This is a genomic window from Mesorhizobium oxytropidicola (assembly GCF_056174625.1).
On sequence record NZ_CM149692.1, the window covers coordinates 2678492 to 2903095 of the forward strand.

Here is a 224604-nt window from a genome sequence, read left to right on the forward strand (position 1 = left end):
ACACCAGGCTCATGGTCAGCGGCAGGCGCGAAGAGATGCGCTGCGCCACCTTGCCCTTGGCCGGCTTTTCGGCGACCGAATAGTGGAAGCGATAGATCAGCCGGATCTCGCCGCATTCGGTGTGGCCAAGATAGCCGCGATCCATGCGGTTGACGACGCCGGTCAGGTCCAGCGTCGAGCCGTCATCGTCGATGTATTTCGGATTGAATTTCTGGCTGGTGTCGCTCGATCTGGCCATGGCGGCGACATAGGGGTCTGGGCTGGTCTTCGGCTCGTCCGATATCTCCTGCTTGACAGTGTCGCGCACCGTGGCCAGGGCCGGCACGGAAAACAGGCCGCGATTGTCGACGTCGCGGGTGAGGCCGAGCGCGGGGCCGAGCAGGCGGCTGATGGAGAGGCCGCCGCGCTCCAGCGCCTGCAAGGTGGCGGGATCGGTGACAGCGACACTGGAATCGAGCGTGACCGCGCCGGCCGACCCGATCTCAAGGCAACCCAATGCCATCAGCAACGGCAGGAATTGGCCAATGATCCGCAAGCGCCCCTCGCTACACAGAAAATCAAACACTAGCGGTCTTCCCGATCTTCGGCCATGGGGCGACAGTCGCAGCAACGAACTTGGCGGCAAGAGTTCCGTCTGCTTCAATCCAAGGCATGAGCGAGGCCGCTCGCCGGCTTTGATCGCCTAAAGGCCATCGAAAAACACTGTGACTTGGCGCAACCATTGGGATAATTGTTTGTTGGGTTGAGCCGGCCTTGCCGGAGCAACGAGGAAGTTTATCACGGGGAGTTGCCATGCTCTGGAGAGGCCGTCGTCAGAGTGACAATATCGAGGACGACCGCAGCGACAGCGGCGGCGGCGGGATCGGCGGCGGTGGCGGCTTCCAGCTCCCCATCGGCGGCCGGACGGGTGGCGGCGGCAGCATCATCCTCGTCATCCTGGTGGTGATCGCCGGATGGTATTTCGGCTTCGATCCCTCGGCGATCCTGGGCGGTGGCGATGGCGGCCTGTTGCCGGGCGGCGGTGGCCAGATCACCGACAATGGCGGCGGCCAGGGCAGCGGCACAGCACCCGCCAATGACGAGATGAAGCAGTTCGTGGCGACCGTGCTGGCCGAGACCGAGGACACCTGGACCGGCATCTTCAAGTCGCAAGGCCTGACCTATGAGGACCCGAAGCTGGTGTTGTTTTCCGGCCAGGTCCGTTCGGCCTGCGGCTTTGCCTCGGCGGCGGCCGGCCCGTTCTATTGTCCGGGCGACCACAAGGTCTATCTCGACATGACCTTCTTCCAGGAGCTCGATCAAAAGTTCGGCGCTGCCGGTGAGTTCGCGCGGGCCTATGTCATCGCACATGAGGTCGGTCATCACGTGCAGAACCTCACCGGCATCATGGGCAAGTTCAACCAGATGCGGCAAGGCATGAGCGAAGCCGATGCCAACCAGCTGTCGGTGCGCATCGAGTTGCAGGCCGACTGCTTCGCCGGCGTGTGGGCGCACTACACCGCGCAGAAGGGCATTCTGGAGCAGGGTGATATCGAAAGCGCGCTGAACGCGGCCAAGCAGATCGGCGACGACACGCTGCAGAAGAAGATGCAGGGCTATGTCGTGCCGGAAAGCTTCAACCATGGCACCTCGCAGCAGCGGCAGACCTGGCTGGCGCGCGGCTACAAGAGCGGCAAGCTGTCGGACTGCAACACGATGAGTGGACCGCTTTAAGCACTCGACTTACCGCAATTCCCTGATGGCGAAGACGCCGTCAGGGGGTGTCAGGATCAAACATTCCTGCCTGTTCTCGCATTGTTCCTTTTTGCGGGTTCGCCTATAAGGTGCGTCCGCCTGCGCCAAGGCGGCCGGAGGAGCTTGACCCGTCATGATCGACCCCAAAACCGCCAGGCGGGGCCTCGCGCTCGTTTTCACCACGCTGCTGCTCGACATTATCGGCTTCGGCATGATCATGCCGGTGCTGCCGGCTTTTCTCAGGGAATTGACCGGCGTCGGCATTAGTGAAGCGGCGATCGAAGGCGGCTGGCTGTTCTTCGTCTATGCGGCCATGCAGTTCTTCTTCGCGCCGATCATGGGCGGCTTGAGCGACCGGTTCGGCCGGCGGCCGATCCTGCTTGCCTCGGTGCTGACCTTCTCCATCGACAATCTGATCTGCGCCATCGCCTGGTCCTATCCGATGCTGTTCATCGGCCGTGTGCTGGCCGGCATTTCGGGCGCCAGCTATTCGACGACGTCGGCCTTCATCGCCGACATCTCGAATGATGAGAACCGGGCGAAGAATTTCGGCCTGCTCGGCATTGCCTTTGGTGTCGGCTTCGTGATCGGGCCGGTGCTGGGCGGATTGCTCGGCACGTTCGGACCGCGCGTGCCGTTCTTTTTCGCCGCTGGCCTCGCCTTTGTGAACTTCCTGATCGCGATGTTCTTCCTGCCCGAAACGCTGGATGAAAAGCATCGCCGCCGCTTCGAGTGGAAGCGCGCCAATCCGGTCGGCACTCTGCTGCAGATGCGCCAGTATCAGGGCATCGGCTGGATCGGGCTGGTCTTCTTCCTGATGACGCTCGGCCACATGATGTATCCGGCGGTGTGGTCGTTCGTCTCCAACTACCGCTATGGCTGGAGCGAGCAGCAGATCGGTTTTTCGCTGGGGGCCTTCGGCCTGTGCGGCGCGATCGTCATGGGCACGGTGTTGCCGCGCGTGATCCCCAGGCTCGGCGAATGGAGAACCGCGGTGATCGGCCTGACGTTCACGGCGGCGAGCGCGTTCGGCTATGCCTTCGCCTCGCAGGGCTGGATGATCTATGCGGTGATCGTCGTCGGCTGCCTGGAAGCGCTGGCCGATCCGCCGCTCAGAAGCCTCGCCGCCGCCAAGGTCCCACCTTCGGCACAAGGCGAACTGCAGGGCGCGATGACCTCGATCTTCTCGATCACCTCGATCATCACGCCGCTGCTCTACACCGCGATCTTCTCCTGGTTCACCGGACCAAGCGCGCCCGTGACCTTCGGCGGGGCGCCCTATCTGGTCGGTGCGTGTTTCCTGCTGCTGGCGGTTATCGTCTTCGTCACCAAGGTGGCGAGGCCGGCAACGGTCACAAATGTCACCACCGATGTCGCCGAAGATGGAGCGCAGGCATGAGCCATGACAGCCGCATCGCATTGACCAAGGAAGGGGTGTCGCTGTCGCGGCTGGTCTTCGGTGCATGGCGCCTGCTCGACGGTGACGCCCGCCCGGATGCCGATCAAGTCGCCCGGCTGATCGCCACCGCCGTCGACCTCGGCCTGACCAGTTTCGACCATGCCGACATCTATGGGAATTACGAGGTGGAAGCGGCGTTCGGCGCCGGGCTGTCGCGCTGGAAAGGCAAGCGCGAGGAGATCGAGCTGATCTCGAAATGCGACATCATGCTGGCCTCGGCCAACCGGCCGCAAAACCGGCTGAAGCACTATGACACCAGCGCCGCCCACATAAATGCCTCGGTCGACCGCTCGCTTGGCAATCTCGGCACCGATTATCTCGACCTGTTGCTGCTGCACCGGCCGGACCCGCTGATGGATGCCGACGAGACGGCGGCGGCATTGGCCGGACTGGTCAAGGCGGGCAAGGTGAGGGCGGTCGGCGTTTCCAATTTCACGCCGTCGCAGTTCGATCTCCTGGCCTCGCGGCTGCCGTTCGCGCTCGCCACCAACCAGATCGAGATGTCGGTGCTGAAGACGTCCGCGTTGACCGACGGCAGCCTCGACCATGCGCAGCGTCTGGGCTACGCGCCGATGATCTGGTCGCCGCTCGGCGGCGGCTCGCTGTTCACCGGCAAGGAAGCCCGAGAAGCTCGGGTGCGGGCAGCGCTCGCGGCGGTGGCCGCCGAAGTCGGCGCCGGCGATCTCGCCGCCGTTGCCATCGCCTGGCTGCTGCGGCATCCGGCCCGGCTGGTGCCAGTGCTGGGTTCGATGAGGCCGGAACGGCTGGCGGCCATGGTCAAGGCGCTCGACATCGTGCTCGATCGCCAGCAATGGTTCGCCATACTGGAGGCGAGCGAAGGCCGGCCGGTGGCGTAAGTTCAGGGATTAGGATTCAATCCACTCGGCAGGGACATCCAACGTCTTTGCCAGCATCGCGCTGGTCTGTGCCGATGGCTTGCGGCGATTGGATTCGAGGTCCGACAGGAAGCCCTGGCTGACACCGATCGCACTGGCCAATTCTGCTTGTGTCAGTTTGCGCCAGTTGCGAAGCGCCTTTAGGCGGCTGGAACCCCGCAAAATATCCATGGTTACGTCACCGGGCAGGGCCTTCTCGGTTTCGAGTTCAGCCTTCCGTTCGTCGTAGATCGCTACATCCGCGGCGTCTTTGAGGGCTTCTTCGGCGGCATGCAGCAATGCCTCGTAATCAGCCTTCGGGATGACGACCAGTTCTTCGCCGGTTGAGGTCTTTATGATTTGCGGGGCGTTCATGATGTCCTGTCCTATGGCCGACTGTAAGTCGTCGTCTCACGCTTGCCGATGTAGATCGCAAGGATGGTGGCGCGATCTTCATCGAATATGACGCGGTAGCGGCCGATCCGCAGCCTGTAGCCGTCCCTGCCGGAAAGACGCTTTACATCTCCACGGCCGGTGACGGCGTAAGCGATCAAACCTTCGGAGACCTGCTCGCGAATATCGGCGGGCAGGTTGTCGAGATCGCGAGCCGCCGATACCGAAAGGATGATCGTCTTCACGAAGAGCAATATCGCAGATTTATCGCTACGAGTTAAGCGATATTATCGCAAATCGCCAATCTTGCAGGATCAGGCCCGTTCGGCCAGCAATTCCTCGCCGCGCTTTTCGCGGATCAGGTTGACGAAGCGGCGGAACAGATAGTGCGAATCCTGCGGGCCGGGCGAGGCTTCGGGGTGATGCTGGACCGAGAACACCGGACGGCCGGTGAGCGCGATGCCGCAGTTCGAACCGTCGAACAGCGAGACATGGGTTTCCTCGACGCCCTCGGGCAGCGAGTTCGGCATCGACGGCAAAGCCGTGGTTCATCGAGACGATCTCGACCTTGCCGGTGGTGTGGTCCTTGACCGGATGGTTGGCACCGTGATGACCCTGGTGCATCTTGGCGGTCCTGCCGCCGAGCGCAAGCGCCAGCATCTGGTGGCCGAGGCAGATGCCGAAGACCGGGATGTCGGTCTTGAGCAAATCCTGGATGACCGGCACGGCATAGCCGCCGGTGGCTTCCGGGTCGCCGGGGCCGTTGGACAGGAAGATGCCGTCCGGCTGCATGGCAAGGATTTCTTCCGAGCCGGTGCTGGCCGGAACCACGGTGACCTTGGCGCCGAGGCCGGCAAGCAGGCGCAAGATGTTGCGCTTGACGCCGTAGTCGATGGCGACGACATGCAGCGAGGGCTCAGCCTGTTCGCCAAAGCCTTCGTTCCACACCCACGGCGTCTCGCGCCAGACCGAGGACTGGCCCGAGGTGACCTCCTTGGCGAGATCGAGCCCGATGAGGCCCGACCAGGCGGCGGCGCGCTGCTTCAGATCGTCGAGGTCGAAGACGCCGTCGGGCGCATGCGCGATGACGGCGTTGGGCATGCCCTTTTCGCGGATCAGCGCGGTGAGCGCACGGGTGTCGATGCCCGACAGTGCGACGATGCCGCGCTTCTTCAGCCACTGGTCGAGGCCACCCGCGGCGCGGTAGTTGGACGGGTTGGTGACATCGGCCTTGAACACGGCGCCGACGGCGCCGGCGCGGGCGGCCGGGTTGAGGTCCTCGATGTCCTCGCCATTGGTGCCGATGTTGCCGATATGCGGGAAGGTGAAGGTGACGATCTGGCCGGCATAGGACGGGTCGGTGAGGATTTCCTGGTAGCCGGTGAGCGCCGTGTTGAAGCAGACTTCGGCGACGGCGGAACCGGTGGCGCCGAGGCCGCGGCCCTCGATGACGGTGCCGTCGGCCAGCACCAGCAGGGCGGTCGGCTTTTCGGTTGCCCAGGCGGGCGTCATCTCGGCCATGGCGGCACTCCTATCAGGCTGCGTTCCATGGGCCCGGCGGGCCATCCGCGCAGCAAACGACGCCGCGCCGATTTCTCGAGCCCCAGCGCGTCAATTCATTGTCTTATGCAAGGCCGAGTACATAGGGGAAGGTGCCAGAACGGTCAATGATACAGCCAGGGACCGGGATCGATTTATTTCGTCGAACAATATCAGTGGCTTGCCGCCCCATCCGGGATTTGCCTTGTGCTCCCGGCAAGGTTATGGTCCGCGCCGTTCGAAGGAGAGAAGCACAATGCGCGGAAAAATCGCCGAATCCCTGAAGAGCGCGATGAAGGCGCAGGACAAGCACCGGCTGCCGACATTGCGGCTGATCCAGGCCGCCATCCATGACCGCGACATCGCCAATCGCGGTTCCGGCAAGGACCCCGCCAGCGACGAGGAGATCCTGCAGATCCTGGCCAAGATGGTGAAGCAGCGCGAGGAATCGGCCAAGGCCTTCGAAGACGGCAAGCGCCCGGAACTGGCCGCTCAGGAACGCGGCGAGATGGAGATCATCCGCGGCTTCCTGCCGACGCAGCTCGACGATGCGGCGATCGCGGCGGCGGCACGCGAGGCGATTGCCGAAACCGGTGCGGCCAGCCAGAAGGACATGGGCAAGGTGATCGCCGCGCTGAAGCAGAAATATGCCGGCCAGATGGATTTCAGCAAGGCGAGCGGCATCGTCAAGGGGCTGCTGCAGTAGGGGGTGTTAAGGGCACCGCCAAGTCTGGCCTTGCGGCTCGAGCGCGAGGCGTAAGGCCGGCGCTTCCTGCTGGACATGATCCCATAACCGGTTGGCCACTGGCCCGTGCGGCCGGTCGCGGCGGCGCGCCACCACGAGTTCTTCGATACGGCCAGGCATGGGGCGGCCGGCAATGGAGTTCAGGCGGCCGTCGCGGAGCTCTTCCTCGATCAGGAAGCGGGGCAAATGGCCCCAGCCTAGGCCCTGCAGGATGATCTCCTTCTTCATGCCCTGGTCGGCCACCAGGCATTGTGGCGCGCCTTCGATCAGCGAATAGCTTTGTTGTGGCGAATGGCGGGAGGTGTCGCGCATGACGCATTGGGTGAGTGCCTGCAGCTGGTCGGGCGTGATCGGCTCTTTGATACGTTCCGGCAGAAAGCCAGGCGCCACCACGGGAATGAACGGCACCTTGCAGAGATCGACCCACTCCACCCGCGCATCGCCCTTGTCGATCCAGTGCAGGATCAGATCGGCCTCGTCGTCGAAGAGGCGCTCCCACGGACCGCCGACGGCCTCGAAGTGCAGATGCAGGCGCGTGCCCGGGCATTGGGCGAAGAAGCGCCCGAGCATGCCCAGCACTTGCGGGCGCGGGCAGAGGTCGCCGATCACGACATGGATCTCGCTTTCCTCACCCATCGAGAGCTGGGCGGCGTGCACCCGCAGGCCCTCCAGTTCGCGCAGCAGCGATTGCGCCCGGCGGTGGAACGACAGCCCCGCCTCGGTCGGGCGCACGCGATAGCCGCTGCGATCCAGAAGAACTAGATCGAGCTGCCGTTCGAGTTTGGCGACGGCGGCGAACACCGCCGGGTGCGAGCGATGCAGCAGGACGGCTGCCGGCTGGAAACCGCCGGTGCGGATCACCGCATCGAAACATTGCAGATCGTGCAAGGTGAAGTTGGTCATGTCAGCTTTGACTACAGAGTTTGTCCTATCTTTGTAATATCAACAAAAACATGTCGCGGCTACGCTCCGCCTCATTCAAACGTTCCAGAAGGAATTTTCATCATGAGTGAGCTGAATTTCGTGACTGTCGGCGATGGCACGCGCATCGGCTATCGCTTCGACGGCGATGCCGCAAAGCCGGTGCTGGTGCTGTCGAACTCCATCGGCACCACGCTGCACATGTGGGACGGGCAGGTCGGCGAATTGTCCAGGCATTTCCGCGTTCTGCGCTACGATTTTCGCGGCCATGGCGGGTCAAGCGTCCCAGTCGGCGCCTCTTCGCTCGACCGGCTTGGCCGCGACGTGATCGAGTTGCTCGATGCGCTCGGCCTTGGTCGTGTGCATTTCCTCGGCCTGTCGCTCGGCGGCTTCGTCGGGCAGTGGCTCGGCATCCATGCGCCCGAACGCGTCGACCGGCTGATCCTGAGCAACACCTCGTCTCATCTCGGGCCGGCCAGCTATTTCGACGAGCGGATTGCCGTTGTCCGGCAGGCGCCGGACATGTCGGAAACCGCCGAAATCTTCCTCAACAACTGGTTCCCCGCGCGGATGGTGGCGGCCAACGCACCGGTGATTGAGGAGTTTCGTACTATGCTGCTGGCGATCGACCGACAAGGCCTGGCAGGCCTGTTCGCCGCGGTTCGCGACGCCGATCTTCGTCGCACGGTGGCGCTGATCAACCGGCCGACGCTGGTGATCGCCGGCGAGCACGACAAGGTGACGGCGGCCAGCCACAGCGAGCTGATCGCCGCAGCGGTGCCCGGCGCGAAGCTGGTTGTCCTGCCCGCGGTTCACCTGTCAAACGTCGAGTATCCGGCAGAGTTCATAGAGGCGGTGCTCGATTTCCTGCACTGAACCGGCGCGGGGTGAGTGAGGTTCGCAGCCTGTTATGGAGCGGACTTCACGGCTTGCACATCGGCAGCGGCTGCGCGGGTGGTGCGGGATGATCCTTCTTGTACTGGGCGATCATCGGCTCGAGGGTTTTTTGCGGCCAGAATTTCGGTGCGCCAATTTCCTTCAGGCAGGATGCGTTCCAGTAATGCGCCTCGCCGGATGGCGAATGGCCTTTCGCCGCCTGCGCAACGGCGGCGATGTCGCGCGATTCCGGGTAGATGTAGAGCGTCGTCGGGTTGTCCTTGACCATGGCGATGATCTGCTGCGCATCCGCCGGCGACCAGCTGGTGCAGCCATTGCTGCGGCCGCCGGCATAGTCCACCAGCTTGCCGAACGGCACCAGACCATCATGGTCGGCATAGGAGCTGTTGGGGCTTTTGCGCATGCACATGGCCCGCAGCACCTGCGCCGCGTGGCCGCCGATCACGCGCTGCCTGGCATTGGCGGCTTCGCCTTCGCCGTCGAACTGGATGAAGGTGCGCAGGAAAGCCGCGTCCTGTTTGGCGCCGGTGCGATAAAAACCCTTGAACGACGTTTTCGACTCCCGGGTCATGTAGGCGCCACCGGCCGTCAGTTCCGAATCCATGGCATTGCCGAAATTCTTGGAGCACCGCCTGCCGTTTGAAAAATCGACCGTGCCCTTCAGGTTCTTGCCGGCCCCGTGACCCGATGCGATAGCGCGAAACGACTGGCTGGCTTCGCAGACGACGTAGTACCGGCGCCCGAGCACGCCATTGCCGAGATCGCCGGGACGTGTCGCATCCATGGCGAAATAGCAGGGGTTCCTGACCGCGCCTTGCGCCACCTTTTTCTGGTAAAGCGCGCTCGCTCGCTCCAGCACCACTTGAGAGATCTGGCCATCACTGTCGCCGATATGCGCCTGCAGCCAGGCCGGGATAGCCGAGGGCGCGGCGAAGGATCGAACCGTCGCCGTCAGGGCAATGACGATGATGAGAAGGCTGAGGGTGACGACGACACCCAACGAGACAGATCTCAACCGCACCGGTTCAATTCTCCTGCCGAAGCCATGCGAATCTTTGGCGGTGTTATATCCGCAATCAATCATAAAATGTCCCGCGCCCATCGGCGAGACACATCTTGTTCAGCGCGCCTGGTAACGATCGTTTTGCGATCAACCAGCCGCACTGCAGGTCAACCCAGCACAGTTGCGCGCGGCCAAGCCAAGCTGGACAGGCTGGGAGGACGATCTATAACTATCAATAGCAAAATAATTATGGATCGTCTTGAATGGATCCCCTCAGTGACGTCATTGTTCTTCTGCAACCCAGCACGGCGATTTCCAAGCCCATCAAGGGTCGTGGCCGATGGGGTATCCGTTACGCCGCATATGATGCGCCCGGCTTCACCATAATCGTGGAGGGGACGTGCTGGATCGCGTTCGAGGGCCAGGATCCGGTCAAGTTCGAGAAAGGCGACTTCCTCCTCTTGCCTTCCACACCGCCATTCTCCCTCAGCAGCCATCCGGGCATCGACTGTGAGCTCAGGGCGCCGATGGACATTGCCATCCGGCACGGTGACCCAGATGGAGAGCCCGACTTTGTCGCGCTCGGCGGTACGTTCCGGATCGAGCCGGTCAACGCCCCGCTCCTGGTTGCGCTCCTTCCGAGCGTCATTCACGTGCCGGTATCGCAGGGGCGTTCCGGCAGGCTTGGCAAGGTTATCGAGCTCATCATGGAAGAGTGCGAGAACGAAGATCCGGGCAAGGAAATGGTTTTGCAGAGATTGCTTGAGGTTCTGCTCGTGGAAGCGCTGCGATGGCATGGCATCGCCTACGGCGCAGCTGGCCTGCTCAGCGGGATGCGGGACCCGGTGCTCGCGCGCGTGCTGCGCGCAATGCACGAGGATGTCCGGGCGGGCTGGACGGTCGCGGAACTCGCTAGGGTTGCCGGGCTCTCGCGGTCGGCGTTCGCGGCTCGCTTTGTGGACGTGCTGGGTTGCGGCCCGATCGAGTATCTGGCTCGCTGGCGCATGGCGCTGGCCAAGGATGCTCTCATCCGCGGCTCGAAAACCTTGGACAAAATAGCAGATGAGATCGGCTACGAGTCAGCCAGCGCCTTCAGCACGGCCTTCAGGAAACGGCTTGGCTGCTCGCCGGGAAGGTTCGCCCGCGGCGGCGGTGTCGGCGTAACCGGCTGAGGCTGTTCCCTCGCGGCGAGGCCTCTTCAAACGCTTCCGCTGATAGCCCCGTCCACCTGCTCTCGCTCGCCCTAAGCGATTTTTGGACAGTTGGAAATAAAAATCGGACTATCAATTATAGATCGTCTGCGTTGGCATGCCTACGAAGGGTTTATCGAAACCAACGGAGCTTACCATGCAAACGATCCTGATCACTGGCTGTTCTTCTGGCTACGGCCTCGAGACGGCCCGCCATTTCCTCGCCAACGGGTGGAATGTCATTGCCACCATGCGGACACCGCGAGAGGACATACTGCCGCGCTCGGAGCGCCTGCGGATCCTGCCCCTGGACGTCACCAGCGAGGCCAGCATCGCGGCGGTGGTCAAAGCCGCCGGTCCGATCGATGTTCTGGTCAACAATGCAGGCATCGGCGTGGTCGGCGCCTTTGAAGCGACTACGATGTCGCACATCCGCAAGGTCTTCGAGACCAATACGCTTGGCGTGATGGCGATGGTGCAGGCCGTGATCCCGCAGATGCGCGCGCGTCGGTCCGGGGCGATCGTCAACGTCACCTCCAGCGCCACGCTGGCACCGATGCCCCTGGCGGCGGCCTACACCGCCAGCAAGCAGGCCATCGAGGGTTTCACCGGATCGCTCGCGCACGAACTCGGCTATTTCGGTATCCGCGCCAAGCTGGTCGAGCCCGGATACGCGCCAACAACGCGGTTTACGCAAAACACTTCAGTGCGCATCGAAGACATGATCCCCGAAGCCTACGCCGATTTCGCGGCACCGATCTTCGCTGCCTTCGCCCAGCCCGCGCTGATCACCAGGGAAAGCGACGTCGCCGAAGCCGTCTGGGCCGCGGTCCACGACACTTCAGGTCAACTCCGCTTTCCGGCTGGCCCGGATGCGGTCGCGTTGGCAAACGCGGGCTGAAGCGATCAGAGCGAGATCCGCTTCCAGACGGCTTGAGCGCTCCGGCAGCGAAGGCTATCCCTGCCTTACTTGGAGAGCATGGATCATGGTCGAGATCGTCAAACCAGCGCTTGAACATCTGCCGTCCTACAAGGCGGCGCTCGAGCGTGGCTGGTCGCCGGACAATGTTCGGCTCATGGAGGCGACGCGCGAGCAGCTTGCGGCCATAGAGGACGATCCGGTGGCGTTCCTGGCCAGCCTCGATGATCCCGAAGCCAGGGGTGGCCCGATCACCTTGCCCGACGGCACGCAAGTGCCGCGCCTGCCGGGCTTCCGCCGCTGGATCTGGGATGGCGAGGCGTCCGGCTCGATCGGCTTTCGCTGGCAGAAGGGCACGGCGACGCTGCCGTCGCATGTGCTTGGCCATATCGGCTATGCGGTGGTGCCGTGGAAGCGGCGGCGCGGCTACGCCACGCAGGCCCTGCGGCTGATGCTCGACGAGGCGAGGGCGGTTGGCCTGCCCTATGTCGAGATCACCGCCAAGCCGGGCAACCCGGCCTCGCACAAGGTAATCCTGGCCAATGGCGGCAAACTCGTCGAGCGCTTCTTCGAGGACGCCGCCTATGGCGGGGTCGAGAGTTTACGGTTCCGGATCGAGCTGTAGGTTGGAGGTTGGGCAGCCTGCAGCCTGTCCTCATTTTCGAGCGTCGGCTCCGACAATAGGGGACATCTTACCCGTGCTCGTCGGCACACAGCGCATGATCGGACAGCGCGCGGATGACGTAGCAGTCGCCGACCGTCTTGCCGTTGCAGCAGGAGGCGATGCGCTCCAGTTCGGTTTCCAGCCGCTTCAGCTGGGCGATCTTTTCGCGCACGGAGATCAGCTGTTCTTCGGCGATCTTGTCGGCATGGCCGCAAGGCTGCTCAGGGTGGCCGCTCAATTCGATCAGAGCGCGGATATCCTCGACGGCAAAGCCGAGGTCGCGGGCGTGGCGGATGAAGGCCAGCCGTTCCAGCTCCTGCCTGGAGTAGCGACGCTGGTTGCCTTCCGATCGCTCGGGCGCGGCGACCAGGCCCATCTGCTCGTAGTAGCGGATGGTCGGCACCTTGACCCCGGTGCGGCGGGAAAGATCACCGATCGAAAACATGCATTTTGCCTCTTGAAGCTCTAGTGACTAGAGCAATTACAGTGCCTGACATCAGGGTTCAAGGCCCGTGCGGCGGCATCGCCGCGCGGGTAAACGAGCAGACAGGTGATGCGATGACGGCTCCTCTCAAGCAGACACGGTTCAAGATCGGCGGCATGGATTGCGCTTCCTGCGCGGCCAAGATCGACACGGCGGTACGCCGCCTCGACGGCGTCGCCGACGTCTCGGTTTCAGTGACCGGCGCCAGCATGACGGTCAGCCATGGCCGGCCGCTCAATGACGACAAGGTGCTGCGGCAGGTGGCGCGGCTGGGCTACGGCATCGTCAAGGCGGGAGCCGGGACCGGTGGGCCAGCGGCCAAGGCGCATGACCGTGCCGCTCATGATCACGAAGGCCATGACCATGGCCAGCAAATCACCGAAGAGGCCGCAGGGTCATCCCACCTCCACAGCCACGCCGAGCCGGGGCAGGCGTGGTGGCGTAGCCGCCGCGCGGCGCTGACGCTGGCTTGTGCGGCAGCGCTTCTGGCCGCCCATGGCATGGGCCACCTGTTCCCGTCGGCCGAGCGCTGGGTCTTCCTGGCAGCGCTGCTGGTTGGCCTGGTGCCGATCGCGCGGCGCGCGTTGATGGCGGCTTTGGCCGGCACACCGTTCTCGATCGAGATGCTGATGACCATCGCCGCTGTCGGTGCTGTGATGATCGGCGCCACGGAAGAAGCGGCAGCCGTGGTCGTGCTGTTCCTGATCGGCGAGCTGCTGGAAGGGGTCGCCGCCGGCCGTGCGCGGGCCAGCATCCAGGGCCTTGCCGGTCTGGTGCCGAAGACGGCGCTGGTCGAGCGGGGAGGCGGCACGGTTGAAGTTCCCGCCGAACAGCTTGGCGTCGGCGACGTCATCGTGGTGCGGCCGGGCGACCGCATCCCGGCCGATGGCGAGATTGTCGAAGGTTCGAGCGATATCGACGAGGCGCCGGTGACCGGCGAAAGCACGCCGAAGCGCAAGGGTGTCACGGAACCGGTCTTCGCCGGCACGATCAACAGCGATGGCGTGCTCAAGGTGCGGGTGACGGCGGCCGCTTCCGACAACACCATTGCCCGGGTCGTGCGCCTGGTGGAGGAGGCGCAGGAGGCCAAGGCGCCGACCGAGCGCTTCATCGATCGCTTTTCGCGCACCTATACGCCCGGCGTTCTGGCGGTCGGCGCGCTGGTGGCCGTGCTGCCGCCGCTCGTCGCCGGCGGTGACTGGAACGAATGGATCTACAAGGGCCTGGCGATCCTTTTGATCGGTTGCCCCTGCGCGCTGGTCATCTCGACGCCCGCGGCGATCGCCGCCGGGCTGGCGACCGGCGCGCGGCGCGGCCTGCTGATGAAGGGCGGTGCGGTGCTCGAAGGCTTTCGCCGGATCACGGCGGTGGCCTTCGACAAGACCGGCACGCTGACAGCGGGCAAGCCTGTCGTTACCGACATCGTCGCCTACAGCCGCGATGAGCGCAGCGTGCTGGCGCTGGCGGCCGCGCTCGAGCAGGGCTCCAGCCATCCGTTGGCGGTGGCGATCCTGGGCAGAGCCAAGGCCGACAAGGCGCCGGTGCCGCCGGCGCTCTCGGCAAAGGCGATCTCCGGCAAGGGTGTCGAGGGCAGCGTCGGCGGCGTGGCCGTCTTCCTGGGCTCCGGCCCGGCGGCAGGCGAGCGCGCAGACATGACGCAAGCGCAGCGTCTTGCCGTCGACAGCCTCAACGGCCAGGGCAAGACGGTGTCGGTGCTGGTCGCCGATGGCATGGTGGCCGGGCTGATCGCCATGCGCGACGAACCGCGGCCGGATGCGGCGGCCGGCATCATGGCACTCAAGGCCGAGGGCATCCGCACGGTGATGCTGACCGGCGACAACCGCCGCACGGCTGAGGCAATAGCCGCTTTGCTCGGCATCGAGGCGCGGGCGGAATTGCTGCCGCAGGACAAGCAGCGCATCGTCGGCGAATTGCAGCGCGAAGGGCTGAAGGTGGCCAAGGTCGGCGACGGCATCAACGACGCGCCGGCGCTCGCCGCCGCCGACATCGGCATCGCCATCGGCGGCGGCACCGATGTGGCGCTGGAGACGGCCGATGCGGCGATCCTGCATGGCCGCGTCATGGACGTTGCCCGCATGGTGCGGCTGTCGCGGGCGGTGATGGCCAATATCGGCCAGAACATCACCGTGGCGCTGGGGCTGAAGGCGGTGTTCCTGGTCACCACCATTTTGGGCATCACCGGCCTGTGGCCGGCGATCCTGGCCGACACCGGCGCCACCGTGCTGGTTACTGCCAACGCCATGCGTCTCTTGCGCTGGCGCGGGTAAGGGTCGGAGGCCACCGTTCAGCGGCAGCCGTCAGGGGTGGATAATGGCGAGTGCCGCGTCTTTCTGGTTCTCCAGTTCCGCGAGCCTGCCCCGGAGCGCGCCGCGGATCGAGGCGTAGGCGGCGGCGCCGAAGGTCAATCGTCGTGGCGCGGGATCCTGCTCCACCGAGGCGATCATCGCTTCGACCATCTTGCCGGGATCTCCCTTGATGTCGAACGAACCCTCGGAAAAAGCCCGGCGCAGGTCGCCGACCGGCGTGTTCGCATAGGCATCCGCCGGCCCGGAACTGACCAGGCTGGCGCCAAAATTCGTCTGCGTCGGGCCTGGCTCGACGAGCGTCAGGCCGATGCCGAACGGCGCGACCTCCTGCCGAACGGATTCGACAAAGCCTTCAATGCCCCATTTGGTGGCATGATAGAGGCTGAAACCGGGATAAGCCATCTGTCCGCCCTCCGAGGAGACTTGCAGGATGCGGCCGCCGCCCTGTTTCCTCAGATTCGGCAGTGCTGCCCGGATCAACTGGATGGAGCCGATGAGATTGGTATCGATCAGGTCGCGGATCTGGCTGTCGTCCAGTTCTTCGGCAGCGCCGAACATAACCCGCGTTGCTGACGATGACATCGATGCGCCCCAGCTCGCCAAAGGCCTTGTCGACCGTTGCCCGGATCGCATCGCTGTCGGTCATTTCAAGCGAAGCGATCCAGAGGCGATCGCCATGGAGTGCCTTCAGATCGGCGAGCGCCTGCGGTTTGCGCACCGTTGCGGCGACACAGTCGCCACGGGCCAGAAGCCTTTCCGTCAAAAGCCGTCCGAAGCCGGATGAGGTGCCGGTGATGAACCATGTCCTGGTCATGGAAATGTCCTTTCATTGCTGACTTCGGCCAAGACTACGCCATCAAACTCATGATACTATCCGTTCAATTTCATATAGCTTGATGAAGATTTCCCATGAATGGCAAGCCCGGACTTCCCGAATTGACAGCGCTCGCCGCGATTGTCTCGCATCGCAGCTTCCGCAAGGCGGCCGACGATCTCGGCCTTTCGCCTTCCACGCTCAGCCACATGATGAGGACGTTGGAGCGGGGCATGGGCGTGCGCCTGCTCAACCGCACCACGCGCAGCGTGGCACCCACCGAGGCGGGCGAGCGGCTGGTCACGCGCCTGCGGCCGCTTTTGTCGGATATCGACGCGGCACTGGCCGAGGTCGACGACTTCCGTGGTCTTGTGTCAGGGACGCTGCGGATCAACACCAGCGAAATCGGTGCCCGGTTGCTGCTTGGATCCGTGGTGCCGACCTTTCTTCAGCGCTGCCCCCAGGTTTTGCTCGATCTCGTCACCGAGGGAAGACTGGTCGATATCGTCGCCGAAGGCTTTGATGCTGGCATCCGCCTGGGCGAGGCCGTGCCGCAGGATATGGTCGCGGTGCGCTTCGGCGGGCCGACACGCTTCATTGCTGTCGCGTCGCCAGCCTATCTCGCCGGCCGCCCGGTCCCGAACGTGCCGGACGATCTCAGGGATCAAGCCTGCATCCGGTTCCGTCTGCCGAGCGGCAAGCCCTACCGTTGGGAGTTCGAAAAACATGGCCAGGAGATCGCCATCGATGTTCCCGGCGCCTTGACGCTCGACAATATGGAGTTGATGGCCGAGGCAGCCGCCGGCGGTATGGGGATCGCATACATCTCGGACAAATCCGCCAAGCCTTATCTCGAACGGGGAGCGCTCGTCACTGTGCTGGACGATTGGTGTCCGTCCATTCCCGGCCTGTTCCTCTATTATCCTGGCCACCGGCTGGTGCCGCCGGCGCTACGCGCTTTCATCGACGTGTTGAAGGAGACGAAGGGATGAAGCTGCTACTCGGCGGGTGCCGTCAGCGGTGGCGTGGCGTTGCTGCGCCCTTCCCAGACCTGGGAGACGACTGCGACCACCACGGCGACCAGCATCGCCAAAGCGCCGACGACCGGCAGGCTGCGGTAGCCGTAGCCGGCATTGAGCATGGCGGCGCCCAGTGACGCGGCGAGCGCGATGCCGACATTGAAGCCGGACGGGATCAGCGAGGAGGCGAGGTTGGAGGCATCTGCGGTCCACGCCAGGATGCGGGTCTGGATCGGCGTGCCGATGGCGAAGTTGAGGCCGCCCCAGATGACGATCGCGACAACCATCGGCACGGGTAGGGGCTGACGGCATAGATGACCGCCAGCGTCACCGCCTGCAGGGCAAGCATGGTGATCAGCGAGGGCATCAGCTTCCAGTCCGACAGCTTGCCGCCGAGGAAGACGCCAAGGGTGGCGCCGACGCCGTTGAGCAGCAGCACCCAGGGCACCAGGTCCTCGTCGAGCCCGGTGACCTCCAGCAGGGTCGGCGTGATGTAGGTGAACAGGCAGAACTGGCCGAGCATCAGCATCAGCATCAGGATCAGCGACGTCCAGACCTGCTGGCGCGCCAGGACGCGAACCTCGCGGGCGAGGCCGGCGGGCTTGGCCTGATATCCAGCGGTACGCGGCAGAAGGGCTGCCATGGCAAGGGTTGCCGCCACGCCCAGCGCGCCCATCACCCAGAAGGTGGCGCGCCAGCCCCAGATGTTGCCGATCGCGGTGCCGGCCGGCACGCCGATGACGTTGGAGACGGTGAGGCCTGACAGGATGACCGCCACTGCCATGCCGCGTTTGTCCTCGGGAACGAGGCCGACGGCAACCACCATGGCGACGCCGAAATAGGCGCCGTGCGCGACTGCCACGGCAATGCGCAGCAGCAGCATCGAGGTGAAGTCTGGCGCCAGTGCGCAGGCCGCCTGGCCGATGGTGAAGGCGATGGCAAGGCCGAGCAGCAGGGTTTTGCGCGGCAGCGACTTGGTCGCAAGCGCCAGCAGCGGGCCGCCAATGGCGATGCCGCAGGCATAGCCGGAGACGAGATAGCCTGCCGAGGGAACCGAGACGCCAAGCCCCTCCGCTACCTGCGGCAGAACGCCGGCAATGACGAATTCGGTGGTGCCGAAAGCAAAAGCGGCGATGAACAGGGCGATAAGCGGAAGCGACATGGGGAAAGCCTTGGCTGGAACGGCCTCAAACCACGGATGGGCGGCACAGGCAATCCAGAAATTTTGTCGCGACTTTAGGTTTTCTTGAGTGGGGGTGGGGGGCGGTCTTCCTTCTCCCCCTGTGGGAGAAGGTGGATCGGCGCGCAGCGCCGAGACGGTTGAGGGGTGCGTGACGGAGTGCCGTCATTGCCAAGCTGGAACACCCCTCATCCGACCTCGCTTCGCGAGGCCACCTTCTGCCACAGGGGGAGAAGGGAAAAGCGGCGCTTGCCTCAGCTCGCCTTCAGCCGCGACCCGGTTAGCAGGCCGCGCTCTTCCAGCACCGGGTAGGCCATCGAGGCCAGCAGCGAGTTGATCTGCTTCAGGTCGCGGATGGTGTCGAGGTGGATCGAGCTGGTTTCGACGCTTTTGGCGGTGCCTTCGCGCAGCCGCACGAAATGGCTGGCGCTGGTTTCCTTCTCGCGGTCGCGCAACTGGTCCTTCTCCAGCACCAGTTGGCGGGCCGTTTCGGGGTCGCGCGAGACCAGGACGTTGAAGGCAAGTCTTGCATTGGCCAGCACCGAGGCGTGGAAGGCGGACAATTCGCTCCAGCCCTCGTCGGTGAATTCCAGCCCGTGTTCAATCTTCTTCTTCACATGCACCAGCATGTTGCGCACGATGATGTCGCCGACCTGCTCGAGCTTGACGCAGGCGCCGATCAGTTCCTGGCAGCGCAGCGCCTCGTCCTCGGTCAGCGGGTTCTTGGTGACCTTGGCGAGGTAGAGTTTTATCGCCGCGTGCTTGCGGTCAACGCGGTCGTCGAGGGCGGCAAGTGCCTTGATCTTGTCGGCGTCGGCGCTCTCATAGAGCTCGATGATGCGCTTCAGCATGATCTCGACCGTCTCGCAGACCCGCACCACCTCGCGCGTGGCGTTGGCCAGTGCCTGGCTCGGCACATCGAGCGCGCTCTCGTTGAGCGCCGACAACTCGATGACGTCGAGCGAGGCGGCCGGCGCCGGCTTGGTGCCGAGCGCCACGATCTTCTCCGAAGCGCGATAGACGAAGCCGGCCAGCGGCAGGCCGGCAAGCAGGATGATGACGTTGAACAGGATGTGGGCGTTGACGATCTGGTCCGCCGCCGTCGCGCCGAGGAAGCCGACATGCGGGCGGACGATCATGAACAGGATCAGCATGACCAGCGAGCCCAGCCCGCGCATCAGCAGATTGCCGATCGGCACGACGCGCACGGCGGGGCCGGTCGAGCGCGTCAGCATCGGCGCGATGATCGAGGAGCCGAGATTGACGCCGAGGATGAGGACGACGCCGAGTTCCGGGCTGATCAGGCCGCGGCCGGCCAGCGTCGCCATCAAAAGCACCGCCGCGATGCTCGACTGGAACAGCCAGGTGATCAGCGCAGCCAAGAGATAGGCGGTGATGGAATCGCTGGAGAAGTAGTTGATGATGACCGGCATCAGCTGGCTGTTGCGCAGCGGCTCGGATGCCTGGCCGATCATTTCCAGCGACAGGATCAACAGGCCGATGCCGACCAGGATGCGGCCGGTCTGGCGCCAGTCGCGCCGCTCGGTGGCCATGAACATCACCGTGCCGGTGATCAGGCAGAGCGGCACCAGCAGCGTGAGATCGAAGGTCAAAAGCTCGACCACGAGCGCCGAGCCGATCTCGGCGCCGCGCACGGCCAATTGGCCGGCGGCACCCGAGACGATGCCGGAACCGGCGAAGGAGCCGACCAGCAGCGTCACCGCGGTCGAACTTTGCAGGGCGATGGCGAGGCCTGTGCCGGCCAGCACCGCCATGATCGGATTGCGCATGGTTGCGCGCAGCCTGTGGCGCAGCACGTCGCCATAAGCGCGCTCGACGCCGGTCTTGACCATTCGGGTGGCAAACAGCATCAGCGCGACCGCGCCGGCCAGATGCAGAAGGACGACGGAACCGCTCATTGAGGCGCCTGCATGCGAACGGCGCCCACGATGCGGACATCGTGGCGATCAGGAGAGAAAACAAGGGTACGAATCATGGTCATGGCAGCCGTGGATAATAGCCGGAATATTTTAGCCGGATAATAAAATTTTGTCGATTTCAAGGGGCTGTTGGTGCGCGACAGGGCGTGTCGGAAAATGGACGGATGCGCAAATGGTTGCATCGCCGGTCGGTGGCATCACGGCGGATCGGCCGCGTCGGCCGCGCTGCTCGCTGTCAACTTTGCGATGATGTTCAAATATCAGGAATAAGTAGAAGATTTCATTACGTAATTGTAATGCTCCCATTCAGTTTCGGTTCATCCCCTGGCCGCTATTCCTCGGGGCATCGACAACCAAGGAGACTTCCCATGAAACGCATTGTTCTTTCTGCTCTCGCTGTCGCGATGCTCGCCGCCACGTCGCTTACCGGCCAGGCCGCGCCGATGAACGCGCCGGTCGCGCCGCAGTCGAATTACACCAAGGTCGACTGGCAGAAGCCCGGCCACCACAACGATGTGAGGAAGCGCGTCTTCAAGAAGAAGGTCGTCGTGAAGCGCAACCACTGGCGCAACGGCCAGAAGTATTCGGGCTGGAGGCAGCACCGGCCGATCCGCGACTATGGCCGCTACGGCCTACATCGCCCCGGCCGCGGCCAGGAATGGATCCGCGTCGGCAACGACTATGTGCTGGTCGGCATCCTGTCGGGCGTCATCTTCGGCGCGCTTGCCGCGCAGTAAGTTCCGGCAGCTGGACTGAGAAGGAAGGGCGGCCCGCAACGGCCGCCTTTCTTTTTGCCCTGTGGAAACCGGGTATGGCCCGTATTGGGGGTCGTCGGATTTCGCTGGCATGATTATATGGTGGGGAAACGAGTTCCCTCAATGCGCTTTCCGCCCGCCTTTCTCGACGAGATCCGCGACCGCGTGCCGATTTCATCGGTTATCGGCCAACGCGTCGCGTGGGATCGCAAGAAGACCAATGCGTCGCGCGGCGACTATTGGGCCTGCTGTCCCTTCCATGGCGAGAAAAGCCCGTCCTTCCACTGCGAGGACAAGAAAGGCCGCTACCATTGTTTCGGCTGCGATGTGTCGGGCGACCATTTCAAGTTCTTCACTGAACTCGACGGCATGAGTTTTCCCGAGGCGGTCGAGAAGATCGCCGACATGGCCGGCGTGCCAATGCCGGTGCGCGACGAGCGGGAGGAACGGCGCGAGAAAGAGCGCGCCAGCCTGACCGACGTCATGGAAATGGCGACCGTCTTCTTCCAGGAGCGGCTGCAGGGACCGGAGGGAGCCAAAGCCCGCGCGTATCTCAGGGATCGCGGGCTGACGCCGGCGACGCAGCAGTCGTTCCGGCTCGGCTTCGCGCCCGACAGCCGCAATGCTCTGAAGGAGCATCTCGCCGCAAAAGGCGTGCCGAAAGCCGATATCGAAGCCTGCGGGCTGGTGCGGCATGGCGACGACATTCCGGTCTCCTATGACTGGTTCCGCGACCGCATCATGTTTCCGATCCCGGATTCGCGCGGCAAGATCATCGCCTTTGGCGGCCGGGCGCTGGCGCCCGATGCGCTGGCCAAATACATGAACTCGCCCGACACCGAGCTCTTCCACAAGGGCAATGTGCTCTACAATTTCGCCCGTGCCCGCAAGGCGCTCGCGAAAGGCGGCACGGTCATTGCCGTCGAAGGCTACATGGACGTGATCGCGCTGGCACAGGCCGGCTTCGAGAATGTCGTGGCGCCGCTCGGCACCGCGCTTACCGAAAACCAGCTGGAATTGCTTTGGCGCATGGCGCCGGAGCCGATGTTGTGCTTCGACGGCGACAAAGCCGGGCTGAAGGCGGCGTGGCGCGCCGCGGATCTCGCACTGCCCTCGGTGCAGGCCGGGCGCTCGGCGCGCTTCGCGCTGCTGCCGGAAGGCAAGGATCCCGACGACCTCGTCAAAGCCGAGGGGCCGGACGCGTTCCGCGCCGTGCTTGCCGATGCGCGGCCGCTGGTCGACCTGTTGTGGATGCGCGAGACGGCGGGCGGTGTCTTCGACACGCCCGAACGGCGGGCGGAACTGGGAAAGACGCTGCGGGAGTTGACCAGCCGCATCCGCGACGAAAGCACGCGCTATCACTACCAGCAGGAAATGCGCGAGCGGGAAAAGAGCTTCTTCGGCTCGCAGCGCGATGCGCGGCAAGGGCGCCAGGACTGGAAACCGGGGCAGCAGGGCAAGGCAGCCGCACCCGGCGGACAATTCGCCAAGCCTGGTGGCGGCCGCATGGCAATCACCGAAAGCCTCGGCCAGTCGGCGCTGGTCAAGCGCGGCAGCGAGGGCATGTCGGTGCGCGAGGCGACGATCATCGTGGCGCTGGTCAACCATCCACCGCTGATCGACGAGAATTTCGCCCATGTCGAATTTCTCGACCTCGCCAATTCCGATCTGCAGCGGCTGCACGCCGCCATCCTCGACGCGATGGCGCATGACACGGCTAATGACCGCCACGCCGTGGTGGCGACGATCGAGCGCGCCGGCTGCGCCGAGATCTGGGAGCGCGCCGTCGGCCTGATCCGGCGGGCGCGGCAATGGCCGGCGCTGGAGACGGCGGCACTCGACGACGCCCGCGACGCTCTGAACCAGGCACTGCACTTGCAGCGCAGCGCGCGCACCTTACATAAGGAACTGAAACAGGCGGAAGCGGCGCTCGAAGCAGATCCCTCGGACGAAAACTTCCGCCATCTGATCGAAATTCAGGCGCAATTTCAGGATGTACAGGCGACGGAAGCGCTGATCGAAGGATTCGGCGTTTCGTCGGGCAGGGCCGGGCGAGCCTAAGTGCAGCTGAATGCAGGAATGAGAGCGTGGCCGGGCTTCCCTAGGGGGCAAGGCGCGCTAAGTCGGGTAATTGATTCGCTTTTTTCATGCGAATCATGCCAGAGGCGCTTGACCTTCTGACAGAATGGCGGAATCAGGACGATTCGAAACGTTAACCCGCACCCGCGCCGACGGGAAATGAGCGATGTGAGGTACTGGTGACTGGACAGGCAGGCAGCCTGCCACAGATATCAGGGTTAATCTGGACTTAATGCATGTCGCCCAAAAGGGGAAACCAGCTTTGGGCAACGACGTGTACCAAACAAGGTAGATGCGGCTACCGGCCCGGTGAAAGCGCGTTTTTAAGCGAGCACATCCGGTTTTGACTGGTCCGACAGTTTATGCGGCTTCGATGGCAGCCGCTTGGAGAAGATAAAAAAAATGGCGACTAAGGAAAAGGAAGAGGTCGAGACCGAACGCGAAGGCGCCACCGATGGCCCTCTGCTCGACCTTTCCGATGATGCTGTCAAGAAGATGATCAAGGCCGCCAAGAAGCGCGGCTATGTCACGATGGACGAGCTGAATTCGGTGCTGCCTTCCGAGGAAGTGACCTCCGAGCAGATCGAGGACACGATGGCGATGCTGTCCGACATGGGCATCAACGTCGTCGAGGATGACGAGCAGGGTGAAGAGGCCGAGGCCGGCGACACCGCGGCCGATGCCGAGGAAGACGCCAACGAGCTGGCCGAACAGACCGGCACGGCGGTCGCCGCCACCACCACCAAGAAAGAGCCGACCGACCGCACCGACGATCCGGTGCGCATGTATCTGCGCGAGATGGGCTCGGTCGAGCTTCTGTCGCGCGAAGGCGAAATCGCGATCGCCAAGCGTATCGAGGCCGGCCGCGAGACGATGATTGCGGGCCTGTGCGAAAGCCCGCTGACCTTCCAGGCCATCATCATCTGGCGCGACGAGCTCAACGAATCCAAGATCCTGCTGCGCGAGATCATCGATCTTGAAGCCACCTATGCCGGCCCCGAAGCCAAGCAGGCGCCGGTGGTCGAGCGCATCGAGGAAGCGCCCAAGCCCGAGGAAAAGTCGCGCCGTGGACGCGACGAGGAAGACGACATCACCAATGTCGGCGCCGATACGCGCGGCATCGGGGATGATGACGAGGAAGACGAGGACGAGGCGAGCCTGTCGCTGGCGGCGATGGAAGCCGAACTGCGCCCGCAGGTGATGGAGACGCTCGACGTCATCGCCGACACCTACAAGAAGCTGCGCAAGCTGCAGGACCAGCAGGTCGAGAACCGCCTGGCCGCCGCCGGCACGTTGTCGCCCAGCCAGGACCGCCGGCTGAAGGAGTTGAAGGACCAGCTGATCAAGGCGGTGAAGTCGCTTTCGCTCAACACCGCGCGCATCGAGGCGCTGGTCGAGCAGCTCTACGACATCAACAAGCGCCTGGTGCAGAACGAGGGCAAGCTCTTGCGGCTGGCCGAAAGCTATGGCGTGCGCCGCGAGGAGTTCCTGAAGGAATATCAGGGCTCCGAGCTCGACCCGAACTGGACGCGCGCGATCGGCAATCTGACCTCGCGCGGCTGGAAGGAATTCACCAAGAACGAGAAGGATGCGATCAAGGACCTGCGTGCCGAGATCCAGCACCTGGCCACCGAAACGGCGATCTCGATCCTGGAATTCCGCAAGATCGTCAACCAGGTGCAGAAGGGCGAGCGCGAAGCCGCGATCGCCAAGAAGGAAATGGTCGAGGCCGAATCTGCGCCTCGTCATCTCCATCGCCAAGAAATACACCAACCGCGGCCTGCAGTTCCTCGACCTGATCCAGGAAGGCAATATCGGCCTGATGAAGGCGGTCGATAAGTTCGAATACCGCCGTGGCTACAAGTTCTCGACCTACGCGACATGGTGGATCCGGCAGGCGATCACGCGTTCGATCGCCGACCAGGCGCGCACCATCCGCATTCCGGTGCACATGATCGAGACGATCAACAAGATCGTGCGCACCTCGCGCCAGATGCTGCACGAGATCGGCCGCGAACCGACGCCGGAGGAACTGGCCGAAAAGCTCGCCATGCCGCTCGAAAAAGTGCGCAAGGTGTTGAAGATCGCCAAGGAGCCGATCTCGCTCGAAACGCCTGTCGGCGACGAGGAGGATTCGCATCTGGGCGATTTCATCGAGGACAAGATGGCGATCCTGCCGATCGACGCGGCGATCCAGGCCAATCTGCGCGAGACCACGACGCGCGTTCTGGCCTCGCTGACGCCACGCGAGGAGCGCGTGCTGCGCATGCGCTTCGGCATCGGCATGAACACCGACCATACGCTGGAAGAAGTCGGCCAGCAGTTCTCGGTCACCCGCGAGCGTATCCGCCAGATCGAAGCCAAGGCGCTGCGCAAGCTCAAGCACCCGAGCCGGAGCCGCAAGCTGCGCAGCTTCCTCGACAGCTGAGTTGAGTTTTATCTCTGCGAAGAGTTGAGGGCGCCGATTGGCGCCCTTTTTCGTTTCAAGCGTCAGCGGAAAGCCGTTTCAGACTTTTCCGGAATTGCCCTATAGCGGCACGTTCAGCCGGGTCCCCTTGACAATGATCCCGCCCCGGTCGCCGATCTCGATCGAGCCGTAGCGCTGCCTGAAACACTCAGGCAGCAGGCGGTCGCCGGGAACCGATAGCCACAGGCGCAGCATATGGCGCCGCTTGTCCGGGTCTGGCCAATCGCGAAACCCCATGCGGTCGTGCAGCAGCGAATGATTGTAGACGAACTGCATGTCGCCGGGCTGAAGCCGCATCGACAGGTTCAGCCTGACATCATTGGCAAGGCTGTCGAAGAGATCCAGCGCTTCGACATGCGCGGGGCTGAGCCGCATGGCATCCGGGAAGCGTTGGGCACTGTCGATGTACTGGCGCTGGTAGATGCCGGTCAGCAATCCCGCATGCCAGTTGAGGACCGGGATCTCGAAATAGGGTTTTTCGCCTTCCGGTATCTCGCCGCGCCGGTCGGTTGCAATCGGATCAAACAGCAGGCGGACCAGATCGGGCCGTCTTTTGCGCATCTCGTTATAGATCGTCACCGTGCTGACCAGCAGCGACTCGCCGCCTTGCATGGCATCCCTTAGGCAGAGCAGGCCGACGACATCGGCGGAATCGGTGTGAAACGTCTGGCGTTCCGCCGTCTGGTAGATGCGTGTCGTGGCGTCCCTGGCGTCGGCGCCGATGTCGCGGACATGGCCGAGAATGTGGCCCTGGGCATTCTGTGAGCGTGCGCTTCCCAGATGCGCGCCGATCCCGCAGAAGATCGTCGCCGTCATTTCAGCGGAATATCCCGCGACCGGGAGACCGCGCAGCACCTCGAAGCCTATTCCGACGATCAGTTTTTGGCGAAGCGCGGAAAGATGGCCGGCAAGCCGGGGTAAGGGGAAATCGGCCTTGCTCAGGTTGCCGATATCGCGTGAGCGGGCGAGAAAACCGGCGGCCGCCGATTCCAGTTCCGCGACGTCGCGCGAGCCCAGTTCGACCAGCCATTGTTCAGAATGCTTTGCCATGTCCTCGCCGATCCATGCCGCAGGAATGTCGACCCGGTCCGGCGGCAGGTCTGTTGTCTCGCGCATGACATTCTCCTGCGGGCCGGATCGGCTCTGGACATTGGGGATTTCCCGGGCTGACGGCCAAGATGGAGATTGCCGCAATCAGACGGGTTTTTAAACCGGCTTTCCCTTGGTCGGCGCCGACGCGCGGTGGTCCTTGCGGGACGTTCGCCGCGGGAGGATAATTTCGCGTCGGATGCATTTTCTGGGCGACAACCCGGATGCCCGCCCCGGCGAAGCCGCCGTGCTCCGTGGCTCCGGAAGGAGGCGTACCATGACGACCTACATCATGCTGATGAACTGGACCGAGCAGGGCGCGAAGAACGTGCGCGATTCGCCCAAGCGCCTCGACGCCGCCAGGAAGCAGCTGGGAGACATGGGCGGGTCGTTCAAGGCGTTCTACCTGACCATGGGCGAATACGACATGGTGGCGGTGGTCGAAGCGCCCGATGATGCGGTGCTGGCGCGTTTCGCGCTGATGCTGGCCGCGAACGGAAACCTCAAGTCACGCACGCTGAAGGCTTTCCCGGAATTCGCTTACCGCGAGATCATCTCGTCGCTTGGATGAAGCAAGCGACAGGGCTCCTTGAAGGCAGCGGCCAAGTGCCGGCCTGATGGCGCTTTGCCGCAGGACAGGACGCGTCGCCATGATAGACTGCGGCCAGGGGAGATCGCGATGAAGAACGCCTCGATCTGGCCGCCAGCCTCGCCTTGATATCGTCGATGCCGTTCGCCGCCGGCGCCGCCGCGCAAAAACCGGTCGGCATGGCCAATCCGGCATCCGTCCATTGCGGCGAGATCGGCGGGCGCCTGGTGATCCGGAAAGACAAGGCCGGCAATGAATACGGGTTTTGCCGGTTGCCCAAAGGGCGCCTGTGCGAGGAGTGGGCGCTGTTTCGCGACAACAAATGCATCGGGCCAAAGGCTGCCATGCGCGGCAAGTGACGCGCACGCTATAGGATGAGATCATGTCCGAAACGCATTCGCATCTCTGGCCCGGCGTGCCGCTCGCCCTTGGCTCGGCTGTTCTGTTCGGCGCGACGCCGCCACTTTCCAAGCTGCTGCTCGATGCCGTGAACCCCTTCATGCTGGCCGGCCTGCTCTATCTCGGTGCCGGCGTCGGCCTCGCTCTCTACCGCCTGCTTCGCGGCAAGCAGGCGGCGGCCGGCGAAGCGCAGCTGGGCGCCCGGGATATTCCCTGGCTGGCGCTGGCAATCGGCATGGGTGGCATCGTCGCGCCGGTGCTGTTGATGTTCGGCCTCAGTCTCAACACGGCGTCCAGTTCAGCGCTGCTGCTCAACCTGGAAGGGCTGGCGACGATGGCGATCGCCTGGCTTGTCTACCGCGAGAATGTCGACCGGCGCCTGCTTTTTGGCGCCTTAGCCATTCTGGCGGGCGCGGTGCTGTTGTCGTGGAATGGCGGCGGCGTTGCTTTCAACCCGGGCGCCCTGCTGGTGGCGGCGGCCTGCCTGGCCTGGGGGCTGGACAACAATTCACGCGCCGGATTTCGGCCACCGACGCTGTGGTGATCGCCATGCTGAAAGGGCTGGTGGCGGGTGCGGCCAATGTCGGGTTGGCACTTGTTGCCGGGGCATCGTTTCCCGCGATGGCCATTGTCGCGGCGACGGCGGCCGTCGGCTTCCTCGGCATCGGCGTCAGCCTGGTGATGTTCATCCTGGCGCTACGCCATCTCGGCACCGCGCGGACGGGCGCCTATTACTCGCTGGCTCCGTTCATCGGTGCGCTGCTGGCCATCGTCATGCTGGGCGATGCGGTCACCTTCAAACTGGTGATTGCGGGGTTTTTGATGGGCGTCGGCCTGTGGCTGCATCTGTCGGAACGCCACGAGCATGAGCACGACCATGAGGCGCTGGAACACGAGCACAGCCATGTGCATGACGAACACCACCAGCACGATCATGACGGGCCGGTGAGCGAGCCGCATTCGCACTGGCACCGGCATGCGCCGATGCGCCACCGGCATCCGCACTATCCGGACCTGCATCATCGTCACGGCCACGGCTGAGCATGCCAAGATCATGCTCAAGCAAACACCCAAGCCTGAACTGACCGTTTGGTACAACACGCGTTGCCCTGTCTGCGATGCGGGCATCAGCCGGCAGAAGCGGCGGCTGATCGCAGCGGTCAAGGCTGGGCGGATCGCGTTTCGCGACATCAATCTGGAGCCGGCGGCACTTGGCCGTTTCGGCGCTTCGTTGGAAGACATCCGCCGCCGGTTGCACGCCACCGATGCGAATGGCCGCTTGCTGGTCGGCGCCGATGTTGCCATCGCCGTATGGCAGGCGACGCCGGGCGAGGGCTGGCTGGCCACGCTTTTCGGCAATCCGGTTGCCTTGCCGCTGACGCGCTTTGCCTATGATCGTTTCGCCGATCTGCTCTACGCCTGGAACCGGCGCAAGGGCGGCTGGTAACATTCGATGAGGCGCAAAGGTCCGGAAGGTGTCTCCGGACCCTTGTCTGCCGGCTCTATCGGCCAGCCGGCTCGCATAGCGCACCGACGATGCGGCGCACCATGGGGCAGCACCAGCAGCAGCGTCGGAAACGCCACCAGCCAGGACAGGCCCCAGGCGGTCATCCAGATGGACGGCAGGCTGGGGTGAAAGCCGAGGCTCTTCAGCGTCGAGATGAACGAGACGATGAAGGTCATCAACAGCGACAGCACCAACGGACTGAGGATCGCGGCATAGCGCGCAGGCAGCTTCCTGCGCTGATGTCTTGCAGTCATTTTGGGAGTTTCCCTGAAGTGTCCGATCGCTCGCATGTGGCATCCGTTCGCCGGTGTCGGCGTAACTGCCCGGAAGGACCGGGGTTGGATGCGTTGCTTGACGTCAGACGCTTACGGAGCGGTCATCGACCCTCGAGCGCCTTCTAGCCGCGGGTTTCGGCGAAAGCAAGCCTCTGGCGCCACATTCCGATACATCGTAAGATATATCTTGACTCAATGGGAGAGCACGCCTAATTAAGATATATCGTAAGATAGAACTCAAGGAGCAATCAATGCACAAGGATTTCGGACGCGGTCATTTCGGCGAGCGCATGTTCATGCACGTGGCCGGCAAGTTCGGCAGAGGGGGCGGCGGCTTCGGCCCGTTCGGGCATGGCGGTCGTGGTGGCGGTCGTGGTGGCCCTGGCGACATGTTTCGCGCCGGCCGCATGCTGGCCGACGGCGACCTCAAGCTGATCACGCTGTCGCTGCTGGCCGAGGCGCCGCGCCACGGCTACGACATCATCAAGGCGCTCGAGGAGCGCACCAGTGGCATCTACAGCCCGAGCCCGGGCGTGGTCTACCCGACGCTGACCTTCCTGGAAAAGGCCGGCTATGCCGTCTCGTCGAGCGAAGGCAACAAAAAGGTGTTTTCCATCACCGAGGCCGGGCAGGCGCATCTGGCCGACAATCGCGAGATGATCGACGGCGTGCTCGACCATCTCGAACGCTTCGGCCGCAAGATGGCCAAGGCGCGCGACTGGTTCGGCTGGAACGACGATGGCGAAGACCGGCGCGGTGGCCGTGGTGGCCGTGGCGAGCGCTCGGAAACGCGCGACGAATTCCGCGCCATCCGTCACCGCCTGCGCGCGGCGCTGGGCGAGATCGTCGATGCCCCGGCTGAAAAGCAGGCCGAGGCGATCGCCATCCTCGAAGCCGCGGCTGAAGCGCTGGAAGCGCTGACGCACCGCTGAGGCGCGGAGCAGGGTGCTGGCGCGGATCTAGCAAGACCTGGGTTCCTCGCCCCCGCAAAGCGGCTACGCTATGCACACATCTTCTGTGACTGGCGTGACTGATCGGCGCGAGGCTTGATTGCCACGTGGTTCCCCCAATCCGTCGCTGCTTCGCAGCGCCACCTTTCCCCCCTCCAGAGGGAAAGGAAGGGAGCTTTGCTGGACGAGCGTTGATGGCAAAAGAAGCTTGGCGCCTTTCCTCTACCCCGTCGATCGGGGGAGAGGTGGCTCGGCGAAGCCGAGACGGAGTGGGGGTCGACCAGCGCCGCATAAGACAATGCATGCGCCAAGCCGCCATGCACGCTATCGCCAAAGACCAGCCGCTCGGAATGTGTGCATGCCGTAGCGCAAAGCGGGGGAGAGGTGGCCGCGAAGCGGTCGGAGAGGGGGCTGCTGCGCTGGCAAGTTTTCTCAGACCTCATTCAAGGTCGAGCCATTCCCCCTCTCCGTCTCGGCTTCGCCGCGCCACCTCTCCCCCACTCCCGTGGGAGGTGAGGAGCCCAAGTTCTGCAAGGCACAAAAAAGCCCGGGGAGACCCGGGCTTTTTTGCGTCAAGGCAGGCCGGCATCATTCCTTGCCGACATATTCGCTGATCAGCTTTTCGTTGCGGGCCTTTTCGATCTTGGCGGTCATCTCGGCCGACAGGCGTTCGTCGGTGCGGTACTTGACCAGGTTCACCAGGCTGCCGGTCAAGAGCAGGATGCCCATGGCCCAGTAACCCTTCGTCGCGAGGTCGACAGGCGCCAGCCACAGCGACAGGCCGAGCATGAAATAGGCGGCACCGACCGAGGCGGTGTTGAACATGATGTAGGTCTGATTGGCGTTCATTGGAGTTCTCCGTTGGTTCGATGATGTTGGATTGGATGGAAGTCAGGTTCGAAAGCAGGTTTCAGTTGATGGTCTTGAGGCGCTCGAGCACGTCCCTGGCGCGCACCTTCACCGCCGGGCCGTGACCGGCGTCGGCAAGGCGGTCGCGGATCGCTTCGTGACGCAGTTCGCCGTCGATCTCGTCGAGGATGCCGGCCTCCTCGAAGGGGTCGCTGGCTCCCTTGATGCGGGCCAAGAGCTCCTCGGCGTCGTTGAGGCTTCCAGAATTGCCGATCGACCTGACCAGGCGTGACTGTGCCTTGCGCTCGGCATCGATGGCCCGGGCCGAGATCATGCCCTGGTTGAGGTCGATGATGCGGCTGCGCCCGCTCCACCGAAACGCGCATCCGCAAGGTCTTTTCGCCAAGGTTCTGCACGGTGGCGCGACGGACCTCGCGTTCATTCTCCAGCTCGGCGATGGCCGCGGCACCACTTTCGGCGAGCCCGTTGTTACCGGCGGCGAGCGCGCTGAGCGTGCGGCTTTCGAGATCGGCATGGCGGCGTTCGAGCTGGTCGAGACCGGCCTGCTCGGCACGCTGGCGAACGATCAGCGAAGCAAGCGTCTGCTTGGCGGCGGCAAGGCCCGCCTCGGCGTCGCGGATGCGCTGCGCCAGAAGGTCGATGGCGAAGCGATCCTTGAGGCCGTCCTCGGCCCTTGCGCTGGCGCCGTCGAGCAATGTTCTGATCAGGCTAAGCATGGTTCTTCTCCCTTCGAATGTTCCCGTGAACAATGTTCACGAAGCCAACATAACAGGAAATGAACATTGTTCAAGAGGTTTTTGAACGCTGTTCACGAAATCCCGGGTATGGTAAACAAGAGGAAATCGCGGTTCGAACCAGCGTGCAGCGCAAGGCGCGCGCATTCACAAGGATTGATATGGCACTGGACAGGGAAGAGACGGGCGAGCGGGTGCTGGCGATTGCCGAGGTGCTGCTCAACGAGGGCGGCATGGACAATCTGAAGGCCAGGACCATAGCCGAGCAGGCGGGCATCTCGGTCGGTTCGGTCTACAACCTGTTTTCCGATCTCGACGGGGTGCACCGTGCCGTCAACATGCGGCTGCTCGACCGGCTGGGTGCGGCAGGGGCAGCGGCGATGGCCGATCTTTCCAAGCGCGGCACTACCGATGTGCGCCAGCGCCTGCTGGCGCTGGCCGACGCGTATGTCCGTTTTGTCGAGGCGCATCCCGGCAGCTGGCCGGCACTGCTCGCCTTCAACAGGCGGCGTCCGACGCTGGCCGAGCCGGACGCGTATGAGGCGCGGCTCGACCAGCTGTTCGAGATCATTGCCCAGGTGCTCGCCGGCGGCGACTTCGACCTCGACGACGACACGCGCCGGATCGCCGCGCGCACGCTGTGGTCAAGCGTGCATGGCATCGTCACCAGCGGCTATGCGGCCAGATCCGTGCGCCGGCAGGCCGACGAGATCGACCAGCAGATCGAGCTGCTGGTCGCGGTCTTCATCAGGGGGCTGGAACGCGGCGGCACATTCGCGCATGCTGGGACGAAAACGTCGTGAATCGCGAACGGACCGCGGTTTGCAGGGCGAACAAGGAGATTTGAGCGATGTCTTTTCTGAAACGTCTATTCGGCGGTGGCAGCAGTGGTGAAGCGGCCGAGCCCAAAAGTGCGGCACCCGCCAAGCAGGTCGAGCACAAGGGTTTCCTGATCAGCGCCACGCCCTACAAGGCCGACGGCCAGTACCAGACCTGCGGAATCGTCTCCAAGGAGATCGACGGCGTGATGAAGGAACACAAATTCATCCGCGCCGACCGCTTCGCCGGCCTCGACGACGCCGTCGACATCTCGATCAAGAAGGGCATCCAGCTGGTGGATGAACAGGGCGAGCGGATTTTCGGGTAGGGCGCTGGGTCGAACAGTCCGCCGCAAGGAATGGATGTTCACTTCAGCCGGATAGTTTTGCGTTTTCGCCATCAACCTTGACCCGCCATTGCTTGGCCAGATCACGGCGGCGCCCCGGGTAGCGGCCGGCCTGTAACTCAGCTCGGCCAATCCGGTCCGTGCGGAACAGCCGAAAGTCCTGCCGCAACTCGCACCAGCCGGCGACGAAGCGTTTCGTCTCGACAAAGCCAAGCATGATTGGCCAGATGATCCGCTCGGTCGCGGGTCCCTTGGGGTCACGATAGCTTATGAGAAGCTTGCGCTGCTCGCGCATCGCCTGGCGCACGATCTGCAAATCGATCTCGTTCGCATGGGCTGGCGCACGGCCGACATGGAAGGCGTTCTCATTCAGTGTGGGGCGCAGCTCGACAGGCAGCACCGCCCCGATCTTGCCAAGCAGGTTTTCTGCGGCGCGCGCGAGGCCAGGATCGGTCTGCCGGCTTACCCATTGGGCGCCAAGCGTGAGCGCGTGCATTTCTTCCTCGGTGAACATCAGCGGCGGCAGCAGGAAGCCGGGCTTTAGGATGTAGCCAAAGCCCGGCTCGCCTTCGATCTGAGCGCCCAAAGCCTGCAAGGCGGCGATGTCACGGTAGATGGTCCGCAAGGAAACCCCGGCTTCGCGCGCAAGCTCGGTGCCCGGCACCGGGCGTTGGTGCCGGCGCAGCATCTGCATAAGTTCGAAAAGCCGGTTGCTCTTGGACATCGGACTATCCTAGCACACACCGTGCCAAACTTTGGCAGCAGGCTGTCAAGCCATGGACACCAAGCCTTTTCCGCCGAGTCTGCGGCCGGATTCAAGGGCGGTCACCAGCGCAATCGCATCCTGAAGACGAACGATTTCCACCACCGGCAGCTTGAGTGCCCCTTCGCCCGCCGCGCGGGCGAGATTGTCGAGAATGTCGGCTCTCGCCGTGCAGATGATCGGCTTCAGGTGCCGGTTGAACAGCGCGCGGATGAACTTGGCCGGCGTCGGGTTGATGTCGAGATAGAAACCACGCTTGCGCAGCAGGCCGAGACCGACGGCGACGGTCATCGTGCCGGCGGTATCATAGACGACGTCGTAGCGGTTGCTGATCTTCGAAAGGTCCGTCTTGCGATAATCGAAGACGGTCTGAACGCCGAGGTCGCGCGCCCTTTGCATCGCTTCCGCGCTGCAACTTCCGGAGACTGTTGCACCGAGCATGCGGGCGATTTGAACCGCCGACTCGCCGACGGCGCCAGTGCTGCCGTTGATGAGGACGTGCTTGCCTGCCGTCAACTGCGCCTTGTCGACGAGACCATTCCAGGCGGTGATGCCGGGCGTGGCAAGGCACGCCGCCTCCTCGAAGGAGATCGAATTAGGCATCTTGGCAAGGAAGGTTTCCGGCACGATCACGGCTTCGCCGATCGCACCGCCATCCTTGATCGGCGCGAGGCCAAACACGGCATCGCCGACCTTGACGCGCGAGACGCCGGGACCGACCGAAGTGACGGTTCCCGAAAAATCGCTGCCCAGGGCACGAGGGAATGTTTTCCCCGTCACCATCTTCAGCGCGCCGTTGCGCACTTTCCAGTCGATGGGATTGATGGCCGCGAAGTGGACCTTGACGGCAACCTCGCTTTTGCCCGGCGCGCGAAGCTCGAAATTCTCGAGCTTCATCAAGTCCGGGCCGCCATAGCGGTCATATTGGATGCGTTTCATAACTCGTCTCTCAGGGATGGAGATCACCTCGGCCAAGCTGCTCGGCCGTTCGGTCTCAAGGGCGCTGGTAGTCATTGGGGACTTCCGTCTGCCGGCGCGGCTCAGTGCGGTTGAACCGTTTTCAGATGTTCGGCGAAGGGCGTGCCGTCGTAGATCACGGTGGTCGACGCGATCCTGCCGTCCTTGATGACGACGTGCTCGGCGACAACCGCGCTCGGGACGGGGTAGGTTTCGGCATTGTAGACAATGACGGCGTGGTCATCATCGCCGAAGGCTGCGAGCAGCGTCAGCGTCTTGATCATCGAGGCGAAGCCTTCCTGAAAGCCGCGGAATGCCTGCACGCCCTGAAGCTCTCCCAACGGAGAAATACAAACCACGTCCTCAGCAGAAATGGAGGAGATCTGCTCCACGTCCTTGTTGGCCATGGCGTCGAAATAGGCCTGCGCGATCGTCAGGGCCTTGCCGTTTGTTCCAGTCATCGTTCGTTCCTTTGTTTGATGTCGATGACCGGCATATAGAACAAGGCAGTGACAGATTTTGTCAGCATGATGCACTGCGAGCACCAGACGGCGCGACAGGAACGGGCGGCCAGGCACCGCCTGCATAAATCCAGCTTATCATCACCCCTAGTTTTTGAAGACGTTACACGGTCTTTCGCCGCCTGTAGCTTCGACGCTACAGAGTGGAAATGACTGGGGATTTGGTGGGTCGATGCAGACGCATGCGCGGGTGGTGGTTGTCGGTGGCGGGTGTGTTGGCGCGGGCATTCTTTATGGCCTAGCAAAGCGCGGCTGGACCGACGTCGCGCTGCTCGAACGCACGCAGCTGACCGCCGGCTCCACATGGCACGCGGCCGGCCTCGTCCCGTCCTATGCCCGCAACATCAATATCGGCCGGATGATCAACAAGACCATCGAGATCTATGAAGGGCTCGAGGCCGAGACCGGGCAGCCTGTCGGATGGCACAAATGCGGCCAGTTGCGGATCGCCAATTCCAGGGACCGGCTCGACGAATACAAAAGCTATATGAGCGTCGCCGACGTCCAGGGCATGCGGGCACATTTGCTGTCGCCGGCGGAGGCGAGGGCGCTGTGCCCGCTTCTCGACAACAAGCATATGCTGGGCGCGCTCTATCATCCCGATGACGGCCATATCGCGCCGGCCGACGTGACCCATGCCATGGCCAAAGGCGCGCGGGATCTGGGCGCCAAGATCTATCTCAACACCGAGGTCAGCGGCTTTCAGCGGACCGCAAGCGGCGAATGGCGGGTCGCGACCAACAAGGGCGACATCATCTGCGAGCATGTGGTCTGCGCGACCGGTAATTACGCACGCCAGACCGGCGCGCTGCTCGGCCTCGACATCCCCGCCATCCCGATCCTGCATCAGTACTGGATCACCGAGCCGGTGCCGGAGATCGTGGAGCGCAAAAAGCAGGGACGCGCGGAAATGCCGATCCTGCGCGACGAGGGTTTTGAAGGCTATCTGCGCGAGGAGGGCGACGGCTTCATGTTCGGGCCCTATGAGCGCACCGAACACCTCAAACTGTTCGCCGAGGACGGCGTTCCCGCCTGGTTCGGCGCCGATCTCGTCGAAGAGGATTTCGAGGCGGTGTCATGGAACTGGGAGCGGGCGACGCAGCTTGTGCCGGCACTGGGACGCGCCGGGATCAAGGCCAATGTCCGCGGCCCCTTCCAGATGACGGCGGACGAGCTTCCCTTGATGGGACCGGCCTGGGGCCTGCGCAATGTGTGGCTCGCCGAGGGTGTGCCGGGCGGCATATTGTGGGGCGGCACGATCGGCTACTATCTGTCGGAGCGGATCGTCGAGGGCACCAACAGCCTCGACACCTCGGATCTCGACCCGCGCCGCTTCGGCGACTACGCCAACAAGGCCTGGACGCGCGAGAAGGTCCGCGAGGCCTGGGGCACGCATGCGGAGCAGAAATATCCGGGGCAGGACATGCCCTCCGCCCGCCCACAGAAGACCGCGCCATCCTACGCGCGGCTGACCGAACTGGGTGCGGTCTGGGGTGTGCTCAACGGCTGGGAGATGCCCAATTGGTTCGCGCCCAGGGGCGTCGAGGCCAAGGACCAGTACAGCTGGCGCTGGACCGCCAAAGGCGTGTTCGTCGGCGAGGAGGTGCAGGCGGTGCGCAACGCCGTCGGCCTGGTCGAGATGACGCCGATGACCAAGTTCGAGGTGTCGGGGCCGGGCGCGGCCTTATGGCTCGACAGGATCCTCGCCAATCGCCTGCCGGCGGCCGGCCGGGCCGTGCTGGCGCATCACCTCACCGCTGGCGGCGGCGTGCAGGCCGAATATATGGTGGCGCGGCTTGGCGAAGACAGTTTCTATCTCATCTCGACGCCGCGCGCCGAACGCTGGAATTTCGACGATCTGTCAAAACTGCTTCCCGCCGACGGCAGCGTCAGCCTGAGGAACGTCACCAACGAGCGCGGCTGCTTCACCATCGTCGGGCCGAAGGCACGCGAGGTTCTGCAACCGCTGACCGAGATCGATCTGTCGAACGCGGCCTTTCCCTGGTTCGGCGTGAAGACCGGCAGCGTGGCCCTTGCCAGCGACGTGCGGCTGCTGCGCGTCAACTATGAAGGCGAGCTCGGCTGGGAACTCTATCATCCCATGGCCTACCAGCGGCAATTGCTCGACGCGATCCTCGGAGAGGGCGAGAAGCACGGCCTGCGGCTCGTCGGGCTGCATGCGCTGGAATCGTTGCGGCTGGAGAAATCCTACCGCGCCATGTACCGCGACATGAACCCGGAGCTCAACGCGCTGGAGAGCGGGCTCGAGCGCTTCATCCGCCTCGACAAGGGTGACTTCATCGGTCGCGACGCGGTCCTGAAATACAAGGACAAAAATGACCAGCGCCGGTCGGTGACGCTCAGGATCGAGACCGACGGCGCCAGCACGCTCGCTTCCGAGGGCCTTTACCTCAATGGCGAACTGGTCGGGCGCATCACGTCGGGCGGCTATGGCTATACGCTCGGACATGATGTGGCGCTGGCGCTGTTGCCCGAACGTCTCGGCACGCCCGGCACCAAGCTCGACGTCGCCATACTGGGGGAATGGAAGACCGCTGAAGTCATCGCGGATTCGCCATATGACCCCACCTCGGCCAGGGCGCGGATGTAGCGCGCAGCAGACGTTAGCAAAGGTATTGAGGGCACGCTTGCAGCTTCCATTGTTTTTTGCATAGGGCTGTCGGTGCCCGAAAGCGGCTTCGGTCATCACCTGCCAATGTAGGCGGCGAGTTCGTCCGGCGTCCCATTTGGGAAAGCCTGTTTTAGAAAGTCCAAGAACGCCGACACTCGCGCGCTGAGCAGCCGCCGCGATGGGTAGAGCGTCCAAATCGAGATTTCGGGACCGTCAATATCCCCCCAATTCACCAGTGTGCCGTCAGCCAAGTCGTGGCTCACCAACGAAATGGGAAGACGTCCTGCACCGACGCCGGCTCGCACGGCATCCCTAACCATGATGAGCGTCGACAAAACGAGAACCGGCTCGATTGTAATTGTTGACCGGCCACCTTGTGTCTTCACGTGCCATGTTTGCAGTTCGCCTGCCCCGCGCGCAACGCCGGGCGCGGCGCGCTCACCGGTGCTGCGAGGAAGATCGGGGCTCGCCACAACGATCAGGCGGTCGCGGAGAAACGCCCGTCCGACCAGGCTTTCGTCGGGATCTGGATTGACCCGGATTACCAGATCGTAGCCTTCCTCGATCATGTCGACAGGCCGGTCCTCAGTCGTCACTTCAAGCTTCACCTCCGGGTACTTAAGGGCAAAGCCCGCGGCGATCCTTCCCATTGCGGTCTGCGAAAAATGTAAAGGTGCGCTGATCCGTAATCTCCCCTTGGGTCTCTGGGCGCCCGAGGCAATCGCCGAAGTCGTCTCGTCCAATTCGGCAAGCAACGCTCCCGTCCGCTCGAACAGCGCCCGTCCTTCTTCGGTGAGCTTCAGGTTACGCGCACCGCGTTCAAACAGGCGCAGATCAAGACTGCTTTCCAACTCTGCAACGCGCCGGGACAGCGTTGCCTTGGGCCGGCCGGTGGCCCTTGCCGCTTTGCCGAAGCCACCATGGCGGGCAACGAGATTGAAATCGGCGAGCGCAAGAAGATCCATGGGTGTTCCACCAGTGAGACGGTGCGTCTAAAATTTCCGTCTATTGGGCTCTCAGTGAGCCACACATATTGGAGGTGTCAAGCAACCCAACAGGAGAAATTTCATGACCATTCTCGTTACCGGCGCCACCGGCAATATTGGCCGCCAAGTCGTCGAACACCTCGTCAGGCACGACGCTGATGTCCGTGCTCTCGTCCGCGATCCGTCGAAAGCCAGCTTCCCGGCAGGTGTATCCGTCGTGCAAGGCGACTTTCTCGATGTCGATTCGCTGCGCAAAGCCATGTCAGGCGTTTCAACCCTGTTCCTCTTGAACGCCGTGGTACCGGACGAATTCACCCAAGCGTTGATCGCGCTCAACGTCGCCCGGTCGGCCGGCATCGAGCGCATCGTCTATCTGTCGGTGATCCACGCTGACGTCTATGTGAACGTGCCACATTTCGCGGGCAAGTTCGCCGTCGAGCGAATGATCGAGCAGATGGACTTCAAGGCTACGATCTTGCGCCCGGCCTACTTCATCCAGAACGATCTGATGATCGAAGACGCCATCACCGGCTACGGCACCTACCCAATGCCGATCGGCGCCAAGGGTCTCGCCATGATTGACGTCCGTGATATCGCCGAGATCGCCGCCCTTGAGCTGCTGCGCCGCGAGCAGTCCGCAGAGCCGCTTGCGCTCGACCGGATCAACCTCGTCGGTCCGCAGACACTGACTGGGACGGATATCGCCGCCATCTGGTCTGACGTGCTCGCCCGCCCGATCCATTACGGCGGCGATAATGCAGAGGGCTTTGAGCAGAATCTGAAGCAGTTCCTGCCCGCCTGGATGGCCTACGACATGCGCCTGATGGGCGAGCGCTTCTTCACCGAAGGGATGTTGCCTGAGGACGGCGACGTCGAGCGCCTGACTGCGCTTCTGGGCCGCCCACTGCGCCCATATCGCGACTTCGCCTCAGCAATCGCTGGTTCGCAGGCGATAGAGACGGCGGCGAGCTGAGGAGTAAAGCCGGCTGGCTCTACAATGCCTGGATCAATCCCTCAAACCGCCAGCGAATACTCCAGATCGCGCAGTGGCAGCCGGCGCACCCGCTCTCCGGTGGCGGGCGTTGCCGAGTGCCGGCGCGGGGCATTGACCCTCTTGGCGATGGCTGCTGCCTCGCAGGCATAGTCTTTGACCAGCCGCCGCCCGAAATCACCGCCGACACGGTTCGCGGCCGGTCCCGCCAGATTATCTCTGACCGTCCGGAACAAAGCCGACTGGCGCAGGTTAGGTCCCCAGCACATGTGTGCATGAAAGGACCTTCCCCAATGAAAACACGCCTATTTCTGGCCTCACTGGCCACAGCTACAGCCATGGCTTTTGCCCTGCCTGCACTCGCCGCCGACAGCGCGCAGGACTTCGTCAACAAGGCCGCTGCGGGCGGCATGTTCGAGGTCGATTCCAGCAAGGTCGCCGAAGGCAAGGTGCAGGATCAAAGCGTCAAGGATTTCGCCCACAAGATGATCGACGATCACGGCGCCGCCAACGCGAAGCTGGAGACGATCGCCGGCGAGCAGAAGCTGACGGTTCCCAAGGAACTGGATGCCAAGCTCAAGGGTGATGTCGACACTCTGCAGAACGGCAAGGATCCGATCGACGGCCCCTACGTCCAGTTGCAGCGCGACGCGCACACCGATGCCGTGAAGCTGTTCGAGAGCTACGCCAAGGACGGCGACAACGCGGAGCTGAAGACGTTCGCCCAGCAGACGGTGCCGACGCTCAAGATGCACCAGGAGATGATCGAGAAGATCGCGGCGACCATGGGCACCCAGTCCTCGGATTCGCAGACGCCCAAGAACACGGTCGGCGGCGCACCCGACCCCATGCCTCCGCTTCCCGGGGCCAACAGCTTCACCGAAGACCAGGCCAAGGGCCGCATCCAGGATGCCGGCTTCGCCGATGTGTCGAAGCTGACCAAGGACGACCAGGGCATCTGGCGCGGCCAGGCCAACAAGGACGGCAAGAACACCACCGTGGCGCTGGACTACAAGGGCAACGTCGTTGCCGGCGTCAACTGAAACTGAAATCCAGGAGATCAAAATCATGAAAACCGTAACCGGACTTTTCGACAATTACGATGATGCTTCCGACGCCGTTGGCGAATTGGAAGCCAGCGGTGTTGCGCGTGACAACATCAGCATCGTTTCCAGCAATTCGGACAATCAGCACGAGATCAACGGGTCCAAGGCCGCCGACGACGCTGCCGGCGGTGCTGGACTGGGAGCCGCGATCGGCGGAGCCGGTGGACTGCTCGCCGGGCTTGGCCTGATGGCCATACCGGGTGTTGGTCCGGTGGTGGCCGCCGGGTGGCTGGCTGCCACTGCGGTCGGTGCCGTGGGCGGTGCCGTGGTTGGCGGCGCGGCAGGCGGCATCGTCGGTGCCCTCACCGATTCCGGTGTCCCGGAACATGATGCCCATGTTTACGCCGAGGGTGTGCGCCGCGGCGGCACTCTGGTCACAGCCAAGGTCGACGACCAGTTGGTGCCGGAGGCCGAAAGGATCCTGGGACAGGCTACGTCTGTCAACCTGCAAGAACGGCGTGGCGAATACCAGGCCGATGGCTGGACTGGCTTCGACGCTGACGCGGAGAACTACCGCTCGAACGAAATCGGCCGCGATGGCGCTCGCGATGTAAACCGAGTTTGATCGACAGGGCCTCGCTGCCGAAAGGCGGCGGGGCCATTCTGCCGAACAGCCTTCGGCTAACGCATCAAGCCGGCTGCGCGAAGCGCATCCTCAATAGTCTTGCCAATGCCTGTAGCAGAAGCGCGTGAACCATCTGGACGCGGTTGTTCGGCAGGTTCGACCCGCGCTGGCCTCGACTTTTCGGGCGCTATATATGGGCGCAAGTCCGTACCCGCAGTGGGGTTCGCTGCGGCCGCCTTAGGCTTGGCCCCTCTTGGTGCATCCCGGCTCGCAAGATCCCAGAAGGCCGCCATACGTCTCGTCGACGATATTCCGACCTCCAGCATGAACGGCGCGGCATGGCCCAAGCCGTCGTCACCGCCTGTCTTCAAGGGGGTGCCATGGCCCATGCCGGCAATTGTGTATTTTTCGATCACCTCACGGCCATCGGCGTCGCACCAGACTTGCCGCGTTTGTCCATCGACGGTCTCTTTTCGAACAGGGCTTGCCCCGACGCGATGAACGCTCTGCCATTGGGCGACAAGGGAGTCCGCATTGGACGGCGCCACCGTGTGGTCGGCCGTGCCCTGCCAGATTGAGATTTTCGGCCAGCTTCCCTGATGCGGCGACGCCTGCGCCAGACGTCGCTGGAGTTCCGACTGAGACGGGCCACCATGCCCACGCATGCGATCGAACGCTTCCGGGATCGTCGATGCGCTGCCATAGGCAAGTCCCGCAATGATTGCGCCGCCGGCGAACACGTCCGGATAAGTTGCCAGCATTGCCGCCGCCATGGCGCCCCCGGCGGAAAGGCCAGTGATGAAAACGCGCCGGCGGTCCAGGCCATGCTTCGTCACCATGGCTTCGATCATCTGGCGGATGGAGAGCACTTCACCGCGATCGCGTGTGACATCCTCGGGCACGAACCAGTTGAAGCAGAGATTGGCATTGTTGGCGCGCTGCTGTTCGGGGAACAAAACCGCGAACCCTTCCTCTGCCGCCAGGCGCGACCAGCCGGACCCGTGATCATAGCCGGCAGCCGTCTGCGTGCAGCCATGCAGGACGACAACCAACGCTGCACCGCGCGGCAAGTTCTCAGGAAGGTAGAAACGTGCCCGCAAGGCGCCTGGATTGGACCCGAACGCCGCCAGGTCGGACAGACTGTCGAGATGGCCCGGTTGGGAAAATGCCGGCCGGCCTCGCATGGCCGAAAGGCGGGCGATCGTATCTGAGATGTTCCGCAAATCGAGATCCTAGACCGCCGGAATGGCGGAAGCCCGAGCACAATGCACCTACAGCAACATCGTTGCTGCACTGCACAATAACAAGCTTACGCTGGGGTAGACGAAAGGCAAATGCTCCGTCCAGGCCGGCGCCGTATCTCAGGCCGGCCCATTCCTCGCCGACTTCGCCAGTTCCTGTTCCAGATCCACCAGTTCCTTGCCGCCTGCCATCAAATTGAGCAACTGGTCGCGGGTGATTTCGCCCTTGGCGTAGGTGCCGGTGCTTCTGCCGCGCTTCAACAGCGTGAAGCGGTCGCCGACGACATAGGCGTGGTGAACGTTGTGGGAGATGAAGATGACGCCGATGCCGCGCGCCTTGGACTGGACGATGAGCTTCAGCACCACGGATGCCTGGTGGACGCCGAGCGCCGATGTCGGCTCGTCGAGGATCAGCACCTTGGCGCCGAAATAGACGGCGCGCGCGATAGCCAGGCATTGCCGTTCGCCGCCCGAAAGCGTGCCGACGGGCTGTTCGGGATCGCGCAGCTGGATGCCCATCGCCGACATCTCGTCATAGGCGGTGCGGTTGGCGAAGTCGGCGTCGAACTGGCTGATCGGCCCGAACTTGCGCATCGGCTCGCGCCCGAGGAAGAAGTTGCGCGCCACGCTCATCAGCGGCACCAGCGCCAGGTCCTGGTAGACCGTCGCGATGCCGCTGTTACGCGTATCGGCGGGCGAGGCAAATCGTGTCGGCTTGCCCTGGACGCGGATCTCGCCCTCGTCGGGCGTGTAGACACCCGACAGCGTCTTGATCAGCGTCGACTTGCCGGCGCCATTGTCACCGAGCAGGCAATGCACCTCGCCGGGGCAGACATCGAAGGACACGTCCTTGAGCGCCACGACCGAGCCGAAATACTTGCTGACCGACTTCAGTTCGACATAGGGCTCGGCCATCACCGGCTCCTCATGGCGCGGTTGCGCACATAGCTGTTGAACAACACCGCGATGACCATCATGGCGCCCATGAAAAGCTTGAACCAGTCGGTGTCGATGCCGGTGTAGAAGATGCCCATCTGCACCACGCCGAAGATCAGGGCGCCGAACATGGCGCCGATGGCCGATCCGTAGCCGCCGGTGAGCAGCGTGCCACCGATGACGACGGCGATGATGGCTTCGAACTCCTTCTGCGTGCCGCGCAGCGTGTCGGCCGAACCGGTGACCAGCACCTGGATCGCCGCGAACAGGGCGGCCGCGAGTGCCGTCATGACGAAAAGCGTGATCTTGGTGCGGGCCACTGGGACACCGAGATTGCGCGCTGCATTGGCTTCGCCGCCGGCGGCAAAAATCCAGTTGCCGAAGCGGCTGCGCGTCAAGAGCCAGGTGCAGGCCAGTGTCAGCACGATCCACCAGACGATCGACACCGGAATGCCTGATATCGACGGCAAGCCGTCCGCCCGCTTGCCGATCAGGCCGATGTCGGCAAGCCTGGCGATCAAGCCGGAAAGCACCTGTCCCGAAAACAGGCTGTTCAGCGGATCGTGCAACGCCAGCTCATGCACGCCCGACACCTGGGTCCGCCCTGAAATGCCGCGTGTGAGGCCAAGGGTCAGGCCGCGCAGCATGAACAGGCTGCCGAGCGTCACGATGAAGGAGGGCAGGCCGGTCCTGACGACGGCGAGGCCGTTGAGCGCGCCGATGCCACCGCAGACGGCGAAGGTGAACAGCAGCGACAGCCAGATCGGCCAGCCCCAGAAAACGGCGGGGATGGCAATCAGGATGCCGGCAAAGCCGATCATCGAGCCGACCGACAGGTCGAACTCGCCGGCGATCATCAGGAGAGCCACGGGTGCGGCGAGAATGCCAAGCTGGGCCGAGACTTCGAGGAAGTTGATGATGCCCTTGGCACTGAAAAGTCCTGAGCTTCCCGCCGTGATGGCGAAGAACACGAAGACCAGCACGGTGCCGGCAGCCGCGCCAAGCTCCGGCCTGCTCAACAGGCGGCTGAGGCGTGAGACGGACCGGACCCGCTCGTCGCGAATCTCTGAAACCATGGCTGTGTTGCCCTTCACTAGAGCCGTTCATCGTTTCACGCTGAACAGCTCTATCTCCTTGCCTTGACGCAATTCCGGACGGAAAACCGCTCACACTTTTCCTGGAATTGCTCTGATAAAGCGGCCGGAGCGAAGCCCCGGCCGCCAGTGTTAGCGCTTGCCGAGTTTCGACAGCTCGATAACCGAGGCGGCGGTGTCCTTGGTGACGAAGCCGGGGCCGGTCGGATAGTCGGCGATCGGCATGATCTTGTACTTCTTCCAGAGGTCGAACATCGCGACCGGGATGTAGCCCATGGCATATTGCTGGGCGTCGATGCCCACTCCATCTTGCCGGCGACGACGGCCTGCAGGATCGTGGGGGAGAGATCGAACGTGCCGGTCTTCACCTTGCCCGACAGGCCCAATTCATCAAGGGCGGCCAGCGTCGGTTCGGCACCGCTGGCACCGACGGCGAGGATGAACTGTGTATCGGCATGAGCGGTCATGTAGGCGATCACGCGGTTCTTCATTTCGGTCGGGTCGATGACGCCGTTCATCACCGGCACGTCGACGCCCAGACCCTTGGCAAAGCCGGCGCAGCGGTCGTCGAGGCTCGAATTGCCGACCTCGTGGTTGGCGCAGACCGCCTTGGTGAGGCCGAGCGCCTTGATGCGCTCGCCGGCCATGACGCCCGCCTGGAACTCATCCTGCCCCATGAACAGCAGGCCGCCAAGGTCATGGGTGAGTTTCGAACCGCCGGAATCGATGATAATGACCGGGATACCGGCGGCGACGGCGTTTTTGACCGGAGCCGAAAGGGCGGCCGCGTCGGGGATCGAAACGACCATGCCGTCCGGCTTCGAGGCCGTGATGGCGTCGATCATCTGCGCCATTTTGGCCATGTCGAAGGTTTCGGGCGCCAGATATTCGGCCTTGACGCCGAGCGTCTTGGCGGCATCGTCCATGCCGTTCTTGACCACCGACCAGTAGGGGTCGCCGCTCTGGCCGTGGGTGACGAACACCACGCGGGTCTCGTCGGCGGCCGCAAGGGTCGTGGCTGCCGCCATCATCGTGAAGCCGGCCAGCAGGCCGAGCGCAGGCTTTATTAATTTCGCAAGCGAAAACATAGAACCTCCTGTTTGTTTTCCGCCGCCGCAATTACGGTCGGCAGTCCAGTTGCCCCTTATTCCAGTTTCATTCCTCAGCACTGGTTCCCTGGAGTCCGCATCGCGGCCTCGATCATTCCATGACGGTAAATCCAGCTTGCCGCGCCATGCGCGACAGGTTTTGGAAGCCCATCGTCGCATAGGTCAGCGGATTGGCCTTGTTGGGATCCTGCTCGGCCTCAACGACCAGCCAGCCGCTGTAGCCATTGTCGGCCAGCACGCGCAAAATGGCGGGATAGTCGATGAAGCCGTCGCCGGGGACGGTGAAGATCCCTTCCATGACCGCGCCCATGAAACTCATGTCCTCGGCGCGGGCGCGATCAAGCACAGCCTTGCGGGCATCCTTGCAATGCACATGCACGACGCGTTTAACCTGCGCCTTGATGAGAGCCAGCGGGTCGCCGCCCGAAAAGATCGAATGGCCGGTGTCGTAGAGCAGGCCGACCGCCTCGCCGGTGTGCCGCATCAACAGGCCGACCTCGGCATCGGTCTCGACGATGGTTCCCATATGGTGGTGAAAGGCCATGCGAACGCCGAAATCCGCCATCCTTTCGGCCAGCGCCGTCAGCTTGCGGCCGTAGGCCGGCCATTCCTCGGGCCTGAGGACCGGACGCTGCGAGATCGGCCCCCAGATGGCGTTGTGGCGCCCGCGCGAGGTGTCGGCATAGACGACATGGGTGGAGCCCATATCCTTCAAAAGCTGGAGATGCGGCGTGATCGCATCCATCTCCGCACCGACATCCTTTTCGTCGCAACGGCCGTCATACCAGCCGGAAACCACCGCAAGGCCGTACTGTGCCATGATACGCTTCAACTCGGCCGAGCGGCGCGGAAACTTGCCGCCAAGTTCGGTGCCGGAATAGCCGGCCTGCCTGGTTTCGCGGAGGCAGACTTCAAGCGGTGTGTCGCCGCCGAGTTCCGGTACGTCATCATTGGTCCAGGTGATCGGATTGATGCCGATGCGAACCGTCACGGGCGAACTCCTGATTGCTTCGACTGGGCAAGGTGATGGCGGGCGAGGCCGGCCAGTAGCGTCATGTCGCGGCGGGCATGCTCGGCGGTGTTGCGCACGGCTGAGCCTTCGACGATCGCCGACCAGAAGCCTTTCAACTCCTCGACGAATGCCTCTTCGTAGCCGCTGCTTATGTCGCGGCTGGAAAGCGTGTGACCGTCGCCGGTGCGGACGGTCAGCCGTGTCGGTTGATGATTGAGATAGGGCGAGGGGAATTCCAACTCGAGCGAGGCGTTGTCGAAATAGAGCGTGATGCGCTCGCGATAATCGGGGAGCCCCGGAGTGGCGATGTGGACCATGTTCCACAATGCCTGCCCGCCGCGCAACCGCACGGCGCCCTGGCCGCCTTCGCCCTTGGCGAAGAGCGAGGCGCCGACAATTTCACTGTCCGTCACGCCAAGCGCGTCGAGCAAGCCGTGGACGGCGTTGACGTCGTGCACGATCGACGAACAATAGGCGCCGACAAAGCCGCGAAAGGCGCCGGGATCGTCGACCTCGGGCACCGCGCGCGCGACCTGCTCGCGCTGCTTGGCTTCGGTCGAGGCAATCAATTCCGCCGCGACGTCGTCACCCCGGCAAGTGGAGGCGTGCCGGATGAAGGGCCAGGCGTCGGGATCGTTGACCTCGACCGAAACGTAGCGAAGTGTGTGCGCCGTGCCGGGCAGCATGTTCAGCGCCGCCTCGTAGCTCGGGTCGAAACGCTTCATGTAGCCAACCTGGAGCACCTTTCCGGCGCGGTCCCTGGCGGCGATCAATTCATCGATGTCCTGCGTGCTGTAGCAAAGCGGCTTTTCGCAGAAGACATGCAGGCCCCTGGCGAAGGCGGCGAGGCACTGTTCGCGGTGCAGCGCATCCGGCGAGGCGATAACCACGGCGTCAAGCGGCATGGCGAGAAGCGTGTCGAGATCGGAGAATGTCTCGAGGCCGAATTCCTCACCGACGAAGGCGCGGACTTTTCGCGACGGATCATAGACGCCAGGGATCTTGAACTGCCGGTGCAGCTTGAGCAGATTCGGGATGTGCTCGACCTGGGCGACGCCGCCCGCCCCGATCACTCCCACCCTTATGCACTGCATCGGCCAGCCCCATCTGAACCCGAACGCTTTTTCTTGAGCCTAGGACTCCTTTGGTTCCATTGTTAGAGCCAGATTCCATTGATTTTTGGGAACCAGATGAAAACCAGTTTTCCCGTCGACGGCATTGCGCTCGATCGCGACAGCCCTGCCAACCTGCACCGGCAGCTCTATGTCCAGTTGCGCGGCCTGATCGAACGGCGCGTGCTGCCGAGCGGCCATGCGCTGCCTTCGACACGGGTCATGGCGCGAGACCTGAATATTGGACGCAACACGGTGATTGCCGCTTGCGACCAGCTGGCGCTGGAGGGCTATCTCGCCATACGGCCGCGCAGGCCCTCGGTGGTCATGGACCTGCCGACCCGCTCAGTGGCGGCCGAACAGGTGTCGGCCGAGGACGCCAATCCGATATCGCGACGCGGGCAGACCATGCTTGCCCAACCCTACCATCATGGCCGGCCAGGCATGCTTGCCTTTCATCCCGGCATGCCGGACCCGGATAATTTTCCGTTCAACACCTGGTCGAAACTGCTCAGCCGCCGCGCCAAATTCGCCCATATCGATCTTTTCGGCACCTATCACGTCAAAGGCTATCCGCCGCTTTGCGAGGCGATAGCGCGCTATCTCACCGCCTCACGCGGCGTGAAGTGCACCGCCGAGCAGATCGTCGTCACCAATGGCGCACAGTCGGCGTTCGATCTCCTGGCCCGGCTACTGATCGATGACGGCGACACGGTGTGGATGGAGGAGCCCGGCTATTACGGCGCCGGTTCGGCCTTTGTCTCGGCCGGCGCGAAACTGGCGTCGCTACGCGTCAGCAATGCCGGCTGGAATCTCGATCCGCCGCCTGTCGTGCCGCGCATGATTTTCGTGACGCCCTCCTGCCATCACCCGCTCGGCATAACCATGCCGATGGAACAGCGGCTCAATCTCCTGCACATGGCCGAGACCTGGCGCTCCTGGATCATCGAAGACGACTATGACGGCGAATACCGTTTCCAGGGCCAGCCCATTCCGGCCCTGCAAGGCATCGGCGCGTCAAACCGTGTGGTCTATGTCGGCACCTTCGCCAAGATCCTTTTCCCGGCCATGCGGCTGGGCTTCATGGTGGCGCCCAAGGCGATAGACCATACGATCGTTTCGGCGCTGAGCGTCAGCGGCCAGTTCGCGCCTTTGCTGACCCAGGCCGCGCTCGCGGACTTCATGAATGAGGGGCATTTCACCCGCCATCTCCGGCGCATGCGGCGGCTCTACGCGGAGAGACGGCAGTTCTTCCTGGAAAGCGCGCAAAGGCATCTCGGGGAATGGCTGGATTTCCACACGACCGAGTCCGGCATCCAGGTCGTCGGCATTTTTCGCGGCAGATGCAGCGACAGGGCGGTTGCCGAGGCGGCACTCCAGCAGGGGATCAACGTCTCGGCGCTGTCGATCCAGTACCGTCACGGCACGGAGCAGAACGGCCTCGTCATGGGCTTTGCGGCGGCCGACGCACAGACAACTGAAAAGACGATGCAGAAGTTTCGCACCGTGCTGCAAAGCCATTTTTCGCGAACGAGAAACCCCGGTTAAGAAACTGGGACTATTCGTTTTTTTAAGCTGAACTCGTGCTCTTGGGCGGTGCTAGCCCAGATCTGCCATCCGTGCCCGACAGCGCACCTCGTCGATCGGTCTGCCAAGCGCGGCAAAGCGCGTGGCTGCTTCCTCGAACGCCGCCACGGCCCGGGTTTCGTTACGCTCGGCCCGGCGCTGCACGCCGCGCGCCTCCCACACGGCCGCCACCCAGGGGCCGCCATTCCACATGCCGGCGACCCGCTCAGCCTCGTCGAGCCGGCGGTTGACCTGCTCGATCTCACCCGCCTCGGCCAGGGCAACGGCAGCCGCGGTACGGAAGGTCATCGAGCAAGGCTGGCAATTGCAGCCCGATGACAGCATGCGGTCACCTTCGCGAATGGTCTCGGCGATCCTCTCGGAGGTGGTGGCGGCCCGCACCTCGAGACCCTTCAGGCTGATCAGCAAATGTGGCGCCAGCCAGGAAGAATGGGCAAGGGTGGTGGCGCGGTGGATCAACCGTCCCGCCTGCCATTTCTGGCGTCCGGCAAGCGCGAGTTCCGTCAGGCGCTGCAGCGCCAGTACGCGGCCGGCCACGGCTCCCACCTGCGCGTAGAGTCTTTCGGCTTCGGTCAACATGCGTTCGGCCTCGGCCAACTGGCCCGAGAAGAGCGCTGCTTCGCCCAGCACGAGCGAGGCAAGGCCGCGCCCGGCGACCGAGCCGGCGCCCTCGGCCACCGACAGGAGCTCCCGGGCCGAGGCGGCGATGTCGTGGTGGCCCTTGGCACTGCAGAGGCAGAATTCGGCCAGGCACAGATGCCCGTCAAAAACGTTGGAGACGAAGGCTGGCTTGGAGCGGACCCATTCGATGAACTCCGCCCTGAACAGCTCGCGCCACTGGCCCTGCATGTGGGCCACCAGGCCGATCAGGGCGCTGGCCTCGCCAACCTCGCGGGCCAACCCCGCGCCCATCGCCAGATCGCGGGTTTCCCGGCCAACCTGGCCCGCCCTGGCGAAGTCGCCGCTTTGCAGATGCAGCAAGCCCCAGGCCAGCGAGGCGCGGATGCGGTCGCTCAAGCCGACGGGGTCGATAGAGGGCACCGCCAGCGCCTTTTCGTAGAGCTTCACGGTTTCGGCGCCCGGGCCGACGCCAAGATCGATGCGCAGGTTTTGGCTGAGCTGATTGAACAGCCGGATCGCCTCGGCCCGGTTGCCGGCGTCGAGCGCCGCCTGCATCAGGGCGCATTGCGCCTGCTCGTCGGCCGGGTCCAGCGCGATCAGGCGCTGCCACAGCTTGCCGGCCCGCAGCACCTCGGCATAGCGCTGCCGCAGGGCCTGGCGGGGCGTTTCGAACCAGTCGACATAGGGATCGTCCGGCAGCAGGTCTCCCCTGTAGAGATCGGCGGCCGCCTCACAGGCGGCGGGATCTTGCCCGCGCAAGGCAAGCCTGGCGGCGGCCTCGAACGCGTCGACGTCGATTTCGAGATCGCCAGCGGGGGCGAGCGCGATGACATCGGCCGTCTGCTCGATAAGGTCATTGGCGCCAAGCGCGCGGCGGGCAAAATGAATGGCCTTGCGCAGGTTGGCACCGGCGGCCTCCGGATCGAGATCGGGCCAAAAGGCCTCCATCACCTGTTCGCGGTGAATGCGGTGCGAGCGGGTGACGGCCAACAGCTTCACCAGTGCCGCGCCACGGTCCCGCCGCCACGCCGTGGCCGGGATGAGCTGATCGTCCAGACTGACGCTGAACCCGCCAAGCAATTGAATTCGGACACGCAATCGAAAGGTCCTTTCAGGATGCGAGGCCCGCATGCCCGAAATCGGCCGTCACAAGCACCTGTGGAGCGGGGAACGCTGGCGGAACATAGGTTGCCTAAGCTGCACCCGTAGTCAATTCCGACCGCTCACAGGAGGATCAAATGTCTCTTCGTATCGCCGACATGGCGCCTGACTTCACCGCCGAAACCACCCACGGCCCAATCAGCTTCCACGACTGGCTGGGCAATTCATGGGCATCCTGTTTTCCCATCCCAAGGATTTTACCCCCGTCTGCACCACTGAACTCGGCTACATGGCCAAGCTGAAGCCCGAGTTCGACAAGCGTGGCGTCAAGATCATCGGGCTTTCCGTCGATCCGGTCGAGCGTCATGCCGGATGGGCTGATGACATTGCCGAGACCCAGGGACACGCGCCGAATTTCCCGATGATCGGCGACCCGATGCTGGCCATTGCCAAGCTGTACGACATGCTGCCCGCCACGGCCGGCGACAGTGCCGAGGGGCGCACGGCAGCCGACAACCAGACGGTGCGCCATGTCTACGTCATCGGTCCCGACAAGAAGATCAAGCTGATGATCGCCTATCCGATGACCACCGGGCGAAACTTCGACGAGATCCTGCGCGTGGTGGACTCCATGCAGCTGACCGCCAGGCATCGCGTCGCCACGCCGGTGAACTGGCGGCAGGGCGACGAGGTGATCATCGCGGGTTCGGTTTCGAACGACGAAGCCAAGGTCCTGTACCCCGATGGCTGGAAGCAGCCCAAGCCCTATATCCGCATCGTCCCGCAGCCGCACAGAGCCTTCCCAAGGGGCACCCGGCAACAGGAGGTGACAGCATGAAAACCCGTATCCTTATCCTTGGCGCCGGTTTCGGCGGGCTAGAGCTCAGCACGTCCTTGTCCGAAGCTTTGGGTGACAGTATTGCTGTCACCCTGATCGACAAGTCGGATTCCTTCGTGTTCGGCTTTGCCAAGCTTGATCTGATGTTCGGCCGCGCAACCGAAGCGGCTGTGCGGCTGCCTTACGCCGACTATGCCAAGGCCGGCGTCACGTTGAAGCGCGAGACCGTCACCGCCATCGACCCGGAACGGCGGCGCGTGACGACGGACAAGGGTGTGCACGAGGCGGACATATTGGTGATCGCTCTCGGCGCCGACTATGACGTCTCGGGCACACCCGGCATCACGCTCGGCCGCAACGAATTCTACTCGGTTCCGGGCGCCGCCCATATGGCGAAGGTACTGCCCGGTTTCACCCGCGGCCATGCCGTGATCGGTGTCTGCGGCGCGCCCTACAAATGCCCGCCTGCGCCCAGCGAATGCGCCTTGATGCTGCATGACTACCTGACCGAGAGGGGCGTCCGGGGCGACTGCCAGATCACCTATGTTAACGCGATGTCGAGCCCGGTGCCGCCTTCTCCCGAAACGTCGAAGGCGCTTCTGGCCGCCTTCGCCGAGCGCGGCATCACCTTCATCCCCAGCACCCGCGTGGTTTCCGTGGACGAGGGCCGCAAGGCTGTGACGCTCGACAATGGCGGCGAACTGCCCTGCGATCTGTTCCTGGGCGTGCCCCGGAACCGCGCGCCCGATGTCGTCGTCGAGGCCGGCATCACCGAGGGCGGCTGGGTCACCATCGATCCGCGCACACTCGAAACCCGCTTTCCCGGCGTCTACGCGTTGGGCGATCTGGCCAATACGGGCGCGCCGAAGGCGGGCGTCTTTGCCGAGGGCGCCGCACGCACCGTTGCGGCGAACTTGATCGCCAGGCTCCGCCATGAGGAACCGACGGCAAGGAACCCGGGCGCGGGATCCTGCTACATCGAGTTCGGTGCCAACCGGATCGCCAGGGTGGATGTGGATTTCTTCTCCGGCCCAAAACCCACCGGTGCTTTCTACGAACCATCGGAGGCTTTGCGGGTCGACAAGGTGAATTTCGGCTCCAGCCGCAAGGCCCGCTGGTTCGGGCATTGAGCTTCGACAATGGCGGGCGCTGAGGGACTATCACCAGCGCCCGTCCAGTTGTTCTAGGCCATCTGCAATTCCCGTCGCGGCAGCGGCGGGAAGGCGATTGCAATGCCCACCGCGCCGAGGCCGATAAGGGCCGAGCCGATGAACAGCCAGTGGTAGCTGGCATAGGCGTCGAACACCATGCCGCCGGCGAGCGGTCCCAAGGCCATGCCGAGGCTGGATGCCATGGTGGCGGCGCCGAACACGGCGCCGAGGATGCGCTGGCCGAAATATTCGCGCGCCAGCACCGCGTAGAGCGGCATGACGCCGCCATAGGTGGCGCCGAAGATGACGGCCAACACATAGAACTGATCGAGCTGGCTGACCGAGAGATAGGCGGCAATGACGACCGCCTGGATCGCCAGGCCTGCGATCAGCACCGGCTTGACGCCGAGCCGGTCGGCCAGAACGCCGTAGAGAAGCCTGCCGCCTAAGCCGGCGAGACCCTCGACGCTGTAGATCGTGACCGCCGCCATGGGGGCGACGCCGCACAGCATGGCGTAGCTGACCATATGGAAGATCGGCCCGGAATGGGCGGCACAACAGGCGAAGAAGGTCAGACCCAGCACGATGAATTGCGGCGAACGCAGCGCCTGGCCGACGCTCATGCCCGCACCATCGGCGACCGGCGCGGAGGCCGCATCGGCAACAGCAGGCTTTGGCGGCTGGCGTACCAGCAGCACCGCCGGCAGCAACAGCACCCAGGCCATAATGCCGATGTCGAACATGGCGGTGCGCCATTCATAGGCCGAGATCAGCCAGCGGGCGAAAGGCGAGATCGTCATCGGGGCGACGCCCATGCCGGCCGAGACCAGCGAAACCGCAAGGCCGCGGTGGGTGTCGAACCAGGCCGTGGTCAACGCGATCATCGGCGCGAAGAAGGCGCTGGCGGCAAGCCCGACGAGCACGCCATAGCTGATCTGGAAGGTCAGCAGCGAGCCGGCGCGGCTCGCCACCACAAGTGCCAGGCCGAGCAGCACGGCACCGATCGTGACCACGATGCGGGCGCCAAAACGATCGGAGAGGGCGCCCCAGGCGAAGCCGCCGAGGCCCATGATCAGGAAGTTGAGCGTCATGGCGCTCGAAATACCGGCGCGCGACCACTGCGTGTCGAGCGCCATCGGTTCGAGGAAAATCGCCAGCGAAAACATCGTGCCGATGGCGACACAGGACATCAGCGCACCTGCCGCGACGATGACCCAACGATAGGAAAGGTTCATGCAAATCTCCCATGCCAGAGGGCAGCGCTGAGCGCTGCTTGCGTCCGAAGGACGATGGCACGGAAGACGATCCTACAATCCGGTTGCATTTTTTATCCAGTCTGAAATTGACGCGGTTTCCGACCGGCCGGATCGCCGTACGGACGCCAGTCAGATCGGCAGTTCCGATGTGTATTTGATCGTCCAGCTCGGCACGTCGGTCTTGACGTTCTGGACGCCCTTGATGCGGCTCAGATGCTCCGACTGGAAGCGGCGATAGTCGTTGAGGTCGGCCGCCACCACGCGCACCAAGGCATCGCAGTCGCCGAGCATCAGGTAGCATTCCATGACCTGCGGCAGCTTGGCCACTTCGGTGGCGAAGTGCTGGACCGTGTCCTCGTCCTGCGTCTTCAGCCAGATGCGGGTGAAGAAGGTGAGGCCCTTGCCGATGCTGGCCGGGTTGAGCACGGCGACATAGTGGTCGATGACACCGGCCTCCTCCAAGAGCTTGACGCGTCGCAGGCAAGGCGAGGGCGACAGGCCGACCTCATTGGCCAGATCATTGTTGGCCATGCGGCCGTCACGTTGCAGCGCCCGCAGGATGCGCCTGTCGATGTCATCAAGCTTCATGGCTACGAATTCCATATCTTCAATGAATCGCGGCATTGAATGCCAAAATAAGGGCGAAGACAACAATCTTCGCAACCAAATTGCGAAGCCATCTTTATATGGTTGCGTCGACACCATCACCATCTGAAGCCTAACCGGAAACGGTGGCCGCGAGGCCAGCCTGTGGAAAATCATGAGCGTTTCTGAAGCAACATTGCCCGAGGCGATTGACGGCGGATCGAGTTCGGAGTTCCGGCGCGGGGTCATCTCGTGCCTCCCGGTCCTGCTCGGCACCATTCCCTATGCGCTGGTGCTGGGCGCGCAGGCGACGCAGAAAGGTCTCAGCGTCGTCGAACTGCCTCTTATGACCGGATTGAATTTCGCCGGCGGCTCGGAATTCGCGGCCATCCAGCTTTGGACCTCGCCGCCGCACATCGCGCTCATCGCCGCCATTACCTTCCTGGTCAACAGCCGTCACTTCCTGATGGGGGCAGCCCTGGCGCCATTCCTGGGGCATTTGCCGCAGCGCAAGGTGTTTCCGGCCCTGTTCTTCCTCTGCGACGAAAGCTGGGCGCTCGGCCTGGCCGATGCCAAACAGCGCGCCAGCGCCGGCATCACCCCTGCCTTCAGCCCGCGCTACTATATGGGCGCGGCCCTGGCGATGTATCTGGCCTGGGTGGGCTTCACGGCGGCGGGCGCGCTGCTTGGCCCGATGCTCGGCCATGTCGAAACCTATGGCTTCGACATGGCGTTTCCGGCTGTCTTCCTGGTGCTGATGCGCGGCATGTGGAAGAGCGTGGCGGCGGCGCGGCCCTGGCTGGTCAGCCTGGTTGTCGCGGCCCTCGTCTATCTCTTCATTCCCGGTGCGTGGTATGTCGCGGCGGGCGCGGTGTCGGGGCTCGCCGCTGCCTGGCTGATGGCAGGTGACGCATGATCGACATGGCAACCCTTCTCACCATCGTGCTGATGGCCGGCGTTACCTACCTCACGCGGATCGGCGGCTATATCGTGCTGCGCAACCGCGTGCTCAGTGCGCGTGCCACGGCGGTGATGGAGGCCGCACCGGGCTGCGTGCTGATCTCGGTCATCGCACCGGCCTTCGTGTCGCGAAATCCCGCCGATCTCCTGGCGCTGGCCATCACCTTTATCGCGGCGACACGGCTTTCCATGCTGCCCACCGTGCTGATCGGGGTCGCTTCGGCGGGTCTGTTCAGGCATTTCATCGGATAGGCTCAGAGCCTGTTCAATCGCGAGCAGCGCCCGCAGCCCTGAGGATCAGCGCAACACTGTTGCGGGCGCGCTGCGCAAGGCTATGCTGCAATGCGGCGAGCATTTCGGCGACGGCATCGATATTGGTCGCGTGCGGCAACTGATTATCATCACGGGCGGCCGCGATCCGATCGCGGAAGCGCGCGTCCGTTCGTCCGAGAGCGGCAAACAGCTCGGCACCGATTGGTGCCCGAACTGAAAGGACGGATCAACGGCATGGCGGTGCGCGTGCCGGTGTCTGATGTATCGATGATCGATCTCACCTGCCGGTTCAGAGAAAACGTGTCCTACAAGGACATCTGCACGATGCTCCGCACGCAGGCGGCAGATGCGATGGACGGCATCCTCGCCTATTGCGACGAGCCTGTGGTCTCGACCGACCTGCGCGGCAACCCGCATTCCTCGATCTTCGACGCGCTGGCCGGCATGCAGACCGAGGGCGGGTTGACCAAGCTCGTTGCCTGGTACGACAACGAATGGGGTTATGCCTGCCGTTGCCTCGACCTGGCAGCGCACATCTCGCGCGCAAACTAGCAAAAGTCGATGCAATCATATGTTATGCGGCCAGCCGCCCCTCGTGCGGAGCAGATCTCCGCCGTCACGCTCCACTCCGGCTGCAGGATCGAACCGGATTAAAGGGTGCGCCATCGTCGAAATTGAGATAATTTCCGGCCTTTCTCATTGTCGTTTTTCAGACGAGCTACCGGCGGGGCTAATGACCGAATCGGGAAGCAATCAAGATCGAGGTGAAAAATACGGCTACCTGACGTGCTCGGGGTGCCGGAATGCGTATTGATTCAATTGCGTTTAGAACTCCATCCCGAATGATCTCGAATGAGGATATACTAAGATATATTCGTGATTACAATCAAAGTCAAAATAGAGAAGAATTAGAGTCTTATTGTCGGAAAATCGAGCGCCTGTTCCGAAGAGCCGGCGCACAGTCGCGTTACGTCCGTGACATGGGTGCCGGGAAAGAGCCTTTGACCTGTTGCGTGATGCCGCTCGATCGGCCATCGCCGATGCTGGGCTGGTGCCCCGGGACATAGATCTGGTCATCTACTGCGGGATAGGGCGCGGCTTTCTGGAGCCGGCCAACGCGACGTTCCTGGTTTCTGCACTTGGCATCGAATGTGACGCCTTCGACATTACGGAGGCGTGCATGAGTTGGGCAAGGGCGCTTCAGGTTGCCCAAGGCTTTTTGCTGACCCGATCATACGCAAGGATCCTGATCGTAAATGCTGAGTTCAGCGTCTACGAAAACGGATATCCCGAAATCTTCAAAATGCGGACCGATGCTGAAATCGCTTATACATTTCCAGCTCTAACTATCGGCGAAGCAGCCACTGCCACCGTCGTTACATTGTCGCCAGATGCTTGGAAATTTCGTTTTCGAACCAGACCCCAGTTTGCATCGCTTTGCAATCTACCACTTCCCGGCTTTCGCGATTTCTGCTTGCCTGATACAAAAGTTGGAGCCAACGGCGTCCATCAACTGGTTGCCTACAGCTCAGAGCTTACACAGACGGCGAGCAGGGAAAATGACCTCTTTTGTAAAGGCGGCATACCCCGACGTTGCTGACATCGACATCTGGTTCCCACACAGTTCCAGCGAGTCGGCCCTGAAAATCATGGCGACTAGACTGGGCGTTGGCGACCGCCTTTATGACAAAGTATTTCGAAAATTCGGAAACTTGGCATCAGCGTCCATTCCTGCGGCTATGTGTGAGGCAACCAAAGAGGGTTCGTTGGAGCGAGGAATACGGGTGGTGTTGTGTCCGGCTTCCGCTGGAATGGTATTTGGCCTGATGGAGGGCATCTACTGAGGAGGGGAGTGATGGCAGACAAGGACGATGGGACACCAAAACCGGCCGAGTCCCAGCAGGATGTTTCGCAGGCGAATTTTCAAAATCCGATAGTAATCCTTGCAACTCTGATTCTGCTCAGTCTGTTTGTCATGATCGGCGCTTCGATGCTTGGCGTCGATCACGGCTTTCTTTCGGGAATGGCAAGGCCCGAGCTTGCCAGAGGGCTGATTACCTATCTCTTCGCGATCGTGACCATAGGAATCGCCGTCGCACTCGTCCTCAACACGCTGGTCGGGCCAGCTCCAAGCGACGCGAATGACGGTCGCTTTCAGAGGGCGAAGGAAGTCTTGTCCCTCCTGCTGGGCGTGTTTGGCACGATTGTCGGCTATTACTTCGGGGCGGAGTCTTCGAAGGCAAATCTGGAGGTGCCGTTTGAATTGTCCACGCCGGATCTTTCACCGCAGCCAGTCGGCCCTGCAGGGCTGGTTACGGTGCGAGCCGTGATAAAGGGCGGCACGGCGCCACTTCAGTATGGCGTCGGACAGGGCACGGACAATGTCGAAGTCAAGGACCTGGCATTTGAAGGAGGCTGGATCGTCAAGCAGGTGCAATTGAAGACACCTTCTCCAGCCGAGGTTCAAAGCATTCATCTGGTCGTGGAGGATTCGAGCGGCAAGCGGATTGACCGGGTCGTGCCGGTCAGACGCAGTGCGCAAGACTAGAGAAATTCCAGGAAAAGTGTGAGGCACCGGCGGCCGCTCGTAGGCCGGCTGAAACGAAAAAGGCAGGCGCGGGCGCCTGCCTTTCGAGGTCAGATGGTCGGTTGTTTACGCGGCGGCAGCCACCTGCTGGCTGGCCACCACGGCGTCGACCTTGGCGGTCGCCTTGGCGAGTGCGGCGGTCACCGCGTCAGGGCCCATGCCGACGCCTTCGATGCGGATGACATCGACGTCGGTCATGCCGAGGAAGCCGAGCACGCCGCGCAGATAGGGGATGGCGTGATCGAACTGCACGGCCGCTCCTTCGGAATAGATGCCGCCCGAAGCCAGCACGATATAGACCTTCTTGCCGGTGACGAGGCCCTTGGGGCCGCTTTCGCCATAGGCAAAGCTCCTGCCGGAGCGGGCGATGTGGTCGACCCACGACTTCAGCGTCGAGGAGATGTTGAAGTTGATGAAGCCGGTGGCGAGGATCACCGTGTCGGCGGCGAACAGCTCGTCGAGCACGACGTCGGAGACGCCGACGACTTCAGCCTGGCGCGGGGTGCGCGCTTCAGCCGGCGTGTAGATACCGGTCGAGTAGTCGGCATCGATATGCGGCAGCGGGTTGGCGACGAGATCGCGCACGACAAGCGTGTTCGACGGATCACCGGCGACGAGCTTTTCGGCGAATTCGGTAGCGATGCGGGTCGAGTGCGAGGCAGCGCCGCGCGGGCTCGAAGTTACGAGAAGAATGGACATAGCGGGTCTCTCCAGTGGAATGAATTGTCCCGCCACATATGGGGCTATCGATCCATCAGATAAACTGGTATATTTTCTATACGATCCATCTATAAAATAGATACAGTTATGCAGCCCAACCCGACCCTCGACCAGCTTCAGATCCTTGTCGCCGTTGCTGATACCGGCAGTTTCTCGGCCGCCGGCCGCAAGCTCAACCGGGCACAATCCGTCATCAGTTATGGCATCGCCAATCTCGAGGCCCAGCTTGGGCTGAAGCTATTCGAACGCGAGGGCACGCGCGAGCCGCAACTGACCGAGATCGGCCGGGCGATGCTGGAGGACGCAAGGCGCATGATCGGCGTGTTGCAGCGTATGCGTTCGCGCGTCGATGGCCACCATCACGGGCTGGAGGCCGAAGTGGCATTGTCGGTCGATTCGGCGCTGCCTTCGCCCGTTCTGGTGCGTGTGCTCAAGGCATTCGAAGCGCAGTTCCCCACTGTGATGCTGCGCCTGCACATAGGCTCGCTCGGATTGATCCCGGACCATGTCGTCAATGGACAGGCCGATCTCGGCATTGGCGGCCTGCTGGGCGAGGTTGACGTCCATCTCGTGCGCATCGGCTTTATGTCGATCGTGCTGGCTGCGGCGCCCAGCCACCCGCTGGCATTGCTGCCAAAGCCATTGGCGCTCGAGGATGTGCGCGAACACACCCAGCTTGTCGTCACCGACCAGTCCGAACGCACCAAGGGACGCGACTTCGGTGTCTTTGCTTATCGGACTTGGCGCCTCACGGATATGCGCACCAAGCACATACTCATGCGCGAGGGGCTGGGCTGGGGCGGCCTGCCGCGCTGGCTGATCGCCGACGATCTCGCAAGTGGCCGGTTGGTGGAACTCGATCTCGAACCCTTTAGCGAGGTGAAGTCGCCGATGTTTGCCATGCATCGTAACGACAGCAGCCCGAAGCCGGCGGCGGCCTGGCTCATCGAGCGATTCAAGCGTGGGCTCGGCTGCTTCAACGAGTTCGAGCCGGGCGAGGTGCCCGAGGACGACCCGGAGACAATCCGTCAATCAGCACCATGAGCACGGCGCGGTAATCCTCGGCTGGTGCGCCGGCCTCGATGGCCAGTGCTGCACGGTCGAAGGCGGAGGCAAGCAGCGCGGTCAGCGCGTCGGCCGGCAATCTCGTCATCCTGTTGGCCCGCATCGCCGCGACCAGGCCCTCGCGCAGCGACCGATTGCCGTGGCGGTTGTCGATCGCATCCATGGCGGCGCGGCCAAGCACTGCCGGCCCGTCGAGCAACAACAGCCGCGTGCGGCCGGGCACGCGCATGGCGGCGAGATAGGCGTCTGAGCCGGCGATGAGCGCATCGCGGGCGTCGAGCGAGGGTGGCGAGGCGCGGTCGATCTCTTGCGCCACCGCCTGTGCCTCCTGCTCGACCACGGCGGCAAACAGCGCCTGCTTGTCGGCGAAGTGATGATAGAGCGCGCCGCGCGTCACGCCGGCTGTAGTGACGATCTCCGGCGTGCCGGTCTCGGCATAGGATTTTTCGGTGAACAGTTTTCGCGCCGCCGCGATCAGGTCGGCGCGCGTCGCCTCGGTGCGGTCGCGGTTGGAACGGCGCGCGGAGTCCTGTTGCATACATGCAGCCTGTATGTTAATTAAATTTACATACAGACTGTATGTTATGTCCAGGGAGAAAGAAAGATGAAGACCACAAGCTATTACCCGGTGCTGATGACCGGCGACGTTGCCGGCACGGCGGCCTTCTATGTCAAGCATTTCGGCTTCCAGCCGCTGTTTGAAAGCGACTGGTACGTGCACCTGCAATCGGTGGACAACAAACGCGTCAATCTCGGCATCGTCCAGGGCGACCACGAGACGATCCCGCAGGAGGGGGCGGGGGCGCACGTCCGGCCTGCTCATCAATTTCGAAGTCCGCGACCCCGATGCGGTCTATGAGCGGATTCTCGCTGCCGGCCTGCCGGTCCTGCGCACGCTGCGCGACGAGCCCTTCGGCCAGCGCCATTTCATCACCCGGGATCCCAATGGCGTGCTGATCGACGTCATCAAGCCGATCCCGCCCAGCGAGGAATTTTTGGCGCAGTACGCGGCGGGCGCGGCAGGGGCTTGAGTGACGGCCTCAGCCTGCCCGCGCCACCGGCGTCACCGCCACCTGGCTGACGCCGGTGCGGCGCACCACCGTGCACAGCGTCTCGCGGCCGATGCGCTCGGCGTCGAGCATGCGCACGAGGTCGTCGACGCCGGTGACCGGGCGCCCGTCGATGGCCGCGATGATGTCGCCTTCCTTCAGACCGGCCTTGGCCGCTGGGCCGTTCTTTTCGACACTGCGCAGCCGCACGGCCGTGCTGGTCGACACTTGCGACAAAAGGGCGGCGCGGCGCGGCAGATTGGTGGTGTCGGCCGAGACGCCGATGAAGGCGCGCCGCACGCGGCCGAAGCGGATGATCTCCGAGATGACGAAATTGGCGGTGTTGGAAGCGACCGCAAACGCAATGCCTTGCGCGCCATGGATCATGGCGGTGTTGACGCCGATGACTTCGCCTGCCGACGACACCAGTGGCCCGCCGGAATTGCCGGGGTTGAGCGCGGCATCGGTCTGGATGACGTCATCGATCAGTCTGCCCGTCGAAGCGCGCATCGAGCGGCCGAGCGCCGAGACGACGCCTGATGTGACCGTCCATTCGAAGCCCAGAGGATTGCCGATGGCAATGGCGATCTGGCCGCGCCGCAGCCGCTTGGAATCGCCAAGCGGCGCGACATCGGAAAAACTGCCGTCGGCGCGCACCAGAGCGATGTCGGTGTCGGGATCGCGCCCGAGCACGCGGCCCTCGCTGGAGGCGCCGTCCGGCATCGACACGCGAACTGTTTTTGCGTCACCCACGACATGGAAATTGGTGACGACCAACCCGTCCGGCGCGATGACGAAACCCGATCCATGGCCGCCCTGGCCGCCAATACGCTCGATGCGGCAGACGGCCGGACCGATGCGGTCGACCGCGTCGGCCACCGTCATGGAATAGGCGTCGAGCAGCGTATCGTCGGATTGGAATTTGGCAGCGGCGAGGGCCATGGATGGGCTCCGTGTTTTCAAGCTTGATCGTGACTATATGTGCGGAGCGGCCGGAACCGCCGCGACCTGACCAGATGGCCAGTCAAACCGCCAACTAGCCGTCAGGCGAGTACCTCCAGGGGCGCCGTCGGGCGATATCTGGGACATGACGAACCCCAGGAGACCATCATGAGTGATTTCAATCTGAATGCGTTTTCGCAAGCCGTTGCCGCCCTTGCCGCCGCGGCGGCACCGGCGACCGCGAGCTTCACTGCCCATCATCACCGCACGGCGAGCGCCTTCCACTGGCGCGACGGCTATTTCGTCACTGCCGAAGAGGCGGTCGAGGCCGGCGAGGAGATCGAGCTGACGCTGGCTTCGGGCGGGACGGTGAAGGCCGAGCTGGTCGGTCGCGATCCTTCGACGGGCGTCGCCCTGCTCAAGCCAGCCGACACGGCCAGCACGCCTGTCCTTGCCAAGGCCGATGCGGTTCGGCCGGGCAATATCGCCATTGCCATTGGCAACAGCCAGGGTTCGGCGCTGGCCGTATCGGGTTCGGTTGGCGAAGTCGGTCCGGCCTGGCGCTCGATGCGCGGGGGCACGATCGACCGGCGCATCAATCTGGCCGTCGGCGCCGGCGGCCGCTTCGAGGGTGGCCCGGTGCTCGACGCCAAGGGCGCGCTGATCGGCATGCTGTTGTTCGGGCCGCGCGGCCGTGCGCTGGTCATGCCCTATGAGACGATCGAGCGGGCGGTGGCGACACTGCGCGAGAAGGGCCATGTCGCACGCGGCTATCTCGGTGCAGGCCTGCATCCGGTGCGCGACCGCGACGCCCATGGCGCGATGGTGATGAGCCTCGACGACAACGGCCCGGCCAAGGCCGCCGGCCTGTCGCTGGGCGATATCATCGTGGCGTGGAACGGCGAGGCCGTGCATGGTCCGCGCGACCTGATCCGCCGGCTCGGACCGGACAGTGCCGGCGCCTCCGTTACGCTTGGCGTGGTGCGTGGCGGCGAACAGCGCGACGTGACATTGACCATAGGCGAAAAGCCGCTGAGCTGAGAGGACTGATGGAAACGCTCGCCGGCGACCGGATCGTGAGCAACAGCGCCGCTTCGCGGCGGCTGGTGGTGCTGATTGCGCTTGGCGATGCCGCGCGCGCCGAGCGCCTAGCCGCCACTCTTGCCGCCAGCGACGACCTGCTGCCGGTGGTGACCGGCGGCCGGGCGGATGTCGCCATCATCGATGACAGGAGCGGAGATACCGTGCCGGCCGCCACGCCACGGGTGCTGCTGTCGGGACGCACCGGCGTCGAGCGGCCCGCCGGTGAGGTGTTTGCGGTCATGCCTGCGGGTGCGGACGATCTGCTGATCGCAGCGGCGGCGCGGCTGGCGGCGGCCGGCTATCGCGTCACAGGCGAGGGCGGCCGTGGACGCGATGAGGATTTCCATACGGGCGCGCCGTTCGAGGATGAAGTCCTGGACGAGCATGCCACCCGGCCTGCGCTTTCGCCGCGCGAGGCGGAAGTGCTGGCGCTGCTCGCCGAAGGCGCGCCCAACAAAGTGATTGCGCGTCGGCTCAACATTTCCGTCCACACGGCGAAATTTCACGTCGCCGCGATCCTGATCAAGCTGGGGGCGGCCAACCGCACTGATGCGATCGCGATCGCGATGCGGCAGGGGTTGGTGCTGGTCTGATATTGCTCAGACTGCCGCTTCGATGTCGGTCAGCCGGAAATCGTCACCCTTGAACAATAGCGGCATGGCTTCGAGCCGCGCAGTGGCATAGGCGATGCAGTCGCCGAAATTCAGTGCCGCCGGATGCCGACCCTTGCCGTAACGCAGAAAAGCCTGGCGGGCGACGGCTGCGTGGTCGGCGGTGAAGGGGATCGTCTCGATCGAGGCTGTCCGCAGGAAGGTGTCTAGCCGATCCAGGATTTCATCTTGCCGGCCGCCCGCGAGCACCATCGTTGTTTCCAGATACGTTGGCGCTGCCAGCAGCCGTCTCTTGGCCTGCGTGATCGCGAGCACGAAACGTTCGTAGCCCGGCTCGAGACGCAGAATGGCGACCAAGGCCGAGGAATCGATGATCATTTCGTCGGGATTCCGAACTCGTCGTAACCGAGGATTTCGTCGTCGGTCATCGCATCTTCGCGTTCGGGGATTTTTCCCGCACTGTCGGCAATCGCCATCAACCGCTGAAACAGGTCACTGGCGTCTTCGCGCGGTACCAGCCGTTCGCGCGCGACCTCGCGCTCGAGGCTCTGACGGATAGCCTCTGTCACGGACACGTGGCGGCGACGGGCAAGCTCGCGCGCCAGTTGCTCCACTTCCATGTTCTTGATCGATAGTGCCATTCTATATTCTGCCTGTTTGTATAGAATATATACCCGAGCCTCGGTAAATCCAATAGATATCGGGCGCTGTCGATCAACAAAGCCTCCGCAGCGTCACCATGGCTTCCCGCGGCAAGCTCTTGTATCCGCAAGCCGCACGGGCAAGGATCGGCTCAGAAGAATGGGTCAGCACGCGGAGGAAAAATGTCGCTCAAGGGAAAGACGCTGTTCATCTCCGGCGGGTCGCGCGGCATCGGGCTGGCGATCGCGCTGCGGGCGGCGCGCGACGGCGCCAATGTGACGATCGCCGCCAAGACCGCCGAGCCGCATCCGAAGCTGCCGGGCACGATCTACACCGCCGCTGAAGAGATCGAGCAGGCCGGCGGCAAGGCGCTGCCTGTGCTGTGCGACATTCGCGAGGAGGCGCAGGTGGCCGAGGCCGTCGCAAGGACGGTGGAGAAATTTGGCGGCATCGACATCTGCGTCAACAATGCCAGCGCCATCCAGCTCACCGGCACGCTGGAAACCGACATGAAGCGCTATGATCTGATGCACCAGATCAACACGCGCGGCACCTTCCTGGTGTCCAAAATGTGCATTCCGCATCTGAAGTTAGCTAAGAATCCTCACATCCTGAATCTGGCGCCGCCGCTCGACATGAAGGCGAAGTGGTTCAAGAACCATGTCGCCTACACCATGGCCAAGTTCGGCATGTCGATGTGCACGCTGGGCATGAGCGCGGAGTTCGCCAAGGACGGCATCGCCGTCAATTCGCTGTGGCCGATCTCGACCATCGACACGGCAGCGGTGCGCAATCTGCTCGGCGGCGCGACGGTCGCGGCGATGAGCCGGTCGCCCGACATCATGGCCGATGCCGCGCATGCCATCTTCATGCGGCCGTCGCGCGAAACATCGGGCAATTTCTACATCGACGAGGAGCTGCTGCGCGCCGAGGGGGTCACGGATTTCTCGGTCTATTCACCAGGCGCGACCGGGCCGCTGGCCGGCGACTTTTTCGTGCCGGACGAGGTGTTTGCCAACTCCGATACAAAAGTCAAAAGCATCTACTGACGAAAATCACGACCTGTCGGCGCTGCCCCTCATCCGCCTGCCGGCGTTCGTCCTTCAAAGAGCCAAGCAATTGGCTCTTTGTCCGCAACGCGGACCACGTCTCACTTCCCCGTATAACGGGGAGAAGGGAGCTACCTCACACCTCGTCCTTCTTGCCTTTGCTCAGACCCATCAGCCGGTCGATATAGGCCAGCATCAGCGCCGAGACGACGAAGGCGAGGTGGCCGTGTTTCGGCCACGCCGCCGCTCTTTGCAAGATAGGATCAAAGCAAAAAGCCCCGCCGGAGAGGGCCGGCGGGGCTCAATGCATCCCGCTGGAGTCGGGACGGGGCAGGGAACGCCCAGCCCTGAATCTGGGGTGAGCGGGCTCGCGATTCAATGAGCCGGCTCTAATGCCGGTACAAATCTTCTTGAGCCCGGGACCCGGATACGAACCTTCCCATCCCCGATCGAGCCGGGGATGGGTGCTTTTCGCATCTAGTCCACAAACCAGGTCATGGTTTTGAAATCATGACCTAATTGTTGCTGGCGACCGGCGCCACCAGGGACGTGATGCGGCGGATGGCGACACGCCGGTTCTCGCGGTTGGGTGCCTGCGTGTTGATCTTCAGATACTCTTCGCCATAGCCCTGTGTCGTCAGGTTCTCCGGCGGGATGCCGAAGGCATTGGTCAGCGCTTCAGCAACCGCTTCGGCGCGGCGGTCCGACAGAGCAAGGTTCGCTTCCGGCGTGCCGACGGCGTCGGTGTGGCCCTCGATCAGGAAGGTCTCGGCCGGGTTCTTCTTCAGCAGTTTCTCCATGGCGCTGGCGACGCCCTCGAGCTTCTGCACCTCGGTGTCGGAGATCGAGGAGGAGCCGAATTCGAAGTTCAGCGTGTCGAGGTCGACGCGACGTGCGATGTCGCGCACGCGGGCCGAACGCTTGACCTCGTCGATCGAATAGAGACGCTGGACCCTCTCCACCGGCGGCTGGTCGAGGAAGGTGTAGTAGTCGTCATCGCTTTCGACGTCCTCGGAATCGAGGATGTACTGCCGGCGCGGAATGTTGAGCCGCATCGGCGGCAGGTCGTCGCCGGGATCGCGCCAGTCGCCCTCATCCTGATAGTCCCGCTCGTCGACATAGCTCAGCACATATTCGCGCCCATCCGGCGTGATGCGCGAACGCTGGATGACATCGCCGTAACGGTTGCGGATGGTGACGATCTGGATGCCATTGTCGCGCTCGACCGTCTCGCGTCTACGGCCTTGTGGGAGGTCCTCGTAATAGACGTCCTTGGCACCGCGATTCATGCGCGAGCCCTCATTGCTCTGGACGATCGTCTGGCCGCCGAGCTGGATGATAACGCGATCGCCGATCTCCTTGAGCACGTCGACACCCTTGGGGCGGCGGCGGTCACGGATGTTCTCGTCGGGCGCACGGTCGAGGCGCTTGCCCTTTTCCTCAGTCACCGGGACGATCTTTTCGGGCTTGATCTGCTGCTGGGCTGCCTTGTCGTCGGTGGGCGGCGGACCCTGGTCGACAGGAGCAACCACCGGCTTCTGGCCCTGATCGCCGCCTTGCTGGGCGTTCTGGCCACCATCCTGCTGCTGGCCGTTCTGGCCGGCCTTGTCGCCATGTTTGCGGCCGCCAGCCTTGCGCTCGGCATCCTTCTGGCTGTCGAGGATGGGGGCGGCATTCTTGTCGGCGGGCGCTTCGCCCTGCACGGGGTTTTCGCCCTGGACGGGCGCGGCCGTGTTGCCATTGGCGGGCTGTTCACCGGTTGCCGGCTTCTCGCCATTGGCCGGTTGCTCGCCCGTCGCGGGCTGCTTGCCGGTCTGCGGCTGCTCACCATTAACCGGTTGCTTGCCCGTGGCAGGTTGCTCGCCGTTCGCGGGCTGTTCGGCCACCGGTTTCTTGCCGTGCTTCTTTGTCTTGTCCTGGGGCTGCTCGCCCTGGATCGCCGGCTGTTCGCCGGCCGGAGCCGGTTCAACCTTGGGTGTCGTTACTTGCCCTGCCGGGGCTTCCTTCGGCGTCGGCGCGGCTTCCGGCGTCACTGCCGGAGCAGCGGGCGCCTCTTTCTGCTGGTCCTGCTTGTGTTTCTTGCCGGGCTTGACCGGCTGGTTGTCGTTGGCGGGCTGTGTCTCACCAGCGGGAGCCTGCTCGGCGGGGGCTTCGGTCTGCTGCTGCTGGTCGCGCTTCTTCTTGCGCGGCTGCTGCTGTTCGGTTGCGGGAGCGGCCTCGCCGGCCGGTGCCTGCTCGGTCTGTTGCTGCTGGTCGCGCTTCTTCTTGCGCGGCTGCTGTTCGTCGGTCGCGGGAGCGGCCTCGCCGGCGGGCGCCTGCTCGGTTTGCTGCTGCTGGTTATGCTTCTTGCGCGGTTGCTGTTCCGGCTGCGCCTGCTGGTCGGCGGGGGCTTGTTCGGTCTGCTGTTGCTGGTCACGCTTCTTGCGTGGCTTCTGCTCGCCCTGTGCAGGTTGCTCGGCAGGCGCCTGTTCGGTCTGCTGCTGCTGGTCGCGCTTCTTGCGCGGCTGCTGCTCACCTTGCGCCGGCTGCTCCGCCTGGGCGGGCTGTTCCGCCTGGGCGGGCTGCTCCTGCTTTTTCTTCCCTTGCTTCTGCGCGCAGGCTTCGGCCGATTCGCCCTCGGCGCAAGCGGCTTGCGCCAGAATGAACGGGGCTGACGTGCGCTGGGCCGGGCCGAATGCGGCATTGCCTTGCAGCGGGAACGCGCCCAACGGCGCGGATGCCATCAACAGGCCAAGTGCGGTGCCTGCCAGAATCCGTGGTTGGCGTTTCATCGAAAACTCTCCTTGTGGGGTCCCATCCTTGCCGAAACCGTTCTTAGCCCGATTGGTTCCAGTTTGATTGGGATAGATGCCGTACGGGGCGATTGGCCGGCCTTTTGAAGGCAACTTCGTGTCATTCGGTCGAGTTGCAGCCGCATTTCAACCGTTGCCGCGCTTGACCTCGGCGGCTGCCGGGGCCACATCCCCAAAATGGAAACGCCGTTCTGGAAAACAAAGACGCTGGAAGCGATGAGCCCGGCCGAATGGGAATCGCTTTGCGACGGCTGCGGCAAATGCTGTCTGTCGAAGCTAGAGGACGAGGATACCGGCGAGATCTACTGGACCAGTGTCGGCTGCCGGCTGTTCGACGCGCAGACCTGCCGCTGCTCTGACTATGCCAACCGGCTGGCGCGCGTTCCCGATTGCGTCGGGCTGACGCCGCAGAATGTGCGCACCATCAGCTGGCTGCCCAGCACCTGCGCCTACCGGCTGGTGGCCGAAGGCCGCGACCTCTATTGGTGGCATCGGCTGGTGTCGGGCAGTGCCGAGACCGTGCATGAGGCCGGCATCTCGATGCGCGGCCGGGTCAAGGCGAGCGAGACCGATCTGGCCGAACCTGAAGATTATTTTGACTATATGCTCGACGACGAGCCTTGAGGCCCGTATCCGCGCGGTTCCGGAACAGGAACCGGGGCAAGATTTTTGGGGACGCATTGTTCGAAACCTGGCGAAGATTTTCGTTTCCCGCCACATGAACCGCAGATGAACGGCGGGTTCGTAAACAGTTCAGACAGGCTGACGCATTCTCCCATCATCGGTTTCACGAGGACGGGCGCAAGCCTGCAACAAGGAGAGAGAACCATGTACAACACGATCAAGACGGCGGCCCTTTCGGCCCTGGTCGGCCTCGGCACGCTGGCGGCCATTCCCGCCCATGCCGACAGCCTCTATCTCGGCTTCGGCAACAACCAGGATCCGCGCTTCGGCGTCTATGCCGGTGATGACGGCTATCGGCATCGCCGCGATGAGCGCCGTGACGACTGGCGCGGCGACGACTGGCGCCGTGAAGGCTGGCGCCGCGGCTGTTCGCCGGATCGTGCCCTCGACAAGGCCGAGCGCATGGGCCTCTACCGCGCCCGCATCGTCGACGTCAACCGCCGCACGGTCAAGGTCATGGGCCGCCAGGACGGCGACCGCGTCGTCGTCGTGTTCGCCAATGAACGCGGTTGCCCGGTCATCTATCGCTGAGGCTTGCGGCATAACCCTCTGCGAGGGTTAGCCTGAAGACACGACCTTCTGCGAAGGTCGGCAGCGGCACGATCCTCTCGAGGATCAGCCGGGACTAGCGGAGCCCCTGTCCCATCGGATGGGTGCGGCTCGAAAACCCCGCGGGAGCGATCCCGCGGGTTTTTCATGCAAGGCATTTGCTGACGGCGTGGCCGGGCAAGACTCGACCACGCATCGTCAGGACCGCTTACTTCAGTTCAAACGTAACGGTGACCTGAACGTTGTAGGCGTTCTCGCCGGCTTGCGTCGGCACTGCCGCACCCGCGGCGGCGTCGAAGGCCTTGGCGTTGATCGCCATCGGCGGCGGCGCGATGTTCTGGTCGGTGATCTCCAGCACCCGGCCAATGCTCACGCCGGCGGCTTCCGCGAGCGTCTTGGCCTTGGCGATCGCGTTGGTCACCGCTTTCTTGCGGGCCGCGTCGATGGTTGCCGCCGGGTTGTCGTTGGTGAAGGAGATGCCGCCACCCTGGTTAACGCCGAGCGACACCGCCTTGTCGAGGATCTCGCCGGTCTTGTCGATGTCGCGCACGCGCACCGCAAGCGTATTGGTCACCTGGTAAGCGACGAGCTCGGCCTCCTGGCTGCCGTCGGGCTTGTTGGTGTAGTTGTAGCGCGGGTTGATCTGGATGCCCGCCGTCTGCAGGTCGCGATCCTTGATGCCGGCAGCCTTCATCGCCGCGATCACGGCGGCCATGGCGTCATTGTTGGCGTCAAGTGCCGCACGCGCGGTCTTGGCTTCGCGCATGACGCTGAGCGACAGCAACGCCAGGTCGGGCGGGGTGGTCGCTTCACCTTCACCCGAAAACAACGATGCGGGCGGGCGTCGGCGAATCGGCGGCTCCAGCCATCGCCGGAAAAGCGATTGCAGCGGCGAGCGCGAGAGGCAAAAGATGTTTGGTCATGAAAATCTCCTTGGTCTGCGATCCAGTCGCAAAGGTCGCGTAGAGCGCGATTATGGGTTGATTTGGGCGATCCGCGAAAGCCCGTCGGGAAAGCCTTGTGCCGGGAAGCGAAAAACATTAATCCAGCCCGCGTGGGGCCTGTAGCTCAATGGTTAGAGCCGGCGGCTCATAACCGCTTGGTTGGGGGTTCGAGTCCCTCCGGGCCCACCAACTTTTTGCAAATCAGTATCTTATGCTGAATTCTTTGAGTTTGAATTGAGCGCTATCGCGTAAGGTTGTAGGCGTCTTCATCGCGCTCGACGCAGCCTCTCTGCCGACCGAGTTGGGGACGGTCGCCCGCATGTTTGGATTAACCCCCGCCGAGACACGCCAGCTCGAGCAGTTGATGGCAGGCGCAACGCTACGCGAAGCCGCGGCGACGCTGCAAGTCGGCGAGGCGACGGCTAGACATCATCGTGAGCACATTTTTGCCAAGATGGGCGTATCGCGACAGAGCGATCTGGTTGCGCTTGTCAAGCGTCTCATGCCGCGAATCCGCCAGCCAAATGAACAATAGACGAGAGAAAGCTAATCCTGCAGTTCTCGCATCGTCCTGCGAACGTCACCGTTCCCGTCATCGAGCGTAGCAGCGGTCTCAGTGCAACTAGCCGCCTGACCTGGATGGAACCACCACCGGCTGTGGGACGTGGCTGATCCGGTGGAATGACCAAAGAAGCAGAGGGCAAAGGAGGAGTGCGGCAGCGCCGAATTCGAGCGCGGCGGCCGCGGTGCCGGCCCAGGTTGCAAGTTTGCCGCCGATCACCGGCGCAGCCAGCATGCCGGCATAATAGACGGTGTAGAACACTCCCATCCCGATCGATCGCGTCTTCTGCTCGAGCACCCGCGTGGGCAAGCTCACAATCGCGCCGGCAGGCAAGCCGCACACGATCCCCATGGCAATGACGAGGGGCAGCGCCGGTCCGTTTCGCGACAGAAGCAGCACCAGGAATGCAAAGCCTGAACAGCCCATGGCTAGAACCGCGCCGCCGCGTTTGGTGCGATCGGCCAGGAAGCCACCCAGGGGGACCGAAAGGGTCGCCAGCCAAAGCACGACGCTGATCGTCGATCCCGCCGCGGCGTTTGACCACCCGCGCTCGACGAGCATCGACGGACCGAAGCTGAAGACCATTGCGAAGCCGACATTGTAGAGGCACCAGATCAGGCCGGCGGCGATAAGGGCATAGGTTGTCCCCGCCGAAATGCCAGAGCGTTCGATGCCACTGGCGGGCGATACCTCCGGGGTGCGATAGATGAAGGTCATCAGGCCGATGCCGGCGATGACCAGGACCGAAACGGCAACGCCCACGGCGGTCACCCCGAATGTCGTTCCGATTGCCGGCAGCACCACGAGAGCAACGGCGATGCCCGCTGGCCACGAGTTGATGTAGATGGCCATGGCGGTTGCGATTTCCCGGCCGGCAAACCAGTCGGCGACCATCTTGGTCATCAGGACGTTCAGGAGTACGCCGCCAGTGCCGCTTATCAAACGGCCGCCGACCTGCAGGCTCCACAACGGCGATGCCGCCATCAGCATTTCACCCACCAGCATCATTAGGAGCCCGGCGAGAACGGTCGCCTTGTCGCCATAGCGCTGGCCGATGGTCGCGCCAGGCAGGGCCAACGCGACTCCCGGTGCAAGATAGAGGCCGATTAAAATGCCGATGTCGGCCAGGCTCGCACCGACGCTATCGCTGATAAGAGGCGCGACGGCGCCGACGCTCTGAAACTGAAATGCCATTGCGGCGCGGGCGACAAACAGGACAGCAAGGATCGTCCAGCGACTGCGCACGGTTCCCCCACGGATTTTCGAATTATCCAGGCCTGATATTCTGATTCAATCGAAAGAAATTGGTCGGGTCGTATTGCTTCTTGATAGCGGCGAGGCGCGCATAATTAGCGCCGTAGGCATTACGCACGCGCTCGTCACCCTCATCACCGAGATTGTTGGCATAAACGCCGCCGGTTGAAAATGGTCTGACCGCATTCCACAGGTCGCGCGCCCAGCGCATGTTTGCCTCGTCACCGGCTGGATCGTCCCAAATGGCGATCGGGAAGCAGTCGAAGGCCGCATCCCGATTGGCGTAGGGCGAGTGGGATGCCGGCACACGAGCGATCGCTCCGCCGACCTGCTGGAAAACCAGCAGGGACGAGTGATCGGGAGCTCTCGCGTAGCTGTCGAGCAGCGCCTCGATCGCGCCATCGCCGATCTCACGCAGGAACTGTGCCTTCCAGTAATAACGCCGTCCGCGTGGAAAGAGGCTATCGCCCGCCGATTGAATCTCAAGATAAGGAACGGCCCGAAGGCGGCTTTCGATGGGGGATCCGAATTTCATCAGCGGTGCGATTGCGGGTTCGCCCGCTTCGGGTGACCCGACATAGCATGCCGAGATGCTGAAGGCACGGTCGCCCGAGGGCAGTGTGACGAGCGCGGCGTCGACGCTCAGTTCGTCCGGGGCGTCGCGGGAGAATTTGTCGTAAAACCGCATGGCCTCCGGCGCCCGATCGTAGGCGTGAAGCACCGAGCCCACGAGAAGGTTCGGGCCGACAGGATGCAGCCGGTATTCGAACGTCGTCACCACCCCGAAATTGCCGCCGCCGCCGTGCAGGGCCCAAAACAGTTCGGGATGCTGGCGGGCGTCTGTTCGCAAAAGCTGTCCGTCGGCCGTGACAATTTCGGCCGCGATCAAATTATCGCAGCTCAGACCGTGCTTGCGCCCGAGCTTGCCGAAGCCACCACCGAGCGTGAGGCCGGCAATACCGGTGTCGCCGTTGACCCCCATGGTCGTTGCAAGCCCGTGCGCCTGTGTGGCTGCGTCGAACTCGGCGAGGGTCAGACCAGCTTCGGCCTTGGCGATGCGGCGCTCGGGATCGACTGCGATCTTCTTCATGCGGGATAGATCGATCACCATCCCATCGTCGCAGACGGACAGACCGGCGACGTTGTGGCCGCCGCTGCGAACTGCCACGACAAAGCCTTGTGACCTGGCATAGGTCACGGCATGGACGACGTCATCGGGATCGGCGCAAAAGACAATTGCAGCAGGGCGTTTGTCGATCGCCCCGTTCCAGACCCCGCGCGCCTGGTCGTAGGCATCGTCTGTCGGCAACACCAGTTCGCCCTGTAATCCTTGCCGGAGCTGTTCGATCGGCGTGCTCCGAGAATGGGATCGGCCCGATAACGCTTCGGTCTGTCGTGGAATCTCCATCGATATCGCCCCCCGGTTCCGGTAAGGACTATGATCTCACAGGGACGCAGCCTTCTGCAAAAGCGAAATTTTTAGCTGCTTGCACCTGCTCTGGACAGGCTTGGCGTTCTCGCCGGCGCGTGACGATCCAGCCGGAGCGCCCGTTTCCATTCTTAACGAAAAGCCAATGCTTGCCACTGGTTCAAGGAGCACTGCGCCACGTTGTATGCAGAGGTCAGCTTTCTCTCCAAGTCATAGCGGAGCGTACTGCCCGCTTCCGGCCCACTGCGGCCATTCTGGAGCATGACTCCGACCGTTCGCAAATGAGGTTAGCTAAAGTCGACTGTATGGCGTCACGGGACCATGCGGAACGATACGGAAAGATTTCTGATTTTGGTCCACGAAAAACTCAACAAAATCAACGATTTTAATGCGGCCTCCGGGCCCACCAACCTTTTGCAAATCAGTACCTTACGCTGAAGTTCTTTGAGTTTGAATTGAGCGTTGTCGGGTAAGCCTCTGCCTTTTTGCGTGGGATGGTTTTGGGCCGGTCGTCAATTTTCTCCGTCTCGGGCGTGTTCAGCGTCCAGCCAACCTCGTAAAACCGTCGGCACTCCAGCGCTCGCTGCCGACACCGTGATGATTGATGAAAAGGCCGTCCGGATCGTAGCGCTCTTTCGCGGCAAGCAATCGCGGATAGTTCGCTCCCCAGAACGCATCCTGCCAGCGCTCTTCGAAAAAGTCACTTTCGGCTACATAAGAGCCGGGATTTGGAACTAGGCGCCGAACCTCGCTCATCGCCCTGCCGATGGCTTCGACATCCCGATCCGCCTTGGCGGCGCCAGGCTCGTGGCCGGGGATGCCAGGATAGGCGGGCGGCCCTGCGGCAGCACTGATCAAAAGCGCAAAGGCTTCCAGCGCTGCCGGATTGATGGCGGTATCGCGCGCCTGTTCGACAACTTCAGCCGGTGCACCGGCGAGTCCCTTGTTCATGTGTAGCGAGATGCACCAATGGCGGCTTGCCGCAAACAGCATCCCGGCCAGCGCCTCGCGGCGGTCCCGCTCGAGAAGCGAGGCGGGCAACCAGGCTGACTGATAGCCATGCAGCACCTGGCCTGCCTCTTCCAGATTGGCGGCCCAGAACATGTTGTCGGCCGAGGCGCCGGGGCGGGCGTCGAACAAAACGATGCCGGGAACCTTCTCCAGGAAACGCGGATCCCAGAAATGTCGCGCCGGGGCCGAGATGAAAAAAGGATCAGCCGATAGCTGGAAATCCTGATTGCCCGCGTCCAGCCAATCAAGAAAGGGCCGCCACGTGAGTTCGGCCTGTTGCTGATCGATGCCCTGAAACAGCATGTTGATGGCAAGCAAATTGCCGGGGCGCAAGACGATCTGCTCGCCCCAGTGCGGACTGAGCAGCGCGGTGGTGTAGAATTCCAGGATACGCGCGATCAGTGTCTTGTAGGCATCATCCGAGCCGGCCTGGATCGTCATCGCAACGGCACCGAAGAATCCCGGCAACGCGTGTGTACGCAAGGTCAGCCTCGTCACCACGCCGAAGCTGCCGCCACCGCCACCCTTGAGCGCCCAGAACAACTCGGCGTTGGTGCAGGCATTGGCGATCCTCACTTCACCGTCGGCGGTCACGACTTCGGCTTCCAGCAGGCTCGCCGCCGCAAGCCCATAGGTCTTGGAGAAACTGCCGAAGCCGCCGCTCTGGATCAGGCCGGCGACGCCGACCGTCAGGCAGCCGCCGCCTTGCACATAGCGGCCCGCCTTGGTGGTGACCTCGTTGTAGGCCTTGCCCCACAACACACCCGCTCCGACTGAGACGGCGCGGACAGGCTGCTGCCGACCTTCGCAACCCGACGGCACGAAGCCGTCATGGGTGATCACGGCATCCATGTGGCGGGTCCAGATCAGCAGCGACTCCGCCGCGTTGGACGTTCCCTGATAGCTGTGGCCACCACCCTTGATCACCAGGCGCAGATTGTGGTCACGGGCGAAATTGACAGCCGCCACGACATCTTCGGTCGAATGCGCGGAGACGGCATAGGCGCTGGGTTGAGAAGTCCATGCGCCAACCCAGCCGAGGGTCTGGGTGAGAGCCGGGTCGTCGCCGAGGAAGAAAGGGTTTCCGAGGTTCTTCCAGAGTTCGGTGCAATCCGCGCTGTCGGGCGCTTGGATGCAAGCGGTCAAAGGCGATTTCAGCTTGATCAGTCGGCCGCCGACCGCCTGTTTGAGCTGTTCCCAAGCCGTTTGTGAGGGCCAACCGGCATTGCCAGGCCGGATGCGGGGCGTTGGCAGGCTTTCGGCGGCACCTGCGAAACTGTCATTCCATCCAACGACTGCGACGGGAGCTGTCGCCACCATCATCTGCAGGAAATCTCGCCTGTCCATGTCCGTCGACCTCGCGCCAGCAATGGACAGATGGCTACAACGGAGGGTTTGCGGTGGGAACAATCCTGGGATGAGACATGGCTCGGAGGGACGAGCGGCGACAGTGAATGAAAGCCGAGGGACAAGCGGCGGCTCTCCGGGGACCAAAGCTGTAACATGTTCCTTTCCCCGATCGGGTTGCTCGGGCATGATCGCTGCCATGCTGGAGCCAGCCGTAAAGCCGACCGATCTCGAACGCCGCATCCTGCTGCGGGTGCTGCTCGGGGCCGTCGCCTTTCTGGCTGTCATCGCCTTCGTCAATGCGTCGACGCTGAATGCCGATGCCGTCCGCGACGGGCGGGCGCTGGATACACGCATTCCCTGGATCCTGGAATATTCGAGCGTCCTTGTGATCATGGCGCTGGTGCCGCTGGCGGCATTGTGGGAACGGCGCTTTCCGCTCGCTGTGCAGGGCCTGCCGCGCGCGCTTGTTGCTCACATTGCCGGCAGCATCGTTTTTTCAGTCCTGCACGTCACCGGCATGGTCTTGCTGCGCAAGGCCGTCTTCGCCGCTCTGCTGGGGCAGAGCTACAATTTCTTCCACGCGCCGCTGAGCGACCTTGCCTATGAATACCGCAAGGATGTCCTGACCTACGCCACGATCCTTTTGATGCTGACGCTTATGCGCAGCATCGAGTTCAATCGCAGTCGGTCGCGGCAAGGCGGGCAGGGCGAAACCGAGCGCATGACGCTGAAGTCGGGTGGCCGTACCATCCTGCTCGACGCGCACTCGATGGAGTGGGCGCGGGCCGCTGCCAACTATGTCGATGTGCATGCCCGGGGGACCACGCATCTGGCGCGTATCAGCCTTACCGCGTTACAGGCGCAACTGGCGGTGGCCGGTGTCGATGCCGTGCGCGTGCACCGTTCCTGGATCGTCAATCGGGCAAAGATCGTCGAGATCGTGCCGCTCGGGGGACGGCGATGTGCGCATTCGAACCAGCGACGGTTCGGAGATCAGGGGATCGCGGCGGTACCGGCACTTGCTCGACGGCCTGGAGAGAGGCATCGAAAGGCCGGGTGCCCACACTGCCTAATCTGTAGGGCGTCCGCTGGTTCGTGGTTCCTTAGCTAAAGCGGTGGGTAAGATCGACGGCGTCTTTTCTCAATGCGGCGGCATGGATCGTCACCGTGCAGTGTCTGTAAGCGTTGAGAGGCGTCGAGGCGTCACCGTGAGCACGTGCCACAGGCGGTCCAGTTGCCCTTGTGCTCCATCGGCAATCTATCCCTGCATGAGCTTCTCACGCGAGAATATGAACGAGGCGACCCTCGCGAACGGCGACATCAACAAAGTGCCGTGTACTCGATGGTGACGTTGGCTTCAAATCCACCTTGGCCTAGAGTTCTTGGTATGCTGAACGCCATTCACCACGTCGCGCTCATCTGCACCGATTACGACCGGTCGCGGCGGTTCTACGTCGAACTCCTCGGCCTCGATTTGATCCGGGAGGTCTATCGAGAGGAGCGACAGTCATGGAAGGCCGATCTGCGGATAGGGTCCGTCCAGCTGGAATTGTTCTCCTTCCCTGCACCAGTGATGCGGCCGTCCCATCCAGAGGCGACAGGCCTGAGACATCTGGCATTTGCCGTGGCGAATCTTGATCCCGTCATTATGCGCCTGGAAGCCGCCGGCATTGCCGTTGAGCCAATCAGGATCGACCCATATACAGACCAACGGTTTACCTTTTTCAGTGACCCGGATGGATTGCCGCTGGAACTATACGAAGCCCCATAAGGAGCGGTTCGCTTTCGTGACCACGTCATCGGGGGTGGGAACGCCAGTCGGCAGACATAATCCGCCAACTCGGGTGCGTCACCGACTCCTAGCAACGGGTTAGGAAGCCGGCGGCTCTGCGCCAAGTATCGGCCAATCGCACGACGTTGCCGTCCTGCTCGCTCCGTCATGACTGCCTCCTGACCTTAAGCACTGTTTGTTTTCAGCAGGACTTCAGCCCTGTGTGCATTGCACACGGACACGTGTACAAAGCACACATGACTAAGGACCGGATCTTTGCGGCGGCCAAAGCCGTGCTCGAACAAGACGGAATCTCGGGAGTCACCATCCGCAAGGTGGCGCAGAGTGCGCAGATGTCGACGATGGCGATGTACCGCCACTTCGCCGACAAGGACGCTCTGCTGAACGCTCTGATGGAGGACGGACTTCGGGCCTGGGAGGAGCGGGCGCGTACCATCAACACATCCGATCCGATGGAATGGCTGGAGGAGTTCGGCGAAGCTTACTTGGACTTCGCCATCACGGAATCCCACCGGTTCGACGCGGCGTTCTTCCTGCCCGCTCCCGAGGCGCGCCGCTTTCCAGACGATTTTGCAGCTGGCCGCTCGCCCGTGTTGACCATGGCCATGAAGCGCATCGAAGAGGCGCAGGCAGAGGGACGCATCGGGGACACGCCCGCGCTCGAAATCGCCTTGGCGCTCGCGGCGTTAGGTCAAGGCTTCGTATCGATGCATCGCGCCAACCGCTTTTCGAGTGAGACACAGTTCAAAGCGCTCTACCGCACGGCCCTTCGCCAATGTCTCGCTTCATTCGAAGCTGTTCGGAGAGTAAGATGATCGCCGTCCTGGCTGCGCTGCTGGGCGGCGCGATGTTCTACCTGTCACAGGGCCTCGACGACGTATGGATGCTGGCTTGGTTCGCACCCGTGCCGCTCTTGTGGCTGGCCTACGGAAAGCAGCCGATGTGGCAGGTCATGGCGGCGAGCGCGGCCGCGATCCTGGCAAGCGGCGGCTACATGCTGCAACTGCCTTACACGCCGCCGCTCTTCATCATCGTGCCGGTCTTGCTGCTTTACGTTGGCATGTTTTGCGCCGCCGTCTGGTTCGCGCGCTTAGTACACCACCGGGCGCATCCGTTCGCCACACTCTTCGCGTTTCCAGCATGTTGGACGGCGTTCGAACTCCTGAGCCAGCTTCCATCGCCGAACGGCACCTACGGCTCGTTTGCCTACAGCACGATGTCAGCGCCCGTCCTGATCCAGTGCGCTTCGCTCTTCGGAATGTACGCCGTCACGTTCCTCATTTGCCTCTTCGCCAACACCCTTGCCCTGGCGCTGCGCGCCAGGCGGGAGGCCATCGCCGCCATCACTCTGGGCGTTGCGATCTGCGCGGCGAACTTGGCGTTCGGGTTCGCGCGTCTGGCCGAGCCCCAGCCTTCCACCGTCCGGGTGGCAGGCATCGTGGATGGATCCCTTGTAACGAACGCCTGGCGCGCGCATGCTTTGCCGGACGATCTTGCGGTGACGACAGCCTACGCACGGGAAATCGGCGAGGCGGCTCGCCAGGGCGCCCGTTTCATCGTGACGTCGGAAGGCGGCATGGCGTCGATCCCTGAGGCGCAGGCGGCCATCATCGCGCCGCTTGCGTCCGTGTCCAGGGAAACCGGAGCGCGGATCATTGCCGGCTTCCATTCTGACCACCCGCCAGCCGACTTCGCGCTTGCACTCGACCCCACGGGACCGACGCAGCGCTATGACAAGCGGCATCCCGTGCCGGGGCTTGAAGAGCGCTACGCGCCCGGCCACGCCTCCGGGTCCCTGGCCGACGGACTCGCGATGGAGATCTGCAAAGACATGGATTTCCCCAGCACCATTCGCTCCGATGCGGGGGCCCGGCTAGCAGGCGTGCCGGCGGGCGACTTCGGCATCGACGGCTGGCAGCATGCGCGAATGGCCATCATGCGCGGCGTCGAAAACGGATTCGCCATGATGCGTCCCGCGCACCATGGCCTGGTGATCGCCAGCGATGCGCAGGGCCGTGTCGTCGCCATGAAGAAGGATGCGCCGACGGGCCTGACCATGGTGGTCACGGACCTTCCGCTCGGCCCCGGGCCGACGCTTTACACGCGGATCGGCGATCTCTTCGCGTGGCTGTGCGTCGCCTCAACACTTTCGATCGCCATTCTCTCGATGTGGCCGTCATGCTTGCCGGACGGTCTCACGAACCGGCGACGTCAAGAACGGCCTGGGTGAAGGCCTTCGGCGCCTCCTGAGGGAGGTTGTGCCCGACACCTCCCTCGATCTGCCGATGCTCATATTTGCCAGTGAACATCTTGGCGTATGAACTCGGCGCTGGATGCGGCGCGCCGTTGGCGTCGCTCTCCAGCGTGATGGTCGGGACATGGATGGTCGGGGCGGTGGCCAGTTGTTTCTCCATTTCGGCGTACTCGGCCTCGCCTTCGGCCAGACCGAGCCGCCAGCGGTAGTTGTGCACCACGATATCGACGTGATCAGGGTTGTCGAAGGCCGCCGCGCTGCGCGCGTAGGTGGCGTCGTCGAATGCCCATTTCGGCGAAGCGAGTTGCCAGATCAGCTTGTTGAAATCGCGCCGGTTTTTCTCGTAGCCAAGACGGCCGCGTTCCGTCGCGAGGTAGAACTGGTACCACCACTCGAACTCGGCCTGCGGCGGCAGGGGCATCTTGCCGGCCTCTTGGCTACCGATCAGGTAGCCACTGACCGCAACCAACGCCTTGACGCGCTCGGGCCAGAGAGCGGCGACGATGTCGGCCGTCCGGGCGCCCCAGTCGAAGCCCGCCAACACCGCGGTTTTGATCTTGAGACTATCCATGAAGGCAGTGAGATCGACGGCGAGCGCCGCGGGCTCGCCATTGCGAAATGTCCCGGCGGAACGAAAGAGTGTTCCCCCATAGCCGCGCAGGTAAGGGACCAGCACGCGATGCCCCGCCGATGCAAGCATCGGTGCAACGTCGACGAAGCTGTGAATGTCGTACGGCCAGCCATGCAAGAGCACGACCGGCGGGCCGTCGGACGGCCCGGCCTCGGCATACTCGATTTTGAGCACGCCGGCATCGACCTGCTTCAGCGGGCCGAAGGACGCATCTGGTTGTCCGGCCGCCTGCGCGCCGAACACGACCGGCATGCCGAACTGGCCGGCGGCGGCAAGAGCGGCCGCGCCGAGCAGCCGGCGGCGCTGACGGTCGACCTTCTCGCGAGCTGTGCTCATTGCCGCCTCCTGTCCTTGCGGCGCAAGCTCAACGCTGCGCAGGCTTGGCGGCGACTATGCGCTTGGTCGAAACGCCACACCAGTCAGATTTTCGCTGACCAACCAGAGATGCCAGGTCCGGCGCGGAGGCTCGAACTGAACCGTCCTTCGCGAAAGCACTCATCGCGAAGCTGCGCGGGCGAAACGATCGATCCTGAAATCATCGAGCGGTGTCTCGCAACCACCGGTCATGATGAGCTCGGCCATGGCGTCGCCGACGCCCGGACCGAGCTGGAAGCCATGTCCGCAGAAGCCGAAGGCGTGGAACAGGCCTGGCGTCGTCGCCGAAGCTCCCATGACCGGCAGCATGTCCCGCACATAGCCCTCGCAGCCGGACCAGGTGCGGATGACCGCGACCTCTGCAATTGCCGGCAGCAGCCGCGCGACCGCGCGCAATTGCATCGGCAGCCGCATCGGGTCGGCGACCGCGTGGCCCGGATCGAGGTCCACCGCGACCCTCTCGGCCGCGCCGCCGAAGACGATGTTGCCGCGCTCGACCTGGCGCAGATAGGCGCCATGGTCCTTGTCGCGCGTCCAGATGCCGACCACCGGCAGGATCCGATGCGGCAGCGGCTCGGTCACACCCATCTGCGGGCCGCGGGCGTCGAGCGGCACGTCTTCGCCGAACTGTGCGGCAATGCGCGCGCCCCAGGCTCCGGCGGTGTTGAGCAAGCAGTCGGCGGCGAATGAACCTTTCGAAGTGGCGACAAGGAAACCGGAACCCGTATGGGTGATCTTCTCGACCTCGGCTCCCTCGATGATTTGCGCCCCCAGTTTGCGGGCGGCTTCGGCAAAGGCTGGCGCGATCAGCCGCGGATTGCCGCTGCCATCCTGTGGTGAGAACGACGCGGCGATCGCTTCGGGCCCGAGGCCGGGAAAGCGGGCACGGATCTCGCGTGGGCCAAGTTCTTCCAGCTCGAGCGCCCAGGGCCGTGCTGCCTCGGCATAGGCCCGCATGTCGGCAAGGCTTCCTTCATCGAAGATCAGGCGGATATGGCCGGTGGCGCGGAACTCGACGTCGCGGCCAAGCATCTTTTCGGCCTCGCCCCACAGCCGCAGCGAGCGGTGCGCCAGTGGAAGCTGGGACAGATGGCGTCCCGTGCGCCGGATGTTGCCGAAGGAGGCGACGGTCGCGCCGGTGCCGACCCGGTTGCGCTCGATCAGCGTCACGCGCGCGCCGCGCCCGGCGAGGAAATAGGCGCAAGCCGTTCCCATCAGCCCGCCGCCCAGCACGATCACATCCATGGTTATTCCTTGCGCCGAGCGGACAATCCCCTGACAAAGCCGATCTTGTCGGCACCGCAGGATTGCGTCAAAGATGGGTTTGGACAACAGCCATAAGCTTAACCTATGGAGCGGCAATGCGGGCGCGTCAGCTCGAAGTGTTCATCGCCGTGATGCGCGCGGGCACCGTGACCGCCGCGGCGCGGATGCTGAACATTTCCCAGCCTGCTTTGAGCCAGATCCTGCTCCACACCGAAGACGAACTCGGCTTCACGCTGTTCGAGCGCGCGAAGGGCCGGCTGCGGCCGACCCCGGAGGCGCTCGAGATTTTTGCCGATGCCGAGCGGCTGTCGGCGGGGCTTGAGGGCTTGCGCCGCAAGACCACCGACCTGCGCCTCGGCCGGACAGGGCTGGTGCGGGTCGCGGCCTCGCCGCCGCCGGCCATGGCGATCTTGCCGCGCGCTTTCACCAGCTTCCGGGCGCAGCATCCCGACATCTTGCTGCGCTCCCATATGGCGCCGATCGCCGCCATCGTCGACATGCTGCGCGCCGGTGATGCCAGTCTCGGCGTGGCCTTGGACGACCGCCTGCCTCCCGACATCGAGGCGGAAGTGATCGGCAGTGTCGGCTTCGCCTGCCTGCTGCCCGCCGGGCATGCATTGGCCGGGAAAACCGAGCTGACGCTCGCCGACCTCGCCGGCGAGGACTTGATATCCTATCGCGGCAACACCCGCCCCGCCGACGAGTTGGCGCACGCGGCGCGCGCGCAGGGTGTGGCGATTTCGCCGTCGCTCGAGATCGATGTCTCCATCTCGGCCGTCGGCTTCGTCCAGGCCGGCCTGGGTGTCGCCCTGGTCGACGCGCTGCTGCCCTGGCATCAGTTTGCCGGGCTTGCCGTCCGGCCGCTCGCGAATGGGCCGGAATTTCCGATCGCGCTGCTCACATCGCGCACACGGGCGCTTTCGCGGGCCGATGAGATGATGCGCGAGCAGATCCGCGCGGCCTGTTCCATCGTGCTGGGCGGTGACAAGGCAAGGGCATAAGCAGGACAGGGGCATAAGTAAGACTTATATCGTTCCGCGTCATCCGTCTTGGACCCTGGCCATCCTGTCGTGTCAGCTTTGGTTGGCAGACAGGAAGGGACGCATCATGGATGGTGCCATCGCGGCGGACGAAGCGCGGAACGAAGCCGACTGGAAGGTCGGCGTCGATATCGGCGGCACATTCATCGATTTCTGCGCGCTCGAAGCAAATTCCGGGCGCGTCGCCTCGCTGAAAGTGCTGACGACACCGGAAGATCCCGGTGCCGAGCTGATGACGGGCCTCACCCTTCTCGCCGAGCGCGAAGGTTTCGATCCTGCCCGCATGACGCGCTTCGTGCACGGTACGACTGTCGGCATCAACACCATCATCCAGCGCAAGGGCGCGCCGCTTGCGCTGTTCACCAATGCCGGCTTCGAGGACGTCATCGAACTGGCGCGGCTGCGCATGCCGGACATGTATTCGCTGTTCTGCGCGCGGCCGGATCCGCTGATCTCGCGCGACATGGTGTTCGGCATCCCGGCCCGCATGCGCGCCGATGGCAGCGAATCCCAGGCGCCTGATATGGCGGCGGTGGAAAGCGCGGTGGCCGTGGCGAAGGCGAACGGCGCGCTGGGCATCATCGTCTGCTTCCTCCATTCCTGGCGCAACGCCGCGCAGGAAGCCTCGGTCAAGGCGGCGATCACCCGTCTCGCGCCCGATCTCTTCGTCTTCTCCTCGGCCGAGGTGTGGCCTGTTATTCGCGAATATGAGCGCAGCTCGACCGCCATCCTCAACGGCTATGTCCATCCGCGCGTCTCCGGCTATCTGACGGCGCTGGAAGAGCGGCTGAAGGGCCGCGGCGTGCCGGCCCGCCCGATGCTGACCAAGTCGAATGGCGGGCTGATGAACGCCGCCGAGGGCAAGCGCGCCTGCGTCAACATGCTTTTGTCGGGAACGGCCTCGGGCGTCATCGGCGCCTCGTGGCTGGCGCGCCAGGCTGGTGAAGACAAGATCCTTACCCTGGACATTGGCGGCACCTCGGCCGATTTCGCGCTCATCATCGACGGCGAGCCGCAGTTTGGCACCGGCGAGCTGATCGGCGAATTCCCGCTGCATATCCCCTCCGTGTCGGTGAGCTCGATCGGTGTCGGCGGCGGCTCGATCGCCACTGTCGACGCGCAAGGGGTGCTGCGGGTCGGACCGGAATCGGCCGGTTCGACGCCAGGGCCGGCCTGCTATGGCCGTGGCGGCGAGAGGCCGACGGTGACGGACGCCATGGTGGTGTGCGGATGGCTTGGCCACAGCGAGATGGCCTACGGCCAGCTGCGGATCGACACCGGACTGGCGCAGCACGCGGTCGGCGAGCTTGCCGCCCGGCTCGGCCGCCCGGTCGAGCAGACCGCGCAGGCGATCCTCGATATCGCGGTGTCGGAAATGTTCGTCGAGGTCGAGAAGCTCGCGTCGCGCGCCGGGGTGGATTTGCGCGATTTCACGCTGATGCCTTTCGGCGGCGGCGGACCGATGCTCGGCGCCTTTCTTGCCCGCGAACTCGGCATGAAGCGCGTCATGGCGCCCGTCGCCCCGGCGTGGTGTCGGCGCTGGGCGGGCTGGTGGCGGATTTGCGCGGCGATTTCATCCGCACCATCTTCAGCCCGCTGTCGGCCGTGGCGCTTGGCGGAATTCGCGAGGCCTTCGAGGCCTTGGCGCGCGAGGGGCGTGACTGGCTCGCGGCGCAGGGGCACGATGCGGCGGCGGAACTCAACCTCTCCTGCGACATGCGTTATGTCGGGCAGAGTTACGAGATCGAGGTCGTCCTCTCGCCGGAATGGCTGATGGACGGCAATTTGGCCGCCATCGAGCAGGCCTTCCACCTCTCCCATCAGCAGCTCTACGATTTCCACGATCCCGACGGCGAGATCGAGCTTGTGAACGTCCGGCTGTCCGCCATAGGCGCGGGTCCGAAACTCTCCCTGCCGGAGACCGAAGAAGTGGATGTTGCAGCCATCCCGGCGCGCCGGCTCCCGGTCTATACCGACTTGAACGTCGAAATGGTCGACCTGCACGACCGCCAGGCCCTCGTGTCGGGCAGCACGTTCCACGGGCCTGCCGTGGTCGTTCAGGAAGACACCACCTTCGCCATTCCCGCCGGAGCGCAGGCACGGGTCGACCGCCATCTCAACCTTCTGCTGACCTTCGCGGAGTGACGCCATGTTCGACCGCACAAACCTTCAGGTTCTGGCCAACCACGCCCGCGCGGCCGCCGAGAATATGGCCCACACGCTGCACCGCACCGCGCACTCGGCTTTCGTCAAGGAGACGCAGGATTTTACGGTGATGCTGATGGATCGATCGGGGGCGACCTTCGCCGTGCCGATGGAACTCGGCGCCACCTGGTATCCCGGGCTTTCCTATCACCGCGCCATCGCGATGGTCGGCGACTACCGGCCGGGAGATGTTGCGTTCACCAACGATCCCTATTCCGGCCACGTCGCCACGCACGCGCCAGACACGCATCTGTGGAAGCCGGTCTTCGTCGATGGCGAGATCGTCGCCTGGACGGGAGGGCACATCCACAACACCGATATGGGCGGTGCGGTGCCGGCCTCGCTCAGCCGGGCGCTGACCGAAATCCATCAGGAAGGCATCCGCTTTCCGCCGATGAAGCTGGTGAACGAAGGGGTCTTCGACGAGATGATCCTGCGGATCATGAGCACCAATGTGCGCAAGCCCGACCTCAACATCGGCGACATCAAGGCGCTGGTCGGCGCGCTCAACACCGGCGAGCGCAAGATCCAGGCGATGGTGAAAAAATTCGGCAAGGCCGGCTTCGTCGACGGCGTTGCCGCGCTTCTCGACCATGCGGAGGCGCAGGCACGCGACGTGCTGCGCGCCATGCCCGACGGCAAGTGGGAATTCGCCGATTACGCCGATGAGGATTCCGTCGAGGCCAATCCGTGCCGGCTGAAGCTGAGGCTGACGATCAGGGGCGACGAGGCGGTGCTCGACTTCACCGGCTCAGATCCGCAGCTCGGTTCCTCGCTCAACGTGCCTTCGGGCGGCGATCCGCGCCACACCATGCTATTGGTGGGCGTCTACTACGTGCTCTATACGCTCAACCCGAAAATCCTGCTCAACACGGGCCTCACCCGGCCGTTCACCTGCATCGCCCCCACGGGGTCGGTGCTGAATCCGGTCCACCCCGCCGCCGTCGGCATGCGCTCGCTCACCTGCGCCCGGCTGCGGTCGGTCATCTTCGGCGCCTTCTCGCAGGCGGTGCCGGAGCGCCTGCCCGCGGCGCCGGCCGGCAATAACTGCATCGTCAACGTCATGACCACGGATGAACGCACCAGCCGAACCGTCATCACGGCGGTGAACCCGGTGGTAGGCGGCGGCGGGGCGATGCCGCATCGCGACGGGACCAACGGCTCGGGTGCGGATGCCGCCTATCTCAAGAACACACCGATCGAGATCACCGAGACCGAGACCCCGGTCGAATTCCTGAAAATACGGGCTCGCCAGGGACAGTGGCGGGGCGGGGCGTTGGCGCGGCGGGCTGGCGACCGAGATGGCCTTCCGCGTCTTTGCTCCCGACTCCAGGATCACCGCGCGCAACCGCGACCGCAGCTTCTTCCGTCCCTGGGGCGTGCTGGGCGGCAAGGCGGCCGGCCTGTCGGACATGATCGTCAATCCGGGGACAGAGCACGAGCGGCGGCTGGGCAACATCGACACGGCGGTGCTGCAGCCAGGCGACGTGCTCGATATCCGCTCCGCCGGAGGCGGCGGGCGCGGCGATCCGTACGAACGCGAGCCCTGGCGGGTCGCGCAGGATGTGCGGCGCGGTTATATCTCGCCGATAGCGGCCGAACGCGACTATGGCGTCGTCATTCGCGAAGGCGAGGTCGATGAGCAGGCGACGGAAAGGCGGCGCGCGCATCACGAGCCGGGCGCCGGCCATTTCCATTTCGGTCCGGAGCGCGAAGGCTACGAAGCGCAGTGGACGCCAGCCGCCTATGACCGGCTCACCGCCATACTCGGGGGATTTGCCGATCCACTGGCGGTTCTTCACCAAGACGGAGATCTTCCGCCGCATGAAGGGGCGCTCCGGGGCGGAGGCTGTCCAGGCGGCTTTCGATGCTGTCTGCGAACGGTTCCCTGAATTGCCGCGTCCCGGGCCGGTGCGAGAGGCCGCGGAATGATCTCGGCCGGCCGCATCGTCCGGCTGGCCGAGCGCGATCGGGCGCAGCTGCATTTCTTTCTCGACGGTGAAATCCGTAGCGCGCTCGCGGGCGACACCGTGCTGACCGCGATGCTGGCTTCAGGGCACGCGTTGCGAATGTCCGAGTTCGGACCCGAGCCGCGGGCCGGCTTCTGCCTGATGGGAGCTTGCCAGGATTGCTGGGTGTGGCAGGAGGAGGGGCCGCGCCTACGGGCATGCTCGACCCTTATCACGCAAGGCATACGGTTGCGCACGACGCCGCCGGAGAGCTGGCCGTGAACGAGACCTCATCGCCCCGGGTCGTGATCGTCGGCGCCGGCCCCGCCGGCATAAGGGCGGCGGCGGCGCTGGTCGAGGCGGGGCTCCATCCGGTTGTGATCGACGAAGGCAATCGCGCCGGCGGCCAGATCTATCGTCGCCCGCCTGACGGGTTCGTCCGCACGCCGGAGCAGCTCTATGGGTCGGAGGCGGCGAAGGCACGCGCGCTGCATGCGCTCTTCGACCGCTTGGCGGCAGACGGGCGACTCACCCATCGCGCCGGCAGCTCGGTTATTGCCGTGCAGGAGGGGCGGCTGCACGTGCTGGGGGAGGGCGGCGTGCAGCTGGTCAGTTATGACCGCCTGATCCTTGCCACCGGCGCATCCGACCGTGTCGCTCCGGTCCCGGGCTGGCAGAGCGCCGGCGTCTACAGCCTTGGCGCGGCGCAGATCGCGCTCAAGGCGCAAGGCGTGGCGCTGGGGCACCGCATCGTCCTGATCGGATCGGGGCCTCTGCTGACGCTGGTCGGCGCCCAGCTCATCAAGGCCGGAGCGGATGTGGCGGCGGTGCTCGACACCTCTCCCTGGCACCAGCAGATGCGAGGGCTCTGGATGCTGGCCGCCCGGCCGCTCGTCGCACTGCGCGGCCTCGTTCTGCGGGTGCGGCTCGGCGGCCACTACCATGCCGGCGTGAGCCTCGAACGGATCGAGGCAGACGGGCAAGGCGTCACGGCGATGTGTTGGCGCGACGCCGGCGGAAGGCAGCGCCTCACTGAATGCGACACGATCGGCATGGGCTGGCACCTGCGGGCCGAGACGCATCTCGCCGACCTGGCGGGATGCGCCTTCACCTATGATGAGCAGTGGCGGCAATGGCTGCCAAAGACCGATCGGATGGGGCGCGCCGGCAACGGCGTCTATCTTGCGGGTGACGGCGTTCGTCTCCTCGGGGCGGATGGCGCGGAGATCGCGGGGTGTCTGGCCGCGGCGGCGTGCCTTGCCGATCTTGGATTTCCGGCGCCCTCCACCGCGGCCGATCTGCGCGAGCTTGCCCGGCTCGAGCGTTTTGCCCGCGGCCTGGCTTGCGCCTTTCCCTGGCCTGCGGAGACGGTGCGGGCGCTCCCCGACGACGCGATCGTCTGCCGCTGCGAGAACGTCACTGCCGGAGCCTTACGTCAAGGTGTGGATTTCGGTGGCGGCGAGGCCAACCGGGTGAAGTCGCTGTCGCGCGTCGGCATGGGCCGATGCCAGGGGCGCTATTGCCAGTTGGCTGCCGTCGAACTTGTCGCGGCGCAAGCCGGCTGCACGCCGGGCGCTGTCGGCCGGTTTCGCGGGCAGGCGCCTGTGCGGCCTGCGCCTGTCGGCGCCTTTCTCCGGGAAGGCTGATGCGATTGCGAAAAACCGCGCATGGATGAGGATATCATCCTAGAAATCGGCGACCTTCCCCCACACGGAAGCATCGAAGCGCCGAGGATCATAGGATTTCGCATCGACGATCGGTTGCGACCCGGTCACCAGATCGGCAACGAGGTGACCGGCGCCGGGTCCAATGCCGAAGCCGTGTCCCGAAAATCCGGCAGCCAGGAAGAAACCGGGAATGGTATCAATCTCGCCGATAGCGGGCACGCCGTCCGGCGTGCTGTCGATGTAGCCGGCCCAGGCCGCGCTGATCCTGGTCTTTCTGAGCTCCGGCAGAAGTTCGAGCGCCCGGGCATGGGTCAGGCGGATTGTCGCCTGGTCCGGGACCGGATCGAGGATGCGCATCCGCTCCATCGGCGTCGGCTGGTCGAGCCGCCAGCGTCGGAGCGTTTCGTGGCCCGAGCGCGCGCCCTGCAGCCCGCCGGGCACGAGGCTGCGCCAGCGCTTCAGGAACATCGGGACGAACTGCGAGGAGAAGCGCAATTGCTGCGGCGTCACGTCGACGCGGCCGCGTCCGCTTATGGCGAGCGTGTAGCCGCCGTCGCCACGGCGCGTGGCTGAAATCCTTGCCGTGTGCAGCGCATCCGGCAGACCCTCCGCGCCTGGCGACACCGACAGGATGGAGGAGCGGATCGACGCCTGCGGAAAGCGGAAACCGAACTGCCGGCAAAAGGAGGATGCCCAGGCGCCGCCGGCCAGGACCGCCAACTTCGTCCGGATCATCCCGCTTTCGGTGACCACGCCGCTCAGGCGTCCGCCCTCGGTCTCGATGCCGCGCGCGGCGCAATTCTGGTGCACTGTGCCGCCGAGCTTGAGGATGGCGCGGGCGACCGAGGGTGCTGCCCGCGACGGATCGGCGGTGCCGTCGGTCGGCGAGAAGACACCACCCTTCCAGCTCCGGCCCGTGGCGCGGCCCCGCTCGCTGGCCTCGGCGCTGTCAAGCATATGCGTGGTGACGCCGGCCGTCCTGGCGAAATCACGCCAGCGCGCCCAGCCGGCCAGTTCCGCATCGTCATTGCTGAGATAGAGCAGGCCGCAGCGACGAAAGCCGGTGTCTTCGCCGGTTTCCGCCGCAAAGCTGTCCCACAGGTCAAGGCTTCGGGTTGCCATAGGCAATTCGCGGGCGTCGCGATTCTGCTGGCGGCACCATCCCCAGTTCCTCGAGGACTGCTCGGCGCCGATGCGCCCTTTTTCGACGAGCACGACCTGCATGCCGCGCCTGGCCAGATAATAGGCCGTGAAGACACCGACGATGCCGCCGCCAATCACCACCGCGTCCGCGGATCGCGGCAGGTCGCTTGATGTCTCGATTTGCTGAAGCGGCGCGCGCATGGTCTCTCTGCCTTGACGCGCCAATCTACCGTGTTGTGCAGGCAGCCGCTGCCGCAGTTGAGGCCGAAGCAGAATTTTATTCCGGCAGCCCGGTCGAAATCGGGAGCCTCTGCGTTTCAAAGCGGTATCCGCCTGGATGGACAGGCCAAAGGGCTGTGGTAGTGTTTATGTCCATGGGCAAGGCAGCATTTTGTGCTGTGGCATGCGTTCTGCGGAGACGACCGTGAAACTGGATCGGATCGACATCAAGATTCTGTACGAATTGCAGAAGAACGGCCGCATCACCAATGTGGAACTGGCTGAACTGGTGCATCTGTCGCCGAGCCCGTGCCTTATGCGGGTCAAGAGACTGCAATCGGAGGGCTACATCGAGGGCTATTCGGCGCAGATCAACATCGGCAAGCTTGGCCAGACGCTGACCGTGTTCACCGAAATCACCTTGAAGAACCATCGCCAGGTCGACTTCGCCCGCTTTCTCGCCGTCGTCGAGAAGATCGACCAGGTCATCGAATGCCACCTCGTGTCGGGCGGCTACGACTATCTGATGAAATTCGTGACCGCCGGCATCGCCGAGTACCAGACGATCATGGAGCGGCTGACCGACATGGATATCGGCATCGACAAGTATTTCAGCTTCGTCGTGCTGAAGTCGCCCATCGTCAAGGCGCACATGCCGCTGCCCAGCCTGTTCCCGAGGTAAGGCTCTGCCGTCTCGTCAGCGGTGGCCGTACTGGCTGACCAGTTCGGGGTCGCGGACGAGGCCATCGAGCCAGGTCGGATCGAGCTTCGGCACGGAGGAGAACAGCAGCTTGGAATAGGGGTGGGTGGGGGCCATCAGTCTGTCGGGTGTGATCTGCTCCACCCGCTCGCCATTGTACATGACCATGATCTCGTCGCAGATCGCTTCGACGACGGAGAGGTCGTGGCTGATGAAAATGTAGGAAAGGCCCAACTCGCGCTGCAACTCCTTGAGCAGTTCGATCACAGCGGCCGCCACCACCGTGTCGAGCGCCGAGGTGATTTCGTCGCAGATGATCAGCTTGGGTCCGGCCGCCAGAGCGCGCGCGAAATTCACGCGCTGCTTCTGGCCGCCCGAGAGCTCCGACGGGCGACGGTAGCGCAGCGTCCTGGGCAGGCGCACCATGTCGAGCAGTTCGTCGACGCGCTTCGAGCGCGCCTGCCTGTCGAGCTGGTGATAGAAGGCCAGCGGCCGGGAAATGATGTCCTCCACCGGCTTGGCCGGATTGAGCGCGGTGTCGGCATACTGGAACACGATCTGCATCTCGCGCAGCTGGTCCTGGCTGCGTTTGCCTGCGGCGCGCTCCAGTTGCTTGCCGTCGAAGATGATGTCGCCGGCCGCCGCCGGATGGATGCCGGCGATGACGCGCGCCAGCGTCGATTTTCCGCAGCCGGATTCGCCGATGACGCCGAGATTGCGCCCTTTCTCGACGACCAGGCTGACGGTATCGACGGCGCGGATAAGCGGCAGTCCGTCAGCCCGCACCGCACCATAGCCGGCCGTCACATTGTCGATGCGCAGCAACGGCTTGGCGCCGGCATCCGCGTCGGCATGCGCTTGCCGCGGCTTCGGCTCGAACGCAGCCAAAAGTTCACGCGTATAGGGGTGCTGGGCGGCCGAAAGAATCTGAGCGGTGGTGCCGGTCTCCTGCACTTCGCCGCCCTTCAGCACCACGATATGGTCGGCGATCTGGGCGACGACGGCGAGGTCGTGCGAAACATAGACCCCCGCTATCCCGCCAGCCCGCATGACCGACTTGAATGCCTTCAGCACGTCGATCTGCGTCGTCACGTCGAGTGCCGTGGTCGGCTCGTCGAAGATCATCAGCTTGGGATCGCCGATCAGCGCCATGGCCGCCGACAGCCGCTGCAATTGCCCGCCCGAAACCTGGTGCGGATAACGCGCGCCAATTCCTTCCGGGTCCGGCAGCGACAAGGCCCTGAACAGCTCGACCGCGCGCTTTCGCGCCTGCTCGGGCGGCATCAGCCCGTGGATTCGCGTAACCTCGATCACCTGCTCCATGATGGTGGACGAGGGGTTGAACGAGGCGGCGGCACTTTGCGGAACATAGGCAATGTCGGTGCCGCGCAATTTGGCGCGCTGCTTTTCGGACAGTGCGGCCATGTTCTTGCCGTTCACATTGATCTCGCCGCCGATGATCCGGCAGCCGGGCCGCGCATAGCCCATGAGCGAGAGCGCCACCGTCGTCTTGCCGGAGCCGCTCTCGCCGATCAGGGCGACGATCTCGCCGTCGGCGATGTCGAGGCTGACGCCCTTGATGATTTCAACGACACGTCCGGCGTCGGTCGTCGCCTCGATCCTCAGATTCCTGACCTCGACGAGATTGGTCATGCGTCGCGGTCCCTGATCTTCTGCGGCAAATTGTCGATCAGCAGGTTGACGCTGATGGTGAGGCTGGCGATCGCCAGAGAGGGGATGATGACGGCAGGCGCCGCGAAGGGCAGGCCGCCTATGTTCTCGCGCACCAGCGCGCCCCAGTCGGCGAGCGGCGGCTGCAGGCCGAGCCCGAGGAAGGACAGGCCGGAGAGCAAGAGCACGATGAAGACGAAGCGCAGACCGAAATCGGCCAGCACCGGGCGGATGATGTTGGGCAGGATCTCGGAGCCGATGAGGTAGGCGATGCTTTCGCCACGGACGCGGGCGACGGTCATGAAGTCCATGGTGTTGATGTTGACGGCGAGCGCCCGCGCGAAGCGGTAGGCGCCCGGTATGTAGATGACGGCGAGCGTCAGGATCAGCGCGGGGATCGACGAGCCGACCGCGGCGACGACCACAAGGCCGAACAGCTTGCTGGGGATGGAATTCATGGCGTCGAGGAAGCGGCTGAGGCAAGTGTCGAGCCAGCCGCCGGTGACGGCCGCGATCATCCCCAGCACCACGCCAGAGAAGCAGGCGATGACGACGGCGGCGAGCGATATGCCGACGGTGTAGCGCGCGCCCATCAGAACCCGCGAGAGCATGTCGCGCCCCAGATAGTCCGAGCCGAGCCACAAGCCCTGACGCATCGGGCCGAAATAATCGTCATCGACGATGTCGCCGATCGAATGGGGAATGATGGCGGGCGCGAAGATGGCGATCAGCGTCCACGCCAGGATGACCAGCGCGGCCACGACACCCACGAGATTGTAGCTGTGGCCCAGCAAGGACCGTCGGGAAGCTGCCACGCGCGCCATCGTCACCTGAGCCTCGGGTTGGACATGATGGCGATGATGTCGGCGACGGTGATGAGCAGGAGATAGCCGAGGCAGAAGATCATCGCGCAGCTCTGGATCAGCGGCAGGTCGCGGGTGGCGACCGCATCGACCATCAGCTTGGCGATGCCGGGATAGTTGAAGATCGTCTCGACGATGATGACGCCGCCGACCAGATAGGACAAAGACAGCGCGACCGCGTTGACGATCGGCCCGAGCGCATTGGGAAGCGCGTGCTTGAGCACCATGCGGCCGCGTGAGGCGCCTTTGAGAAGCGCCATCTCGACATAGGGCGTTGAGAGCGTTTCGATCACCGCGGCGCGCGTCATGCGGATCATCTGGGCGGAGATGACGAAGGTAAGTGTGATCACCGGCATGGCATAGATGCGCACGAGGTCGGTCAGCGTATGCGCCTCATTGACCGAGGACAGGGCCGGCAGCCATTTGAGATAAACGGCGAAGAGCAGGACCGCGAGCGTCGCGACCATGAATTCCGGCACCGAGATGACGCCGATCGAAAGAACGGTGACGGCGCGGTCATAGAGGGAACCGCGCAGCATGGCGGCGGTGATGCCCAGCGTCAGCGCCAGCGGCACCGAGAGCAGCGTGGTGATGCCGGCGAGTTCCATGGTGTTGACGAAGCGCCCGCCGATCAGCGCCGCGACCGGCATCTCATTGGCGTAGGAGGTGCCGAGATCGCCGTGGAGCAGGCCGACAAGCCAGAGCAGGAAGCGCAGGATTGCCGGATCGTTGAGATGCATGGCCTCACGCAGGCCGGCGACCGCCTCCGGGGTGGCTGCCTGGCCGAGCAGGATCGACGCGGTGTCGCCGGGCAGCATGCTGGTGGCGAAAAACACGGCGAACAGCACGATCAGCAGCGTGACGACCGCGATCGCCAGCCGCTTCAGCACGAGGTTTAGAACCCCAGACGTCATTGAAGCGCTCCTGCGGTTGCGTTCGGCCAAGTCATGTTGCGCAATAGGTGCCGGGGACCGGTCGTCCGGTCCCCGGCAGGCGCCTCTCAGGCTTCGAGCCAGAGATATTCCGCCATTGCGTAGCCCATCATGCCACCGAGCGGGTTCGCCTCCAAACCCTTCACCTTGCTGGAGAGGGCGTCCACGTTGGAAATGTAGGCCGGGATGATGGTGCCGGCCTCCTCGGAGATCATGGTCTGCATCTGGCCGTAGATCTCCTTGCGCTTGGCCTGGTCGAGTGAGCCGCGCGCCTCGATCATCAGCTTGTCGAACTTCTCCGACTTGTACTGGCTTTCGTTCCAGGGCGCGTTGGAGGCGTAGAGGAGCGAGAACAGGATGTCCGGCGTCGGGCGCGGATTGATGTTGCCGAAATGGATCGGCGCCTTGAGCCAGTAATTGTCCCAGTAGCCGTCGGACGGCACGCGCTGGACGTCGAGCTTCATGCCGATATCGGCGCCGGCGGCCTGGATGATCACAGCCATGTCGATCGACGAGGTCGCGGCATCGGAGGCGATCACGGGAATGGACTGGCCGAGCAGGCCCGCCTTCTGGAAGTGGAACTTGGCCTTGTCCGGGTCGAAGGCCTTCGGCTTGAGGTCGGCATTGTGGAAGATGTTCGCTGGCGAGACGGGCTGGTCGTTGCCGACTTCGCCGAGGCCGCGCAGCGCCGATTTGACGATCTGCTCGCGATTGACGAGATACTTCATGCCGGTCACGAAGTCGGCCTTGCTGCCCGGATCCATGTCGAGCCGGATGTTGAGGTCGGTGTAGTTGCCCGAGGTCGTCTTCGACAGTTCGAAGCCTTGCTGGCCGCCGATAAGCTTCATCGCGCGCGGATTGATCGAGGCGGCGAAACTGATGTCGCCGGAAAGCAGCGCGTTGACGCGGGCGCTGTCGTCGCTGATGGCGATGAACTCGAAGGAGTCCAGATAGGGCTTGCCCGACTTCCAGTAGTTCTTGTTCTTGGTGACCACCGAACGCACACCCGGCTCGAACGTCTGCAGCACGAAGGCGCCGGTGCCGTTGCCCTTCGAGAAGTCCGTGGTGCCGTCCTGGACGATCATGAAGTGGTGCAGCGCCAGGATGGTCGGCAGGTCGGCATTCGGGTCGGCGAGCGTGATTTCGACCGTGGACTTGTCGACCGCCTTGAAGCCGGTCATCTGCGCGGCGATCTTGGCGACCTTGGAACCGACGGCCTTGTCGAGATGGCGCTTCAGCGAGAAGACGACGTCGTCTGCGGTGAGGTCCTTGCCGTCGTGGAAGGTGACGCCCTTGCGCAGCTTCACCGTCCAGGTCTTGGCGTCCTTGCTGTCGAAGCTTTCGGCCAGCTCCATCTGCGTGACGCCATCCTTGTCGAGGAAAGTCAGGCGGTTGTAGAGCGAGCAGCAGCGGACATAGTCGGTGGAGAGCGACGCCTTTGCCGGATCGAGCGTGTCGGCGGTCGAGGACGACCAGCCGGCGGCCTTGAAATTGCCGCCGGAAACCGGCGTGGCGGCGACGGCCTGGGTGGCACGGCCAAGCACCACGCTGCCCGCGGCAACCGCGGCACCACCGGCCAACAGCATCTTGAGAAGTTCGCGGCGGCTCGCGCCCCGCCGGATGGCGGTTTCGACCATGGTATCGTCTGCGCTGGTCCAGTTCGTGATCTTGTCGGTCATATCATTCCCCTTTCGGTTGTTTTTCCGGGATGCTCGTCTTGCTGCGGCTTTCCGGGCTTGGGCTCAGGTTCGTTCCTTCAGGCTTTCCCGCACGGCCGCCGCCAATGCGGCCATTGAGGTGAAGTGGTAGTCCGGCGCGGTGAAGCGCTCGGGCTCGATCGTGCCGCCATAGCCCTTCTGGGCGTGCCGGCGCTCGATCCAGCAATTGGTCATGCCAAGCGCCCGGGATATGCCGATGTCGTGATACTGGCTTTGTGCGACGTGCAGGATGTCGTCCTTGCTGTCGCCCCGGGAGGCGACGAAATCGAAGACCTTCTGGAAGAAGGCCGGGTCCGGTTTCTCGGTGCCTGTATCGTCGGCCGTAAAGGTGGCGAAAAAGGGCGATCCGAGCTGCTTTTCGAAATGATCGAGCGCCCAGCGCCTTGCATTGGTCATGGCGATCAGCCTGTGCGACTTCGCAAGGTCCACCAATGCCGCCGCGCTGTCCGGGAAGCCTTGCCAGAGGCTGGCCGAATCCCGCAGGCGGACGCCGTATTTTTCGTCAGTGGGCAGGCCGAGCCGCGGCGCGATGACTGTGTAGACACGTACGAGATCGTCGGGAAACAGGCCGGCATCGGGCATGTAGCGGGCCTGCCGGTAGAGGCTCAGCGCTTCCTCGCCATCGATCGAAACGCCGGCCTCGGCGGCAATTCCGGCCAGGCAGGTGGTGATGCCGCCTTCGAAGTCGATCAGCGTGCCGACCACATCGAAGGTCAAGTATTTGAATTCGCTAAAGCCCCTGGCCAAGACTGGCTCTCCTCTGCGCGCGGCCGAATTGCATGTGTTGAACAGAACAAAATTCCGTGCTGTCCGGGGCGTCGGCCCTTTTCGAAGGCCCGGAAATCCGGGCTTTCTGGCCTTGTCTTAACTGCAGTCTGGCACTTCCCCCGCGCTGGATTCGCCGAAAAGGCGTGAGGGCGCGGCACAAAATTGCGAAATCGTCCGCCCCGGCGATATTTCGAGACACGACATATTTCGCCGCCTTCATGCCAGTGCCTGGCGGACATCGGCATCGTCCAGCGTCTGGTCGAGCGTCCGGCGCGTGCGTTCGATGATCGCATCGATATCGGCGTCGGTGCAGCAGAGCGGGGGAGCATAGCCGAGAACCCCGTTGGCGAAGGCACGGATGATCAGGCCGTTGTCCCACGCCCTGTCGAAGATGCGCCGTGCCGGCATTGCCGACGCCGGAAGCGGCGTCTTCTTTTCCTTGTCGACCACCAGTTCGATGGCGGCAAGCATGCCGCGACCGCGCACGTCGCCGACAAGCGGATGGTCCCTCAGCCCCTCCAATCCTGCCATCAGGCGCGCACCGGCCTTGATGCCATTGTCCAGAAGGCCGTCTTCATAGAGCTTCAACACTTCGAGCGCGACGGCCGCGCTGACGGGATGGGCGGAATAGGTGTAGCCGTGGCCGACAGCCGCGGCGCCCGCGCCATCGGCGATGACGTTGTAGACATGATCGGCCATGAACACGGCGCCCATGGGAACATAGCCCGAGGTCAACCCTTTGGCGGTCGTCATGAAATCGGGGACGATCTCCTCGTCGGTGCAGGCGAACAGGGGGCCTGTGCGGCCGAAGCCGGTGATCACCTCGTCGGCGATGAACAGGACGCCGTAGTCCCGGCAGAGCTCGCGCATCGCCTTGATCCAGCCTTTCGGCGGGACGATGACACCGCCCGATCCCTGGATCGGCTCGGCATAAAAGGCGGCGACCCGCTCCGGCCCGATCGCCTCGATCTTGGCCTTCAGCGCGGCGAGCGATGCGGCGGTGATCGCGTTGCCGTCCTCGCCCACCGGGTTGCGATAGGGATAGGGGGAAGGGATCTTGTGCTGCCATTCGAAGGGAATGCCGAAACCGGCGTGAAAGGCGGGGAGCGCGGTCAGGCCCGCGCCGACCACCGACGAGCCGTGATAGCCCTGCTCTATGGAAATGAACTGGTCGCGTTGCGGCTCGCCCTTGGCGTTCCAGTAGTAGCGGACGAAACGGATCGTGCTGTCGACCGCGTCCGACCCGCCAAGCGTGAAAAAGACGTGATTGAGGTCGCCTGGCGCGCGCTCGGCCAGTTCCGAGGCGAGCCGGATGGCCGGCTCCGAACCGAGGTCGAAATAGGCGGTGGCATAAGGGAGCTCGCGCATCTGCCGGGCCGCCGCCTCGACGATGCTGTCGTGGCCGTAGCCGGCATTGACGCACCATAGCCCCGCGAAACCATCGACAAGTTGCCGGCCGGACGCTTCGGTCACGGTCGCGCCCTTCGCCGATTTCAAGACACGGACGCCAAGCGCCTCATGGCCACGATATGAAGCGACTGGGTGGATGAGATGGGCGCGGTCGAGTTCGATCAGGGAATTGGCGAGCATTGTTATCCTCCTAGCCGAGCGCCTGGTTGGCGAGGGCGTAAACTTTCGGCCTGATCTGTTCCACGCCCGTCTTGGGTGGACGGTCCATGGCCACGCCGCCGCCGACATGGGCGAGGCCGATTTCCTCGAGCCAGCCGGCGATGCCGGTCCCGCTGCCGGTATCCACACGCAGGAAGGCGCCGGGGCGCGACGCGGCGAAGAAGCCAATCAGGGCCTTCGCCTCGTCGGTGCTTCCCGCGATCACCGGACCGATCACCTCGCCGCGTCCGAATGGGCGGATCGCGGCATAGGCCTCGATGGCGCCGTCGCGGCGGATGACCGCGAATTGGCCGCGCTCCGCCAGCGCATCGATCAGGGCTTCGCGGTCGGCGCCATAGGCGTCGCGGTCCAGCGCCTTGATGTCAGGCAGATCGTCAGGACCGGCTGCTTCCACGCCATCGGGCGCACCAAGCGCCGCAACCTTGCCCTGATGCTGCCGGATCATGCCGGAGGGCACGAAGCCCAGTTTCTCATAGAGAGGCATGCCGTCTGCCGTCGCGACGAGCCGCAGCGGACGTTTGCCGGCAAGCGCGAATGCCTGATCCATAAGCCGGCGCCCAAGCCCCTTGCCGCGCGCGTTCCTGTCGACGATCACCATGTTGATCATGGCGCAATCCATGCCGTAGGGCGTGACCAGGATGGTTCCGGTGACGCGGCCCTGATCGTCGAGCGCAACCGCGCCGTTCGAGAGCTGCAGCGCCATCTGCCAGTCCTGCGGGCGATGCGGCCAATTCTCCTGGCGAGAAAGCGCCACGGCGCCCTCGATATGGTGCGGCCCGAAGGCCTGGAGTTCGATCTCGCCCTGCGGCATGAGGCATCCTTCCGTCTAGAGCCCAAGTCTCGGGCATCGGCGCGCCGCAGATCGTCTGAAGGCTTTGGCTTGGACAGTATCTTTCGCCGTAGCACGAGGGGTGCGCCGCATCTTGTGCTGGCACCGTCCGTGGCGGACGCGCTTCACGCCGCGCGCGGCCCCGCAATCGGCACGCCAGATGCTACAGCGTGCCAAACCGGATGGCGGATACGGAACTTTCTGCTTTCGGGAGGGCGATTTCGGTCAGGTGGGTCGCTGCCGGCCGTCCTATGATGAAATACATCCCAGCACGGACGTGCTTCCACCGGAGATCGACTGCTATGGCTTCCTTCAGGCCCAAATACATCACCTTCGACTGCTACGGCACGTTGACCTTTTTCCAGATGGCGGAAGCGGCGCGCGATCTCTATGGCAGTCGGCTCGATGAGCCGCGCATGCAGGAATTCATCAGGAACTTCGCGGCGTTTCGGCTCGACGAGATCATGGGCGACTGGAAGCCCTATGCCGACGTCGTCCACAACGCGCTCGAGCGTACCTGCAAGCGCAACGGTGTTGCCTTCAGCGCCGACGACGCCAGAATGGTCTATGAGCGTGTCCCGACCTGGGGCCCCCACGCCGACGTTCCGGCCGGCCTGGCGAAGGTCGCCAAGGAAATTCCGTTGGTCATCCTCTCCAACGCCATGAACGCGCAGATCATGTCTAATGTCGAGAAGCTCGGTGCGCCGTTCCATGCCGTCTACACGGCCGAGCAGGCGCAGGCCTACAAGCCACGCTTCAAGGCCTTCGAATACATGTTCGACAGGTTGGGTTGCGGCCCGGAGGATGTTCTTCACTGCTCGTCTTCGTTCCGCTACGACCTGATGTCGGCGCACGATCTCGGCATCAAGAACAAGGTCTGGGTCAATCGCGGCCACGAACCGGCCAACCCGTACTACGGCTATGTCGAGATATCAGACATTTCGGGTCTCGCTGGCGTCGTTGGGCTCTGAAACAGGCGGATTGCCGATGAAGTTCGTCTCCTACTGGCACGACACCGCCCCAGTCTTTTCCGGCGGGGCGCAAGGCCCGGTCGAAGGGCACTATGACGCCGCGATCATTGGCGGCGGCTTCACCGGTCTCGCCGCCGCGCGCCAGCTGGCGAGCGCCGGTGCCAAGGTGGTCGTGCTGGAGGCGCAGCGTGTTGGCTGGGGCGCATCAGGGCGCAATGGCGGGCACCTCAACAACGGCCTCGCCCACAGCTATCTCTCAGCCAAGGCGGAACTCGGCAAGGAACGCGCCATCGCGCTCTACCGGGCGCTCGACGACTCCGTCGACACCATCGAGGCGCTGGTTGCCGAGGAAGGCATCGACTGCGATTTCCGCCGCGCCGGCAAGCTGAAGCTTGCTTCCAAGCCGCAGCACTTTGATGCGATCGCCCGCAACTTCGAAGCCCTTCATGCCGAAGTGGATCCGGACACGGCGCTGCTGTCGGCGGCCGACCTGAAATCAGAGATCGGCTCGCCCTTCCATGGCGCGATGCTGTCGAAGAAGAGCGCCATGATGCATATGGGACGCTATGTGGCGGGTCTCGCCGCTTCAGCCGCCCGCCATGGCGCCGTCATCCGTGAGAAAACGGCGGTGACGGATCGCAAGCAGGCCGGCAACAGGCATGAGCTGACCACTTCGCGCGGCCGCATCAGCGCCGACAATGTGCTGGTGGCGACCGGCGCCTACACCACGCCTGACTTCAGCTATTTCCGCCGCAGGATCATTTCCGTCGGCAGCTTCATCATCGCCACGCGGCCGCTAAGCGACGCCGAGATCGCCGCGACCATGCCGGGCAACCGGACCTGCGTGACCTCGATGAACATCGGCAACTACTTCCGGCTCTCGCCGGACAGGCGGCTGATCTTCGGCGGCCGCGCACGCTTTTCGGCGACATCGGACCAGCGCTCCGACGCCAGGAGCGGACAGATATCGCGGACAGGCCTCGCGGCGATCTTTCCGCAACTCGCCAAGGTCGAGATCGACTATTGCTGGGGCGGGCTGGTCGACATGACCAAGGACCGCTTTCCGCGCGCCGGTTACCAGGACGGTGTCTGGTACGCGATGGGCTATTCCGGCCACGGCGCCCAGCTTTCCACCCATCTCGGCATGATCCTGGCCGATGCCATGCTCGGCCGCGAGGACCGCAATCCGCTGAAGGGGCTCGAATGGCCATCCATTCCCGGCTATTCCGGCAAGCCCTGGTTCCTGCCGATGGTCGGGCTCTACTACAAGGCGCTCGACCGGATCCAGTGAGCGTCGAACCGGCCGGGCTTCAGCCGAATTGCTTCAGCCGAGCCCGCCGATGTGAAAGCTTTTCATCTCGAGATATTCCTCGATGCCGGCCTGCGCGCCCTCGCGGCCGAGGCCGGACAGCTTGACGCCGCCGAAGGGGGCGACCTCGATCGAGACCGAGCCGGTGTTGAGACCCACCATGCCGAACTCCAGCGCCTCGCCGACGCGCCAGGCGCGTTTCAAATTCTCGGTGTAGAAGTAGGAGGCAAGTCCGTAGGGCGTGCCATTGGCCAGCGCGATCGCTTCCTCTTCCGTTTCGAACCGGAAAAGCGGCGCGATCGGGCCGAACGTCTCTTCACCGGCGAGCTGCATGTCCTTGGTGGCGCCGCTCAGCACCAGCGGCGCGACATACTGAGGGCCCTCCGGCAACGCCGGCTTCTCGGTGATGATCGCAGCGCCCTTGGCGAGCGCGTCCTCGACGTGGCGGTTGATCTTCTCGACCGCCGCCATGTTGATCATCGGCCCGATGGCGACGCCGGGCTGCGTGCCCGGCCCCACTGTCATGGCGTTGACGCGGGCGGATAGCTTGGCGGCGAAGGTGTCGTAGACACCGGCCTGGACGAGGATGCGGTTGGCGCAGACGCAGGTCTGGCCGCCATTGCGGAACTTCGAGACCAGCGCGCCCTCGACAGCGAGGTCGAGATCGGCGTCGTCGAAGACGATGAAGGGGGCGTTGCCGCCGAGCTCGAGGCTGAGCCGCTTCACGCTGTCGGCCGCGCCGCGCATCAGCAGCGAGCCGACGCGTGTCGAGCCGGTGAAGGAGATCTTGCGAACGGTCTCGTTCGCCATGATCTCGTTGCCGATCTCTGTGGGCATGCCGGTGACGATGTTGATGACGCCGGCAGGGATGCCCGCCCGTTCGGCAAGCACGCCGAGCGCCAGCGCCGAATAGGGCGTGAACTCGGACGGCTTGATCACCACGGTGCAGCCGGCGGCCAGCGCCGGCGCGACCTTGCGGGTGATCATCGCATTGGGAAAATTCCACGGCGTGATGATGCCGCACACGCCCACCGGCTCCTTCAGCACGATGATGCGCCGGTCTTGCGTCGGCGAGGGGATGGTGTGGCCGTTGATGCGGCGCGCTTCCTCGGCGAACCATTTGACGAAGGACGCGCCATAGCGGATTTCGCCTTTGGCCTCGTCCAGCGGCTTGCCCTGTTCCGTCGTCAGGATCAGCGCGAGATCATCCAGATGCGCCAGCATCAAGCCGTGCCAGGCTTCCAGCAGGGCAGCACGCTCGGCGTTGGTCTTCTTCTTCCAAGGCCCGTACGCGGAAGCCGCTGCCTCTATGGCCGCACGGGTCTCTGGACCAGCCATGTCCGGTACGGTGCCGATGGCAGCCTGCGTCGCTGGATCGATGACATCGACGGTCTTGCCGGAGCCGGCAGCGACCCACCGTCCGCCGATCAGGCCGGCTTCGCGGAAGAGGTTTTTGTCTTTCAGGTTTTTCATTGGAAACGACCTTGCAATCAGGTGAGTGCGGCAACGACCGCGGCGGTGATGGCTTCCGTGCGGTCCTTGCCGGGAATGGTGCCTATGCCTCTGGCGGTTGCAGCCTCGACCGCCTTCATGACGCGGTCGGCCGCGGCCCTTTCGCCGAGATAATCGAGCATCATGGCGCCGGACCAGATGGTGGCGATCGGATTGGCGATGCCGAGATGGGCGATGTCGGGCGCCGAGCCGTGCACCGGTTCGAACATGGACGGCGCCGAGCGATCGGGATTGATGTTGGCGGAGGCGGCGTAGCCGAGCCCGCCCTGGATTGCCGCGCCGATGTCGGTGAGGATATCGCCGAACAGATTGGAGGCGACGACCACGTCGAGGCTCTCCGGCGCCATGATCATGCGGGCGGCGAGCGCATCGACATGATAGCTGGTCACGGCGACGTCAGAGTACTCCGCAGCCAGCTTTCGCGTGATCTCGTCCCAGAACACCATCGAGTATTTCTGCGCGTTGGACTTGGTGACGGAGGCGAGCTTGCCGCGCCTTGTCCGCGCCTGTTCGAAGCCGAAGCGCAGGATGCGCTCGACGCCGGCGCGGGTGAAGATCGAGGTCTCCACGGCGACCTCGTCCAGCGTGCCTTGATGCACGCGCCCGCCGGCGCCCGAATATTCGCCTTCGGTGTTCTCGCGGATGCACAATATGTCGAAACCTTCCGCCCGCAGCGGTCCCGTGACGCCCGGCAGCAGGCGATGCGGCCGGATGTTGGCATATTGCACGAAGGCCTTGCGGATCGGCAGCAAAAGGCCATGCAGCGAAACGGAATCCGGCACCTCCGCCGGCCAGCCGACGGCGCCGAGCAGGATGGCGTCGAAGCCGCGCAAGGTCTCGATGCCGTCCTCCGGCATCATGCGGCCGGTTTCCTTGTAGAATTTGCAGGACCAGGGGAACTCGGTTCCGGTCAAGGCAAAGCCCGCGTGTTTAGCCGCGATCTCCAGCACGGACCAGGCGGCGGCGGTCACATCGCGGCCAATGCCGTCACCGGGGATCAGAGCGATCGAATAGGACTTCATCGGCATCTCTCTAGAGGCTGATCAGGACGCTCTTGGTCCTGCGGTTGGCGAGATAGGCCTCACGGCCAAGGTCCTTGCCGATGCCGGAGCGCTTGTAGCCGCCGGTCGGCAGGATATGGTCGCGCGAGCGGCTGTAGCGGTTGACCCAGACGGTGCCTGCTTCAAGCTTGCGCGCGAAGCGGATGGTGCGGGACAGGTCGGAGGTGAACAGGCCGGAAGCCAGTCCGTAGGTCGGGTGGCTGGACAGCGCCAGCGCCTCTTCCTCGGTCTCGAAGGTCTGGACGGTCAGGACCGGGCCGAAGATTTCCTCGACGATTGCCGGATTGGCCTGGTCGACATCTGCGATCAATGTCGGCTGGTAGAAATAGCCTGGGCTGTCCATGACGCCGCCACCGGTCAGACATTCGCCGCCGGCCTCGATCGCGGCGCGCACGATGCCGTCGACGCGCGCCCGCTGCCGCTCCGAGATTATGGGCGAATATCTGGGTCGCGTCGTCCCAGGTCGGGCCGGGCCGGGCCGCCTTCATCTTCTCCAGGATCGCGGCCGTCAGCCTGTCGGCCACGCTCTTCGCGACGATCAGGCGCGTGCCGGCAACGCAGGCCTGGCCGGCATTGAAGGTGACACTGCCGGCAATCGCGGTCGCCGCCTTGTCCAGATCGGCATCGGCAAAGACGATCTGCGGGCTCTTGCCGCCGAGTTCCAGTGTCATCGGCTTGACGCCGGTGCGGGCGACATTCTCCATGATCGCCGAGCCGGCGCGGGTCGAGCCGGTAAAGCTGACCTTGGCGATCTCGGCATGGCCGGTCAGCGCCGTCCCGGTCGTCGGACCGTCGCCCAGCACCACGTTTATGAGCCCTGCTGGCAAGCCTGCTTTGACGGCGAGTTGTGCCATGTAGACCGCCGAAAAGGGCGTCATTTCCGACGGCTTCAGCACGACCGCGTTGCCCGCGGCCAGCGCCGGACCGAGCTTCCAGCCAGCCATCGAGATCGGAAAATTCCAGGGCGTGATCGCGCCGACCACGCCATAGGGCTCGCTCATGATCATGCCGAGAGTGGCGTCGTCGGTCGGCACGAGCTCGCTGCCTTCCTTGTCGGCGAACTCGGCGAAGAAGCGGATCTGCTCGGCGGTGATAGCGATGTCGCCGGCGATGAGCTGGCCGACTGGCCGGGTCGAGCACAGCGCCTCGATCCTGGCCAGCGTTCCGGCTGCCTCTTCGATCAGGTCGGCCCAGGCCTGGAGTGCCTTCGTCCGTTCGCGTGGCCGAACGTTGCCCCAGTTGCTGGACTTCAGCGCCGCCTTGGCGCTGTCCACCGCACGATCGATCACGTCGGGGCCTGCGATCGGACAGGCGGTGTATGCTTTGCCATCCGACGGTCGGTGCATCTCGATCTCACCCTCGGCCGCGATCAGCTTCCCGCCAATGAAATGGCCGACTGGAAGGGAGACGGTATCCGGATCGAAGCTCAAGCCCATGGGCGCCCGCTTTCAGCTGTTCTCGAAGAGCCTAGCGCGGGCAGCAGCGCAGCATGCACCGTTCGACGATCGGTCGCGGATGATTGTTGCGTGCCGGCGATAACAGACGGCAAAATCTGTTGCGGAGGCGGGCGCCTCGCGCGCTCCCGTTACCCTACGGTCACGTAAATCTTGCGCACCGTTTCGATGGTCTTCCAAACCCCGGTGAAGCCAGGTTTCATCACGAAGCTGTCGCCGGCGCGGTAGGTCACCGGCTTGCCGCCGTCGGGCGTGATTTCGATCACACCGGAGAGGATGTGGCAGAACTCGAAGGTCTCCCCCTTGATCGATCGCGTCTCGCCCGGCGTCGCTTCCCAGACGCCGGTATGGACGAGATCGTCCTTGGCGGCGTCCTGCGCCCAGGTCTTGAAAGCGGGGTTGCCGGCAATCAGCCGTTCGGGCAGCGCCCCGGACTCGCGCGGCGGAAAGGTAGGGCTGGTATCGACGGTCTTGAGCAGGGACAAGGGATGGCCTTTCATGTTGGACTTTAGAGCAGTTCACCGTTTCACAGAAACGGTGAACTGCTCTAACTCTTTGTTTTTGAAGCAATTTCGGACGGAAAACCGCACGCACTTTTCCTGGAATTGCTCTAATAGCCGCGCGACCGGTCGACGAGCCCGATGGGATCAAGGCCGGCGCGGTAACGCCTGATGTTTTCGACGACGGCCTGCGCGGCGCTGGCGGGCTGGGTGACGCTGGCGATATGCGGTGTCAGAATGACCTTTTGATGCGACCAGAACGGATGGCCCGCCGGCAGCGGTTCGGGTCGGTGACGTCGATCATCGCCGCGGAAAGATGGCCGCTGTCGAGCGCAGCGACAAGCGCTTCCTGGTCGAGCTGCGGCCCCCGGCCCGTATGGACGAGCGCCGCGCCCTTGGGCAATTTCGCAAACAGCTCGGCGTCGAGGAAGCCGCGCGTCTCCTCGGTCAGCGGCAGCAGGCAGATCAAAATGTCGCTGACGGCGAGCATCTCGTCGAGCCCGAGCTCGCCATGATGACAGGTCACGCCCTCGATCCGCCGCGGCGAGCGGCTCCATCCGGCAAGCGGGAAGCCGAAGGGCTTCAGGCGATCGAGGACGGCTTGGCCGAGCTGCCCGAGGCCGAGCACGCCGATCCGGCGCGATCCGGCCTGCAGCTGCGCGATGTCAGCCCATTCGCCGGCGCGCTGCTGTGCCAGATATCCCGGCAGGTTGCGGTGGAGCGCGAGCACGGCAAGCGTCACATATTCCTGCATCATGCGCACGATGCCTTCCTCGATCATGCGCACGATCTTCACATTCGCAGGCACCGCATCGAGGCGAAACTGGTCGACGCCGGCGCCGATGGAAAACAGGATTTCCAGGTTGCCGTAGCGGGCAAGGTTATCTGGCACGGTCCAGCTGATCAGATAACGCACGGCATCGGGAGCGACCGTCGCGGCATCCATCGTGAAGGGGACGTCCGGCAGTTCTCTCGCGAAGGCATCGGCGAAGGTCGCCCCGCGGCGCGCGTCGGAATTGAACAGGAATGTCATTCCGTTCCTTTCATGCCGCGCAGCGGGCGCCCAGGGCCTCGATCAATCGCTGACAGGCGGTGAGCTCGCTGGCAAGGATGTATTCGTTGGGCTTGTGGGCGCGGTCGATGTCGCCGGGGCCGCAAATGATCGCATCGAGCCCGGCGGCCTGGTAAAGTCCGGCCTCCGTGCCGTAGCTGACGGCGGCGAGTGGCGCTTCGCCGGTCAGTTCGGCCAGCAATGTCGCAAGTGCCGCACCCTGCGGCAGCGACAGTGCCGGATAGGCGCTCATCGGTGTCCACTCGACACGAAAGCCGTCGGCCGCAAGAGCCTCGGCCCGTGCCTTGACGGGCGCGAGCAGGCTTGGCGGGTCTATGCCGGGTATGGCGCGTGCCTCCAGGTCCAGACTGCAGGTGCCGGGGATGATGTTGACCTGATGTCCGCCCGCCACGACGCCCGCCTGCAACGAAGAGTAGGGCGGCTCGAAGGCGGCGTCGAACGGACCGTGTGTCAGCCGCTCGGCTTCGCTCACGGCCGCGCTCAGCGCAGTGGCCATGGCATGGATGGCGTTGAGCCCGAGATCGGGGCGGGAGGAATGGCCGGAGCGCCCGTTGATGACCACGCGGGCGGCCGCCTTGCCCTTATGGCCGCGCACGGCGCGCATGCCGCTCGGCTCGCCGACGATGACGCCGAGCGGCGTCGCGCAAAGTTCGGGAAGGCGGGCGATCAGATGCGGCACGCCTCGGCATCCTACCTCCTCGTCATAGGAGAAGGCGAGGTGGATTGGCCTGGCAAGGCGCAGTCCCTGCACCGCAGGCACGGAAGCGAGCACCGCGGCCAGAAACCCCTTCATGTCCGTGGTGCCGCGTCCATAAAGCCGTTCGCCCTCCTTGCGCAGCGCGAAAGGGCTCGAACTCCATTGCGGCTCGCTGGCGGGAACGACGTCCATATGGCCGGACAGGATATAGCCCGGGACGTTGGCGGGGCCGATCGTTGCGAAAAGATTGGTGCGGTCGCCTTCCGGCCCTGGAAGCAGGGTGACCTGCGCTCCGTGCTTTGCCAGATAGGATTCGATCCAGCCGGCGATGTCGCCGTTCGGTTTGCCGGCGACCGATGGAAAGCCGACGAGACGATCGAGGATGTCGAAGACGTCCATTCCAGCCTCAAAGCGTTCGGGTTCGCCGGGATCGGTGCCGTCGACCATATGCTGCTAGATTTCCAGAGAGAGTGTGTGCATTCTTTCGCGATTGCGTGCCGAAAGCTGAAATGTTTCAGTTGAATCTTGCGTTGCCGCGCGGCTTTCGAGCTAATCGTACTGGTCCGCTCGGTTAGCGTTGGGGGCAGAGGGTGGCCATCAGTGTGCCGCGCTCGGTGCGACAATCTTTTAGGGGCATGGACTTGAAGCCGTCCGGAAGCTTGAAAATCGACACTTTCTCGATGCGGATCGGCGACATCGAAGGCGTCGAACTGGACCGCTTGCACGCGCACTCGCTCGCCGTGGGATGGCCGCATCGCGCCGAGGACTGGCAATTCCTGCGTGAATCGGGAGAGGGTTTCGTGGCGCTCGACGAGATCGGCCGGGTTCTCGGTTCGGCCATGTGGTTCGCGCATGGTGCCGATTTCGCCACCGTGGGCATGGTCATCACCTCGCCGCGACTGCAGACGCTGGGGGCGGGGCAATGGCTGATGAAGCGGGTCTTCGAGAAGGTCGCCGGGCGCGATCTGCGCCTCAATGCAACACGCGCGGCAAGGCGGCTCTATCTCTCCCTCGACTTCCAGCCGGAGAAGACCGTCTATCAATGCCAGGGCATCGCCAGCTTGCAGACGACGGGTAGGCCGGCAAATATTCGAGGCGATGTCCGGATTTTGGACGCAAGTGATATTCCGGCGATAATCGCGCTCGACGCGGCAGGATTTGGCGTGAGGCGGGCGGCGCTCATCGAAAGGCTTTTCGCGCACTCGGCCGGCTATGGGCTTTTCAAGGACGATACGCTGACCGCTTTCGCGCTCTGCCGGCCGTTCGGGCGGGGCCATGTCGTGGGGCCGGTCGTGGCGCAAAGCGACGCTGACGCTGTGGCGATCGTCCGGCCGCACGTGGCCGACCATTCGGGGTCTTTCCTGCGGATCGACACCCATATGGACAGTGGCGAGTTCGCCGCCTTTCTGTCGCACAGCGGAATGCCGGTTTTCGACACGGTGCTCACCATGTCGCTGGGCAAACGCCTCACCGATTTTGCCGTCGGCGGTGCAACTGCGCCGGTGACCTATGCGCTGGCCAGTCAAACGCTCGGGTAGTTCAGCCCCGCTGGCGGGCCTGCCCGTTGCAAGGTTGCCGCCACCCCACTCACGGCGACGCGGAGAAGCAAGAAATACGGAGCGCTGCTGCGGACTGCCGCGGGCCGACTCATTGCGTGAGCCTACCGGATCGGCGTCTGGCCACGAAACAGCGGCTGGTGCGCTTGCATCAGGGCGGCAATCCGGCCGGCGACTTTTCGGACCGGCGGGGCATGACGTTCCTCGTGATGGGTGACGATCCATTGGTCGGTTTCGAGTTCGGGGATGGGCTGGGCGACGCGGACCAGCCGCGGATCGCTGTCGCCGACGAAGCATGGAAAGACCGAAAGGCCGGCGCCGGCGGCCACCAGTTCGCGCACCGAATGGGTGTTGTTGCCGCGCACGGCGATGCGGTCGCCGTGATGGGCTTGCAGCCAGCGCGCCGAGGCGATGTTTGCCCCTTCGCCGGTGACGCCGACGAACAGGCCGGCGGCGATGCCGTTGACCAGGTGGCGTCCGGAATAAAGCGCGTGGGCGACCTTGCCGCTCTGACGGCCGGCCAGCCACTGCTCGGTCGGGCGCTCGCTGCGGATGCCGATATCGGCGGCACGGCGACCGATGTCGACCCGGTCGGTGGTGGTGACGAACTCCACCCTTATGCCGTCATCGACCGTCCAGACCTCACCGATATGGGCTGATATGAAAGCCGAGGTCCACGGCCCGGCCGAGACGCGGACAATGCGGTCGGGCAGGGTGCCTTCGCGCCAGCGGGTCAGCGACTGCATCGCCGCCTCGACGTCCTCGGCGCGCCGCAGCAGTTCTTCACCGACCGGCGTCAGCCGGTAGCCGGTCTGCTGACGCACGAAGAGCGGTTCGCCGATCTGCTTCTCGAGCGCGGTGACGCGTCGCCCGAGCGTAGCCGCACTGAGGCGCGTGGTTGCCGTCGCCGCGCTCAGGCCACCCAGCCGCGCAACGTCGAGAAACAGCCTCAGATCGTCCCAGCCAATATCCATTTTGCAGAAATGAAAAATGCCTTGCGACCTTGGCTGTAGCGCGAAGCAGGCATGATGCGCAAGTATGCAGGCGTTGGCGGCATTGGACAATCCTGCCTGGCGAGACACTGGCAAGCGCTCCGTTTCGCCGGGAAGCCAGCGCAATCCTTTCGATCATGCATGCGCTTTGCACAGATGCTTTGCGTTTTCGATTAGCCAAGTGCGCGGTCATTCCGTGCGCCAAGGAGACGATCATGTTGTACGAACTTCGAGACCGTTTCACCCGCTGGCTTGTCTATCGCCAGACGCTTGCAAGCTTGCGGCGGGTTCCGGACAGCACACTGGCGGATGCCGGCATTTCTCGTTCGGAGATCCGCCAGCATGCCCGCTACGCCAGCCGGCGCCGCTGAAGCAATGCTCGATCTAGCGGTGGAATGGAATCTCGCCTGACAGCCATTGCAGGAACAGCGCCGCGGACCGCGAAAGCCGGCGCTGTTGATTGGGAACCGCATGCAAGGCAACGGGCAGGATTTCCCCGGGACCGAAGGGCGCCACCAGTCGCCCCGAAGCCTGGTAGCTTGCCGCATAGGTCGACATGACGGCGGTGATGCCGCCGGCGCATGCCGCGATCTCCAATGCCGCGGCCGCATTGTCGGCCTTGATCGGCGCCTTTTGCGGCGCGATCACGAAGTTCTCCTTCTTCGCCCAAAGGTCCAGCAGCTGCATCCTGCCCTGCACGTAGATGAGCCGGGCGGCGTTGAGCCAGTTCGCGCTGGGCTTCGCTGCGGCCTGGCGGCCGGTCTCGGGGTCGCAGAGAAGCATCAGCCGCTCTTGTCCCAGTTGCACGGCACCCGATACCGGCTGCAGCGGATCGAGCGCCAGAATGCTCAGATCCGCCAGCTCAACATTGGGGTCGGTCCAGATCGTGCTGTTCAGCCGCACCTCGATGCGCGGATGGGCGGCGGAGAAACTGGCCAGGTGCTGTGCGAGCCACAGTGTGACGAAGCTGAGCGGGGCTGAAACCGTCACACTGGTCTGCGCCTGTGCGCCCAGCATCCCTTCGGTCGCCGCCTCGGCGCGATCCAGAGCGTCGGCTATTCCCGGCAGATAGGCCGTGCCGACTTCGGTGAGTTCCAGGCCGTTGCTGCGCCTGTGGAAAAGCGGCCTGGCGAAGAATTGCTCCAGCGCCCGAACCCGTTGGCTGATCGCCGCCTGGGTGCAATTCAACTCCTCGGCGGCCCGGGTGAAGCTCAGATGCCGGGCCGCTGCCTCAAAGGCTTCCAGATAAATGAGATGCGGCAGGTTTCGCATGGAGAGACCTCATTCAGATTTCTCATGCATTACGGAAACGAGGTCACTGGGTAAAGAACGATTTCTTGCGCCAAGTCCGCCCGTCGGGGTTTTCTGAGGTCCATTCCCAGCCGCTGAACCGCAGGAAACCATGCCTTTCTCTCTGCTGAAATACGGCCTGCGCGCCAAGCATGTTCCCTTTCGCGACATCCCTGCGACGCCCGACCTGAAACGATCCTATGACGTGGTGATCATCGGCGGCGGCGGTCACGGTCTCGCCGCGGCTTACTATTTGTCCAATGTGTATGGCATCCGCAACGTCGCCGTGCTGGAAAAGGGCTATCTCGCCGGCGGCAATACGGCGCGCAACACCACCACGATCCGCTCCAACTACATGACCGAGGAATCGATCCGCTTCTACAAGGAAGGGGTCGAACTGTTCGAGACGATGTCGCGGGATCTCGGCTTCAACGTCATGTTTTCGCAGCGCGGCCAGCTGACGCTCGCGCATTCCGAGGCGACGCTACGCAGTTTCCACCTGCGTGCCGAGATGGGCAAGCATATGGGCACAAGGATCGAAGTGGTCGATGTCCGGACGGTGAAGGAACTTTGCCCGCATCTCAACCTCGATCTCGGCGGCCAGCACGAGGTGATGGGCGGGCTCTGGCATGCCGATGGCGGCACGGCCCGCCATGATGCCGTGGCCTGGGGCTATGCCAGGCATGCCGGCGCGCGCGGCGTGGAGATCCACCAGCGCACCGAGGTGACCGGCTTCGAGCAGGCCGGTGACCGGGTCACCCATGTCAGGACGAACCGCGGCACAATTGCCGTGGGCCAAGTGCTGCAGGCCGTCGGCGGGCTCAATGGCCAGGTCGCCGCCATGGCGGGCATCCGGTTGCCGATACGCTGCTTTCCGCTGCAGGCGATGGTGACGCAGCCGCTAAAGCCATTCCTGGACATACTCGTCTCATCCGCCAATCTGCACACCTATCTGGTGCAGTCCTCGCGTGGCGAAATCGTCATCGGCGGCGGCTCCGATCCCTACCAGCTGGCCTCGACGCGCTCGACGCTCGACCAGAAGGAGCATCTTGCCGAAGGCGCCCTGCATCTCTTCCCGTTCCTGCACAAGGTCAAGCTGTTGCGGCAATGGGCCGGGATTACCGACATGACGCCGGATTACAGCCCGATCATGGGGGCGTCGCCGCTGCGGAACTACTGGCTGGACTGCGGCTGGGGGACCTGGGGCTTCAAGGCGACGCCGGTGGCCGGCAAGCGCATGGCCGAGACCATCGCCACCGGGCGCGTGCCCGATGTCCTGAAACCATTCGACCTCAGCCGGTTCGACAGCTTCGCGCTGCTGAACGAGATGGGCGCCACGGCCGCCAGCCACTGACGAGGCCCCGATGAAGCTTTTGACCTGCCCGGTGAACGGGCCACGCAACATCACCGAATTTCAGTATCTCGGACCGGTCCGCGCGGCCAGCGCCGAGCAGCCCGAGCAGCTGATCGAAGCCCTGTTCTACGCCGAGAACCCGCTCGGCGTGATGCGGGAGTGGTGGCGGCACACACCGTCCAACACGGTGCTGATCGCCGAGCGCCATACCGTCAGCGACCAGATCGTCGCCACCTATCTTCCCGATCGAAAGCCCGCCTGACATGACCGAACGGCTGCCATTTCCCTGGGGGTCGCGTCTCGACCGCACCCGGAAAATCCGCTTTGATTTCGACGGCCGACCGCTCGAAGGTTTCGCTGGCGACTGCATCGCCTCCGCCATGGCCGGTAGCGATCGCTGGATCCTGTCGCGCTCCTTCAAATACCACCGTCCGCGCGGCATCCTCACCATGGCCGGGCAGGACGCCAACACGCTGGTGCAACTGCCTGATGAGCCGAATGTGCGGGCTGATCTGCGCCCGATCGCCGAGGGGCTGAAGGTCACGGCCCAGAACGTCAACGGTACCGCCGAACGCGACCGCGGCGCGGTGCTCGACAGGCTGGGCCGTTTCATGCCGGTCGGGTTCTATTACCGCAGCTTCTTTGGCCCCGGCGCGAAGAGCTGGCTCAAATTCTGGGAGCCGATGATCCGCAGATCGGCCGGTCTCGGCAAAGTCGATCTCACCGCCGGTCATGGTCATTATTTCAGGGAAAACCTGCACACCGACGTGCTGGTCGTCGGCGCGGGTCCGGCGGGGCTTTCGGCCGCCATCAAGGCCGCCGAAGCGGGTGCGCAGGTGCTGCTGGTCGATCTGAACCCGGAACTTGGCGGCGCATTGACCTATGCACGCTTCGGGCTCGAGACGGCGGAGGCGGAGGCGACCTTGCAGGCGTTGCGCGACGCTGCTGAAAGGCTCGGCAATCTGCGGGTGCTGACCGGCGCGACCTGCAATGGCTGGTTTGCCGACAACTGGCTTCCGGTGCTGCAGGGCGAGATGCTCTACCGTGTTCGCGCCAAACAGGTCGTGGTGGCCGCGGGGTCGCATGAACAGCCCTTGGTGTTCCGCAACAACGACCTGCCGGGCATCCTCCTGTCGTCGGCGGCGCAGCGGCTGATGCGCCACTATGCGGTTCGCCCTGGCCGGCGCGCCGTGGTCTTTGCCGGCAACCGGGATGGATATCTCGCCGCTCTCGACCTTCTCGATGCAGGCGTGCCTCTGGTCGCCATCCTCGACCCCGCTGCCGATGCATCCGACAAAACCCTCGCGAAAAACCTCGTCGAGCGCGGTGTTCGGATCATCCCGAATGTCACCGTCACGGAAGCGTTGGGGAGCGCGGGCAATCGCCATATCACAGCCATCCGCTTCAGAACGCCCGAGCGTGGCACGGAGCAACTGGAGTGCGATCATCTCGTGATCGCGGCGGGCTACACGCCGTCTTACCAGCTGCCGTTGCATGCCGGCGCGAAGCTCGGATTTGACGAGACCAGCCGGCAATTCGTGCTGAGCAGTCTGCCGGAAGCGTTTCATGTCGCCGGCTCGGCGGCAGGCTATTTCGAGCTGAACGCGGTGATGCGCAGCGGCGAGATCGCGGGCGCGGCCGCGGCACGAGGGGCGGGATATGATGCCGGCCTGCCGGCTATCCTCCCGGATGCCAGCGCGGCAGGGATGAACCATTTTCAGCCGCTGGCCGACCACGCCAAGGGGCGGGATTTCGTGGACTTCGACGAGGATCTGCAGGTCAAGGACATCAAGAACGCCGTCAGCGACGGCTATAGCGAGCTTGAGCTGGTGAAGCGCTATTCCACCGTCGGCATGGGGCCGTCGCAGGGACGGCATTCCGCCCTGGCAACGGCCAGGATCGTCGCGGCGGAAACGGGCCGCACGGTGGGCGAGGTTGGTATCACGACTTCGCGGCCGCCATTCGGTCCGGAAAAATTGGGACTGCTGGCCGGCCCGAACCATGTGCCCTACCGGCATACCGCGATCCACGCCGAACATGTCGCCGCCGGCGCGAAGCTGACACCGGTCGGTGCGTGGTGGCGACCGCTGCATTACGGCGGGGATCGCGATGTCCGAAAGACGATCTCCGACGAGGTCACGCTGGTGCGCAACAAGGTCGGCATGCTTGACGTCTCGACCCTGGGCAAGCTGTCGATACGAGGGCCGGATGCCGGCGCCTTCCTCGACCGCATCTATACGATGGCGCATGCCAGGCAGCCGGTGGGGCGCGTGCGCTACTGCCTGATGCTGAACGATATGGGATCGGTCATCGATGACGGGGTGGCTTACCGGCTGTCCGAGACCGAATTCTACGTGACCGCCACCACCGGCGCCGTCGCCCGCGTCTTCACCGATATGCTGTTCGCGAACACACAATGGGGCATGCGGGTCGATATCCAGAACGTCACCGCCGCCTTCGCCGCCATCAATGTCACCGGCCCTTCGGCGCGCAAGGTGCTCGAGGCGCTGGGCAGCGACATCGATCTCTCGCCGGACGGCTTTCCCTATCTCAATGGCCGCAGCGGCGTGATCGGCGGATGCCCGGCCCGCATCATGCGCATCGGCTTTACCGGCGAGTTGAGCTATGAGCTGCACGTGCCGCAATCCTTCGGCGCGGCGCTCTGGCGCAAGCTGCTGGAGGTGGGGGCGCCTTATGGTCTGCAACCCTATGGGCTGGAAGCCTCGCGCATCCTGCGTCTGGAAAAGGGCCACATCATCATCGGCCAGGATACCGACGCGCTCTCGACTCCCGATGAATTGGGCATGGGATGGGCGCTGTCGAAGGCCAAGACGCGCTATGTCGGCAAGACCGCCATCGAGGCGCGCGGCAAACTGGGCCTGAAGCGCAAGCTGTGCGGCTTCGAACTGCCGGAGGGCCACGGCATCCGGCTGGCGGAATCCTGCCTCGTGTTGCGGGACGGTCGCCCGGTGGGCTTCGTCACCTCGACCTGCTTTTCGCCGACGCTCGGCAAATGGATCGGGCTGGCCTATGCCGACCCGCGCGACGCGACGCCGGGATCCAGCCTGCGCATACGGGGCCTGTGCGGTAAGGAAGTTCAGGCCAAAGTGGTGCCCACGCCTTTCTATGATCCCGAAAACCAACGGCAGGAGATGTAGGATGGCTTCTATCAGCCATAGCGGGACATCGGGCAGTCATCCCGTGGGTGTTGATCCAAGCCTGCGCCATCACGCCTTGGTGCAACGCCTTGCGCGAAGAGATGGGCTCCCCGGAGCCAATGAGAACGTCGTTTTCGATTGCACGCAGACCGAGCGCTTCGGGCTGCGTGGCCCCGGTACGTTGGGTTGGCTCGCTGAGGCAGGCCTGTCCGCACCGGAGGCAGTGAACACGGCCCTTACCTTGCCTTGCGGCACATCAGTGCTGCGACTTGGCCAGCAGGAGGTGCTGCTGGCGGCACCTCCCGGCGGCAGCGGGGCGCGGTTGCGCGCGCTGCGCAAGGCGTGGCGCGACAGCGCGCTTCCCTCCAAGGGCTACGACGCCTATCGCGACGAGGGTTGGGCGTGGTTCGTGATATCGGGTCCGGCAGCGCCGGCGCTGATGCGGCGGATCTCGATGGCCGATCTGAGGCCGGAAAGCCTTAAGGCCGGCGATCTCGCCCAGACCCGCGCCTTGCATCTCGATGCGGTGGTGGTCCGTTTCGCTGCGGTGTCCTACGACATCTTCATCGACATCGCCTCGGCGGCGTTTGCACTGGATGTCCTGACCGAGACCGCGGCGGGAACGAATGCCGGCTTTCAATTCGCGGCTCTTCACGCCGCTGAATAGTTCGGCCTCGCCTGGTTCCGTCGCGTTTGTCATTCCGCGCCTTATGCGCGGTACCTTTCTACGAGGGCCACCAGACGCTCGCAGGCGGCAACGGCGGCGTCGTGGTCCTGCGAAAAGTTCAGGCGCACGCTGTTTTCGGAAAACGGGCTGAACTCCGTTCCCGGCGTCACGATGATTCCTGCCTGCAGGCGCAGGATGCGGACAAAATCACCCCCTGTGACGGACAGGGGAGGCAGAGCCGGAAAAATGTAGCTGCCCGCTTCGGTCGTGCGGACCTGAATGCCTGACGTCGCTCGGAAGATCTTCAACAGATCGTCGCGGATCGCCTGATGCTGGCGAATGCGCTGCTCCATCCAGCCGGCCGGTTCGTCGAACCATGTGCGCAAAACGGCCTGGCTACAACCGCCGGCGCGCAGGGAGACGATTGCCTGCAGCTTCTCCATCCGGGCAATGATTTCTCTCGATCCGAAGGCCACCCCAAGCCGATAGCCGCTGAGCGATTCCGTCTTCGACGGTCCCATGATGGTGACGACGTTCTCCGCATCCAGCTTCTGCGCGCGCAAATGGGTGTAGTCCACACCGGGATACAGGAGGCGCGCGTAAAGCTGGTCGACGATAACGGTGGCGTTGTACCGGCTTCCCAGAGCGGCAATCGTCTCGATCTCTTCGCGGGAGTAGACGACGCCTGCCGGGTTGTTGGGGTTTGAGAACAGGAACATTTTCGCGCCCGATTTGAACGCGTCCTCCAGCTGGCTGAGGTCGAGGCCCGAACGGCCTTGGGCCGTCGCATAGTCCATGCGCACGGGCAGCATTTCGCCTTCGCAGAATTCCACCAGCTTGCGGTTGGCAAAATAATCGGGCTGGACGATCGCCACCTTGTCGCCCCGCCACACGGTCGAGGCGACGGCCAGGAACAGCGCGCCCTGGGTGCCCGGCGTGATGATCATTCCGTCGCGGGCATCGACAGGCGCTCCGGTGAAACCTGCCAGCCGCCCGGCGAGTTTGCTCGCGGATGCTGAGATCGCCACGATATTCGGTGTAGGCCTGCTTGCCACCGGCTTCAACGCCGGCCGAAAAGACCTCGAACGAGCCGGGCGTCGGGGTGAACACGTCGACGTCACCATGCGAAAAGTCCACCGGCCGTCCGCTGATCGCGTCGCCGCGCAACATCGTGTCGATGCCGCCGGCCAGCTGGCGGACCTCCTGTCCGGGTGCGGCATCGGTGCCGAGGCCGCTGAATTTGCTCTGATCGTCATTGGAAATTCCTGATTGAAGGCACTGCGGCCGCTGCAGGCCATATAGCAGCGCACAGGAAGCAACAAAATTTGGAAGATGAAAAAAATGAACATGGCCTTCCGATGACGACATCGGCCTCCGGCCGGCCTGAAAGCTTACCGGCGCAACGCGGCTGCCGAGGAAGGGTTCGCATTCGACGTTAAAAAAGCGAAGCGGGATTGCGCCGCAAATGCTCTTGTTGTACGAACGTTCAACAAGAGCATTTGCGGTCTGCCGTGGTACGAACCGAGTTTCCCTTTGCCGTCGAAACCGTCGATCCGCTTTGGATCGCGCTGGCCGACGGCACCCGCATTGCCGCGACGTTGTGGCGTCCGAGCAGCGAGGACAAGGTGCCGGTCGTCGTCGAGATGGTGCCCTATCGCCGCCGCGACGGCACGGTTGCGCGCGACATCGACATCCACCCCTGGCTTGCCGGCCACGGCATTGCTTGTGCCCGCATCGACATCCGGGGCTCGGGCGATTCCGACGGCGATCTCGCCGACGAATATCTGCCGCGCGAGCAGGAAGATGCCTGCGAGATCATCGCCCATCTGGCGGCTCAACCCTGGTGCAACGGCAATGTTGGCATGACCGGCATTTCCTGGGGCGGCTTCAACGCGTTGCAGGTCGCGGCGCGCCGGCCGCCGGCCCTGAAGGCCATCATCACCAACTGCGCCACCGACGACCGCTACGCCGACGACATCCACTATATGGGCGGCTCGCTGCTGACTGAGCAGGAGATGTGGTCGAACTTCATGCTGGTGAAGAAGGCGATGGCGCCCGATCCGCAGATCGTCGGCGACACCTGGCGCGCCATGTGGATGGGCCGGCTCGCGGCGACGAGCTCGCTGTCGGAAGTGTGGCTCGCGCATCAGCGCCGTGACGACTACTGGCGGCAGGGCTCCATTTGCGAGGACCATTCCGCGATCGAATGCGCCGTCATGGCTGTCTGCGGCTGGGAGGACAGCTATTCCAACTTCGTCCCACGCCTGCTCGAACATCTGCCTGGTCCAAAACTCGGCATCGTCGGGCCGTGGTCGCACGCCTATCCCTGCCGTGGCGCGCCGGGACCGCTGATCGGCTATCTGCAGGAGGCGCTGCGCTGGTGGCGTCACTGGCTCTGCGGCGAAGACACCGGCATCATGGACGAGCCGCTCTACCGCGTCTGGGTCACCGGCGAGGAACGGCCGCAACCTTTCTATCTGCCCGACCATGCCGGCAGTTGGGCCGCCGAGGACCAGTGGCCGTCGCCGCGCATCGAACGCCGTACGCTGCATCTGAACGCTGCCGGGCTGAGCCGCGACCAGGCGCCGGGAGCGACGCTGTCCGTCCGCTCGCCAGCGACCGCCGGGCGCGATTGCGGCCGCTGGGGCGGCTATGGCGGCTCCTGTCCCGACATGCCCATCGATCAGCGCCGTGAGGACGGCATGGCGCTGTGCTTCGACACTTCTCCGCTCGACGACGACCTGACCCTGCTCGGCGCGCCGGAGCTCGATCTGCTCGTCACCGTCGATGAACCGCATGTCAATCTCGCCGCCCGGCTCTGTGACGTCTATCCCGACGGCACTTCGGCGCTGATGACCTATGGCGTGCTCAATCTCAGCCATCGCGACAGCCATGAGCATCCGACCCCGTGTCCGGTCGGGACGCCTTTCCGCGTGCGGCTCAAGCTCAACGATTTCGCCCGCATTGTGCCCAAGGGCCATCGCATCCGGCTGGCGCTGGCCAACCAGCACTGGCCGATCCTATGGCCGCAGCCGAAATTGTCGACGCTCTCGGTCGCGACCGGCGACAGCATGGTGATGCTGCCGGTGCGCCCGCCGTCACCTCGGGATCGCGACGTCCGTTTCGAGCCGGCCGAAACGGCGCCGCCGGTCCCGACCACAACGCTGAACGAGGGTTTCGATCGCCGCATCGTCACCGACGATGTCGGCTCGGGCGTGCAGACCATCGCGCTGACCTCCGACCATGGACGCCGGCGCTATGACGATCGTGGCATCACCGTCTCGTCGGCCAACAGCGACACGATGAGCATCAGCAGTGACGATCCGCTGTCGGCGAAACTCGTCACCGAATATCGCTGGGCGACCGCCAGCGGCGATGCCGACACCGAGGCCAGGGCGGTCACCGAACTGACGGCGGATGACACCCATTTCAATTTGAGTTGGCGGCTCGAGGCGCGAGAACGGGGCACGCTCGTCCACAGCGCCTCGGCAAGCCGGCGCATCAGGCGCGATTTCGCCTGAGGGAGGGGAGAGACGGATGCTCGCATATGCAGTGAAGCGCATCGGTCTCGGCCTTCTGATCCTCGTCCTCGTCATGGTTGCCATGTACGCGGCCGTCTTCCTCGTGCCAGGCGATCCGGCCACGGTAGCGCTTGGTCCGCGCGCCACGCCGGAACTGAAGCGGCTGCTGATCGAGCGCATGGGGCTCGACCAGCCGGTCTGGTGGCAGATCATCGAATTCTTCCGCAACGCGCTGACCGGCAATCTTGGCTACGACGTCTGGTCGAACCGGCCCGTCTCCACGCTGGTGCTGGAGGCGCTGCCGAACACGTTGATCCTCGGCCTGACCGCGCTGGCCGTCGCGCTCCTCATCGGCGTGCCGCTCGGCTGCCTGTCGGTGATGCGGCGCGGCACGGCGGCCGATGCCGTCATCGGCGTGCTCTCGGTCGGCGTCATCGCCGTGCCGTCCTTCGTCGTCGCCATCTATTCGCTGCTCTTGTTTGCCGTGACGCTGCGCTGGCTGCCGGCCATCGGTGCCGGCGAGGCTGGTGACTTGGTCAGCCAGGCCAAGGCGCTGGTCATGCCGGCGGCGGCGATCGCACTCGGCTGGATCGGCTACATCGCCCGCATGGTGCGCGCCTCGATGATGGAGGTGATGGGTGAACCGCATATCCGCACCGCGCGCTCGTTTGGTTTGCCCGAATGGAAGATCGTCTCCAAATACGCGCTGCGCATCGCCATCATCCCGACCATTTCGCTGGTCGCCGTCGGCCTTGGCAGCATCCTGTCCAGCGCCGTCTTCGTCGAGGCGGTGTTTGCGCGTCCCGGTATCGGCAAGCTGATCACCGACGCCGTCAACACCCGCAACTATCCGGTCGTCATGGGCACGGTGCTGATCATGACCGCCATCTATGTCTCCATCACCATCGCCGCCGATCTTTTGATCGCGCGGCTCGATCCGAGGGTGCGCGATGTCTTCCGTGGCTGATGCCTCGCTGTCCGTTCCGGACCGACAACGGTTTGTGCTGCTGCGCGCGCTGCTTGCCGATCCGTTCACCTGCGTGGCGCTGATTCTGGTCACCGGCTTCCTCGTCACCGCTATCTTCGCGCCGTGGCTGGCGCCCTATTCGCCGGTCAAGATCGATGTGCCGCACAAGCTGCAGCCGCCATCGGTGGAGCACTGGTTCGGCACCGATCACCTCGGCCGAGATCTCCTGTCGCGCGTCATCTACGGCGCGCGCACGGCGCTCACCATCGCCATGGTGTCGGTGGCAATCGCCGGCGCCATCGGCCTGATGCTCGGCCTGATCGCTGGCTACGGCCCGCGCTGGCTCGACGCCATACTGGTGCTGAGTTTCGACAGCCTGAACTCGCTGCCGATGATCATGTTCGCGCTCGCCATCATCACCGTGCTCGGCGCGGGCACCGGCACGCTGATCATTGTCATCGCCGCGACCTCGTTTCCAAGCTATGCCCGTCTGATCCGGGCGCAAACGCTGGCGCTGAAGAACAGCGACTACATCCTCGCCGAACGCCTGATCGATGCCAGTGCCGCGCGCATCATCTTCGTCCATCTTCTGCCCAATGTGGTCGGGCCGCTGATCATCCTTCTGTCGATGGATATCCCGGTCGTCATCATGGTCGAGGCCGGCTTGAGCTTCCTTGGCCTGGGCGTGCGGCCGCCGACGCCGTCCTGGGGCTCGATCCTCTATGATGGCTACACCTCGATCCGCTCGGCACCCTTCATGGTCATCTTCGGCGGCTTGCCGCTGGTGCTGGCGACGCTCGGCTTCACTTTCCTCGGCGAAGGCCTGCGCGACTATCTCGATCCGCGCCTGCAATTGCGGAGGCCGGCATGAGCGGTTCGCTCGCCGCCAGCGATCTCAGCGTCCGCTACGAGACGCCGCATGGCAGCGTGCACGCGCTGCGCCATGTCGACATCGAGGCGCATCCCGGCGAGGTCATCGGCATTGTCGGCGAGAGCGGTTGCGGCAAGTCCACGCTGGTCACCGCGCTCGCCAATCTTCTGCCGGCCAATGCCCGCATCGATGGATCGATCCGCTACAACGGCGTCGACCTGGCAAAGCTCGACGCGCACCATCAACGGCTGCTGCGCGGCGACGAGATCGCGCTGGTCAGCCAGGATCCGATGACGGCCTTCAACCCGGTGCTGACCATCGGCGACCAACTCGTCGACTTCCAGCACCACCGCAAGGATCTTGGCCGGGCACAGAAGCGTGCGCGCATCGCTGCCATGCTTGGCCGCGTCGGCATCGCCGACGCCGAACGGCGCATGCGCAGCTTCCCGCATGAACTGTCCGGCGGCATGCGCCAGCGCGTCGCCATCGCCGCCGCACTGCTGACCGATCCCGGCCTGCTCATCGCGGATGAGCCGACTACGGCGCTCGACGTCACCATGGAAGCGCAGATCATCCATCTGCTGCGCGAATTGAGGCGCGAGTATAACGGCATCATCATCGTCGTCTCGCACCATCTCGGCGTCATCGCCGAGCTCTGCGACCGGGTCTATGTCATGTATGCCGGCGAGGTGGTCGAGGGCGGCGAGGTCGACGCCATCTTCCACGATGCCAGGCATCCCTACACGCAAGCGCTGCTCGCCTGCGATCCCGCCCGCTTCCACGAACGGCTGGACCGGTTGCCGACCATTCCGGGCTCACTGCCCAATCTGACCCAGCCGCCCTCGGGATGCGTCTACGCACCGCGCTGCGACCGCGCCTTCGCGCCTTGCGCTGCAATCGCGCCGCCTCTGGTGAAGCTCGCCGCGTCTCATGTCGCACGCTGCCATGCGGTGACGCCATGAGCCCGCTGCTCGCTGTCGAAGACCTGTCCGTGAGCTTCGTTCGCGGCGGCTTGCTCAACCGGCTGGTCAATCCGTTCCCGCTGCCCGGCTTCAACGTCATCGACGGCGTGACGCTGTCGCTGATGCCGGGCGAGACGCTTGGGCTGGTCGGCGAATCCGGCTCCGGCAAGACGACGCTGGCGCGCACCATCCTGGGCCTTGTCAGGGCCGCTGCGGGCCGCATCGTCTTCGAGGGCAGGGAGGTGACGACGCCGGCCGATTTCCGCGCCATGCGCCGGCGTTCGGCGATGATGTTCCAGGATCCCGTCGCCTCGCTCAGCCCGCGCCTGCGCATCGGCACGCTGCTCACCGAACCGCAGATCATCCAGGGCGTGCCGATGCCGGATCGCTGCGCCGCGGCCAAAGCGCTGCTGGCGTTGGTCGGGTTGCCCGCCTCCTTCGTCGATCGCTTTCCGCATGAGCTGTCGGGCGGCCAGGCCCGCCGTGTCGGCGTTGCGCGCGCCCTGGCGATGAAGCCGCATCTGCTGCTCGCCGACGAGCCGACCGCGGGGCTTGATGTGTCGGTGCAGGGTGACGTGCTCAATTTGATCGGCGAGCTCAAGCGCGAACTCGGTTTCGCCGCCATGATCGTCACCCACAACCTCGCCATGATCCGCCATGTCAGCGACCGGCTCGCCATCATGTATCTCGGCCGGCTGGTCGAGACGGGCCCGACGCAGGATGTGTTTTCCGCGCCGCTGCATCCCTACACCGCGACGCTGATCCAGTCCGAGCCGATACCCGACCCGCGCCGGCGCAGCCACAACCCCGCCGTCACCGGCGAGATACCGAGCGTGTTCCGGCGGCCGTCGGGCTGCGAATTCCACACGCGCTGTCCGATCGCACGCGACCGCTGCAAGACCGAGGCGCCGGCCTACCGGCCGATGGGCGCCGGTCGCATGGTGCGCTGCCATTTCCCGCTGGAGACAGGCGGGCAAGAACGGGAAGCCTTCTCACGCGCTTCCGCAAACCAAAGGGGAAACTGAGATGTCAGAATGGACCATGGACAGACGTGCATTCCTGAAGGCGGCCGGCGCACTCGGCGCCGGCCTGGCGATGAAGCCGAGCTTTGCCTGGTCGGCGGCCGGCGACACGCTGCGCATCCGCATGGAGGGCGATTTGCAGTGCCTCGATCCTGCCTTCATGAATGGCGGCATCGAGGATGTCATGATGCGCGGCATCTATGTCTCGCTCAACCATTTCGGCGACATCAGGAAAGGCTCGCCCTGGTCGCTGTGGGGCGCGGAAAAGCTGGAGCAGAAAGACCCGAAAACCATCGCCTTCACCCTGATCGACGGGCTGAAATGGTCTGGCGGTTTTGGCGCGGTCACCGCTGACGACGTGAAATTCTCGTTCGAGCGCATCGCCGACAAAGCGCTGGCATCGCCCTGGGCCTACCAGTTCGAAAAACTCGACCGCGTCGAGGTCGTCGATGCCAGGTCCGGCATCATCCACCTGAAGGAACCCTACCAGCCGATCTTCGTCACCAGCTTGCCTTACTATGGCGGCCACATCATCAGCCGCGCCGGCACCGAGAAGGCAGGCGGCAAATTCACCACCCAGCCGCCGGCAACCTGTGGACCCTATCTCTTCTCGGACTGGCAGCAGAAGCAGAAGGTGACGCTGACGGCCAACCCGGACTGGCCGGGTCCGAAGCCGGACTTTTCGAAGGTCGAGATCTATGTCGTGTCGGACGACCAGGCAGCGCAACTCGCCTATGAGGCCGACGCTTTCGACTACACCAAGATCGCCATTTCGGCGACCAAGGCGGTCAAGGAGAAACCGCCTGCGGACACAAACCTGATCGAGGCGCAGTCGACCCGTTATGTCTGGCTGACCATCAACCAGCTCAGCCCGCGCCTCAAGGACCTGAAAGTCCGCCAGGCCGTGCAGTATGGCGTCGATGTCGGGCAGGTCCTCACCGGCGTCTATGACGACCTGACCAAGCGCTCCACCGGTGTCGTCCAGCCCGGCACCAAATTCGCGCGCGCCGCGAATCTGATCGCGGCGCCCGACTATGAGAAGTCGGCCGCGCTGCTCAAAGAGGCCGGCGTCAGTGACCTGTCGCTGACCCTGACGGTGATGAACGATTCCATCCGCACGGCGACCGCGCAGATCATCCAGGCCAGCCTCGAACAGGCCGGCATCAAGGTCGAGATCCAGCCCTATGACGAAGCCGCCTTCTGGGGCGTCGGCGACAAGACGCAAGGCGACGGTTACAAGAACATCGACCTGGCGCTGATGGATTTTGCCGGCGGCATCGACCCTTCGGAAAACCTGGTCTGGTTCCGTCCCGACCAGATCGGCGCCTACAACTGGTCCGGCTTCGACAGTGCTGAGTTCGAGACGAGCTACCAGCAGCTGGTGGCGGAAAGCGACGAGGCCAAGCGCATCGCCCTGTCGAACCGCATGGAGGATCTGATGGAGCAGTCCGGGGGCTTCGTCTTCATCTGCCACCAGCCGCTGGTCGCCATCCACAAGACCGCTTTCGACCCGGTCATCTATCCCGACGGCCATCCCAATCCAGTGCTGTTCAAGAAGAAGGCGTGAGCGCGCTTTCATGGACAGGAAGGGCATTATCGATTAGCTGGAGTCCATGACGGAAGCCCAGCCAGAAGATGCAAAAAGGAAGCGCGGCGCGAAGAAGGCTCCGCCGCGCTTCAGCCGCGAACAGGCAGATGTGCGCCGCTCCATGCTGATCGAGGCGGCGACGCGCTGCCTGTCCGTCGGCGGCATAGGCGCCTTCACCATCGACCGTATCTGCAAGGAGGCCGGCGTCTCGCGCGGCCTCATCAACCATCACTTCGAAAGCCTCGATGGGTTGCTGGTCGAAGTCTACAAATCCTCGCTCTATGCCAGCGTCAACAACCAGATCGCCGAAGCCAAGCGCCGCCGCGCCGAGGCGTCCGATTGGCCACCGGAGGCTTCGCTCGCCGCCCTGGTGCACTCCAACTTTTCGCCCGAATATTTCAGCCGCGAGAACCTGCTGATCTGGCTGTCGCTGTGGGGCGAGATCGCCGTCAACCCGCGCCTCAAGGAAGCGCACCGCGAACTCTACGATGCCTACCGGGCGGAACTCGCAGAAGACATCGCCGCTGTCGCCATACCACGCGGCAGGCAAGTCGACGCTCCGTCGCTGGCGCGCAATTTCATCGCTTTGGTCGACGGGCTCTGGCTCGAGTGGTGCCTCGATGAAAGCGTGGTGACGCCGCAGGCGGCGGAAGCGGCGGGGTTCGAGATGCTCGAAGCGCAGGTGGGGCCGCTGCGGGACAGTTGAATGCGAGGGCAGCGCTGCTTCGCACCTTGCCGAGCAAGGCTGCCTCGGCCCTTCTTGCTTCTTGGACAGCTTCTATGCGGTCATCTGCTTGAGCGCCTTGAGCAGGCGAACATGGGTATGGGAATGATGGTGCCTGACATGAACGGCCGAATAGATCGGATGTGAAATTTTCGGCGCGTCGGCGACGAACTCCGCCACCCCCTCCTGCCGCAACTTGGTCGCCACCGTCTCGGTGACGAAAGCGGTCCCGCCCCGACTTCGCAAGAGATAGGCGACAGCGCCGCCATTTCCGGTCGAGACCGGGCTGTTTTCAAGCTCCGGCAGCATCTGCTTGTGGGCGCGGTTGAAGAAGGCCGAATAGTTGGCCCGGATATAGTCGGCCGGCGTGACGGCGCCGAAAGCAAGGCCGCGCGTCGACACCATGACGAAATTCTCCTCGGCGATTTGCTCGTAATGCATGTCCGGCAGGTGCTGCGGCGAATAGAGCACCGCCAGATCGAGGCTGCCGGTGGTGAGATCGAGGATCATCTGGTTGGAGTAGTCGATCTCGACATAGATCGCCAGTTTGGGCATCGTCGCCCGCACCCATTCCAGCCACCCTTCCAGCACGCGTTCGTAAAGCTCGAACTGGATGCCGATGCGGATCAGCCGGTCGAACTTGCCGACCGCCTGGATTTCGCGGCGGGCGTCAAGCCAGCGCAGCCTGACCGCGCGCGCATGCTCCTCGAACCGCAGGCCGGCGACGGTAGGTTCCGTGCCGCTCTTGCCGCGGATGAACAGCTGCTTGTCCAGCAGTGTCTCGAGCGTGCGGATGCGGCTCGAAACGGTCGACTGGGTGATGCCAAGGCGCTCCGCCGTCCTGTTGAAATTGCGGGTTTCGATCAGGTCGAGGAACGTGTCCAAGAGTTCGATCTGCATCTCGGCCATCCAGCGCCAGGAATTCCCTGCAATGGCTAACGCTTTTCAGGCCGTTCCGACAACGGGTAATCGGATTCTTCGATTAACATCCTGCCGCTGGTTGCGTTGCCGGCCGTGCCCTGGAAGCGCACGGTTGCCGCAACTCTGATCCCACCCAATGGCAGGCAAGACATCCATGTTCATCGTCGACACCGACGTTCACAATTACTGGTCCAGCGCCGAGGTGCTGCTGCCCTATCTCGAACCCTACTGGCGCGATTTCCTGGTGCGTGGCGAGAAGCCCGGGCCGAGGGGAAGCTTTCCGCATGGCCACCGCCCGTGGCTGCACCCGGAGGGGTTCTCGCGGCACGACATCCGGCCGGAGACCGAGGACGACAATTACCTGATCATGAAGGAGAAGCACCTCGATCTCTATGACATCGATGTCGCGATCCTTACCGCCGACGAACCGCTGGAAGCTTCGACCCTGGCCAACTACCACTATGCCAACGCCCTGGTGAGAGCCTACAATGACTACATGATCGACTGGTGGCTGCCGAAGGACAGCCGCTTCAAGGGATCGATCATCATTTCGCCGACCGACCCCCATGGCGCCGCCGCCGAGATCCGGCGTCTCGGCGGCCACAAGGACATCGTCCAGGTTCTGGCCAGCCACGGCTCGCAGCGCCCCTATGGCGATCCCTTCTACCATCCGATCTACGAAGCCTGCGCCGAGGTCGGGCTGCCCTTCGCCATCCATTTCGGCGGCCAGGGCGGCGTCAACCACAATGCCGTCGCCAGCGGCCCGACGACCTACTACTGGGAAACGCATGCACTGCTCGCCCAGCCGGCGATGACCCATGTGGTCAGCATGATTTCCAACGGCGTGTTCGAGAAATATCCCGACCTCTATTTCGTCGTCATCGAGTGCGGCGTGTCGTGGGTGCCTTCGCTGATGTGGCGGCTCGATGCCAATTTCAAGGCGCTGCGCAAGGAGACGCCGTGGCTGAAGATGCTGCCGTCGGAATATTGCCGCCGCAACATCCGCTTCAGCACCCAGCCGTTGGAGCAGCCGCAGAACGTCCGGCATCTGTGGGAGACGCTGGAGCACATGGACGGCCAGAACACGCTGCTTTTCGCCTCCGACTATCCGCACTGGGACTTTGACGCGCCGACCAATCTGCATATTCCACCGGCCTGGCGCGACAAGGTGATGGGGCTGAATGCGCTGGAGGTCTACAAGCGCATCGAGGCTCCGGCCGCCGCCGCGAGGGTCGCCTGATGAGTGCCGCCGCAACCGCTCCGGCGCTGACTTTTGCCTGCAAGGCCGCCGAGGTCGCTGTCGGCAAGCCCAGGATCGTCACCATCGGTCGCATCCGCATCGGCATATTCCAGCTCGAGGATGGCTATGCCGCGCTGCTCAACATCTGCCCGCACCGCGCGGGTCAGCTCTGCGAGGGGCCGATATCCGGCACCACCAGGCAAACGGACAAGGCGGAATTCGTCTATGAGCGCGCCGGAGAACTCATTCGCTGCGCCTGGCACGGATGGGAGTTCGACATCCGGTCGGGCAAATGCCTTGTCGACGAGAAACTCAGGGCGCGCACTTTTCCCGTTCATGTCGACGGCGACGACATCTATCTCGAAATGCATCGCTGACCGCCTCTTGCCGCAAATATTGGAGTCCGGACGATGGAAACCGTGAAGTTCACCCAGATGAAGGATGGCGACCGCGAGGACTATGCCTTCCTGACCGAGCATGAGGCCGAATACGCCGCCGGCACGGCCGACCGGCTGCTGTCGGCCATGGTTGAACTCGACAAATCTCTGTCGGGCTACAAGGTGACGCGGCTCGGCCATTCGCTGCAGGCGGCGACGCGCGCCTGGAATGCCGGCGCCGATATCGACTGGGTGGTGTCGGCGCTGCTGCATGACATAGGCGACATCTACGCGCCCTACAATCACGACGAATACGCGGCCGCCATCCTGCGTCCCTTCGTGCGCGAGCAATGCGCCTGGGTGGTGGAAAAGCATGGCGATTTCCAGCTGATCTACTATGGCGAGCATGTCGGTGCGAATCCGCACAAGCGGGATGCCTTCAGGAACAGCGCCTATTTCGACGACTGCGCGGAGTTCTGCGAGAAATGGGACCAGTCGAGCTTCGATCCGGACTATCCGACCAGGCCGCTGGATTTCTTCGCGCCGCTGGTGCGGGAAGTGTTCGCCCGCAAGAGCCACGATCCCGTCATCGTCAGGCCCGGAATGCGCATTGCGATGTCGGATGACGCAGCGGCCGCCGAGCGATCAGGCACATAGCGCCTGGCGACGAGGCTGAGATATTTTGCAGAGGCCTGCCCCTGGCCTGTTCTGCGCAATTTCTCCCTCGAAGGTTGCCCTCAATTCAACGGACAACCGCCCTCGCGCTTGCGCCGCTCCATATAGTCGCGCAGCGCCTCGTCTATGCCGGGATCGATCGGCGGCTGCTCGTATTCGGCGACCATGCGCCTCCACACGACATTGGCGCGCTCGCGCGCCGTGACCTGGCCGCGCTCGATCCAAGTGTCGTAATTGTCCCAGTTCGACACCAGCGGCGAATAGAAGGCGCGCTCGTAGCGCTGCATGGTGTGTGCCGCACCGAAGAAATGCCCGGCCGGGCCGACCTCGCGCACCGCCTCCAGCGCCAGCGTGTCGATGTCGACCACGGGCGGGTCGAAATAGGCCGACATCATTTGCAGCATCTCGGCGTCGATGACCAGTTTCTCGAAGGATGCGGTCAGCCCGCCGCCGAGCCAGCCGGCGGCATGCAGCACCAGATTGGCGCCGCCCATCAGGCAGCCCCACAGCGACATGGCGCTCTCGTACGCGGCCTGCGCGTCGACCGAATTGGCGGCGGTGACATTGCTGGAGCGGAACGGCACGCCGATCAGCCGGCAGAGCTGGCCGGTGATCTGTGCGGCCTGCGTGTATTCGGGGGTGCCGAAGGCCGGCGCGCCGGTCTTCATGTCGACATTGGAGGTGAAGCCGCCATACATGACCGGCACGCCGGGGCGCACGATCTGCGTCAGCACGATGCCTGCCAGCGCCTCGGCATGCTGCTGCGACAGCGCGCCGGCCAGGGTCACCGGGCTCATCGCGCCGGCCAGCGTGAACGGCGTGATGACATTGACCTGGCCATGTTCGGCCAGCGCGATCAGGCCCTCGGCCATCGGCTCGTCGAGCTGCAGCGGCGAGTTGGTGTTGATGATGCCGGTGAAGACAGGCATTTCCCGGGCAAGGTTTTCGCGCGTCGTGCCGAGCGAAATCGCCACCATCTCCAGCGCGTCGATGGCGCGGCCCTGACCGAGGGTTTGCGGCTGCCAATTCTTGTCGAGCAAAGTGATCTCGGCATAGTAGAGATCGAGATGGCGGGTGTTCTGGTGCAGGTCGAGCGGCTCGAACGGGCCGCCGCCTTCCTGATGCAGCACGTTGAACGACTGGATCAGTTTCAGATAGTCGCACATCTCGGCATAGGTGCCGGGACGGCGGCCGCGATCATTGTCCATGACATAGGCCGGGCCGCCGACCGACGACAGGATGCAGTGCCGGCCACCGACCTTGACGTTCTTGGCCGGATTGCGGGCGCGCAGCTCGAAGGATGACGGCGCCATAGCGACGCGTTCCATCACCATGGCGCGGTCGAAGCGCACGCGCATCTCGCCTTCATCGACATCGCAGCCGGCCGCGCGATAGAGCTGCCGCGCCCGCGGCTGCAGCACACGCATGCCGATCTCCTCGAGAATGGTGAGGCCCATTTCGTGGATTGTCTGGACCTGGTCGGCCGACAAGATCTCGATCGGCGCGTAGGGTCGCGTCAGTTGCTTCCATGGCCTTTGCTCGATGCCGCCGATCTCACGCTGCGGGCGGCCGGGTCTGCGACGTGCGGCAGTGCGTTCCATGGCCTTCACTCCTTGTTTGACGCAATTCCAAACGGAAAACCGCTTCACACTTTTCCTGGAATTGCTCCTATTCAGCGGCTGTGCGCATATCGAAATCCGCCACCGCGTCGACGATCGGCGTGTCGCGGCGGTAGGGCTGCCAGCGAATTTTTGTGCCGATCTCGCGGGCGAGCTTGTGGCCGCTGTGCACGGCGTGGGCGATGGCGCCCGGCGCCAGCGTGTCGCCGATGCGATCGACGCTGCGGATGCCGGCGGCCGCGAGTGCGTCCGCCCGCTCCGTTAGCGCCTCGAACAACTCGTTGCGCGGCATGCGCAGCCCGACGATCAGCACCGAGCGGCAGGCAATGCTGCTCTCCTCGCCGGTGAACAGATGCGCCAGCGTCGCCGTCTCGCCGTCGAAGGATTTCAAGAGATGCAATGTCGTCACCGGCACCTTGCGGCGCGCCAGCGCGCGATGCACCAGCGGCAGCTCGTTGGTCATGATCGTCCAGGCCGACGCCTGGCCGGCCGGGGTGACATAGCTGACCGGAATGCCTTGCGCGGCAAGGTGCTCGGTCAGCGCGCCGCCCATGTAATAATTGTCGAAATCGAAGACCAAGGTCGGTCCTTGCGGGAGCCGGCCGGCGGCGATGTCGTCGGGTGTGAATACGTCGGGATGGTCGAGCCGGCCGACCGGAATCTCGAGCGAGGAATAGAGCATATTGGTCCAGCGCGCGCCGGTCGCCAGCACCACGCGCTCCGGCGCGAGATCGATGATCTCGTCCACGCCCAGCGCGCTTTCGGGATAGAGCGAAACATTGCTCATTTCGCCGAGGCGGCCGAGCCGGTACTCGACGACGCGGTTCCAGGCCGACAGGCCGGGCAGCGTCTTCTCGAAGGTCAGCCGCCCGCCGAAGCTGCGGCTGGCGTCGGCAAGCGTCACCTCATGGCCGCGACGGCCGAGCGTCAGCGCACATTCGAGCCCGGCGGGTCCGCCGCCGACAATCAGGATGCGCTCCGGTCTGTCGGCACGCTCGACGCGCTCGGGATGCCAGCCGCGCCGCCATTCCTCGCCGGCGGTCGGGTTCTGGGTGCAGCGCACCGGCACGCCGTCATGCCAGCTGGAAATGCAGATGTTGCAGCCGATGCATTCGCGGATCTCGGCCTCGCGGCCTTCGCGGATCTTGGCCGGCAGGAAGGGATCGGCGATCGAGGGCCGCGCGCCGCCGATGAAGTCGAGCACGCCGCGCCTGATCTGCGACACCATCGTGTCGGGCGAGGTGAAGCGGCCGACGCCGACCACCGGTTTCCTGGTCAGCGATTTGACGAAATCGATCACCGGCTCGTGGCTGCCTTCGCCGGTGAAGCGCGATGCCGAACAGTCGGTCGGGCTGGAATCCATCTTGACGTCGAACAGGTCGGGCAGGTCGGCCAAAAGTTCGATCAGCTCGTGCGCTTCGGAGGGCTGGTTGCGGCCGGGCCGGCCACGCAGTTCCTCGAGGCTGACGCGCAAGGCGACGCCGCAATCCTTGCCGACGGCGTCCTTGGTGACCTCGATCATCTCGCGCACGAAGCGCACCCGGTTCTCGATCGGCCCGCCATATTCGTCGGTGCGGTGATTGTATTCCGGCAGCAGGAATTCGTAGCCGAGATAGCCCATGCCGGCATAGACATAGACGACGTCGAAGCCGGCCGTGCGCGCCTTGCGCGCCGCCTCGGCCTGGCATCGCAGGACCTCGCGTATGTCGGCCTTGTCCATCGTCTTCGGCCGCATATTGCCCATGAAGCCGACATGCGTGGCCATCCAGGGAATTCCCGACGGCGACAGCGGCGGCAGGCGGCTCGCCCGGTTCATGACGGATGCGCCGCCATGCCAGAGTTCCACACCGGCCAGCGAGCCATGGCGGTGCACGGCCTCAGCCATCAGCGCATGGGCGCGGATATCGTTGTCGTCCCACAGCGTGGCGAAAGGCAGCGGTGAGTCGTCGGAACTGGGGTCGATCGAACAGGCGCCGGTGCAGATCACGCCCCACCCGCCCTCGGCCTTGGCCTCGCGAAAGGCGGCGCGCACACGCGGAAGCGCGTTGGTCATGCCGCTGGCATGCGGCACCTGGTAGAAGCGGTTCGGCGCGGTGACCGGCCCGATCCGAATCGGCTCGAACAGGATTTCGTAGCGGGGGTTGCAGGTCATTGGAGCTTCGCAAACACGCTTGTTGAACGATCGTACAACAAGCATATTCTGTGATTTTGCAGAACGCAATGGCCGGCACCGTCGGGGAAGTCGCTGTGATTGCACAGGCCGATTATCTGAACGCCCTTTTAGCTTTCCTTGTTTGAGGTCATGGGCGCTGGGAGTAATAGTCGCGGCGGAATTCGTGAGGAGGACGCGATGACGCTGAATTTCGATCCGCGGGCGAAGGCCACGACGCTCTACCACGGCGAATTCCGGCCGATGTTCATCGGCGGCAAGTGGGTTGCGGCGCAGTCAGGCCAGGAGATGCAGGCGTTGAACCCGGCGACGGGCGAGGTGCTGGCGACGGTGCCGCGCGGGGGTGCCGCCGATGTTGATGCTGCGGTGACCGCCGCGCGCGCGGCTTTCGAAGGCCCCTGGTCGAAATTCTCGCCCTATGAGCGGCAGTGCGTGCTTTTGCGCATCGCCGATCTGTTCGAGACGCATTGGGAAGAGCTCAGCGTTTCCGACACGCTCGACATGGGCCTGCCGATCACCCGCACGCTGGCCAACCGGCGCCGCGTCATCGGCATGCTGCGCTTCTATGGCGGCATGGCGACGGCGCTGCATGGCGAGGCGATCGACAATTCCATTCCCGGCGAGATCGTCTCCTTCACAAGGCGCGAGCCGGTCGGCGTCGTCGGCGCGATCATTCCCTGGAACGCGCCGACCGCCGCCTCGATCTGGAAGATCGCGCCGGCGCTCGCCACCGGCTGCACCATCGTGCTGAAGCCTTCCGAGGATGCATCGCTGACGCCGCTTTTGATCGCGCGGCTGATGCAGGAGGCAGGCGTGCCGGACGGCGTCGTCAACATTGTCACCGGCACCGGGGTCGAGGCCGGCGCGCGCCTCGCCGAACATCCCGACGTCAACAAGATCGTCTTCACCGGCTCGACGCTGACCGGACAAGCGATCGCACGGGCGGGCGTGACAAACCTCAAGCGCGTTTCGCTGGAGCTTGGCGGCAAGTCGCCTGTTATCGTCTGCCGCGACGCCGACATCGACAAGGCCGTTCCGGTCGCGGCAATGGCGGTGTTCGTGCATTCGGGCCAGATCTGCATCGCCGGTTCGCGCCTGTTCGTGGCGCGCGAAATCCATGACGAGTTCGTGCGCCGCGTCGCCGAGTTTGCCGGCAAATTGCGCATCGGCCACGGCATCGAGGCGGAGACGGAAATCGGGCCGCTGATCAATGCCAGGCAGGCCGGCAAGGTTGAGGGCTACATCAAGGCCGGCAGCGAGGAGGGCGCGGAACTGGTCGCCGGCGGCTCGCGGCTGACGGGTGCGCTCTATGATGGCGGCAACTTCATCGCACCGACTGTCTTTGGTTCCGTGTCGGACAAGATGACCATTGCGCGCGAGGAGATTTTCGGGCCGGTCATTTCGGCGATGCCGTTCGACACGCTCGACGAGGCGGTGGCGCGCGCCAATGCGACACCCTATGGCTTGGCGGCCGGCATCTTCACCACGCATCTCGGCACCGCGCACAAGCTGGCGCGCCGCATCAAGGCCGGCTCCGTCTGGGTCAACATGTACCATGCCATCGATCCGGCGGTGCCATTCGGCGGCATGAAGATGTCCGGCTATGGCCGCGAAGGCGGCATCGAGCATCTGCATGAGTATCTGGAGACGAAGTCGGTCTGGATCCAGACCGACTGATGGGTATGCCTGATATTCAGGAGAGGGCGGCCTGCGAATGGCAGCGTGCAAATCGCGGGGCGGGCAAACCGTCACCAAGGAACCTTTGTTCGGCTGGTGATTTTTGCCTATATAGGAAATGCGAATGGCCAGGAGGGTATTGCCGATGACGACGAAACGGTTTGCGATCTGCGCCGTTGCCCTGGCGATGGGCTGCGTGGTGTCCTCATCGGCGTTCGCCGGGACCAAGCATCGCCACCACCAGGCCGAGCCGGAACGCTACGTTCCCGCCGATGCTGATCTCGTCAACTTCCTGTTCGGCGGCCCACGCTATTACGACCAGCAGCTGTTCACGACTGCGGCGGGCGCCTGTTCCTACCATCGGACAGGGCCGGACGCGAATGCGATAAACAAGATCAACGATCATCATTGCGGGAAATAGGAAGCGGGCCGCTCGAGGGCAGGGTCCGGCGTGGGCAGTTGTCCATGAGGCCAGCGAATCATGGAAAGGCTGGAACCGACAGAGCGGCCTCAACGGAGTGCCGTTGGATCCGCCAGTTCGGCGCGAATCTCGGCGCCATGTTCGTCGCGTGCCGGACTTTTTGCCATCGTCTTTTCCGCCTGCCCGGAAAAACGTGGAGCGGCGGCGGCCTGCAGGATGCCGTCTACCGTCCGCCATGAGCCGCGCGCGGCCATGTGCGGATGCTGTGCTGCCTCTTGCGGGCTGAGCACAGGGGCGACGCAGGCGTCCGATCCTTCGAACAGCCTGACCCATTCGTCGCGCGGTCTTGCGGCAAAGATCGCTGCCAGCCGGTTGCCGAGCTCCGGCCAGAGATCGCGGTCGAATTGGTTGGCGAATTGCGGATCGGCGGCGAGACCGAGTCTGTCGAGGAACAGCGCATAGAATTTTGGCTCGATGCACTGGACGCTGATGAAGCCGCCGTCGGAGGTGCGGTAGACGCGGCACCAATGCGGCCCGTCGAGAAGGCTGTGGCCGCGTTCGGCTTCGAGGCCGCCGATTTGGCCGAGCACCATCAGCAGGTTCATCATATGGGCCGAGCCATCGACGATTGCCGCGTCGACCACGGTGCCTTCACCGCCGGCGCGCGCGTTCATGATGCCGGCAAGCATACCGATCACCAGATAGAGCGCACCGCCGCCTATATCGCCGACCAGCGTCGGCGGCGCCATGGGCGGCTCGCCAGGCAAGGAGGCGTACCAGAGCGCGCCCGACACGCCGATATAGTTCATGTCGTGCCCGGCGGTGCGGGCGAGCGGACCGTCCTGGCCCCAGCCGGTCATGCGGCCATAGACCAGCTTTGGATTGACCGCCAGGCAGGCCTCCGGGCCGAGGCCGAGGCGCTCCATGACGCCGGGCCGGAATCCCTCGATCAGCCCATCGGCGGTGGCGATGAGGCGCATCACCAGGGCGACATCCCCGGCATCCCCGAGGTCGAGCGCGACGGAGCGTTTGCCGCGATCGAGCAGCGAGCGTTCGGGCAGGCCCGGCAGGGGCGCCTGCTTGCGGTGGACGACGATGACGTCGGCGCCGAGATCGGCGAGCAGCATGCCGGCGAAGGGCGCCGGCCCAAGCGCCTCGATTTCGACGATGCGGACACCTTTCAGCATTCCACCCTTCACGGCGTTCATCCCCTGGGTATGGCGCACTTTGGTATCGCGACGGGCGACGGTGTGTAACCCCAGCGTTTTGGCATTGAAGCATGTGCCGCGCGCATATACTTCAACGCCATGAAAAAAATCGGTTTCCTCTCGTTCGGGCACTGGACGCCCTCGTCGCAATCGCAGGTGCGCTCGGCTTCGGACGCGCTGCTGCAGTCCATCGATCTTGCCGTCGCGGCTGAGCAATTGGGCGCCGACGGCGCCTATTTCCGCGTGCACCACTTTGCCCGCCAGCTCGCCTCGCCATTTCCGCTGCTGGCGGCCGTCGGCGCCAAGACCAGCCGCATCGAGATCGGCACCGCGGTGATCGACATGCGCTACGAGAATCCGCTCTACATGGCCGAGGATGCGGGTGCTGCCGATATCATCGCCGGTGGGCGGCTGCAGCTCGGCATCAGCCGTGGCTCGCCCGAACAGGTGATCGATGGCTGGCGTTATTTCGGCTACCAGCCGCAGGAAGGCAAAAGCGACGCCGACATGGCGCGGCACCATGCCGAGGTTTTTCTCGACACGCTGCGCGGGGTCGGCTTCGCCCAACCCAATCCACGGCCGATGTTCCCCAACCCGCCCGGCCTGCTCAGGCTCGAGCCGCATTCGGAAGGCCTGCGCGAGCGCATCTGGTGGGGTGCGGCCACCAACGCGACCTCGGAATGGGCGGCCAAGCTCGGCATGAATCTGCAGAGCTCGACGCTCAAATTCGACGAGAGCGGCAAGCCCTTCCATATCCAGCAGGCCGAACAGATCCGGATCTACCGCGAGGCCTGGAAGGCGGCCGGCCATGAGCGCGAGCCGCGCGTCTCGGTCAGCCGCAGCATCTTCGCCTTGGTCGATGACCGCGACCGCGCCTATTCGGCCGCGGCAACGAAAGCCGCGACCAGATCGGCTTCATCGAGGAGAACACAAGGGCGATTTTCGGCCGCAGCTACGCAGCCGAGCCCGACGTGCTGATCAAGGAGCTGGCGCAGGACGAGGCGATCGCCGAAGCCGACACGCTGCTGCTCACTGTGCCCAATCAGCTCGGCGTCGACTACAACGCCCATGTCCTTGAGGCGATCCTGACCCATGTCGCGCCGGCCCTGGGCTGGCGCTGACGGCCGCGCCGTGTAACCATCGATCGCGGCGGTCGATTCAGGAGGTTCACGGCATGACGAAGAAGGCCCTCATTGCCTGGGGCGGCTGGGAAGGCCATACGCCGGAGCGCAGCGCCAACGTCATCCGCGATTTGCTTGAGCGCAACGGGTTCGCGGTCACGCTGGGCGAAGGCACGGCGATGTTCGCCGACCCGCAGCTTGCGTCCTTCGATCTCATAGTGCCGGTCATCACCATGTCGACGATCGAGAAGGCCGAGCTGCAGAACCTGACGCGTGCTGTTCGCGAGGGAAGCGGGCTCGGCGGCTTTCACGGTACGATGGGTGACAGTTTTCGCAATGAGCCCGACTATCAGTTCATGACCGGCGGTCAGTGGGTCGCGCATCCCGGCAACATCATCGACTATCGTGTGGTGATCACACAACCGGACGACCCGATCACCAGGGGTATCAGTGATTTCGCCTACCGGTCTGAGCAGTATTACATGCATGTCGACCCGAGCAACGAGGTGCTGGCGGCGACCACCTTCAGCGATGCGCATTTCCCGGGCATTGGCGGCGTCGTCATGCCGGTGGTGTGGAAGCGCAGGTATGGCGCGGGGAAGGTGTTTTACAGTTCGCTTGGGCACACGGCGGATGAGTTCGCGGTTCCGGAAATGGCGCTGATTGTGGAGCGTGGGTTGGTGTGGGCTGCGCGGGGGTAGCGCCACGCGAAGTTTCGTGAGAATCTGGGCCGAATTCGCTGGGACATCTACGGAGATATCCAATGAGTGATTTCAACTGGTCCGCGTCCGAGAAGAAGCTCGCGCGCCATGCCTACGATACGGCCCTTGAGGCGGCCCTCGCAAAGACGATGGCCGAATTCAAAAGCAAGGCCAGTGCGGTGACGCAGCCCTCCGATATGTGGGAGCTGGAAGACTATTTGCGTGAACGGCGGCGGGACATCGACCGGACGTTCGACTATCGCTATTCGCAGCTTCTCTACGTGTTTGCGCAGCTCATTCGGGCGGGTTATCTCGATGAGGAGCTGCTTGCCGGTCTGTCGCAAGACAAGCGGGACGTTATTCAGCGGGACCTGGCCTTTGTGGCGAGGCGCTTGGCCGGCGGATGACCGGTGCGGTGCTCCCGGGTTTGCGATTGTCATTGACGGCACTTGTGCGACTATCCACGACTTCGTCATCCTAGGGCGTAGCAGGAGCGAAGCTCCGTCGCGGAGACCCTAGGATCCATTCCGTGACGTCTATCGAAGTGTGCAGCGGAGCAGAATTCTGCACCGTGGCGGCGCGTTGGAGTCCCGGCATGGATCCTAGGGTCTGCGCCGCGTCGCTACGCTCCTTGCTTCGCCCTAGGATGACGAAGAATGGGAGGCCGCTCCGCTCATCCAATCCCGCCCGCAACCACATAGGCGCCGGCGCTGCGCTCATCTTCCAGCCGCACAACCGCCGTCACGATCGAGCCATACGAACCGCGCCAGACGCTGTGGAAGCGCTGGTGCTCGGCGGCGGGAACGAGGGCGCTCCCGGTGAAGCGCGCGCCGCTTCGCTGCATCGCGACGGACTCTCCGTTGACATGCACCTTGATGCTGGCGTTCCCGGCCTCGGCTGCTTCGACAGGCAGGTCGAGCGTGATGGCGATCTCATCCTGGTCGCTGGAACTAAGCGTCTTTGCGGCGAGCGCTATGGCAAATGGCGGCGCCTCGCTGCGACCAGCCTTTGCAGTCCGCCCCGAAAACACATCATCAACCAGTTCCGGCGTGCGTGGCGGGCTTGTGCGGCGCTGGGTGGCACGTTCGTATTCGCCGGCCATGCGCAGCAGGCTTTCGTCGTCATAGGCCTTGCCGGCGAAGGTCAGGCCGACCGGCATGCCGATGTCGGCCATGGTGGTGCCCATCGGCACGGTGACGGTCGGGATGCCGAAATGACGCCAGACCAGATTGCCGTTGGCGACCCAGGTGCCGTTGCGCCAGGCTAGATCAGCCGAAGCCTCGTTGACATCGGCATCGGCGGGGCCGACATCGGCGGCGGCGGGCAAGGCCACGGCGTCGATGCCCTGCGCGTCGAGCCAGTCCTCGAAATCGATCCGCCTTGTCGCCTCCAGCCCCCTCAGTCCCTCTTCAAGCGTCGGGATATCCTTGAAGGGCGTGATGCCGGATTTGGCGCGCTCGACATACTCCGCCAGGTCGAAGCCACCCTCGTAGCGATCAGGCAATGTACCGGGCGGCTGCGGGAAGATTTTCGGGCCATCGACCGAAGCGAGGTCGGGAAGTGTCGGGTCGGCATTGGCGCGCAAAAAGTCGTCCCAGCCCCAGATGCAGACGTCCCAGATTTCGCGGTCGGCGAAATCCTGCGGCACCAGTCCGCGCTCCACCATGCTGCGGGCGCCGGGGCGGTCGCGCTCGTAGTTGGAGACGACGGGAAAATCGACCTCGACCACTTCGGCGCCCAACCGTTGGAGGTCGGCCGCCGCCTGCTCCCACAGCGCCAGCACCGAGGCGCGGGTTTCGATCGGTCTATCGGCCTCGCTGTCGCGGCCGATATACATTTTTGGCACGCCCAGCCGTTTGCCCTTCAACGAGCCGGCAAGCGTCAGATCGGTATAGCATTGCGGCCGCAGTTCGGAGCTCTTCGGCAGGGCGACCCAGGGCTGCGCGCGCCAGAAATCGCCGCGCGTCTCAGAATCGTCGGCAACGATGACGTCGAGCAGTTCGAGCATGTCGGGCATGGTCCGCGTGTGCGGCACCACGACATCCATGGTCGGCACCAATGGCCAGTTGCCGCGCACCGAGATGACACCACGCGACGGCGTGTAGGCGACCAGCGCGTTGTTGGTGGCCGGCGCACGGCCGGACGACCAGGTCTCCTCGCCGAGCCCGAAGGCGCAGAAGCTGGCCGCCGTCGCGGTGCCCGAGCCGTTGGACGAGCCCGAGGCGAAGGCAGCGGTCAGATAGTCGGCATTGTAGGGGCTTTCGGCGCGGCCATAGACACCGCGCTGCATGCCGCCATTGGCCATGGGCGGCATGTTGGTGAGGCCGATCAGCACCGCGCCGCCGGCCCTGAGCCGGGCGATGGTGAAGGCGTCCTCATTGGCGACGAGATGTTCGAAGGCCGGCGAGCCGGCGGCCACCGTCAGGCCTTTGACCTTGTAGCTGTCCTTGGCGGTGTAGGGGATGCCGTCGAGTGGCCCGAGCAAGGCATTGCTGCGCCGCCGCTGGTCGGAGGCAGCTGCCTCCTCGAACATCGCCGGATTGAGCACCGGGACGGCGTTGAGGCTGATGCCGTGACGGTCGAAATGGGCGATGCGCCTGAGATACGCAGCGACCAGTTCGACGCTGGTGACGGTGCCGTAAGAGAGCGCGCGGCGCAGTTGTTCGATCGTCGCTTCGACGAGATGAAGGCTGGCATCGGTCATCATTGCTCCCAGGCTGTTGTCGCCCGCCATGGATGAGCGAGGCCGCCAGCTTCGGCAAGAGCCAGCAGTCAATCTTTGCCGGGACATGTTCCTGCCGACACCCTGACGGCAGGGCTCAGGCGTCTCCTGCGCTCTGCTTCATCTTCTCGATAATCTCAGCCATCAGCGCCAGATCCCGGCGGGAATCGGCGAGATCGGTCTGCGGCTTGGTGCCGTCGGTGATGTGGCGGTGGAAAATCTCCAGCTCGTTGGAGAAGGCGTCGCCATAGAGCGGTCCGAAGCTTTTCGTCACCGGGCCGAGCGGGCCGGCCTCGGTCACCTCAAGCCGGGTCGGCAAGCTGCGGATGTAGGGCGTATCGTAGATGATGCGCACACGCCTGGTGTTGGAGCGAACCTCGATCATGGCGTCGAACAGGCCGAGATCGTCGACGACAGCATCATAGAGACAGGCGAAATGGCCGTAGTCGAAGGTGACCGACGTGTTGGCGCCGCCATTGGTGCGATGCGCGGCAACGACACCGACAGGCTCGCCGATGAGCCCGCGCATCGCCGAGATGTGGTGCGAGGACAGCGCCGTCAGCCCGCGATAGGCGCGCACCAGATCGGCCGGTGCGTCGGCGCCGACGACTTCGCGGATCAGCGCGTCACGCTCCTTGGCGCCGCGTGCCAGCAGGGCAGGGTCGATGTCACTGGGATAGAGGATGTTCTGGCTCTTCTTCAGGAAATGCCGGCCTTCCGAGATCAGGTCGAAGATGCGGACATGGGTGATGTCGGCGTGGGCGGGCAGTTCGTCCCTGGCCTGGAGATAGGCCGGCGCGTAGCGGCGCATGTAGCCGACAAAGAGGGTCTTCTGGTAAGCCGGCATCAGCGCCAGCAGTTCGTCGATCTCGCGCACTGTGAGACAGGCGGGCTTTTCCAGCAGGATGTGCTTGTCGGCTTGCATGGCCGCGCGCACGAAGCGGCTGTGGGTGTCGTCGGACGACAGCACGAAGACCACGTCGATATCGGGTGAAGCGATCAGCGCTTCAGCGCTCTCATAGGCTTTCACCCCGGCATATTCCGACGTTATGAGCGTCACCAGGCTTGGCGAGACGTCATGGACTCCCGCTATTTGCCAGCGGTCGCGCTGGTCGGCCAGAACAGGCAGATGGATCGACTGCGCGACTTCTCCAAGACCCACAAGCCCGACACGAAGTGGTGCCACTCTCAAACTCCCTTGATTTCATTTCGGGCCGGCCATGAGGGCCAGACATCAATTTCATGATTGCCCCGGTCACGCCGCGCCGGTGACCAGCGCGACGAGTTCGTTGCCCGTGGTCTCCGACGCGCGCACCGTCGCTGCCATCTTTCCCGCCCGCATCACCCAGATCTGGTCGGACAGGCGCCGCACCTGATCGAAATTGTGGCTGACCAGGATGACCGAGACCGACTGTTCGCGCAGGCGCCGGATCAGCGCCTCGACATTGGCGGTCTCCTGCACGCCGAGCGCTGCCGTCGGTTCGTCCATCACCACCAGCTTGGCGCCGGAGCCGACGGCGCGGCAGATCGAGATCGCCTGCCGCTGGCCGCCTGATAGGCGCCGCACACGCTGGTTGATCGACGGTACGTTGATCGACAGGCGCGACAGCATCGAGCGGGCCTCGCGTTTCATCGCTTTGCGGTCGAGGAAAGCGAAGGGGCCGATGCGGCGCACGAGTTCGCGGTTGAGGAACAGGTTCTGCGCCACCGTCAGCTCGTCGATCAGCGCCAGGTTCTGGTGCACCGTCTCGATGCCGGCCTTGCGCGCGCCGTCCGGATTGGAGAAGGGGTGCTCGCGGCCGTCGAAGACGATCGAGCCGGCATCCGGCACATGCACGCCGACCAGGCAGCGGATCAGCGTCGATTTGCCGGCGCCATTGTCGCCGATGACGGCGGTGACTTCGCCGCGGCGCGCCTGGAAGGCGACATCGGTGAAGGCGCGCACGCCGCCGAAATGCTTGCTCAGGCCGTCGCGAGCGATGATCGCGTCCGAGGCAGGGAAGGGGATGACGGCGCTCATTTCTGGTACCGCATGATCAGTGCTGCCAGCACCACGATGGCGCCAACGGCTAGCGGTTGGTAGAAGGCCGAGACGTTGAGCAAGGTCAGGCCGTTGACGAGCGCTGTCAGCATCAGCGCGCCGATGGCCGGGCCAAGGATGCTGGCGCGGCCGCCGAACAGGCTGACGCCGCCAAGCACCACCGCCGCCACGGAGTTCAGGAGCAGGCTGGTGTTGATCTGCGGTTCGGCCGAACCGATGCGGGCAACCAGAAGGATGGCCGCGAGGCCGGCGCAGAAACCCGAAATGGTGTAGGCGGCGATCTTGACCCGGTTGGTGCGGATGCCGAGCGCGCCGGCGCTTTCGACCTGGCCGCCGGTCGCCAGGAGATGGACACCGAAGCGCGTATGGTAGAGCGCGATATGCGCCACGATGACGGCCGCAATCGCCACCCAGACTGGATAGCCGAACGGTCCGAAGGAGCCGGAAGCGAGCTTCAACAGGAAGGTCGAGCCGACCATGGTCGGTTCGCCGCCCGACAGGATGAGGCCAAGCCCGGTGATGGCCGACAGCGTGCCGAGCGTCACCACGAAATCGGGGATTTTGCCGACGGTGATGATGAGGCCGTTGAGGAAGCCGATGGCGCTGGTGGCCAGCACCGCCAGCACGCAGGCGATGACGATGCCGTAGCCCGCCGCATTGACGAGGCCGAGGATGATGGCGCCGAGCATGACGGCAGCCGCCAGCGACAGGTCGATGCCTGATGTCGCGACGACGAAGGTCTGGCCGATCGACAGCACAACCAGGATCGCCGATGCCAGCAGCAATGCCTGCAAATTGGCGACGCTGAGAAAGACCGGCTGGGCGATGCCGAAGATGATGACGAGACCGACCAGGCCGACGACGGACGCCCAGTCGGCCCAGAAGGAAGGATCCAGGAGGAGAGCCGACAGGGAGGGGCGGCTCTCCTCCGCCGCGCCCGCCGAATGGGCGACGGGCGCGTTGTCTGTGGAATTGCTCACTTCAACAGCTCACGCAGCGGATCGGGATAGTCGCCGCCGGGGCGCGGGAAGTTCTTCAGCGAGGCCTCGGCATTGGCCTTGTTGATCAGCAGCACGGGCGCGGGCACGTTGGCGGGCAGTTGCTTGCCCTTGACCGCCGCCTGGCAGGCCTCGACGCCCATGGCGCCGACGACATAGGGATACTGGGCGACGGTGGCCGAGAGCTCGCCGGCTGCGATCGACTTCAGCGCATCGACGATGCCGTCGAGGCCGATCACCTTGACGTCCTTGCCCGAGGTCTGCACGGCGCGTTCGACGCCGAGCGCCATAATGTCGTTGGCGGCGAAGAAGCCGGCGAGGTCCGGATGAGCGGCGAGGATGTCGGTGGCTGCCGTCAACGCCTTCTCGCGATCCCAGTCAGCGCTCACCATCACCACCACCTCGAGCTTGCCTTCGACGGCCTGCTTGAAGCCCTTGATGCGGGCATTGGAGCCGACATCGCCGACGATACCGGCAATCAGCGCGACCTTGCCGCCCTTCGGCACCAGCTTCAGCATTTCCTCGCCGGCCAGCGCGCCGGCGGCGACATTGTCGGTGCCGATATAGGTGGAGACGGCAAAGCCGGCGGCCTTGGCCTGTTCGGCGTCGATGGTCGAGTCGATGTTGACGATCGGCTTCTTCTTCTGGGCGACCGGAACCAGCGCCTGGACGAGGTTGGAGACGCTGATCGGGTTGACCAGGTAGCAATCGAAGTCCTGCATGGCCATGGCGGTCAGGCGGTCGGCCTGGCCGGTGGCGTCACCCATATTGGCGGCGGCCTGGACGCTGACATTGACGCCGCTGGCCTTGCCCTGCTCTTCGATGCCTTTCTGCATGGTTTGGAAGAAGGGGTTGTCGAGGCCCTTGACGATGGCCGCGACCTTCGGTGCGTCCTCGGCATAAGACGGCGCCGAGATGATGGCTGCCAGCAGGCCCGCGCCAAGCGTCAGGCCGTTGAAGATACGCATTTTGTTCCTCCGCTTCTTGTTTGTTTGATGTGTCTCATCGGCATGCCCACGGACGCCCGCGGCTGGTGCTGCGAGAGCCATACCGGGATTGGCGACGCCGCGCGGCCTCCGGCCCTGCGAGCGCCGAACGTCTCGCGGACAACGGACCCGGTCGGGACCTTTTCCATGCCAGGCATTTCTCCTCCCAGAGCGCTGACCTAGCCCCATCAGCGTTTGCGCATGTTTTATAAAAAATTGACACGCGTCAAGATTTAAAATGGTGCGAAGCGATTTCCATGGCGCCATGGCGGTCCTGTCGGGGCGCATGTCGTGCGGTCCGCGGTTCACTGCCGCAAAAAACGTCCACCCTCATGCAACCTCTGATGGGGGCGTGCGTTACAGGGCTCCCGAGGGGACGGAGAGGTTTGCATTGGACCGCTTTGAGATTCTGAACGAGCCGACAGGCACGTGCTGCATTTTCGACACATCCACGGAATTGCCGATAACGGTGCAAGACAAGACCCTCATCGGGCTCAGTCGGCACGAAGTGCCGTTGGCCCTGCTTGCGGTCATGGAAGCGGACGGCAAGCCGTGGGCGCCGCCGTTACTGTCGTCGCTGAGCAACTGTCGGACAAATAATGGAGATCAGACATACCAAGACGGCTTGCAAGCCTAGGCTAAAGCTCGCAGAAGTTGCGAAAAAAGCATACCGTTGGAGAAAACTTATATCGTCATCCAGCATGAAGGGGGAATCATGCCTGACCAGAATGCCCAGATCCGCGCAGCCATCGGACGGCTGCTTTCCGAGAAAACCGGAGTCGCGGTTATTTCCATGAGAGAGAGTATCGCCGAGCTGGTGGCCATAACCGGTGCGGCGCTAACCGTCGAAACCCTGCAGGACATGCTGCTGGAAATGGCCGAGGTGCGCGGCATGATGGTCGTGCTCGACGTTTAGAGCGGTTCGACGTTTCACGGAAACGGCGAACTGTTCCAACCCTTTGTTTTGACGCAACTTCTGTGCGAAAGCCGTTTCACACTTTTCCCGGGAAAACCGCTCATACTTTCCTGGAATTGCTCTTGCTCTATCTCTTTCTTTTGACGAAATTCCCGAGGGAAAGCGCTACGCGCTTTCCCTCGAGGCAGCCGGTAGCCGTTCAGCCATGGCGAGGGCAAGGCGTTCTACTCTCCCCGCCTGTGCAAGCGTGCCATCGCCGTAGATCATGCGACCGGCGCGGAAGGTGGCGCGCACGCGGGGCACGGGATGGCGGTCCGCCACGACGAGATCGGCCAGAAGGCCGGGCTCGATGGCGCCGCGATCGGTGAGGCCGAGCGCCGCGGCCGGGTTGGCGCTGGTCAGGGCGGTCGCCGCCGCAAGGCCATCGCCCCGCAGTTCCGCCAGGCCTAGCACGGCAGGCAGGATCGAGGCCGGATGATAGTCGCTGGCCAGCATGTCGAGCAGCCCGGCCTCATAGGCCTGGCGGGCGGAAAGATTGCCGGAATAGGATCCGCCACGAAGCGCGTTGGGGGCGCCCATGGCGGTGTGCATGCCGAGCCTGCGGGCTTCCTGTGCTGCTTCCAGCGTCACCGGGAATTCCGAGAGCGCGGCACCCAGGCCATGGACCAGTTCCACTTTTTCCAGCGTGTCGTCATCATGCGAGGCGAGCACGATGCCGCTAGCCCGCGCGCGGGCCGACAGGTCCTGCAGCGCATTCAGCACATCGCCCTGGCCGTTGCGGCCGGCCATGCGCTTGCCGACGACCTCGGATGCGTCCGCGACGGACATGCCGCGTTCCTTGGCGATGCGGGCGATGTAGAGTTCGACGTCGCGATACTGTCCCTGTCCGGGCGTGTGATCCATCAGCGAGATCAAATGCAGCCTGCCGGCATCCATCAGCTTTTGCAGCCTGGGAATCGCCGGGGTGAAGGTCACTTCGAAGCGGGCATGGATGCGATGGTCGACCAGGAGGTCGTCCTTCATCCCGGCGATGGTGTCGATGATCGCTGATGTGTGATCTTCCGAGCGCAGCACGCCGCTGGTGACGCTGGCGCCGATGAAGGAGAGCGCGGCGTAGGCGGTGGTGATGCCGCAGGAGGCGAGCTTCTTGTCGAGTTCGGCAATGCCGATCGGCATCGGCACGTGCACGCCGATGCGCGGCTCGACTTCCCTCTCCACCATGTCGCCATGCATGTCGATGAAGCCAGGCAGCAACAGGCGGCCGCCACCCTCTATGTCGGCATGCTCGACGGGCTTGTCGCGGATCTCGGCGATCCGGCCGTCTTCGATCCTGACGGCGCCGTTCGGAATGACGCGGTCGCGCAGGACGATTTCGAATTCACTCAGCCACATATCATGTCTCTTGCAAGGCAGCGGTTTCAAGATGGATTTCGCGGGCGACAAGGTCGGCGACATCGTCGGGGTGATGGAGGACGCCGACCATGGCGACGATTGCGCCGACTTGCCGCCGCCTCGATCACGATCTCTCCAGGACATGTTTTCTAGTTCACTCGAATGCCGGTTTCCATTTGATTTTTATGACATTTTCATGAAAGTCGGCCTTGCCGGACCGCCTGTCTCAGCCGGTACGGAATCGTTCTGACAGCCATTCGGCGGTTTGCTGGCTGGCCTGTTCGGCGGAAAGCTCAAGGCTCAGCCCCTGCAGCAGGCCGTGCAGGAAGATCCCGGTAAAGCAGTCGCCGGCGCCGATCGTGTCGGGCACGGAGACCTGCTTCAGCGGCGTGACGTGGTTGAGCACCTTGCCGTCATAGAGCGAGATCGGGCGCGTTCCGTCGGTCAGCACCAGCGTCTTCAGGCGAGGGCCGGCGATCACTGCTGCTCGCTCCCAGATCGCTCGCGTGTCCTCGCCGGGAAAATCGGCGCGCGATCCGATGACGATGTCGGCCGGGCGAGGCGAGGCGCTGCGCAGCGGAAACTGCGAAATGACAAGCGGGATCGTCCGCAGCGAGGCAACGAGGCCGGCATCGAGCACCAGGGCGTTGAGGTAGGCGGCGTCGCCGCTGACAGGCTCCGGTGCGGCGAAGGGCGGGCGCATCTGGCCGCCGGGGTTCAAAATGGTGCGCTCGCCATTGGGCTCGAGCAGGATTTCGGTGAACCGCGTTTCGCCGGCCCATAGGGTAACGTAGCCGGTATCGATGCCGCTCGCCTGCAATTTGGCGAGCGCTGCCCGGCCATGGTCGTCATCCATCAGATTGCTGATCAGCCGGACCTGGTTGCCGAGCCTGGCCAACTGGGTGCCTGTGTGGAAGCCGCCGCCGCCGAGCCTGACGCTGCGGCCGGAATAGACGATGCGCGCGCCCGAGGCGAGGGGCGAGGACAACGACCAGACCTGGTCGTAATTGACATGGCCGATAACGATGACTGTGCTCATGATCCCTGCTTTTCGCGTAGCGCATCGACGATGAAGCGCTGCGCGAGCAGGCTTAGCACTATGACCGGCACCAGGGACAGCAGGCTGGCGGCCATCGGAGCGCCAGCGGGCGTGTGCAGTTCTCGATCGATAATACGAGCCAGTTGCTCAACGTGCCGGCACAGGCTGCGAACGGCAGGGCTTGAACAGCCGCTTTACCCGCCCAAAATAAAATCGGCGCAGCGGTCGGCGATCATGATCACCGGGGCGTTGGTGTTGCCGCTGATCAGGCGCGGCATGATCGAGGCGTCGCAGATGCGCAGGCGCGGTACGCCGCGCACGCGCAGTTGCGGGTCGACCACCGCGTCGTCGTCGCTGCCCATCCGGCAGGTGCCGCAGGGGTGATAGACCGTCTTGGCGTGTTCGAGGATGTGATCCGATATCGCCTGGTCGGAAAGGTCGGCGTCCGCACCCGGCGACAGTTCCTCGGCGACCACCGCCCGCAGTGCCGGCTGGCGCAGGATGGTGCGGGCGATCTTCATGCCGGCGAGCAGCAAGGCAAGATCGTCCGGGTCGGAGAGGAAGCCGGTGGTGAAGCGGATCGGGTCCGCCGCATCACGCGAGCGCAGGCTGACCGTACCGCGCGATTTTGGCCGCAGCACACACGGGTTGAGCTCCATGCCGTGGCGCTCGATCGAGCCGTGCTCGGCGCTTTCGATCATCACCGGCAGGACATGGAACTGGATATCGGGCCGGCCATCGCCATCGGTGTCGAAGAAGCCGCCGCTTTCGACGACGTTGGAGGTGAGCAGGCCGGTGCGGAACATCAGGTATTGCAGGCCGTGGCGCAGCGCGCGCAGGCCGCGATCTTGTCCGAGCAGCGAGATCGGCCGGCGCGTCAGCGCATAGACGGGGGCGGCGACATGGTCCTGCAGGTCACGGCCGACCGCGGGGATGTCGCGGATGACGGGAATGCCGAGCCCGGTCAGATGCTCGGCCGGGCCGAGGCCCGATAGCATCATCAGCTTGGGCGTCGCCAGCGCGCCAGCTGTGAGGATCACTTCGGCCTTTGCCGTCGCCGCATGGTTTTGGCCGTCCGACGTGGTGTAGGCGAGGCCACTCGCCGCACCGTTTTCCAGGGTCACGCCGGTGACCAGCGCATCGGTGATCACCGTCAGGTTGGCGTTGCCGGCCAGCGGCCTCAGGAACACCTTTGCCGCCGACTGTCTCTCCCCATTCGCCGTGGTCGTCTGGTAGAAGCCGACGCCTTCCTGCACGGCGCCGTTGAAGTCGTCATTGTAGCGATAGCCGGCCTGTTGCGCGGCCTTGATATAGGCCAATGACAGCGGGTGGCGATGGCGGGGATCGGAGACCGCCAGCGGTCCTTCGGTGCCGTGGCGTTCACCGGCCAGGCGCTCATTGCGCTCCAGCCGCCGGAACACCGGCAGCACCTCGTCCCAGCCCCAGCCGGGGCAGCCGAGGTCGCGCCAGCCATCGTAATCCTGCGGCTGGCCCCTGATGTAGAGCATGGCGTTGATGGAGGAGCCGCCGCCCAGCGTGCGGCCCTGCGGCACCGGCAGCCGGCGTCCGCCGACGCTGGGCTCCGGCTCGGATTCGTAGATCCAGCTGCGCGCCGTGCCGATCACCTTGGCGAAGGTGGCGGGCATGTCGATGAGCCTGGTGTTGTCGGCCGGGCCGGCCTCGACGACCAGCACGCGCTTACCGGCATTGACCAGCCGGTTGGCCAGCGTGCAGCCGGCCGAGCCGGCGCCGGCGATGATGTAGTCGTACGCAGCGCTCATCGTGTCAGGCATACCGCATGATGACGGTCTTGGTTTCGAGATAGCCCTCAATCGCCGCACGTCCGTGCTCGCGGCCGATGCCGGACTGTTTGAAGCCGCCGAACGGTGCCGCGGGGTCGAGCGTGTTGTGCGAATTGACCCATACCGTGCCGGCTTTGAGGCCGTGGATGGCGGTCATCGCCTTGCCCATGTCGCGGGTCCAGATCGAGGCCGAGAGACCATAGCGCGTGTCGTTGGCGATGCGGATCGCCTCGTCGAGATCGGCGACCGGCATCGCCGCCACCACCGGCCCGAACACCTCCTCGCGCACGATCTCCATGTCGGGCCGGACATTATGCAGGATGGTCGGCGCCACATAGTGGCCCTTGCCGGGCACCGGCCGTGCGCCGCTGACCCGTTCGACGCCCGCCGCCAGGCCGCGCTCGACAAAGCCCTCGACGCTTCTTCGGTGCTTGGCCGAGACAAGCGGGTTGATCTGGGCCCCAGCGTCGCGGCCGGCACCCAGCGTCATCCCGTCGGCGATCTCGGCCAGCCGCGAAAGCGTGCGGTCGTAGATCGACTTCTCGATCAGCAGCCGCGAGGCCGAGGTGCAGACCTGGCCCTGGTTGAAGAACATGCCGAGCCCGGCAATAAGCGGCTCGATGCCTTCCTGCATGTCGGCGAGCAGGATCATCGGCGATTTCGAGCCGAGCTCCAGCGTGAAGCGGGCGACACGGTCGACCGCGGCGTGGCCGACGCGCTTGCCGACCTCCGTCGAGCCGGTGAAGGTCAGCTTGTCGATGCCGGGATGGCGGATCAGCGCCTCGCCGGTGACGGATCCGCTGCCGGTGACGATGTTGACGACGCCGGGCGGGAAGCCCGATGCCTCGATCAGGTCGGCGAGCCTGAGCAGGCCAAGCGGCGTTTCCTGCGGCGGCTTCAGCACCACCGTGCAGCCGCAGGCCAGCGCCGGCGCGATCTTCCACATGCCGATCAGCAGCGGGAAATTCCATGGCACGATGGCGCCGACGACGCCGACCGGCTCCATCACCGTCATCGCCTGGTGCCTGGCGCCAGGTGGCACGGGAATGGAGACCTGGAAAGTCGAGCCCTCGATCTTGGTCGCCCAGCCGGCATAATAGCGCAGCCAGTCGACGGTGCCGCCGGCACTCAGCATGCGGGCGACGCCGAGCGACTTGCCGTTCTCGATGCTTTCGATTTCAGCGAGCAGATCGGCGTCGGCCTCGACGGCATCGGCGAGTTTCAGCATCAGGTTCTGGCGGTCGACCGGCCGCATCGACGCCCAGGGGCCTTCGAGCGCGGCACGCGCCGCGCGCACCGCCTGGTCGACCAGTTCGGGGCCGCTTTCGGGGACGCGGGCGACGATCTCGCCGGAGGCGGAATCGTCGACAGCGAGGCCTTCGCCGGAAAGGCCGTCGACGAAACGGCCATTGATGTAAGGCCGGTGCGAACGCGCCAGGAAGGCGGCTGCTGCGGCGCTGATCGGCGGCACAATTCTCTCGTTCACGCCATCCTCCTCGATTGCTGATGAGCAGTCATGCCGAGGGTTATGGAGCGTATCGGCCAGCTTCAAGCCGAAGGCGGCGCGAGTGCGCGCTCAGTCAAAACAAAGTTCCCGCTCGGACAAGACGCCTCGCGATCGGTTGGCCTAGATCAAGGTCGCATCAAGCCGCGCGTTTTGCGCGAGCCTGCCAGGTGTCAAAGAGGTGTCGGCCATTGAGTGCATTGCTGGGCAATCCGATGGTCACCACGGCGGCGCTGCCGCTTGTGCTCGGCATGGTGATGGCGCTGCTGGCGCGGTTTGCCCTGCCACCGTTCTCGCCCGTGCTTTCGCTGGTGGCGGCCGCGCTGCTGTTGTTCTTCTATTGGGATACGCTTGGCCCGCCCGTGGTGCCGCCGGTCGCGGCCAGCCAGAAGCTGATCTATCTCGCCTTTGCCGGCATCGTCGCCGGGCTCTTGCCCGAACGCCTGCTCAGCGCCGCCGTCGCCAGCAAGCTTGTCGCCGTCATGCTTGCGGCCGCGCTGCTGTGGCTCGGCTGGCGCCGTATCGCCGGCGGTGCGCTGGACCTGCAGATGATCGCCGCGCTCATCGCCGGCCTGCTGGCGATCGCCGGCGCCGCGATGCTGCTGTCCCTGAAAGCCCCGCCGTCGCCTCCGGCAGAGGAGCCGTTCCTGGTGCCTGCAGCCATGCTGGCCCTATGCCTGGCCGGCGCCATCATCTCGGTGCTCGGCGCCTCGATCGTCACCGGGCAATTGCTGGGCTCGCTGGCAGCGCTCGCGGGCGGTTGGTGCCTCGTCCAGTACATCGCGGTGTTGCGCGGCGGCACGGCCGCCAGCTGGAGCATGGGCACCAAGCTGATGCTCGTCTTTGCCGCCGCCACCGTGCTGATCCAGGTGGCGCTGCTGGCGCCCAAGGCCAATCCCGTGGCGCTCGTGCTTTCACCCTTGCCGCTGATCATGGCCGCGCTGGTGCCCGGTCCGCTGCGGGGCCTTGTTCCCGGTGTCCGGCCGTTGCGGCCGCTGGTTGCCGGTCTGCTGATCGCCATACCGGCGATATTGGCCATCCTGACGGCGCTGCTGTTTGCGCCGCACGGAGCCGCGCTTGGCTTTTCCTGAGCCAGGGAATCACAACCAACAATGGGGAGAGTTACGTGACAATGAGAAAACCGACGGCCGCTTTTGCCTTTGCATCCATGTGCGCCTTCGCATCGGCCGCTTATGCCGAGAATTACGAGATCGACGGCCAGCATGCCTGGGTCACCTTCACCATCAAGCATGGCATCTATGGCACCGCGCATGGCCAGTTCGACGCGGTGAAGGGCGCCATCGTGATGGACAAGGCCGATCCGTCGAAGAGCAGCGTCAAGGCCGAGCTCGATGTCGGCTCGGTACACACCGCCTATGACCAGCGCGACAGCGATTTGAAAGGTCCCGACTTCTTCAACGCCGCCGAATTCCCGGCGATCTCCTTCGAAAGCACCAAGGTCGAGAAGGTCAGCGACAAGACCGGCAAGGTCACCGGCAATCTCACCATCAGCGGCGTGTCGAAGGAGATCACGCTCGACGTGACGCTGGTCAACGAGGCGCCGGCGCCGTGGGATGCGACACTGACCAAGGCGGCGTTCACCGCCACGGGGAAAGTCAACACCGCGGACTTCCCGATGGCCAAGGCCGCCGCCGGTTTCGGCCTCGGCCCCGATGTCGACATCGTCATCGATCTCGAAGCGGTGAAGAAATAGGCCGCGGGCAGTTGGCGGGTAGCCGCCGCGCGATCGAAAGGTCGCGCGGCATTTCACCAGACAGGCGCGAAGTGCGCGCTCAGTCAAAACAAAGTTCCCGCTCGGACAAGACGCCAAATCGGGGATGCCGCACTATCCCCAGCGAAAGATCGGCGCATAGCCGGCGCGCTCAGCAATCGGGATGGAACCATGCGATTTCTTGGAAAGACGGCCTTCATCACCGGCGGCGGCACCGGCATCGGTGCGGCGGTCGCCAGGCGCATGGCGGCCGACGGCGCCAAGGTGGTGCTGATGGGCAGGCGGCGCGAGCCGCTGGAAGCCTTGACCAGGGATATTGGTGGGCTGGTGGTGCAGGGCGATGCCGCCGATCCCCAAGCGGTGCGTGCGGCGCTCGCCGAAGTGCATGACAAGATCGGACCGGTCGACATCCTCGTCGCCAATGCCGGCGGCCATGGCGTCGGCCCGACGATCTCGATGAGCGACGAGACCTGGAACCTGGCAACACGCACCAATCTCGACACCGCCTTCGTCTGCGCTCGCGAATGCCTGCCGGATCTCATCGCGCAAAAGGGCAACATCGTCGTTGTCGCCTCGATCGCCGGCCTGTTCGCCGGGCCGGACGCGGCCGGCTACGTCACCATGAAACATGCCTGCATCGGCTTCGGCAAATCGCTGGCGCGCGACTATGGCCGCAAGGGCGTGCGCACCAACATCATCTGCCCGGGCTGGGTGTCGACCGACATGGCAGACGAGCAGATGGAGTTGATTGTCGAAAAGCACGGGCTTGGCTCGATCGACGAGGCCTACCGGCTGGTGACGAAGGACGTCCCGCTCGGGCGGCCGGCGACACCGGAAGAGGTGTCCAACGTCATCTGCTTCGTTGCATCCAGCGAGGCAGCGATGATGAACGGTTCGATCCTGACGGTCGATGGCGGCGCCACCGTCGTCGACCTGCCGACGTTGGCTTTCGTGGATTGATTGGGGCCTTTGTCGATTGATGTGGAGAGTGCGATGAACGACCAGAACAGACCGGCGGACTGGAAGCATTTCGATGATTTCGCCGCCGGCATCGCCACCAACCGGCTGGCGACGACGGATGCGCTGCGCGGCCAGACTTTCAGGATCACGCTCGACACCGGCCGCACCATTGACCTTGCCTTCACATCGCTCGACACCGTGGCGTGGAGTGAGGGCAGCGAAGCGGGTGCCGACTGGTACGAGGCGCTCGAAGTCGCGTCCAACGTGTTCTTTATCAACATGATCTTCTCGGCCCGGCCAACGGAAGATGAGGCCTTCATCGTCAACACCAGCACGCGCCGCGTGCTGTCGGTGCGCGAAAAGGTGCGTGAGCCCGGCGAGGCGCCCGGCGAGCCACGCGTGGCGCAGACCTGGTCGGCCGGCGTGCTCGGCGATCCCTCGGTCGCGCCGACCGGCATCGCGCCGGCGCCGACCCGCGACCTGATCGGGCTCACCGCGCATTACACATACAGCCCCAATCACATCTACGAGCACATCTATCTCTCTTCCGAGCGCTATGCCTGGCAGAACCTTGTCGGCATCCAGCGCGGCCATGGCGACGTCGATCTGGCGACGACCTGGAAGTTCGCTGAAAACCAGTATGTGTTCGGTTTCCGCGAGTTCATCATCCCGGTCGCCTCGCTGTTCTTCTACAATTGGGACGTCATGCTCTCGACCGGGAAATTCCTCGGCGTGACCAGCCAGGGCAAGATCGAGAACAAGCCGGCCGGCGCCCACATCGAGAAGAAATCCAGAACCGCCTACGACGAAGGCAAGGCGCCGGTCTGACCGCGCGGGGGAACGCCATGAATAAAAACTACGAAGCGATCAAGGCGCACTATGCCGGCTCCGACGCCAAGGATTTGGCGGCGATGATGGCGCCGGTCACCAGCCGCACGGCCTGGACCGAGATGGCCGGCTTTCCCTATGCCGGCACCTATGTCGGCCCCGACGCCATCATCGATGGCGTCTTCAAGCGCATCGGCGAGGAGTGGGACGGCTACGCCTTGAAGCTCGAAAAACTGGTCGATGGCGGCACCACCATCGTCGGCATCGGCACTTATTCGGGTGTCTACAAAAAGACCGGCAAGCCGATGTCGGCGCGCGTCGTCCATGTCTGGGAAATGGAGGATGGCAAGGCACTGAGTTTCGAGCAGTTCACCGACACCAGCCTGGTCGCGGCAGCGACGGTCTGAGGGCATGCGGCCGGGCACGACCGTGTCCGCCCGATCGAAAAACCTGGGAGGATGAAATGGGAAACAGTCTGAAGGCAATGCTGGCGGGCCTGGCCCTGTCGGCCGCGTTCGCGGCCGGCGGCACTGGTATGGCGAATGCCGGCGACACCGAGATCGTCATCGGCGCACCGATCTCCTTGACCGGGCCGCTGGCCGGCGACGGCAAGGAACAGAAATGGGCCTATGAGCAGGCAGTGGCCGACATCAACAAGGCCGGTGGCATCATGGTGAAGTCGGCCGGCAAGAAGCTGCCGGTGCGCCTCGTCGTCGCCGACGACGAAAGCTCGGAAGGCAAGGTGGCCTCGGCGCTGGAAAACCTGATCAAGGTGCAGAAGGTCGATGCGCTGCTGTCGACCCATTCGGGACCGATGAACATTGCCGGCGCCATCGTCGCGGAGAAGTACAAGAAATTCTACATGATCACGACGGCCTTCCCGTTCGAATGGCAGCCGTTGAAGCTGAAATATTCGGCGCTGTTCTTCTTCCATCCGGGGCCGGGCGCGGAGGTGCCGTTCGAGATCTGGGACAAGCTGCCGGCCAATGAGAAGCCGAAGAACCCGGCGCTGGTCTCCGAGGATTCGCCAGACGGCAAGGGCTTTGGCGGCGCCTTCGAGGCGGCGGCCAAGAAGTATGGCTACACCTTCGCCGTCGACGATCCCTGGGCGATCGGCGCCACCGATTATTCGGCGCTGATCACCAAGCTCAAGGCCGCAGACGTCGACGCCATGCTGGTGTTCGGCTCGCCGGCCGACACGGTGACGCTGCTGCGCCAGATGAAGGAGCTCGGCTTCTCTGTGCCTTACCTGCACGGCTGGAAGGGCACCTGGACGGGCGAGTTCCACGAAGCGCTCGGGGCGGATTCCGATTACATCCTGACCGACGGCTTCTGGTCGTCAAGCTATCCCTATCATGGCGCCAAGGAACTCGGCGACCGCTACGAGGCCGAGTTCAAGAAGGACTCCGTGACCGTCGGCGCCTTCTACGCCAACGCACAGGTGCTGGCGCAAGCGATCGAGAAGGCCGGCTCGACCGATGCCGGCGCGATCCACGACGCGATCTTCGGCCAGGAGTTCAAGGACACGGTGGTTGGTGACCTCAAATTCGACCAGACCGGCTTTGCGCTCATCCCCAGCGTCGCCACGCAATGGTGGCAAGGCAAGCATCAGCTGATCTTCCCGGACGGCAACTGGACGTACAAGCCGGCCCCGGCCTGGGACAAGCGCTGATTGACTGAGAACAGCGGGCGGGTGAGGCGGGCGCCTGATTGCGAAGCCAGGCGCCCGCTGCGATGTCAAGCATCTGACGATTTGGAGAAACGGAGACACGATGCAGCCTGACCAAACCCTGCTTCGCCTCGAGGCGGTCCAGAAGCGGTTCGGCGGGCTTGTCGTGCTCAACAACATCGACATCGCCGTCGGCGCCAATGAGCTGATCGGGCTGATCGGTCCCAACGGCGCCGGCAAGTCGACGCTGTTCAATCTGATCACCGCGCTCTACACGCCGACGCAAGGGCGCATCCACTTCCGCGGCCAGGACATCACCGGTATCGCACCGCATCGCATCTGCCGGCTGGGCATTGCGCGGACCTTCCAGCTGGTGCGCACATTCCTCACCATGACGGCGTTCGAGGACATCATGGTCGGCGCCGTTTATGGCTCGGGCAGGCGCGTCAAGCATGCGACAGCCGCCGCCGAGGAAGCGCTCGAACTGGTGGGGCTAACCGCAAAACGCGATATCCGCACCGCGCATATGACGCTGTCCGACCGGCGCCTGCTGGAGATCGCCCGGGCGGTGGCGTCAAGCCCGGCGCTGCTCCTGCTCGACGAGCCGATGGCCGGGCTGAACCCGACCGAGATCCAGCGCATGGTCGATGTCATCCGCCGTGTGCGCAGCGAGCGGGGCGTCTCGATCCTGTGGGTGGAGCACAAGGTCGACGCCATCATGAAAGTGTGCAGCCGGGTGATCGTGCTCGACCATGGCGAGAAGATCGCCGACGGCACGCCCCGCGAAATCGTCGCCAACCGCAAAGTGATCGAGGCCTATCTTGGCGAACCGGCTGCTTGAAGTCACCAATCTCGAAGTCGCCTATGGCGATGTCGGCGCGCTCTGGGGCGTGTCGATCCATGTCGACCCGGCAGCATCGTCGCCATCGTCGGCGCCAATGGCGCCGGCAAGACCACGCTGTTGAAGACGATCTCCGGCCTGCTGAAGCCGAAGCGCGGCGAGATCTTTCTCTCGGGCGTGCCGCTGGCCGGCAAGGCGCCGGAGGAGATCGCCGGCATGGGCATCGCGCATGTGCCGGAAGGGCGCGGTCTGTTCCGGCAGATGACGGTGCTGGAGAACCTCGAGCTCGGCGCTTTCCAGCCCAAGGTGCGCAAGCATTTCAAACAGTCGCTGGAGAAGGCCTACACGCTGTTTCCGCGGCTGAAGGAGCGGGCAGGGCAGAAGGCCGGCTCGCTCTCCGGTGGCGAGCAGCAGATGCTGGCGATCGCGCGCGCCACCATGTCGGACCCGTCGCTGCTTATCCTCGACGAGCCGTCGCTGGGCCTGAGTCCGATCGTGGTCCAGCAGATGTTCGCGCTGATCGAGACGCTGCACAAACAGGGTGTCACCATCCTCTTGGTCGAACAGAACATCCACCAGGCGCTGAAGGTCGCCGACTATGGCTTCGTGCTGAAGACCGGCGAGCTTGCCATGCAAGGCACGGGCGCCGAGCTCATCGCCGATCCTGAAAATCCAGAAGGCCTATATGGGCGTGTTGGAGGTGCAATGATGGTCAACCTCCCGCCTCCCGAAATCCTGCTGCAGCTGTCGCTCAACGGCGCGCTGGGCGGCGCCATGTACGGCGTCGCCGCCGTGGGCTTGAGCCTCATCTTCGGCACCATGCGGCTGATCTTCCTGGCGCAGGGCGCGATGATCATCCTCGCCGCCTATTTCGTGCGGGCGCTGTTCTATGGGCTCGGCATCGACCCGTTCCTGTCGCTGCTGATCGTGGTGCCGGTCGGGCTCGGCGTCGGCTGGCTGGTCTATCAGGGCCTGTTCCGCCGCGCGGCTGCCGAGGAGGACCGCAACATCTCACTTTTGATCGCGGTTGGCCTGATGTTCCTGATCCAGAATCTGATGACGGTGGTGTGGGGCGGCAACACGGCCGCGGTGGTCACCTCCTACACGGCGAGCGGCATCGAGATATTGGGCGTGCGCACCTCGTTCACGCGCTCGATGGGTTTTCTGATCGCGCTCGCCGGCACCGGGCTGGTGGTGCTGTTCCTGCGCAAGACGATTGTCGGCAAGGCGGTGCGCGCGGCCTCCGAAGACATGGAAGCGGCGACGCTGATGGGCATCAGCCCGCACCGCGTCAACGCCATTGCCTTCGCCATCGGCATCGCGCTGGCCGGAGCGGCCGGCGTAGCGGTGGCGACCACATTCCCGTTCAACCCGTTCGCCGGTTTCATCTTCAGCCTCAAGGCGCTGGTGGCGCTGGCGCTGGGCGGCATCGGCAATGTCGCCGGGGCGCTCGCCGGCGGCATCATCCTCGGTCTCATCGAGGCCTATGTGCAGTATTTCATCTCAGGCGGCTGGACCAACGCCATCGCCTATGGCGTGTTCCTGGCGGTGCTGATGTTCAAGCCGGAAGGCCTGTTCAGCCGGCCCTACAAGAAGGCTTGAGCCAAGATGTTGAAGCAAGCCTTGCCGAAACAAGCCTGGACATGGATCGCTGCAATCGTTGTCGTGGCATTGGCGCTGCTGCCACTGCTGCCCGGCGCGATCGACAGCTACGCGTTCTCCTTCCTGTTCTTCGTCTTCATCTACGCCATCATGGCGCAGGGCTGGAATCTGGTCGCCGGCTTCGGCGGCCAGATCAGCCTCGGCAATCACGCCTTCTTCGGTCTCGGCGCCTACACCACCGCGATCCTGTGGAGCGGCAACTATCTCTGGGGCTCGCTCTATGATGCCTATCCGCGCATCTATTATTTCGACCCGGTGACGATGGTACTGGGCGGGCTGGTCGCTGCGGTGGCCGCCATCATCATCGGCCTGCCGCTGCTGTCCAAACTGCGTGGCGACTATTTCGCGCTGGGCACGCTCGGCTTCGGCGAGATCGTCAAGGTGATGTTCATCAATGGCGGCGACTTCACCGGCGGCGCCTTCGGCGTCGTCGCGCCGGCCGGCACCTTCGACACGCTGTTGCCGCACTATCTGGTCGGCTTCGGCCTGATGGTGGGCACGGCGCTCGCCATCCACCTGCTGATGCGCTCGCGCTATGGCCTGGCGCTGATCGCCGTACGCGACGACGAGATGGCGGCCTCGGCCAACGGCATCGATGTGCTCAAGGTCAAGGTCGCAGCTTTCGCCGGCAGCGCCTTCATCGCCGGCATCGCCGGCAGCCTCTACACCTATTACATCTTCCATGTCGGCCGGATTCGGTCTTCGACCTCGACTGGATGCTGTTGCCGCTGATGATGACCGTGGTCGGCGGCACCGGCACGCTGCTCGGGCCGATCCTCGGCGCCTTCGTGATGTACGCGGTGTTCGACCTCGCGCGCATTGTTGTGCCGGACTATCACCCGGTGATTTCGGGGCTGACGATTATCCTGGCGATGCTGTTTTTGCCGAAGGGACTGATGCGCAGTTTTGCAGGGAGGGTGCGGGTGGTTTGAGCGATTGAGTCAAACTCCGTCGGCTGACTGTCTCAAGCTGGCAACCTCAATTTTCCCAAGCACATGGACCGGGAACCGCTCGCACCGCTAGGCGATGGAATTGTCCAGAATGACGACAAGATATGTCACGCAGGGGGAACGGGCAGCATCCCAAAGTCACCAGCTCTCGAGCATTTCATAGCGACGGCGCATCAGGTAGATGCTGGCGTTCTCGTAGTCGCGCCGGTCGAGCATGGCGCGGTCTTCGGCAAAAGTCTCGCCCCGAAACATCCGTCCCAGGCGCGGATCGAGTTCGGCCCGGGCCTGGGCCCGCAGGTCTTCCGCGCAGGCGCTATCGCCCATCTCATGGCAGGCGGCGGCGCCGATCACCGCAAAGTCCGCATTGAAGCCGCGCACCTTGAGATAGTAATCCGCGAAACTGGCGGCGCGGGAGTACTCGCCTGCCCTGTACAGTTCGTAGAGGATACGGAAGTTGAGGTTGCGCGAGAGGATGTGCGGAAAGGCCTGGATCGCCTCATCGAAGCCCTCCATCAGCCCCTGGTTCTGGTGGTTGGTGAGCCCGGAAAGGGCCATGACGTAGTTGCCCAGGGCGGCGACCAGCGGGCTTGCTTGTGGATCGAGGAGGTATCCGATATCCCCTGTCGCCTGCGAGGCGTCCATCGTGGCGAAGAAATCGGCGTCGCGCCAATAGTAGAGATCCGGCCTGGCGACGCCCGGCGCCAGAGCTGCGGCGGTTTCGATCATCGTCTTTCCGTCCATCGACTGGAAGAGAACCGCTTCCTTCAGAACCGAGTCCATGGTGTCGAAGGGGACCGAGAACAGCTTGCGGCCGCCTTCCGTGAACCAGCGGCCGCCAAAGTCCTGCAGCAGGCTATTCGCGGAGAGAAGAAAGTTCTCCTCGGCCCGCGGATCGATGAAGGTCACCAGCCTCTTGTCGGCCTCGATCCGGAAGATCATGGTTGAGTGGTCGGTAAAGCCGTCGCTCAGCATCGCTTCGTCGCCCGGCGCAAGAATGCATGGCCAGCGATCGATTGGCAGCACGAGGTCGCCGCTCGGCAGCTCGACTTCGGTCGCGCTCCCCGCGGCCCAAAACGCACCACGGGCAGAGGCGTGTCCGGGTTCTGCTGCGTCCAGATGTTCAAGAGGTTCTGGTCGGCCGGTCCGTCCTCCTCCATCGCCTCGTTGTTGAGGTACGGCGCCTCGTTGGGGCTGCCGTAGGGCGATGCTGCCCTGAGGTCGAACAGATGCTCAAGGTTCTGCAGCGGCTGTTCGCTTCGAACCACCGGACAATCGGCAATGCCGGCAACGGCCGGCAATGTCGCGCCCGCCAGCAGGCTAGTTGTGCAGATACAGAGGCTCAGAACGCGATTCATGATCAACCCCATCGATAGTGTATCTGGCGATGATCTGGAGACCCTTGACCGTGGCGTCGAGATAGCGCAGCCGCAGGTCCAGGGTATAGGTGTCATCGGTCGGGTTGAGCTCGATGACTTGCGCCCGGTCTTTGCAATCGAGGAGGTTCTCCGGCCGACAGGGTAAGAACTGCCCATTCGCGTCATTGTAGACGACCGTGGTCCCGCCGCCTTTTATGACGCCGAGATAGGTATTTACCGGCCGCGCCCCTGCCCAGGTTTCCGGCTTGCGATTGGGCGGGGCGGCGTTTGCTTTCACGGCCGCAACAACCTCGGGCGGCACAGCGTCGATCGGCGCGATGGCGATGGCGTTGATGGCAATCCGGGGGGCAGGAGTCTTGAGCGAGAGCTGGGCGCGAAGCTTCACGCCCTCCGAAAAGACTCTGGCTCCGGCGACCTTGATCATGGTGCCCCCCGACAGCGGCGCAAGCTCCTCCTCATCCAGCTTCACATGCAGTCCATCTTCGATCCGCGGAGCCGGAGCGAAGCGATCGTGGAGATCCAGGAGGCCGACAATGCCGACGATGATGGCGGAGATCGTGGCGATCGCGGTCGCAATCGGATACTTCTCGAAAAAGGCAATCAGATTACCAGCCAGGCCCCGCGGTCTCGCTTGAGCAGCCTCCGGCTTGCGACGTACGCGTGCCATGGCGGATCCCCAACCCATCACATTGTAGCACGTGGCCGCGGCACGCTCCAGCCGAGCGGATGCGCCGGCGCGGGGCTTCCGCGCCCGACGCTCACACAAATGAGCAGGATTTGAAGGCTTTGGCGACAAACCTTGGCGCCTGTCCGTGGTCGGCGGCACCGGCACGCTGCTCGGGTCGATCCTCGGCGCCTTCGTCATGTACGCGGTGTTCGACCTCTCGCGCATCGTGGTCCGGACTACCACCCGGTGATTTCGGGCCTGACGATCATCCTGGCGATGCTGTTCCTGCCGAATGGGCTGATGCGCAGTTTGGGGGGCGGGCGGTTTGAGCGATTGAGTCAAACTCCCGTCGGCTGACTGTCTCAAGCTCAATTTCAGAGATGCGCCACCGGCGGACCCTTAGGGACCGAGAACCAAATGTCGCGTTTGGGGCCGGAGGCGGACTGGCACCTTTTGGGGAGGAAGGCCAAAAAGCAGACGTGCGTTCGCACGACACCGTCGCGGTTCGAACCTCTTCCGGCGGGCCAAGCAAGACATAGATGGGACTGGAGAACAGCTGCACCACAGCCGAATCGCTCGTTGCCCTATCACGCAATCGGACTCTCACGACCCGAATTTAGTGCTGCAATATACGGAGTCATGGTAGCTAGATTGGCGTTTTCTTTGTTTCCACGACCGGCCCGCTTGCTTCTTCTGCTTTTCGGCCGTCCGTCCCCTTCAAGTAGATCGTAACCAAAGTTGCTACATATGCTCCGAACATGCTATTAACAACAGCCAGCAGTATCTTGAACTGCTCGAACGTTATACTGGTTTCATGAAAGGCCTTGGCGATTATTGCAAAAAGCATCAACGTAAGAAAGGCAATCGGAATGCTGAGTGCGATTGAGGCGGAAAGAGATCTTACAGTATCAGCGTCATCTTTGTCCTTTCCGATGTTGTTTTGACTGAAAGAAACCACCGTTCCGACGTGCGCACCAACTATAGGTAAAATAACCGCGACGCTGGTCGTAAATTCATCAAAATCAAACCCGCCTAAGAACCAACATCCTATAAGCACAAAAACAATTGCTACATAGCCAAAAAAAATAATGGCGACGAGCGCGCTTCTTATTGCTCCCCTAGACATTCACCATCTCTCCCATCAATCACCGCCCCGACGCAACATATAAGCTCTAACGTTGGCATCAGCGTGTAAGAGCAGCAGCCACCTGAACAGCCAACGTCGAGACAAAGTCGTTAAGATTGTATCCTTGGACTACGTCCATGGATTTGAGGCAATTTCCCTCCGACGGGACGATACTACCTGCACCAGAGCAAACACTTCCATCAACCACAATTAGGAGCTCAGCCGAGCTGTTCTCACCGAGAACAGCTGCAGTGATAAAAGCTCGTTCCCAGTATCCCGAGTCCGGTGAGACCCATCCCTTGACGCCCGACACCTTTACCCTAACCGCGGCCGTCTCATTCTGCAACCATTCGACGCGAGCGCCCTTGGGCAGCACTGATGACAGCGCGTCATAGAGCGAGAGTGTCACCCGACTGGGTGCAACCTGGCGAGCAGTCTTTCGCATTCCGCCTGCGAAGGTTTTGATGTAGATCGTCTCGGATCCGCTCATTAAGCAACTACCATTCGAAAAAGCTACCTTGGTCAACGACGCAAACACAATCGTACCTGAGCAGTTGCCTTGTCGGTATTTCAACGCAATCTGCGGCACTCCGACGCCGAGAGCATCTGCTATGACCGTTGCCACCGCGATCTCTCGCGAGTAGGCGGGCAGAGATTCTTCTTTCGTTTCCGCGTCGGATATACTGACATTGACAAGATAACGCACCGCCATTCTGGACACCAGAATATCGCCTATCTTCTTTATATCTAGCCGATCGACGTTAATCCCGTCTGCCCTGCAGACGATGTCCCGCGTGCTAACTCTAGTGTAATTAACCCGGTCGACCGGAAAGTTCTTGTGGATGTAAGCATCGACCGAAAGCTCAAAAAAAGTGCTTTTTTTAGCGCTCGTCCTCGCGTCAGAGCCAAACTCTTCCGTATGATTTGCTGAACAATATTCAACCAAAAACTCTCGCAGCGTACCGCCCGTCCATGAAGGACTTTCAGTGACCCGTAGACTTCCAAGTTCAATGTGCTCCAGCATGTTGGTTTCGATTAGGCGTCTCGTCAACCTAAGAAGCTGTGACGGCTTCTGAACATCTTCGTCTCCATAATGCGGACCGCTAGTTTCCTTGATCTGGTCGACATTTGTCTGAATCAACACATTGCACTGTACCTGGTCAGTAACATCACTGCTGATCGCAATAATATAATCACCTCCCGGAATGGCAATCTCTAGGAGCGGACTCCGTTCTTCACGGCCGTATGCTTCGCCGAATATTGTAGATCCGTGACTAGGCCAGATGCTTAAAGATGCGATGGTCTGTTCATCGCGTGTAATTACCAGCCTAGCCGCATCGCACCTTTCCGCAGAATTGAGAGAAATTATTTTAATGGTCGAATCTTGAGGAAGTTTAAGGTTATATTTTTTGGTGTTCTCATATTTATTGAGCGTTGTTAGCTGTTGTGGTGTCGTTAAGTTGGACGCGGCTGCCGCAGGTGGGAGATCGGTACACAGAAATAGATACAGAACTGCTGCGAGGAGCCACGAATTTATTGTCAATCGTGTCATAATAATTATCCGTTCCTCGAACAAAAGTATATCTACCCGACATATATTCCCATTCGCGCTATTTAGTTAGCTCTGTCGCTAATTTTGAGCTAATTCGCGCAGCGAGATCATTGCGCACGGTTTTCTTGGGATCACGGCCTTCGGATATGCATTTGGGATTGAATGTTTGCGAGTCTGTCCCAGTCACGCAGGTCGATGCGTCTGCCCGAACTATCAATTCTGAGCTCTGAACAGATCCGATAAGCGCTGCGGCGACATAAGCTTGCTCTGCTCCGTCGGCATCTGGAACGGACCAGCCAATAGTACCAGTCACACGGGCGCGGAATGCCGTTGCCGACCGTTCGAACCATTCCAAGTGTGCGTCTTTCGGTAAGACCGAAAGAAACGCCTGATCAAGCGGTACCCCTGACCTGTCGCCTATGATGGTGATACGCGGAAACAATATTCCGCTCAAATCGTTTGGAGGCGGCGACTCGCCGGCCCACCGATAGCATCCACCATACTTATCGACAAAATGAGGTGTCGAGGACGAGTCTACAACAATATCATACTTGCAGTCGTCGGCTTTGACGTGAAGCGCCATTCTATGGGACGGGATCCGAAGTGCGTCCGCGACGATCTGCACCAAAGCTAATCCATAGCCGCGATTGAAGTCGCGCTCGCCGTGGAGATCTTCGCTCCGAATCGAGAGATCCACTATGAACTCAACGGCACTGTCAGACTCTAACAGGCGACCGAGTCCGTCAATCGTCAGTTTTTGTGGCACCTCGAAAGGAACGTTACTGCAAATCAGATCGCCGCCTGCCAAACCGACGTCGTTGTGTGGATCAACATGGTCGTAGATGTATTTTTCGACGGTGACTTCTATGAGGCGAATATAGTTATAATATATGGCGTTTTTTGTTGCTTCTGGCTGCGATATGTCTGTTCCAGTTTGCTTTTTTCGCAATTCGTTGGTATAACTGTTACAGTATTCATCTGATACTTCTCGCTCATAGTACGAATACCATTCCGGTGAGTGGATTATCTCGATGTCTGACAGGTCGATATATTTAGCTATTCCAGATTCCAATATTCGCCGCGTTACAGCATAGTGTCTTCGTGCGACCACCGCGGCGGGTTCGGAATACATCCCCCCGGACTCTTCGCTCAATCCTGAAATAGGCCCAACTTCGGCGATCACGCTGACGTCACAATTAGTCGACTGGTCATCCTTTGCCTGCATATTCAATGTATATGGCCCAGGGGGGAGCACTGCGTTGATGCTTGGCTTCAATTGGCGCGGATCGCTGGCTGGATACTGCGCGAACGCACTTTGGCCGTAACTGTCAGCGGACGCAACAAAAACATGCGAAAGTGATAAAGTGATGCGGAGGTCGCCGCATTCACCTTTCGCATAAAGAATGGCAATTTGGACCACCGACTCCGATATTATTGATAGAGCCTGGGTGTCGGTAGGGTTCGATGTTGAGAGTCTAAATTCCATGGTGTCTGGCTGTGCGAATCCAGTTTCCACTTTACCCAGTAGAGTACTCGCAATAGTTGCTATAAGAATCGGCCAGAACGAAAGCGTCCTGCCTTTCGTACGCCCAGTCGTATTCTCATACGCAACGACGCAAAGTCGAAAAATTGCTTTAACACAGGTGTGTATGTAACTCGGTCTTGGCGTGAAAGCGTGGTATTCGACCTGAAAAGCGACCATCTCGTCCTCCGCCCTTCTCCACATCTTATGCTAGCATCGAAATGATTGCACTTTAACAACTATATGAACTCGATTGCAAACACCGGATGAAGCTGTTTGCGTTGAACACAGTTGCGAGGCAAGATGCGAATGCAGTTGCAGCTCGTTTCACGCAGGAGAGCGGAGCAAATTGCTTCAACCAGAATAACCTGGGGTTGCATAGTTGCCCGCGTTGGAAGGTGCGCTTTTCAGCCTCGCGAGCCACGTATTTGAAGGGTGACACAGTGCGACTGCGGACAAAGTCGCCATAATTTGATGGAAGCGGCGCGGCCCCTCCCCGAGGGATGAGCGCTCGCGTTACTGCCAGTGCCTTTCTGGCGTACTGACGGTGGCGCCGGAGAGCCGGATTGCGGAAGCCAAATAGTTCTCGACATCTCCCGAATGTCCGCTTTCGGGCACGCGCCGGATTGGAGGCGATTGAGGCGACGACGCTCCTCGAGGCCGCGCGTATATTTGCCGCGAACTCTCCCGCCTCATCACCAGCGCTGCCAGCAAGTCGCGGACTGCCACCACCTCCGGATATCGCGGCCCCCTGACTCTTTCCCTCCCCCCAAACGTCTTAGCTACAGTGGAGCAATGGAGCAGGGTCGATGAGCCTTAAGGACAAGAAAATCGTGGTTACCGGCGGCAGCCGGGGCCTTGGCCTCGGATTGGTCGAGGCACTGGTCGAACATGGCGCTGAGGTGACCGTGGTCGCCCGTGGCGCCGAGGCGCTGGAGGCGGTCGGTGCGCGGCTCGGGGTCGCCACGATCTCCGCCGACGTCACGGACGAGGACGCGGCCTATCGCATCCTTGGCGAGGTTCGCCCTGATATAGTGGTGCTGAACGCTGGTGCCACGCAGCGCATGGGGCGATTGGATCAGCTGAAATGGGAGGATTTCTCCATTGCCTGGGAAACTGACGTGAAGGCCGGCCTCTACTGGCTGCAGGCGGCGCTGAACCTGCCGCTCAAGCCAGGCAGCCGCGTGTTGGTGGGATCGAGCGGGGCTGCCGTTGGCGGGTCGCAGATGTCGGGCGGTTATGGCGGCTCCAAGCGCATGCTCTGGTTCATGGCCAAATATGCCAATGGCGTGGCGCAGGAGAAGAAGCTCGGCATCCGCTTCCAGGCGATCGTACCAAGGCAGATTATCCTCGGCACGGGAATCGGGGATGTTGCGGCCGAGGCCTATGCCGGCTCGCTGGGCATCACGCCGGAACAATTCGTGACCCGCTTCGGCGCGCCGATGCCGCCCCGGGCATTCGGCGACAGGGTCATTTCCGTGCTGGAGGACCCGCAATATGCGGAAGGCGTCGTCTTCGGCCTCAATGGGGACGCGGGCGTAACGATCATGGAGGACACGGCGGCTTGAGCGACGGAAAGCCTGAAGTGGACCGCGACCGACGGGAGGGGCTGCTTGCCCTTGCCGCGGCACTGCGGCCGGAGCTGCACCGCTATTGCTCGCGTCTGATGGGATCGGTCATCGACGGCGAAGACGTCGTGCAGGACACTTTTGCCCGCGCCTTCGTTGCCCTGGACGAGCTGTGCGAGGTGCCGCAGTTGCGACCATGGCTGTTCCGGATCGCCCACAACCGTGCGCTGGACCTCTTACGCAGCCGCGCAATCCGCGTCGCGGAGCCGATCGAGGCGGCCCTTGAAATTGTCGACGACGCCAAGGCCGACCCGATGGAGACGCTGATGCGCAGGGAAGCCGTAGAGACCGCGGTGTCGCGCTTTGCGGACCTTCCGATCCTCCAGCGCAGCGTCATCATCCTGAAGGATGTGCTCGACGAGCCGCTGGCCGAGATCGCTGGTCTGCTGGATATCACGGTCGATGCCGTGAAGGGGCATCTGGCGCGCGGTCGCGCCCGGCTTCGGGAGATCAATGCCGATGCTGCCGCGCTCCCCGATGCACGCATCGCGTCCGCCGCTGTGGTCCGCTATGTCACCCTGTTCAACCAGCGCGACTGGGACGGCTTGCGCGCGCTGCTTGCCGACGACGTGAAACTCCATCAGTCCCTGCACCCGCCGCGCTCAGGGGCGGCGGATGTCGGCATGTTCTTCACAATTTACGCAAGAAGCGATCGCCTATGGCTCACGCCGGCCTGGCTTGAGGACCGGGAGGTGATCGCGGTGTTCGAGGACCCGGCCAACCCAACGCCCGACTATTTTATGTGGCTGGAGTGGCGGGAAGGGCGGATCAGTTTCATCCGCGACTATCGCTATGTCCGCTATGTCACCGACGATGCGGAATTGGTGCTGGCAAAGGACGCCGGATCTTTCGGTCGCGGCACTGGATACCGATGAATGGCGGATCTGGCGCGCATCGCGTGCCGGACCAAGTTGTTTGCCGAAAGGGCTGATGCGGAGAGCGCCGACCGCCTGAGTTCTAGGGGCAACGATCGGCTTGCTGCTGCTCATCGCGTATTTCTCCCTGTTGCCGGGCCAGCTTGGGTGGAAGCGGCCTGCCAGGCCAATACGGCCAGGATGACCACCGCAGCGTGAGCGAGGGCGGTCAGCGCTGCCAGGCTCGCCACGCCTGCGTTGGCCCGAGCGAGTTGCAGGAAGACCTCGCGGCCATCGAGAATTGCCGCGGCACCCGCCAGCAGAATGGCCAGCAAGAGGGTCGCTTTGCCAAGCCTCAGAACGGCGGCCGCGAGCACGATCGAAATGCCGACGAACCCCCATGTCAGCCAAGGGGTTTCGAGGTTGATGCCAAGGATCGTTTGCTCGGGGTGACTGCCCGTTTCGCCGACTTCGGCGCTCTCGCCACCTTGTTTCGCAGTAGAGCTCTCGGCCGCTTCATCATGGCCGCCCTGTTCTTGAGCCCCGGCCGCTTCGTTTTGCGCAGCTATGCTTGCGGGCTCCCGATGCCCGCTCCCTTCCATCAAGACGGCGGCAGCGAAGAGGAGCGCCGAGATCGCCAGCATTGCCGACGTCCAACGGACGAGGGCGACGCGATTTCCGAAAGAGCCCATCAACGAAATCTTCCTTTTGGATCAGTGCGAATATAGCGTACTCCTTCAAGTAACTTGAGGTTCAAGGAGTATATTGCGATGAACCTTCACGCCCGCGTGCTCACCATCGGAGCGCTCGCCAAGGCTGCCGGCGTCACGACGCCGACCATCCGCTACTACGAGGAGATCGGTTTGCTGCCTCCCGCGCCTCGCACGACCGGAGGGCAACGCATTTATGACGACGACGATTTGGGTCGGTTGACGTTTATCAAGCAGTGCCGGGACTTTGGCTTCGGCATTGGTCAGGTGCGCGTGCTGATGGAGCTATCCATCAGCACCAGCCGCGATTGCGTCGAGACGCGCGACATTGCCCAGGTGCATCTTGACGAGGTCCGCCAGAAACTCGCCGAACTGCGCTTGCTCGAACGTCGGCTGGAAAGCTTTGTGACCCGCTGCAACATCGCCTGTGCCGGCGGTCCCGGCCAGGACTGCGTGATTTTCAAGGACATGGCTGCATCGGCCAAGGGCAGCTGCTGCGGATAACTGCGAGGAAACGCCTCAATTAGCAGGAGCTACTATCCGGTAGCCCACAGCTCTGGCTCAGGCGACCGCTCGGTGTTCCTCACGGGCAGCCCCCCAAACTTCGCGTGCCGCGTCGGCGTTCATAACCGCGATTCCTAAACCCACCACCAAATCTGGCCACGCGGAGCGCCAGACGAAAGCCGTGACCAACCCGGCCGCTATGATGGCGATGTTGGCGATGGCGTCATTGCGGGCCGACAGGAATGCCGCCTTTGTGAGGCTGCCGCCATGAAGACGGTAGGCGGCGAGCATATAGGCGCAGGAGAGGTTGACGGCGAGAGCGCCAAGTCCCGCCAAGGTCAAGGCGATCGGCTGCGGCGGCACTGGCACGTTGAACTTCTCCCACGCCGTCAAAAGCGTAGCCAGACCCGGCACGAGCAGGATGAGCGCCAGTGCCATCCCCACACGTGCGCGAGAGCGCAACGACCAGCCGAGTGCCAGCAGGACAAGGAGATTTACCGAAGCGTCTTCCAGAAAGTCGACACTGTCGGCGAACAGAGACACTGATCCGATGGTGAGCGCCACAGCGAACTCGACCCCGAAATAGGCGAGGTTGAGGAGCGCGACGATGAGGACGATGCGACGAAGTGGGAGGTTCATCTTCTGAAAGTAACCGAGACCGGTGTATTGGGCCACCAGCTTCGCGACCTGCGGCGCCCTGATCGTGGTGCCACCCGGTCATCTCCAGCCGGACCATCATCTTGGCGGTACTGTTTTTGCCCAAGGGCTGATGCGCAGTTTTGAGAGCAAGGTGCGGACGCCTGAAGGTTGGCGCGTCGTCCTAGCGCGATTGCATCAGCGTCCGCGCCGCATCTTTGCCCGCTGTGAGGATGCGATCCGATAACTCCGTCCCTTCGACGGCGCGGGCCAGTTGCAGCGTACCGATGAGCGTCGCAAAGACAGCCAGCGCCGTGCCTTCCGGATCCTTGGCCTGTGGAATTGCGGCGGCCAGTTGGTGCGCGAGAGCCAGCAAGCGGTCGGTATAGACCGCGCGCGTTTCCGGTGGCTGACGCGCCAGCTCCGGCAACAGCGCGGCGGACGCGCAGCCTTGCCCCGGATTGTCTCGATGCTCGGCCGACAGATACGCCTCTATGGCCACCTCCGGGCCACCCGAGGCCAGTGCCTGCGCCAATTGCTGGGCCTGAAGCTCCATGGCCGCCGCCACGCTTTCACGCACGAGCTCCGCCTTGGATTGGAAATGCGGGTAGAAGGCGCCGTTGGTCAGTCCGGCGTCGCTCATGATGGTCGCCAGTCCGGACGCGGCGATGCCATCACCCCGGAAACGGTCGGCGGCGACTTCGATGATCCTGCCGCGTGACGCGTCCTTGCGGCCCTTTTCGTAGCGCATGGCTGCTCTTGCCTTTCTGCCATTGCATTATGGTCGTAATTTGATATTATGATCTTAATTCAATCAATGAGAAAAAGCTAGCCCTCGTGGCTTTGGAGCATGACATGACTATGAATTCCGGCAAGACCGCCATTGTGACCGGAGCCTCCTCGGGCATCGGCCGTGCCAGCGCCGAGGCTTTGGCGCGAGCAGGCTTTACTGTCTTCGGGACCAGTCGCCGTGCGGCCAGCAACGGCCCTGATGGGGTGACCATGCTGGCTTGCGATGTGACGGACGAAGCCTCCGTGTCAAAACTGGTCGACGAGGTGCTGGCCAAGGCCAAACGCATTGACCTGCTCGTCAACAATGCCGGCATCGGTTTGCTCGGAGGTGCGGAGGAGTCCTCAAGCGCTCAAGCTCATGCGCTGTTCGACGTGAACGTCTTCGGCGTCCTGCGGGTGACGAACGCGGTGTTGCCGACCATGCGACGTCAAGGAAAGGGCAGGATCATCAACATGAGTTCAATTCTGGGTCTGATCCCATCTCCCTTTAACGCGCTGTACGCATCGACGAAGCATGCCATCGAAGGCTATTCCGAGTCGCTCGACCACGAGCTACGCACGTTCGGAATTCGGGTGGTGCTAGTCGAGCCCGGCGTTACCCGAACGTCGTTCGAAGAAAATGTTACGAGACCTGATCGGTTGCTTCCGGTCTATGATACGGTGCGCCCTCGCATGGAAGCGTTGATGCGAAAGTGGATAGAACGCGGCGATGCCCCCGACATTGTCGCAAGAGCGGTGGTGAAAGCCGCGACGGATGCAATGCCGCGCAGGCGCTACACCGCTGGAAAACAGGCGGGCCAGGTTCGGTTCCTGCGCCGTTTCCTTCCCGAATCCGTGGTCGACAAGAGCCTGCGGAAGATCAACGAGCTACCGGCCTGAAGCAGGCTGGATGGGCTTGCGCAAGCAGTTCCGTCTGCCGGTCTGAAGGCAGACGATTTCACGCATGGGCGACACGCCAAATCACTTTCAGAAAGTCACTGCCATGAAGGCATTCGTCGTCGATAAATACAGCAAAAAGGGCGTTCTGCGGCTGGCCGAGATGCCGGAACCGGAAGTCGGGGACAGCGATGTCCTGGTCGAGATCCATGCCGCTGGGGTGAACCTGCTCGATTCCAAGGTCAAAACCGGAGAGTTCAAGCTCATTCTGCCCTATCGCCGGCCGTTCATCCTGGGCCACGACGTGGCAGGGAAGGTCATCCGCGTGGGCTCGAAAGTCCGCAAGTTCAAACCCGGCGACGATGTCTATGCGCGGCCGCGCGATGGCCGGATCGGGGCGTTCGCCGAATTCATTGCCATGGATGAAGCCGACGTGGCGTTGAAGCCAGCGAATCTCAGCATGGAAGAGGCGGCCTCGATCCCGCTGGTCGGCCTGACCGCCTGGCAGGTGCTCGTCGAAAAAGCAAATTTGAGGAAAGGACAGAAGATCTTCATCCAGGCCGGCTCCGGCGGCGTCGGCACATTCGCCATCCAACTGGCAAAGCACCTCGGCGCGATCGTGGCAACGACGGCGAGCGCGGCGAGTGCGGGTCTGGTCAAGGGGCTCGGCGCCGATGTCGTCGTCGACTACCGGAAAGACGATTTCGAAAAAATCCTGTCGGGCTACGACGTCGTCTTGAACAGTCAGGACGCCGAAACGCTTGAGAAATCGCTCACTGTGCTGAAACCGGGCGGCAAGCTCATCTCCATCTCCGGTCCGCCGGATCCCGAATTCGCCCGGGAAAAGGGACTGAATCTGGTGCTGAGGCTGGTGCTGCGCCTTCTAAGTCGCGGCATCCGGGCCAAGGCCAGGCGCCATGGCGTGAGCTTTTCGTTCCTTTTCATGGGGGCGCAAGGTGACCAGCTGGGCAAGATCACCGCGCTCATCGAATCCGGAACGATCCGCCCGGTGGTCGATCGGGTGTTTCCGTTTGAGGCGTCCAATGAGGCGCTGGCCTACGTCGAAACAGGACGCGCCAAGGGCAAGGTTGTCATTACGATGAGATAACAATTCCCTCGTTTCCAGACGGCCTCGCTCGGCGCAGATCGTTTCCGCAATCATGTTCAACAGCATGGCGGCCACTATCAATGCTGCTTATACAGTCGACGAGATCATCGCCGAAATTGCCAGCCGGGATGGTCGCGATGCCCGGGTGAAAGATACCCGGTAATGACCGCTTCAATCCCGCCGGCCTACAGCGCCTCGTCCAACTGGATGGATTGGATTTCCATTACCGTGGCGACGCTCTCGCCGACCAGCGCCGTTTTGACTTGAAGTGTGGATAGAAAGCCCCGTTGGTCAGGTCGGCGTCGCTCATGATGCCGGCTAGTCCCGTGGCCGCGATACCGGTGGCGCGGAACTTCTGTGCTGCAATCTCCACGATCCGGCGTTGGATGCGGCCTTCCAGCCCTTTTCGTAGCGCATGTCTACTCTCGCAATTTCCACCATTGCATTATGATCATAATGTATATAAGCCATTGTCATGCAACAACGGGTCGCTGGCGAAAGCTCCAGCGTTTTGGAGACAGCGATGGCCTCGAAATCCAGTAAGACCGAGACAGGGACCCATGGTCACATCGATGTCGAAGAACGTGGCACAGTCCTTGTCGCGCGCATCAATGGAGGCCCGCATGCACTGTTTGATGCTGCGCTTACCAAGCAACTTAAAGAGCTAGTTGATCGCGCAGACCGCGACCCGAACATTCATGCAGTCGTCTTCACCGGCACGCACCCCGATCGGTTCTCGAGCCACTCCGATGTTACGTGGCTCCAACAGGGTGGTGTCGGGTTCCCGCCTATCAATACACGCCTCGCTGGAATCGTCACACGCATGGCTAGACTCATCAATAAAGTGCCGATTGTCAGAACGCTCGCGGGAATGACGCGACTCAAGACACTTTTGCAGCTCGACAGCTTCCACGCGACCTTCCTGAAGATGAACGCTAGCGGGACGATCTTCATTGCGGCGCTGAACGGCTCAGCGCTTGCCGTTGGCGCGGAGTTCGCCTGGGCGTGTGATTTTCGCATCATGGCGGACGGAGACTTTGTCATCGGCCTTTCCGAAGTCCTCCTCGCGCTTACACCTGGCGGTGGCGGATCCCAGCGACTACCTCGCCTAATTGGCGCCCAGCGATCGTTAGCCGCCATTCTCGAAGGCAAGCCGTTCACGCCAGCAGAAGCCCTCGCGCTCGGCGCAGTCGACGAGGTCGTTCCTCAGGACAAGGTGCTTGAACGCGCAATAGAACGTGCAGAATATCTGAGTCGCCGACCCAAGAAATCTCGCGGGGCCATTAAGCGATCCATATACTTTGGTAGCTCGCTCCCGCTCGAAGAGGGCTTGCAGCTCGAGCATGCTGAGTTTCTTGTGAGGGATCAGTCCAAGGAAGCCCAGCAGCTGATGCTCAACTACATTGCCGCGACCAAAGCGACCGGCGAGCTGCCTCTCATGAACAGGGAGACATATGCGCGGGCCTTGAGCAAGGGGCGGCTGGGCGACTAATCAAACGAATAGATCGGGCCAATCATGGCTAACTGGCTGATCGTTGATCAAGCCCTGCGTTGATCCACGCACGCGTTTGCTCCAGCACTTCATCTAGAGCGCGGGATCGTCGATCGCCCGGGCGAGGATGACTGCCCCAACCATCGCCGCCCACCAGCCGATCGCTGCCCGGCGACTGTCCGTCGCATCCAGCTCAAGGACCGCCGCGCTGATGCGGTCGATCTGCGATCGGATGCCTTCAGTCATTGCGGCCCGTGCGGTCAGGGTCTGATGTCGAACGTCCCCGGCAAGACCCGCTGTCGGGCAGGCTGTCCTCGGATGCGAGACGATCTCGCTCGATGCCCGTTCTTGGCTCTGCCTGGCAGCACCAGCCAGCGGCATCGACACCTACTCCGAAAAGCTCACGCTCACGCCGCGCTGGCGAAAATAGGCCTGCATCAACTTGCGGCCCGAGCGGTTGCTCTGCGCCAACTTGGTCGGATCGAACACCGCCTGTTTCAGCCCCTCGCGTGCCAGCGCCGCCTTAAGCGCCGCTATATGCACGTCGATCTCGGCATTGTCCGCGCGGAGCGAGGCATAGATATTTTCGGTCGCCTCGGCCACGGTCAGTTCGCTCACAGCTGTCGTCCTTCGGTTGGTTGATCGGGCGGCGGCTTAGCACAGATTCGCGGCTCCGCGATACCGATGGGAGCGCCAGTGCGGCGCCCGGGTTTTCGAGCGGCAATCTGTGTATGGGGCCGTCCTAGCGCCGGCGGTCTCTCGGCGCATAGTGACAAGATCGAGATCTTGGGGTGACGGCTAAGATTCCCGTTGATCTATGCGCTTTGCGGCTAGTGCGACGGCTAGCAGAAGCAGACACAAGTTTGATCTGTGTAGATCATCGGGTACAAGAACAGAATGGTGCGGGATCAAGGCGATTCTATTAAGGGAGACCGGGCGCTTAGCTCTGGTGACGAGGACAAGCTCGGTTTTAGCGATGTTGCTAAGCGGATCGCGAGTTCGCTTGTGGATCGCGCTTCTGAAGATGGCTTGGTTATTGGGGTTGAGGGGGCTTGGGGTTCAGGAAAGTCGAGCCTTCTATTCCTGATCCGAGATGAACTGGGGAAACTTTCCAAGGAACGTGAGCCGACCGTTATCAATTTCCGGCCCTGGTTGATCGGCAATCGAGACGCATTGATCACCAGCCTGTTCGGTGAACTCTCCAGGCAGCTAGATCAAGTCGCCCTAAATGCAGGCGATGCCACTCGGGTATCGGTTACCAAAGCCAAAGAGGCCGCAGAGGCGCTCCGGAGCTTTATGAATGGTCTAAGCAAGGCTGGGTCCGCGATCGAGGTTGCAGGGGATGTCTCTGGGCTAGGGCTCATCAAATGGATAGGCAAGGGCCTCAAGGCAATTGGGGAAATGGTTAGTAGAAAGCCGGCCCCACTTCAGCTCTCTGAACTCAAAGACAGGCTGGTTAGATCGCTACGTGATCTAAGGCATCGATTTGTCATCACCATAGACGATGTCGATCGGCTTGAGCCAAAGGAGGTCATTGAGATTTTGCGGCTCGTGCGCTCGGTCGTCGACCTCCCCAATGTGATTTATTTGCTTTGCTACGACAGTGAGATCCTGGGGCACAGTATCGAGAAGGCGGTCGGTGTAAAGAGCGGCCAATCGTACTTGGAGAAGATTGTCCAGCTGACGGTGATGGTTCCCAAGCCGGAACCATTCCAACTGCGTAAATGGTTTACTGACGAGTTACACTTGATAGGTTCGGTGAAGGATGAAGACGAACTTTCAAGATTGAAGCTCGTCATTGACTACGAGGGTGGCCGGCAGTTGCGGACTCCGAGGTCGGTAGTGCGCACGCTGGATGCGATCCGTTTCTTCTGGCCACCACTACGTGAGGCAAAGGCCGACCTCGCCGATCTTGTATGGCTTCAACTTATCAAGGACGGAAATCCGGCACTTTACCGTTGGATCGAGGAATACTGCGCTACCGCTGCTACCATTTCATTGGGAACAGCCCGAGTCGAAGAGGCTGAAAAGGCGCGGGAGCTTGCCGCTCTCCGTGCAACGGCGACAGATGGTCAATTTAGTAATTTGACGTACCTGAATAATTTCGCAGAGCAGCTTCCAGGTGTCGAACTGGACTACCTCCAAGATGGGAACGGGTTAAAAATATTCTGCCCTGTCCGCGATCAGGATCGTGATGAGGCCATCCGGAAAAGACGTCTTGCCAGCCCCGATCACTATCGCCTTTATTTTGCTCTGGCAGGCCCATCACATGCGCTTACGCAAAGCAATTTTACGTCCATGTGGGAGGCGGCCAAGGTTGGTGCAGATGAAGCAGGAGAGGTACTGCTGCGCCTTTACGACGGGCATGCTGCTGGGTCGCTCACCAAAGCCGAACTCCTGCTCGAGCGCATTAAGGGCGGGGCTTACGAGGTCTTGGAGCCAGAGCAATGTGAAGCGCTACTCATTGCATTCTCGCAAGTGATGGATGACGCGTATCGCCGACATCCATTTGATCAATTTTGGGTCAGTTCGCTATGGGATCGGGCAGAGCGGTTGATACCGTCGCTGCTCTCCCGCCTTGAGCCCACGCGTCGCGCTGATACGGTTACGACAATGTTCAGCGAAGGTGCGGCCATCGGTTGGCTGACATCGCTGTTCCGGCACGAGACGTTTTCACACGGTCGCTATGGCGGCAGACCGCGTCCAGAAGGCGAGTGGCTGTTTACAAACCCCGAGTTGGATCGGATCACCGAACTGATGCTCGTTCGGTATCGCGCGATGTCCGCAAGTGAGGTGCTTAGTTGCCCTAACCCAATCAGCCTCCTTTTCGCCTGGCTGCAAGGGGGGATGAACAGGGGCCGCGTCAGCTCGTAGAAGCGAACATTGTTTCAGATGAAAATCTTGTCGAGACACTGGAGCGTTTGACCAGCACAGTACGAAGCAGTGACCGAGGTACGGTCTATGTTCTGAAGAAAGATAATCTTGCACCCTTCATGGATTATGAGGACGTCAAAATAAGGCTCAACTCTCTAAAAGAGCATAGCGATCTTGGCGCGCGGGCCAGAAGGCTTGCAGTCGCGTTCGATGAGGGGAGTCAGTATTAGACACCCATCAGCTATCCCCCAAGGAGGCCATTGCCGTCTAACCATCGCAGCCCGCTGCCCTCCCGCAATTCCCTCAGTACCACATCAGCGGCGCAGGCTGCCGATGTGGTACGCTCTTCACGATCTATGCGAAGAGCGATCAGGTATGGCTCAAGCGGGCTAATGGGGGGCTGGTGCTGCCAGGCACGGTGGGGGCGGACGGCCACCACCTGAACCGCCCATCCAAGCGTTGTCGGCCGACTGTGAACCCGCTGCGACAATTCACGCAGCGCGCTCGCCGGATGTCGGCGCCACCTTCTACCCCCGCTTCTCGATCACCGCATACAGAACATTGCGGTTCTCGCCGAAATACACCTGCGCCTCGACCGCGTTGCGGTCGACGCTGGCGTTGACGATGTTCCACATGTCGACTTCCGAGCGCAGCAGCAGCACCCAGTCCATGAAGGTTTCGCGGTAGCCGGCGTCGGGCGTGCCTTCGGCGTAGTTGGCGAACAGGAATGTGCCGTTCGGCTTCAGCATCTGCAGGCAGGTCTTGGTGAGTTTCACCGCGACGTTGTGCTGGAGGTAGTCGTAAAGGCCGGAGGCGTAGATGAGGTCGAACTTGCCGAGCTTGTGGCTTCTGGTCAGCACGGTCCGCACCGAGCCGTCGATGGCTTCGACCGCGGTGCCCTGGAAGTCGCGCGCGATCAGTCCGACGCTCTGCGGATCCTGGTCGAGCGCGACCCAACGCTTGAGGCGGCCCTCGGCCAAGGCGACGGAACGATTGGCTTCGCGCAGATGGCCGGCGGCGATCGCCAGCACCTCGGTGTCGGGTCCGTTCCTGGCCGCGGTCTCGTCGACATAGCGGGTCAGGAGATCGCGCCGTTCGCGTGCCGCCACGCATGACGGAACGTTCTGGGTGTGGCTGTAAAGCGCCTTGCCGATTTCCGAGGCGCTGGCCACGCTCTCGGCCACGTGCGGGTCGCAATAGATGAAGTCGAGCAGCTGCGCGTCGCCGGAATAGCCCCTGGGCTTGGTGAAGGACCAGTGCGTCAGCGGATCCTCGAGAAAGTACTTCAGGATCGGGTGGTTCTGCGCCACCGGGATCAGGGCCTGCCAGACGTCGGGATGCACCTTGGCGCGCAGCGCGCTGAGCAGCGACAGCAGGCGGCGAACGATCTCGGCGGGAAATTTCTGCTGCTCGATCTGCTGCTGTGTCGCGTGGAGAATGAGGGCCAGCTCGGCGCGGGCGGTCTCGAACGCTTCGCCATGTTGCTCGAGTGTGCCTTTACGCAGACTGCCGGCGATCATCTCGGCGGTAATCAGGCTTTGGCCATCAAACACGGTTTGCACACCAGGACTCCTTGGTTAACAGTCAGTTAACTTATTGCGTAGAATACTTCATTTGCCAACGGCGCCTCGGGGCATTTTATCGTTATGATTAATTTCCTGCTAACCATCTCAATTTATTAGCAATCTCGCGGATAAGATTCTGGGTTCGAGTTAACGCAAACTTGTCTGGAGCCATCGCATTTTAGCGCGTGGCAATCGTGTCGCGTCCCAAGGAGTCGTCCTGCGTGGGGGCAGAAGCCGGAAAAGAGTTCGGAGCGCAAAACCCCCTTTCGCAGGGGTTTGTGAACGAACGCGCGTCGTCCAGATTGGCCGATGTGGCGGATGTGGAACCGTATGATCCGCGCCAGGAATTGGGGGCGGCGGAACTGCGCATCCTTTACCGCGTCGAAGCTTTGGCGAAGCGAAGGAAGGACGCCAGACCCGGGCTGTGGATCGCCGTCGTCATCTATGTGCTGTTTTCGGTATCGGACCTGCTGCTGATACCTGACGTGGCGGCCTATACGATCACAGCGCGCTTCGCGGTCGGATTGACCGCTCTGCTGACCCTGGAAACCCAGCTTCGCCGGGGCGTCGCCACGGAATGGCTTGATGTGACCTGTGCCGCGGCCATCATCTTCGGCTATATCGGTTGGCTGTGCCCGGCATCTTTGGGGGCGGACAAGGAAAGCGTCGCCTACTATATGGTTTTCGGCACCATTTTCATGATGAGTGCCAATCTTTTCTTCACGTTCAGCTTCAAGGTGTCGATCATAACGTCGACAATCATATTATCCATCTTGTACGTTGTGAATTATTTCGTACCAGCGTCGCTGACATACAAAATGGTATTCGGGACGTTCTACGTTTCATGCTTCACCTTCACCTCCTATGTGAACTGGAAGCTGAACGAAGAGCGCTACAACGTCTTCCTGAACGCGCTGGAAGCCAAGATCCAGCACAAGGAAGCCACCGAACGCGGCAAGGCGCTGCTCAGACTGTCGCGGACGGATCCGCTGACGGGGCTGGAGAACCGGCGCGCCATCGACGAGAAGCTGCGCGATTATTGGAGCGACTGGCAAAAGCTCGGCAGCAAGTTCGCGGCGATCCTCATCGATGTCGACTTCTTCAAGAAGTTCAACGACTGCTACGGCCACCAGGAAGGCGACCGCTGCCTGATCCATGTCGCCAATGCGCTGAGCGATCTGATCAAGAACTACAATGGCTCGATCGGGCGCTATGGCGGTGAAGAGTTCATCGTGCTCGCCCGCATGGACAAGAAGGAACAGGTCACGGAGCTTGCGGAAGCCATTTGCCGCACGGTGGAGAGCCTGGCGATCACCCATGAGCTCAGGCGCGACGGGGTCTCGATCGTCACGGCGAGCGTGGGTGCCGCGTTCACCAGGACGCAGGCCGGCGCCAAGCTGGAAAAGATCATCCACGAGGCCGACCGCGCGCTCTATCTGGCCAAGGCCGGCGGCCGCAATTGCGTCCGGCTGTTCGACCCGACCGATCCGCAGAGCAGCGACGAGAGCGAGAACCTTGCGGCCCTGCTGAAGATCGCGATTGCGCAGGGCCTCGTTTCACTCGTCTATCAGCCCATCCAGGATGTCGTGTCGGGCCGGGTCGAGGCCGTCGAGGCGCTGATGCGTCTGAAGATGCTGGACGGCACCCTGGTGCCGCCGAGCCTGTTCATTCCCGTTGCGGAACGCACCGGCGCGATCCTGGAACTCGGGCGTTGGGCGATAAGGACGGTCTGTACCGAGCTGCTGGCGGACGACCACGTGCGTGTCGTCAGCGTCAACGTCTCGCCGATCCAGCTCAAGACGCCTGGCTTCGCCGCGTCCGTCGCCACCATACTGGGCGAGACCGGCGTGACCGGCAACAGGCTGGCCTTCGAAATCACCGAAGGTCTCGAGATGGAGATGCACTCGGACATTTTGCGCTGCATCAGCGACCTGAAGCTGCTCGGCATCAAGATCTGGCTCGATGATTTCGGCACCGGCTTTGCCGGCCTGTCGTGGCTGCGCCTGATCGATTTCGACACGGTGAAGATCGACCGCTCGTTCCTGCACGACTGCGGCACGCCGAAGGGCATGGCCATGCTGCAGGACATCATTGCGCTGGTGCGCAATCGCGGCCACCAGATCCTGGTCGAAGGCGTGGAAACCGACGAGCAGATCGCGCTGATGCGCGAGTTCGGCATCGACAGGATCCAGGGCTTTCGCGTCGGCCGTCCGGTTCCGGCCGCGAGCTACCAGGCCAAGCGGGGCGTCCAGAAGCGCCCTTACCTCAGGTCCGCGTAGCAAGGGGCGGGCGAACTCAGCCCAGCAGATTGCGCGCCGTGCGCATGAAGATCTTCGAGCCGATCGGGATCAAATCGTCGGGAAAATCATAGTCCGGATTGTGCAGGGAAGGGTGGCGCTCGCCGGCACCGAGGAAGAACATCGCCGATCTGGCGCTGTGGCCGAACAGGCCGAAATCTTCCGAGGCGCGCATCGGAAGGGCTTCCTGGCCGTGCACAACGCCTTCTTCGTCGAGGGCGCGTTGCAGGTGTTCCACCGCGTCCGGCGCGTTGACGCTGGCAACGAAGATCTCGTGGTAGTCCCAGCGGGCGGCGAGGCGATGACGGGCGGCGATGCCTGTGACCAACGCCTCGGCGGCGGCACAGAGATCCGCCATGCGCTCGTCGCGGCGGGTGCGCAGCGTCGCCCACACCTCGGCGTGCGCCGGCGCGATGCCGAACACGGCTTCGCCCATTTCGGCATGGGTGACGGTGACCATGGAGAAATCGTCATAGGCGAAGGTGGCGCGGCCGAGCGCGGGCAGCGCCGGCATCAGCTCTGAGATCGCCGGCATGGGCGAGATGCCGGTTTCGGGCATGGAGGAATGCGCGGTCTTGCCCTCCAGCACGATGCGCATGCCGCGCGAGGCGCAGTTGACCACGCCGGGCTTGAGCCGCACCTCGCCGAACGGCACGCCGGGCAGATTGTGCAGCGAGAAGGCGAAATCCGGCGCGATCTCGCCATAGCGCGGATCGGCGACGACGCCGGCCGCGCCATTGCCGGTCTCTTCCGCCGGCTGGAACATCAGCACGACGCGGCCGCTGGCCGGCCGCTCGCGGCCGAGCTGACGGCCAAGCGCTGCCAGGATCGCGGTGTGCCCGTCATGGCCGCACATATGCGACTTGCCGGGCACTTGCGAGGCATGCGGCACGCCCGAAAGCTCCTCGATCGGCAGCGCGTCGAGTTCGGAGCGGAACAGCACGGTCGGGCCGGCCTTGCCGCTGTCGTAGACCGCCGCCACGCCATGGCCGCCAAGGCCGGTCAGCACCCTGTCCGGCCCGGTGTCGGCGAGGAAGGAGACGACTTCTTGCGCCGTCTTCTCCTCCTCGTTCGAGATTTCCGGCTGCCGGTGCAGCTTGCGCCGCCACTCGGTCAGCTCGACAATGTCCCGATTGGTCAGGGTCATGCTTTTGCGCCTCCACTGCGTTCTTGATATGCCGGTCGCAAGGCGAGGACAATCGCATAGGGCGTTCCCCCTCTCCGTCTCGGCTTCGCCGAGCCACCTCTCCCCCATTTCATCTACGCTATGCGCACATCTTCTGTGGCGTGACTGATCAGGCCGAGGCTTGATTGCCAGGTGGTTCCCCCAATCCGTCGCTGCTTCGCAGCGCCACCTTTCCCCCCTCCGGAGGGAAAGGAAGGGAGCTTTGCTGGACGAGCGTTGACGGCAAAAAGTTTGGCGCGTTTCCTCTACCCCGTCGATCGGGGGAGAGGTGTCTGGCGAAGCCGAGACGGAGTGGGGGTCGACGAGCGCCGCATAAGACAATGCATGCGCCAAGCTGAAATGCATGCTATCGCCGCAGCGTCCGGACTGGCCTATTGATTGATCTCGGGCTCGACCAGCTTTGCCAGGTTCCGCAGCGATTCCTGCCAGCCGAGATAGCAGGCTTCGACCGGGATGACGTCGGGGATGCCGGCCTGGGTGATGTCGATTTCGGTGCCGACCGACACTTTCTTCAGGATCACGGTGACCTGGATCTCGCCGGGCAGATTGGGGTCGTCGAACCTGTCGGTGTAGCGCAGGCGTTCGCCCGGAACGAGTTCGAGATACTCGCCGCCGAAGGCATGGCTGCCGCCGGTGGTGAAGTTGCGGAACGACATTTTGAACGTGCCGCCGACCTTGGCCTCGAAGTGATGGACCGTGCAGGTGAAGCCGTTCGGCGGCAGCCACTTGGCCAGCGCGTCGGCCTCGACGAAGGCGCGATAGACCTTTTGCGGGCTGGTGGTGAGAACACGGTGCAAACGTACGGTTCCGGGCATATCCTGTCCTTTCATGATGCCTGTTCGATGTCCCAAGGACGAACGGGGTCTGGCCGATCCGACACGGGCGCCTAGATTTTTTGGGCGACATGCACTGGCGTAGGCCAATTCAGGCCGATTTGGGACTCGATTTTGCGGCGGCTGGACCAATCGTCGCAAATGACGAACCGGATAGCCATTATAAGGCGATTGTTTATAACGGTCGCTGAAATCGCGATATCCAAGGGGAGACGATGCGCTACATACGTCCGCTTTCAATCGAAGATGCCGTTGGCCAACTGGCCGGATCGGCTGGCACGGCGGCCATCCTGGCCGGAGGCAGTGACCTGCTGGTGAGGATGAAGGGCGGCTTTGTCGAGCCCGACCTGATCGTCGACATCAAGTCGATCGCGGGCTTGAGTGAAATCCGCGAAACCGCCGATGGCTTCAGCATCGGTGCCGCAGTTCCTTGCGCCGTGCTGGGCGAGAACGCCGCCTTGAAGAAGGCATGGCCTGGTGTCGTCGAGGCGGCCAAGCTGATCGGCTCGAAGCAGGTGCAGGGCCGTTGTACGATAACCGGCAATCTGTGCAACGCTTCGCCGGCGGCGGACAGCGTGCCGGCATTGGTGGCGGCTGGCGCCAGGGCGGTGATCGCCGGGCCCGCGGGCAAGCGCACTATTGCCGTGGAGGCCGTGCCGGTCGGGCCGGGCAAGACATCGCTCGCCAAGGGCGAGATCATCGAGGCGATCCTGCTCGACAGCCAGGCGCCGCGTTCGGGCGACGCCTATCTCAGGTTCATTCCACGCACCGAGATGGACATCGCCGTGGTCAGCGCCGGGGTGAACCTGACGATCGACGAGCATGGCGTCGTCACGGCGGCCCGCGTGGCGCTGGGCGCGGCGGCACCGACGGTGCTGCTGGTCGAGGAGGCCGCCGAGGCGCTTATCGGCAGGAAGCTGGACGAAGCAGCGCTCGAGCGGCTGGCAAAAGTCTGCGCCGGCGCCTGCCGCCCCATCGACGACAAGCGCGGCACCATCGAGTTCAGACGCAAGGTTGCGGGTGTGCTGGCCAAGCGGGCCGCGACGACCGCCTACTCACGTGCAGGAGGCAAATGATGGCTGGTATTGCAGTCTCGACGACAATCAACGGCGACATAACAGAATACCTCTGCCAGCCTGACGAGACGCTGCTCGACGTGCTGCGCGACCGGCTCGGGCTGACCGGCGCCAAGGAAGGCTGCGGTACCGGCGATTGCGGCGCCTGCTCAATCATCCTCGACGACCGGCTGGTCTGCTCGTGCCTGGTGCTCGGCGCCGAAGCCGAAGGCCGGCGCATCGAGACCGTCGAGGGCATGGCGCAGGGCGACCAGCTGCATACGCTGCAGCAGAAATTCCTCGAGCATGCGGCCCTGCAATGCGGCATCTGCACGCCGGGTTTCCTGATCGCGGCCAAGGATTTGCTGGCGAAAAACCCCGACCCGAGCGAGGAGGAAATCCGCTTTGGTCTCGCCGGGAACCTGTGCCGCTGCACCGGCTATGACAAGATCGTGCGCGCCGTCCAGGACGCCGCACATGTGATGAAGGGAGCCTGAAGATGAATTTCGATCCGCGTTTTTCCGGGCGTAAATTCACATCCGTCGGCACACGCCCCGTCCGCCCCGACGGCGTCGACAAGGTGACCGGCCGCGCCCGCTACGGCGCCGATTTCAACATGGCCGGCCAGTTGGTCGGCCGCGTGCTGCGCAGCCCGCATGCGCACGCCATCATCCGCAAGATCGACACCTCGAAGGCCGAAAAGCTTGCGGGCGTGAAAGCGGTCATCACGGCGAAAGACCTGCCTGATCTCACCGATGGCGATGCCGCCATGTACGACATCCTCGACAATTGCATGGCACGCACCAAGGCGCTCTATGACGGCCATGCGGTGGCCGCGGTCGCCGCCGTCGATGCCCGCACCGCCAGGCAGGCGCTGAAGCTGATCGAGGTCGACTACGAGATCCTGCCGCATGTCACCGATGTCGACGAGGCGATGCAGCACCACGCGCCGCTGATCAACGATACGATCTTCACCGAGGGCCTCGAGGAAAAGCCGGTAAAACCCTCCAACGTCACCAAGCGCAGCCAGTTTGGCCATGGCGATGTCCACCAGGGCTTTGGCCACGCCGACTTCATCGTCGAGCGCTCCTTCAAGACCGAGCAGACGCACCAGGGCTATATCGAGCCGCATGCCTGCGTGGCGAGCGTCTCGTCCGACGGCACCGCCGACCTGTGGGTCTGCACGCAGGGCCATTTCGTCTACCGCCAGCACTGCGCCCAGCTGCTCGGCATGGAAGCCTCGAAGCTGCGCGTCACCTCGTCGGAGATCGGCGGCGGTTTCGGCGGCAAGACCCATGTCTGGGCCGAGCCGGTGGCGCTTGCCCTGTCGCGCAAGGCCGGACGCCCGGTGAAGCTGGTGATGACCCGCGACGAGGTGTTCCGCGCCTCGGGCCCGACCAGCGCCACCTCGATCGACGTCAAGATCGGCGCCCGCAAGGATGGCACGATCACTGCCGCGGAAGCGACGCTGCGCTACAGCGCCGGCCCCTATGCCGGCTCCTGGGCCGAGATCGGCGCCATGACGGCGTTCGCCTGCTACAAGCTCGATAACGTCAAGACGGTCGGCTACGAAGTGCTGGTCAACCGGCCGAAGACGGCGGCCTATCGCGCGCCCTCGGCGCCGATGGCGGCGTTCGCGGTGGAAAGCGCCGTCGACGAGCTCGCCAAGGAGCTCGGCATGGACCCGGTCGACTTCCGCATCAAGAACGCCGCGCAGGAAGGCACGCGCTCGTCCTACGGCCCGGTCTATGGGCCGATCGGCATCGGCCCGACGCTGGAAGCGGTGAAGAACCATGCGCACATGAAGGCGCCGCTCGGCAAGAACCAGGGCAGGGGCATGGCCTGCGGCTTCTGGTTCAATTTCGGCGGCCAGACCTGCGTCGACCTCAACATCGGCATGGACGGCTCGGTGTCGCTGGCCGTCGGCACGGTGGACGTGGGTGGGTCCCGCGCCTCGCTGTCGCTGGTGGCGGCGGAGGAGCTCGGCATCGACTATGCCCAGCTCAAGGCGGTGGTCGCCGACACCTCCTCCCTCGGCTACAACGACATGACCGACGGCAGCCGCGGCACCTTCTCCTCCTCCATGGCGACCATCTCGGCCGCCCGCAACGCGATCAAGATCCTGCGTGAGCGCGCAGCACAAATGTGGATATTTCCGTCGACGACGTGGTCTGGGAACAGGGCCACGCGGTCGCCAAGGGCGAGAAGCATGGCAATCTCGGCAAGCTGTCGCTAAAGGAGATCGCGGCTCAATCCGGCAAGACCGGCGGGCCGATCGCCGGCCATAGCGAGCTCGTCGCCGACGGCGCCGGCGTCTCCTTCGCCACCCATATATGCGACATCGAGGTCGACCCCGAGACCGGCTCGACCCGGGTGATCCGCTACACGGTGGTGCAGGATGCCGGCAAGGCGGTGCACCCGACCTATGTCGAGGGCCAGTACCAGGGCGGTGCCGCGCAAGGCATCGGCTGGGCGCTCAACGAGGAGTATATTTACGGCAAGGACGGAAGGCTGCAGAACGCCGGCTTCCTCGACTACCGCATCCCGGTCTGCTCCGACCTGCCGATGATCGACACGCAGATCCTGGAAATCCCCAACCCCAACCACCCCTATGGCGTGCGCGGCGTCGGCGAAACCTCGATCGTGCCGCCGCTGGCGGCGATCGCCAACGCGGTCTCGAACGCGGCGGGCGTGCGCATGACCCACATCCCGATGTCGCCGCCCCGCATCCTGGCGGCGATCGAGGCGGAACGGGGAGGCTGACGGGGCGAAAGCGAGGGATAAGGTGTGTTGAGATTCAGGTCAGGCCGAGCCGAAAGTGGCGGGTTCCGAGAACCGGAGCGGAGCGTACTTGAAGTACGTGAGCACCGGCCTACGCCGGCCGTAGCCTTGACTGCGCGGCGAGCTACGAGTGCTTCGGCCGGCGAAGGCCGGAAGCGCAGGAACCTGCCATTTGCAGGCCGGCCTCACCTGAATATCAGCACACCGTAGCGCCGATGGTCGAAGTCACCCTTTGGGGCGCGCTCGGCCAGCTTGCCGGCGGCAAGAGCAAGGTCGAGATCGAGGCCAAGGACATCAGGGAGCTGTTCAGGAAACTGGCTGAACAGTATCCCGGCTTTGAGCCGTGGATCGACCGCGGGATTGCGGTGGCGATCGATGGGACGATTTATCGCGATACGTGGTCGAAGGAACTGCCGCCGGGGGCGGAGATTTTTTGCTGCCGCGGCTGGCTGGGGGGTGAGGGGACAGGTACGCCATTGTTTAACATCAAGGTCTCGAACGTCTTGGTAGGGGCCGCAAGCGGACCGCCAGCTCCTAACAGCGAGATCTATAAAAGCTGACCTTCAGTTCTGCACGAGCAGCTTCCTGATCCGACCCCAACGCGGACGTCGGACAGCGCGACGACCCCAAAACTGACATTGCTAGTCGCACAAAACGGACGACCCTGCTTCCCATTTGCGATATAGTTTCCCGGCAAAGCCTCTACCGCCTGGGAGAAGGCACTGTGGATATTGAGGCATGGCTGGTAGACCTCGGCTTGGGTGAGTACGCACCGGTCTTCCGCAACAACGACGTTGACCTGGAGGTTCTTTCCAAGCTGACCGCCGAGGACCTGACCGCGCTCGGGATCACGTCGATTGGCCATCGGCGCAAGTTGCTCAGCGCCATTGCGTCCCTCGCTGACGGCGCGACCCTGCCTCGGACGGCTTCGTCACCGCCAGTGGTCTCGGATTGCCGCGCAGAGCGGCGCCAACTCACCGTGATGCTCGTGGACCTCGTCGGCTCGACCGAGCTCTCCCAACGGCTCGACCCGGAGGACACACGCGAGGTCATCCTCGCCTACCAGCAGGCGGTGTCGCGCGAGATCGCCCGTTACGAGGGGCGGGTCGCCAAACTGATGGGCGATGGGGTGCTCGCCTATTTCGGCTGGCCGCAAGCGCACGAGGACGATGCCGAGCGCGCTGTGCGTGCCGGTCTCGCCATCGCGTCCGCCACCGCGCGGCTGACCGAGCCCGGAGGAACGCCGCTGGCCGCGCGTGTCGGCATCGCCACGGGACTGGTCGTCGTCGGAGACCTGATCGGAGAAGGTGCGGCGCAAGAGGAGGCGGTCGTCGGCGATACGCCCAACCTTGCAGCTCGGCTGCAGGCCCTGGCCGAGCCGGGCTCTGTGGTGATCGCCGAGGTTACGCAAAGGCTCGTCGCGGGACTGTTCACCGCGACCGATCTCGGCGAGCAGAGTCTCAAAGGCTTCAGCGCCCCAGTGCGGTGCTGGCGTATCGCTGGGGAGACGGGCGCCGCGAGCCGGTTCGAAGCGCGGCACACCGTCCTGCCCCCGCTGGTCGGTCGGCAGGAGGAGTTCGCCCTCCTGCTCGAACGGTGGCATTGCGCAACATCGGGCCAAGGCCAGGTCGTGCTACTCAGCGGCGAGGCCGGCATCGGCAAGTCGCGCCTACTCGCGGCGCTCGCCGCCCAGATCGCAGCCGAGCCGCATTCCGAACTGCGCTATTTTTGCTCGGCCTACCACACCAACAGCGCGCTCCATCCCCTCATCGCGCATTTGGAGCGAGCGGCAGGGTTGATGGGCGACGACAACGCCAACACGCGACTCGATAAGGTCGCAGCGCTGCTAGGCGAGACCGGCGTCGAGCCCGGAGAGTTGCTGCCGCTACTGGCGGCTCTGCTTTCGATCGATGCAGGCGAGCGGTACCAGCTCCCGAAGTTGCCGGCACCGACGCTCAGGGCGCGCACGCTGGCTACCTTGATACGGCTGGTCGAAGCGTCCGCGACGAAGGCGCCACTGCTCGCGCTCGTCGAGGACGCCCATTGGATCGACCCCACATCGGCCGAATGGCTGGACACACTGGTGGAACGGCTCGCCGACCTGCCTGCCTTGCTGGTGGTCACCGCGCGGTCCGAATTCGAGCCCCGCTGGAAGGCGCGGCCGCACGTCGGCGTGCTGCGGCTGGGGCGGCTCGAACCGAGCGATGGCACGGCGATCATGGAGCGGGTGGCGGGTGGCAAGAAGCTGCCCCGCGACGTCGCGGACCGCATCCTCGCCAACACCGAAGGGGTGCCGCTGTTCGTCGAGGAGCTCACGCGGACCGTGCTCGATTCCGGCCTTCTGATCGAGGCGGGCGATCGATATCTGGCGATCGGGCCGCTGCCGGCGATTGCGATCCCTTCGACGCTGCAGGATTCGCTGATGGCGAGGCTCGACCGGTTGTCGCCCGTGAAAGAGACGGCGCAGATCGGCGCCTGCATCGGCCGCGTTTTCAGATACCGTCTGCTCGCCGCAGTAAGCGGTGCCGGCCAGGACCGACTCGACGATGCCCTCAACCAGCTCGAACACGCAGAGCTGGTGTTCCGCGGGGGCACCGCCCCGGAGGCGACCTATACATTCAAACACGCGCTGGTGCGCGATACGGCCTACCAGAGCCTGCTGAAGAGCCGGCGCCAACAGATCCACGCGAAGGTCGCCGCCGCGCTGGAAGCCGAGTTCGCCGAGATCGCCGAGGCCGAGCCGGAGACCGTGGCGCAGCACTACACGCTTGCCGGTCTGGCGGCTGAGGCCGCGTCGTGGTGGCTGACGGCAGGAAAGCGAGCGATGGCAAGGTCTGCCAACCGCGAAGCCGCGACCCACTTCGGCAAAGGGCTGGAGCTCGTTGTGACCTTGCCCGCTTCCGAGACCCGTCTGAGGCAGGAGCTCTCGCTGTGGATGGCAATGGGCTCGGCCCTCATCTCCGTGAAAGGCTGGGCCGATCCGGAGGTTCTGCAGGCATTTGCGACCGCGCGCGAACTCGCCGAGCGCCTAGGCGACAAAGCCCAGCTGTTCGCCGCCGTCCGCGGTGAGAGCGCCTTCCGTACCATTTCCGGCCACCTGCGCATCGCCGAATCGCTCGCCGTGCAATGCAAGACGCTCGGCATGGAGCTCGCACAGGCATCCAATGACTCCGCCTACCTACTGGAGGCGCACCACCAGCTCTGGGGCGTCAACTTCTATCTCGGCGACTACGAGGCGGCGGAATCCTTCGCCAGCTATGGCCTTGCCACTTACGACTACGAGCGGCATCGCCACCTCGCGTGGGGCTATACCGGGCACGATCCCGGGGTCTGCTGCAGGTCGTTCTGCGCACAGATGCTCTGCATACGGGGCAAGCAGGACAGGGCGATCCAACAGTCACGGGAAGCCGTCGCCCTGGCGGAGCGCGTCTCGCACCCGATGAGCCTGGCCCAGGCGCAGATGGCCCTCAGCGTCGTCCATTTGATGCGGCGCGAGCCCGATGAGGGTCGACGGTGGGCGGAGAAGGCCATGGCAGTGTGCACCGAGTTCGCCATTCCGCTGCTGCTCGGGCAGGCGCGCGTCTTCTTCGGCTGGGCGCTTGCCGGTCTGGGTCAGCTGGACGATGGCATTCGCCAGTTGCGCGAGGGGATCGCGGCGATCGCCGTGACTGGCGCCGACATGGGGATGGCCTACTATCTTTGCGCGTTGGCCCGCGCCTGTGGCGAGCGGGGCGAGGCAAACGAAGGGCTTGCACTTCTGGAGCAGGCGTTCGACGCGCTCGCCAGGTCCGACTCCAAATATCAGCTGCCGGAATTGTTGAGCGCCAAAGGAGAGCTGCTATTGCGGGTAGACCCGCGAGACGATGCCGTCGAAGCCTCATTTCGCCAAGCTCTGGCTGTCGCCCGCGACCAAGGTGCGAAACTGGCCGAACTGAGATCCGCGCTTCGCCTCGCTCGACTCTGGTTCGTTCACGGCCGCGCGAGCGAGGCGCGAGACCTGCTCGCACCCGCCTACGCAACATTCAACGAGGGTTTCGACACGCCTGACCTGGTGGAGGCAAGAGGCCTGCTGCAACGGCTGTCGCATGCAGCGGCTGCGCCGTAGCCAAGGTGCTTCGGGAGGAGCGCGATGTTCAAGCAAATGTGGATCGGCCTGCTTGCGGGCCTAGCGCTGCTGCCGGCGGGTCCGCCGGCAGCAGCGACCGAGCTCACCATCCTGTGGGCGGAATGGGATCCGGCCAACTATCTGCAAGAACTCGCCAACGAGTACGAGAAGGAGACCGGAGTCAAAGTCACGGTCGAGACCGTCAACTGGCCCGGCTTCCAAGACAAGGCATTCATGGAATTCAACGCCCATGGCGACTCCTACGACATGGTCGTTGGCGATTCGCAGTGGCTGGGAGCCGGCGCGACGGAGGGCCACTATGCCGAGCTGACCGATCTCGTGCGGCAACTGGACCTCACCAAGGTCATGACGCCCGCCTCAATGACCTACTACTCGGAATACCCGAAGGGCAGCGGCCGTTACTGGGCCGTCCCGCTCGAAGCCGACGCGGTCGGCTGGGCCTATCGCAAGGACTGGTTCGAGGATCCCTCCGAGATGAAGGCCTTCAGGCAGAAATATGGTTATGACCTCGCGCCGCCGAAGACCTGGATGCAACTGCGCGACATCGCCGAGTTCTTCTACCGACCACACGCCAATCCGCCGCGATACGGCGTCGCCATCTATACGGAGCAGCACAGCGACGGGATGATCATGGGCTTCATGTCCGAGTTGTTCAGTTACGGGGGTGAACTCGGCGACTATGCCACCTGCGCGGTTGACGGCATCGTCAACTCGCCGCAGGCTGTTCGGGCATTGAAGGCTTACAAGGAACTCTATTCCTTCACGCCACCGGACTGGGCCAATACCTCCAATCGAGAGGAAGACCTGGCCATTACCGGAAATCTCGCGGCAATGAGCATGAACTTCTTTGCCTTCTTCCCAGCGCTGGCAAATCCGTCGATCAATCCGAACGCTTCCGTCACAGGGTTCTTCGCCAGTCCTGCAGGCCCGGGTGGGGAACGTTTCACGGCGCTCGGCGGCCAGGGCATCTCGATCGTGTCCTATTCGCACAAGCAGAAGGAAGCTAGGAAGTTCCTGGAGTGGCTATCTCGCGATGACACTCAGCAGAAATGGGCGGACCTCGGCGGCTATACTGCCGACGCGCGGATTTTGGCATCGCCGAGATTCCGCAACGCTACTCCCTACAACGACGCTTTCTACCAGAGCCTCTTTGTCGTCAAAGATTTCTGGGCGGAGCCCTACTACGCCAAGCTCGTCGACCAGATGAACGCACGTCTCGGACCCTACATGCTCAAGGATGGCGGCTCGGCGAAGGAGACCCTCGACGGAATCGCGGCGGACTGGAAGGCGACCATCGTCGAGCAAGGCTGCAAATAGCCGCCGCTGGGTTGAAATGGCGTCGTCATGTGTGCGAGGCCGCCTCCGGAATTGCACGCACATACGGCGCAATCCTATACTTAGAGCACATTCCTCCAGGCGCATGGAGCGATCATGAGGATACGCGCAGGTCTTGTTGTGGAGCTCGGGGTCAATTTGCTGCTGCCGTGGCTCGCGTACCGCATGGCGCTTCCTCATTTCGGAACTATAGGAGCGCTCTATGCGTCCGCCGTTCCGCCTGTCGCGTGGGGGTTAATCGAGTTCGCGAGATTTCGCCGCGTCGATGCGCTGAGCGCGCTCGTTTTGCTCGGTATCGCGTTGTCGCTGATGGTGATGGCGCTCGGAGGCAGTGCGCGGCTCCTGCTGCTTCGCGAATCGCTCGTGTCGGGCGCCATAGGCGTCGTGTTCCTGTTGTCGCTCGCGTTCCGGAAGCCGATGGTTTTCTACCTGGCGCGGGCGACGGTTGCGAGGGAACGCGAGTACGGCCAGGAGCATTTTGAGGCACTCTGGCGTGAACGGCCGAGCTTGCGCACGTCGATTCGATTGATGACGCTCATCTGGGGGGCTGGACTTCTCGGGGGAGACGATGCTTCGCAGTTGGCTCGCATGGCATTGGCCCATCGAGCGGTATCTGGTCGTTTCGCCGGTCATCGGCTACGGCATCTACGGCGGGCTAACGCTCTGGTCGATCTGGTATCGAACACAGATGAAGCAGCGAGGGGAGGCTGCCGCTGGCGACGGAACGCCGTCTCCTAGCTAGGCGAAGAGTCCCGCACCAGAAGGCCGCCAAGTGTGGCGCTGAGCTCGATTAGCCGGATCTCGCGATGAGGCAAGAGGCCCGCATGGTCGTCGAGCGGCTGGTCCGGCTGGGCGTTAACGAGCGTCAACTTGCTGCCCAACTGTGGTAATTCGCGACTTGGCGAAGGTTGGCCGTTTCTGACGCCAAGCTGCCATTCGCGTCCTGGGATGCGTATGTCGGCTTCGGTCAGAAAGAGGGCTTTCGCTTTGGTGACCCGCCCGTTGTCCGTCGGCAATGTCTGCTTTCAGGCATTGGCACGGCCGACTCCTAGGTCCGAAATGAGGCGCTAAGCAGCCATTCAGGATAGGCGAAGGTCGCCAGTCCCAGCCCCTCACAACAAAAACGTCTGCCTCTCCCGCAACGTCGCCGCAATCGCGGCAATCCCCACCTCAATCTCGCGCCTGCCCGCCAGCATCGCATCCGCCGCCACGCCTTCCAGCATCGAGCGCAGCAGCTCAGCCTGGCCGACCAGCACCGCGTCCTTCTCCGCCAAGGCGGCGAGCGTGGCGGCTTCCTGGCGGTAGCGCTGGGTCATGCGGTCGTTTTCCGGCACTGGCTGGTGGCGGATCAGGCCTTCCAGGGCGCCGACCTCGCGGCCCAGGCGCTCGAGCGCCTGGGCGTTGGCGACGATTGCCGCGTCGGGGAAGGGGTTGGCCCGCGTCGGCGGCGGGATGTTCTCGCGGCGGTAGCGGGCCTCGGCCTCGTCGAGGCCTGCCCGGGCGCGGTTGAGCAGCGAGCAGGCCATCTGGCGCACGCGCTGGTCGTCGGCGCGCAGCTGGTTTTCCTGGCGGTAGAAATTGTAGCCGTAGCCATAGAACAGGTTGATGCCGACCCTGGCGAGCGGCCCGGCTTCGTAGAAGCGGCTCATCTTGTCGCGCCCACCTCGTCGCCCAGGGGATAAAAGCCCGTCGGCTGGCCGCCTATGTGGAAGGGCACGCCGGCGGCTGCGTTGGGCGCCGAAACCAGGCCCTTGTCGGCCATGCGCAAGGCCAGATAATAGCGGACCGACTCGATCGGGGTGAGCCCTATCGCCTGCAGCGAGATCAGTTCGCGCATGCGCTCGTCGCGCGGCATGATCAGCACCTTGAGGTCGTTCAGCATAATGCCGTAGACTTTTAGGAAATCGGTGAGGTGCGCCTTCACCGCCTCGCGCACGTCGCTGATGCGCTCGTTGACGTTCTCCATCTTGGTGATCTGGATGATCTGGTTGATCGCCTGCTCGATGGCCGGCCCGGCGTAGTCGGCGATTTCCTTGGTGTCGATCACGGCACCGGCGAACGGCATGTGGGTGATGAGATCGAGCGCCTCTTCCTTGCTGTCGATGTGGATGTAGTAGTCGACGACATAGGACATCTCCGCCATCTCGGCTGATGTCGCCACGCCCTCGTTGCGGACCAGCAGCTTGGACCGGTTGATGTAGATGACCTCGTAGACCCAGGGCGAGGAGCCGCCGAAAAACCCTTGCACGACCGATCCGACCAGCGGCTTGTCCGGCGTCTGCAGCGCATATTGGCCGGTCTCGTAGACGTTGAGCACCGCGCCGCGCGACTTCAGGATGCAGAAATGGTTGCTTTCCACCGTCAGCAGCGAGCCTGAGACGATGCTCTCGTCGACGATCTTCATCGCCACGGTCCTGGTGCCGAGCGCGTCCGTGCCGTCGCGCTGCAGCGACGTGATGACCTGTCTGGTGATTGCCATGATGAATTCCCCTCCTGATGTACCGGCACGCCCTGCGCGTGCCCGATCCTGTTGACGTGCGGCCAGGCGGAGCCGGTTGGCTCCGCCACCCGCTGAGCGATTGGTCTGCCGCGCTTTCGCCGGCCCCGAATGCCTGGGCGAACACAGGCCCTTGCCGCCGAAGGCCTGCTGCAGCCGTGCGGTGCGGTCGGTGCGCTGGCGGTAGCCGCCGTCGCCGTCGAGCAGATATTTTGCCCGTTGTTTGTCGCGCGGCTGCGGCGCCGTCGTCCTTGACGAGACTGCCTTCTTGACCGGCTCTATCGCCTCGGTGGATTTGCGGTCGGTCCCGATCCCGGAGTCCCGCATGGCCCGGCCCACGGCCTGCTCGATCAGGTCCTTGCTGTTTTGGCCGAGGAAGCTCGACACCAGCCCGGCAACATCGGTGGCGATGTCCTCGACCTGATCGTCGTCGGTGGACGCGGCCAGTGGCGAAGCGCCCGACTGAACGCCGCCTTCCGGGCGCCGGCTCTTGCCCAGCTGCCGCCAGAGAATGAATGCGAAGATGAGTGCAAAGACAAAAAACGACATTCGACCAGCCCCGTTCCGTGGTCAGCGTTGATTGCAGGATTGAAGATGTTCCGCCCGTTCAGCGCGCCTTTGGCGCCGCACGCTCGTCCTCAGGCACGAACGATCCACCTTCCGCTGCTCGGCGGATCAATGGCGGCGCCTGTCGACTTCCCTCCCAGTTAACGCGTCAAACACATTTCTTTCCCGAACGGGGCTGTCCAGGAACCATGGATGGGCAAAAGCTGCGTCGTTGATAAGGGAAGTCTCGAAGGGCAGCCATACACATTATCGAGAGCGAATATGGTCGCGGTCGTTTACTGGTGTTCGCGATGGGCGACATATCAGATAGCAGGGGCGCGTTCTCGCCGGGGCCGCAGGCAGGCTGTTACATAAGGTAGCGCCGGCCCGCGGCTTGATTGCCACGTGGTTCCCCCAATCCGTCGCTGCTCCGCAGCGCCACCTTTCCCCCCTCCGGAGGGAAAGGAAGGGAGCTTTGCTGGGCGAGCGTTGACGGCAAAAAGCTTGGCGCCTTTCCTCTACCCCGTCGATCGGGGGAGAGGTGGCTCGGCGAAGCCGAGACGGAGTGGGGGTCGACGAGCGCCACATAAGACAATGCATGCTCCAAGCTGCCATGCACGCTAGAGGGGCCGGCGCCGCCTTATGCGATTGGCCGAGGGGTGACCTTGCTTAAAACCGCGTTCTTGGGCTCAATGGGCGGATGGTCGCCACGCTGCTAGGCAGGGCATCGAGATGAGCGAAGACAGACCACGGCCGCTGGCCGAGATCGCCAGCTATCACGCCCATATCTACTTCGTCGGGCAGGCCGAGCGGCAGCATGCCGAATGGCTGCGGCTGCGCATCGGCGAGCGGTTCCGCGTGCGCCTGGGCAATTGGCACGACAAACAGGTCGGCCCGCATGACCAGCCCATGTACCAGGTCTCCTTCGCCAACGAGATTTTCGGCACGCTGGTTCCGTGGCTGATGCTGAACCATGGCGGCCTGAGCATCCTCATCCACCCGAACACCAGCAACCCAAAGCGCGACCATCTGGTCGATCCGGTCTGGATCGGCCGGCCGCTGGGGGTGCATGGCGATGTCCTTCCGGACGATCACGAGGCGGAAGAGGCGCTGGAGGTTAACACCGAGCCGTCGCTGCCGGCGTAGACCGGCGTCGGTTCCACGCAGACCAGCACTGCCATTGCGTGATGCCGTTCGGCACGCTTTTATCTGCAATGCGCCATCACGGGGGAGTGATTTGTCTGTCAGAAACGAAACGTCCACCGGTCACGAAGCGAGCGAGGCCGGCTGGCTCGACCTTCATTTCGAATCGTCGCGGCCCGAATACGAGGCGGCACTGCTCGACGCCGGCATCCGCCCGGGCTGGCGCGTGCTCGACGCCGGTTGCGGCAGCGGCAGCTTCCTGCCGCTCATCGCCAAGGCCGTTGGCCCATCCGGCTTCATCGCCGCGCTTGACCTCGCGCCCGAAAACATCGCCCGGGTTGAGGCGCTCGCGGGCACGCTGTCCGAGCCGCCGGAAATTGCCACGCATGTCGGCAGCATCCTGTCGTTGCCATTCGCCGACGCATCGTTCGATTGTGTCTGGTCCGCCAATGTCATGCAGTATCTGACGCCCGCCGAGTTCGAGCTTGCCGTCGGCGAGGCCAAACGCGTGTTGAAGCCGGGCGGCATCTTCGCGGTCAAGGATTTCGATTCGACTATCCTGCAGATCCTGCCCATGGATCGGGCCCTGTTCGCGCGCTTCATGGCAGCCAGGCTGCAGGGATTTCGCGACCGAGGCGTTCTCGGCACCGATTGCGGCTCGACGCTTCCTACGCGTCTGCGGCAGGCGGGCTTGGAGGTCGTCAGTCGCAAGGGCTGGTTGGTCGAGCGCTGGGCGCCCGCGCCTGCCTTCACGCGCGACTATGTTCGCGACCTGCTGGCCTATCTTGCCAGCGTCGCGCCGGGCTACGCCCTGCCTGACGCCGACCAGGCCTATTGGCAGGACCTAAAGGACCGGCCGGATCGCCTGCTCGACGATCCGGACTTCTGCTACCGCGAGTTCTTTGTCATGGCGGTCTGCCGGCTTTAGCGCTCTGCCGCGACGGCTGACGCTGTCGGCGGTTGCGCGGAACTTTCATCGAAACTTCGTGCGTCAATGCACCACCGCCCGCAGCCGCTCGCGCAGTTCCCGCGGCGCGACATCGTACCGGCTCTTGAAGGCCCGCGAAAAATGCGCGCTGGAATTGAAGCCGCAGGCGAAGGCGATTTCGGAGATCGAGGCCGAGGCGCGGGCGGGGGACAATAATTCCTCCTTGCTGCGCTCCAGCCGGCGGTCCCAGACGAAGCGTTCCAGCGTGGCGCCTTCGCCCTCGAAGGCGCGGTGCAGATAGCGGCGCGAACAGCCCATGTGGCGGGCTATGTCCTCCGCCGACAGGCTGCTGCGCGCCAGATTGGCGTCGATATAAGCGACGATGCGCTCGCGCAGCGCTTCGAGCGGCGAGCGGCGGAATTCGGGCGCCATGGGCTTCGCCTGGATCAGGCCGTTGACCAGCTGGATCAGGCTTTCGCCGACGCGCCGGCTGCCGGCCTCGTCCAGCCTGTGCGCCTCGCCGATGGCCATCTGCATCAGGCCGGAGACGATGTGGGTCAGGCTGTCGTCCTTGCCGGGCAACGGCAGCGGGGCGGAGAGGCGGGCCAACGTGTCGTCGCCGAAGGTCGAGCGCGGCACCTGCAGGATCAACTGGTCGACATCACTGAGGTTCTGCAGGGAGTAGCTGCGCACCGGGTCATAAATAATCGCCGATTGCGGGCCGAGGTCGACGGCGACCTGCTGCTGCTCGAACCGGCTGCGGCCTCTGATCTGCATCAGGATCTTGATCGCGTCGGGATCGAAGCTGCGCCAGAACAGCCGGTCATTGACCACCAGATGCGAATTGGCCTTGATCTCGGACAACCGGCAGGCGCCGAGATTGACCGACACCAGCTGCGGGATCGACGGCACCGTGCCGCGCGGGAAGCGCTGGGTGATCGGGCCGAACAGCAGGCGCGATGTCGACAGGAAAGCCTCGCCATCGGCGACGCTCACATGGTGGGCGGCAGCGTGCATGTGTTCCTCCTCCAAACAAGCCTTCCCGTCTTGGCGCGGGATTGTGGCGCGGGCTTATGCCCCGATGCAACGATCAACAACTTAACATGATAATTATCTCTGCCGCAACGGCAGGGATGCACCCGACCGGACAGGGCAGGGCGGATAGGCTGGAATGCCGTGCCGGCGGGACGGCTCGCTCAGCCGGCGCGTTTCCAGCAGGCGATGAAATGGCCTGCTGCAACTTCCCGGGCGACAGGTTCCGCGGCATGGCAGCCGGCGTCAGCCAGGGGGCAGCGGCCGGCGAAGGCGCAACCGCCGGGGCCGGCTTCGATGGCGGCTTGTGCTTCGGCCATGGCGGTGGCCTGCCCGTCGTTGGAGGACGCCGCCAGCAGCAGCTGCGTGTAGGGGTGGTTGGGGCCGGCGAAGATCTGGTCGGAGGAACCGGTCTCGACCAGGCGGCCGCGATAGAGCACGCCGATCCGGTCGGCCATGTAGCGCACGACCCTGAGATCATGGCTGATGAAGAGGTAGGCGGTGTCCTGCTTGCGCTGCAGATCGTTAAGCAGGTTGAGCACGGTTGCCTGCACCGAGACATCGAGCGCCGAGGTCGGCTCGTCCAGCACGACCAGTCTCGGCAGGCCGGCGAAGGCGCGCGCGATGGCCGTGCGCTGGCGCTGGCCGCCCGACAGCGTTCCGGGCTTCTGCTCCGCCGTCGTGCGGGCAAGACGCACCGAGGCCAGGAGGTCGCCGACGCGCTGCGGCACGGCACGGCGCGGCAAGCCGGCCAGCTGGCGCAGCGGGCGGCCAAGAATGCGGTTGATGCGCTGGCGCGGGTTGAGCGTGCGGTCGGGCGACTGGAAGACCATCTGCACGTCGCGCCGCTCGCTTGGCTGGCGCCGTTCGACCAGCGGCGCCACCGTCTTGCCGAACAGTTCGACTGTGCCCGCCGTCGGCGGCTGCAGGCCGGTGACGATGCGGGCCAGCGTCGATTTGCCGGAGCCGGACTCGCCTATCAGGCCGAACGTCTCGCCGCTGGCGATGTCGAGGTCGATGCCGTGCAGCACCGGCTGGCCGCCAAAGGATTGTCTTATCCCACGGCAAGAGACGGCGATTTCGCGTTGCGCCGCGGGCGAGGTGCTTTCTGCTTGTTCTCCGGCCGGTGCATCCGAAGTCATGTCAACGGGGCTCGCATCCTCGGCCAACCTGCCGTCGCGCTTGGTGCGGTTGAGCGTTGGAATGGCGGCGACCAGCGCCCGTGTGTAGGCGTGGCGCGGGTTGTCGAACACCTCGTCCGCGGCCCCGGTTTCGACAATCGAGCCAGACTGCATCACCGAGACCCGGTCGCAGGAGCGGCGGATCAGGTTGATGTCGTGGCTGATCAGAAGGATGCTGGTGCGGTGCTCGCGGCGCAGATCGTCGAGGATGGCGATGATCTCGGACTGGACGCTGGCGTCGAGCGCCGTCGTCGGCTCGTCCATCACCAGCAGCGACGGGTCGAGCGCGATCGCGATGGCGATGTTGGCGCGCTGCTGCATGCCGCCCGACAGTTCATGCGGATAGAGCTGTAACACCCGCTCCGGGTTGGCGACGCGGACGCGGCCGAGCAGCTGGGCCGCGCGGCCAAGCGCATCGTCGTGATGCATCGGGCGATGGCGCAGGATCGTCTCGGTGATCTGGCCGCCAATGGTCATGCTCGGGTTCAGCGCCGAGCCCGGATGCTGGTAGACAGCGGCGATGCGGTCGCCGCGCAGCCGGCGCAGTTCGTTGGTCGAGAGGTCGCGGATCTCGCGATTTTCGAAGGCCAGTTGCGCGGCTTCGACGCGGGCATGCTTGGGCAGATAGCGCAGCACGGCCAGCGCCACCGAGCTCTTGCCGGAGCCGGATTCGCCCACCAGCCCGAGCGCTTCGCCCTGGCCGATGCGCAGAGATATGTCATCGACAGCGCGGTGGATGTGCCTGGCTCCCCTGTAAGAAACGGAGAGGTGCTCGACGTTTAGAACTGAGGACATGAGACGACCGGAAACCACTTTCTGCGCGCGCCACGATCAGGGGCAATCGCTTCCGCTTTCATAGGGAACAATCTCTATAAAATTACTCGAATTAAACCTGAGCGCAATCTAACTTTCGCTGACTGGAAGATTTTCGGGCACGGCCATGGGCCGCAGCACTGGCGGTTTTCCGCATCCGCAAGGAAGGGAATCGAGATGTCGCACATGATCCTCAGCGCGTTCTTCTTCAACCCGCAGGGCGACCATCGCATGGCATGGCGCCACCCCCGCGCGCCGGGACGCGAGGTGCTCGATTTCGACTATTATCGCGAGCTGGTTCAGGCGGCGGAACGGGCGCGGATCGACACCATCTTCGTCGCCGACCATGTGTCGATCTGGGATTCGGTCAAGAGCGGCGTCGCCCACTACGCCAACGCCCGCCTCGAACCGCTGACGCTGCTGTCGGCGCTGGCCGCCGTCACCGAGCATATCGGCCTGATCACCACGGCGTCGAGTTCCTACAGCGAGCCCTACAATGTCGCACGCCTGTTTGCCTCGCTCGACCATATCAGCAAGGGCAGGGCGTCGTGGAACGTCGTCACCTCGGCGATGGACGAGGAAGCGCGCAATTTCGGCCGCGACGGCAATATCGAACACGCTTTCCGCTATGAACGCGCCGGCGAATTCCTCGATATCGTCAAGGCGCTGTGGGACAGCTGGGAAGACGAGTCGCTGCTCATCAACAAGGAGACGGGCTACTTCGCCGATCCGGACAAGGTCCATCCGATCGACCACAAGGGCAAGCACTTCAAGGTGCGCGGGCCGCTCAACGTGTCGCGGCCGCCGCAGGGCCATCCGCTGATCGTCCAGGCAGGCTCGTCCGAGGACGGCAAGAATTTTGCCACCGCCCAGGCCGATGCGCATTTCGCCATCTACAGCACCAGGGAAGACGGCATCAAATACCGCGAGGACATCAACGAGCGACTGGCACGCCATGGCAGGCGGCCGGAGAGCTTCAAGATCCTGCCCGGCATCCTGCCGATCGTCGCCGCCTCCGAAGCCGAAGGCCGCGACAAGCAGGAATACCTGCAGAGCCTGCTTCCCGACCAGGTCGGCATCGACCTTTTGTCGAGCTGGAGCGGCATCGACCTCTCGGCCTATCCGCCGGACGGGCCGCTGCCGCCACTGCCGGACGAGAGCACCTTCAATGGCGGGCGCACCTCGCTCAACCGGGTCAAGCAATGGTCGAAGCAGAATCTCAGCCTGCGCGACATTGCCCGCAAGCTCGCCAACAGCGGCTCGGTGCCAACGGTTGCCGGCACGCCGAAGCAGATCGCCGACCAGCTCGAAGACTGGTTCGTCGCGGGTGCCGCCGACGGCTTCAACCTGATGTTCCCGCTGCTGCCCGAGGACTGGGTGAATTTCGCCGAGCAGGTGGTGCCGGAACTGCAGCGGCGCGGCCTGGTGCCGACCGAATATGCGCCGGGCACGTTGCGCGACCGTTTTGGCCTTGCCCGCCCCGCCAACCGTTTCGCCGAGCAGCGCGCCAATGCGCGCGCCGTGTCCTGAGGGACCGACAATGACCGCAGCGCCAAATCTCCAGCCCCGCGAAGCCACCGCTCCGCGTCTCGTCAATGTCCTGCACAGCCCCAAGCGTGTGCGCGTCAAGTTCGGTGGCCGCACCATCGCCGACAGCCGCAATGTGCTGGTGCTGCGCTCCAACCATTTCCTGCCGATCTATTTCTTCCCGCCGTCCGCGGTCGACCCATCGGTGCTGAAACCCTCGCTGCATCGCGAGCCGCATGCCGTTGGCGGCGAGACCGCCTATCGGGATATCGACAGCGGCGACAAGCGCGCCGCCAATGCGGCGTGGTCGTTCACAGCACCGCCGGACGAAAATCTGGCGCCGCTCGCCGGCCGCATCGCCTTCACCTGGAAGGCGGTCGACCAGTGGTTCGAGGAGGAAGAAGAGGTCTTCGTCCACGCCCGCGATCCTTATGCGCGCATCGACGTGCTGCACAGTTCAAGCCATGTGCAGGTCTGGTTCGACGGCGAGATCATCGCCGACAGCCACCGCCCGGTGCTGCTGTTCGAGACCCATCTGCCGACGCGTTTCTACCTTCCTGCGGACGATGTCCGGCTGGAGCGGCTGACTGCGTCCAATTCGACGACGCGATGTCCCTACAAGGGCATCGCCTCCTACTGGTCGGGTCTCTTGAAGGACGGTTCGGTTCGTCCCGACATTGCCTGGAGCTACCGCGACCCGATCGACGAGATGCCCAAGATAAAAGGCCTGATCGCCTTCTATCCGCAAGCGGTCGACCGCATCCATCTCGACGGCCAGCCGGCCTGACGGCGGCTTTCTTCCCAATCTTCATTCTCACCAGAATTTACAAGAGGCACACAATGACGAAACGTTCCGACATCGATTTGCTGCGCAACCAGTCCGGTGACATCTGGAATGTCGCGGTGGATGAATATGCGCAAGGCTTCCTCAAGCGCCGCGACCTTCTGAAATATGCCGCGCTTCTCGGCCTCACCGGCTTTGCCGCCTCGCAGGGGCTCTTCACATCAGGCGCACGTGCGGCGACCACCGGCGGTACGGTCCGCGTCGGGCTCGGCCAGCCGACCAAGGCGATCGATCCCGTCACGATAACCGACCCCGCCAGCATCGGCGTGATCAGCCAGGTCGGCGAATATCTGATCCTCGACGATCCCAAGGACGGGTTGCAGCCGAAGCTTGCCGTGTCGTGGGAAGCCGACGAAACGGCCAAGCGCTGGACCTTCAAATTGCGTCCGGGCGTGAAGTTCCATGATGGCCGCACCGTCACCGCCAAGGACGTTGTGGCGAGCTTTGAGCGGCTGGTCGATCCGGCCAGCGGTTCGTCCGCTCTGTCGGCCTATAAAGGCATCCTCTCCAAGGGCGGCGCCAAGGTCGTCGACGACGAGACCGTCGCCTTCGATCTCGACCAGTCGAACAGCAACTTCCCATTCTACGTGTCCTCCGACGTCTACAACGCGGTCATCGTGCCGGCCGACTATGCCGGCGATTTCGAGAAGACTTTCAACGGCACGGGTCCGTTCAAACTCGAGTCCTTCCGTCCCAAGCAGGGCGCCAGCTTCGTGCGCAACCCGGATTATTGGGGCGACAAGGCGCTGCCCGACCGCGTGGAGATCAAGTTCTTCGACGACGAGCAGGCACAGGTGCTGGCGCTGCAGGCCGGCCAGCTCGACGTCATCCCCAGCACCACGCGCCTGGAACTCGCGATCGAGGGCAATCCCAACTTCAAGCTGCTCAGTGTGCAGGCCAGCTCGCATGATCCGGCGCATCTGCGCACCGACCAGGCACCGTTCACCGACAAGCGCGTCCGCCGCGCTCTGGCGCTGACCATCGACCGCGAGGCCGTGGTCAAGGGTCTGCTCAAGGGCCGCGCCATCGTCGGCAACGACACGCCGTTCGCGCCGATCTTTCCCTCGGCCGATCCGGCGGTGCCGCAGCGCAAGCAGGACATCGCTGAAGCCAAGCGCCTGCTCGGCGAAGCCGGCGTGCCCAACGGCTTCGAGGTGACGCTGACCACCGAACGCGCCTACGACATTCCCGACTATGCCGTGATCATCCAGAACTTCGCCAAGAAGGCCGGCATCGACATCAAGCTCAACGTGCTGCCGCAGGATGCCTATTACGGCTCGGCGACGTTCGGCAGCTCGCCATGGCTGGATTCCAATCTCGGCATCACCGATTTCGGCCATCGCGGCACGCCAGACATCTTCCTGAACGCGACGCTGAAGAGCTCGGGCGCCTGGAATGCAGCGCATTTCAACAACCCGGACTATGACGCGCTGCTGCTTGAGTATGGCAAGGCCCGCGACCTGCAGGCGCAGCGGCTCGCCGCCGGCAAGATCCAGATCCTGCTGCTCGACGAGACGCCGCTGATCATCAGCTACTTCTCGCAATACAGCCGCATCGTCTCCTCGAAGGTCGAGGGCGTGCGCTTCACCGCCATCTCGCACCTGCTGCTCGACAAGGTGTCGTTCGTGTGAACCGCATCGCCTCGATGGCGCGGCCACTGGCGGTTCGCGCGGGCGCGCTGCTGTTGACGCTGTGGCTGGTCAGCGCGCTGGTCTTCCTCGCCGGGCAGGTGCTGCCCGGCGATGTCGGCCGCGTCATGCTCGGCCCGTTCGCCGATGCGCAGGCGGTTGCCGAACTCAACCGCAAGCTCGGCACCGACCAGCCCATCCTTCAGCAATACTGGCATTGGTTCAGCCGGGCGATTTCGGGGGATTTCGGCAACTCGCTGTCGATGCGCGCGCCGGTGGCGCCGTTCGTCCTGTCGAGCACCAGGAATTCCGCGGCGCTGGCCGGCGTCGTGCTGCTTTTCCTGGTGCCGATCGGTATTGGCGCCGGCGTCATCGCGGGCCTGCGCTCGGGCAGCCTTGCCGACAGGCTGATCGTGCTGACCGGCGTCTCGCTCTCGATCGTGCCGGACTTCGTCTCCGGCCTTTTGCTGCTGATGGTCTTCGGCCTGTGGCTGGCCTGGTTTCCGATCTCCGGGGCGGCGCCGGACGGGGCCGGCTTCTGGACGTCCAGCTACCATCTCATTCTGCCGGCGCTGCCGCTGGTGCTGAACCTCATCGGCTATGTCGCGCGCATGACCAGGGCAGGGGTGATCGAGGCGCGTGCGGCGGATTATACGCGCACCGCGATCCTGAAAGGGCTAAGCCCCGCGCAAGTGCTGTTCAAGCATGTGCTGCGCAACGCGCTGGTGCCGACAGTAGCGGTCATCGCCACGCAGAGCGGTTTCCTGCTCGGCGGGCTGGTGGTGATCGAGGCGCTGTTCGGCATACAGGGTCTCGGCAATCTGGTGCTGAGTGCCGCCAAGGCACGCGACTTCCCGATGCTCGAGGCCGGTGTGCTGGTGATGGCTGCGATTTTCGTGTCGACAGCGGCGATCGGCGATCTCCTGCAGGCGCTGCTCGATCCGCGCCAGCGCCGGCGCAACGCGCCATGACCGATCTCGCCCAGTCTCCCGTGCGCAGCGATATCAGGCTCTCCTGGCTCGGCCGGCTGCGTGGTCTTCTGCCTGACGTGGCGCCGTCGACCGTGATCGGCTCGGCGGTGCTTTTGTTCTGGGTTGCCTGCGCGATTGCCGGCTCGCAATTCGTGCCGTTCGATCCCTATGCCGAGGATTTCCTGTCGATGATGACGGCGCCCGACGCGGTGCATTGGTTCGGCACCGACCAGCTCGGACGTGACGTGCTTTCGCGCATCGTCGTCGGCTCGCGCGACATCCTGCTGGTGGCGCCGCTGGCGACGCTGGCGGGTGTGGCCGCCGGCAGCGTCATCGGCCTGGTGCTCGGCACCTTTGGCGGCCTGGTCGATGCCGTCGGCGCACGGCTGCTCGATGCCGTCATGTCGCTGCCCTTCATCGTGCTGGTGACAATGGCGCTGGTGGCGATCGGCCCATCCAACCTCACCGTCATCCTGGTCATCGGCCTTGCCTATGCGCCGCTGGTGGCGCGCACGGTGCGCACCGCCGCGCGCGAACAGCGCGAGCGCGACTATGTCAGCGCCGCGCGGCTCGCCGGCGAAGGACGGCTGGCGATCATGTTCCTGGAGATCCTGCCCAATGTCCGGGAAGCCATCCTGATCGAACTCATCACCCGGCTCGGCTACGCCTTCTTCTCGATCGCGACGCTGAGCTTCCTCGGCCTCGGCATCCAGCCGCCTTCGGCCGACTGGGGGCTGGCGATCGCCGACGGCTACGGCTTCCTCACCGGCGGCAAATGGTGGGTGGTGGTGTTCAATTCGGCCGCCATTATCTCGCTGGTGATGGCCACCAACCTGATCGCGCAAGGCATCGGGGCGTTCGAGAACGGCGACAAATGAGTTGCGAATTTCACCACGCAAAGCCGGCGATTCGATCTAATTTCTTTGCAACCCGTTAATTCGGCCATGCTGTTAATGAGCGTGTTCTAATGCATGTCGACCGGAACCGCGCAGCGGTTTTGGGATAACGACATGCGCGAAACTGACTGGTTTGGCGCGGGGTAGGCAATGACCAAGAATCTCGGCAATGCACGTTATGTGCCGCCCAATGACACAAAGCCTTCCTTTCTCAGCAAGGCGGCACCAGCGCTGTTTCCGCTGGTCGTGGCGGCGCTGGGCTACATGATCGGCAGGCAGTTTTTCGGCATATAGAGCGAAGTCAGGCGTCCATGTCAGACATGGACGTCACCGAAGGTGAGCTCGCCGTCGCCGCCGGACGCGAAAAGCACGATGGCGAACAGCCAGGCATAGAATGCAGCCACGCCGACCACGATCGCCACGCCGGGAATGGGGCCAAGGGCGGCGCTGTCGACAGCATAGCGGAGCGAGCCGACGAAGCCGGTCCCGACACCCCCGGCCTGAAGGCTGGGGGTCGTTATTTTGAGCACCCAGGCCAGCAACAGGATCATGAAGAGATAGATGTAATTCCGCCGCAGGCGGCGTGCCAACGCGGCCCGGTGCGACAGCAGAAACTTCGGCGCGCGCAGGCCTTCGCCGACTATGAGCAGCCAATCCGAGGCGAAGTCAGGCTGCGGGGAAAATATCTGCGCGAAATAGTGGCGCTCGAACTGGCGCACGCGGGCCCGGTAGAAGTCGAAGAAGCGGTAGCGGCGCGCCTCGATCCACAGAAGCAGCAGGATCAGCAGCATGGCGAACAGCAGCACGCCGTGATGAGCACTGGCCGTCGACAGCGACACCGAGAGCATCGCCGCCACCACGGTGATCGCCCAGTTCGTGGTCCTGTCGAGGCGATCGCGCCATCCCGCCATGCGCGCGATCTCGGCGCGGTGGAAATGCGACAGCGTGTTCACACGCTCCGTCGATGAAAGGACAGGCCCCGCGGGTTTTGCCGACGCATCGTTCATGACGTCCTCCGGCAAGGACCAAAACGCTTTGCCGGCAACATTGTTCCCCGGCGGCCGATGCATCGATTCCGGCGATTCGCCGGTTGGCGCGATTGTTCGCCCGCTCCCGCTGACGGCGGCGATCCTGCCCCGGTAGCGGCGTGCCAGGGTCGCAAGATCGCGGGTCGGCGAGTGCCTATTCCGGCCCGCCGATCCAGTCGACCAGCAGGGCGACGAGCCCAAAGGCGCCGCCGATGGCACAGACCGCTGGCCACCCGCCCCAGCTCCAGGCGATGCCGGCCAGCAAGGAGCCGATGGCGCCGCCGATGAAGAAGATGCCGACGAACAGGCCGTTGAGGCGACCGCGTGCCTGGGGCTGCAGCAGATTGACGGCGCGGCGGCCGAGCGTCTGGTCGCCGGTGACGCCGATGTCGAGCAGCACGGCACTGACGCCCATCAGCACCAGCGGCAGCCATCCGGTTAGGGGGTCGCTGGAGCCAGCCCAGGCGGCCAGCGCCATCGCGCCGATCAGCACGAGATGGCAGAAGATGGTGGCGGATCGCGTCCAGCCATGATCGCCGGCGCGGCCGAACAGCGGTGTGACCACCGCGCCGCCGGCGCCGACGAGTGCGAACAGCGCAATGCCGCGTTGGCCAAGGCCGAAGGGCGGCTGTGCGAGGCGCAAGGCCACCGCCGTCCAGAAGAGGCTGAACGCCGCCATCACCAGCGCCGCCGTCATCGCACGCCGCCGCAGCACCGGCTCGTCGCGCAGCAGGCCGAACAGCGAGGCGATCAGCGCGCCATAGGACGAATTCGCCTCCGGGCGGCGCCGCGGCAAGGTGAAGGCGAGCACGCCGGCGAGCAGGACGAGTGCCCCGGCGCTGAGGCCGTAGAAGGCGCGCCAGCCCCAGGCGTCGGCGATCAGGCTGGCCAGCGGCCGCGCCAGCAGGATGCCGATCATCAGTCCGCTCATGACGTCGCCGATGACGCGGCCGGCCTCGCCGGGTGGCGCCATCGAGGCGGCGATCGGCACCAGGATCTGGATCGCCGAGCAGGCGGCGCCGAGGACGAACAGGACGACCAGCAGCGAGGCGATGGTGGGTGCGAAGGTGGCGACGCCAGCCGCAAGGGCGGCCGTCAGGAGCATGCGCAGGATCAGGGCGCGGTTCTCGGCGAGATCGGCCATCGGCACCAGGAAGAACAGGCCGGCGGCATAGCCGAGCAACGTCGCCATGGCGACCAGGCCGACGCTGGCAGCGCTGGCACCGAGCGACGGGCCGATCAGGCCGACCAGTGTCTGCGGCGCGAACAGATTGGTGACGATGATGCCGGTGGAGGCGGCAAACAGCAGCGTCTGCAGGCCGGTGATGGTGCTCGCCGCCGGCAACCGTTCGCACAGCTGGCCATCATTGGTATCAGGCATGGAGTCCTCAAGAAGTTGCATATTGTGAGGGGACTTTATGCCAAAGCTTTATCATGCTACAATTCAATCAAATCGATAATGATTATGCGAGATGCGCATGAACATCCATGACCTCGAAGCCTTTATCGCCGTGGTGGAAACCGGCTCGATCGTCGGCGCCTCGGCCAGGCTCAACCTCACCCAGCCGGGTGTCACCCGGCGCATCCAGAACCTCGAGGATGGGCTGGCGACAGCGCTGCTCGACCGCCAGTCGAAGCCGCTGAAGCCGACGGCGTCCGGGCGCGAGGCCTATGAACATGGCAGGCGGGTGCTGCGCTCGCTGGAGGATTTGAAGGCTGGCGTGTCGCCGCAAGGCGAGGTCAAGGGTGAGTTCCGCCTGGGCGTTATGCCCTATCTCTCCGACGCGGCACTGGCGCTGCCGCTCGACAGCCTGCGCGCCGCCTTTCCGCAACTGACGCTGCGCATCACCTCGGGCTGGTCGCCAAGGCTGGTGGAGCAGGTGGCGCGCAGCGAACTCGACGCGGTGGCGGTCTGCCTTGCCGAAGGTCTGATGCCGCCGGATGAGCTGGCCTGCGACGATCTCGGCGCGCAATCGGTGCTGCTGGTCGCGTCGCCCAGCCTTGGCGTGCCGAAGAAAGCCGACCTTGCCTCGCTGTCGCGCTTTGCCTGGGTGATGAACGAAAACGGCTGCGGTTTCCGCGCCTTCATCCGCCAGAGTTTCGAGGCGGCAAGGCTGCCGTTCCAGGTCGGCGTGGAGGCGCTCAGCGTCGATCTCAGAATGTCGCTGGTTGCGCGCGGCCACGGCATCGGCATCGTCACGCCCGGCGCCTTCGCCGACAGTAGGTGGCGCGACAAAGTGGAGGTCATCGACTGCCCCGACTTCAAACCGCAAGTGCGCGCCTGGCTGCTGCACCGCCCGCCCGCCGGACGGCTGGCCCGCCCGATCGCGCTGTTTCGGGATGCGCTGATTGATGGGCTGAAGGTGCCGATGCCGCTGCTGTCGTAGCGGGAGGCCATCTAGCCGTTGTTGTGTGAAAGACCTATCGTTCGCGCAGATCGTGCAGCCAGTCGTTCAAGCCCATGTTTTCGAATGCTGACCAGGCCTATGAGGATATCGCAGGCGCATGGGGTGTTAGGCAGGCTTTGCAATTCGACGATCACATTGCATTACCAGGTCTTGACCCCCTCGCAACGAACCCCAGATCGACCATGCCGGCGCTAGATGGGGCCGGTGCAGACGCGGGCGTCAGCTTCATGGGCGACGCCGCGTTGGGCGATGGTCTTGTGACCGTCGAACTCGGGCATCATGTGCCGGAGGCGATGACGTTGCGGGAGACCCGCGACGGGCGAGGGCGTTCCCAAAGGTTGAGCGGATCGGACCAGAAGCAGAGCGAAAACAGCAAGCACAGATGGAGCTGGCAGAGATGCCGGCTTCAGAATGGCGCATTGTCCTCCGGAGCATGGCAGGCAGTGCATACAAACGTAGCAGAAACAGGATCAAGAAAGGAGAAAGTGCAATGACCATTCGTGATCTCATGCCGTGGAGCCGCGACACCAGCCAGTCTCCGACCCTCTTTCGCGAAGGCGACCGGGACCCGTTCATGGGCCTGCATCGCGAGATGAGCCGCCTGGTCGACGACATGTTCCGCGGCTTCGAGGCGCGGCTTCCGTCCATGGGCAGGTTCTCTTCGTCCGGCACCGGTTGGCCCAGCGTGGAAATCTCCGAAACCGACAAGGAGATCCGCGTGACAGCCGAGATACCAGGCATGGAGGAGAAGGACATCGAGGTGTTGCTCGATGACGGCATCCTGACGTTGCGCGGCGAAAAGCACTCCGAAACCGACGACAAGGAGCGTCAGTTCTCCGAGCGGTACTATGGCCGCTTCGAACGTCGCATCCCGATCGGCTTCGAAGTCGCCGAGGACAAGGTCGCGGCCGATTTCCGCAACGGCGTCCTGTCCGTGAGCTTGCCGAAGTCCGAGAAGGCGCAGAGCAAGGCGAAGCGCATCCCGATCGGCGGCAAGAGCACCAAGCACTAGAGCAGTTCACCGTTTCACGGAAACGGTGGACTGCTCTAACTCTTTGTTTTGACGCAATTTCGGACGGAAAACCGTTTCACACTTTTCCTGAAATTGCTTTAGAACAGACCAGCCGGGCGTGCGTGCCGCGCACGCCCGGCATTGGCCGGCGGATTTCGCGCCGGTCGCCCTTGAGAATCCCCCAGCCTTCGGCAACATGGCGGCAAAGCTGGGAGCGCAAGGATGAGCAAGGCCATTTCCGCCGCACCGGGCAAGTCCGCACCGCGCAAGGCGCCGATGGCGCTGACCGAGGCGCTGGTGGCGCGGACCATGCGGGTGGTCGAGGATGCCGGGCCGACGCCGGGCATGGTCTATATGACGGACGCCGACTATGCGCGGTTTCGCGACGAGATCCTGGCCTCGGCACCGCCTGGACCGCTGAAACTGTTCGCCTATGGCTCGCTGCTGTGGAAGCCGGCCGGCGAGGTGAGGGGTGGCGAACGCGCGGTGGCGCGCGGCTGGCACCGGTCGTTCTGCTTCACCGTGCAGCGCTTTCGCGGCACACCGGAGCAGCCCGGCCTGATGATGGCGCTCGACCGTGGCGGCCAGTGCCAGGGCATGGTGTTCGAAATCGCCGAGCCGGTCGCCGCCAATCTGGAAGCGCTGCTGCGTCGCGAGATGACCATCCTGCCCGCCGTCAACGTGCCGCGCTGGCTGCGGGTCAGCACCGAAAGCGGGGTGAGTCAGGCGCTCGGCTTCGTCGTCGATCCGGCCAATCCGCGCTATGCCGGCAAGCTCGACAAGTCTGCGGTGGCGGCGACTTTGGCCAGGGCCGTCGGCCACTGGGGCTCAGGTGCGCAATATCTGTTCGAAACGATCCGCCATCTCGACGCCTGCGGCATACGCGACCGCAATCTGTGGCAGCTGCAGGAACTGGTGGCACGGGAGATCGGCAGCGCCGGTGCGGCTGTCTAGCCGTTCGCAGGCTTTCCGGGGACCGTGCGAACCAGGAAATCCCGAAAGCTTTCCGGCGGCTTACCCGTCAGCGCGGTGAAATCGCTGGAGGTCGCGGCATAGCGATCCTCGGCGATCGAGGTGCATAGCGTGGTGAAGGCCTGTGGCCAGGGATCGTCGAGACGCGCCGAGGTCGAGGCCAGATAGTCGCCGAGGGCGCAGGGACGATAGCGCAGGGGCCGTGCTGTCGCGTCGGCATAGCAGGCGGCGATCTCGTCAAAGCCCAGCGCTTGGTCTCCGGTGATCGTGTAGAGGGTGCGGGATGTGTCGGCTCTGGCCACCGCCGAGGCGACGGCCGCCGCGACGTCATCGCGCGAGACTGGCGCGACCTGGCCCTGTCCGGCAGGCAGTGCAAGTTCTCCCGATACCTGAGCAGGCACGAGCCATGTGTCGAGAATGAAATCACTGTAGAGGCCGCAGCGCAGGATGGTCGAGGAGACGCCGCAGGCGGCCAGCTGGCGCTCGGCGTCGCGGTAGGCGGGTGCGTAGTAGAAGGGCGACGTCTCGCCGATGTCGATGATGCTGGTGAAGGTGATGTGGCGGACAGAAGCTGCCCTTGCGGCCTCGATGGCGTTGGCGTGATGGCGCATGACCGCATCCGCGGCGCCATCGCTTGAAATCAGCACCAGCTCGTCGATGTCGGCGAAGGCTGCTTTCAGGGAGGAGATATCCTCGTAGTCGCCGACACGCAGCGTAGTTCCTCGGGGCAGGCGCCTCTGCGCCGCCTCGGCGTTGCGGACCAGCGCGGCGACCTCATGGCCTGATGACACCAGCCTCGAGACGATGGCGCGTCCGACATGGCCGGTGGCTCCGGTGACGAGGATCATCAGCATGTTCCAATCTTGCACTTGACGAACATATATCCCTGTGGTTATACGTCAACCAATAGCCAACGGGTTATCGATTGCAGATGCCGGACGCTCACGACATGCTCTTCAGGACGCTCGCCGACCCGACCAGGCGGGCGATCTTCGAGCGGCTGTGCCGCCAGGGGGAGCAGACGGTGGGGGCGCTGACGAGCCAGTCCGGCGTCTCGCAGCCGGCCGTGTCGAAGCATCTCGGCCTGCTCAAGCAGGCCGGGCTGGTGCGTGACCGCCATGAAGGCCGCCAGACGCATTACAGCGCGCAGCTTAGTGCGCTGGCGCCGCTGATGGACTGGACACGTGAGATGGCCGGGTTCTGGGAAAGCCGGTTCGACGATCTCGAGGATTTGCTCAAAAGGATGGACCAGTGAACGATAGTGCCCAGGAGACCCGCACTGTCGTCGTCGAGCGGCAGATTTCCCATCCGCCGGAAAAACTCTGGCGCGCGCTGACGCAACCGCATCTGATCGAGGAGTGGCTGATGAAGAACGATTTCAAGCCCGCTGTCGGCCACCGCTTCAACATCAGCGCCGATTGGGGCGGCGTGTTGGACTGCGAGGTGCTGGCCGTCGAGCCGAACAAGACGCTGTCCTACACCTGGAACCTCGCGCATCCGGACCCGGCCTTTGATCTCAGGAGCGTGGTGACCTTCACGCTGACCCCGACGCCAACCGGAACCCATCTGCGCATGGAGCAATCCGGCTTCCGGCCGATCAGCGGCGCGCCTATGGCGGCGCCAGAACCGGCTGGCCGCAATTCTTCGAGAAACTGGAGCAGCTTCTCGACCGGACGGATTAGACTCTTTGTTTTGACGCAATTCCCAAGGGAAAGCACTGCGCGCTTTTCCCGGGAAAACCGTTTCACACTTTTCCTGGAATTGCTCTGGTCCGGCCGATTTGAAAAACCGAAGGTGATTTCACCGGGCGGCCCACCGCCAGCAAAACCTATGGAGGAAGACGATGAAGATCAAACTGACCAGCATCTATGTCGACGACCAGGAAAAGGCGCTTGCCTTCTACACCGGCGTGCTCGGCCTGACCAAGAAGGCCGATTTCAGCAACGGGCCGTTCCGCTGGCTGACGGTCGCCTCGCCGGACGAGCCCGAGGGCACAGAATTGCAACTGGCGCTCAACAACCAGCCGGCGGCCAAGGCCTATCAGCAGGCGATGTTCGAGCAGGGCCAGCCGGCGGTGATGTTCTTCACCGATGACGTCAAGAGCGACCATGAGCGCATCAAGGCGCGCGGTGGCACGTTCGCCATGGCGCCGACCGAGGTGACCGGCTCGACCATCGCCAAGCTGAACGACGGCTGCGGCAATCTCATCCAGATCACGGAGCTGGCGCGCTGGTAGCGCGCCCGGTTTCACGCGTTTCACGGGAGGTCATTTTGGACTGGAGCAAATGGATCAGGCAAGCGCATCGCTGGCTGTCGATCATCTTCACGGCGACCGTCGTCGCCAATTTCGTCACCATGGCGTTTGGACAGCCGCCCGCCTGGGTGGTCTATTCGCCACTGCCGCCGCTCTTCCTTATGCTGTTCAGCGGCCTCTATATGTTCGTGCTGCCCTATGTCGGGAAAGGACGCAGCGTGCAGCGCGTCAACGGATAGGAGGAAAGCCTATGGCCAAGTCGACCACCGCCAAGGCTGAGCCAAAACTGCTTTCCGGCGGCACCCCGCGGATCGCCAAGGGTTATGGCGATGCTCCGGTGCAGGCCTATATCGCGGCCATGCCGGGCTGGAAGCGCGAGATGGGCGGGCGGCTCGACGCGCTCATCTCGCGTGCCGTGCCTGGTGTGCACAAGGCGGTGAAATGGAACTCGCCGCTCTACGGCGTCGAGGGCGAGGGCTGGTTCCTCAGCTTCCATTGCTTCACCAAATACATCAAGGTGGCCTTCTTTCGCGGTACGTCGCTGGATCCGGTGCCGCCGGGCGAATCCCGGAGCCAGGACACGCGCTACCTCAACATCCATGAGGGCGACGCGTTCGACGAGGTGCAATTCAGCGCCTGGGTGAAGCAGGCCAGCCAATTGCCTGGCGAGCGCATGTGAGCGCTCTATTGTTCATATTTTTTGAGGAGAGAGAGCATGACCGGATCGCAGGAGAGCAAGTCTCCCTCGGAGCTGATCGACGGCAGGATTAGGGAATTGGGCGACTGGCGCGGCGAGATGCTTGGCCGGCTGCGCGCGCTCATTCATCAAGCCGATCCCGAGGTGGTCGAGACGTGGAAATGGCGTGGCGTGCCGGTGTGGGAGCATGACGGCATGATCTGCACCGGCGAGACCTACAAGAGCGTCGTCAAGCTGACCTTCGCCAAGGGTGCGGCACTGCCCGATCCGGCGAAGCTGTTCAACTCCAGTCTTGAAGGGAATACGCGGCGGGCCATTGATTTTCAGAAGGGTGAGGAGGTTGACGAAGAGGCTTTCAAGGCGCTCGTGCGGGCTGCCATCACTTTGAACACATCCAAGTCCCGAAAGTAATTCTACTGCGTCATAGGCCATTGCGTATAACCGTCGAGGTCAGCGCTGCCCCTCACTGTCCTGCCGAACGTTCGTCACTCGAAAAGCCAAGCAATTGGCTTTTCGTCCGCTTCGCGGACCGCTCCTCAACTCCCCGTAAACGGGGCGAAGGATGCCGTCGCCGCCGCTTTCGCCAATCGCCAGCGTTGCAAACAATGCGGCGACGGCGCCGCCAGCCCTCTCGCCCCGTTTACGCTGCGCTATGCATACATCTTGTGTGACTGGCGTGACTGATCTGCCCGAGGCTTGATTGCTAAGTGGTTCCCCCAATCCGTCGCTGCTTCGCAGCGCCACCTTTCCCCCCTCCGGAGGGAAAGGAAGGGAGCCTTGCTGGACGAGCGTTGAGGGCAAAAAGCTTGGCGCCTTTCCTCTACCCCGTCGATCGGGGGGTCCGAAGGACGGGCGAGACCCGTGGCTCGCCCCGGCAGGTGGCTCGGCGAAGCCGAGACGGAGTGGGGGTCGACCAGCGCAGCATAAGACAATGCGTGCGCCAAGCTGCCATGCACGCCATCGCCAAAGACCAGCCGCTTGGAAATGTGTGCATGACGTAGCCGTGTAAGAGGAGAGATGTCCATCCCCGCAAAACCGGCCGCGTTTACGATCTGGGAAGCTTGATGGTGCTAGACATCTCGGAGTGACGGCTGGCCGCGTTGGCCGGCCCCGGATGGATTCGCCATGAACAGCCCGATGCGCATGCCGTGGGTGGACACGGCCAAAGGCCTCTCGATCATCCTCGTGGTCATGATGTATTCGGCCTACAACACTGGCGAGTACACCGGCGGCGTCGGCTTCCTGCACTATGTCATCGGCTTTGCGACGCCGTTCCGCATGCCGGAATTCTTCCTGATCTCCGGCCTGTTCCTGTCGCAGGTGATCGACCGGCCGTGGCGGCGCTATATCGACCGGCGTGTCGTCCACTATCTCTATTTCTACGTGCTGTGGGCGATCATCTCGATCGGGCTGAAGATCGGTATCTTCAGCCGGGATCCCGGCGGCATGCTGCACGACTTGGCAATGGCCGTCATCCAGCCCTATGGCGTGCTGTGGTTCATCTACATGCTGGCAGTGTTCGGCCTTGCCGCCAAACTTCTGCGGCAGTTCCGCGTGCCGGCCTGGATCGTCATCCCGATCGCTGCCGGTCTGCAGATGTGGGCACCGCATCCCGACAGCTATGCGGTTGAACAATTCGCGGCCTATTTCGTGTTCTTCTATGTCGGCTTCGTCATGGCGCCGCTGGTGTTCCGCCTCGTCGAATGGACGCAACCGCGCCCGATGCTGGCCGTCGCCGGTCTGCTCGTGTGGGCTGTCGTCAACGGCCTGCTTGTCTATTCGCCGGGCTATGCCATGCAGCCGGTCGGCATGCAGATGGGGCTGGCGGCATGGCCGCCACTGCATCTCACCTTGGCCGTCGCGGGCGCGGTGGCGCTCTGCGTGCTTGGCGGCTTCCTCTGCACATTCGCCTCGATGGAATGGCTGCGCTGGCTCGGCGAACATTCGCTGGTCGTCTATGTCGCCTTCACCATCCCGATGTCGCTGTTCCGCGGCGCCGCACTGGCAAGCGGCCTCTTGACCGACACCGGCATGCTCAGCCTGGCGGTGCTGCTGGTGTCGACCATCAGCCCGGTGGTGCTCTACCTCATCATCAAACGCGTGGGCTTCGGCATGTTCCTGTTCGAGCGGCCGGCCTGGGCGCATATCGACAACAGCGCGTCGCAAGCGGCACCAAAAACGGCGCTGCCCGCTGCCGCCGCGCAATCAAGCCGGACATAGCCGAACGCAAGTCTTGCGGCCGGCCTCAGCCGTCGCGCAGCCATACCAGCATCTCGCCGGGCTCGCGGTTGTCCCAGGCGTAATAGGGGATGGCGGTCAGGAGTGTCTCGACGCTGGCCGGCGGCTCAGCCCGATAGAGCCCGTCCTGCCAGGCGTCGCCGGCATCGGCGCGTGCCGTGGCCGAAAGCGTCACCACGCCACCCAGCAGTTCGGGCGCCTCATGCGCCTCGATGCCTGCCGTGCGCGGCAGGGTCAGGCGGTGCAGCCGGCTGTCATTGTCGGATGCCTCGACGCAGTAGATCAGCGGCCCGCGCGACAGCGCAACGCGGCCGGCATCCTGCCGGACCTCGGGATTGGCGTAGAGCCGCTCGATCGGCATTTCGAGATCGAGCCGGACGCGGTCGCCCTTGTTCCAGACGCGCCGGATCGCGGCATAGCCGTCGCTGGTCATGTCTTCGAGGTCGACCGCCTCGCCATTGATCTCAAGCCTCGCACTGCTGCTCCATGCCGGGATGCGCAGATGCAGCGTGAACTCCACTGGCGCTTGCGGTTCGACCGTGATCCCGACGGCGCCGTCCCAGGGATAGCGGCTCGCCTGCGTCAGGCTCACCGGTGTGCCCGCAATGTCGAAACGGGCAGTGGAGTCGCCGTAGAGGTGGACAGCCAGCGCATCGTCGGCCAGGCTGTAGAAATAGCTGCCGATCGAGGCGACCATGCGCCCGACATTGGGCGGGCAGCAGGGGCAGCGGTGCCATTTCCATCGGTTGTGCCGGCCCCGGCTTTCCAGCGGGTTTTCGTAGAAGAACAGCGAGCCGTCGAGCGACAGGCCGGAGATCGAGCCATTGTAGAGCGCGCGCTCCATCATGTCGGCGTAGCGGGCGTTCGGCCCCATGCCGAGCATGCGGCTCGCCCAGAACACCAGGCCGACAGCGGCGCAGGTCTCGGCATAGGCGCTCTCATTGGGCAGGTCGTAGTCGCTGGTGAAGCCTTCATTGTGCGCCGACGGGCCGAGCCCACCGGTGATATAGAGGTTTTTCGTGGTGAGGTCGTCCCACAACCGGTCAAGCGCGACGCGTAGTGAGTCATCGCCATATTCGGTGGCGATGTCGGCCATGCCCGATAGAGATACATCGCCCGCACCGCATGGCCGACGACCTTGTCCTGTTCGCGCACCGGCCTGTGCGACTGATTGTATTCGTAAGTCTTGAAATGATAGGCCTTGGGGTCGGCGCCACGGGCGCGCGCCTCCTCGTCGAAATAATGCGGTTGTTGGCCGCGCTGGTCGATAAAGTACTTCGCCAGATCCATGTATTTCTGCTCGCCGGTCACCCGCGCCAGCTTGACCAGCGCCAGCTCGATCTCCTCATGGCCGCAATAGCCTTTCTTCTTGCCAGGCTCAGGCCCCAGGACCGAGGCGATGTGGTCGGCGTAGCGGCACATAATGTCGAGCAGCTTGCGCTTGCCCGTCGCCTGGTAGTAGGCGACCGCGCCTTCGATCAGATGGCCGGCGCAATAGAGCTCGTGGCAGTCGCGCAGGTTTGTCCAGCGCTTGCCGGGCTGGATGCGCTGGTACCAGCTGGAGAGATAGCCGTCCTCCTGCTGCAGTCTGCCGTACATGTCGATGACGGCGTCGATCTTCTTCTCCAGCTCGGGATTCTTGCGCCGGTAGAGCGAATAGGCCGCGGTCTCGATCGTCTTGCCGAGATCGGAATCCCAGAACATCTGCGTCGTCACCGTCGAGCCGGTGAATTCGGCGCCCTGGCGGTCGGCTTCGTCGGGCGAGGGCGAGTGGAAGGGAATGACAACACCGGGCGAGGGGCGGTCCGGGTCTATCTGCTCCAGCATGCGCGCTTCGACGCAGCGCTCGTAGAGGATGTCGGCGGTGCGGGTCGCCACCGCGTCTGCGCGGTCGCCCCAGAAGCCGTGCACGTCGACCTGCGGCACCGGCAGCGGGCGGAAGGCGAGCTTTGGTTTTCCGGTTTTGGGCGATGCAGTCATGAACTCACTCCATTCGATCTGTTATTTGACGGCCCCGGCCATCAGGCCGCGGATGTAGAAGCGCTGCAAAGCGAGGAACAGGATCAGGCACGGCACCATCATCACGGTGACGCCCGCCTGCACCGCGCCCCAGTCGATGGCGCCGAAGCGGCCCGACTGAAGTGCCGTCATCATCACCGGTAGGGTGAATTTGGACTGGTCGGTCATCAGCACCAGGGCGGCGAGGAACTCGTTCCAGGCGCCGAGAAAGGCAAACAGCGCGATGGTGACGACACCTGGCCAGACCAGCGGCAGCATCACCTTGACCAGCATGGTGGCGTTGCCGGCGCCGTCCATGCGGGCGGCTTCCTCGATCTCGCGCGGCACGGCGTCGAAGGCGTTGCGCATCATGAAGATCGAGAACGGCAATTGCAGCGTCACATAGACGCCGACCAGGCCGGTCAGCGTGTTGTGCAAGCCAAGCTTGGTCAGCACCAGGAAGATCGGCGTCAGGATCGACTGGAACGGGATCATGATCGTCGACAGGATGAGGACGAAGAACAGGTCCTTGAGCGGAAAGCGGAAGCGCGAGAAGCCATAGCCGGCCAGCACGCTGACGATGACCGACAGAATGACGGTCATCACCGAGACGTAGATGCTGTTCTGCGCCGAGACCCACAGCCCGTCTCCGAAGGAGTTGAGCGTGGCATAGTTTTCGAGCGAGAAGCCCGTGGTCGGCCATGGCGGCAGCGGCGGCAGGCGCGCTTCGGCCGCCGGCTTGAAGGCCGACAGCGCCGTCCACACGATCGGCGCGACGAACAGCACCGAGGCGATGATGCCGGTGGAGTGCCGGGCAAAGCGCGCGGCGAGCTTGCCCCTGGCTGATATCGCCTGCGCCATCAGTCGAGCCCCTCGGGCTTGCGCAGCAGCCAGAGCTGGATGAGGCTGAGCGCCACCAGGATGACCAGCAGCACCATGGAGAGTGCCGCGCCATAGCCGAGCTTGAACGACACGAAGGACTGGTTGAAGATCCAGTAGACCGCCGTCAGCGTCTGGTTGCGCGGGCCGCCGCGCAGGATGATGTAGAACTGGTCGAAGGCAAGGATCGAGCCGGCGACCGACAGGATCAGCGCCAGCGCCAGCGTGCGGCGCATCAGCGGCAAGGTGATCGCCCGGAACCTGGCGAATGGCCCGGCGCCGTCGATGACGGCGGCCTCCTGCAGGTCTTGCGGGATCGATTGCAGGCCGGTCATCAGGATGATCATGGTGAAGCCGGCGACCTTCCACACGACCATGGCGATGATCGACCAGAAGGCCGGCTGGAAGGTGGCGAGCAGGTTGAACTTCTTGTCGATCAGGCCGAGGTCGTAGGCGGCGGGGCTGAACAGGCCGGAATCGACGTTGAGCAGCCAGGACCAGAGCAGGCTCGCCGAAGCAAAACCGACCACCGCCGGCATGAAGAAGAAGGTGCGGTAGAGGTTGGTCAGCGGTCGCGGTTTTTCGATGAAGATCGCCAAGGGAAAGGCGATGGCGAAGATCGCGATGGTGACGATCACCGTGTAGTAGCCGGTGAATTTGAGCGCGTTCCAGAACCTGGTGTCGCGCAGGATGGCGACATAATTGTCGAGGCCGATGAAGGAATGCTCGCCCATCAGCGGCCAGTTGTGCAGCGACATCCATGCCGTCATGCCGAGCGGGATGACGAAGAACAGCATGACCAGCGCCACCGCCGGCGCGACATAGAGCAGGCCGATCCACTGCCGGCGACCGGCGCCGACGAGTTTTCGGGCACGGGGCGGGGCGGTGGTGGTGGCGGTGATGGTGGTCATGGCGATTCCCTTGGCGCTACGTCCCCTCCCCCTCGAGGGGAGGGTCCGGCCGAAGGCCGGGGGTGGGGTCCTCTCCGCAGCGCGCCGACGAAAAAAGGGGAACGTCGAGCACTGCCGAGGCGACCCCACCCGGACCTGCGGTCCGACCTCCCCTCGAGGGGGAGGTGGGGTCGGTGCTACTTCTGCGGCGCCTGGTCGATGATCGACTGCATGGTCTCCTGCGCATTCGCTATCGCGCCGTCGACATCGTCGCCGAAGAACACCTCGTTGACCATCTGCGTCCACGGGCCGTTGGCGGAGTTGATCAGGTCGTTGAACACCACCGAATAGGGCGTCTTGCCCTTGGCCATGGCTTCGGCGGCGATCTGGTAGCGCGGGTCGAGTTCCTTCAGCGCATCCTTGGCGATGTCGCCGCGCACCGGCAGGCTGCCATATTTGGCGAGGATGGTCTGGCCTTCCAGCGAATAGGCGAAGTCCAGGAACTCCTTCACCACGGCGAGCTTCTTGGTGCCCTTGGTGACGACGAAATTGTCGCCGCCGGCAAAGGACGACCAGCCGCCATCCTTGCCCGGCAGGAAGGTGACGCCATAGTCGACATTGGGATATTGGGTGTTGAGCGCGCCGATGGCGAAGGCGCCGGACGGCGAGATGCCGATATTGCCGGCGGCGAAGGCGGCGAAGAAGTTGGCGCCGGTGTCGGTTTGCGCGCCTGCCGGCACCAGGTCCTTCTTGACCATCGAGCGGTAGAGATCGATGGCGCCGCGCAATTGCGGGCTGTCCAGCGTCGCCTTCGAGCCGTCTTCGCTGAGGATGTCGCCGCCCGAGGCCCAGATCAGCGGCGTGAAGGTGAAGATGTTGCAGCCGCCGCAATTGCCGGAGAAGTAGAAGCCCTTGATGTTGCCGCCAAGCGCGTTGACCTTCTCGGCATCGGCGGCGATCTCGGCCCAATTGGTGGGACCTTTTTCAGGGTCGAGGCCGGCCTGTTTGAACAGTTTCTTGTTCCAGATCAGCACCGAGGCATCGGCCGAGAAGGGCAGGCCGTAAATGTGGTCCTTGTAGGTGCCGGTCTTGACATGCGCTGGCGACAGGCTGGCGAAATAGGGCAGGGACTTGGCCCAGTCGGTGATGTCCTCCAGCTGGCCGGCGGCGGCGAAGGATGGCGTGTAGATCAGGTCGAGCGACAGCGCGTCGGGCGCCGTGCCGCCGGCGGCGGCCGCGCCATATTTCGGGATGATCTCGGCATTGGGGATGATGTCGAGCTTGATCTGGTCCTTGTGCGCCTTGTTGTAGGCGTCGACGATGCGCGGCATGAAATTCGAGCCGTCGGCGCGCACCCAGATGTTGGCGGTGTCGGCGGCAGCGGCACCCAGACCGCTGCCCAGAACGGCAGTGGCCAGGGCCAGTTTGGCAATCAGGTTCCTCATGTTTTCCTCCTCCAAGGGTTGGCCGCTGTGTGCGGCTTGGCGCCGATCACGCGGCGCTTTCGTTTTCAGCCGTCCGGTGAGCGGCCACAGGACTGACGCACCACCAGCC

General features: G+C 63.7%; 199 protein-coding genes, 1 tRNA gene and 21 pseudogenes (2 of these 221 only partly in view). 123 read left to right on the forward strand and 98 right to left on the reverse strand.

Translation table 11 applies throughout. From position 1 onward, the window contains the following. Nucleotides 1-535, reverse strand: the 5' portion of a protein-coding gene (locus AC0V8S_RS13285) for a hypothetical protein (RefSeq protein ID WP_475437947.1). It extends 1535 nt beyond the left edge of the window; 535 of the gene's 2070 nt are visible here — the first part of the coding sequence; its start codon is at nucleotides 533-535; its stop codon lies beyond the left edge, outside the window. Nucleotides 536-792: 257 nt separating this feature from the next. On the opposite strand from AC0V8S_RS13285, the gene ypfJ reads away from it, so the two are divergent. From ypfJ to AC0V8S_RS13300, 3 genes are all read left to right on the forward strand, one after another. Next, nucleotides 793-1713: a KPN_02809 family neutral zinc metallopeptidase gene (gene ypfJ / locus AC0V8S_RS13290; protein ID WP_475437948.1), complete on the forward strand. Its 921-nt coding sequence runs from the start codon at nucleotides 793-795 to the stop codon at nucleotides 1711-1713. 154 nt (nucleotides 1714-1867) lie between these two features. Next, complete coding sequence (locus tag AC0V8S_RS13295; protein WP_475437949.1) at nucleotides 1868-3133, forward strand: TCR/Tet family MFS transporter; 1266 nt, start codon at nucleotides 1868-1870, stop codon at nucleotides 3131-3133. Then, nucleotides 3130-4050: an aldo/keto reductase gene (locus AC0V8S_RS13300; RefSeq protein WP_183462220.1), complete on the forward strand. Its 921-nt coding sequence runs from the start codon at nucleotides 3130-3132 to the stop codon at nucleotides 4048-4050. The genes AC0V8S_RS13295 and AC0V8S_RS13300 overlap by 4 nt, the downstream gene beginning before the upstream one ends. Before the next feature lie 9 nt (nucleotides 4051-4059). Here the strand turns inward: AC0V8S_RS13300 and AC0V8S_RS13305 are convergent, their stop codons facing one another. The 3 genes and pseudogenes from AC0V8S_RS13305 to carA all read right to left on the reverse strand — a co-directional run bounded on the left by AC0V8S_RS13305 (nucleotide 4060) and on the right by carA (nucleotide 5982). After that, nucleotides 4060-4443 (reverse strand): helix-turn-helix domain-containing protein, encoded by a 384-nt coding sequence (locus AC0V8S_RS13305; protein WP_183462218.1) that lies wholly within the window; start codon nucleotides 4441-4443, stop codon nucleotides 4060-4062. An 11-nt stretch (nucleotides 4444-4454) separates the two neighbouring features. Next, a complete protein-coding gene (locus AC0V8S_RS13310; protein ID WP_183462216.1) occupies nucleotides 4455-4706 on the reverse strand; it encodes a type II toxin-antitoxin system RelE family toxin in 252 nt (83 codons plus the stop codon). 69 nt (nucleotides 4707-4775) lie between these two features. Next, nucleotides 4776-5982, reverse strand: a pseudogene (gene carA / locus AC0V8S_RS13315) (glutamine-hydrolyzing carbamoyl-phosphate synthase small subunit). A gap of 274 nt (nucleotides 5983-6256) precedes the next feature. Here carA and AC0V8S_RS13320 point away from each other — a divergent pair. Continuing rightward, the gene (locus tag AC0V8S_RS13320; protein ID WP_183462207.1) at nucleotides 6257-6706 is read left to right on the forward strand and encodes a GatB/YqeY domain-containing protein; all 450 of its coding nucleotides are present in this window, start codon (nucleotides 6257-6259) and stop codon (nucleotides 6704-6706) included. Between the two features lie 6 nt (nucleotides 6707-6712). Here the strand turns inward: AC0V8S_RS13320 and AC0V8S_RS13325 are convergent, their stop codons facing one another. Further along, nucleotides 6713-7648 (reverse strand): LysR family transcriptional regulator, encoded by a 936-nt coding sequence (locus AC0V8S_RS13325; protein WP_475437950.1) that lies wholly within the window; start codon nucleotides 7646-7648, stop codon nucleotides 6713-6715. Between the two features lie 102 nt (nucleotides 7649-7750). Between AC0V8S_RS13325 and AC0V8S_RS13330 the strand changes: the two genes are divergently transcribed. Continuing rightward, the gene (locus AC0V8S_RS13330; RefSeq protein ID WP_183462205.1) at nucleotides 7751-8542 is read left to right on the forward strand and encodes an alpha/beta fold hydrolase; all 792 of its coding nucleotides are present in this window, start codon (nucleotides 7751-7753) and stop codon (nucleotides 8540-8542) included. A 46-nt stretch (nucleotides 8543-8588) separates the two neighbouring features. Here the strand turns inward: AC0V8S_RS13330 and AC0V8S_RS13335 are convergent, their stop codons facing one another. Beyond that, a complete protein-coding gene (locus tag AC0V8S_RS13335; protein ID WP_475437951.1) occupies nucleotides 8589-9584 on the reverse strand; it encodes a hypothetical protein in 996 nt (331 codons plus the stop codon). A gap of 245 nt (nucleotides 9585-9829) precedes the next feature. On the opposite strand from AC0V8S_RS13335, the gene AC0V8S_RS13340 reads away from it, so the two are divergent. The 3 genes from AC0V8S_RS13340 (at nucleotide 9830) to AC0V8S_RS13350 (ending at nucleotide 12300) form a co-directional block, all read left to right on the forward strand. Beyond that, nucleotides 9830-10738 (forward strand): AraC family transcriptional regulator, encoded by a 909-nt coding sequence (locus AC0V8S_RS13340; protein WP_183462202.1) that lies wholly within the window; start codon nucleotides 9830-9832, stop codon nucleotides 10736-10738. 175 nt (nucleotides 10739-10913) lie between these two features. Beyond that, nucleotides 10914-11657, forward strand: a complete 744-nt coding sequence (locus AC0V8S_RS13345) for an SDR family oxidoreductase (RefSeq protein WP_475437952.1) — start codon at nucleotides 10914-10916, stop codon at nucleotides 11655-11657. Nucleotides 11658-11742: 85 nt separating this feature from the next. Continuing rightward, the gene (locus tag AC0V8S_RS13350) at nucleotides 11743-12300 is read left to right on the forward strand and encodes a GNAT family N-acetyltransferase (RefSeq protein WP_475437953.1); all 558 of its coding nucleotides are present in this window, start codon (nucleotides 11743-11745) and stop codon (nucleotides 12298-12300) included. A gap of 67 nt (nucleotides 12301-12367) precedes the next feature. On the opposite strand, the gene AC0V8S_RS13355 is transcribed toward AC0V8S_RS13350, so the two are convergent. Further along, a complete protein-coding gene (locus AC0V8S_RS13355) occupies nucleotides 12368-12784 on the reverse strand; it encodes a MerR family transcriptional regulator (RefSeq protein ID WP_475437954.1) in 417 nt (138 codons plus the stop codon). Nucleotides 12785-12897: 113 nt separating this feature from the next. Here AC0V8S_RS13355 and AC0V8S_RS13360 point away from each other — a divergent pair, with 113 nt between their 5' ends. Continuing rightward, complete coding sequence (locus tag AC0V8S_RS13360) at nucleotides 12898-15111, forward strand: heavy metal translocating P-type ATPase (protein ID WP_475437955.1); 2214 nt, start codon at nucleotides 12898-12900, stop codon at nucleotides 15109-15111. 30 nt (nucleotides 15112-15141) lie between these two features. On the opposite strand, the pseudogene AC0V8S_RS13365 reads toward AC0V8S_RS13360, so the two are convergent. Continuing rightward, a pseudogene (locus AC0V8S_RS13365) lies at nucleotides 15142-15964 on the reverse strand (SDR family oxidoreductase). A 95-nt stretch (nucleotides 15965-16059) separates the two neighbouring features. On the opposite strand from AC0V8S_RS13365, the gene AC0V8S_RS13370 reads away from it, so the two are divergent. Then, nucleotides 16060-16956, forward strand: a complete 897-nt coding sequence (locus AC0V8S_RS13370; protein ID WP_475437956.1) for a LysR family transcriptional regulator — start codon at nucleotides 16060-16062, stop codon at nucleotides 16954-16956. A 5-nt stretch (nucleotides 16957-16961) separates the two neighbouring features. Here the strand turns inward: AC0V8S_RS13370 and AC0V8S_RS13375 are convergent. Together AC0V8S_RS13375 and AC0V8S_RS13380 are read right to left on the reverse strand one after the other, a co-directional pair. Then, a pseudogene (locus tag AC0V8S_RS13375) lies at nucleotides 16962-18145 on the reverse strand (MFS transporter). 272 nt (nucleotides 18146-18417) lie between these two features. Continuing rightward, nucleotides 18418-20082, reverse strand: a complete 1665-nt coding sequence (locus tag AC0V8S_RS13380; protein WP_475437957.1) for a Na/Pi cotransporter family protein — start codon at nucleotides 20080-20082, stop codon at nucleotides 18418-18420. A gap of 389 nt (nucleotides 20083-20471) precedes the next feature. Between AC0V8S_RS13380 and AC0V8S_RS13385 the strand changes: the two genes are divergently transcribed. From AC0V8S_RS13385 to rpoD, 3 genes and pseudogenes are all read left to right on the forward strand, one after another. Then, on the forward strand, nucleotides 20472-20840 hold the full coding sequence (locus tag AC0V8S_RS13385; protein ID WP_183462190.1) for an RcnB family protein: 369 nt from the start codon (nucleotides 20472-20474) through the stop codon (nucleotides 20838-20840). A gap of 141 nt (nucleotides 20841-20981) precedes the next feature. After that, nucleotides 20982-22919: a DNA primase gene (dnaG, locus tag AC0V8S_RS13390; RefSeq protein ID WP_475437958.1), complete on the forward strand. Its 1938-nt coding sequence runs from the start codon at nucleotides 20982-20984 to the stop codon at nucleotides 22917-22919. A 420-nt stretch (nucleotides 22920-23339) separates the two neighbouring features. Continuing rightward, nucleotides 23340-25365: pseudogene (gene rpoD, locus AC0V8S_RS13395) on the forward strand (RNA polymerase sigma factor RpoD). Nucleotides 25366-25464: 99 nt separating this feature from the next. Here the strand turns inward: rpoD and AC0V8S_RS13400 are convergent. Beyond that, nucleotides 25465-26520: a TauD/TfdA family dioxygenase gene (locus AC0V8S_RS13400; protein ID WP_183462187.1), complete on the reverse strand. Its 1056-nt coding sequence runs from the start codon at nucleotides 26518-26520 to the stop codon at nucleotides 25465-25467. Between the two features lie 250 nt (nucleotides 26521-26770). On the opposite strand from AC0V8S_RS13400, the gene AC0V8S_RS13405 reads away from it, so the two are divergent. The 4 genes and pseudogenes from AC0V8S_RS13405 (at nucleotide 26771) to AC0V8S_RS13420 (ending at nucleotide 28928) form a co-directional block, all read left to right on the forward strand. Then, the gene (locus AC0V8S_RS13405; RefSeq protein WP_183462185.1) at nucleotides 26771-27064 is read left to right on the forward strand and encodes a GYD domain-containing protein; all 294 of its coding nucleotides are present in this window, start codon (nucleotides 26771-26773) and stop codon (nucleotides 27062-27064) included. 155 nt (nucleotides 27065-27219) lie between these two features. Beyond that, nucleotides 27220-27441 carry a putative hemolysin gene (locus tag AC0V8S_RS13410; RefSeq protein ID WP_475437959.1) on the forward strand — a complete coding sequence of 74 codons (222 nt, stop codon included), beginning with the start codon at nucleotides 27220-27222 and terminating at the stop codon, nucleotides 27439-27441. 23 nt (nucleotides 27442-27464) lie between these two features. Then, a pseudogene (locus tag AC0V8S_RS13415) lies at nucleotides 27465-28522 on the forward strand (DMT family transporter). A 13-nt stretch (nucleotides 28523-28535) separates the two neighbouring features. Continuing rightward, nucleotides 28536-28928 (forward strand): thiol-disulfide oxidoreductase DCC family protein, encoded by a 393-nt coding sequence (locus tag AC0V8S_RS13420; protein ID WP_475437960.1) that lies wholly within the window; start codon nucleotides 28536-28538, stop codon nucleotides 28926-28928. Between the two features lie 55 nt (nucleotides 28929-28983). Here the strand turns inward: AC0V8S_RS13420 and AC0V8S_RS13425 are convergent. After that, a pseudogene (locus AC0V8S_RS13425) lies at nucleotides 28984-29242 on the reverse strand (DUF2798 domain-containing protein). A 272-nt stretch (nucleotides 29243-29514) separates the two neighbouring features. Here AC0V8S_RS13425 and AC0V8S_RS13430 point away from each other — a divergent pair. Then, nucleotides 29515-30195, forward strand: a complete 681-nt coding sequence (locus AC0V8S_RS13430; protein ID WP_475437961.1) for a PadR family transcriptional regulator — start codon at nucleotides 29515-29517, stop codon at nucleotides 30193-30195. 606 nt (nucleotides 30196-30801) lie between these two features. Here AC0V8S_RS13430 and AC0V8S_RS13435 read toward each other — a convergent pair. The 3 genes and pseudogenes from AC0V8S_RS13435 to AC0V8S_RS13445 form a co-directional block, all read right to left on the reverse strand. Continuing rightward, on the reverse strand, nucleotides 30802-31062 hold the full coding sequence (locus AC0V8S_RS13435; RefSeq protein ID WP_023779112.1) for a YiaA/YiaB family inner membrane protein: 261 nt from the start codon (nucleotides 31060-31062) through the stop codon (nucleotides 30802-30804). A gap of 61 nt (nucleotides 31063-31123) precedes the next feature. After that, the gene (locus tag AC0V8S_RS13440) at nucleotides 31124-31396 is read right to left on the reverse strand and encodes a hypothetical protein (protein WP_475438775.1); all 273 of its coding nucleotides are present in this window, start codon (nucleotides 31394-31396) and stop codon (nucleotides 31124-31126) included. Nucleotides 31397-31487: 91 nt separating this feature from the next. Beyond that, a pseudogene (locus AC0V8S_RS13445) lies at nucleotides 31488-31799 on the reverse strand (PspA/IM30 family protein); the annotation flags it as partial. Nucleotides 31800-31978: 179 nt separating this feature from the next. Here AC0V8S_RS13445 and AC0V8S_RS13450 point away from each other — a divergent pair. After that, a complete protein-coding gene (locus AC0V8S_RS13450) occupies nucleotides 31979-32620 on the forward strand; it encodes a TetR/AcrR family transcriptional regulator (protein WP_183462172.1) in 642 nt (213 codons plus the stop codon). 47 nt (nucleotides 32621-32667) lie between these two features. Continuing rightward, a complete protein-coding gene (locus AC0V8S_RS13455; RefSeq protein ID WP_183462170.1) occupies nucleotides 32668-32964 on the forward strand; it encodes an HlyU family transcriptional regulator in 297 nt (98 codons plus the stop codon). Between the two features lie 43 nt (nucleotides 32965-33007). Here AC0V8S_RS13455 and AC0V8S_RS13460 read toward each other — a convergent pair whose 3' ends face one another. From AC0V8S_RS13460 to AC0V8S_RS13470, 3 genes are all read right to left on the reverse strand, one after another. After that, nucleotides 33008-33706, reverse strand: a complete 699-nt coding sequence (locus AC0V8S_RS13460; protein ID WP_475437962.1) for a helix-turn-helix transcriptional regulator — start codon at nucleotides 33704-33706, stop codon at nucleotides 33008-33010. A 45-nt stretch (nucleotides 33707-33751) separates the two neighbouring features. Beyond that, nucleotides 33752-34684, reverse strand: coding sequence for an NAD(P)-dependent alcohol dehydrogenase (locus AC0V8S_RS13465; protein WP_475437963.1), 933 nt, complete (start codon nucleotides 34682-34684; stop codon nucleotides 33752-33754). A 101-nt stretch (nucleotides 34685-34785) separates the two neighbouring features. Then, entirely contained in the window at nucleotides 34786-35289 is a 504-nt protein-coding gene (locus tag AC0V8S_RS13470) for a nuclear transport factor 2 family protein (RefSeq protein ID WP_475437964.1), read from the reverse strand. Nucleotides 35290-35395: 106 nt separating this feature from the next. Here AC0V8S_RS13470 and AC0V8S_RS13475 point away from each other — a divergent pair, with 106 nt between their 5' ends. Continuing rightward, complete coding sequence (locus tag AC0V8S_RS13475; RefSeq protein ID WP_475437965.1) at nucleotides 35396-37834, forward strand: GcvT family protein; 2439 nt, start codon at nucleotides 35396-35398, stop codon at nucleotides 37832-37834. Between the two features lie 95 nt (nucleotides 37835-37929). Here the strand turns inward: AC0V8S_RS13475 and AC0V8S_RS13480 are convergent, their stop codons facing one another. Further along, complete coding sequence (locus AC0V8S_RS13480) at nucleotides 37930-38820, reverse strand: LysR family transcriptional regulator (RefSeq protein ID WP_475437966.1); 891 nt, start codon at nucleotides 38818-38820, stop codon at nucleotides 37930-37932. A gap of 103 nt (nucleotides 38821-38923) precedes the next feature. On the opposite strand from AC0V8S_RS13480, the gene AC0V8S_RS13485 reads away from it, so the two are divergent. After that, nucleotides 38924-39814 (forward strand): NmrA/HSCARG family protein, encoded by an 891-nt coding sequence (locus AC0V8S_RS13485; protein WP_095204228.1) that lies wholly within the window; start codon nucleotides 38924-38926, stop codon nucleotides 39812-39814. A gap of 41 nt (nucleotides 39815-39855) precedes the next feature. Here the strand turns inward: AC0V8S_RS13485 and AC0V8S_RS13490 are convergent, their stop codons facing one another. After that, on the reverse strand, nucleotides 39856-40101 hold the full coding sequence (locus AC0V8S_RS13490) for a hypothetical protein (RefSeq protein WP_183462160.1): 246 nt from the start codon (nucleotides 40099-40101) through the stop codon (nucleotides 39856-39858). A 24-nt stretch (nucleotides 40102-40125) separates the two neighbouring features. Between AC0V8S_RS13490 and AC0V8S_RS13495 the strand changes: the two genes are divergently transcribed. Both AC0V8S_RS13495 and AC0V8S_RS13500 read left to right on the forward strand, forming a co-directional pair. Next, on the forward strand, nucleotides 40126-40875 hold the full coding sequence (locus tag AC0V8S_RS13495) for a DUF4142 domain-containing protein (RefSeq protein ID WP_475437967.1): 750 nt from the start codon (nucleotides 40126-40128) through the stop codon (nucleotides 40873-40875). Between the two features lie 25 nt (nucleotides 40876-40900). Continuing rightward, a complete protein-coding gene (locus tag AC0V8S_RS13500; RefSeq protein WP_475438616.1) occupies nucleotides 40901-41503 on the forward strand; it encodes a general stress protein in 603 nt (200 codons plus the stop codon). A gap of 56 nt (nucleotides 41504-41559) precedes the next feature. Here AC0V8S_RS13500 and AC0V8S_RS13505 read toward each other — a convergent pair whose 3' ends face one another. The 6 genes and pseudogenes from AC0V8S_RS13505 to AC0V8S_RS13530 all read right to left on the reverse strand — a co-directional run bounded on the left by AC0V8S_RS13505 (nucleotide 41560) and on the right by AC0V8S_RS13530 (nucleotide 47968). Beyond that, entirely contained in the window at nucleotides 41560-42726 is a 1167-nt protein-coding gene (locus AC0V8S_RS13505; protein ID WP_475437968.1) for an extracellular catalytic domain type 1 short-chain-length polyhydroxyalkanoate depolymerase, read from the reverse strand. 138 nt (nucleotides 42727-42864) lie between these two features. Then, nucleotides 42865-43659, reverse strand: a complete 795-nt coding sequence (locus AC0V8S_RS13510) for an ATP-binding cassette domain-containing protein (protein WP_475437969.1) — start codon at nucleotides 43657-43659, stop codon at nucleotides 42865-42867. Next, on the reverse strand, nucleotides 43659-44756 hold the full coding sequence (locus tag AC0V8S_RS13515; protein WP_475437970.1) for an ABC transporter permease: 1098 nt from the start codon (nucleotides 44754-44756) through the stop codon (nucleotides 43659-43661). The genes AC0V8S_RS13510 and AC0V8S_RS13515 overlap by 1 nt, the downstream gene beginning before the upstream one ends. 150 nt (nucleotides 44757-44906) lie before the next feature. Further along, nucleotides 44907-45862, reverse strand: a pseudogene (locus AC0V8S_RS13520) (rhizopine catabolism ABC transporter substrate-binding protein). 112 nt (nucleotides 45863-45974) lie between these two features. Beyond that, nucleotides 45975-46874: a myo-inosose-2 dehydratase gene (iolE, locus tag AC0V8S_RS13525; protein ID WP_183462152.1), complete on the reverse strand. Its 900-nt coding sequence runs from the start codon at nucleotides 46872-46874 to the stop codon at nucleotides 45975-45977. Further along, nucleotides 46871-47968: a Gfo/Idh/MocA family protein gene (locus tag AC0V8S_RS13530; protein WP_475437971.1), complete on the reverse strand. Its 1098-nt coding sequence runs from the start codon at nucleotides 47966-47968 to the stop codon at nucleotides 46871-46873. Before AC0V8S_RS13530 ends, iolE begins: the two co-directional genes overlap by 4 nt. Before the next feature lie 117 nt (nucleotides 47969-48085). On the opposite strand from AC0V8S_RS13530, the gene mocR reads away from it, so the two are divergent. Beyond that, entirely contained in the window at nucleotides 48086-49555 is a 1470-nt protein-coding gene (mocR, locus tag AC0V8S_RS13535) for a rhizopine catabolism transcriptional regulator MocR (protein ID WP_475437972.1), read from the forward strand. A gap of 51 nt (nucleotides 49556-49606) precedes the next feature. Here mocR and AC0V8S_RS13540 read toward each other — a convergent pair whose 3' ends face one another. Beyond that, a complete protein-coding gene (locus AC0V8S_RS13540; protein WP_475437973.1) occupies nucleotides 49607-51313 on the reverse strand; it encodes a BTAD domain-containing putative transcriptional regulator in 1707 nt (568 codons plus the stop codon). Between the two features lie 140 nt (nucleotides 51314-51453). Here AC0V8S_RS13540 and AC0V8S_RS13545 point away from each other — a divergent pair. Beyond that, nucleotides 51454-52154, forward strand: a pseudogene (locus AC0V8S_RS13545) (peroxiredoxin). Next, on the forward strand, nucleotides 52151-53284 hold the full coding sequence (locus AC0V8S_RS13550) for an NAD(P)/FAD-dependent oxidoreductase (RefSeq protein WP_183462143.1): 1134 nt from the start codon (nucleotides 52151-52153) through the stop codon (nucleotides 53282-53284). Before AC0V8S_RS13545 ends, AC0V8S_RS13550 begins: the two are co-directional and overlap by 4 nt. 53 nt (nucleotides 53285-53337) lie before the next feature. Here AC0V8S_RS13550 and AC0V8S_RS13555 read toward each other — a convergent pair whose 3' ends face one another. Together AC0V8S_RS13555 and AC0V8S_RS13560 are read right to left on the reverse strand one after the other, a co-directional pair. Beyond that, the gene (locus tag AC0V8S_RS13555; protein WP_475437974.1) at nucleotides 53338-54540 is read right to left on the reverse strand and encodes an MFS transporter; all 1203 of its coding nucleotides are present in this window, start codon (nucleotides 54538-54540) and stop codon (nucleotides 53338-53340) included. A 150-nt stretch (nucleotides 54541-54690) separates the two neighbouring features. Further along, complete coding sequence (locus tag AC0V8S_RS13560; RefSeq protein WP_202358406.1) at nucleotides 54691-55149, reverse strand: Lrp/AsnC family transcriptional regulator; 459 nt, start codon at nucleotides 55147-55149, stop codon at nucleotides 54691-54693. 172 nt (nucleotides 55150-55321) lie between these two features. Between AC0V8S_RS13560 and AC0V8S_RS13565 the strand changes: the two genes are divergently transcribed. The 7 genes from AC0V8S_RS13565 to AC0V8S_RS13595 all read left to right on the forward strand — a co-directional run bounded on the left by AC0V8S_RS13565 (nucleotide 55322) and on the right by AC0V8S_RS13595 (nucleotide 58927). Next, the gene (locus AC0V8S_RS13565) at nucleotides 55322-56062 is read left to right on the forward strand and encodes an AzlC family ABC transporter permease (protein WP_475437975.1); all 741 of its coding nucleotides are present in this window, start codon (nucleotides 55322-55324) and stop codon (nucleotides 56060-56062) included. Beyond that, nucleotides 56059-56358 carry an AzlD family protein gene (locus AC0V8S_RS13570; protein ID WP_183462137.1) on the forward strand — a complete coding sequence of 100 codons (300 nt, stop codon included), beginning with the start codon at nucleotides 56059-56061 and terminating at the stop codon, nucleotides 56356-56358. Before AC0V8S_RS13565 ends, AC0V8S_RS13570 begins: the two co-directional genes overlap by 4 nt. Before the next feature lie 82 nt (nucleotides 56359-56440). Beyond that, nucleotides 56441-56596, forward strand: a complete 156-nt coding sequence (locus tag AC0V8S_RS13575) for a hypothetical protein (protein WP_475437976.1) — start codon at nucleotides 56441-56443, stop codon at nucleotides 56594-56596. Continuing rightward, nucleotides 56584-56931: a hypothetical protein gene (locus AC0V8S_RS13580; protein WP_475437977.1), complete on the forward strand. Its 348-nt coding sequence runs from the start codon at nucleotides 56584-56586 to the stop codon at nucleotides 56929-56931. Before AC0V8S_RS13575 ends, AC0V8S_RS13580 begins: the two co-directional genes overlap by 13 nt. A gap of 457 nt (nucleotides 56932-57388) precedes the next feature. After that, entirely contained in the window at nucleotides 57389-57979 is a 591-nt protein-coding gene (locus tag AC0V8S_RS13585; RefSeq protein ID WP_475437978.1) for a beta-ketoacyl-[acyl-carrier-protein] synthase family protein, read from the forward strand. A gap of 49 nt (nucleotides 57980-58028) precedes the next feature. Continuing rightward, complete coding sequence (locus AC0V8S_RS13590) at nucleotides 58029-58223, forward strand: 3-oxoacyl-[acyl-carrier-protein] synthase III C-terminal domain-containing protein (RefSeq protein ID WP_475438617.1); 195 nt, start codon at nucleotides 58029-58031, stop codon at nucleotides 58221-58223. Between the two features lie 11 nt (nucleotides 58224-58234). Continuing rightward, the gene (locus tag AC0V8S_RS13595; protein WP_475437979.1) at nucleotides 58235-58927 is read left to right on the forward strand and encodes a hypothetical protein; all 693 of its coding nucleotides are present in this window, start codon (nucleotides 58235-58237) and stop codon (nucleotides 58925-58927) included. Nucleotides 58928-59032: 105 nt separating this feature from the next. Here AC0V8S_RS13595 and AC0V8S_RS13600 read toward each other — a convergent pair whose 3' ends face one another. Then, nucleotides 59033-59665: an FMN-dependent NADH-azoreductase gene (locus AC0V8S_RS13600; RefSeq protein ID WP_475437980.1), complete on the reverse strand. Its 633-nt coding sequence runs from the start codon at nucleotides 59663-59665 to the stop codon at nucleotides 59033-59035. A 108-nt stretch (nucleotides 59666-59773) separates the two neighbouring features. On the opposite strand from AC0V8S_RS13600, the gene AC0V8S_RS13605 reads away from it, so the two are divergent. Then, the gene (locus AC0V8S_RS13605) at nucleotides 59774-60730 is read left to right on the forward strand and encodes a LysR family transcriptional regulator (RefSeq protein WP_183462127.1); all 957 of its coding nucleotides are present in this window, start codon (nucleotides 59774-59776) and stop codon (nucleotides 60728-60730) included. Here the strand turns inward: AC0V8S_RS13605 and AC0V8S_RS13610 are convergent. Next, on the reverse strand, nucleotides 60663-61289 hold the full coding sequence (locus tag AC0V8S_RS13610) for a TetR/AcrR family transcriptional regulator (protein WP_475437981.1): 627 nt from the start codon (nucleotides 61287-61289) through the stop codon (nucleotides 60663-60665). The genes AC0V8S_RS13605 and AC0V8S_RS13610 overlap by 68 nt on opposite strands. Nucleotides 61290-61355: 66 nt before the next feature. Between AC0V8S_RS13610 and AC0V8S_RS13615 the strand changes: the two are divergent. Beyond that, nucleotides 61356-61782, forward strand: a pseudogene (locus tag AC0V8S_RS13615) (VOC family protein). 9 nt (nucleotides 61783-61791) lie between these two features. Here the strand turns inward: AC0V8S_RS13615 and AC0V8S_RS13620 are convergent. Then, nucleotides 61792-62742 carry a S1C family serine protease gene (locus tag AC0V8S_RS13620; protein WP_183462122.1) on the reverse strand — a complete coding sequence of 317 codons (951 nt, stop codon included), beginning with the start codon at nucleotides 62740-62742 and terminating at the stop codon, nucleotides 61792-61794. A 168-nt stretch (nucleotides 62743-62910) separates the two neighbouring features. Between AC0V8S_RS13620 and AC0V8S_RS13625 the strand changes: the two genes are divergently transcribed. Together AC0V8S_RS13625 and AC0V8S_RS13630 are read left to right on the forward strand one after the other, a co-directional pair. Then, nucleotides 62911-63783: a S1C family serine protease gene (locus AC0V8S_RS13625; protein WP_475437982.1), complete on the forward strand. Its 873-nt coding sequence runs from the start codon at nucleotides 62911-62913 to the stop codon at nucleotides 63781-63783. 8 nt (nucleotides 63784-63791) lie between these two features. After that, entirely contained in the window at nucleotides 63792-64418 is a 627-nt protein-coding gene (locus AC0V8S_RS13630; RefSeq protein WP_183462118.1) for a response regulator transcription factor, read from the forward strand. Nucleotides 64419-64424: 6 nt separating this feature from the next. On the opposite strand, the gene AC0V8S_RS13635 is transcribed toward AC0V8S_RS13630, so the two are convergent. Both AC0V8S_RS13635 and AC0V8S_RS13640 read right to left on the reverse strand, forming a co-directional pair. After that, a complete protein-coding gene (locus AC0V8S_RS13635; protein WP_475437983.1) occupies nucleotides 64425-64814 on the reverse strand; it encodes a type II toxin-antitoxin system VapC family toxin in 390 nt (129 codons plus the stop codon). Next, nucleotides 64811-65077 carry a type II toxin-antitoxin system VapB family antitoxin gene (locus tag AC0V8S_RS13640; RefSeq protein WP_095204197.1) on the reverse strand — a complete coding sequence of 89 codons (267 nt, stop codon included), beginning with the start codon at nucleotides 65075-65077 and terminating at the stop codon, nucleotides 64811-64813. The genes AC0V8S_RS13635 and AC0V8S_RS13640 overlap by 4 nt, the downstream gene beginning before the upstream one ends. Before the next feature lie 183 nt (nucleotides 65078-65260). On the opposite strand from AC0V8S_RS13640, the gene AC0V8S_RS13645 reads away from it, so the two are divergent. Then, a complete protein-coding gene (locus AC0V8S_RS13645) occupies nucleotides 65261-66127 on the forward strand; it encodes an SDR family oxidoreductase (protein WP_475437984.1) in 867 nt (288 codons plus the stop codon). A 515-nt stretch (nucleotides 66128-66642) separates the two neighbouring features. On the opposite strand, the gene AC0V8S_RS13650 is transcribed toward AC0V8S_RS13645, so the two are convergent. Continuing rightward, nucleotides 66643-68898: an OmpA family protein gene (locus AC0V8S_RS13650; protein ID WP_475437985.1), complete on the reverse strand. Its 2256-nt coding sequence runs from the start codon at nucleotides 68896-68898 to the stop codon at nucleotides 66643-66645. A gap of 198 nt (nucleotides 68899-69096) precedes the next feature. Between AC0V8S_RS13650 and AC0V8S_RS13655 the strand changes: the two genes are divergently transcribed. Both AC0V8S_RS13655 and AC0V8S_RS13660 read left to right on the forward strand, forming a co-directional pair. After that, nucleotides 69097-69543, forward strand: a complete 447-nt coding sequence (locus tag AC0V8S_RS13655; protein WP_183462112.1) for a YcgN family cysteine cluster protein — start codon at nucleotides 69097-69099, stop codon at nucleotides 69541-69543. Between the two features lie 204 nt (nucleotides 69544-69747). Then, nucleotides 69748-70134, forward strand: a complete 387-nt coding sequence (locus tag AC0V8S_RS13660; RefSeq protein WP_183462110.1) for a hypothetical protein — start codon at nucleotides 69748-69750, stop codon at nucleotides 70132-70134. Between the two features lie 226 nt (nucleotides 70135-70360). Here AC0V8S_RS13660 and AC0V8S_RS13665 read toward each other — a convergent pair. Further along, nucleotides 70361-71075 (reverse strand): annotated as a pseudogene (locus AC0V8S_RS13665) (SIMPL domain-containing protein). 134 nt (nucleotides 71076-71209) lie between these two features. Here AC0V8S_RS13665 and AC0V8S_RS13670 point away from each other — a divergent pair. Further along, nucleotides 71210-71285: transfer RNA gene (locus tag AC0V8S_RS13670), tRNA-Ile, on the forward strand. Between the two features lie 130 nt (nucleotides 71286-71415). Beyond that, on the forward strand, nucleotides 71416-71631 hold the full coding sequence (locus tag AC0V8S_RS13675; RefSeq protein ID WP_475437986.1) for a LuxR C-terminal-related transcriptional regulator: 216 nt from the start codon (nucleotides 71416-71418) through the stop codon (nucleotides 71629-71631). Nucleotides 71632-71718: 87 nt separating this feature from the next. On the opposite strand, the gene AC0V8S_RS13680 is transcribed toward AC0V8S_RS13675, so the two are convergent. The 3 genes from AC0V8S_RS13680 to AC0V8S_RS13690 all read right to left on the reverse strand — a co-directional run bounded on the left by AC0V8S_RS13680 (nucleotide 71719) and on the right by AC0V8S_RS13690 (nucleotide 76699). Next, nucleotides 71719-72852 carry an MFS transporter gene (locus AC0V8S_RS13680; protein ID WP_475438618.1) on the reverse strand — a complete coding sequence of 378 codons (1134 nt, stop codon included), beginning with the start codon at nucleotides 72850-72852 and terminating at the stop codon, nucleotides 71719-71721. 73 nt (nucleotides 72853-72925) lie between these two features. Further along, nucleotides 72926-74320 (reverse strand): FAD-binding oxidoreductase, encoded by a 1395-nt coding sequence (locus tag AC0V8S_RS13685; RefSeq protein ID WP_475437987.1) that lies wholly within the window; start codon nucleotides 74318-74320, stop codon nucleotides 72926-72928. Between the two features lie 558 nt (nucleotides 74321-74878). Beyond that, complete coding sequence (locus AC0V8S_RS13690; protein WP_475437988.1) at nucleotides 74879-76699, reverse strand: FAD-dependent oxidoreductase; 1821 nt, start codon at nucleotides 76697-76699, stop codon at nucleotides 74879-74881. A 199-nt stretch (nucleotides 76700-76898) separates the two neighbouring features. On the opposite strand from AC0V8S_RS13690, the gene AC0V8S_RS13695 reads away from it, so the two are divergent. From AC0V8S_RS13695 to AC0V8S_RS13710, 4 genes are all read left to right on the forward strand, one after another. Then, entirely contained in the window at nucleotides 76899-77813 is a 915-nt protein-coding gene (locus AC0V8S_RS13695; protein ID WP_475437989.1) for a LytTR family transcriptional regulator DNA-binding domain-containing protein, read from the forward strand. Nucleotides 77814-78089: 276 nt separating this feature from the next. Then, nucleotides 78090-78473 (forward strand): SMU1112c/YaeR family gloxylase I-like metalloprotein, encoded by a 384-nt coding sequence (gene gloA2, locus AC0V8S_RS13700; protein WP_475437990.1) that lies wholly within the window; start codon nucleotides 78090-78092, stop codon nucleotides 78471-78473. Between the two features lie 257 nt (nucleotides 78474-78730). Continuing rightward, entirely contained in the window at nucleotides 78731-79309 is a 579-nt protein-coding gene (locus AC0V8S_RS13705; protein ID WP_475437991.1) for a TetR/AcrR family transcriptional regulator, read from the forward strand. Next, entirely contained in the window at nucleotides 79306-80724 is a 1419-nt protein-coding gene (locus tag AC0V8S_RS13710) for a hypothetical protein (protein ID WP_475437992.1), read from the forward strand. The genes AC0V8S_RS13705 and AC0V8S_RS13710 overlap by 4 nt, the downstream gene beginning before the upstream one ends. Here the strand turns inward: AC0V8S_RS13710 and AC0V8S_RS13715 are convergent. After that, complete coding sequence (locus AC0V8S_RS13715; protein ID WP_475437993.1) at nucleotides 80690-81715, reverse strand: alpha/beta fold hydrolase; 1026 nt, start codon at nucleotides 81713-81715, stop codon at nucleotides 80690-80692. The genes AC0V8S_RS13710 and AC0V8S_RS13715 overlap by 35 nt on opposite strands. 159 nt (nucleotides 81716-81874) lie before the next feature. After that, nucleotides 81875-82999 carry an NAD(P)/FAD-dependent oxidoreductase gene (locus AC0V8S_RS13720; RefSeq protein ID WP_475437994.1) on the reverse strand — a complete coding sequence of 375 codons (1125 nt, stop codon included), beginning with the start codon at nucleotides 82997-82999 and terminating at the stop codon, nucleotides 81875-81877. Between the two features lie 116 nt (nucleotides 83000-83115). On the opposite strand from AC0V8S_RS13720, the gene AC0V8S_RS13725 reads away from it, so the two are divergent. The 5 genes and pseudogenes from AC0V8S_RS13725 to AC0V8S_RS13745 all read left to right on the forward strand — a co-directional run bounded on the left by AC0V8S_RS13725 (nucleotide 83116) and on the right by AC0V8S_RS13745 (nucleotide 89860). After that, nucleotides 83116-84021 (forward strand): LysR substrate-binding domain-containing protein, encoded by a 906-nt coding sequence (locus tag AC0V8S_RS13725; RefSeq protein WP_475437995.1) that lies wholly within the window; start codon nucleotides 83116-83118, stop codon nucleotides 84019-84021. 106 nt (nucleotides 84022-84127) lie between these two features. Next, nucleotides 84128-86205: pseudogene (locus AC0V8S_RS13730) on the forward strand (hydantoinase/oxoprolinase family protein). 4 nt (nucleotides 86206-86209) lie between these two features. Continuing rightward, nucleotides 86210-88197 (forward strand): annotated as a pseudogene (locus tag AC0V8S_RS13735) (hydantoinase B/oxoprolinase family protein). Continuing rightward, nucleotides 88194-88496, forward strand: coding sequence for a (2Fe-2S)-binding protein (locus tag AC0V8S_RS13740; RefSeq protein ID WP_183462071.1), 303 nt, complete (start codon nucleotides 88194-88196; stop codon nucleotides 88494-88496). The pseudogene AC0V8S_RS13735 and the gene AC0V8S_RS13740 overlap by 4 nt, the downstream one beginning before the upstream one ends. Further along, nucleotides 88493-89860, forward strand: coding sequence for an FAD/NAD(P)-dependent oxidoreductase (locus AC0V8S_RS13745; RefSeq protein ID WP_475437996.1), 1368 nt, complete (start codon nucleotides 88493-88495; stop codon nucleotides 89858-89860). The genes AC0V8S_RS13740 and AC0V8S_RS13745 overlap by 4 nt, the downstream gene beginning before the upstream one ends. 39 nt (nucleotides 89861-89899) lie before the next feature. Here the strand turns inward: AC0V8S_RS13745 and AC0V8S_RS13750 are convergent, their stop codons facing one another. Continuing rightward, the gene (locus AC0V8S_RS13750) at nucleotides 89900-91225 is read right to left on the reverse strand and encodes an NAD(P)/FAD-dependent oxidoreductase (RefSeq protein WP_475437997.1); all 1326 of its coding nucleotides are present in this window, start codon (nucleotides 91223-91225) and stop codon (nucleotides 89900-89902) included. A 223-nt stretch (nucleotides 91226-91448) separates the two neighbouring features. On the opposite strand from AC0V8S_RS13750, the gene AC0V8S_RS13755 reads away from it, so the two are divergent. Next, the gene (locus AC0V8S_RS13755; protein ID WP_032933129.1) at nucleotides 91449-91925 is read left to right on the forward strand and encodes an Lrp/AsnC family transcriptional regulator; all 477 of its coding nucleotides are present in this window, start codon (nucleotides 91449-91451) and stop codon (nucleotides 91923-91925) included. 15 nt (nucleotides 91926-91940) lie between these two features. On the opposite strand, the gene AC0V8S_RS13760 is transcribed toward AC0V8S_RS13755, so the two are convergent. The 7 genes from AC0V8S_RS13760 to AC0V8S_RS13790 form a co-directional block, all read right to left on the reverse strand. Beyond that, a complete protein-coding gene (locus AC0V8S_RS13760) occupies nucleotides 91941-93596 on the reverse strand; it encodes an ABC transporter ATP-binding protein (RefSeq protein ID WP_183462067.1) in 1656 nt (551 codons plus the stop codon). Continuing rightward, nucleotides 93593-94438: an ABC transporter permease gene (locus AC0V8S_RS13765; RefSeq protein ID WP_183465008.1), complete on the reverse strand. Its 846-nt coding sequence runs from the start codon at nucleotides 94436-94438 to the stop codon at nucleotides 93593-93595. The genes AC0V8S_RS13760 and AC0V8S_RS13765 overlap by 4 nt, the downstream gene beginning before the upstream one ends. Nucleotides 94439-94440: 2 nt before the next feature. Then, entirely contained in the window at nucleotides 94441-95391 is a 951-nt protein-coding gene (locus tag AC0V8S_RS13770) for an ABC transporter permease (RefSeq protein ID WP_183462065.1), read from the reverse strand. 86 nt (nucleotides 95392-95477) lie between these two features. Further along, the gene (locus tag AC0V8S_RS13775; RefSeq protein ID WP_183462063.1) at nucleotides 95478-97088 is read right to left on the reverse strand and encodes an ABC transporter substrate-binding protein; all 1611 of its coding nucleotides are present in this window, start codon (nucleotides 97086-97088) and stop codon (nucleotides 95478-95480) included. Nucleotides 97089-97151: 63 nt separating this feature from the next. Then, nucleotides 97152-97874 carry an HAD-IA family hydrolase gene (locus AC0V8S_RS13780; protein ID WP_183462061.1) on the reverse strand — a complete coding sequence of 241 codons (723 nt, stop codon included), beginning with the start codon at nucleotides 97872-97874 and terminating at the stop codon, nucleotides 97152-97154. Nucleotides 97875-98111: 237 nt separating this feature from the next. After that, nucleotides 98112-99485, reverse strand: a complete 1374-nt coding sequence (locus AC0V8S_RS13785) for an aminotransferase class III-fold pyridoxal phosphate-dependent enzyme (RefSeq protein WP_475437998.1) — start codon at nucleotides 99483-99485, stop codon at nucleotides 98112-98114. A 10-nt stretch (nucleotides 99486-99495) separates the two neighbouring features. Continuing rightward, the gene (locus tag AC0V8S_RS13790) at nucleotides 99496-100335 is read right to left on the reverse strand and encodes a GNAT family N-acetyltransferase (RefSeq protein WP_183462059.1); all 840 of its coding nucleotides are present in this window, start codon (nucleotides 100333-100335) and stop codon (nucleotides 99496-99498) included. A gap of 320 nt (nucleotides 100336-100655) precedes the next feature. Here AC0V8S_RS13790 and AC0V8S_RS13795 point away from each other — a divergent pair, with 320 nt between their 5' ends. Together AC0V8S_RS13795 and AC0V8S_RS13800 are read left to right on the forward strand one after the other, a co-directional pair. Continuing rightward, a complete protein-coding gene (locus AC0V8S_RS13795; RefSeq protein ID WP_183462057.1) occupies nucleotides 100656-101324 on the forward strand; it encodes a haloacid dehalogenase type II in 669 nt (222 codons plus the stop codon). Nucleotides 101325-101340: 16 nt separating this feature from the next. Further along, entirely contained in the window at nucleotides 101341-102615 is a 1275-nt protein-coding gene (locus AC0V8S_RS13800) for an NAD(P)/FAD-dependent oxidoreductase (protein WP_475437999.1), read from the forward strand. 33 nt (nucleotides 102616-102648) lie between these two features. Here AC0V8S_RS13800 and AC0V8S_RS13805 read toward each other — a convergent pair whose 3' ends face one another. The 6 genes and pseudogenes from AC0V8S_RS13805 to argE form a co-directional block, all read right to left on the reverse strand. Then, nucleotides 102649-104106, reverse strand: a complete 1458-nt coding sequence (locus AC0V8S_RS13805) for an NAD-dependent succinate-semialdehyde dehydrogenase (protein WP_183462053.1) — start codon at nucleotides 104104-104106, stop codon at nucleotides 102649-102651. A 17-nt stretch (nucleotides 104107-104123) separates the two neighbouring features. Next, the gene (locus tag AC0V8S_RS13810; RefSeq protein WP_475438000.1) at nucleotides 104124-105167 is read right to left on the reverse strand and encodes a tartrate dehydrogenase; all 1044 of its coding nucleotides are present in this window, start codon (nucleotides 105165-105167) and stop codon (nucleotides 104124-104126) included. Between the two features lie 10 nt (nucleotides 105168-105177). Beyond that, nucleotides 105178-106642 (reverse strand): annotated as a pseudogene (locus tag AC0V8S_RS13815) (aldehyde dehydrogenase family protein). 149 nt (nucleotides 106643-106791) lie between these two features. Then, entirely contained in the window at nucleotides 106792-107145 is a 354-nt protein-coding gene (locus tag AC0V8S_RS13820; RefSeq protein ID WP_183462049.1) for a cupin domain-containing protein, read from the reverse strand. A gap of 125 nt (nucleotides 107146-107270) precedes the next feature. After that, nucleotides 107271-108193 (reverse strand): annotated as a pseudogene (locus tag AC0V8S_RS13825) (2-hydroxyacid dehydrogenase). Between the two features lie 10 nt (nucleotides 108194-108203). Next, complete coding sequence (gene argE, locus AC0V8S_RS13830) at nucleotides 108204-109328, reverse strand: acetylornithine deacetylase (protein ID WP_475438619.1); 1125 nt, start codon at nucleotides 109326-109328, stop codon at nucleotides 108204-108206. Between the two features lie 236 nt (nucleotides 109329-109564). Between argE and AC0V8S_RS13835 the strand changes: the two genes are divergently transcribed. After that, entirely contained in the window at nucleotides 109565-110467 is a 903-nt protein-coding gene (locus AC0V8S_RS13835) for a GNAT family N-acetyltransferase (protein ID WP_475438001.1), read from the forward strand. A 122-nt stretch (nucleotides 110468-110589) separates the two neighbouring features. Here the strand turns inward: AC0V8S_RS13835 and AC0V8S_RS13840 are convergent, their stop codons facing one another. Beyond that, nucleotides 110590-111567, reverse strand: a complete 978-nt coding sequence (locus AC0V8S_RS13840; RefSeq protein ID WP_475438002.1) for a LysR family transcriptional regulator — start codon at nucleotides 111565-111567, stop codon at nucleotides 110590-110592. Nucleotides 111568-111692: 125 nt separating this feature from the next. Here AC0V8S_RS13840 and AC0V8S_RS13845 point away from each other — a divergent pair, with 125 nt between their 5' ends. Then, nucleotides 111693-111848, forward strand: a complete 156-nt coding sequence (locus tag AC0V8S_RS13845; RefSeq protein ID WP_202353112.1) for a YjiS-like domain-containing protein — start codon at nucleotides 111693-111695, stop codon at nucleotides 111846-111848. A gap of 13 nt (nucleotides 111849-111861) precedes the next feature. On the opposite strand, the gene AC0V8S_RS13850 is transcribed toward AC0V8S_RS13845, so the two are convergent. Further along, nucleotides 111862-112749: a LysR family transcriptional regulator gene (locus AC0V8S_RS13850; protein ID WP_475438003.1), complete on the reverse strand. Its 888-nt coding sequence runs from the start codon at nucleotides 112747-112749 to the stop codon at nucleotides 111862-111864. A gap of 130 nt (nucleotides 112750-112879) precedes the next feature. Here AC0V8S_RS13850 and AC0V8S_RS13855 point away from each other — a divergent pair, with 130 nt between their 5' ends. From AC0V8S_RS13855 to AC0V8S_RS13870, 4 genes are all read left to right on the forward strand, one after another. Further along, on the forward strand, nucleotides 112880-114121 hold the full coding sequence (locus tag AC0V8S_RS13855; RefSeq protein WP_475438004.1) for an FAD-dependent oxidoreductase: 1242 nt from the start codon (nucleotides 112880-112882) through the stop codon (nucleotides 114119-114121). Between the two features lie 10 nt (nucleotides 114122-114131). Continuing rightward, entirely contained in the window at nucleotides 114132-114383 is a 252-nt protein-coding gene (locus AC0V8S_RS13860; protein WP_475438005.1) for a sarcosine oxidase subunit delta, read from the forward strand. A gap of 1 nt (nucleotide 114384) precedes the next feature. Further along, nucleotides 114385-117279 (forward strand): glycine cleavage T C-terminal barrel domain-containing protein, encoded by a 2895-nt coding sequence (locus AC0V8S_RS13865; RefSeq protein WP_475438006.1) that lies wholly within the window; start codon nucleotides 114385-114387, stop codon nucleotides 117277-117279. Nucleotides 117280-117502: 223 nt separating this feature from the next. Then, on the forward strand, nucleotides 117503-117946 hold the full coding sequence (locus tag AC0V8S_RS13870; protein WP_475438007.1) for a hypothetical protein: 444 nt from the start codon (nucleotides 117503-117505) through the stop codon (nucleotides 117944-117946). A 41-nt stretch (nucleotides 117947-117987) separates the two neighbouring features. On the opposite strand, the gene AC0V8S_RS13875 is transcribed toward AC0V8S_RS13870, so the two are convergent. Then, nucleotides 117988-118893 carry a pyridoxal phosphate-dependent aminotransferase gene (locus AC0V8S_RS13875; RefSeq protein ID WP_475438008.1) on the reverse strand — a complete coding sequence of 302 codons (906 nt, stop codon included), beginning with the start codon at nucleotides 118891-118893 and terminating at the stop codon, nucleotides 117988-117990. Here AC0V8S_RS13875 and AC0V8S_RS13880 point away from each other — a divergent pair. The 8 genes from AC0V8S_RS13880 (at nucleotide 118883) to AC0V8S_RS13915 (ending at nucleotide 127583) form a co-directional block, all read left to right on the forward strand. Beyond that, nucleotides 118883-119215, forward strand: a complete 333-nt coding sequence (locus AC0V8S_RS13880) for a hypothetical protein (protein WP_475438009.1) — start codon at nucleotides 118883-118885, stop codon at nucleotides 119213-119215. The genes AC0V8S_RS13875 and AC0V8S_RS13880 overlap by 11 nt on opposite strands. Before the next feature lie 242 nt (nucleotides 119216-119457). Further along, nucleotides 119458-121467: a CocE/NonD family hydrolase gene (locus AC0V8S_RS13885; protein WP_475438010.1), complete on the forward strand. Its 2010-nt coding sequence runs from the start codon at nucleotides 119458-119460 to the stop codon at nucleotides 121465-121467. A 16-nt stretch (nucleotides 121468-121483) separates the two neighbouring features. After that, nucleotides 121484-122434 (forward strand): ABC transporter permease, encoded by a 951-nt coding sequence (locus tag AC0V8S_RS13890; protein ID WP_475438011.1) that lies wholly within the window; start codon nucleotides 121484-121486, stop codon nucleotides 122432-122434. Further along, nucleotides 122418-123305, forward strand: a complete 888-nt coding sequence (locus tag AC0V8S_RS13895) for an ABC transporter permease (protein ID WP_475438012.1) — start codon at nucleotides 122418-122420, stop codon at nucleotides 123303-123305. Before AC0V8S_RS13890 ends, AC0V8S_RS13895 begins: the two co-directional genes overlap by 17 nt. After that, entirely contained in the window at nucleotides 123302-124267 is a 966-nt protein-coding gene (locus AC0V8S_RS13900; protein ID WP_475438013.1) for an ABC transporter ATP-binding protein, read from the forward strand. Before AC0V8S_RS13895 ends, AC0V8S_RS13900 begins: the two co-directional genes overlap by 4 nt. Beyond that, nucleotides 124264-125292, forward strand: coding sequence for an oligopeptide/dipeptide ABC transporter ATP-binding protein (locus tag AC0V8S_RS13905; RefSeq protein ID WP_475438014.1), 1029 nt, complete (start codon nucleotides 124264-124266; stop codon nucleotides 125290-125292). The genes AC0V8S_RS13900 and AC0V8S_RS13905 overlap by 4 nt, the downstream gene beginning before the upstream one ends. Before the next feature lies 1 nt (nucleotide 125293). Then, nucleotides 125294-126856 (forward strand): ABC transporter substrate-binding protein, encoded by a 1563-nt coding sequence (locus tag AC0V8S_RS13910; protein WP_475438015.1) that lies wholly within the window; start codon nucleotides 125294-125296, stop codon nucleotides 126854-126856. A gap of 46 nt (nucleotides 126857-126902) precedes the next feature. After that, nucleotides 126903-127583, forward strand: a complete 681-nt coding sequence (locus tag AC0V8S_RS13915; protein WP_475438016.1) for a TetR/AcrR family transcriptional regulator — start codon at nucleotides 126903-126905, stop codon at nucleotides 127581-127583. A 72-nt stretch (nucleotides 127584-127655) separates the two neighbouring features. Here the strand turns inward: AC0V8S_RS13915 and AC0V8S_RS13920 are convergent, their stop codons facing one another. After that, entirely contained in the window at nucleotides 127656-128501 is an 846-nt protein-coding gene (locus tag AC0V8S_RS13920) for a LysR family transcriptional regulator (protein ID WP_475438017.1), read from the reverse strand. Nucleotides 128502-128676: 175 nt separating this feature from the next. Between AC0V8S_RS13920 and AC0V8S_RS13925 the strand changes: the two genes are divergently transcribed. Genes AC0V8S_RS13925 through AC0V8S_RS13935 form a run of 3 tightly spaced genes read left to right on the forward strand, consistent with a single transcriptional unit; the run spans nucleotide 128677 to nucleotide 130796 of the window. Further along, the gene (locus AC0V8S_RS13925) at nucleotides 128677-129762 is read left to right on the forward strand and encodes an amidohydrolase family protein (protein ID WP_475438620.1); all 1086 of its coding nucleotides are present in this window, start codon (nucleotides 128677-128679) and stop codon (nucleotides 129760-129762) included. Beyond that, entirely contained in the window at nucleotides 129762-130139 is a 378-nt protein-coding gene (locus tag AC0V8S_RS13930) for a Rieske (2Fe-2S) protein (protein WP_475438018.1), read from the forward strand. Before AC0V8S_RS13925 ends, AC0V8S_RS13930 begins: the two co-directional genes overlap by 1 nt. Before the next feature lie 33 nt (nucleotides 130140-130172). Continuing rightward, the gene (locus AC0V8S_RS13935) at nucleotides 130173-130796 is read left to right on the forward strand and encodes an HD domain-containing protein (RefSeq protein WP_475438019.1); all 624 of its coding nucleotides are present in this window, start codon (nucleotides 130173-130175) and stop codon (nucleotides 130794-130796) included. 80 nt (nucleotides 130797-130876) lie between these two features. Here AC0V8S_RS13935 and AC0V8S_RS13940 read toward each other — a convergent pair whose 3' ends face one another. Both AC0V8S_RS13940 and AC0V8S_RS13945 read right to left on the reverse strand, forming a co-directional pair. Beyond that, on the reverse strand, nucleotides 130877-132415 hold the full coding sequence (locus AC0V8S_RS13940) for a trimethylamine methyltransferase family protein (protein ID WP_475438020.1): 1539 nt from the start codon (nucleotides 132413-132415) through the stop codon (nucleotides 130877-130879). Nucleotides 132416-132482: 67 nt separating this feature from the next. Beyond that, on the reverse strand, nucleotides 132483-134585 hold the full coding sequence (locus AC0V8S_RS13945) for an oxidoreductase (protein ID WP_475438021.1): 2103 nt from the start codon (nucleotides 134583-134585) through the stop codon (nucleotides 132483-132485). A 198-nt stretch (nucleotides 134586-134783) separates the two neighbouring features. On the opposite strand from AC0V8S_RS13945, the gene AC0V8S_RS13950 reads away from it, so the two are divergent. Both AC0V8S_RS13950 and AC0V8S_RS13955 read left to right on the forward strand, forming a co-directional pair. Continuing rightward, on the forward strand, nucleotides 134784-136280 hold the full coding sequence (locus AC0V8S_RS13950) for an aldehyde dehydrogenase family protein (RefSeq protein WP_475438022.1): 1497 nt from the start codon (nucleotides 134784-134786) through the stop codon (nucleotides 136278-136280). Nucleotides 136281-136404: 124 nt separating this feature from the next. After that, nucleotides 136405-136701, forward strand: coding sequence for a hypothetical protein (locus AC0V8S_RS13955; protein ID WP_475438023.1), 297 nt, complete (start codon nucleotides 136405-136407; stop codon nucleotides 136699-136701). A gap of 89 nt (nucleotides 136702-136790) precedes the next feature. Here AC0V8S_RS13955 and AC0V8S_RS13960 read toward each other — a convergent pair whose 3' ends face one another. Further along, the gene (locus tag AC0V8S_RS13960; RefSeq protein WP_475438024.1) at nucleotides 136791-137888 is read right to left on the reverse strand and encodes a CaiB/BaiF CoA transferase family protein; all 1098 of its coding nucleotides are present in this window, start codon (nucleotides 137886-137888) and stop codon (nucleotides 136791-136793) included. Between the two features lie 120 nt (nucleotides 137889-138008). Here AC0V8S_RS13960 and AC0V8S_RS13965 point away from each other — a divergent pair. The 3 genes and pseudogenes from AC0V8S_RS13965 (at nucleotide 138009) to AC0V8S_RS13975 (ending at nucleotide 140138) form a co-directional block, all read left to right on the forward strand. Next, nucleotides 138009-139030: pseudogene (locus tag AC0V8S_RS13965) on the forward strand (LLM class flavin-dependent oxidoreductase). Between the two features lie 53 nt (nucleotides 139031-139083). Next, nucleotides 139084-139731 (forward strand): ThuA domain-containing protein, encoded by a 648-nt coding sequence (locus AC0V8S_RS13970; RefSeq protein WP_475438025.1) that lies wholly within the window; start codon nucleotides 139084-139086, stop codon nucleotides 139729-139731. A gap of 62 nt (nucleotides 139732-139793) precedes the next feature. Further along, on the forward strand, nucleotides 139794-140138 hold the full coding sequence (locus tag AC0V8S_RS13975) for a hypothetical protein (protein WP_475438026.1): 345 nt from the start codon (nucleotides 139794-139796) through the stop codon (nucleotides 140136-140138). A gap of 266 nt (nucleotides 140139-140404) precedes the next feature. Here the strand turns inward: AC0V8S_RS13975 and AC0V8S_RS13980 are convergent, their stop codons facing one another. The 5 genes from AC0V8S_RS13980 to AC0V8S_RS14000 form a co-directional block, all read right to left on the reverse strand. Beyond that, entirely contained in the window at nucleotides 140405-142435 is a 2031-nt protein-coding gene (locus tag AC0V8S_RS13980; protein ID WP_475438027.1) for an amidase, read from the reverse strand. A gap of 115 nt (nucleotides 142436-142550) precedes the next feature. Then, on the reverse strand, nucleotides 142551-143639 hold the full coding sequence (locus tag AC0V8S_RS13985) for a Gfo/Idh/MocA family protein (RefSeq protein ID WP_475438028.1): 1089 nt from the start codon (nucleotides 143637-143639) through the stop codon (nucleotides 142551-142553). A 69-nt stretch (nucleotides 143640-143708) separates the two neighbouring features. After that, nucleotides 143709-144473 (reverse strand): ATP-binding cassette domain-containing protein, encoded by a 765-nt coding sequence (locus AC0V8S_RS13990; RefSeq protein WP_475438029.1) that lies wholly within the window; start codon nucleotides 144471-144473, stop codon nucleotides 143709-143711. Continuing rightward, entirely contained in the window at nucleotides 144470-145474 is a 1005-nt protein-coding gene (locus AC0V8S_RS13995) for an ABC transporter permease (RefSeq protein WP_475438030.1), read from the reverse strand. Before AC0V8S_RS13995 ends, AC0V8S_RS13990 begins: the two co-directional genes overlap by 4 nt. Then, nucleotides 145471-146460, reverse strand: coding sequence for a sugar ABC transporter substrate-binding protein (locus AC0V8S_RS14000; protein WP_183461986.1), 990 nt, complete (start codon nucleotides 146458-146460; stop codon nucleotides 145471-145473). The genes AC0V8S_RS13995 and AC0V8S_RS14000 overlap by 4 nt, the downstream gene beginning before the upstream one ends. Nucleotides 146461-146869: 409 nt before the next feature. On the opposite strand from AC0V8S_RS14000, the gene AC0V8S_RS14005 reads away from it, so the two are divergent. Both AC0V8S_RS14005 and AC0V8S_RS14010 read left to right on the forward strand, forming a co-directional pair. Then, nucleotides 146870-147115 (forward strand): hypothetical protein, encoded by a 246-nt coding sequence (locus AC0V8S_RS14005; protein ID WP_475438031.1) that lies wholly within the window; start codon nucleotides 146870-146872, stop codon nucleotides 147113-147115. Nucleotides 147116-147193: 78 nt separating this feature from the next. Then, a complete protein-coding gene (locus AC0V8S_RS14010; protein WP_475438032.1) occupies nucleotides 147194-147394 on the forward strand; it encodes a hypothetical protein in 201 nt (66 codons plus the stop codon). 165 nt (nucleotides 147395-147559) lie between these two features. Here the strand turns inward: AC0V8S_RS14010 and AC0V8S_RS14015 are convergent, their stop codons facing one another. The 4 genes from AC0V8S_RS14015 to AC0V8S_RS14030 all read right to left on the reverse strand — a co-directional run bounded on the left by AC0V8S_RS14015 (nucleotide 147560) and on the right by AC0V8S_RS14030 (nucleotide 153113). Further along, the gene (locus AC0V8S_RS14015) at nucleotides 147560-148786 is read right to left on the reverse strand and encodes an alpha-D-ribose 1-methylphosphonate 5-triphosphate diphosphatase (protein ID WP_475438033.1); all 1227 of its coding nucleotides are present in this window, start codon (nucleotides 148784-148786) and stop codon (nucleotides 147560-147562) included. A gap of 226 nt (nucleotides 148787-149012) precedes the next feature. Next, nucleotides 149013-149825, reverse strand: a complete 813-nt coding sequence (locus AC0V8S_RS14020; RefSeq protein WP_183461982.1) for a PfkB family carbohydrate kinase — start codon at nucleotides 149823-149825, stop codon at nucleotides 149013-149015. Between the two features lie 194 nt (nucleotides 149826-150019). Beyond that, complete coding sequence (locus tag AC0V8S_RS14025) at nucleotides 150020-151606, reverse strand: GMC family oxidoreductase (protein WP_475438034.1); 1587 nt, start codon at nucleotides 151604-151606, stop codon at nucleotides 150020-150022. 4 nt (nucleotides 151607-151610) lie between these two features. Further along, nucleotides 151611-153113, reverse strand: a complete 1503-nt coding sequence (locus AC0V8S_RS14030; RefSeq protein ID WP_475438035.1) for an aldehyde dehydrogenase family protein — start codon at nucleotides 153111-153113, stop codon at nucleotides 151611-151613. 209 nt (nucleotides 153114-153322) lie between these two features. Here AC0V8S_RS14030 and AC0V8S_RS14035 point away from each other — a divergent pair, with 209 nt between their 5' ends. From AC0V8S_RS14035 to AC0V8S_RS14085, 11 genes are all read left to right on the forward strand, one after another. Further along, nucleotides 153323-154222: a hypothetical protein gene (locus AC0V8S_RS14035; protein ID WP_475438036.1), complete on the forward strand. Its 900-nt coding sequence runs from the start codon at nucleotides 153323-153325 to the stop codon at nucleotides 154220-154222. Nucleotides 154223-154263: 41 nt separating this feature from the next. After that, nucleotides 154264-154845 carry a YceI family protein gene (locus AC0V8S_RS14040; protein ID WP_475438037.1) on the forward strand — a complete coding sequence of 194 codons (582 nt, stop codon included), beginning with the start codon at nucleotides 154264-154266 and terminating at the stop codon, nucleotides 154843-154845. Nucleotides 154846-155034: 189 nt separating this feature from the next. After that, nucleotides 155035-155823: an SDR family NAD(P)-dependent oxidoreductase gene (locus tag AC0V8S_RS14045; RefSeq protein ID WP_475438038.1), complete on the forward strand. Its 789-nt coding sequence runs from the start codon at nucleotides 155035-155037 to the stop codon at nucleotides 155821-155823. Nucleotides 155824-155856: 33 nt separating this feature from the next. Beyond that, a complete protein-coding gene (locus AC0V8S_RS14050; RefSeq protein WP_475438039.1) occupies nucleotides 155857-156651 on the forward strand; it encodes a MoaF C-terminal domain-containing protein in 795 nt (264 codons plus the stop codon). A gap of 17 nt (nucleotides 156652-156668) precedes the next feature. Then, nucleotides 156669-157058, forward strand: a complete 390-nt coding sequence (locus AC0V8S_RS14055; RefSeq protein ID WP_475438040.1) for a nuclear transport factor 2 family protein — start codon at nucleotides 156669-156671, stop codon at nucleotides 157056-157058. Nucleotides 157059-157114: 56 nt separating this feature from the next. Further along, nucleotides 157115-158323: an amino acid ABC transporter substrate-binding protein gene (locus AC0V8S_RS14060; protein WP_475438041.1), complete on the forward strand. Its 1209-nt coding sequence runs from the start codon at nucleotides 157115-157117 to the stop codon at nucleotides 158321-158323. Nucleotides 158324-158423: 100 nt separating this feature from the next. After that, a complete protein-coding gene (locus AC0V8S_RS14065) occupies nucleotides 158424-159161 on the forward strand; it encodes an ABC transporter ATP-binding protein (protein ID WP_475438042.1) in 738 nt (245 codons plus the stop codon). Then, a complete protein-coding gene (locus tag AC0V8S_RS14070) occupies nucleotides 159142-159285 on the forward strand; it encodes a hypothetical protein (RefSeq protein ID WP_475438043.1) in 144 nt (47 codons plus the stop codon). The genes AC0V8S_RS14065 and AC0V8S_RS14070 overlap by 20 nt, the downstream gene beginning before the upstream one ends. Continuing rightward, nucleotides 159282-160763, forward strand: coding sequence for an ABC transporter permease subunit (locus AC0V8S_RS14075; RefSeq protein ID WP_475438044.1), 1482 nt, complete (start codon nucleotides 159282-159284; stop codon nucleotides 160761-160763). Before AC0V8S_RS14070 ends, AC0V8S_RS14075 begins: the two co-directional genes overlap by 4 nt. Nucleotides 160764-160784: 21 nt before the next feature. Then, nucleotides 160785-161555 (forward strand): branched-chain amino acid ABC transporter permease, encoded by a 771-nt coding sequence (locus tag AC0V8S_RS14080; RefSeq protein WP_475438045.1) that lies wholly within the window; start codon nucleotides 160785-160787, stop codon nucleotides 161553-161555. Further along, nucleotides 161540-161755, forward strand: coding sequence for a hypothetical protein (locus AC0V8S_RS14085; protein WP_475438046.1), 216 nt, complete (start codon nucleotides 161540-161542; stop codon nucleotides 161753-161755). Before AC0V8S_RS14080 ends, AC0V8S_RS14085 begins: the two co-directional genes overlap by 16 nt. A 156-nt stretch (nucleotides 161756-161911) precedes the next feature. Here AC0V8S_RS14085 and AC0V8S_RS14090 read toward each other — a convergent pair whose 3' ends face one another. From AC0V8S_RS14090 to AC0V8S_RS14115, 6 genes are all read right to left on the reverse strand, one after another. Further along, nucleotides 161912-162745, reverse strand: coding sequence for a hypothetical protein (locus tag AC0V8S_RS14090; RefSeq protein ID WP_475438047.1), 834 nt, complete (start codon nucleotides 162743-162745; stop codon nucleotides 161912-161914). After that, a complete protein-coding gene (locus AC0V8S_RS14095; RefSeq protein ID WP_475438048.1) occupies nucleotides 162739-163128 on the reverse strand; it encodes a hypothetical protein in 390 nt (129 codons plus the stop codon). Before AC0V8S_RS14095 ends, AC0V8S_RS14090 begins: the two co-directional genes overlap by 7 nt. Continuing rightward, nucleotides 163091-163816, reverse strand: coding sequence for a hypothetical protein (locus AC0V8S_RS14100; RefSeq protein WP_475438049.1), 726 nt, complete (start codon nucleotides 163814-163816; stop codon nucleotides 163091-163093). Before AC0V8S_RS14100 ends, AC0V8S_RS14095 begins: the two co-directional genes overlap by 38 nt. 646 nt (nucleotides 163817-164462) lie before the next feature. Then, a complete protein-coding gene (locus AC0V8S_RS14105; protein WP_475438050.1) occupies nucleotides 164463-164942 on the reverse strand; it encodes a hypothetical protein in 480 nt (159 codons plus the stop codon). Between the two features lie 58 nt (nucleotides 164943-165000). After that, nucleotides 165001-166494 carry a hypothetical protein gene (locus tag AC0V8S_RS14110; RefSeq protein ID WP_475438051.1) on the reverse strand — a complete coding sequence of 498 codons (1494 nt, stop codon included), beginning with the start codon at nucleotides 166492-166494 and terminating at the stop codon, nucleotides 165001-165003. A 58-nt stretch (nucleotides 166495-166552) separates the two neighbouring features. Then, nucleotides 166553-168196 (reverse strand): hypothetical protein, encoded by a 1644-nt coding sequence (locus AC0V8S_RS14115; RefSeq protein WP_475438052.1) that lies wholly within the window; start codon nucleotides 168194-168196, stop codon nucleotides 166553-166555. A gap of 629 nt (nucleotides 168197-168825) precedes the next feature. Between AC0V8S_RS14115 and AC0V8S_RS14120 the strand changes: the two genes are divergently transcribed. Continuing rightward, the gene (locus tag AC0V8S_RS14120) at nucleotides 168826-169584 is read left to right on the forward strand and encodes an SDR family NAD(P)-dependent oxidoreductase (RefSeq protein WP_475438053.1); all 759 of its coding nucleotides are present in this window, start codon (nucleotides 168826-168828) and stop codon (nucleotides 169582-169584) included. Beyond that, nucleotides 169581-170519 carry a sigma-70 family RNA polymerase sigma factor gene (locus AC0V8S_RS14125; protein WP_183461945.1) on the forward strand — a complete coding sequence of 313 codons (939 nt, stop codon included), beginning with the start codon at nucleotides 169581-169583 and terminating at the stop codon, nucleotides 170517-170519. The genes AC0V8S_RS14120 and AC0V8S_RS14125 overlap by 4 nt, the downstream gene beginning before the upstream one ends. Before the next feature lie 110 nt (nucleotides 170520-170629). Here the strand turns inward: AC0V8S_RS14125 and AC0V8S_RS14130 are convergent, their stop codons facing one another. After that, the gene (locus AC0V8S_RS14130) at nucleotides 170630-171142 is read right to left on the reverse strand and encodes a hypothetical protein (RefSeq protein ID WP_183461943.1); all 513 of its coding nucleotides are present in this window, start codon (nucleotides 171140-171142) and stop codon (nucleotides 170630-170632) included. A gap of 126 nt (nucleotides 171143-171268) precedes the next feature. Here AC0V8S_RS14130 and AC0V8S_RS14135 point away from each other — a divergent pair, with 126 nt between their 5' ends. Then, entirely contained in the window at nucleotides 171269-171712 is a 444-nt protein-coding gene (locus AC0V8S_RS14135; protein WP_183461941.1) for a MerR family transcriptional regulator, read from the forward strand. A 57-nt stretch (nucleotides 171713-171769) separates the two neighbouring features. Here the strand turns inward: AC0V8S_RS14135 and AC0V8S_RS14140 are convergent, their stop codons facing one another. Both AC0V8S_RS14140 and AC0V8S_RS14145 read right to left on the reverse strand, forming a co-directional pair. Continuing rightward, entirely contained in the window at nucleotides 171770-172351 is a 582-nt protein-coding gene (locus tag AC0V8S_RS14140) for a cation efflux transmembrane domain-containing protein (RefSeq protein WP_475438621.1), read from the reverse strand. Between the two features lie 181 nt (nucleotides 172352-172532). Next, on the reverse strand, nucleotides 172533-173099 hold the full coding sequence (locus AC0V8S_RS14145) for a TetR/AcrR family transcriptional regulator (RefSeq protein WP_183461939.1): 567 nt from the start codon (nucleotides 173097-173099) through the stop codon (nucleotides 172533-172535). A gap of 104 nt (nucleotides 173100-173203) precedes the next feature. Between AC0V8S_RS14145 and AC0V8S_RS14150 the strand changes: the two genes are divergently transcribed. Together AC0V8S_RS14150 and AC0V8S_RS14155 are read left to right on the forward strand one after the other, a co-directional pair. Further along, complete coding sequence (locus AC0V8S_RS14150; protein ID WP_183461937.1) at nucleotides 173204-174019, forward strand: oxidoreductase; 816 nt, start codon at nucleotides 173204-173206, stop codon at nucleotides 174017-174019. A 103-nt stretch (nucleotides 174020-174122) separates the two neighbouring features. After that, nucleotides 174123-175124 carry an NADP-dependent oxidoreductase gene (locus tag AC0V8S_RS14155; protein WP_475438054.1) on the forward strand — a complete coding sequence of 334 codons (1002 nt, stop codon included), beginning with the start codon at nucleotides 174123-174125 and terminating at the stop codon, nucleotides 175122-175124. A 223-nt stretch (nucleotides 175125-175347) separates the two neighbouring features. Here the strand turns inward: AC0V8S_RS14155 and AC0V8S_RS14160 are convergent, their stop codons facing one another. Further along, a complete protein-coding gene (locus AC0V8S_RS14160; RefSeq protein WP_475438055.1) occupies nucleotides 175348-175497 on the reverse strand; it encodes a TetR family transcriptional regulator in 150 nt (49 codons plus the stop codon). A gap of 150 nt (nucleotides 175498-175647) precedes the next feature. Here AC0V8S_RS14160 and AC0V8S_RS14165 point away from each other — a divergent pair, with 150 nt between their 5' ends. Then, the gene (locus AC0V8S_RS14165; protein WP_475438056.1) at nucleotides 175648-176616 is read left to right on the forward strand and encodes an enoyl-CoA hydratase/isomerase family protein; all 969 of its coding nucleotides are present in this window, start codon (nucleotides 175648-175650) and stop codon (nucleotides 176614-176616) included. Between the two features lie 28 nt (nucleotides 176617-176644). Here the strand turns inward: AC0V8S_RS14165 and AC0V8S_RS14170 are convergent. Both AC0V8S_RS14170 and AC0V8S_RS14175 read right to left on the reverse strand, forming a co-directional pair. After that, a pseudogene (locus AC0V8S_RS14170) lies at nucleotides 176645-176937 on the reverse strand (TetR/AcrR family transcriptional regulator); the annotation flags it as partial. 66 nt (nucleotides 176938-177003) lie between these two features. Next, nucleotides 177004-177234 carry a hypothetical protein gene (locus tag AC0V8S_RS14175; protein WP_475438057.1) on the reverse strand — a complete coding sequence of 77 codons (231 nt, stop codon included), beginning with the start codon at nucleotides 177232-177234 and terminating at the stop codon, nucleotides 177004-177006. A gap of 279 nt (nucleotides 177235-177513) precedes the next feature. Here AC0V8S_RS14175 and AC0V8S_RS14180 point away from each other — a divergent pair, with 279 nt between their 5' ends. Further along, nucleotides 177514-179490, forward strand: a complete 1977-nt coding sequence (locus AC0V8S_RS14180) for a KAP family P-loop NTPase fold protein (RefSeq protein WP_475438058.1) — start codon at nucleotides 177514-177516, stop codon at nucleotides 179488-179490. 527 nt (nucleotides 179491-180017) lie between these two features. On the opposite strand, the gene AC0V8S_RS14185 is transcribed toward AC0V8S_RS14180, so the two are convergent. Next, on the reverse strand, nucleotides 180018-181052 hold the full coding sequence (locus AC0V8S_RS14185; protein WP_475438059.1) for a class I SAM-dependent methyltransferase: 1035 nt from the start codon (nucleotides 181050-181052) through the stop codon (nucleotides 180018-180020). Nucleotides 181053-181333: 281 nt separating this feature from the next. Between AC0V8S_RS14185 and AC0V8S_RS14190 the strand changes: the two genes are divergently transcribed. Then, on the forward strand, nucleotides 181334-183334 hold the full coding sequence (locus AC0V8S_RS14190; protein WP_475438060.1) for a putative bifunctional diguanylate cyclase/phosphodiesterase: 2001 nt from the start codon (nucleotides 181334-181336) through the stop codon (nucleotides 183332-183334). 16 nt (nucleotides 183335-183350) lie between these two features. Here the strand turns inward: AC0V8S_RS14190 and AC0V8S_RS14195 are convergent, their stop codons facing one another. Next, nucleotides 183351-184499, reverse strand: coding sequence for an amidohydrolase (locus AC0V8S_RS14195; protein WP_475438061.1), 1149 nt, complete (start codon nucleotides 184497-184499; stop codon nucleotides 183351-183353). Nucleotides 184500-184909: 410 nt separating this feature from the next. Next, nucleotides 184910-185353 carry an SRPBCC family protein gene (locus AC0V8S_RS14200; protein WP_475438062.1) on the reverse strand — a complete coding sequence of 148 codons (444 nt, stop codon included), beginning with the start codon at nucleotides 185351-185353 and terminating at the stop codon, nucleotides 184910-184912. A gap of 233 nt (nucleotides 185354-185586) precedes the next feature. Between AC0V8S_RS14200 and AC0V8S_RS14205 the strand changes: the two genes are divergently transcribed. From AC0V8S_RS14205 to AC0V8S_RS14235, 7 genes and pseudogenes are all read left to right on the forward strand, one after another. Beyond that, on the forward strand, nucleotides 185587-186447 hold the full coding sequence (locus AC0V8S_RS14205; RefSeq protein ID WP_475438063.1) for an FAD binding domain-containing protein: 861 nt from the start codon (nucleotides 185587-185589) through the stop codon (nucleotides 186445-186447). Further along, nucleotides 186447-186923 carry a (2Fe-2S)-binding protein gene (locus tag AC0V8S_RS14210; RefSeq protein ID WP_475438064.1) on the forward strand — a complete coding sequence of 159 codons (477 nt, stop codon included), beginning with the start codon at nucleotides 186447-186449 and terminating at the stop codon, nucleotides 186921-186923. The genes AC0V8S_RS14205 and AC0V8S_RS14210 overlap by 1 nt, the downstream gene beginning before the upstream one ends. 2 nt (nucleotides 186924-186925) lie before the next feature. Beyond that, nucleotides 186926-189189 (forward strand): annotated as a pseudogene (locus AC0V8S_RS14215) (xanthine dehydrogenase family protein molybdopterin-binding subunit). Nucleotides 189190-189422: 233 nt separating this feature from the next. Beyond that, nucleotides 189423-189667: pseudogene (locus tag AC0V8S_RS14220) on the forward strand (MoaD/ThiS family protein). A gap of 264 nt (nucleotides 189668-189931) precedes the next feature. Next, nucleotides 189932-193312: an ATP-binding protein gene (locus tag AC0V8S_RS14225; RefSeq protein WP_475438065.1), complete on the forward strand. Its 3381-nt coding sequence runs from the start codon at nucleotides 189932-189934 to the stop codon at nucleotides 193310-193312. A 36-nt stretch (nucleotides 193313-193348) separates the two neighbouring features. Further along, nucleotides 193349-194650, forward strand: a complete 1302-nt coding sequence (locus AC0V8S_RS14230; protein ID WP_244661962.1) for an ABC transporter substrate-binding protein — start codon at nucleotides 193349-193351, stop codon at nucleotides 194648-194650. Nucleotides 194651-194764: 114 nt separating this feature from the next. Continuing rightward, nucleotides 194765-195406 carry a VC0807 family protein gene (locus AC0V8S_RS14235; protein WP_475438066.1) on the forward strand — a complete coding sequence of 214 codons (642 nt, stop codon included), beginning with the start codon at nucleotides 194765-194767 and terminating at the stop codon, nucleotides 195404-195406. A gap of 374 nt (nucleotides 195407-195780) precedes the next feature. On the opposite strand, the gene AC0V8S_RS14240 is transcribed toward AC0V8S_RS14235, so the two are convergent. Further along, nucleotides 195781-196317: a hypothetical protein gene (locus AC0V8S_RS14240; protein WP_183461909.1), complete on the reverse strand. Its 537-nt coding sequence runs from the start codon at nucleotides 196315-196317 to the stop codon at nucleotides 195781-195783. Next, on the reverse strand, nucleotides 196314-197714 hold the full coding sequence (locus AC0V8S_RS14245) for an SPFH domain-containing protein (RefSeq protein WP_475438067.1): 1401 nt from the start codon (nucleotides 197712-197714) through the stop codon (nucleotides 196314-196316). The genes AC0V8S_RS14240 and AC0V8S_RS14245 overlap by 4 nt, the downstream gene beginning before the upstream one ends. A 729-nt stretch (nucleotides 197715-198443) precedes the next feature. Between AC0V8S_RS14245 and AC0V8S_RS14250 the strand changes: the two genes are divergently transcribed. Together AC0V8S_RS14250 and AC0V8S_RS14255 are read left to right on the forward strand one after the other, a co-directional pair. Continuing rightward, nucleotides 198444-198857 (forward strand): DOPA 4,5-dioxygenase family protein, encoded by a 414-nt coding sequence (locus AC0V8S_RS14250; RefSeq protein WP_475438068.1) that lies wholly within the window; start codon nucleotides 198444-198446, stop codon nucleotides 198855-198857. Nucleotides 198858-198948: 91 nt separating this feature from the next. Beyond that, the gene (locus AC0V8S_RS14255; protein WP_475438069.1) at nucleotides 198949-199782 is read left to right on the forward strand and encodes a methyltransferase domain-containing protein; all 834 of its coding nucleotides are present in this window, start codon (nucleotides 198949-198951) and stop codon (nucleotides 199780-199782) included. A 63-nt stretch (nucleotides 199783-199845) separates the two neighbouring features. Here AC0V8S_RS14255 and AC0V8S_RS14260 read toward each other — a convergent pair whose 3' ends face one another. Next, nucleotides 199846-200799 (reverse strand): helix-turn-helix domain-containing protein, encoded by a 954-nt coding sequence (locus tag AC0V8S_RS14260; protein WP_475438070.1) that lies wholly within the window; start codon nucleotides 200797-200799, stop codon nucleotides 199846-199848. Nucleotides 200800-200978: 179 nt separating this feature from the next. Continuing rightward, on the reverse strand, nucleotides 200979-202790 hold the full coding sequence (locus tag AC0V8S_RS14265; protein WP_475438071.1) for a dipeptide ABC transporter ATP-binding protein: 1812 nt from the start codon (nucleotides 202788-202790) through the stop codon (nucleotides 200979-200981). Between the two features lie 195 nt (nucleotides 202791-202985). On the opposite strand from AC0V8S_RS14265, the gene AC0V8S_RS14270 reads away from it, so the two are divergent. The 6 genes from AC0V8S_RS14270 (at nucleotide 202986) to AC0V8S_RS14295 (ending at nucleotide 208968) form a co-directional block, all read left to right on the forward strand. Next, nucleotides 202986-204338, forward strand: coding sequence for an LLM class flavin-dependent oxidoreductase (locus tag AC0V8S_RS14270; RefSeq protein WP_475438072.1), 1353 nt, complete (start codon nucleotides 202986-202988; stop codon nucleotides 204336-204338). A gap of 10 nt (nucleotides 204339-204348) precedes the next feature. Next, on the forward strand, nucleotides 204349-205122 hold the full coding sequence (locus tag AC0V8S_RS14275) for a DUF427 domain-containing protein (protein ID WP_475438073.1): 774 nt from the start codon (nucleotides 204349-204351) through the stop codon (nucleotides 205120-205122). A gap of 53 nt (nucleotides 205123-205175) precedes the next feature. Continuing rightward, on the forward strand, nucleotides 205176-206810 hold the full coding sequence (locus AC0V8S_RS14280; protein ID WP_475438074.1) for an ABC transporter substrate-binding protein: 1635 nt from the start codon (nucleotides 205176-205178) through the stop codon (nucleotides 206808-206810). 14 nt (nucleotides 206811-206824) lie between these two features. Continuing rightward, a complete protein-coding gene (locus AC0V8S_RS14285; RefSeq protein WP_475438622.1) occupies nucleotides 206825-207778 on the forward strand; it encodes an ABC transporter permease in 954 nt (317 codons plus the stop codon). After that, the gene (locus AC0V8S_RS14290) at nucleotides 207775-208656 is read left to right on the forward strand and encodes an ABC transporter permease (protein ID WP_475438075.1); all 882 of its coding nucleotides are present in this window, start codon (nucleotides 207775-207777) and stop codon (nucleotides 208654-208656) included. The genes AC0V8S_RS14285 and AC0V8S_RS14290 overlap by 4 nt, the downstream gene beginning before the upstream one ends. A 168-nt stretch (nucleotides 208657-208824) precedes the next feature. Next, a complete protein-coding gene (locus AC0V8S_RS14295) occupies nucleotides 208825-208968 on the forward strand; it encodes a hypothetical protein (protein WP_095200450.1) in 144 nt (47 codons plus the stop codon). 20 nt (nucleotides 208969-208988) lie between these two features. Here the strand turns inward: AC0V8S_RS14295 and AC0V8S_RS14300 are convergent, their stop codons facing one another. Further along, nucleotides 208989-209681 carry a DUF2270 domain-containing protein gene (locus AC0V8S_RS14300; protein ID WP_475438076.1) on the reverse strand — a complete coding sequence of 231 codons (693 nt, stop codon included), beginning with the start codon at nucleotides 209679-209681 and terminating at the stop codon, nucleotides 208989-208991. Nucleotides 209682-209856: 175 nt separating this feature from the next. Beyond that, nucleotides 209857-211083, reverse strand: a complete 1227-nt coding sequence (locus AC0V8S_RS14305) for an MFS transporter (RefSeq protein ID WP_475438077.1) — start codon at nucleotides 211081-211083, stop codon at nucleotides 209857-209859. 97 nt (nucleotides 211084-211180) lie between these two features. On the opposite strand from AC0V8S_RS14305, the gene AC0V8S_RS14310 reads away from it, so the two are divergent. From AC0V8S_RS14310 to AC0V8S_RS14320, 3 genes are all read left to right on the forward strand, one after another. Next, entirely contained in the window at nucleotides 211181-212089 is a 909-nt protein-coding gene (locus AC0V8S_RS14310) for a LysR family transcriptional regulator (RefSeq protein ID WP_475438078.1), read from the forward strand. 511 nt (nucleotides 212090-212600) lie between these two features. Then, complete coding sequence (locus tag AC0V8S_RS14315) at nucleotides 212601-213122, forward strand: Hsp20/alpha crystallin family protein (protein WP_475438623.1); 522 nt, start codon at nucleotides 212601-212603, stop codon at nucleotides 213120-213122. A gap of 222 nt (nucleotides 213123-213344) precedes the next feature. Next, nucleotides 213345-214076, forward strand: coding sequence for a gamma-glutamylcyclotransferase (locus tag AC0V8S_RS14320; protein ID WP_475438079.1), 732 nt, complete (start codon nucleotides 213345-213347; stop codon nucleotides 214074-214076). On the opposite strand, the gene AC0V8S_RS14325 is transcribed toward AC0V8S_RS14320, so the two are convergent. After that, a complete protein-coding gene (locus AC0V8S_RS14325) occupies nucleotides 214073-214948 on the reverse strand; it encodes an NAD(P)H-binding protein (protein WP_475438080.1) in 876 nt (291 codons plus the stop codon). The two genes, AC0V8S_RS14320 and AC0V8S_RS14325, sit on opposite strands and share 4 nt — an antisense overlap. Nucleotides 214949-215025: 77 nt before the next feature. Between AC0V8S_RS14325 and AC0V8S_RS14330 the strand changes: the two genes are divergently transcribed. From AC0V8S_RS14330 to AC0V8S_RS14360, 7 genes and pseudogenes are all read left to right on the forward strand, one after another. Continuing rightward, entirely contained in the window at nucleotides 215026-215349 is a 324-nt protein-coding gene (locus AC0V8S_RS14330; protein WP_475438081.1) for an ArsR/SmtB family transcription factor, read from the forward strand. Beyond that, nucleotides 215346-215776 (forward strand): annotated as a pseudogene (locus tag AC0V8S_RS14335) (SRPBCC family protein). Before AC0V8S_RS14330 ends, AC0V8S_RS14335 begins: the two are co-directional and overlap by 4 nt. A gap of 161 nt (nucleotides 215777-215937) precedes the next feature. Then, nucleotides 215938-216330 (forward strand): VOC family protein, encoded by a 393-nt coding sequence (locus AC0V8S_RS14340; protein WP_475438082.1) that lies wholly within the window; start codon nucleotides 215938-215940, stop codon nucleotides 216328-216330. Nucleotides 216331-216365: 35 nt separating this feature from the next. Next, the gene (locus AC0V8S_RS14345; RefSeq protein ID WP_475438083.1) at nucleotides 216366-216587 is read left to right on the forward strand and encodes a hypothetical protein; all 222 of its coding nucleotides are present in this window, start codon (nucleotides 216366-216368) and stop codon (nucleotides 216585-216587) included. An 11-nt stretch (nucleotides 216588-216598) separates the two neighbouring features. Further along, complete coding sequence (locus AC0V8S_RS14350) at nucleotides 216599-217027, forward strand: DUF1801 domain-containing protein (protein WP_475438084.1); 429 nt, start codon at nucleotides 216599-216601, stop codon at nucleotides 217025-217027. Between the two features lie 36 nt (nucleotides 217028-217063). Next, nucleotides 217064-217456, forward strand: coding sequence for a DUF1801 domain-containing protein (locus AC0V8S_RS14355; RefSeq protein ID WP_475438085.1), 393 nt, complete (start codon nucleotides 217064-217066; stop codon nucleotides 217454-217456). 714 nt (nucleotides 217457-218170) lie between these two features. Further along, nucleotides 218171-219265 (forward strand): acyltransferase family protein, encoded by a 1095-nt coding sequence (locus AC0V8S_RS14360; RefSeq protein ID WP_475438086.1) that lies wholly within the window; start codon nucleotides 218171-218173, stop codon nucleotides 219263-219265. Nucleotides 219266-219290: 25 nt separating this feature from the next. Here the strand turns inward: AC0V8S_RS14360 and AC0V8S_RS14365 are convergent. The 5 genes and pseudogenes from AC0V8S_RS14365 to AC0V8S_RS14385 form a co-directional block, all read right to left on the reverse strand. After that, nucleotides 219291-221263, reverse strand: a pseudogene (locus AC0V8S_RS14365) (glycoside hydrolase family 127 protein). A 21-nt stretch (nucleotides 221264-221284) separates the two neighbouring features. Next, nucleotides 221285-222142 (reverse strand): carbohydrate ABC transporter permease, encoded by an 858-nt coding sequence (locus AC0V8S_RS14370; RefSeq protein WP_475438087.1) that lies wholly within the window; start codon nucleotides 222140-222142, stop codon nucleotides 221285-221287. Further along, on the reverse strand, nucleotides 222142-223071 hold the full coding sequence (locus AC0V8S_RS14375) for a carbohydrate ABC transporter permease (protein WP_475438088.1): 930 nt from the start codon (nucleotides 223069-223071) through the stop codon (nucleotides 222142-222144). The genes AC0V8S_RS14370 and AC0V8S_RS14375 overlap by 1 nt, the downstream gene beginning before the upstream one ends. A gap of 176 nt (nucleotides 223072-223247) precedes the next feature. Next, nucleotides 223248-224495, reverse strand: coding sequence for an ABC transporter substrate-binding protein (locus AC0V8S_RS14380; protein ID WP_475438089.1), 1248 nt, complete (start codon nucleotides 224493-224495; stop codon nucleotides 223248-223250). Between the two features lie 65 nt (nucleotides 224496-224560). Then, nucleotides 224561-224604, reverse strand: partial view of a LacI family DNA-binding transcriptional regulator gene (locus AC0V8S_RS14385; protein WP_475438090.1) — the 3' portion only. Its footprint extends 1000 nt past the window's final position; the window shows 44 of its 1044 coding nt (coding positions 1001-1044); the start codon falls outside the window, past its right edge; the stop codon is at nucleotides 224561-224563.

What these genes read in the sequence shown, in the direction of transcription:
- ypfJ (WP_475437948.1), top strand. Translation starts at nt 793, where the DNA reads ATGCTCTGGAGAGGCCGTCGTCAGAGTGACAATATCGAGGACGACCGC.
- AC0V8S_RS13295 (WP_475437949.1), top strand. Translation starts at nt 1,868, where the DNA reads ATGATCGACCCCAAAACCGCCAGGCGGGGCCTCGCGCTCGTTTTCACC.
- AC0V8S_RS13300 (WP_183462220.1), top strand. Translation starts at nt 3,130, where the DNA reads ATGAGCCATGACAGCCGCATCGCATTGACCAAGGAAGGGGTGTCGCTG.
- AC0V8S_RS13305 (WP_183462218.1), bottom strand. Translation starts at nt 4,443, where the DNA reads ATGAACGCCCCGCAAATCATAAAGACCTCAACCGGCGAAGAACTGGTC.
- AC0V8S_RS13320 (WP_183462207.1), top strand. Translation starts at nt 6,257, where the DNA reads ATGCGCGGAAAAATCGCCGAATCCCTGAAGAGCGCGATGAAGGCGCAG.
- AC0V8S_RS13325 (WP_475437950.1), bottom strand. Translation starts at nt 7,648, where the DNA reads ATGACCAACTTCACCTTGCACGATCTGCAATGTTTCGATGCGGTGATC.
- AC0V8S_RS13330 (WP_183462205.1), top strand. Translation starts at nt 7,751, where the DNA reads ATGAGTGAGCTGAATTTCGTGACTGTCGGCGATGGCACGCGCATCGGC.
- AC0V8S_RS13340 (WP_183462202.1), top strand. Translation starts at nt 9,830, where the DNA reads ATGGATCCCCTCAGTGACGTCATTGTTCTTCTGCAACCCAGCACGGCG.
- AC0V8S_RS13345 (WP_475437952.1), top strand. Translation starts at nt 10,914, where the DNA reads ATGCAAACGATCCTGATCACTGGCTGTTCTTCTGGCTACGGCCTCGAG.
- AC0V8S_RS13350 (WP_475437953.1), top strand. Translation starts at nt 11,743, where the DNA reads ATGGTCGAGATCGTCAAACCAGCGCTTGAACATCTGCCGTCCTACAAG.
- AC0V8S_RS13355 (WP_475437954.1), bottom strand. Translation starts at nt 12,784, where the DNA reads ATGTTTTCGATCGGTGATCTTTCCCGCCGCACCGGGGTCAAGGTGCCG.
- AC0V8S_RS13360 (WP_475437955.1), top strand. Translation starts at nt 12,898, where the DNA reads ATGACGGCTCCTCTCAAGCAGACACGGTTCAAGATCGGCGGCATGGAT.
- AC0V8S_RS13370 (WP_475437956.1), top strand. Translation starts at nt 16,060, where the DNA reads ATGAATGGCAAGCCCGGACTTCCCGAATTGACAGCGCTCGCCGCGATT.
- AC0V8S_RS13380 (WP_475437957.1), bottom strand. Translation starts at nt 20,082, where the DNA reads ATGAGCGGTTCCGTCGTCCTTCTGCATCTGGCCGGCGCGGTCGCGCTG.
- AC0V8S_RS13385 (WP_183462190.1), top strand. Translation starts at nt 20,472, where the DNA reads ATGAAACGCATTGTTCTTTCTGCTCTCGCTGTCGCGATGCTCGCCGCC.
- dnaG (WP_475437958.1), top strand. Translation starts at nt 20,982, where the DNA reads ATGCGCTTTCCGCCCGCCTTTCTCGACGAGATCCGCGACCGCGTGCCG.
- AC0V8S_RS13400 (WP_183462187.1), bottom strand. Translation starts at nt 26,520, where the DNA reads ATGCGCGAGACAACAGACCTGCCGCCGGACCGGGTCGACATTCCTGCG.
- AC0V8S_RS13405 (WP_183462185.1), top strand. Translation starts at nt 26,771, where the DNA reads ATGACGACCTACATCATGCTGATGAACTGGACCGAGCAGGGCGCGAAG.
- AC0V8S_RS13410 (WP_475437959.1), top strand. Translation starts at nt 27,220, where the DNA reads ATGCCGTTCGCCGCCGGCGCCGCCGCGCAAAAACCGGTCGGCATGGCC.
- AC0V8S_RS13420 (WP_475437960.1), top strand. Translation starts at nt 28,536, where the DNA reads ATGCTCAAGCAAACACCCAAGCCTGAACTGACCGTTTGGTACAACACG.
- AC0V8S_RS13430 (WP_475437961.1), top strand. Translation starts at nt 29,515, where the DNA reads ATGCACAAGGATTTCGGACGCGGTCATTTCGGCGAGCGCATGTTCATG.
- AC0V8S_RS13435 (WP_023779112.1), bottom strand. Translation starts at nt 31,062, where the DNA reads ATGAACGCCAATCAGACCTACATCATGTTCAACACCGCCTCGGTCGGT.
- AC0V8S_RS13440 (WP_475438775.1), bottom strand. Translation starts at nt 31,396, where the DNA reads ATGATCTCGGCCCGGGCCATCGATGCCGAGCGCAAGGCACAGTCACGC.
- AC0V8S_RS13450 (WP_183462172.1), top strand. Translation starts at nt 31,979, where the DNA reads ATGGCACTGGACAGGGAAGAGACGGGCGAGCGGGTGCTGGCGATTGCC.
- AC0V8S_RS13455 (WP_183462170.1), top strand. Translation starts at nt 32,668, where the DNA reads ATGTCTTTTCTGAAACGTCTATTCGGCGGTGGCAGCAGTGGTGAAGCG.
- AC0V8S_RS13460 (WP_475437962.1), bottom strand. Translation starts at nt 33,706, where the DNA reads ATGTCCAAGAGCAACCGGCTTTTCGAACTTATGCAGATGCTGCGCCGG.
- AC0V8S_RS13465 (WP_475437963.1), bottom strand. Translation starts at nt 34,684, where the DNA reads ATGAAACGCATCCAATATGACCGCTATGGCGGCCCGGACTTGATGAAG.
- AC0V8S_RS13470 (WP_475437964.1), bottom strand. Translation starts at nt 35,289, where the DNA reads ATGCAGGCGGTGCCTGGCCGCCCGTTCCTGTCGCGCCGTCTGGTGCTC.
- AC0V8S_RS13475 (WP_475437965.1), top strand. Translation starts at nt 35,396, where the DNA reads ATGCAGACGCATGCGCGGGTGGTGGTTGTCGGTGGCGGGTGTGTTGGC.
- AC0V8S_RS13480 (WP_475437966.1), bottom strand. Translation starts at nt 38,820, where the DNA reads ATGGATCTTCTTGCGCTCGCCGATTTCAATCTCGTTGCCCGCCATGGT.
- AC0V8S_RS13485 (WP_095204228.1), top strand. Translation starts at nt 38,924, where the DNA reads ATGACCATTCTCGTTACCGGCGCCACCGGCAATATTGGCCGCCAAGTC.
- AC0V8S_RS13490 (WP_183462160.1), bottom strand. Translation starts at nt 40,101, where the DNA reads ATGTGCTGGGGACCTAACCTGCGCCAGTCGGCTTTGTTCCGGACGGTC.
- AC0V8S_RS13495 (WP_475437967.1), top strand. Translation starts at nt 40,126, where the DNA reads ATGAAAACACGCCTATTTCTGGCCTCACTGGCCACAGCTACAGCCATG.
- AC0V8S_RS13500 (WP_475438616.1), top strand. Translation starts at nt 40,901, where the DNA reads ATGAAAACCGTAACCGGACTTTTCGACAATTACGATGATGCTTCCGAC.
- AC0V8S_RS13510 (WP_475437969.1), bottom strand. Translation starts at nt 43,659, where the DNA reads ATGGCCGAGCCCTATGTCGAACTGAAGTCGGTCAGCAAGTATTTCGGC.
- AC0V8S_RS13515 (WP_475437970.1), bottom strand. Translation starts at nt 44,756, where the DNA reads ATGGTTTCAGAGATTCGCGACGAGCGGGTCCGGTCCGTCTCACGCCTC.
- mocR (WP_475437972.1), top strand. Translation starts at nt 48,086, where the DNA reads ATGAAAACCAGTTTTCCCGTCGACGGCATTGCGCTCGATCGCGACAGC.
- AC0V8S_RS13550 (WP_183462143.1), top strand. Translation starts at nt 52,151, where the DNA reads ATGAAAACCCGTATCCTTATCCTTGGCGCCGGTTTCGGCGGGCTAGAG.
- AC0V8S_RS13555 (WP_475437974.1), bottom strand. Translation starts at nt 54,540, where the DNA reads ATGAACCTTTCCTATCGTTGGGTCATCGTCGCGGCAGGTGCGCTGATG.
- AC0V8S_RS13560 (WP_202358406.1), bottom strand. Translation starts at nt 55,149, where the DNA reads ATGAAGCTTGATGACATCGACAGGCGCATCCTGCGGGCGCTGCAACGT.
- AC0V8S_RS13565 (WP_475437975.1), top strand. Translation starts at nt 55,322, where the DNA reads ATGAGCGTTTCTGAAGCAACATTGCCCGAGGCGATTGACGGCGGATCG.
- AC0V8S_RS13570 (WP_183462137.1), top strand. Translation starts at nt 56,059, where the DNA reads ATGATCGACATGGCAACCCTTCTCACCATCGTGCTGATGGCCGGCGTT.
- AC0V8S_RS13575 (WP_475437976.1), top strand. Translation starts at nt 56,441, where the DNA reads ATGCTGCAATGCGGCGAGCATTTCGGCGACGGCATCGATATTGGTCGC.
- AC0V8S_RS13590 (WP_475438617.1), top strand. Translation starts at nt 58,029, where the DNA reads ATGGCGACTAGACTGGGCGTTGGCGACCGCCTTTATGACAAAGTATTT.
- AC0V8S_RS13595 (WP_475437979.1), top strand. Translation starts at nt 58,235, where the DNA reads ATGGCAGACAAGGACGATGGGACACCAAAACCGGCCGAGTCCCAGCAG.
- AC0V8S_RS13600 (WP_475437980.1), bottom strand. Translation starts at nt 59,665, where the DNA reads ATGTCCATTCTTCTCGTAACTTCGAGCCCGCGCGGCGCTGCCTCGCAC.
- AC0V8S_RS13605 (WP_183462127.1), top strand. Translation starts at nt 59,774, where the DNA reads ATGCAGCCCAACCCGACCCTCGACCAGCTTCAGATCCTTGTCGCCGTT.
- AC0V8S_RS13610 (WP_475437981.1), bottom strand. Translation starts at nt 61,289, where the DNA reads ATGCAACAGGACTCCGCGCGCCGTTCCAACCGCGACCGCACCGAGGCG.
- AC0V8S_RS13620 (WP_183462122.1), bottom strand. Translation starts at nt 62,742, where the DNA reads ATGGCCCTCGCCGCTGCCAAATTCCAATCCGACGATACGCTGCTCGAC.
- AC0V8S_RS13625 (WP_475437982.1), top strand. Translation starts at nt 62,911, where the DNA reads ATGAGTGATTTCAATCTGAATGCGTTTTCGCAAGCCGTTGCCGCCCTT.
- AC0V8S_RS13630 (WP_183462118.1), top strand. Translation starts at nt 63,792, where the DNA reads ATGGAAACGCTCGCCGGCGACCGGATCGTGAGCAACAGCGCCGCTTCG.
- AC0V8S_RS13635 (WP_475437983.1), bottom strand. Translation starts at nt 64,814, where the DNA reads ATGATCATCGATTCCTCGGCCTTGGTCGCCATTCTGCGTCTCGAGCCG.
- AC0V8S_RS13640 (WP_095204197.1), bottom strand. Translation starts at nt 65,077, where the DNA reads ATGGCACTATCGATCAAGAACATGGAAGTGGAGCAACTGGCGCGCGAG.
- AC0V8S_RS13645 (WP_475437984.1), top strand. Translation starts at nt 65,261, where the DNA reads ATGTCGCTCAAGGGAAAGACGCTGTTCATCTCCGGCGGGTCGCGCGGC.
- AC0V8S_RS13650 (WP_475437985.1), bottom strand. Translation starts at nt 68,898, where the DNA reads ATGAAACGCCAACCACGGATTCTGGCAGGCACCGCACTTGGCCTGTTG.
- AC0V8S_RS13655 (WP_183462112.1), top strand. Translation starts at nt 69,097, where the DNA reads ATGGAAACGCCGTTCTGGAAAACAAAGACGCTGGAAGCGATGAGCCCG.
- AC0V8S_RS13660 (WP_183462110.1), top strand. Translation starts at nt 69,748, where the DNA reads ATGTACAACACGATCAAGACGGCGGCCCTTTCGGCCCTGGTCGGCCTC.
- AC0V8S_RS13675 (WP_475437986.1), top strand. Translation starts at nt 71,416, where the DNA reads ATGTTTGGATTAACCCCCGCCGAGACACGCCAGCTCGAGCAGTTGATG.
- AC0V8S_RS13680 (WP_475438618.1), bottom strand. Translation starts at nt 72,852, where the DNA reads ATGGCATTTCAGTTTCAGAGCGTCGGCGCCGTCGCGCCTCTTATCAGC.
- AC0V8S_RS13685 (WP_475437987.1), bottom strand. Translation starts at nt 74,320, where the DNA reads ATGGAGATTCCACGACAGACCGAAGCGTTATCGGGCCGATCCCATTCT.
- AC0V8S_RS13690 (WP_475437988.1), bottom strand. Translation starts at nt 76,699, where the DNA reads ATGGACAGGCGAGATTTCCTGCAGATGATGGTGGCGACAGCTCCCGTC.
- AC0V8S_RS13695 (WP_475437989.1), top strand. Translation starts at nt 76,899, where the DNA reads ATGCTGGAGCCAGCCGTAAAGCCGACCGATCTCGAACGCCGCATCCTG.
- gloA2 (WP_475437990.1), top strand. Translation starts at nt 78,090, where the DNA reads ATGCTGAACGCCATTCACCACGTCGCGCTCATCTGCACCGATTACGAC.
- AC0V8S_RS13705 (WP_475437991.1), top strand. Translation starts at nt 78,731, where the DNA reads ATGACTAAGGACCGGATCTTTGCGGCGGCCAAAGCCGTGCTCGAACAA.
- AC0V8S_RS13710 (WP_475437992.1), top strand. Translation starts at nt 79,306, where the DNA reads ATGATCGCCGTCCTGGCTGCGCTGCTGGGCGGCGCGATGTTCTACCTG.
- AC0V8S_RS13715 (WP_475437993.1), bottom strand. Translation starts at nt 81,715, where the DNA reads ATGAGCACAGCTCGCGAGAAGGTCGACCGTCAGCGCCGCCGGCTGCTC.
- AC0V8S_RS13720 (WP_475437994.1), bottom strand. Translation starts at nt 82,999, where the DNA reads ATGGATGTGATCGTGCTGGGCGGCGGGCTGATGGGAACGGCTTGCGCC.
- AC0V8S_RS13725 (WP_475437995.1), top strand. Translation starts at nt 83,116, where the DNA reads ATGCGGGCGCGTCAGCTCGAAGTGTTCATCGCCGTGATGCGCGCGGGC.
- AC0V8S_RS13740 (WP_183462071.1), top strand. Translation starts at nt 88,194, where the DNA reads ATGATCTCGGCCGGCCGCATCGTCCGGCTGGCCGAGCGCGATCGGGCG.
- AC0V8S_RS13750 (WP_475437997.1), bottom strand. Translation starts at nt 91,225, where the DNA reads ATGCGCGCGCCGCTTCAGCAAATCGAGACATCAAGCGACCTGCCGCGA.
- AC0V8S_RS13760 (WP_183462067.1), bottom strand. Translation starts at nt 93,596, where the DNA reads ATGACCAATCTCGTCGAGGTCAGGAATCTGAGGATCGAGGCGACGACC.
- AC0V8S_RS13765 (WP_183465008.1), bottom strand. Translation starts at nt 94,438, where the DNA reads ATGGCGCGCGTGGCAGCTTCCCGACGGTCCTTGCTGGGCCACAGCTAC.
- AC0V8S_RS13770 (WP_183462065.1), bottom strand. Translation starts at nt 95,391, where the DNA reads ATGACGTCTGGGGTTCTAAACCTCGTGCTGAAGCGGCTGGCGATCGCG.
- AC0V8S_RS13775 (WP_183462063.1), bottom strand. Translation starts at nt 97,088, where the DNA reads ATGACCGACAAGATCACGAACTGGACCAGCGCAGACGATACCATGGTC.
- AC0V8S_RS13785 (WP_475437998.1), bottom strand. Translation starts at nt 99,485, where the DNA reads ATGCTCGCCAATTCCCTGATCGAACTCGACCGCGCCCATCTCATCCAC.
- AC0V8S_RS13790 (WP_183462059.1), bottom strand. Translation starts at nt 100,335, where the DNA reads ATGCCGCAGGGCGAGATCGAACTCCAGGCCTTCGGGCCGCACCATATC.
- AC0V8S_RS13795 (WP_183462057.1), top strand. Translation starts at nt 100,656, where the DNA reads ATGGCTTCCTTCAGGCCCAAATACATCACCTTCGACTGCTACGGCACG.
- AC0V8S_RS13800 (WP_475437999.1), top strand. Translation starts at nt 101,341, where the DNA reads ATGAAGTTCGTCTCCTACTGGCACGACACCGCCCCAGTCTTTTCCGGC.
- AC0V8S_RS13805 (WP_183462053.1), bottom strand. Translation starts at nt 104,106, where the DNA reads ATGAAAAACCTGAAAGACAAAAACCTCTTCCGCGAAGCCGGCCTGATC.
- AC0V8S_RS13810 (WP_475438000.1), bottom strand. Translation starts at nt 105,167, where the DNA reads ATGAAGTCCTATTCGATCGCTCTGATCCCCGGTGACGGCATTGGCCGC.
- argE (WP_475438619.1), bottom strand. Translation starts at nt 109,328, where the DNA reads ATGGACGTCTTCGACATCCTCGATCGTCTCGTCGGCTTTCCATCGGTC.
- AC0V8S_RS13835 (WP_475438001.1), top strand. Translation starts at nt 109,565, where the DNA reads ATGGACTTGAAGCCGTCCGGAAGCTTGAAAATCGACACTTTCTCGATG.
- AC0V8S_RS13845 (WP_202353112.1), top strand. Translation starts at nt 111,693, where the DNA reads ATGTTGTACGAACTTCGAGACCGTTTCACCCGCTGGCTTGTCTATCGC.
- AC0V8S_RS13850 (WP_475438003.1), bottom strand. Translation starts at nt 112,749, where the DNA reads ATGCGAAACCTGCCGCATCTCATTTATCTGGAAGCCTTTGAGGCAGCG.
- AC0V8S_RS13855 (WP_475438004.1), top strand. Translation starts at nt 112,880, where the DNA reads ATGCCTTTCTCTCTGCTGAAATACGGCCTGCGCGCCAAGCATGTTCCC.
- AC0V8S_RS13860 (WP_475438005.1), top strand. Translation starts at nt 114,132, where the DNA reads ATGAAGCTTTTGACCTGCCCGGTGAACGGGCCACGCAACATCACCGAA.
- AC0V8S_RS13865 (WP_475438006.1), top strand. Translation starts at nt 114,385, where the DNA reads ATGACCGAACGGCTGCCATTTCCCTGGGGGTCGCGTCTCGACCGCACC.
- AC0V8S_RS13875 (WP_475438008.1), bottom strand. Translation starts at nt 118,893, where the DNA reads ATGATCATCACGCCGGGCACCCAGGGCGCGCTGTTCCTGGCCGTCGCC.
- AC0V8S_RS13890 (WP_475438011.1), top strand. Translation starts at nt 121,484, where the DNA reads ATGCTCGCATATGCAGTGAAGCGCATCGGTCTCGGCCTTCTGATCCTC.
- AC0V8S_RS13895 (WP_475438012.1), top strand. Translation starts at nt 122,418, where the DNA reads ATGTCTTCCGTGGCTGATGCCTCGCTGTCCGTTCCGGACCGACAACGG.
- AC0V8S_RS13900 (WP_475438013.1), top strand. Translation starts at nt 123,302, where the DNA reads ATGAGCGGTTCGCTCGCCGCCAGCGATCTCAGCGTCCGCTACGAGACG.
- AC0V8S_RS13905 (WP_475438014.1), top strand. Translation starts at nt 124,264, where the DNA reads ATGAGCCCGCTGCTCGCTGTCGAAGACCTGTCCGTGAGCTTCGTTCGC.
- AC0V8S_RS13910 (WP_475438015.1), top strand. Translation starts at nt 125,294, where the DNA reads ATGTCAGAATGGACCATGGACAGACGTGCATTCCTGAAGGCGGCCGGC.
- AC0V8S_RS13915 (WP_475438016.1), top strand. Translation starts at nt 126,903, where the DNA reads ATGACGGAAGCCCAGCCAGAAGATGCAAAAAGGAAGCGCGGCGCGAAG.
- AC0V8S_RS13920 (WP_475438017.1), bottom strand. Translation starts at nt 128,501, where the DNA reads ATGCAGATCGAACTCTTGGACACGTTCCTCGACCTGATCGAAACCCGC.
- AC0V8S_RS13925 (WP_475438620.1), top strand. Translation starts at nt 128,677, where the DNA reads ATGTTCATCGTCGACACCGACGTTCACAATTACTGGTCCAGCGCCGAG.
- AC0V8S_RS13930 (WP_475438018.1), top strand. Translation starts at nt 129,762, where the DNA reads ATGAGTGCCGCCGCAACCGCTCCGGCGCTGACTTTTGCCTGCAAGGCC.
- AC0V8S_RS13935 (WP_475438019.1), top strand. Translation starts at nt 130,173, where the DNA reads ATGGAAACCGTGAAGTTCACCCAGATGAAGGATGGCGACCGCGAGGAC.
- AC0V8S_RS13940 (WP_475438020.1), bottom strand. Translation starts at nt 132,415, where the DNA reads ATGGAACGCACTGCCGCACGTCGCAGACCCGGCCGCCCGCAGCGTGAG.
- AC0V8S_RS13945 (WP_475438021.1), bottom strand. Translation starts at nt 134,585, where the DNA reads ATGACCTGCAACCCCCGCTACGAAATCCTGTTCGAGCCGATTCGGATC.
- AC0V8S_RS13950 (WP_475438022.1), top strand. Translation starts at nt 134,784, where the DNA reads ATGACGCTGAATTTCGATCCGCGGGCGAAGGCCACGACGCTCTACCAC.
- AC0V8S_RS13955 (WP_475438023.1), top strand. Translation starts at nt 136,405, where the DNA reads ATGGCCAGGAGGGTATTGCCGATGACGACGAAACGGTTTGCGATCTGC.
- AC0V8S_RS13960 (WP_475438024.1), bottom strand. Translation starts at nt 137,888, where the DNA reads ATGCTGAAAGGTGTCCGCATCGTCGAAATCGAGGCGCTTGGGCCGGCG.
- AC0V8S_RS13970 (WP_475438025.1), top strand. Translation starts at nt 139,084, where the DNA reads ATGACGAAGAAGGCCCTCATTGCCTGGGGCGGCTGGGAAGGCCATACG.
- AC0V8S_RS13975 (WP_475438026.1), top strand. Translation starts at nt 139,794, where the DNA reads ATGAGTGATTTCAACTGGTCCGCGTCCGAGAAGAAGCTCGCGCGCCAT.
- AC0V8S_RS13980 (WP_475438027.1), bottom strand. Translation starts at nt 142,435, where the DNA reads ATGACCGATGCCAGCCTTCATCTCGTCGAAGCGACGATCGAACAACTG.
- AC0V8S_RS13990 (WP_475438029.1), bottom strand. Translation starts at nt 144,473, where the DNA reads ATGAGCGCCGTCATCCCCTTCCCTGCCTCGGACGCGATCATCGCTCGC.
- AC0V8S_RS14000 (WP_183461986.1), bottom strand. Translation starts at nt 146,460, where the DNA reads ATGCGTATCTTCAACGGCCTGACGCTTGGCGCGGGCCTGCTGGCAGCC.
- AC0V8S_RS14010 (WP_475438032.1), top strand. Translation starts at nt 147,194, where the DNA reads ATGCCTGACCAGAATGCCCAGATCCGCGCAGCCATCGGACGGCTGCTT.
- AC0V8S_RS14015 (WP_475438033.1), bottom strand. Translation starts at nt 148,786, where the DNA reads ATGTGGCTGAGTGAATTCGAAATCGTCCTGCGCGACCGCGTCATTCCG.
- AC0V8S_RS14020 (WP_183461982.1), bottom strand. Translation starts at nt 149,825, where the DNA reads ATGAGCACAGTCATCGTTATCGGCCATGTCAATTACGACCAGGTCTGG.
- AC0V8S_RS14025 (WP_475438034.1), bottom strand. Translation starts at nt 151,606, where the DNA reads ATGAGCGCTGCGTACGACTACATCATCGCCGGCGCCGGCTCGGCCGGC.
- AC0V8S_RS14040 (WP_475438037.1), top strand. Translation starts at nt 154,264, where the DNA reads ATGAGAAAACCGACGGCCGCTTTTGCCTTTGCATCCATGTGCGCCTTC.
- AC0V8S_RS14045 (WP_475438038.1), top strand. Translation starts at nt 155,035, where the DNA reads ATGCGATTTCTTGGAAAGACGGCCTTCATCACCGGCGGCGGCACCGGC.
- AC0V8S_RS14050 (WP_475438039.1), top strand. Translation starts at nt 155,857, where the DNA reads ATGAACGACCAGAACAGACCGGCGGACTGGAAGCATTTCGATGATTTC.
- AC0V8S_RS14055 (WP_475438040.1), top strand. Translation starts at nt 156,669, where the DNA reads ATGAATAAAAACTACGAAGCGATCAAGGCGCACTATGCCGGCTCCGAC.
- AC0V8S_RS14060 (WP_475438041.1), top strand. Translation starts at nt 157,115, where the DNA reads ATGGGAAACAGTCTGAAGGCAATGCTGGCGGGCCTGGCCCTGTCGGCC.
- AC0V8S_RS14065 (WP_475438042.1), top strand. Translation starts at nt 158,424, where the DNA reads ATGCAGCCTGACCAAACCCTGCTTCGCCTCGAGGCGGTCCAGAAGCGG.
- AC0V8S_RS14085 (WP_475438046.1), top strand. Translation starts at nt 161,540, where the DNA reads ATGCTGTTGCCGCTGATGATGACCGTGGTCGGCGGCACCGGCACGCTG.
- AC0V8S_RS14090 (WP_475438047.1), bottom strand. Translation starts at nt 162,745, where the DNA reads ATGCTGAGCGACGGCTTTACCGACCACTCAACCATGATCTTCCGGATC.
- AC0V8S_RS14095 (WP_475438048.1), bottom strand. Translation starts at nt 163,128, where the DNA reads ATGAATCGCGTTCTGAGCCTCTGTATCTGCACAACTAGCCTGCTGGCG.
- AC0V8S_RS14100 (WP_475438049.1), bottom strand. Translation starts at nt 163,816, where the DNA reads ATGGCACGCGTACGTCGCAAGCCGGAGGCTGCTCAAGCGAGACCGCGG.
- AC0V8S_RS14105 (WP_475438050.1), bottom strand. Translation starts at nt 164,942, where the DNA reads ATGTCTAGGGGAGCAATAAGAAGCGCGCTCGTCGCCATTATTTTTTTT.
- AC0V8S_RS14110 (WP_475438051.1), bottom strand. Translation starts at nt 166,494, where the DNA reads ATGACACGATTGACAATAAATTCGTGGCTCCTCGCAGCAGTTCTGTAT.
- AC0V8S_RS14115 (WP_475438052.1), bottom strand. Translation starts at nt 168,196, where the DNA reads ATGGTCGCTTTTCAGGTCGAATACCACGCTTTCACGCCAAGACCGAGT.
- AC0V8S_RS14120 (WP_475438053.1), top strand. Translation starts at nt 168,826, where the DNA reads ATGAGCCTTAAGGACAAGAAAATCGTGGTTACCGGCGGCAGCCGGGGC.
- AC0V8S_RS14130 (WP_183461943.1), bottom strand. Translation starts at nt 171,142, where the DNA reads ATGCTGGCGATCTCGGCGCTCCTCTTCGCTGCCGCCGTCTTGATGGAA.
- AC0V8S_RS14135 (WP_183461941.1), top strand. Translation starts at nt 171,269, where the DNA reads ATGAACCTTCACGCCCGCGTGCTCACCATCGGAGCGCTCGCCAAGGCT.
- AC0V8S_RS14140 (WP_475438621.1), bottom strand. Translation starts at nt 172,351, where the DNA reads ATGAACCTCCCACTTCGTCGCATCGTCCTCATCGTCGCGCTCCTCAAC.
- AC0V8S_RS14145 (WP_183461939.1), bottom strand. Translation starts at nt 173,099, where the DNA reads ATGCGCTACGAAAAGGGCCGCAAGGACGCGTCACGCGGCAGGATCATC.
- AC0V8S_RS14150 (WP_183461937.1), top strand. Translation starts at nt 173,204, where the DNA reads ATGACTATGAATTCCGGCAAGACCGCCATTGTGACCGGAGCCTCCTCG.
- AC0V8S_RS14155 (WP_475438054.1), top strand. Translation starts at nt 174,123, where the DNA reads ATGAAGGCATTCGTCGTCGATAAATACAGCAAAAAGGGCGTTCTGCGG.
- AC0V8S_RS14165 (WP_475438056.1), top strand. Translation starts at nt 175,648, where the DNA reads ATGGCCTCGAAATCCAGTAAGACCGAGACAGGGACCCATGGTCACATC.
- AC0V8S_RS14180 (WP_475438058.1), top strand. Translation starts at nt 177,514, where the DNA reads ATGGTGCGGGATCAAGGCGATTCTATTAAGGGAGACCGGGCGCTTAGC.
- AC0V8S_RS14195 (WP_475438061.1), bottom strand. Translation starts at nt 184,499, where the DNA reads ATGACCCTGACCAATCGGGACATTGTCGAGCTGACCGAGTGGCGGCGC.
- AC0V8S_RS14200 (WP_475438062.1), bottom strand. Translation starts at nt 185,353, where the DNA reads ATGCCCGGAACCGTACGTTTGCACCGTGTTCTCACCACCAGCCCGCAA.
- AC0V8S_RS14205 (WP_475438063.1), top strand. Translation starts at nt 185,587, where the DNA reads ATGCGCTACATACGTCCGCTTTCAATCGAAGATGCCGTTGGCCAACTG.
- AC0V8S_RS14210 (WP_475438064.1), top strand. Translation starts at nt 186,447, where the DNA reads ATGGCTGGTATTGCAGTCTCGACGACAATCAACGGCGACATAACAGAA.
- AC0V8S_RS14230 (WP_244661962.1), top strand. Translation starts at nt 193,349, where the DNA reads ATGTGGATCGGCCTGCTTGCGGGCCTAGCGCTGCTGCCGGCGGGTCCG.
- AC0V8S_RS14235 (WP_475438066.1), top strand. Translation starts at nt 194,765, where the DNA reads ATGAGGATACGCGCAGGTCTTGTTGTGGAGCTCGGGGTCAATTTGCTG.
- AC0V8S_RS14240 (WP_183461909.1), bottom strand. Translation starts at nt 196,317, where the DNA reads ATGAGCCGCTTCTACGAAGCCGGGCCGCTCGCCAGGGTCGGCATCAAC.
- AC0V8S_RS14245 (WP_475438067.1), bottom strand. Translation starts at nt 197,714, where the DNA reads ATGTCGTTTTTTGTCTTTGCACTCATCTTCGCATTCATTCTCTGGCGG.
- AC0V8S_RS14250 (WP_475438068.1), top strand. Translation starts at nt 198,444, where the DNA reads ATGAGCGAAGACAGACCACGGCCGCTGGCCGAGATCGCCAGCTATCAC.
- AC0V8S_RS14260 (WP_475438070.1), bottom strand. Translation starts at nt 200,799, where the DNA reads ATGCACGCTGCCGCCCACCATGTGAGCGTCGCCGATGGCGAGGCTTTC.
- AC0V8S_RS14265 (WP_475438071.1), bottom strand. Translation starts at nt 202,790, where the DNA reads ATGTCCTCAGTTCTAAACGTCGAGCACCTCTCCGTTTCTTACAGGGGA.
- AC0V8S_RS14270 (WP_475438072.1), top strand. Translation starts at nt 202,986, where the DNA reads ATGTCGCACATGATCCTCAGCGCGTTCTTCTTCAACCCGCAGGGCGAC.
- AC0V8S_RS14275 (WP_475438073.1), top strand. Translation starts at nt 204,349, where the DNA reads ATGACCGCAGCGCCAAATCTCCAGCCCCGCGAAGCCACCGCTCCGCGT.
- AC0V8S_RS14280 (WP_475438074.1), top strand. Translation starts at nt 205,176, where the DNA reads ATGACGAAACGTTCCGACATCGATTTGCTGCGCAACCAGTCCGGTGAC.
- AC0V8S_RS14285 (WP_475438622.1), top strand. Translation starts at nt 206,825, where the DNA reads ATGGCGCGGCCACTGGCGGTTCGCGCGGGCGCGCTGCTGTTGACGCTG.
- AC0V8S_RS14290 (WP_475438075.1), top strand. Translation starts at nt 207,775, where the DNA reads ATGACCGATCTCGCCCAGTCTCCCGTGCGCAGCGATATCAGGCTCTCC.
- AC0V8S_RS14295 (WP_095200450.1), top strand. Translation starts at nt 208,825, where the DNA reads ATGACCAAGAATCTCGGCAATGCACGTTATGTGCCGCCCAATGACACA.
- AC0V8S_RS14300 (WP_475438076.1), bottom strand. Translation starts at nt 209,681, where the DNA reads ATGAACGATGCGTCGGCAAAACCCGCGGGGCCTGTCCTTTCATCGACG.
- AC0V8S_RS14305 (WP_475438077.1), bottom strand. Translation starts at nt 211,083, where the DNA reads ATGCCTGATACCAATGATGGCCAGCTGTGCGAACGGTTGCCGGCGGCG.
- AC0V8S_RS14310 (WP_475438078.1), top strand. Translation starts at nt 211,181, where the DNA reads ATGAACATCCATGACCTCGAAGCCTTTATCGCCGTGGTGGAAACCGGC.
- AC0V8S_RS14315 (WP_475438623.1), top strand. Translation starts at nt 212,601, where the DNA reads ATGACCATTCGTGATCTCATGCCGTGGAGCCGCGACACCAGCCAGTCT.
- AC0V8S_RS14320 (WP_475438079.1), top strand. Translation starts at nt 213,345, where the DNA reads ATGAGCAAGGCCATTTCCGCCGCACCGGGCAAGTCCGCACCGCGCAAG.
- AC0V8S_RS14325 (WP_475438080.1), bottom strand. Translation starts at nt 214,948, where the DNA reads ATGCTGATGATCCTCGTCACCGGAGCCACCGGCCATGTCGGACGCGCC.
- AC0V8S_RS14330 (WP_475438081.1), top strand. Translation starts at nt 215,026, where the DNA reads ATGCCGGACGCTCACGACATGCTCTTCAGGACGCTCGCCGACCCGACC.
- AC0V8S_RS14340 (WP_475438082.1), top strand. Translation starts at nt 215,938, where the DNA reads ATGAAGATCAAACTGACCAGCATCTATGTCGACGACCAGGAAAAGGCG.
- AC0V8S_RS14350 (WP_475438084.1), top strand. Translation starts at nt 216,599, where the DNA reads ATGGCCAAGTCGACCACCGCCAAGGCTGAGCCAAAACTGCTTTCCGGC.
- AC0V8S_RS14355 (WP_475438085.1), top strand. Translation starts at nt 217,064, where the DNA reads ATGACCGGATCGCAGGAGAGCAAGTCTCCCTCGGAGCTGATCGACGGC.
- AC0V8S_RS14360 (WP_475438086.1), top strand. Translation starts at nt 218,171, where the DNA reads ATGAACAGCCCGATGCGCATGCCGTGGGTGGACACGGCCAAAGGCCTC.
- AC0V8S_RS14370 (WP_475438087.1), bottom strand. Translation starts at nt 222,142, where the DNA reads ATGGCGCAGGCGATATCAGCCAGGGGCAAGCTCGCCGCGCGCTTTGCC.
- AC0V8S_RS14375 (WP_475438088.1), bottom strand. Translation starts at nt 223,071, where the DNA reads ATGACCACCATCACCGCCACCACCACCGCCCCGCCCCGTGCCCGAAAA.
- AC0V8S_RS14380 (WP_475438089.1), bottom strand. Translation starts at nt 224,495, where the DNA reads ATGAGGAACCTGATTGCCAAACTGGCCCTGGCCACTGCCGTTCTGGGC.